Origin of the sequence: Desulforapulum autotrophicum HRM2 (assembly GCF_000020365.1) — a bacterium.
Lineage (GTDB): Bacteria > Desulfobacterota > Desulfobacteria > Desulfobacterales > Desulfobacteraceae > Desulforapulum > Desulforapulum autotrophicum.
In genome coordinates this window covers 2,709,711-2,940,396 of sequence record NC_012108.1, presented here as the reverse complement: position 1 = coordinate 2,940,396, position 230,686 = coordinate 2,709,711, and the positions used below count along the sequence as shown (strand labels likewise).

At 47.0% G+C, this 230,686-nt stretch carries 210 protein-coding genes, 1 tRNA gene and 2 pseudogenes (2 of these 213 only partly in view); 97 read left to right on the top strand and 116 right to left on the bottom strand.

Annotated elements, in window-relative coordinates; translation table 11 throughout:
* Positions 1–1,137 carry the 5' portion of a sensor histidine kinase gene (locus tag HRM2_RS25255; RefSeq protein WP_015904433.1) on the bottom strand. It extends 717 nt beyond the left edge of the window, so 1,137 of the gene's 1,854 nt are visible here — the first part of the coding sequence; it begins with the start codon at positions 1,135–1,137; its stop codon lies off the left edge, out of view.
* On the bottom strand, positions 1,127–2,434 hold the full coding sequence (locus HRM2_RS12805; RefSeq protein WP_015904432.1) for an ABC transporter substrate-binding protein: 1,308 nt from the start codon (positions 2,432–2,434) through the stop codon (positions 1,127–1,129). The genes HRM2_RS25255 and HRM2_RS12805 overlap by 11 nt, the downstream gene beginning before the upstream one ends.
* Before the next feature lie 223 nt (positions 2,435–2,657).
* Between HRM2_RS12805 and HRM2_RS12800 the strand changes: the two genes are divergently transcribed.
* Genes HRM2_RS12800 through fabG form a run of 3 tightly spaced genes read left to right on the top strand, consistent with a single transcriptional unit; the run spans position 2,658 to position 6,276 of the window.
* Positions 2,658–4,937: an efflux RND transporter permease subunit gene (locus tag HRM2_RS12800; RefSeq protein WP_232364015.1), complete on the top strand. Its 2,280-nt coding sequence runs from the start codon at positions 2,658–2,660 to the stop codon at positions 4,935–4,937.
* On the top strand, positions 4,934–5,467 hold the full coding sequence (locus tag HRM2_RS12795; RefSeq protein ID WP_015904430.1) for an SRPBCC family protein: 534 nt from the start codon (positions 4,934–4,936) through the stop codon (positions 5,465–5,467). Before HRM2_RS12800 ends, HRM2_RS12795 begins: the two co-directional genes overlap by 4 nt.
* Before the next feature lie 29 nt (positions 5,468–5,496).
* On the top strand, positions 5,497–6,276 hold the full coding sequence (gene fabG / locus HRM2_RS12790; RefSeq protein WP_015904429.1) for a 3-oxoacyl-[acyl-carrier-protein] reductase: 780 nt from the start codon (positions 5,497–5,499) through the stop codon (positions 6,274–6,276).
* Positions 6,277–6,333: 57 nt separating this feature from the next.
* On the opposite strand, the gene fusA (HRM2_RS12785) is transcribed toward fabG, so the two are convergent.
* From fusA (HRM2_RS12785) to xseA, 6 genes are read right to left on the bottom strand one after another with little or no spacing between them, the layout of a single operon-like run.
* Positions 6,334–8,403, bottom strand: coding sequence for an elongation factor G (fusA, locus tag HRM2_RS12785; RefSeq protein ID WP_015904428.1), 2,070 nt, complete (start codon positions 8,401–8,403; stop codon positions 6,334–6,336).
* A gap of 33 nt (positions 8,404–8,436) precedes the next feature.
* Positions 8,437–9,213 (bottom strand): TlyA family RNA methyltransferase, encoded by a 777-nt coding sequence (locus tag HRM2_RS12780; protein ID WP_015904427.1) that lies wholly within the window; start codon positions 9,211–9,213, stop codon positions 8,437–8,439.
* A complete protein-coding gene (gene dxs / locus HRM2_RS12775) occupies positions 9,210–11,078 on the bottom strand; it encodes a 1-deoxy-D-xylulose-5-phosphate synthase (RefSeq protein WP_015904426.1) in 1,869 nt (622 codons plus the stop codon). Before dxs ends, HRM2_RS12780 begins: the two co-directional genes overlap by 4 nt.
* A gap of 20 nt (positions 11,079–11,098) precedes the next feature.
* Positions 11,099–12,013 carry a polyprenyl synthetase family protein gene (locus HRM2_RS12770; protein ID WP_041273252.1) on the bottom strand — a complete coding sequence of 305 codons (915 nt, stop codon included), beginning with the start codon at positions 12,011–12,013 and terminating at the stop codon, positions 11,099–11,101.
* Entirely contained in the window at positions 12,006–12,233 is a 228-nt protein-coding gene (gene xseB / locus HRM2_RS12765) for an exodeoxyribonuclease VII small subunit (protein ID WP_015904424.1), read from the bottom strand. Before xseB ends, HRM2_RS12770 begins: the two co-directional genes overlap by 8 nt.
* Positions 12,211–13,569: an exodeoxyribonuclease VII large subunit gene (xseA, locus tag HRM2_RS12760; protein ID WP_015904423.1), complete on the bottom strand. Its 1,359-nt coding sequence runs from the start codon at positions 13,567–13,569 to the stop codon at positions 12,211–12,213. Before xseA ends, xseB begins: the two co-directional genes overlap by 23 nt.
* A gap of 554 nt (positions 13,570–14,123) precedes the next feature.
* On the opposite strand from xseA, the gene HRM2_RS12755 reads away from it, so the two are divergent.
* Entirely contained in the window at positions 14,124–14,831 is a 708-nt protein-coding gene (locus HRM2_RS12755; protein ID WP_015904422.1) for a Bax inhibitor-1/YccA family protein, read from the top strand.
* Positions 14,832–14,968: 137 nt separating this feature from the next.
* Positions 14,969–15,367, top strand: a complete 399-nt coding sequence (locus HRM2_RS12750; protein WP_232364014.1) for an HAD family hydrolase — start codon at positions 14,969–14,971, stop codon at positions 15,365–15,367.
* Between the two features lie 4 nt (positions 15,368–15,371).
* Here HRM2_RS12750 and HRM2_RS12745 read toward each other — a convergent pair whose 3' ends face one another.
* Positions 15,372–16,133, bottom strand: coding sequence for an SPOR domain-containing protein (locus HRM2_RS12745; RefSeq protein WP_187149245.1), 762 nt, complete (start codon positions 16,131–16,133; stop codon positions 15,372–15,374).
* 61 nt (positions 16,134–16,194) lie between these two features.
* Here HRM2_RS12745 and HRM2_RS12740 point away from each other — a divergent pair, with 61 nt between their 5' ends.
* Genes HRM2_RS12740 through HRM2_RS12730 form a run of 3 tightly spaced genes read left to right on the top strand, consistent with a single transcriptional unit; the run spans position 16,195 to position 18,248 of the window.
* Positions 16,195–16,965 carry a hypothetical protein gene (locus HRM2_RS12740; protein ID WP_015904419.1) on the top strand — a complete coding sequence of 257 codons (771 nt, stop codon included), beginning with the start codon at positions 16,195–16,197 and terminating at the stop codon, positions 16,963–16,965.
* Between the two features lie 2 nt (positions 16,966–16,967).
* The gene (locus HRM2_RS12735) at positions 16,968–17,537 is read left to right on the top strand and encodes a methyl-accepting chemotaxis protein (protein WP_015904418.1); all 570 of its coding nucleotides are present in this window, start codon (positions 16,968–16,970) and stop codon (positions 17,535–17,537) included.
* 12 nt (positions 17,538–17,549) lie between these two features.
* Positions 17,550–18,248: a hypothetical protein gene (locus HRM2_RS12730; protein ID WP_015904417.1), complete on the top strand. Its 699-nt coding sequence runs from the start codon at positions 17,550–17,552 to the stop codon at positions 18,246–18,248.
* Between the two features lie 115 nt (positions 18,249–18,363).
* Here HRM2_RS12730 and HRM2_RS12725 read toward each other — a convergent pair whose 3' ends face one another.
* From HRM2_RS12725 to HRM2_RS12675, 11 genes are all read right to left on the bottom strand, one after another.
* Positions 18,364–20,694: an O-antigen ligase family protein gene (locus HRM2_RS12725; RefSeq protein ID WP_015904416.1), complete on the bottom strand. Its 2,331-nt coding sequence runs from the start codon at positions 20,692–20,694 to the stop codon at positions 18,364–18,366.
* Positions 20,695–20,710: 16 nt separating this feature from the next.
* Positions 20,711–22,894, bottom strand: a complete 2,184-nt coding sequence (locus HRM2_RS12720; protein WP_015904415.1) for a GumC family protein — start codon at positions 22,892–22,894, stop codon at positions 20,711–20,713.
* A 2-nt stretch (positions 22,895–22,896) separates the two neighbouring features.
* Positions 22,897–23,691, bottom strand: a complete 795-nt coding sequence (locus tag HRM2_RS12715) for a polysaccharide biosynthesis/export family protein (RefSeq protein WP_015904414.1) — start codon at positions 23,689–23,691, stop codon at positions 22,897–22,899.
* A gap of 3 nt (positions 23,692–23,694) precedes the next feature.
* Complete coding sequence (locus HRM2_RS12710) at positions 23,695–25,008, bottom strand: surface lipoprotein assembly modifier (protein ID WP_015904413.1); 1,314 nt, start codon at positions 25,006–25,008, stop codon at positions 23,695–23,697.
* Between the two features lie 137 nt (positions 25,009–25,145).
* A complete protein-coding gene (locus HRM2_RS12705) occupies positions 25,146–25,730 on the bottom strand; it encodes a hypothetical protein (protein WP_015904412.1) in 585 nt (194 codons plus the stop codon).
* A 107-nt stretch (positions 25,731–25,837) separates the two neighbouring features.
* Positions 25,838–27,682 carry an ABC transporter ATP-binding protein gene (locus tag HRM2_RS12700; protein ID WP_015904411.1) on the bottom strand — a complete coding sequence of 615 codons (1,845 nt, stop codon included), beginning with the start codon at positions 27,680–27,682 and terminating at the stop codon, positions 25,838–25,840.
* A 78-nt stretch (positions 27,683–27,760) separates the two neighbouring features.
* Positions 27,761–28,591 (bottom strand): PEP-CTERM sorting domain-containing protein, encoded by an 831-nt coding sequence (locus HRM2_RS12695; protein WP_015904410.1) that lies wholly within the window; start codon positions 28,589–28,591, stop codon positions 27,761–27,763.
* 162 nt (positions 28,592–28,753) lie between these two features.
* On the bottom strand, positions 28,754–29,293 hold the full coding sequence (locus tag HRM2_RS12690; protein ID WP_015904409.1) for a S24 family peptidase: 540 nt from the start codon (positions 29,291–29,293) through the stop codon (positions 28,754–28,756).
* Positions 29,265–29,582, bottom strand: a complete 318-nt coding sequence (locus HRM2_RS12685) for a PqqD family protein (RefSeq protein WP_015904408.1) — start codon at positions 29,580–29,582, stop codon at positions 29,265–29,267. The genes HRM2_RS12690 and HRM2_RS12685 overlap by 29 nt, the downstream gene beginning before the upstream one ends.
* On the bottom strand, positions 29,569–30,477 hold the full coding sequence (locus tag HRM2_RS12680) for a phosphoenolpyruvate carboxykinase (ATP) (protein ID WP_015904407.1): 909 nt from the start codon (positions 30,475–30,477) through the stop codon (positions 29,569–29,571). The genes HRM2_RS12685 and HRM2_RS12680 overlap by 14 nt, the downstream gene beginning before the upstream one ends.
* Complete coding sequence (locus HRM2_RS12675) at positions 30,474–31,535, bottom strand: VanZ family protein (protein ID WP_041273249.1); 1,062 nt, start codon at positions 31,533–31,535, stop codon at positions 30,474–30,476. Before HRM2_RS12675 ends, HRM2_RS12680 begins: the two co-directional genes overlap by 4 nt.
* A gap of 98 nt (positions 31,536–31,633) precedes the next feature.
* On the opposite strand from HRM2_RS12675, the gene HRM2_RS12670 reads away from it, so the two are divergent.
* Both HRM2_RS12670 and HRM2_RS12665 read left to right on the top strand, forming a co-directional pair.
* Positions 31,634–31,867, top strand: a complete 234-nt coding sequence (locus tag HRM2_RS12670) for a ParD-like family protein (RefSeq protein WP_041273248.1) — start codon at positions 31,634–31,636, stop codon at positions 31,865–31,867.
* A complete protein-coding gene (locus HRM2_RS12665) occupies positions 31,860–32,141 on the top strand; it encodes a type II toxin-antitoxin system RelE/ParE family toxin (RefSeq protein ID WP_041273247.1) in 282 nt (93 codons plus the stop codon). Before HRM2_RS12670 ends, HRM2_RS12665 begins: the two co-directional genes overlap by 8 nt.
* Before the next feature lie 78 nt (positions 32,142–32,219).
* On the opposite strand, the gene HRM2_RS12660 is transcribed toward HRM2_RS12665, so the two are convergent.
* Both HRM2_RS12660 and HRM2_RS12655 read right to left on the bottom strand, forming a co-directional pair.
* A complete protein-coding gene (locus HRM2_RS12660; protein WP_015904404.1) occupies positions 32,220–33,662 on the bottom strand; it encodes a sugar transferase in 1,443 nt (480 codons plus the stop codon).
* A 34-nt stretch (positions 33,663–33,696) separates the two neighbouring features.
* Complete coding sequence (locus HRM2_RS12655) at positions 33,697–34,743, bottom strand: nucleotidyltransferase domain-containing protein (RefSeq protein WP_015904403.1); 1,047 nt, start codon at positions 34,741–34,743, stop codon at positions 33,697–33,699.
* An 84-nt stretch (positions 34,744–34,827) separates the two neighbouring features.
* Here HRM2_RS12655 and HRM2_RS12650 point away from each other — a divergent pair, with 84 nt between their 5' ends.
* Complete coding sequence (locus HRM2_RS12650) at positions 34,828–36,468, top strand: IS1634 family transposase (RefSeq protein ID WP_012663325.1); 1,641 nt, start codon at positions 34,828–34,830, stop codon at positions 36,466–36,468.
* A gap of 430 nt (positions 36,469–36,898) precedes the next feature.
* Here the strand turns inward: HRM2_RS12650 and HRM2_RS12645 are convergent, their stop codons facing one another.
* The 33 genes and pseudogenes from HRM2_RS12645 to HRM2_RS12490 form a co-directional block, all read right to left on the bottom strand.
* Positions 36,899–37,774: a glycosyltransferase gene (locus HRM2_RS12645; RefSeq protein WP_015904402.1), complete on the bottom strand. Its 876-nt coding sequence runs from the start codon at positions 37,772–37,774 to the stop codon at positions 36,899–36,901.
* Between the two features lie 199 nt (positions 37,775–37,973).
* Positions 37,974–38,654, bottom strand: coding sequence for a transposase zinc-binding domain-containing protein (locus HRM2_RS12640; protein WP_015904401.1), 681 nt, complete (start codon positions 38,652–38,654; stop codon positions 37,974–37,976).
* 50 nt (positions 38,655–38,704) lie between these two features.
* The gene (locus tag HRM2_RS12635; protein WP_015904400.1) at positions 38,705–40,156 is read right to left on the bottom strand and encodes an IS4 family transposase; all 1,452 of its coding nucleotides are present in this window, start codon (positions 40,154–40,156) and stop codon (positions 38,705–38,707) included.
* 211 nt (positions 40,157–40,367) lie between these two features.
* Positions 40,368–41,759, bottom strand: coding sequence for an IS4 family transposase (locus HRM2_RS12630; RefSeq protein WP_049770444.1), 1,392 nt, complete (start codon positions 41,757–41,759; stop codon positions 40,368–40,370).
* A gap of 105 nt (positions 41,760–41,864) precedes the next feature.
* A complete protein-coding gene (gene tnpC, locus HRM2_RS12625) occupies positions 41,865–43,283 on the bottom strand; it encodes an IS66 family transposase (protein ID WP_041273938.1) in 1,419 nt (472 codons plus the stop codon).
* 929 nt (positions 43,284–44,212) lie between these two features.
* The gene (locus HRM2_RS12620; RefSeq protein ID WP_015904397.1) at positions 44,213–45,313 is read right to left on the bottom strand and encodes a glycosyltransferase family 4 protein; all 1,101 of its coding nucleotides are present in this window, start codon (positions 45,311–45,313) and stop codon (positions 44,213–44,215) included.
* Positions 45,314–45,316: 3 nt separating this feature from the next.
* A complete protein-coding gene (locus tag HRM2_RS12615; RefSeq protein ID WP_015904396.1) occupies positions 45,317–46,315 on the bottom strand; it encodes a radical SAM protein in 999 nt (332 codons plus the stop codon).
* Positions 46,316–46,329: 14 nt separating this feature from the next.
* Complete coding sequence (locus HRM2_RS12610; RefSeq protein WP_041273246.1) at positions 46,330–47,529, bottom strand: glycosyltransferase family 4 protein; 1,200 nt, start codon at positions 47,527–47,529, stop codon at positions 46,330–46,332.
* A gap of 60 nt (positions 47,530–47,589) precedes the next feature.
* A complete protein-coding gene (locus tag HRM2_RS12605) occupies positions 47,590–48,843 on the bottom strand; it encodes an O-antigen ligase family protein (protein WP_041273245.1) in 1,254 nt (417 codons plus the stop codon).
* 493 nt (positions 48,844–49,336) lie between these two features.
* On the bottom strand, positions 49,337–49,519 hold the full coding sequence (locus HRM2_RS28325) for a transposase (protein ID WP_148214617.1): 183 nt from the start codon (positions 49,517–49,519) through the stop codon (positions 49,337–49,339).
* Positions 49,520–50,341: 822 nt separating this feature from the next.
* Entirely contained in the window at positions 50,342–50,779 is a 438-nt protein-coding gene (locus HRM2_RS12595) for a serine O-acetyltransferase (RefSeq protein WP_015904393.1), read from the bottom strand.
* A 51-nt stretch (positions 50,780–50,830) separates the two neighbouring features.
* Positions 50,831–51,727: a sulfotransferase family protein gene (locus tag HRM2_RS26040; protein ID WP_015904392.1), complete on the bottom strand. Its 897-nt coding sequence runs from the start codon at positions 51,725–51,727 to the stop codon at positions 50,831–50,833.
* A gap of 136 nt (positions 51,728–51,863) precedes the next feature.
* Positions 51,864–51,983 (bottom strand): annotated as a pseudogene (locus tag HRM2_RS28445) (acyltransferase); the annotation flags it as partial.
* A gap of 272 nt (positions 51,984–52,255) precedes the next feature.
* Positions 52,256–53,371, bottom strand: a complete 1,116-nt coding sequence (locus HRM2_RS12585) for a polysaccharide pyruvyl transferase family protein (protein WP_015904390.1) — start codon at positions 53,369–53,371, stop codon at positions 52,256–52,258.
* A 3-nt stretch (positions 53,372–53,374) separates the two neighbouring features.
* Positions 53,375–54,559, bottom strand: a complete 1,185-nt coding sequence (locus tag HRM2_RS12580; protein ID WP_015904389.1) for a Coenzyme F420 hydrogenase/dehydrogenase, beta subunit C-terminal domain — start codon at positions 54,557–54,559, stop codon at positions 53,375–53,377.
* A gap of 67 nt (positions 54,560–54,626) precedes the next feature.
* Positions 54,627–55,958 (bottom strand): lipopolysaccharide biosynthesis protein, encoded by a 1,332-nt coding sequence (locus HRM2_RS12575; RefSeq protein ID WP_015904388.1) that lies wholly within the window; start codon positions 55,956–55,958, stop codon positions 54,627–54,629.
* Between the two features lie 73 nt (positions 55,959–56,031).
* Positions 56,032–57,165 carry a glycosyltransferase family 4 protein gene (locus HRM2_RS12570; RefSeq protein ID WP_015904387.1) on the bottom strand — a complete coding sequence of 378 codons (1,134 nt, stop codon included), beginning with the start codon at positions 57,163–57,165 and terminating at the stop codon, positions 56,032–56,034.
* A gap of 179 nt (positions 57,166–57,344) precedes the next feature.
* Entirely contained in the window at positions 57,345–57,893 is a 549-nt protein-coding gene (gene rfbC, locus HRM2_RS12565) for a dTDP-4-dehydrorhamnose 3,5-epimerase (RefSeq protein WP_015904386.1), read from the bottom strand.
* Positions 57,894–57,897: 4 nt separating this feature from the next.
* Positions 57,898–58,548: a sugar phosphate nucleotidyltransferase gene (locus HRM2_RS12560; RefSeq protein WP_456297566.1), complete on the bottom strand. Its 651-nt coding sequence runs from the start codon at positions 58,546–58,548 to the stop codon at positions 57,898–57,900.
* A 380-nt stretch (positions 58,549–58,928) separates the two neighbouring features.
* Positions 58,929–60,368, bottom strand: coding sequence for a helix-turn-helix domain-containing protein (locus HRM2_RS12555; protein WP_015904384.1), 1,440 nt, complete (start codon positions 60,366–60,368; stop codon positions 58,929–58,931).
* 94 nt (positions 60,369–60,462) lie between these two features.
* Complete coding sequence (gene rfbC, locus HRM2_RS12550; RefSeq protein ID WP_015904383.1) at positions 60,463–61,011, bottom strand: dTDP-4-dehydrorhamnose 3,5-epimerase; 549 nt, start codon at positions 61,009–61,011, stop codon at positions 60,463–60,465.
* A 4-nt stretch (positions 61,012–61,015) separates the two neighbouring features.
* The gene (gene rfbA / locus HRM2_RS12545; RefSeq protein WP_015904382.1) at positions 61,016–61,891 is read right to left on the bottom strand and encodes a glucose-1-phosphate thymidylyltransferase RfbA; all 876 of its coding nucleotides are present in this window, start codon (positions 61,889–61,891) and stop codon (positions 61,016–61,018) included.
* A 75-nt stretch (positions 61,892–61,966) separates the two neighbouring features.
* Positions 61,967–62,488, bottom strand: coding sequence for a GNAT family N-acetyltransferase (locus HRM2_RS12540; protein WP_015904381.1), 522 nt, complete (start codon positions 62,486–62,488; stop codon positions 61,967–61,969).
* On the bottom strand, positions 62,485–62,772 hold the full coding sequence (locus HRM2_RS12535; protein WP_148214616.1) for a type II toxin-antitoxin system TacA family antitoxin: 288 nt from the start codon (positions 62,770–62,772) through the stop codon (positions 62,485–62,487). Before HRM2_RS12535 ends, HRM2_RS12540 begins: the two co-directional genes overlap by 4 nt.
* Before the next feature lie 122 nt (positions 62,773–62,894).
* Positions 62,895–63,245: pseudogene (locus HRM2_RS12530) on the bottom strand (adenylyl-sulfate kinase); the annotation flags it as partial.
* 93 nt (positions 63,246–63,338) lie between these two features.
* Positions 63,339–64,235, bottom strand: a complete 897-nt coding sequence (locus HRM2_RS12525; RefSeq protein ID WP_015904378.1) for an Rpn family recombination-promoting nuclease/putative transposase — start codon at positions 64,233–64,235, stop codon at positions 63,339–63,341.
* A 71-nt stretch (positions 64,236–64,306) separates the two neighbouring features.
* Positions 64,307–65,566, bottom strand: coding sequence for a type II toxin-antitoxin system HipA family toxin (locus HRM2_RS12520; protein ID WP_015904377.1), 1,260 nt, complete (start codon positions 65,564–65,566; stop codon positions 64,307–64,309).
* Positions 65,563–65,865 (bottom strand): helix-turn-helix domain-containing protein, encoded by a 303-nt coding sequence (locus HRM2_RS12515; RefSeq protein ID WP_015904376.1) that lies wholly within the window; start codon positions 65,863–65,865, stop codon positions 65,563–65,565. Before HRM2_RS12515 ends, HRM2_RS12520 begins: the two co-directional genes overlap by 4 nt.
* A gap of 132 nt (positions 65,866–65,997) precedes the next feature.
* Positions 65,998–67,689, bottom strand: a complete 1,692-nt coding sequence (locus HRM2_RS12510; RefSeq protein ID WP_041273932.1) for a bifunctional sulfate adenylyltransferase/adenylylsulfate kinase — start codon at positions 67,687–67,689, stop codon at positions 65,998–66,000.
* Between the two features lie 124 nt (positions 67,690–67,813).
* Positions 67,814–68,209, bottom strand: coding sequence for a PilZ domain-containing protein (locus HRM2_RS12505; RefSeq protein WP_015904374.1), 396 nt, complete (start codon positions 68,207–68,209; stop codon positions 67,814–67,816).
* A gap of 12 nt (positions 68,210–68,221) precedes the next feature.
* Positions 68,222–69,613 carry a phosphoglucosamine mutase gene (gene glmM / locus HRM2_RS12500; protein ID WP_015904373.1) on the bottom strand — a complete coding sequence of 464 codons (1,392 nt, stop codon included), beginning with the start codon at positions 69,611–69,613 and terminating at the stop codon, positions 68,222–68,224.
* A 24-nt stretch (positions 69,614–69,637) separates the two neighbouring features.
* Positions 69,638–70,846, bottom strand: a complete 1,209-nt coding sequence (locus HRM2_RS12495) for a protein GlmU (protein ID WP_041273243.1) — start codon at positions 70,844–70,846, stop codon at positions 69,638–69,640.
* Between the two features lies 1 nt (position 70,847).
* Positions 70,848–71,861, bottom strand: coding sequence for a 3-oxoacyl-ACP synthase III family protein (locus HRM2_RS12490; protein ID WP_015904371.1), 1,014 nt, complete (start codon positions 71,859–71,861; stop codon positions 70,848–70,850).
* A gap of 287 nt (positions 71,862–72,148) precedes the next feature.
* Between HRM2_RS12490 and HRM2_RS12485 the strand changes: the two genes are divergently transcribed.
* From HRM2_RS12485 to HRM2_RS12475, 3 genes are all read left to right on the top strand, one after another.
* Positions 72,149–73,081 carry a calcium/sodium antiporter gene (locus tag HRM2_RS12485; RefSeq protein ID WP_015904370.1) on the top strand — a complete coding sequence of 311 codons (933 nt, stop codon included), beginning with the start codon at positions 72,149–72,151 and terminating at the stop codon, positions 73,079–73,081.
* 85 nt (positions 73,082–73,166) lie between these two features.
* The gene (locus tag HRM2_RS12480; protein WP_015904369.1) at positions 73,167–73,568 is read left to right on the top strand and encodes a response regulator; all 402 of its coding nucleotides are present in this window, start codon (positions 73,167–73,169) and stop codon (positions 73,566–73,568) included.
* Positions 73,565–74,614 carry a sigma-54 interaction domain-containing protein gene (locus HRM2_RS12475; protein ID WP_015904368.1) on the top strand — a complete coding sequence of 350 codons (1,050 nt, stop codon included), beginning with the start codon at positions 73,565–73,567 and terminating at the stop codon, positions 74,612–74,614. Before HRM2_RS12480 ends, HRM2_RS12475 begins: the two co-directional genes overlap by 4 nt.
* Here the strand turns inward: HRM2_RS12475 and clpB are convergent.
* A complete protein-coding gene (gene clpB / locus HRM2_RS12470; RefSeq protein ID WP_015904367.1) occupies positions 74,609–77,188 on the bottom strand; it encodes an ATP-dependent chaperone ClpB in 2,580 nt (859 codons plus the stop codon). The genes HRM2_RS12475 and clpB overlap by 6 nt on opposite strands.
* Positions 77,189–77,530: 342 nt before the next feature.
* Between clpB and HRM2_RS12465 the strand changes: the two genes are divergently transcribed.
* The 6 genes from HRM2_RS12465 (at position 77,531) to HRM2_RS12440 (ending at position 83,306) form a co-directional block, all read left to right on the top strand.
* A complete protein-coding gene (locus HRM2_RS12465) occupies positions 77,531–78,712 on the top strand; it encodes an ABC transporter substrate-binding protein (protein WP_041273242.1) in 1,182 nt (393 codons plus the stop codon).
* A gap of 342 nt (positions 78,713–79,054) precedes the next feature.
* Positions 79,055–79,969 carry a branched-chain amino acid ABC transporter permease gene (locus tag HRM2_RS12460; protein ID WP_015904365.1) on the top strand — a complete coding sequence of 305 codons (915 nt, stop codon included), beginning with the start codon at positions 79,055–79,057 and terminating at the stop codon, positions 79,967–79,969.
* 28 nt (positions 79,970–79,997) lie between these two features.
* The gene (locus HRM2_RS12455; RefSeq protein WP_015904364.1) at positions 79,998–81,308 is read left to right on the top strand and encodes a branched-chain amino acid ABC transporter permease; all 1,311 of its coding nucleotides are present in this window, start codon (positions 79,998–80,000) and stop codon (positions 81,306–81,308) included.
* Positions 81,308–82,081 carry an ABC transporter ATP-binding protein gene (locus tag HRM2_RS12450; RefSeq protein WP_015904363.1) on the top strand — a complete coding sequence of 258 codons (774 nt, stop codon included), beginning with the start codon at positions 81,308–81,310 and terminating at the stop codon, positions 82,079–82,081. Before HRM2_RS12455 ends, HRM2_RS12450 begins: the two co-directional genes overlap by 1 nt.
* Positions 82,081–82,794 (top strand): ABC transporter ATP-binding protein, encoded by a 714-nt coding sequence (locus HRM2_RS12445; RefSeq protein ID WP_015904362.1) that lies wholly within the window; start codon positions 82,081–82,083, stop codon positions 82,792–82,794. Before HRM2_RS12450 ends, HRM2_RS12445 begins: the two co-directional genes overlap by 1 nt.
* A 68-nt stretch (positions 82,795–82,862) precedes the next feature.
* Positions 82,863–83,306, top strand: a complete 444-nt coding sequence (locus tag HRM2_RS12440) for an Lrp/AsnC family transcriptional regulator (RefSeq protein ID WP_015904361.1) — start codon at positions 82,863–82,865, stop codon at positions 83,304–83,306.
* Between the two features lie 147 nt (positions 83,307–83,453).
* On the opposite strand, the gene lpdA is transcribed toward HRM2_RS12440, so the two are convergent.
* Complete coding sequence (gene lpdA, locus HRM2_RS12435; RefSeq protein ID WP_015904360.1) at positions 83,454–84,887, bottom strand: dihydrolipoyl dehydrogenase; 1,434 nt, start codon at positions 84,885–84,887, stop codon at positions 83,454–83,456.
* Positions 84,888–85,115: 228 nt separating this feature from the next.
* Here lpdA and HRM2_RS12430 point away from each other — a divergent pair, with 228 nt between their 5' ends.
* The 7 genes from HRM2_RS12430 (at position 85,116) to HRM2_RS12400 (ending at position 91,784) form a co-directional block, all read left to right on the top strand.
* Positions 85,116–86,423 carry an aminomethyltransferase family protein gene (locus HRM2_RS12430; RefSeq protein WP_232364012.1) on the top strand — a complete coding sequence of 436 codons (1,308 nt, stop codon included), beginning with the start codon at positions 85,116–85,118 and terminating at the stop codon, positions 86,421–86,423.
* A gap of 111 nt (positions 86,424–86,534) precedes the next feature.
* On the top strand, positions 86,535–86,933 hold the full coding sequence (gene gcvH, locus HRM2_RS12425) for a glycine cleavage system protein GcvH (RefSeq protein WP_015904358.1): 399 nt from the start codon (positions 86,535–86,537) through the stop codon (positions 86,931–86,933).
* A 16-nt stretch (positions 86,934–86,949) separates the two neighbouring features.
* Positions 86,950–88,281 carry an aminomethyl-transferring glycine dehydrogenase subunit GcvPA gene (gene gcvPA, locus HRM2_RS12420; RefSeq protein ID WP_015904357.1) on the top strand — a complete coding sequence of 444 codons (1,332 nt, stop codon included), beginning with the start codon at positions 86,950–86,952 and terminating at the stop codon, positions 88,279–88,281.
* Entirely contained in the window at positions 88,281–89,768 is a 1,488-nt protein-coding gene (gene gcvPB, locus HRM2_RS12415; RefSeq protein ID WP_015904356.1) for an aminomethyl-transferring glycine dehydrogenase subunit GcvPB, read from the top strand. The genes gcvPA and gcvPB overlap by 1 nt, the downstream gene beginning before the upstream one ends.
* A complete protein-coding gene (lipB, locus tag HRM2_RS12410; RefSeq protein WP_015904355.1) occupies positions 89,753–90,514 on the top strand; it encodes a lipoyl(octanoyl) transferase LipB in 762 nt (253 codons plus the stop codon). Before gcvPB ends, lipB begins: the two co-directional genes overlap by 16 nt.
* 8 nt (positions 90,515–90,522) lie before the next feature.
* The gene (lipA, locus tag HRM2_RS12405; RefSeq protein WP_015904354.1) at positions 90,523–91,389 is read left to right on the top strand and encodes a lipoyl synthase; all 867 of its coding nucleotides are present in this window, start codon (positions 90,523–90,525) and stop codon (positions 91,387–91,389) included.
* 146 nt (positions 91,390–91,535) lie between these two features.
* The gene (locus HRM2_RS12400) at positions 91,536–91,784 is read left to right on the top strand and encodes a hypothetical protein (RefSeq protein ID WP_015904353.1); all 249 of its coding nucleotides are present in this window, start codon (positions 91,536–91,538) and stop codon (positions 91,782–91,784) included.
* 3 nt (positions 91,785–91,787) lie between these two features.
* On the opposite strand, the gene pyk is transcribed toward HRM2_RS12400, so the two are convergent.
* The 6 genes from pyk to rsmG all read right to left on the bottom strand — a co-directional run bounded on the left by pyk (position 91,788) and on the right by rsmG (position 99,349).
* Positions 91,788–93,203, bottom strand: a complete 1,416-nt coding sequence (pyk, locus tag HRM2_RS12395; RefSeq protein WP_015904352.1) for a pyruvate kinase — start codon at positions 93,201–93,203, stop codon at positions 91,788–91,790.
* Positions 93,196–94,458: a DNA polymerase III subunit delta gene (gene holA, locus HRM2_RS12390; RefSeq protein WP_015904351.1), complete on the bottom strand. Its 1,263-nt coding sequence runs from the start codon at positions 94,456–94,458 to the stop codon at positions 93,196–93,198. Before holA ends, pyk begins: the two co-directional genes overlap by 8 nt.
* Positions 94,445–95,233 (bottom strand): prolipoprotein diacylglyceryl transferase, encoded by a 789-nt coding sequence (gene lgt / locus HRM2_RS12385; protein WP_015904350.1) that lies wholly within the window; start codon positions 95,231–95,233, stop codon positions 94,445–94,447. The genes holA and lgt overlap by 14 nt, the downstream gene beginning before the upstream one ends.
* Before the next feature lie 8 nt (positions 95,234–95,241).
* On the bottom strand, positions 95,242–95,730 hold the full coding sequence (gene lspA / locus HRM2_RS12380; protein WP_015904349.1) for a signal peptidase II: 489 nt from the start codon (positions 95,728–95,730) through the stop codon (positions 95,242–95,244).
* Between the two features lie 4 nt (positions 95,731–95,734).
* A complete protein-coding gene (gene ileS, locus HRM2_RS12375) occupies positions 95,735–98,545 on the bottom strand; it encodes an isoleucine--tRNA ligase (protein WP_015904348.1) in 2,811 nt (936 codons plus the stop codon).
* Between the two features lie 126 nt (positions 98,546–98,671).
* Positions 98,672–99,349 carry a 16S rRNA (guanine(527)-N(7))-methyltransferase RsmG gene (rsmG, locus tag HRM2_RS12370; protein WP_187149242.1) on the bottom strand — a complete coding sequence of 226 codons (678 nt, stop codon included), beginning with the start codon at positions 99,347–99,349 and terminating at the stop codon, positions 98,672–98,674.
* Between the two features lie 174 nt (positions 99,350–99,523).
* Here rsmG and fusA (HRM2_RS12365) point away from each other — a divergent pair, with 174 nt between their 5' ends.
* Both fusA (HRM2_RS12365) and HRM2_RS12360 read left to right on the top strand, forming a co-directional pair.
* Positions 99,524–101,608 carry an elongation factor G gene (gene fusA, locus HRM2_RS12365; protein ID WP_015904346.1) on the top strand — a complete coding sequence of 695 codons (2,085 nt, stop codon included), beginning with the start codon at positions 99,524–99,526 and terminating at the stop codon, positions 101,606–101,608.
* Positions 101,609–101,638: 30 nt separating this feature from the next.
* On the top strand, positions 101,639–102,328 hold the full coding sequence (locus HRM2_RS12360) for a hypothetical protein (RefSeq protein ID WP_015904345.1): 690 nt from the start codon (positions 101,639–101,641) through the stop codon (positions 102,326–102,328).
* A 156-nt stretch (positions 102,329–102,484) separates the two neighbouring features.
* On the opposite strand, the gene HRM2_RS12355 is transcribed toward HRM2_RS12360, so the two are convergent.
* Positions 102,485–104,698 (bottom strand): alpha/beta fold hydrolase, encoded by a 2,214-nt coding sequence (locus HRM2_RS12355; RefSeq protein ID WP_015904344.1) that lies wholly within the window; start codon positions 104,696–104,698, stop codon positions 102,485–102,487.
* A 20-nt stretch (positions 104,699–104,718) separates the two neighbouring features.
* The gene (locus HRM2_RS12350; protein ID WP_015904343.1) at positions 104,719–105,477 is read right to left on the bottom strand and encodes a TerB family tellurite resistance protein; all 759 of its coding nucleotides are present in this window, start codon (positions 105,475–105,477) and stop codon (positions 104,719–104,721) included.
* A gap of 111 nt (positions 105,478–105,588) precedes the next feature.
* Here HRM2_RS12350 and HRM2_RS27665 point away from each other — a divergent pair, with 111 nt between their 5' ends.
* Both HRM2_RS27665 and HRM2_RS25245 read left to right on the top strand, forming a co-directional pair.
* Entirely contained in the window at positions 105,589–105,858 is a 270-nt protein-coding gene (locus HRM2_RS27665; protein WP_015904342.1) for a hypothetical protein, read from the top strand.
* Positions 105,859–105,862: 4 nt separating this feature from the next.
* Positions 105,863–106,441, top strand: a complete 579-nt coding sequence (locus HRM2_RS25245; protein WP_015904341.1) for a BON domain-containing protein — start codon at positions 105,863–105,865, stop codon at positions 106,439–106,441.
* Positions 106,442–106,488: 47 nt separating this feature from the next.
* Here the strand turns inward: HRM2_RS25245 and dnaE are convergent, their stop codons facing one another.
* Together dnaE and guaB are read right to left on the bottom strand one after the other, a co-directional pair.
* Positions 106,489–110,043 carry a DNA polymerase III subunit alpha gene (gene dnaE, locus HRM2_RS12335; RefSeq protein WP_015904340.1) on the bottom strand — a complete coding sequence of 1,185 codons (3,555 nt, stop codon included), beginning with the start codon at positions 110,041–110,043 and terminating at the stop codon, positions 106,489–106,491.
* Complete coding sequence (guaB, locus tag HRM2_RS12330) at positions 110,040–111,515, bottom strand: IMP dehydrogenase (protein ID WP_015904339.1); 1,476 nt, start codon at positions 111,513–111,515, stop codon at positions 110,040–110,042. Before guaB ends, dnaE begins: the two co-directional genes overlap by 4 nt.
* Positions 111,516–111,797: 282 nt before the next feature.
* Between guaB and HRM2_RS12325 the strand changes: the two genes are divergently transcribed.
* Positions 111,798–112,406, top strand: coding sequence for an L-threonylcarbamoyladenylate synthase (locus tag HRM2_RS12325; RefSeq protein ID WP_015904338.1), 609 nt, complete (start codon positions 111,798–111,800; stop codon positions 112,404–112,406).
* On the opposite strand, the gene sppA is transcribed toward HRM2_RS12325, so the two are convergent.
* From sppA to HRM2_RS28070, 5 genes are all read right to left on the bottom strand, one after another.
* Entirely contained in the window at positions 112,344–113,246 is a 903-nt protein-coding gene (sppA, locus tag HRM2_RS12320) for a signal peptide peptidase SppA (RefSeq protein WP_015904337.1), read from the bottom strand. The two genes, HRM2_RS12325 and sppA, sit on opposite strands and share 63 nt — an antisense overlap.
* A 144-nt stretch (positions 113,247–113,390) precedes the next feature.
* Entirely contained in the window at positions 113,391–115,208 is a 1,818-nt protein-coding gene (locus HRM2_RS12315) for a 30S ribosomal protein S1 (protein ID WP_015904336.1), read from the bottom strand.
* Between the two features lie 172 nt (positions 115,209–115,380).
* Positions 115,381–116,076, bottom strand: coding sequence for a (d)CMP kinase (gene cmk / locus HRM2_RS12310; RefSeq protein ID WP_015904335.1), 696 nt, complete (start codon positions 116,074–116,076; stop codon positions 115,381–115,383).
* Positions 116,073–117,179 carry a histidinol-phosphate transaminase gene (hisC, locus tag HRM2_RS12305; protein WP_015904334.1) on the bottom strand — a complete coding sequence of 369 codons (1,107 nt, stop codon included), beginning with the start codon at positions 117,177–117,179 and terminating at the stop codon, positions 116,073–116,075. Before hisC ends, cmk begins: the two co-directional genes overlap by 4 nt.
* 301 nt (positions 117,180–117,480) lie before the next feature.
* Complete coding sequence (locus tag HRM2_RS28070; RefSeq protein WP_269719585.1) at positions 117,481–117,603, bottom strand: hypothetical protein; 123 nt, start codon at positions 117,601–117,603, stop codon at positions 117,481–117,483.
* A gap of 146 nt (positions 117,604–117,749) precedes the next feature.
* Here HRM2_RS28070 and HRM2_RS12300 point away from each other — a divergent pair, with 146 nt between their 5' ends.
* Together HRM2_RS12300 and HRM2_RS25240 are read left to right on the top strand one after the other, a co-directional pair.
* Positions 117,750–118,922, top strand: coding sequence for an exo-beta-N-acetylmuramidase NamZ family protein (locus HRM2_RS12300; protein ID WP_015904333.1), 1,173 nt, complete (start codon positions 117,750–117,752; stop codon positions 118,920–118,922).
* Positions 118,915–119,619 (top strand): ribonuclease HI, encoded by a 705-nt coding sequence (locus HRM2_RS25240; protein ID WP_049770442.1) that lies wholly within the window; start codon positions 118,915–118,917, stop codon positions 119,617–119,619. The genes HRM2_RS12300 and HRM2_RS25240 overlap by 8 nt, the downstream gene beginning before the upstream one ends.
* A gap of 94 nt (positions 119,620–119,713) precedes the next feature.
* On the opposite strand, the gene HRM2_RS12290 is transcribed toward HRM2_RS25240, so the two are convergent.
* Complete coding sequence (locus tag HRM2_RS12290; protein WP_015904331.1) at positions 119,714–119,971, bottom strand: hypothetical protein; 258 nt, start codon at positions 119,969–119,971, stop codon at positions 119,714–119,716.
* Between the two features lie 227 nt (positions 119,972–120,198).
* On the opposite strand from HRM2_RS12290, the gene HRM2_RS12285 reads away from it, so the two are divergent.
* The 5 genes from HRM2_RS12285 to HRM2_RS12265 are packed head-to-tail and all read left to right on the top strand — an operon-like array spanning position 120,199 to position 126,509.
* Complete coding sequence (locus HRM2_RS12285) at positions 120,199–122,913, top strand: 1-acyl-sn-glycerol-3-phosphate acyltransferase (protein WP_015904330.1); 2,715 nt, start codon at positions 120,199–120,201, stop codon at positions 122,911–122,913.
* Positions 122,910–124,607, top strand: coding sequence for a sugar phosphate nucleotidyltransferase (locus HRM2_RS12280; protein ID WP_015904329.1), 1,698 nt, complete (start codon positions 122,910–122,912; stop codon positions 124,605–124,607). Before HRM2_RS12285 ends, HRM2_RS12280 begins: the two co-directional genes overlap by 4 nt.
* A gap of 18 nt (positions 124,608–124,625) precedes the next feature.
* On the top strand, positions 124,626–125,486 hold the full coding sequence (gene dapB / locus HRM2_RS12275; RefSeq protein ID WP_015904328.1) for a dihydrodipicolinate reductase: 861 nt from the start codon (positions 124,626–124,628) through the stop codon (positions 125,484–125,486).
* A 31-nt stretch (positions 125,487–125,517) separates the two neighbouring features.
* Positions 125,518–125,973 (top strand): DnaJ domain-containing protein, encoded by a 456-nt coding sequence (locus tag HRM2_RS12270; RefSeq protein WP_232364011.1) that lies wholly within the window; start codon positions 125,518–125,520, stop codon positions 125,971–125,973.
* Complete coding sequence (locus tag HRM2_RS12265) at positions 125,970–126,509, top strand: HD domain-containing protein (RefSeq protein ID WP_015904326.1); 540 nt, start codon at positions 125,970–125,972, stop codon at positions 126,507–126,509. The genes HRM2_RS12270 and HRM2_RS12265 overlap by 4 nt, the downstream gene beginning before the upstream one ends.
* Positions 126,510–126,515: 6 nt before the next feature.
* Here HRM2_RS12265 and HRM2_RS12260 read toward each other — a convergent pair whose 3' ends face one another.
* From HRM2_RS12260 to HRM2_RS12240, 5 genes are all read right to left on the bottom strand, one after another.
* On the bottom strand, positions 126,516–126,959 hold the full coding sequence (locus tag HRM2_RS12260) for a universal stress protein (protein ID WP_015904325.1): 444 nt from the start codon (positions 126,957–126,959) through the stop codon (positions 126,516–126,518).
* A gap of 41 nt (positions 126,960–127,000) precedes the next feature.
* Positions 127,001–129,211, bottom strand: coding sequence for a dynamin family protein (locus tag HRM2_RS12255; RefSeq protein ID WP_232364010.1), 2,211 nt, complete (start codon positions 129,209–129,211; stop codon positions 127,001–127,003).
* 16 nt (positions 129,212–129,227) lie between these two features.
* Entirely contained in the window at positions 129,228–129,797 is a 570-nt protein-coding gene (locus HRM2_RS12250) for a YqgE/AlgH family protein (RefSeq protein WP_015904323.1), read from the bottom strand.
* A gap of 128 nt (positions 129,798–129,925) precedes the next feature.
* Positions 129,926–131,347, bottom strand: coding sequence for a mannose-1-phosphate guanylyltransferase/mannose-6-phosphate isomerase (locus tag HRM2_RS12245; protein WP_015904322.1), 1,422 nt, complete (start codon positions 131,345–131,347; stop codon positions 129,926–129,928).
* Positions 131,348–131,389: 42 nt separating this feature from the next.
* Positions 131,390–133,255: an adenine deaminase gene (locus HRM2_RS12240; RefSeq protein ID WP_015904321.1), complete on the bottom strand. Its 1,866-nt coding sequence runs from the start codon at positions 133,253–133,255 to the stop codon at positions 131,390–131,392.
* A 187-nt stretch (positions 133,256–133,442) separates the two neighbouring features.
* On the opposite strand from HRM2_RS12240, the gene HRM2_RS12235 reads away from it, so the two are divergent.
* From HRM2_RS12235 to HRM2_RS12215, 5 genes are all read left to right on the top strand, one after another.
* A complete protein-coding gene (locus HRM2_RS12235) occupies positions 133,443–133,748 on the top strand; it encodes a MoaD/ThiS family protein (RefSeq protein ID WP_015904320.1) in 306 nt (101 codons plus the stop codon).
* A 19-nt stretch (positions 133,749–133,767) separates the two neighbouring features.
* Positions 133,768–134,583, top strand: a complete 816-nt coding sequence (locus HRM2_RS12230; RefSeq protein WP_015904319.1) for a ZIP family metal transporter — start codon at positions 133,768–133,770, stop codon at positions 134,581–134,583.
* Positions 134,584–134,621: 38 nt separating this feature from the next.
* Positions 134,622–135,308 (top strand): CBS and ACT domain-containing protein, encoded by a 687-nt coding sequence (locus HRM2_RS12225; protein ID WP_015904318.1) that lies wholly within the window; start codon positions 134,622–134,624, stop codon positions 135,306–135,308.
* 5 nt (positions 135,309–135,313) lie between these two features.
* Positions 135,314–136,816, top strand: a complete 1,503-nt coding sequence (locus tag HRM2_RS12220) for a DHA2 family efflux MFS transporter permease subunit (protein WP_015904317.1) — start codon at positions 135,314–135,316, stop codon at positions 136,814–136,816.
* Between the two features lie 104 nt (positions 136,817–136,920).
* The gene (locus HRM2_RS12215; RefSeq protein WP_015904316.1) at positions 136,921–138,579 is read left to right on the top strand and encodes an adenylate/guanylate cyclase domain-containing protein; all 1,659 of its coding nucleotides are present in this window, start codon (positions 136,921–136,923) and stop codon (positions 138,577–138,579) included.
* A gap of 167 nt (positions 138,580–138,746) precedes the next feature.
* On the opposite strand, the gene HRM2_RS12210 is transcribed toward HRM2_RS12215, so the two are convergent.
* A complete protein-coding gene (locus tag HRM2_RS12210; protein ID WP_015904315.1) occupies positions 138,747–139,586 on the bottom strand; it encodes an aminotransferase class IV in 840 nt (279 codons plus the stop codon).
* Between the two features lie 103 nt (positions 139,587–139,689).
* On the opposite strand from HRM2_RS12210, the gene HRM2_RS12205 reads away from it, so the two are divergent.
* The gene (locus HRM2_RS12205; protein ID WP_015904314.1) at positions 139,690–140,451 is read left to right on the top strand and encodes an EI24 domain-containing protein; all 762 of its coding nucleotides are present in this window, start codon (positions 139,690–139,692) and stop codon (positions 140,449–140,451) included.
* A gap of 23 nt (positions 140,452–140,474) precedes the next feature.
* Here HRM2_RS12205 and HRM2_RS12200 read toward each other — a convergent pair whose 3' ends face one another.
* Together HRM2_RS12200 and HRM2_RS12195 are read right to left on the bottom strand one after the other, a co-directional pair.
* Complete coding sequence (locus tag HRM2_RS12200; protein WP_015904313.1) at positions 140,475–140,822, bottom strand: hypothetical protein; 348 nt, start codon at positions 140,820–140,822, stop codon at positions 140,475–140,477.
* 248 nt (positions 140,823–141,070) lie between these two features.
* Positions 141,071–141,694: a response regulator transcription factor gene (locus HRM2_RS12195; protein ID WP_015904312.1), complete on the bottom strand. Its 624-nt coding sequence runs from the start codon at positions 141,692–141,694 to the stop codon at positions 141,071–141,073.
* Between the two features lie 51 nt (positions 141,695–141,745).
* On the opposite strand from HRM2_RS12195, the gene HRM2_RS12190 reads away from it, so the two are divergent.
* A complete protein-coding gene (locus HRM2_RS12190) occupies positions 141,746–142,162 on the top strand; it encodes a cereblon family protein (RefSeq protein WP_232364009.1) in 417 nt (138 codons plus the stop codon).
* A gap of 368 nt (positions 142,163–142,530) precedes the next feature.
* Here HRM2_RS12190 and pepN read toward each other — a convergent pair whose 3' ends face one another.
* Positions 142,531–145,155, bottom strand: coding sequence for an aminopeptidase N (pepN, locus tag HRM2_RS12185; protein WP_015904310.1), 2,625 nt, complete (start codon positions 145,153–145,155; stop codon positions 142,531–142,533).
* Positions 145,156–145,327: 172 nt separating this feature from the next.
* Between pepN and HRM2_RS12180 the strand changes: the two genes are divergently transcribed.
* The gene (locus HRM2_RS12180) at positions 145,328–145,876 is read left to right on the top strand and encodes a hypothetical protein (RefSeq protein ID WP_015904309.1); all 549 of its coding nucleotides are present in this window, start codon (positions 145,328–145,330) and stop codon (positions 145,874–145,876) included.
* A 113-nt stretch (positions 145,877–145,989) separates the two neighbouring features.
* Here HRM2_RS12180 and HRM2_RS12175 read toward each other — a convergent pair whose 3' ends face one another.
* Positions 145,990–147,357 (bottom strand): PIN domain-containing protein, encoded by a 1,368-nt coding sequence (locus HRM2_RS12175; protein WP_015904308.1) that lies wholly within the window; start codon positions 147,355–147,357, stop codon positions 145,990–145,992.
* Positions 147,358–147,366: 9 nt separating this feature from the next.
* Positions 147,367–147,861, bottom strand: a complete 495-nt coding sequence (locus HRM2_RS12170; RefSeq protein WP_202944699.1) for a DUF1499 domain-containing protein — start codon at positions 147,859–147,861, stop codon at positions 147,367–147,369.
* Between the two features lie 245 nt (positions 147,862–148,106).
* On the opposite strand from HRM2_RS12170, the gene HRM2_RS12165 reads away from it, so the two are divergent.
* The 8 genes from HRM2_RS12165 (at position 148,107) to HRM2_RS12130 (ending at position 156,434) form a co-directional block, all read left to right on the top strand.
* The gene (locus HRM2_RS12165) at positions 148,107–149,207 is read left to right on the top strand and encodes a GTP pyrophosphokinase (RefSeq protein WP_015904306.1); all 1,101 of its coding nucleotides are present in this window, start codon (positions 148,107–148,109) and stop codon (positions 149,205–149,207) included.
* Between the two features lie 101 nt (positions 149,208–149,308).
* Positions 149,309–150,445 (top strand): adenylate/guanylate cyclase domain-containing protein, encoded by a 1,137-nt coding sequence (locus HRM2_RS25235; protein WP_015904305.1) that lies wholly within the window; start codon positions 149,309–149,311, stop codon positions 150,443–150,445.
* Positions 150,442–151,278 carry an ABC transporter permease gene (locus HRM2_RS12155; RefSeq protein WP_015904304.1) on the top strand — a complete coding sequence of 279 codons (837 nt, stop codon included), beginning with the start codon at positions 150,442–150,444 and terminating at the stop codon, positions 151,276–151,278. The genes HRM2_RS25235 and HRM2_RS12155 overlap by 4 nt, the downstream gene beginning before the upstream one ends.
* Positions 151,279–151,300: 22 nt before the next feature.
* Positions 151,301–152,026, top strand: a complete 726-nt coding sequence (locus HRM2_RS12150) for a P-loop NTPase family protein (RefSeq protein ID WP_015904303.1) — start codon at positions 151,301–151,303, stop codon at positions 152,024–152,026.
* Entirely contained in the window at positions 152,026–153,072 is a 1,047-nt protein-coding gene (locus HRM2_RS12145; protein ID WP_015904302.1) for an MlaD family protein, read from the top strand. Before HRM2_RS12150 ends, HRM2_RS12145 begins: the two co-directional genes overlap by 1 nt.
* Positions 153,073–153,161: 89 nt before the next feature.
* The gene (locus HRM2_RS26605; RefSeq protein WP_015904301.1) at positions 153,162–153,497 is read left to right on the top strand and encodes a hypothetical protein; all 336 of its coding nucleotides are present in this window, start codon (positions 153,162–153,164) and stop codon (positions 153,495–153,497) included.
* A 341-nt stretch (positions 153,498–153,838) separates the two neighbouring features.
* Positions 153,839–154,783 carry an outer membrane protein assembly factor BamD gene (locus HRM2_RS12135; RefSeq protein ID WP_041273238.1) on the top strand — a complete coding sequence of 315 codons (945 nt, stop codon included), beginning with the start codon at positions 153,839–153,841 and terminating at the stop codon, positions 154,781–154,783.
* Between the two features lie 223 nt (positions 154,784–155,006).
* Complete coding sequence (locus HRM2_RS12130) at positions 155,007–156,434, top strand: S8 family peptidase (RefSeq protein ID WP_015904299.1); 1,428 nt, start codon at positions 155,007–155,009, stop codon at positions 156,432–156,434.
* 14 nt (positions 156,435–156,448) lie between these two features.
* Here the strand turns inward: HRM2_RS12130 and HRM2_RS12125 are convergent, their stop codons facing one another.
* Positions 156,449–156,706 carry a TonB-dependent receptor plug domain-containing protein gene (locus HRM2_RS12125; protein ID WP_232364261.1) on the bottom strand — a complete coding sequence of 86 codons (258 nt, stop codon included), beginning with the start codon at positions 156,704–156,706 and terminating at the stop codon, positions 156,449–156,451.
* 141 nt (positions 156,707–156,847) lie between these two features.
* Here HRM2_RS12125 and HRM2_RS12120 point away from each other — a divergent pair, with 141 nt between their 5' ends.
* Together HRM2_RS12120 and HRM2_RS12115 are read left to right on the top strand one after the other, a co-directional pair.
* Positions 156,848–157,285, top strand: a complete 438-nt coding sequence (locus HRM2_RS12120) for a MarR family winged helix-turn-helix transcriptional regulator (RefSeq protein WP_041273236.1) — start codon at positions 156,848–156,850, stop codon at positions 157,283–157,285.
* A gap of 48 nt (positions 157,286–157,333) precedes the next feature.
* Positions 157,334–159,577: a molybdopterin-containing oxidoreductase family protein gene (locus tag HRM2_RS12115; protein WP_041273235.1), complete on the top strand. Its 2,244-nt coding sequence runs from the start codon at positions 157,334–157,336 to the stop codon at positions 159,575–159,577.
* A gap of 110 nt (positions 159,578–159,687) precedes the next feature.
* Here the strand turns inward: HRM2_RS12115 and HRM2_RS12110 are convergent, their stop codons facing one another.
* The 3 genes from HRM2_RS12110 to HRM2_RS28320 are packed head-to-tail and all read right to left on the bottom strand — an operon-like array spanning position 159,688 to position 160,718.
* Entirely contained in the window at positions 159,688–160,011 is a 324-nt protein-coding gene (locus HRM2_RS12110) for a hypothetical protein (RefSeq protein ID WP_015904296.1), read from the bottom strand.
* Positions 160,004–160,567 (bottom strand): DUF1638 domain-containing protein, encoded by a 564-nt coding sequence (locus HRM2_RS12105; RefSeq protein ID WP_015904295.1) that lies wholly within the window; start codon positions 160,565–160,567, stop codon positions 160,004–160,006. Before HRM2_RS12105 ends, HRM2_RS12110 begins: the two co-directional genes overlap by 8 nt.
* Positions 160,524–160,718, bottom strand: a complete 195-nt coding sequence (locus HRM2_RS28320; protein WP_015904294.1) for a winged helix-turn-helix transcriptional regulator — start codon at positions 160,716–160,718, stop codon at positions 160,524–160,526. The genes HRM2_RS12105 and HRM2_RS28320 overlap by 44 nt, the downstream gene beginning before the upstream one ends.
* Before the next feature lie 267 nt (positions 160,719–160,985).
* On the opposite strand from HRM2_RS28320, the gene HRM2_RS27660 reads away from it, so the two are divergent.
* The 9 genes from HRM2_RS27660 to HRM2_RS12065 all read left to right on the top strand — a co-directional run bounded on the left by HRM2_RS27660 (position 160,986) and on the right by HRM2_RS12065 (position 170,058).
* Positions 160,986–161,234 carry an SDR family NAD(P)-dependent oxidoreductase gene (locus tag HRM2_RS27660; protein WP_015904293.1) on the top strand — a complete coding sequence of 83 codons (249 nt, stop codon included), beginning with the start codon at positions 160,986–160,988 and terminating at the stop codon, positions 161,232–161,234.
* Positions 161,221–161,538 carry an SDR family NAD(P)-dependent oxidoreductase gene (locus HRM2_RS27655; RefSeq protein ID WP_015904292.1) on the top strand — a complete coding sequence of 106 codons (318 nt, stop codon included), beginning with the start codon at positions 161,221–161,223 and terminating at the stop codon, positions 161,536–161,538. The genes HRM2_RS27660 and HRM2_RS27655 overlap by 14 nt, the downstream gene beginning before the upstream one ends.
* 308 nt (positions 161,539–161,846) lie before the next feature.
* Positions 161,847–162,164 carry an ArsR/SmtB family transcription factor gene (locus HRM2_RS12095; protein ID WP_015904291.1) on the top strand — a complete coding sequence of 106 codons (318 nt, stop codon included), beginning with the start codon at positions 161,847–161,849 and terminating at the stop codon, positions 162,162–162,164.
* A 5-nt stretch (positions 162,165–162,169) separates the two neighbouring features.
* Positions 162,170–162,736: a YeeE/YedE thiosulfate transporter family protein gene (locus HRM2_RS12090; protein WP_015904290.1), complete on the top strand. Its 567-nt coding sequence runs from the start codon at positions 162,170–162,172 to the stop codon at positions 162,734–162,736.
* A 10-nt stretch (positions 162,737–162,746) separates the two neighbouring features.
* Positions 162,747–163,301 (top strand): DUF6691 family protein, encoded by a 555-nt coding sequence (locus HRM2_RS12085; protein WP_015904289.1) that lies wholly within the window; start codon positions 162,747–162,749, stop codon positions 163,299–163,301.
* 894 nt (positions 163,302–164,195) lie between these two features.
* Positions 164,196–166,367 (top strand): HAD-IIB family hydrolase, encoded by a 2,172-nt coding sequence (locus HRM2_RS12080; RefSeq protein ID WP_015904288.1) that lies wholly within the window; start codon positions 164,196–164,198, stop codon positions 166,365–166,367.
* On the top strand, positions 166,357–167,202 hold the full coding sequence (locus HRM2_RS12075) for an HAD-IIB family hydrolase (protein WP_041273234.1): 846 nt from the start codon (positions 166,357–166,359) through the stop codon (positions 167,200–167,202). The genes HRM2_RS12080 and HRM2_RS12075 overlap by 11 nt, the downstream gene beginning before the upstream one ends.
* Entirely contained in the window at positions 167,199–168,080 is an 882-nt protein-coding gene (locus tag HRM2_RS12070; protein WP_015904286.1) for a carbohydrate kinase family protein, read from the top strand. Before HRM2_RS12075 ends, HRM2_RS12070 begins: the two co-directional genes overlap by 4 nt.
* Positions 168,081–168,105: 25 nt before the next feature.
* Positions 168,106–170,058 (top strand): alpha-amylase family glycosyl hydrolase, encoded by a 1,953-nt coding sequence (locus HRM2_RS12065; RefSeq protein WP_015904285.1) that lies wholly within the window; start codon positions 168,106–168,108, stop codon positions 170,056–170,058.
* 161 nt (positions 170,059–170,219) lie between these two features.
* Here HRM2_RS12065 and HRM2_RS12060 read toward each other — a convergent pair whose 3' ends face one another.
* Positions 170,220–172,136 carry a phosphatidylinositol-specific phospholipase C domain-containing protein gene (locus HRM2_RS12060; protein ID WP_015904284.1) on the bottom strand — a complete coding sequence of 639 codons (1,917 nt, stop codon included), beginning with the start codon at positions 172,134–172,136 and terminating at the stop codon, positions 170,220–170,222.
* A 302-nt stretch (positions 172,137–172,438) separates the two neighbouring features.
* Positions 172,439–173,671: a sodium:solute symporter family protein gene (locus HRM2_RS12055; protein WP_232364260.1), complete on the bottom strand. Its 1,233-nt coding sequence runs from the start codon at positions 173,669–173,671 to the stop codon at positions 172,439–172,441.
* Positions 173,672–174,166: 495 nt separating this feature from the next.
* Here HRM2_RS12055 and HRM2_RS25220 point away from each other — a divergent pair, with 495 nt between their 5' ends.
* Both HRM2_RS25220 and HRM2_RS12045 read left to right on the top strand, forming a co-directional pair.
* Complete coding sequence (locus tag HRM2_RS25220) at positions 174,167–176,518, top strand: ATP-binding protein (protein ID WP_187149363.1); 2,352 nt, start codon at positions 174,167–174,169, stop codon at positions 176,516–176,518.
* Entirely contained in the window at positions 176,515–177,174 is a 660-nt protein-coding gene (locus tag HRM2_RS12045) for a response regulator (RefSeq protein ID WP_015904281.1), read from the top strand. The genes HRM2_RS25220 and HRM2_RS12045 overlap by 4 nt, the downstream gene beginning before the upstream one ends.
* On the opposite strand, the gene HRM2_RS12040 is transcribed toward HRM2_RS12045, so the two are convergent.
* Entirely contained in the window at positions 177,146–178,291 is a 1,146-nt protein-coding gene (locus tag HRM2_RS12040; RefSeq protein WP_041273233.1) for a type 2 periplasmic-binding domain-containing protein, read from the bottom strand. The two genes, HRM2_RS12045 and HRM2_RS12040, sit on opposite strands and share 29 nt — an antisense overlap.
* A 318-nt stretch (positions 178,292–178,609) precedes the next feature.
* Here HRM2_RS12040 and HRM2_RS12035 point away from each other — a divergent pair, with 318 nt between their 5' ends.
* The 3 genes from HRM2_RS12035 to HRM2_RS27650 all read left to right on the top strand — a co-directional run bounded on the left by HRM2_RS12035 (position 178,610) and on the right by HRM2_RS27650 (position 180,824).
* Positions 178,610–179,845: a dicarboxylate/amino acid:cation symporter gene (locus HRM2_RS12035; RefSeq protein ID WP_015904279.1), complete on the top strand. Its 1,236-nt coding sequence runs from the start codon at positions 178,610–178,612 to the stop codon at positions 179,843–179,845.
* A 340-nt stretch (positions 179,846–180,185) separates the two neighbouring features.
* On the top strand, positions 180,186–180,476 hold the full coding sequence (locus HRM2_RS12030; protein ID WP_015904278.1) for a hypothetical protein: 291 nt from the start codon (positions 180,186–180,188) through the stop codon (positions 180,474–180,476).
* 48 nt (positions 180,477–180,524) lie between these two features.
* A complete protein-coding gene (locus HRM2_RS27650; protein ID WP_015904277.1) occupies positions 180,525–180,824 on the top strand; it encodes a putative Na+/H+ antiporter and related arsenite permease in 300 nt (99 codons plus the stop codon).
* Positions 180,825–181,022: 198 nt separating this feature from the next.
* On the opposite strand, the gene HRM2_RS25210 is transcribed toward HRM2_RS27650, so the two are convergent.
* Both HRM2_RS25210 and glgP read right to left on the bottom strand, forming a co-directional pair.
* A complete protein-coding gene (locus HRM2_RS25210) occupies positions 181,023–184,220 on the bottom strand; it encodes a cache domain-containing protein (protein WP_015904276.1) in 3,198 nt (1,065 codons plus the stop codon).
* A 204-nt stretch (positions 184,221–184,424) separates the two neighbouring features.
* Complete coding sequence (gene glgP / locus HRM2_RS12015; RefSeq protein WP_015904275.1) at positions 184,425–186,971, bottom strand: alpha-glucan family phosphorylase; 2,547 nt, start codon at positions 186,969–186,971, stop codon at positions 184,425–184,427.
* 53 nt (positions 186,972–187,024) lie between these two features.
* Here glgP and HRM2_RS27645 point away from each other — a divergent pair, with 53 nt between their 5' ends.
* Positions 187,025–187,192 (top strand): hypothetical protein, encoded by a 168-nt coding sequence (locus HRM2_RS27645; RefSeq protein ID WP_232364259.1) that lies wholly within the window; start codon positions 187,025–187,027, stop codon positions 187,190–187,192.
* Between the two features lie 199 nt (positions 187,193–187,391).
* Here HRM2_RS27645 and HRM2_RS12010 read toward each other — a convergent pair whose 3' ends face one another.
* Both HRM2_RS12010 and HRM2_RS12005 read right to left on the bottom strand, forming a co-directional pair.
* On the bottom strand, positions 187,392–187,592 hold the full coding sequence (locus tag HRM2_RS12010; protein WP_015904274.1) for a cold-shock protein: 201 nt from the start codon (positions 187,590–187,592) through the stop codon (positions 187,392–187,394).
* A 189-nt stretch (positions 187,593–187,781) separates the two neighbouring features.
* Positions 187,782–188,450, bottom strand: coding sequence for an NAD-binding protein (locus HRM2_RS12005; RefSeq protein WP_015904273.1), 669 nt, complete (start codon positions 188,448–188,450; stop codon positions 187,782–187,784).
* Positions 188,451–188,675: 225 nt separating this feature from the next.
* On the opposite strand from HRM2_RS12005, the gene HRM2_RS12000 reads away from it, so the two are divergent.
* On the top strand, positions 188,676–189,245 hold the full coding sequence (locus HRM2_RS12000; RefSeq protein ID WP_015904272.1) for a TetR/AcrR family transcriptional regulator: 570 nt from the start codon (positions 188,676–188,678) through the stop codon (positions 189,243–189,245).
* 153 nt (positions 189,246–189,398) lie between these two features.
* On the opposite strand, the gene HRM2_RS11995 is transcribed toward HRM2_RS12000, so the two are convergent.
* From HRM2_RS11995 to HRM2_RS11985, 3 genes are all read right to left on the bottom strand, one after another.
* Positions 189,399–189,821, bottom strand: coding sequence for a QcrA and Rieske domain-containing protein (locus HRM2_RS11995; protein WP_015904271.1), 423 nt, complete (start codon positions 189,819–189,821; stop codon positions 189,399–189,401).
* A gap of 47 nt (positions 189,822–189,868) precedes the next feature.
* Complete coding sequence (locus HRM2_RS11990) at positions 189,869–190,522, bottom strand: flavodoxin family protein (RefSeq protein ID WP_015904270.1); 654 nt, start codon at positions 190,520–190,522, stop codon at positions 189,869–189,871.
* A gap of 111 nt (positions 190,523–190,633) precedes the next feature.
* The gene (locus tag HRM2_RS11985; RefSeq protein ID WP_015904269.1) at positions 190,634–191,338 is read right to left on the bottom strand and encodes a Crp/Fnr family transcriptional regulator; all 705 of its coding nucleotides are present in this window, start codon (positions 191,336–191,338) and stop codon (positions 190,634–190,636) included.
* A 412-nt stretch (positions 191,339–191,750) separates the two neighbouring features.
* Between HRM2_RS11985 and HRM2_RS11980 the strand changes: the two genes are divergently transcribed.
* From HRM2_RS11980 to HRM2_RS11955, 5 genes are all read left to right on the top strand, one after another.
* Positions 191,751–191,969 carry a redoxin domain-containing protein gene (locus tag HRM2_RS11980; protein WP_015904268.1) on the top strand — a complete coding sequence of 73 codons (219 nt, stop codon included), beginning with the start codon at positions 191,751–191,753 and terminating at the stop codon, positions 191,967–191,969.
* A 207-nt stretch (positions 191,970–192,176) separates the two neighbouring features.
* Positions 192,177–192,761 (top strand): DNA-3-methyladenine glycosylase I, encoded by a 585-nt coding sequence (locus tag HRM2_RS11975; protein ID WP_015904267.1) that lies wholly within the window; start codon positions 192,177–192,179, stop codon positions 192,759–192,761.
* 688 nt (positions 192,762–193,449) lie between these two features.
* Positions 193,450–193,635, top strand: a complete 186-nt coding sequence (locus tag HRM2_RS11965) for a hypothetical protein (protein ID WP_041273231.1) — start codon at positions 193,450–193,452, stop codon at positions 193,633–193,635.
* A 48-nt stretch (positions 193,636–193,683) separates the two neighbouring features.
* Positions 193,684–195,003 (top strand): hypothetical protein, encoded by a 1,320-nt coding sequence (locus HRM2_RS11960; RefSeq protein WP_015904266.1) that lies wholly within the window; start codon positions 193,684–193,686, stop codon positions 195,001–195,003.
* 623 nt (positions 195,004–195,626) lie between these two features.
* Positions 195,627–196,334 (top strand): PspA/IM30 family protein, encoded by a 708-nt coding sequence (locus HRM2_RS11955; protein ID WP_015904265.1) that lies wholly within the window; start codon positions 195,627–195,629, stop codon positions 196,332–196,334.
* 237 nt (positions 196,335–196,571) lie between these two features.
* Here HRM2_RS11955 and HRM2_RS11950 read toward each other — a convergent pair.
* A tRNA-Arg gene (locus HRM2_RS11950) sits at positions 196,572–196,648 on the bottom strand.
* A gap of 149 nt (positions 196,649–196,797) precedes the next feature.
* On the opposite strand from HRM2_RS11950, the gene HRM2_RS11945 reads away from it, so the two are divergent.
* From HRM2_RS11945 to HRM2_RS11875, 15 genes are all read left to right on the top strand, one after another.
* On the top strand, positions 196,798–197,766 hold the full coding sequence (locus tag HRM2_RS11945; RefSeq protein WP_015904264.1) for a sigma-70 family RNA polymerase sigma factor: 969 nt from the start codon (positions 196,798–196,800) through the stop codon (positions 197,764–197,766).
* Entirely contained in the window at positions 197,747–199,588 is a 1,842-nt protein-coding gene (locus tag HRM2_RS11940; protein WP_041273230.1) for a tetratricopeptide repeat protein, read from the top strand. Before HRM2_RS11945 ends, HRM2_RS11940 begins: the two co-directional genes overlap by 20 nt.
* On the top strand, positions 199,575–200,348 hold the full coding sequence (locus HRM2_RS11935; RefSeq protein WP_041273229.1) for a DUF4292 domain-containing protein: 774 nt from the start codon (positions 199,575–199,577) through the stop codon (positions 200,346–200,348). Before HRM2_RS11940 ends, HRM2_RS11935 begins: the two co-directional genes overlap by 14 nt.
* Positions 200,349–200,406: 58 nt before the next feature.
* Entirely contained in the window at positions 200,407–201,270 is an 864-nt protein-coding gene (locus tag HRM2_RS11930) for an Mrp/NBP35 family ATP-binding protein (RefSeq protein ID WP_015904261.1), read from the top strand.
* 41 nt (positions 201,271–201,311) lie between these two features.
* Positions 201,312–202,448, top strand: coding sequence for a deoxyguanosinetriphosphate triphosphohydrolase family protein (locus HRM2_RS11925; RefSeq protein WP_041273228.1), 1,137 nt, complete (start codon positions 201,312–201,314; stop codon positions 202,446–202,448).
* Between the two features lie 5 nt (positions 202,449–202,453).
* Entirely contained in the window at positions 202,454–203,176 is a 723-nt protein-coding gene (locus HRM2_RS11920; RefSeq protein WP_049770537.1) for a UPF0280 family protein, read from the top strand.
* A 12-nt stretch (positions 203,177–203,188) separates the two neighbouring features.
* Positions 203,189–203,833, top strand: coding sequence for a metallophosphoesterase family protein (locus HRM2_RS11915; protein ID WP_015904258.1), 645 nt, complete (start codon positions 203,189–203,191; stop codon positions 203,831–203,833).
* 34 nt (positions 203,834–203,867) lie between these two features.
* Positions 203,868–204,059 (top strand): CooT family nickel-binding protein, encoded by a 192-nt coding sequence (locus tag HRM2_RS11910; protein WP_015904257.1) that lies wholly within the window; start codon positions 203,868–203,870, stop codon positions 204,057–204,059.
* Positions 204,060–204,065: 6 nt separating this feature from the next.
* The gene (locus HRM2_RS11905; RefSeq protein WP_015904256.1) at positions 204,066–204,626 is read left to right on the top strand and encodes a M23 family metallopeptidase; all 561 of its coding nucleotides are present in this window, start codon (positions 204,066–204,068) and stop codon (positions 204,624–204,626) included.
* 100 nt (positions 204,627–204,726) lie between these two features.
* Positions 204,727–205,146, top strand: coding sequence for a hypothetical protein (locus HRM2_RS11900; protein WP_015904255.1), 420 nt, complete (start codon positions 204,727–204,729; stop codon positions 205,144–205,146).
* An 18-nt stretch (positions 205,147–205,164) separates the two neighbouring features.
* Positions 205,165–207,852, top strand: a complete 2,688-nt coding sequence (mutS, locus tag HRM2_RS11895) for a DNA mismatch repair protein MutS (RefSeq protein ID WP_015904254.1) — start codon at positions 205,165–205,167, stop codon at positions 207,850–207,852.
* Between the two features lie 4 nt (positions 207,853–207,856).
* Positions 207,857–209,563, top strand: coding sequence for an N-acetylmuramoyl-L-alanine amidase (locus tag HRM2_RS11890; protein WP_015904253.1), 1,707 nt, complete (start codon positions 207,857–207,859; stop codon positions 209,561–209,563).
* Positions 209,564–209,592: 29 nt separating this feature from the next.
* Positions 209,593–210,369: an enoyl-CoA hydratase-related protein gene (locus tag HRM2_RS11885; RefSeq protein ID WP_015904252.1), complete on the top strand. Its 777-nt coding sequence runs from the start codon at positions 209,593–209,595 to the stop codon at positions 210,367–210,369.
* Between the two features lie 319 nt (positions 210,370–210,688).
* The gene (locus tag HRM2_RS11880; protein ID WP_015904251.1) at positions 210,689–211,993 is read left to right on the top strand and encodes a phenylacetate--CoA ligase family protein; all 1,305 of its coding nucleotides are present in this window, start codon (positions 210,689–210,691) and stop codon (positions 211,991–211,993) included.
* Positions 211,994–212,052: 59 nt separating this feature from the next.
* Positions 212,053–212,484, top strand: coding sequence for an ACT domain-containing protein (locus HRM2_RS11875; RefSeq protein ID WP_015904250.1), 432 nt, complete (start codon positions 212,053–212,055; stop codon positions 212,482–212,484).
* 113 nt (positions 212,485–212,597) lie between these two features.
* On the opposite strand, the gene HRM2_RS11870 is transcribed toward HRM2_RS11875, so the two are convergent.
* The 14 genes from HRM2_RS11870 to HRM2_RS11805 form a co-directional block, all read right to left on the bottom strand.
* Positions 212,598–213,713 carry an acetyl-CoA hydrolase/transferase family protein gene (locus tag HRM2_RS11870; RefSeq protein ID WP_269719620.1) on the bottom strand — a complete coding sequence of 372 codons (1,116 nt, stop codon included), beginning with the start codon at positions 213,711–213,713 and terminating at the stop codon, positions 212,598–212,600.
* Positions 213,714–214,100: 387 nt separating this feature from the next.
* A complete protein-coding gene (locus HRM2_RS11865; protein ID WP_041273016.1) occupies positions 214,101–214,769 on the bottom strand; it encodes an ATP-binding protein in 669 nt (222 codons plus the stop codon).
* Position 214,770: 1 nt separating this feature from the next.
* Complete coding sequence (locus HRM2_RS11860; RefSeq protein ID WP_015904248.1) at positions 214,771–216,459, bottom strand: integrase; 1,689 nt, start codon at positions 216,457–216,459, stop codon at positions 214,771–214,773.
* Complete coding sequence (locus tag HRM2_RS11855) at positions 216,446–217,027, bottom strand: hypothetical protein (RefSeq protein WP_015904247.1); 582 nt, start codon at positions 217,025–217,027, stop codon at positions 216,446–216,448. The genes HRM2_RS11860 and HRM2_RS11855 overlap by 14 nt, the downstream gene beginning before the upstream one ends.
* Complete coding sequence (locus tag HRM2_RS11850) at positions 217,027–217,398, bottom strand: CHC2 zinc finger domain-containing protein (protein ID WP_012663013.1); 372 nt, start codon at positions 217,396–217,398, stop codon at positions 217,027–217,029. The genes HRM2_RS11855 and HRM2_RS11850 overlap by 1 nt, the downstream gene beginning before the upstream one ends.
* A gap of 300 nt (positions 217,399–217,698) precedes the next feature.
* Positions 217,699–218,097 (bottom strand): hypothetical protein, encoded by a 399-nt coding sequence (locus HRM2_RS11845; RefSeq protein WP_012663014.1) that lies wholly within the window; start codon positions 218,095–218,097, stop codon positions 217,699–217,701.
* A gap of 189 nt (positions 218,098–218,286) precedes the next feature.
* Entirely contained in the window at positions 218,287–218,562 is a 276-nt protein-coding gene (locus tag HRM2_RS11840; protein WP_015904246.1) for an acetyl-CoA hydrolase/transferase, read from the bottom strand.
* 782 nt (positions 218,563–219,344) lie between these two features.
* The gene (locus HRM2_RS11835) at positions 219,345–220,166 is read right to left on the bottom strand and encodes an RnfABCDGE type electron transport complex subunit B (RefSeq protein WP_015904245.1); all 822 of its coding nucleotides are present in this window, start codon (positions 220,164–220,166) and stop codon (positions 219,345–219,347) included.
* A complete protein-coding gene (locus HRM2_RS11830; protein WP_015904244.1) occupies positions 220,163–220,942 on the bottom strand; it encodes an electron transport complex protein RnfA in 780 nt (259 codons plus the stop codon). Before HRM2_RS11830 ends, HRM2_RS11835 begins: the two co-directional genes overlap by 4 nt.
* Positions 220,939–221,556, bottom strand: a complete 618-nt coding sequence (gene rsxE / locus HRM2_RS11825; RefSeq protein ID WP_015904243.1) for an electron transport complex subunit RsxE — start codon at positions 221,554–221,556, stop codon at positions 220,939–220,941. The genes HRM2_RS11830 and rsxE overlap by 4 nt, the downstream gene beginning before the upstream one ends.
* On the bottom strand, positions 221,556–222,209 hold the full coding sequence (locus HRM2_RS11820; protein ID WP_015904242.1) for an FMN-binding protein: 654 nt from the start codon (positions 222,207–222,209) through the stop codon (positions 221,556–221,558). The genes rsxE and HRM2_RS11820 overlap by 1 nt, the downstream gene beginning before the upstream one ends.
* A 1-nt stretch (position 222,210) precedes the next feature.
* The gene (locus HRM2_RS11815) at positions 222,211–223,197 is read right to left on the bottom strand and encodes an RnfABCDGE type electron transport complex subunit D (RefSeq protein WP_015904241.1); all 987 of its coding nucleotides are present in this window, start codon (positions 223,195–223,197) and stop codon (positions 222,211–222,213) included.
* 12 nt (positions 223,198–223,209) lie between these two features.
* Positions 223,210–224,595, bottom strand: a complete 1,386-nt coding sequence (gene rsxC / locus HRM2_RS11810; RefSeq protein ID WP_232364258.1) for an electron transport complex subunit RsxC — start codon at positions 224,593–224,595, stop codon at positions 223,210–223,212.
* Positions 224,596–224,707: 112 nt separating this feature from the next.
* Positions 224,708–225,601, bottom strand: coding sequence for a universal stress protein (locus HRM2_RS11805; RefSeq protein ID WP_015904239.1), 894 nt, complete (start codon positions 225,599–225,601; stop codon positions 224,708–224,710).
* A 303-nt stretch (positions 225,602–225,904) separates the two neighbouring features.
* On the opposite strand from HRM2_RS11805, the gene HRM2_RS11800 reads away from it, so the two are divergent.
* The 3 genes from HRM2_RS11800 to HRM2_RS11790 all read left to right on the top strand — a co-directional run bounded on the left by HRM2_RS11800 (position 225,905) and on the right by HRM2_RS11790 (position 227,500).
* Positions 225,905–226,393, top strand: coding sequence for a hypothetical protein (locus HRM2_RS11800; protein ID WP_015904238.1), 489 nt, complete (start codon positions 225,905–225,907; stop codon positions 226,391–226,393).
* Between the two features lie 223 nt (positions 226,394–226,616).
* Positions 226,617–227,117 (top strand): thiol peroxidase, encoded by a 501-nt coding sequence (tpx, locus tag HRM2_RS11795; protein ID WP_015904237.1) that lies wholly within the window; start codon positions 226,617–226,619, stop codon positions 227,115–227,117.
* Between the two features lie 14 nt (positions 227,118–227,131).
* A complete protein-coding gene (locus HRM2_RS11790) occupies positions 227,132–227,500 on the top strand; it encodes a VOC family protein (protein WP_015904236.1) in 369 nt (122 codons plus the stop codon).
* A gap of 69 nt (positions 227,501–227,569) precedes the next feature.
* On the opposite strand, the gene HRM2_RS11785 is transcribed toward HRM2_RS11790, so the two are convergent.
* The 3 genes from HRM2_RS11785 to HRM2_RS11775 all read right to left on the bottom strand — a co-directional run bounded on the left by HRM2_RS11785 (position 227,570) and on the right by HRM2_RS11775 (position 229,894).
* The gene (locus tag HRM2_RS11785; RefSeq protein WP_148214769.1) at positions 227,570–228,445 is read right to left on the bottom strand and encodes a DUF2156 domain-containing protein; all 876 of its coding nucleotides are present in this window, start codon (positions 228,443–228,445) and stop codon (positions 227,570–227,572) included.
* 24 nt (positions 228,446–228,469) lie between these two features.
* The gene (locus HRM2_RS11780; protein ID WP_015904234.1) at positions 228,470–228,985 is read right to left on the bottom strand and encodes a ferritin-like domain-containing protein; all 516 of its coding nucleotides are present in this window, start codon (positions 228,983–228,985) and stop codon (positions 228,470–228,472) included.
* A gap of 81 nt (positions 228,986–229,066) precedes the next feature.
* Positions 229,067–229,894, bottom strand: coding sequence for a SagB/ThcOx family dehydrogenase (locus HRM2_RS11775; protein ID WP_015904233.1), 828 nt, complete (start codon positions 229,892–229,894; stop codon positions 229,067–229,069).
* Positions 229,895–230,042: 148 nt separating this feature from the next.
* Here HRM2_RS11775 and HRM2_RS11770 point away from each other — a divergent pair, with 148 nt between their 5' ends.
* On the top strand, positions 230,043–230,686 hold the beginning of the coding sequence (locus tag HRM2_RS11770) for a CDP-archaeol synthase (protein WP_015904232.1). It continues 754 nt past the right edge of the window; the window shows 644 of its 1,398 coding nt (coding positions 1–644); the start codon lies at positions 230,043–230,045; the stop codon falls past the right edge of the window.

The following is a 230,686-nucleotide window of genomic DNA, read 5'->3' as shown; positions in this document are numbered from 1 at the left end:
GCTAAACATGGCATGAATATCTGCAAGCAGATCCTGGAGGTTTGTCGTTCGTTCGTTCACCTCGGTTTTACCTGCCTCTATCTTGGACATGGCCAGAACGCTGTTGATGAGGGTCAGAAGATGATTCCCGCTGTTGCTGATGATGGAAAGGTGTTTACGTTCTTCGGGATCCAGGGCCGCGCTTTGGGCGATATGGCTTGAAAATCCAATGATGGCGTTTAACGGGGTTCTGAACTCATGGCTCATGTTGGCAAGAAATACGTTTTTGGCTCGACTGGCCTTTTCAGCCTCCTCCTTGGCCAGGGAAAGCTCGTTCACCCTTTGTTCCAATACAGTATGTAACCGTTTCAGGTTGTCCGTGGTCAGGTTGATGGCCCCGGATATCTGGCTTAACTCATCGTTTCCGGAAACCTCGAGCTTCTCTGACAGGTCACCTCGCCCGATGATCTCCATGGAGTGGTGGAGCTGCTTGAGATAGGCTTGAAGTTGTCGCAGAAAGGATACCAGGATCAGGGAAACACAAATGGCAATAATTCCCCCAAGAACGGCAATTTGAAGAATAAGGTGAAAGTCCCGATTTTTTATCTCCTGGTATACCATCACGGTCAAACGGGTGAGTTTTACCTCAAATTCAGACCTTAAATACCTGATCAATGCATAAACATTGTTTCTGTTTGTCAGGTTGACATAGGACTTTTCTTCCAGGTATTGGAGAATCAACCCGTCCTTTGAGTGATCTTTTTCATTTATAAGGGGTTCAAGGTTCTCTGCCACCTCGTTTAATTTCTGACGCGTAGCCATCCAGAAAGCATACAATGAGTCAAGGACGCTTTTTTTGTTTTGTGTTGCAAGAATCTTGTGCACGTTGTCAGAGCCATTCAGGGCCTCAATTGCAATAAACAGATCACTATGGGCATGTCGCCATTTAGTAAAGGTGGTGTCAAGGTCGTTTGTAGACAGTAGTTCAGCGCTTAACAGCTGGAGTTCTTTTAATTTATGGAGGGTAGTCTTGCAGATGGTATCTGCCTGCCTCAGGGTTTCAATTTTATAGATAATAAGGCAGGCCAGTCCCTCGATGCTGAAAAGACCCAGGACAACAATGAAGATTACAATGAAAAAACGGGTTTTAATCTTCATGGTAAGGCACCTGGTGCTGGTGTGGGTTTTTGGCAAAATAGTCATGGGACATTCTGTCAATTTCAGACAGAACCCGGTCAGCGTCGCCGGGCTTGAGAATAAACTCTCCAAGTTTTTTAACTGCAAATTCACAAACGGGTGTGGGGGAGGCTTCCCAGTATCTGTTGAGTATTCTGTAATGTTCATCATAGATTCGGGACAGCAGGGTTTTCTTTGCCCGGGGCAGATACCCTGGGTCCGTCTGTCGGTTGGGGGAATAGGATTTAAGCAGGCTGGAAAAATAGGGGTTTCCTTCCGGCCCCATCCACCAGTCGGCAATTTTTAGGGCCTCTTGATTCCCGGGTGCATGGACAGCTGTAAAAATAGGGCCTGTTTCCATGGCAATGTTTTTGCCGGCCCCTTGATTGTGGGGAGGAAGAATGAACACGCCAATGGTTTCTTCGTTTACCCCCTGGGGCAGAAGAACCGTTGAATAGTACCAGGAACCGCAAAGGATCATGGCAAATTTTTCTTTGTTCCAAAGGTGGCCGCCATTGGTGAACATGTTGACGCCGGGATCGGTAAAATAACCCTTTTCGATCATGTCTCCCCACACGGCCATGGCTTTTTTTGCCCGGGTGTCGAGATAGCTTGCATCGCCCCTGCACAGGTCAACGTAGAAATCGGGATCTTGGCCAATGACCACCTGCATGAACCAGACAAAGGCGTACCACTGGTCCTGGAGGGAAGATAGCAGGGGAGGGATGCCATGGGCCTTGAGTGTTGCACAGACGGCCATGAATTCAGCCCAGGATCGGGGTTCCTGAAGGTTCAATCGTGTAAATATCTCTTTGTTGTACCATATGGCCCAGTATTCGATGGAATAGGGAAATCCATAGACCCGGCCATTAAAGGTGTAGGCATCTCGAATTGCCCTGTCATAGCTTTTGTCGTACTTGTCCCACAGATAGGTCAGATCATCCACCAGCCCTTTATCCACAAGTGCCCTTACCCTGGCTGTTGACCACCAGGTGAAGAGTTCCGGGGCCTCCTGTGTGGGAAGGGATGCCATCATACGGCTGACAAAGAGGTCGGTTGTCTGGGAAGGTACCGGGACGAACCCTGTTCCAACGGCCTTTTTTGCAGCTTGTCCCTGGCGGGCAAAGATTGTTTGAAACATCGGCATAATGCCCTTGTCATGGGCAAGAATAATCTGCCCTCCGGTTTTTTTGTGACCATTGTCTGAAAAATGGTCAACAGCAAAAAACAGGGCCAGAGCAAGAATAACCGTCAACATGGTCTGTAACCACATCTTCATTGACAACTCCTTTTCAAACCACGATCTTCAGTACCTGGAAAGCGGTTCAGCGTCCCGGACATCTTTATGGCTTTCGTCGGCTCACCAAAATCCCGGGTCCGTCTGATTGTGCCATAGCACAGTGTCGTTCCGCGGTCAACGCTCCGGCAGTCAGATATTGCACTCCCTTCTGGTATGTGGTAAAGGTTTGCCACCCTATGCAACCCATACACCCAATAAAACCATGTCTGTTCTGAATGCCACAGGTTTAATCGCCAACCGTCGTCTTCTCATGGGACTTCTGCTTGCTTTTACACTGGTGATGGTGGTGCCCATGGCAAAGTTAAAGATGGATTCTTCGGGGGTGTCGTTCCATGGGACGGACGATGCGGCACATTTGGCCGAAGACAGATCCTACAGGGCGTTCATTGACTCGTTTGGAACGGACGATTATATCCTGCTGGCCGTGGAGAACACCCTTGGGGTGTCCGATCCAGGGCTGACGGCAAGAATCAATTATATCCATGGACAACTTGCGGCAATGGATGGTGTATTAAAGGTCATTGACCTTGAAACCATTCGATCGTCCGATCTTTTCAGGGCAGTTCTGCCCCCCAGAACATCGAGTGAACAGGCCTTTTTCCAGGCGATTAAAATCGTTCCAGGACTCAGCCGTCTGATCTCAACGGATATGAAAACCCTCGCATTTGTCATCAAGGTTGACAATGAAATCCTGAACGGTTTTCATCTGGAACGTCGCGTAAAACAGATGAAACAGATTATTTTAACCGCGTTTCCTGAACAATCCCGTTGCTATGGGGCCGGCATCCCGGTGCTCAGGGCGGCCTTTGAGCGGTACAACCTTGTAAGCGCCCTCGTGTTTGGTTGCCTGGGCCTGGTATTTGGCGTTCTCATTGCCTTTTATCTTTTCAAGACTCTGGGGGCTGCCCTCATGGTCCTGATGTCAAGCCTCTGTGCCATGGTGTGGACCCTTGGCACCATGGGTGCCCTGGGTATACCGATTAACCTTGCCACTGGCCTTGGTTTCGGATTCATCCTTGTGGTTTCGACAACCACAGTATTTCATGTTGTCTCAGCATATTTCCAATCCGGAAAAACCCGTCGGCCGGACCTTGCAATGATCCAGACGCTGGAAAAGACTTTGGTCCCGTGTTTCATGTGTGCATTGACCACATCGGCCGGTTTCTTGAGCCTGACGCTCAGTCCGGTTGAAATGGTTCGCCAGGCAGGTGTTATCATCTCCCTGGGCGTGGTGGTGGCGTTCGTTCTGACCATCGTGATCGTTTGCTTTTGGGTGCCCCGTCTTTTTGACCCTGGCAGCAACGATCCCGGGAATTGGATAGAAAATAAAACAACCCACGACCTTCTGGACCGGGTGATCACACAATATGCCGTTGTGGGATTTAAACGACCTGTGTTGTGCCTTGTGGGTGGCATGGTCTTTCTCGTTGCCATGATTGCCGGCATTGGAAAAATAGAGACAATCAAGCATTTGACCCATTCGTTGATAAAAAATACCTCGGAATCCCGTGACCTTGAGTTTATTGGCCAAAGGTTATCCACAGGGTACTCGTTTTCAATTGTCCTGGAACCCTTTGACGATCCTTTTAAATCAAGAAAAGTCTGGTACGATATGTTTGAATTTGAACGAAAGATAAAGACCATTCCAGGCGTTGAAAACGTTGAATCGTTGACGACCCTTGTTTTTCATCTGGCCCTTAAATTATCCCCAGCGGGTGTGATGCCGGAATTTGTTTTCCAGCAGATGGCGGCCCAAAGCCGGGCAAAGGATCTGGTTCGAACCTATTTTGATCCGGGTTTAAAAAAACTCAGGCTGGTGGTCCATATTCAAAACCAGTCATCGGATCAGATCGAGACGATTCTCGGCCAGGTTAAAGCCCAGGCCGATGAACAATTTTCAACAACAGGGCAGGTTGAACTCCAGGGACAGCTGATTCGACTCAAATCCCAGACCACGCAACTTGTTTCCTCCCAGCTCTTTTCCCTTGTTCCGGCACTTACTGTGATTACCCTTTTAATGATGATCCAGCTTGGATCTCCGATTCTTGGCGGGTTGAGCCTGATCCCCAACATTTTTCCTCTGGCCACAATCTTTGGTACCATGGGATGGCTGCATATTGCCCTTGACCCCCTGACGATCTTTGCCGCAGTTATATCGTTTGGCCTGTCCGTGGATGACTCCATCCATTACCTGACACAGGTGAAAACCGAAATCCTGGGATCGGATTCTGGAACGAATGTGGCTGTATGCCTTAAACGTGCCTATGATAAGACGGCCCGTGCCCTTGTTTCCACAACAGCCGTTCTTTTTCTTTCTGCATCGGGACTGCTTTTTTCATCTTTTACCCATGTTTTTTCCCTTGGGGTGCTGATTTGTCTTGCATCCATCAGTGCTCTGGTTGCCGACATTGTATTCATGCCGGCCGTCATTGTCCTGTTTAACCCCCTTGAACGTTATCGGAGGCGTCAGTTGAACGGATGATCTGTTTTAATGATTATTTTAATAGAAAAAATTTGTATTGTTTCAACAACTGTTGGATCATTTGCGCACCTGCCTGCCTGGTATGGACCGGGCTGACCCATCTGGACCAATGGCCAGACTGGTTCCATGGGCTTGAGAAAATTCAGCCTTCTGCCCCGATTGCCTTTCTTCAAAGGGGGCAGACCATTGAATTGAGCATAAGGGGTCATCTTCCCTATTCCCTTAAATTTGAAATAATTGTAAATGATTTCATTGAGTATTCGTTTGTATCTTTTACGGTGACAGGCGATCTCAATGGAGAGGGGTTTTGCCAGTTGCTGCCGTCTGAAAAAGGGTCGACCATTCATTTTACCTGGAATGTTTCGCCCGCAAGATTGTGGATGAAGATGGGCGCTTCGATTGCCAGGACGGTTTTCATAAAAAACCATGACCAGATAGTGGAACACTCGATCAACGGCTTTAAACAATGGATTTCTGAAAAATCCATTGAAGTTGCACTGCCCGGGGCAGTGGGCCTGGGCCGGTTTTAAACAGACATTCAGAAAAGGACATTAAATACATGAACCAGCAGAAGAACCCGGCAGAAAATGAGATACAGGCGTTACCCGAAGATCCGGCAAATCAAATAGCCCTTGTAACCGGCTCAAGCCGGGGCATTGGTCAAAGCATTGCCCTGGAGCTTGCTGCAACCGGCAGATACGTTTATATCAACCATGTCAGAAACAGGGAGGGTGCCCTGGAAACCCTTGCCGCCATTGAAACGGCCGGGGGACGGGGCGAACTGATCTGTTTTGATGTTACCGACCCGGTCCAGGCCGAAGCCAGTGTGGCAGCGATTATAGAGCGCCACAACCATCTGGACGTCCTGGTAAATAACGCAGGTATCACAGACGACATGCTGATGGTGCGCATGAAGCCAGAGGCCTGGCAGCGTGTTATAGATACCAACCTCACGGGCTTTTACAATGTCACACGCCCTGCCGTCAAAGCCATGATCCGTAAACGGTTCGGCCGGATCGTCAACATTACATCTGCTGCAGGTCAGATGGGCCAGGCAGGTCAGGTCAACTATGCCGCATCCAAGGCCGGACTCATCGGAGCCACAAAGGCCCTGGCAAGGGAGGTGGCCTCACGGAACATAACCGTGAATGCCGTTTCCCCCGGCTTTATTGAAACGGACATGACCCGGAAACTGGCCCTTGACGAGACAATCAAGGCCATTCCGATGAAAAGAACGGGGCGTCCCGGGGAGGTGGCTGCTGCCGTGGTATTCTTCTGTTCTGGGGAGGCCTCTTACATTACAGGGCAGGTGCTTGGGGTAAACGGAGGGATCATCTGACATGGGGGCCTGCCGGAACTGAAGGCTCAGCTCCGGCAGACCTGTGGGTTAGGTCATCTACTCTTGACGCTCTGCAAGGATTTTTTCCACCACCTTGGCGGAAAGGTCACTCGGCACCTCATCATAGTGGTCAAAATCCATTTGGAACGATCCCCTTCCGCCGGTCATGGAGCGCAGATCCGGGGCATATCTTAAAATTTCTGCCATGGGAACGTTGGCATTGATCACCTGTTTTTCACCCTCTGTATCCATGCCGAGCACCCGGCCGCGTCTCGAGTTGAGATCGCCCATGATATCTCCGGTATACTCCTCAGGAACCAGGATGGAAATTTTCATGATGGGTTCTAAAAGGGTGGGTTTTGCCCCTTCGGCTGCCTTTTTAAAGGCCACGGATCCCGCTACCTTAAAGGCCATTTCAGATGAATCCACGGAATGGTAGGATCCGTCATCCACGGTGACCCTGAAATCCACACAGGGAAACCCTGCAAGGATTCCCTTTTGGGAGGCTTCAATAACGCCCTTTTCAACGGCTGGAATATAGGTCTTGGGAATGGAACCGCCAACGATTTTGTCCACAAATTCAAATCCTGAGCCCTTGGGAAGGGGCTCAAGAACGATCCAGCAGTCGCCGAACTGGCCGTGACCACCGGACTGCTTCTTGTGGCGTCCCTGGACCCTTATCTTTTTCTTGAAGGTCTCCCGGTAGGGAACCTTGGGCGTTGAGATGACCATGTCAACGTTGAATTTGCGTTTGATTTTTTCAATGGTGGTTTCAATGTGAACAAGGCCCCGGCCTGAAAGAATTGTTTCGTTGGTTTCAGCTTCCCGCTTAAGCTGAAGGGCCGTGTCTTCCTCCATGATCTTTCTTAAAGCACCGTGGATCTTATCCTCGTCTCCCTTTTCCTTTGACGAGACGGCAAAGGAAATTACCGGAGGCATGGGGGCAGGGGGGGTGATTTTGAGCTGTTGGTCCATGGTAAGGGTGTCGCCGGTCTTGGTTTCCTTGAGTTTGGCAACAGCCACTATGGCACCTGGAAAAGCCTCCTGGATGGGTTTCTGCTCTTTACCGAGAACTTCCAGGAGCTGGGTGTATCTCTCTTTGGTGTCCCTGTTGACATTGAGAAAAGTGCCCTCCTTGCCAAGGGTACCGGAGATGATCCGGATCAACGACAGCCTTCCAGCATAGGGGTCGACAATGGTGTTAAAGACAAACCCGCAGAACGGGGCGTCTGGATCAGGAGCGATTTCAACTGCATTGTCGTTTTCATCCATGGCAACCCATGGGCTTCTCTCCAGGGGTGAGGGCATGTAGTCGTTGACAAAGTCAAGCAGAAGATCAATGCCCATAAGCTTTGTTGCGGACCCGCCGATGACAGGGACGAACTCGGCGGCATGGAGTCCCTTTGTAAAGGCTGCTTTAAGGTCTTCCAGGGGGAGGGTTTCACCCTCAAGGTAACGTTCAAGAAGCTCGTCATCTAACTCAGCCACATTTTCGATGAAGGTTTCTTTGGCAAGGGCAACGTCCTCGGCCATCTCCGATGGAACGTCGACGATTTCAACCTTTCCTGCGTCGTCGTATACGTAGGCCCTGTTGGCTATGATATCCACCAGTCCCTTGAACCCTTCAGCAACGCCAATGGGAAGGTGGGTGATGACGGTCTTTAGTTTCAAAGCTGCGGTTGAGGCTGCCACTGTTTCCTCAAAGTTGGATCGCTCCCGATCAAGTTTGTTGATGAAAAGAACACAGGGGAGCTTGTCAGCAGCCACACAGGCGGCGGCCTCTTCGGTCATGGCAGAAGGTCCGTCAACGCCGTCCACCACAAGGATGACGCTGTCGGCCGCGGGTATGCAGGTCTTGGCAGATGAGAAAAAGTTCTGATCACCCGGGGTGTCCATGAGTGTAATGGAATGTTTTTTCCAGGAGAATTTGTGAAATGCCGAGCTTACGCTTTGCTGTTTTTTCACTTCTTCAGGCTGAAAATCCATGGCAGTGTTACCCTCTTCCACCCGTCCAAGTCGGGATACAGCACCTGCCTTAAAGAGCATTGCTTCAGCCAAAGAAGTTTTACCCGCACCTCCATGACCAGCCAAGGCTAGATTTCTCATTTTTTTGATTTGTTCAGTCATTAGAGCTCCTTTTCCAGTTGTTAATAAATAACATTATATCTTGTTACATATATCATCTAAATACCGCAAGGATATTATAAACTCCTGGTTTCCCTTTGGTCCTGGAACAGGGGAGGGGATGACCTCTCCTGTTTCATATCCCCGGGTGGTAAAAAAGTCCTTTATCTCTTGCACGATTTCCTGCCGGATCTTTGGATCCCTGACAACCCCTCCTTTACCAATCCTGGACCGGCCTGCCTCAAACTGGGGTTTGATCAGTGCCAGAATCCGGGTTCCCGTATGCATGAATCTTTCAGCCGCAGGCACCACAATTTTTAACGATATAAACGAGGTGTCCACGGTGATCAGATCAACGGTCCGCCCGATTTTGTCAAAATCCATGTAACGGATGTTGGTCCTTTCAATGACTGCAACCCGTTTATCCTGTCGAAGGGACCAGGCAAGCTGGCCGTATCCCACATCAACGGCATGGACAAAGGCCGCACCATTCTTGAGCAGGCAGTCGGTGAATCCACCGGTGGAGGCACCGATGTCAAGGCAGACAAAACCGTTAACAGAAAGTCCCAGGGTTTTGATGGCATGGTCAAGCTTAAGCCCTCCCCGGCTCACAAAGGGGATATCCTCACCCCGAAGGGTAATGTCGGCATTTGTTGCAACCGGGGTACCGGCCTTGTCAACCACACGTTCGTTTACCAGCACCCGTCCGGCCATGATAACGGCCCTTGCGCGTTCCCTTGACTGGACAAGGTTTTGTTCCACAAGCAGCAGGTCAAGGCGTTTTTTAAACGGTTGATTCGTTTCAGCGGTCAAGCGATCTCCCTTGCCGCCCGGACAATGGCGGCTGCATCCACCTGGTACACATTTCTCAACGTCTCCTGGGGACCGTGCTCGACAAAGGTGTCCCGGATGCCGACCCGTCTTACCCTGCAGTTGAGCATATCGTTGTCAGCCATCAGTTCCAGAACAGCACTGCCAAATCCGCCGTCCAGGACCTGCTCTTCGGCCGTTACCAGGGCCCCGGTTTTTTCGATCATTTCAAGGATCAGGGTCTTGTCCAGGGGTTTGACAAACCGGGCATTGATAACCGTGCACGAAGTGCCAAGGGCCTCAAGCTCAAGGGCCGCCTTAAGGGCCTCTCCAACCATGCGGCCGACGGCAAGGATGGCAAGATCCCTGCCAACCTTCAGCACCTCTGCCTTGCCAATGGCAATGGGTTTTAAATCAGGGTCCATGGTTACCCCTTCACCTTTGCCCCGGGGATAACGAAGGGCAATGGGCCCATCGTGGTCAATGGCGGTTTTCACCATCCGGGCAAGTTCGTTTTCATCCTTTGGCGCCATGATGGTCATGTTGGGTATGTTTCTCAGATAGCTGAAGTCGAACAGGCCGTGGTGGGTCGGGCCGTCTTCGCCCACGATGCCTCCCCGGTCAAGGGCAAGGACAACGGGCAGGGACTCCACGCAGACATCGTGGAGAATCTGGTCATAGGCCCGCTGCATAAAGGTCGAATAGACGGCCACAACGGGTTTTAACCCCTGGGTAGCAAGGCCTGCCGCAAAGGTGACGGCATGCTGTTCGGCAATACCCACATCAAAAAAGCGATCTGGAAAAAGCGCTGCAAACCGGTTGAGGCCCGTGCCTTCGGGCATGGCCGCAGTTACAGCAACAATGCGACTGTCCTTTTTTGCAAGATCAACCAGGGTGCAGCCGAAGATATCCGTATAAGAGGGGAGGGAGCTTCCTTTTTTTACACACCCGCCCGTGTCGATATTAAACGAGCCCACCCCGTGGAAGTAGACTGGATTTTTCTCGGCCGGAGGATATCCTTTTCCTTTCTTTGTCGTAATGTGGAGGAGCACGGGTTCGTCATGCTTTTTAATGTTTTCCAGGATGTCGATGAGGTGGGTGAGATTATGGCCGTTGATGGGGCCGAAATAATCAAAGTTGAATGCCTCAAACAGCATGCCCGGCGTTACAAAGGTTTTAAATGAATCTTCAGACCGTTTTGCAATTTGATAAATGTCATCCCCGATGCCGGGCACGGACTTTAAAAAGGTGCCAAAATCTTTCTTCAGGTTCTGAAGGTATTTTGAGGAAAAGGTGCGGCTCAGAAACGATGACAGGGCGCCCACATTGGGGGAAATGGACATGTCGTTGTCGTTCAGGATGACCAGGAGGTCCCGCTTGGAATCTCCTGCCTGGTTGAGTCCTTCAAAGGCAAGGCCTGCAGTGAGCGACCCGTCCCCGATGACGGAAATGACCTTGCCGCCTTTGTCCTGGAGGTGACGGCCCATGGCAATGCCGAGGCCGGCAGATATGGAGGTGCTGGAATGGCCCACTGTAAAACCGTCACAGGGGCTTTCACTCATCTTGGTAAACCCCGTGATCCCCTTATATTTTCTAAGGGTGTCAAACCGCTCTTCCCGCCCGGTCAAAAGTTTGTGGGTGTAAGCCTGGTGGCCTACATCCCACACAAGGGTATCAAAGGGAATATCAAAAACATAATGGATGGCAAGGGTCAGCTCCACAGCACCGAGGCTTGACGCAAGGTGCCCTCCGTTTTTAGAAACAACTGAAATGATTCTTTCCCGGATTTCCTGGGCCAGAACCGGCAGTTCCTTTTTGGAAAGTTGTTTTAAATCCTGTCCGTTCTTTATGGTTTTAAGCAAACTCAAATTTTGGTTTCTCCTTATCCTCAACGTTTGCGTTGAAGGATGTACGCTGCAATGGCCTTAAGGGGCAGGGTCTTTTTCTCGTCAAACAGGTCAAGTGCCTTAACTGCCTCGTTTATGATCTCTTGGGCATATTTCCTGGAAGCCTCAAGGCCCATGAACGATGGAAAGGTCATCTTGCGGTTGTCCACGTCGGATCCCGCAGTTTTTCCCATGACCGTGGGATCTCCCTCCACATCCAGGATGTCGTCCACAATTTGAAAGGCAAGCCCTATTTTTTCCGCATAAACGGCAAGACTTTCAATCATGGCATTGTCGGCCCCAGCTGAAACGGCGCCCGCAACAACACTTGCCCGGATCATTCCACCAGTCTTCAGTGTATGGATCTGTGTGAGAAGTTCAAGGGAAGTGACGGTTTCGTCTGCGTTCTGCAAGAGCATGTCGAGCATCTGGCCTTCGACCATTCCATTGATTCCTGCGGCATCAGAAATGATCGCCACAAGTTCAAGGCGGACACCTGGATCAGGAAAGACTTTAAACAGGTTTTCGGGCCGGGACAATATCTGAAAGGCGTGGGTTAAAAGACCGTCACCGGCAAGAATGGCCGTTGATTCACCAAAGGCCCTGTGGCAGGTGGGAATCCCCCGCCTTAGATCGTCGTTATCCATTGCCGGCAGGTCGTCGTGGACAAGGGAATAGGTATGGATCATTTCAAGGGCACAGGCAGCAGGCAAAGCCGGCTCCAGAGGTGCTGAACACGCCTCACATGCGGCAAGGCAAAGAATGGGCCGGAGTCTTTTTCCCCCGGCCATGAGGGAATGGCCCATGGCGCAGGTGAGCTCCCGACGGGGATCAAGGGACCCAAGGATCGCTCCAAGCCTTTCATTGACAAGGGTTTGCCTGGCTTTCAGGTAGGCTTTGAAGTCGAAATTATCCATTGTTGAACGGCTCTTCGGTGATGTTGCCCTTGTCATCCTTCATGAGAAGGGTTATCTTCGCTTCAGTTTCATCAAGTTTTTTCAGGCAGAATTCAGAGGATTTCATCCCCTGTTCAAAAAGAGCCACCGCCTTTTCAAGGGTGAGGTTGCCCGATTCAAGCTCCTTTACAATCTGTTCAAGCTCGGCCATGGTCGATTCAAATGTTTTTTTCTTTGCCATTTATTTTTTTCACCTGACAGTAGAGCCTACCCCGTGCAAGGATGACTTCCACTGTCTTGTCTATTTCAATCCCTGTTGAATCCATGAGAACCGTCTTTTCCGGCAGGGTTCGTGTAATGCTGTACCCCCGGTCAAGAACCCCCATGGGGCTTAAGGCTTCAAGCCTTGCCGTTAATTCCTTTGTTCGTCCCCGGCGGCCCTCCAGGGTCGTGGTTATTGCTGCCACAAGCTGGGTGACCCGGGTGTTGATATTTTCCCGCTCTTTTTTAACCTGCCGTTCTGGTGAGTTGGCAAAAAGGGCATGGGTAAACCAGTCAAGCCGTTCCCGGCAGGCGGCTGTTCTTTTCTCGATCAGTCCTGTCATTCTTGATTCAAGATCTTCAAGCTTGAACCTTAAGTCATCCACAGCCCGCTTGGGATCCTTTAATCTTGCCGTAAGTTCCATGATGCGTTCCCGTATCAAGGCCTGTCTCTGAACGATTGTCCGCACAAGGAATGCCCTTAGGTCAGTGAGCCGGGAGAATAGGGCGCTTTTTTCAGGAAGGGCAAGCTCTGCTGCGGCAGAGGGTGTGGGTGCCCTGACATCGGCAGCAAAATCTGTAATGGTAAAATCGGTCTCATGACCCACGGCTGAGATTATCGGAATGGCAGATTCAAAGACGGCCCTTGCCACGGTTTCAGAGTTAAAGGCAACAAGATCCTCAAGGGAACCGCCACCCCTTGCCACGATAATAAGATCACTGACAGCCCTTTGGTTGATCAGGGCAATTGCCTTTGCAATTTCAAGGTCAGCACCTTCACCCTGGACCTTGACCGGAACGATTTCAAGGGGGATGTTGGAGAAGCGGCGTTTTGAAACGTTGATAATATCCTGGATAACAGCACCGGTTGGAGATGTGACAATGCTGATTCGTTCAGGCAGAAAGGGAAGCCGTTGTTTTCGATCCTCATCAAACAGACCCTCAAGGGCAAGTTTGTGTTTGAGCTGTTCAAAGGCTGCCTGGAGGGCACCTGTGCCGGAAGGTTCCATGTGCTCAAAGATAAGCTGATAAGACCCCCTTGGTTCGTAAAGGCTGAGTCTTCCCATGCCGATGATCTTCATCCCGTTTTCAGGTTTGAATCCAAGGCGGCGAAGTTGGTTGCGGAAGATGACACCTGATATGACGGCATTGGAATCCTTGAGGGAAAAATAAGCATGGCCAGAAGCCGGCAGGGAGAGATTGGAAATCTCACCTGTAATCCACACAAGGGTAAAGCGTTCCTCAATAAGAGTTTTTATTTCCCTTGTGAGTTTTGAAACGGTGAATATTTGTCTAAAATTATTTGCTTGGGCCATTATCTCTATTTTTTTCCTGATCCCCGGGTTTGGGTGAAAAGTTGCCCATGTGCAAGGCGCAAAAAATTCTGAAACCGGAGCGTACTAATGTACGTGAGGCCAATCTTAATGATTTGGCAGAATTTTGCAGCAACACCGCAGGGGTAAGCTTTCATTCAAGCACTATTTATAGAACAGGCGCCATAGAATAACAATAACAAATGGCGGCAGGGGGAATAATTCAATTCTGGCTGATAGATCTGATTGTTCGATAATATATATTATGTAAACTTTTGGTTCTAAACCCAAGATTTCCGGGTTTATGTTCCTGGGGACAGATTTCGGGCAAGGCAAACCCAATGAGACGCAAACTGTCTGAGGAAGCGCAGCGACCGAGTTTTTGCGGCTTGGGTTTGCCTTGTTTGAAAATCCCCCGACTTTCTCTGTTCAGCAAACGGACACCGACTGACGCATACAGTGACGGAAAGGCTTGAAATGTCATTTACCTGTGTTATATTCGAAGGACTGAAACTAGGATCGTCAGTAATAACTGTAACTATCAGGAGATTTTATTCATGAATACCCAGTCATCATTGAGCAATGCAACCACCCTTGTCAGGGTAAATTCATTCATCAGAAGCGTCTACAACTGGATGGCCATCGGGCTTGCACTGACAGGCTTTACCGCCTTTTATGTGTCAGGAAATGAAACCCTCATGCGGGCGATATTCGGCAACCCGGTGCTTCTTTTTGGTTTGATCTTTGGTGAACTTGGCCTTGTTTTTTACCTGAGCGCCAGGGTTCAGAAAATCCAGGCATCAACGGCCACTGCCTTGTTTGTTGTTTACTCGATACTCAACGGCGTCACCCTGTCGTCGATCTTCATGGTCTATACAAGTACCTCGATTGTTTCAACTTTTTTCATCTGCGCCCTTACGTTCTCAGTATGCAGCGTCTATGGCATGGTCACCAAACGTGATCTTACCTCCATGGGTGGATTCATGATGATGGGACTCATCGGTATCATTGTTGCCACCCTTGTGAATATGTTTTTCAGAAGTCCTGCCATGTCCATGTTGATCTCCTACGTTGGGGTAATCGTCTTTGTCGGCCTCACTGCCTATGACACCCAGAAACTTAAAAATATGGCCATGACCCAGCCTGCCGATCTGTCCGGTGCCGTGGTCAGAAAAGGCGCCATCATGGGCGCGCTGACCCTTTACCTTGACTTTATAAACCTCTTTCTCATGCTGCTGCGCATCTTTGGCGGTTCAAGGGATTAATTGTTTCAGGGTCAGGCCTATGCCGTGTTGCACCTGCAACATATAGTAGGCCTGACCCGTTTGCATTAACGACAACAAGGAAAGCCTGATCCCCATTCTCAACTATGAAGAAAATGATAAAAGCATTTAATGAATACATGAAAAAGGCAAAGCAGGAATCGGCCAGGCAATATTCGGTCCCTGCCGCCCAAACCTCCGATGAAACCTTTTCCCAGGGATGGATCGGCGTTGACCTTGACGGTACCCTGGCAAATTCAGAGAGGTCCTTCACCCTTGCGAAAATAGGAGAACCGGTTCCAAAAATGGCAGAGCTTGTACGTTCCATGGTAAAGAGCGGCGTTCGGGTGAAAATATTTACTGCCCGGGCTGGTGATACCGAACAGGTGCAGCTCGTCAAGACGTGGCTGCGGACAAACGGTTTTCCCGATTTTGAGGTGACCAATGTCAAGGACTATGACATGATTCGTCTCTATGATGACCGAGCTGTCCAGGTGATTGCAAATACAGGTGAAATTGTTGAAGGACCCCGGTCCTGACGGGCTAAAATTTTCCCCAGGGGCGGACGATTGCTGTAATCTTTTCTCGGTTTATAAGCTGTTTACAGAACTTTTCGGCTTCCTTTGAGTCAGCAAAATGCCCAACCCGTACCAGATACCAGGTTTTTTTTTGATGATCCTCAAGGGTCAGAATATGTGTGTCAATCCCCTTTTGTTCAAGCATACCCGCCATTTCAACGGCATTATTTTGATTCATAAAGGCACCTGTCTGAATTTCAAACCCTTTCATCTCTTTTTGTAACTCAAGGGCTTTGGGAAAATCAGGTTTAAGTTCAAGGCAGCGTGCAATGTCGGCCATGGCAAGCTTTGGCTGGTTCAACAGCACCCTGCAGAGCGCCCGGTTAAAATAGGACACATAACTCTCGGGCTCTCGTTCAATTTCATAGCCGTAATTTATGACGGCCTTTTCATAGGCCTGCTTATAATACCATGCCGCACCCAGGTTACTGTATAGGCCCGGTAGATCCGGATTTAATGTCAGGGCTCGTTCAAAATCCTGGATGGCCAGATCCACCTTTCCTAACTTCATGAGGGCGACCCCCCTGTTCTTGTGTACTTTTGCATTGCCAGGTTCCGTCATGATCAATTCGGTGAACAGATCAACCGCTGCCTGGGGCTCGCCGGTCTTGAGTTCCTCAACCCCCTCGTTAAAAAGTTCCTGTGGAGATTTTGCCTGCAGACATTGAACAGGAACCGCAAAAAAAAGGAGCACAATCATGAACCAGTTAATATATCTTTTTTCCATGGGCCATGTATGATATGAAATCGAGACCATTGTCAATTAAATTTACGACCACGGGGGTTGAATGAGATACATTTATTACACCATTGGCATCCTTGTTCTGGTGACCGCAATCCTGGCATTCTCCTCTACCCATTTTAAGGTTGAAGTGTCAAAGCCTGCCATTGTGATCAATGACAGGGTGATAACCCAGAAGGAGCTGGATGGGCTTTTAAGCGAATCAACATCCAGCAACCATACCGCAGGCATTATCGATTCTGTGATCACCAATGAACTTCTCATCCAGGAGGCCCTTGCCCAGGGCATCAACAAGGAGGAAAGTTTCAGGGTTTCCGTGGAAAAATTTTATGAGCAGTCCCTGATCAAAATTTTGATTGATAGACGTTTTAAATCCCTTGAACCTGAAATAAGTAACCAGACGATTGACCGGATGATTGATCACTATACCGGGCTTGCAGGCAGGGACCTGGTTTATAGTAAGATCAGTTATGACACCCTGGAAGATGTTGAAAAGGTAAAAACAGCCTCAATTGAAACCATTGCTGCAAATTTTGATGACCTGTCAGATGAGCTCAAATTTACCCTTGTTAAGGTCGCCCAGGGCGAAGTGTCAGATCCTGTCAAAAGGGGCGAACAATTTGTCTGCTTTCGCCTTGATTCAGCAGCTGGTCCGGGCAGTTCAGATGCAGAAAACCTGGTCAATATCGACGAGATCAGAACTTTTTTGACCCAACAGGAAAAAGGTGCCATGTTTAGCCGCTGGATTGAAAATTTAACAACAACGGCCCATATCCAGATCCTGACTGACCTGCCCGCTACTGAGAAGGAGGATTAAACATGGGATTCAAGCGCAAAAACTATTTCATCAACAAAGAACTCCAGGGAAAATACATCTTTAAATATTTTCTGCTGGTTGCCCTGGGAAGCGCCCTATTCTCCCTGATTTTCAGCTTTTTATCGTCAAATTCCCTGTCCATTGTTTATGACAATTATCACCTTGAACTCGGCACCACACCCGGGATTCTTTTGAATCGGATACTCAGCACCCAGTGGTTTTTTGTTGTCATTGCAGGGTTGGTCACAGTTGTGATTACCCTGTTCTTAACCCATAGGATTGCCGGGCCCTTTTACCGATTTGAAAAGACCCTGGATGCCATGGGTGAAAAGGATTTGTCCCTGACAATTGTCCTTCGGGAAAAGGACGAGGGAAAAGTCCTTGCCCAAAAGATAAACGACTTTAACCAAATGGTTTCAAAGCAGTTGAAAGAACTGCGTGACGGATCTGAATCCATAGATCAAATCTGCAGGCAAACAGGTGATACCACTCTTTCTGGGACAGCCCTTTCAGACATAGAAAAGATCAATCAAAGAGCAATGAAAGTATTGAATGACTTTAGATTGTTATAGGATTGGTTGCCCATGTGTCGACCATTCATAACATCCCTTGAAAAAAACAGGGCAATCCAGGAGTTTGCGGATAATCTCTCGACCCTGTGCCGAGCAGTCATACCCTGTCTTGCAAAAGCCCTTCTGCTGGTTTTTGCAGCCCTGGGACCCTTACACGCCGAGGATCCTCCCAGGACGATGTCTGCTTCACCCCCGGCAATAAACTCTGCCCCACCTCGGTCAATCACGCCGGCAATAGACCCGAATATCAAAACGATCCAATCCAGATACACCACCATCACCTATTCAGATGTAAAAGCCCTTAGAAAATTCAACAACAAGCTCTACATGGGAAACCTCAAATATCTTTTAAAGGGAAAAAAGAGTGATACCATAGAAGATGAGGTGAAAAATAAAATTGATCTGATCGTTGAAAAGGTTGAAACAGTCCTGGATATGTATCCGGCAACGCTCAGGTTCAACATTGTCATTCATGGGTCAACCAGGGGCGTTCAGGCAGCGTACCAGCGAATCTACCACCGAAAAGTCAACTATATTGCCTTTTTTTCGCCGGGTGAAAAGACTGTTTTTTATTCGGCCAACAATGCAAAATTAAGGGTGGTCACCCATGAAATCGGCCACGTGGTTGCTGAAAACTATTTTGCCATCTCCCCTCCCCCGAAAATCCACGAGGTGCTTGCCCAATACGCTGAGATGCACATAAACGATTAAGTTTCAGGATACGCCATGGGCCGATTCCGGCCAGCGTGGCTGGAACTTATGGATGGTTAGGTGCAGGCGCGCATCAGCGAGTGACTGAACTTAAGGTATAAGGCATTGGCCCCTGTCAGCGCTTGAGTCTCTGTTTTGCCTTTTTGTTGCCGGGATCAATGAGAAGGGCCTGTTCATACTCCTCGTCGGCCCGGTAGGTAACGCCCATTTTTCGATAGATATCCCCCAGGCTGATTCTGATGCCTGCATCCAGGGGCAGCACCTGTACGGCCCGCTGCATAACCTTAAGGGCTGTTTCTGTCTTCCCCTGTTTTTGAAAAAACCGGCAGACACGGTAAAAATCCCAGGCACTTATCTTTTTTTGTTTTTCAATATAATCAAGGGTTTCCAGATATTTTTGTTCGGCAAGGGCTATCTTTCCATTACCATACAGGAAATTGGCCCAGACAATGTAGGGACCGGGCATTTTTGGAACACCCGTTGCCATTTCTTCATCGTTTAGTCCCAGAACTGCCATGGTAGTCAGAGCCTTGTCAATCATTTTGGGGTCTAATTCAATGGCCCTTCGAACATACACGGTGCCCTGCCCCACCCTGTCCCGGGACAATAGCCAGGCACCATATTCAAGGGCGTTGTCAGGGTCACTGATGTCGTAGGTGACACTTGCCTTTAAAAGCGAGCCTGCCTGTTCAGCATTGCCTGTCATTTGAAAGAACAGCCCTAACCGTTTGAGATAAGTACTGCTGGCAGGATTCAGGGCAACTGCCTGCTTGAAATTTTCAAGGGCCGTGGGAGCCTGGTTTAAATACATGGCTGCATTGGCAACGGCAAAATGGTAATCTGCATTCAGGGGGTCAAATTTTATAGCAATCCCGGCTATTTTTTCTATCTTTTCAAGGGTATCCACAGGTGTTGTGGCGGCTATGGTCATTTTTCTGATATGGGAAAAATAGTAATAACCCGTCAAAACTGAGAGTTTGTAAACCCCACCACCTGCCAGGGCAACCATTGTAAGGCCGATGACTGCTTTTTTAAATACAGGGGATTTAACAGGCACAAGCAGGGTTGAGATGGCCGGGGTTTTTATTTTTGTATTGGCAGCGGACACGGCAAGGCCTGCCATGAAAAAGAACCAGAGGCCATTGGCTGCAATGTGGAGATTAAAATCGGTAAACCCATGGAAAAGAAAGGCTACAAGGCCTGTGATGCTGCCCATGTAGATGTAGACGCAATAGGCATCTTTTCTTTGCATGAACCTGGAGTAGGTTTTGGAAAAAAGGGTGACAATAAAGGCTGCGGCCAGCAAAAAGCCAACCAAGCCGCCTTCGACGACCATTTCAATATAGTCATTGTGGGCATGATTAATTGTAAGGGCACCATACACCGTCTGGTAGGCCGGAAAAATATCGATATAGGTGCCGAATCCAGATCCTACCCAGAAAAAATCCCTGATGATCCCCAGGCTGTCCTGCCAGAAATCAAACCTGGATTCATGGATCACGCCCTGGGCGTTTTTAAGTTTTGAAAACCGGTCAAAGATTTGATCCCACCCAAACCAGGCAATGGAAAGGGCCGCAACCACAATGACCGCAATGATTAAAAGGGTGTTGCCCCGGCTTATTTTTCGTCGAAACAGCAGAAAGGTGAAAAAAACAAGGGAGAGGCAGAGACTGATCATTCCCCCCCGGGAAAGACTCACAAACACGGAGGTGACAATCAGCAGGGCTGCGCCACCGATGATCAGGTGAATGTTGGCCTTTTCCTGGCTTAAAATCTGGATAACCCCTTGGAGCAGTGTGGTGTTTGCCATCCTTGGCCGATAAAAAAAGAAAAGGGCCAGCACAACTGGAAAAATCATCTCCATGAGACCGGCATAGTGGTTGTGGCAGATATAGGGACCCACAATCATGGAGTTTACCGGCACATGCCAGAACCACAGGGCCATGTCCTTTGTCAGATAAAATTGGAGAATTGATGAAAAGGATAACAGTCCGCCAAAGATGGTAATTACAATGATGGTTCGTTTGAGGCGGGTTTTGTTCGTCAAAAGCTGAACCGTCAACACATAAAACGCCCAGTAGGAGAGGTAGCGGAAAAATTCGCCAATAGTGGCCCCTGGATGAATGGAAAGGGTCATAAACCGTGCAGGCCCGGAAAAAACGTCGGTGTTTTGATGGACCTGAAAGGCTGCAGGAGAAAGGCTTTTTACCAACTGGACCGGCAGGGGGATGACCTGGAAGAGCATAAATGTCATGAATAGAAAAAAAGGCAGACTGCCTGGCGGGAGGTGGAACGCCCTGCCCTTTTGCACAATGTTGGTCAGACAAAGGAACAGGGCAGAAAAGCAGAGAATTTCCATCAAAGCAATGGACCAAGGATGAACCGTTCCAAAGGCAAGGGGGCAGGCAATGATGAGAAAATAGAATATGTAGTTAACCAGTTTCAACGATAAAACGCCCGGGTCAGGATTCTTTTACATCGGTGGATGAATAGTAATAGTCTCCATAACCGTAATAGTAGCCGCTCTTTTTGGCATCAAACCGGTTTATGACCATTCCTGCAACTGGTGCGGAATTGTCAGTCAATAGTTTTAACCCCTTGTTGATCATCTCATAGGTGGTTGAACCGGCATGGGCGACAATGATTATGCCATCCACCCGTTGGCTTAGGATAAGGGCATCGGTCACATTGATGAGGGGGGGCGAGTCGATGATGATCATATCATAGGTCTCTGAGAGCCTATGGACCATTTTTTCAGTGCGATCGGCGCTTAAAAGCTCTGAAGGATTTGGCGGAATGGGACCTGAACAGATGAGATCCAGATTCTCAGCAATGTCTTTATTAATCAGGTCCTTTGAAGAGACACCGGCCAGAAATGAACTCAGGCCGGAGGTGTTTTCAATGGCAAAATTTGTGTGCTGTACGGGTCTTCGCATGTCAGCGTCAATGAGCAGGGTCTTTTTTCCTGTTTCTGCAATGGCTGCTGCAAGGCAGGCGCTGATGGAAGATTTTCCCTCGCCAGGGGACATGCTCGTTACCAGAAGTGTCCTGGGCGGGGTGTCGGCAGACGAGAGAAATACCGAGGTTCTAAGGGATTTAAAGTTTTCAGACAACGGCGATTTGGACTTGGTCAATATATTTTGAACAAGGGTTTCATGCTTGTCCTTGAACAACCCGATGGTCCCGATGACAGGGATGTCAAACCGATCCTCAATATCCTCCGGACTTTTTACTGTGTTGTCCAGGTATTCAAAGAAAAAGGCAAGGCCCACACCACCAAAAAGGCCAAGAACAATGGCAAGGGCAAGGTTTCTTTTTTTTCTGGGACTGGCCGGAAATTTTGGCAGGGTCGCCTTATCCAGCACCCACACATTGACCGTCTGGTTCTCCTCGGTGATTCCCTTTTCTTTCATTTTCTTTACAAGGGCGTCATAGAGAAAGCGGTTGGTCTCAACTTCACGTTTCAGGATTTTAAGTTGAATATACTTTTCATTGAGATTGGTGGTATCAGATTTGGTTTCATTTAAAAGAGCCCGCAGATTTTTTTCATTGGAGGCGGCCAGTTGATACTGATTCTGGATGGTCTGGACCGCCTTTTGAATTTCACGGGTCTTCTTTTGCTGAAGTCCCCTTAACTCATCATTGGCAGAGATCATTACCGGATGTTTCCTGCCATATTTTTTTGAAAGTTCAGAAATTTTCTGCTCAGATGCGATGATCTGTTTTTTGATGGAATCAATGGCCAGATTCTCTGCAATGGCCGGGATGGTCTCAAGATGGGCCTTGTTGATGCTTTCTATCTGCCGGTAGATGGCCCCCATCTCTTTTTTTTCTGTCTCAGCTGCTGTGAGTCTGCGGCTGAGTTCGGACAATCGTTCAGGAAGGACCGTCATGCGATCCTCAATGGTGATTATTGCATTGTCCTTTTGATATTTTGTGAGCTCCCTTTCTGTCTCTTCAAGTTTTGTCCGTTGGATCTCAGCTTTTTTGGTCATCCAGCGGATGCTGTAGTTGGAGGTCTCCATGCGCATATCCAGGAGTTCGTCAATATAGGCCCTGGCAATGGAGTTGGATACCTTCATGGCAAGGGCGGGATTGTCCGACATGAAACTGATTTCAACCACCCTGGAGTTTTGAACAGGCTCAACTTTTATGCCCTCTTGGATGAACAGTTCCAGCTGTTCTGCCTTGGTCAGGGGAACGGGCGTTTCACCTGGGATTTCTGATTCCGGCGTTAAGCGGTCTATGCCTATCATCTGCTTGAGGGAGGCATAATTATCCTTGATCCAGGCCATGGACGATTTATAAAAAGAAGATTCAGACGTATCTTCCGGGAAAAAAGTGGTGTACACCTTTTCCACATCAAAACTTTCCACCACTTTTTTTGCAACCGAGGCACTCTTGATGATCTGGTACTGGGTTTCAAGGAATTCAGGATCATAGGGGGTGTAGCTGTACATGCCGTCAAGGGCGCTTGAGGTGTTTTTTTCAACCATCACCCGAGTGGATGCTAGGTAGAGGGGCGTTGTGGTAAAAGTTGCGATGACCACAACAACAAAGGTGATGGTGAAAAACGTCAAAACAGTATTTTTGCGTTTATTGACAACCCTGAGGTAGTCCCGCAGGTGTATCTCTTTTTCTTCCATGGTTAAAAAAAGCTCTCCGGTACCACAATGACATCATCTGGCATAACAGGTTCGTCCATGTTCACATTCTCAAGGACCTGTTTTTTATTGTTGATTAATCGGATGATCCGGACCTTTCCCTTGGATGCAATCTTGGAAAATCCGCCAGCCTTTGTAATGGCTTTAATGACGGACATGTCGGAATCGAGTTTATAGGAATCTGGCTTTTTAACCTCGCCCGAGACATAGAAAATATCAGCCTTGGCAATATACACACTGTCACCGTCACGGATGGGGAGGTTGAGGGAGGTATCTCCCTCCTTGATGAGTCGCTCAAGATCAATGATAATGCTGTCTTCCTGGTTGTCTTTTGGCTTTTTTCGCTTGATAGTTGCCGTGTTGCCGGCATCAATCAGGATGCCGCCAGCTGTTGAGATGAATTCCAGCAGGGTAATTTCCCCCTGGAGTTCAAACAGCCCCGGGTTTCGAATCTGACCAAGGATGGTTGCTTTTTTGCTTCTGTACTCCTTGATAAACACATCCACCTGGGGATTGATCAGATACCCGTCGGCAAACAGGTCTTCAAGTTTTTTGGACACCTGGGAAACCGACAGGCCTTTCACGCTCACCTCTCCGATCAGGGGCACACGGATGGTATTATCCGCCGTAACCCTTACCGTTGTCGAAAGGTCTTCGTTTTCATACACGTTGATGGCAAGAACGTCGCCGTTTCCCACAAAATACTCACCGGCAAATGATGACGGCACAACCCCGCACAAAACAAGAAGAAATACTATTAAAATTAAAAATCGTTTCATAATTTAAATGGAAAGGTCAACTCGGAAAAAGATTGTGTTTTCGTTGTAATCAAAGGTTGAAAAACTGGAATTCCTCTGGGCGAAAGCATAGCCCAGATCAAAGGTCATCCAATCCCTGAATTCATACCGCAGGGCAGGTACGACAGAAAAGATATCATCTTCCCTTTCATCGGTCACGCCTTCAAATGTGGATTCCCCCTTGTACTGTTCGTTGGTGATTCCAACGGCCAGAGTCCCAGACCATTTTTCAGTAAAGCGCTGGAGCCATGCAGCTGAAACGCCGGTTGCAATATAGGTTGATGCATCAACCATGGTGGACTCGTTGAATCTTCTAAAACCCGTTAAACGAAAACCCCTTTTTGGATTGAAATTATGCTGGGTTTGGATTTCAAATGAGAAACCGTCCTGGTCATCCACATCCCCGGAATCAAAATCCTTGAAAATATAACCCACCTTGATGCGGCCCGTGGTCTTTGCCGTCACATCCCACTCAACACCCGTATAGAACCGATTTTCAACACTGTCTGCATCTGTATAGGTATCAAATTCAATGTCGGAGAATTCATACTCCACAAAAACCGAAGTTTTGGGTTTGACCTGGTAAAAGGCATAGACAGAAAACGAGTTGTCGTTTCTGTTTCTGTACTCGTTGACGCTTCCATCATATTCAAGGTCGTAGTTTGAGTAGTCAAACCTGAATTTGAATTTTTCAGATGTTTCATAAACCATGATGAGATCGAATAAATTGTCCTTGTATTTATCAAGGCCTTCATAGATACCATTGTCATTGATTTCATGCCTTGAGTTAAATTGATCAATGACGTCAATGGATAATCCCATGTTAAAGTTGTACTGAAACATTCCCTCAGCCCGGTGGTTGGTTGAGTTGTCACCCGTATGGTCTGAATAGAAAACAAACTCAGGGGCATACAGCAGATACCCCTGGGTGCGCCTTGTGGTCTCAGGTTTTATTCGGCTCAGGTTAAGGCCTCCGGGTGAGGAGGTTGACAGTCCTATTTCCAGGAGTTTTTCCCTGTTTCCCGGCAAAGCAAGCCACAATCCAGGGCTGACAGTGGTGACAAATTCTTCGTCCTTGTCTGAGTCGGTCAGGTAGAGGTTGTCTGTATATTTTTCTTCAAACAGCAAAAAAGGATGGATCACTCCCCCTTTTTTTCCAAAGATATCAGCTGTGATTTCCTCGTCGCCAGAGGGCAATGCGGTTTCACTCTGCCCGACAGGCAGATCCGTAGCGGCTGTTGAATACCCGAACGAGAAAATAAAAAAGAACAGTGACAGAATCGATACTCTCCAGTACATGCCGGCTCCTTAAGTTTTTAGTTGTAATGGTCTTGAAAATTATGACTTAAAAAACAACAATACACACTTCATTTAATGGAATGTCAACAAAAAAACCCTGCAATTTTATAATTGCAGGGCCCTTCTGATATCTTTTATTAAATTGTCGGTACAGTGGGGCTGGCAAAGGTTCTGGTTCTTCCGGTATCAGCACTAACGGACTGTAACGGTGCAATGGGGGCCGTGTAGGGCAAGCCCTCTTCAGGTGGCGGGGTGTAGGCCAAGCCTTCTTCACCCCTGAGGCATTGGCATTGAGCAATTTCGTCCCGGTCAAACAACGCTTCCCCTGTCGGAGAAAGGGCATCCACAGCAGCTTTTGCAATGATGGCTTTCATGATCCCGGCTTCAGTTGCGCACATGCACAACTGATCAAGGGTGACATTGCCACCGACTGAGTAGATGGATTTAAGAACTGAGTAGGGATTGTATTCAAGATCAATGGCCATTTTCATGCACTCACAGGCCGGTGCGTCTTGCTCCATGGCCTTTGAAACAGCTTCTTTCAGCACCACTTCTTCGGGGGCGGTATAGGCAAGTCCTTCACCCTTAGCCATGGTTGCTGTTTTTCCGTCCTGCAATGCCGCTATAAACGGTGTGCGCCAGTCTTGTTCAGCAGCAAAAACCGTTGAGGTTAAACCGGCAATCATAGCCAGTGCTGTCATGACAGATAATAATTTGTTCATTGTCTTCTCCAGTGCAAGTATTAATTATTCAGTGTCTTGCCCATTGTTGATGGTACATTTCTTAAATTCGTATCTAAGATCTAATGCAATATCAATGCCAAATCCAATCATGCATAACCACCGGCCTGGGTGCTATACAATCTGGCATAGGTTCCATTTTGCTCGATCAGTTCTTTATGGGTACCCTGTTCGATAATCTGCCCCTTGTCCAGCACAAGAATCCGATCAGCCATTCGAACCGTGGAATACCGGTGACTGACGATCAACGCCGTGCGCCCATGGATCAGTCGTTTGAGCTTTGAAAAAATTGCCTGCTCTGTTTCAGGGTCAAGGGCGCTTGAGGGTTCATCCAATATAACCATTTCAGCGTCCCTGAAAAAAGCCCTGGAAATGGCCATTGCCTGCCATTGGCCGATGCTGAGTTCTTCCCCGTTTTTAAACCAACGGCCAAGGATGGTGTCATAACCTGAAGCGAAACTGCCGATTTTGCTGTCAATCTCTGTTTGCACGGCAGCTTGTCTTATTTTGTGGATATTGTCCTTTTGGTCAATATCACCCAGGTAAATGTTTTCCCTGGCAGACAATTGATATCTTATATGGTCCTGAAATACAACAGAGATTTTTTTTCTGTAATCTTTGGCCTTGAATTGTTTAATATTTTTTCCATCCAGGCAAATTTCCCCATCAAGGGGGTCATACAACCTTGCCAGTAATTTAACAATGGTGGATTTGCCGGATCCGTTTTCTCCAACAAGGGCAACCACCTCACCTTTTTTTATGTAAAAATTAACACATTTTAGTATATTAGTTACCTTTTTTTCACTGTTTTGGTAAAAAAAGTTCACATTTTTGAATTCAATACCCTGGGTGATTTGTTCAGGTAGCGCCAGGGGATGTTCAGGATCTTTGATAAGGGGTTTTAATTCTAAAAATTTGTACAGATGGGACAAAAACAGGTTGTCCTCATACATCCTGGCCCCACTTTCAAGAAAGGTTCTTAAAAACCCAAGACCCTTTTGAAATCCCTGGAAATACATGACCATATCCCCTAAAGTAATGGTTCCCTGGGCCGTCTTTAACGCGATATAGACAAAAGACCCAAACACGGCAATGGTTCCGCTTGCCCCGGCAATAAAGTCGCCAAAGGCCCGGCGTTTTTCAAAGTATAGCTTTTCCTGTTTCAAGGTCTTTCGAATGGATTTAAACTGATCGATAAAATGTCTGCCAAGGTTAAACAGTCTGAATTCCTTAGCATGGGCATCTTCAGTGAGCATCCAGTGAAAATAATAGGCCCGGCGCTCATCTTCGGTTCTTCGTTCCTGCCAGGCGTAGATCTTTTCAGAATATTTCAGCCGCAATAGAACGCCCGGGACGGCAGCGACAACCATGATAATAGATAAATAGGGGTTGAACACGAACAACAGGGCAAACACGGCAGCAAACGAAGCAAAGCTCTGTCCTGCGCTGAACAGCCCGTTTACAATACTTGTAGGCCGGTAGGGCCCTTCCCTCTGTGCCCGAAAAAGAATATCCTTGTATTCGGAGGATTCATAATAGGCAAGGTCCGTGTGCACTGATTTCTCATGGATCACGGAAAACATGTGATCCGTAACCGTAAGGGCCTGGGCCTTTTTAACATAGTCGGCTAAAAAAGAAAAAAAGGCGGTTAACAGCCCTGCCCCGCAGGCCATTGCAATGTACAGAACCGGTTTTGAAAAACTGCCGTCAGCCAGAAGATCGGTCAGGCTTGATTCAGGGTCGGCGTCTATCCCTGTAACAGCATCAATGATCAGCTTTATCAGGTAGAGCGAAACAAGGGGAAGGACGCCAAGGATTAAAACCAACAGCCCTGAAACCATTGAATACAGGGGGGATGCCTGCCAGACAAACCCAAGGGCACGGTCTATGCGAATGGCGTTTTTAAGCTTGGTGGTTAAGGGGGTTGGATTCATCGGGTTTGTTTATACATAAAATAAAAAGACAGGCCAGTCTTCTGTCCTGTCTTTTATTGAGTTGCTTAATCCTTGCAGTTATTTTAAACGTTTCTTTCTTGATGCTGCACTGAATCCGAGCAGGCCTAAGCCCAGAAGAATCATGGTAGACGGTTCTGGAACTGTGCTTCTCCCAATTATGACATCATTTGCACACTCTGCAGTACCGAACATGAAATCAAAGGAAGACAGGTAGTTCATATCCATGGTCTTTAATAGTTCGTTGCCGATAGTGAAATCGTAAGTATAAGAACCAGTTGTTCCATTCTGGTTAAAACCCGTAATATCGCCTTTATAGTTTTCAGATGTTTGTTTGAAATCCACATAGGCTATGTTGTCTTTACCGTTACTATCCAAATAACTTCCACCAAAATGAGGGCCTTGATTATTTGCGTCAGGGCCTGGGTAATTTTCAAAAAAACTCCAGGACGCAATTTTATCTTCCTCAAAAAGCTCGTATAAACCTTTGGAAAAGAAGCCATTAGTTGTGTCATAGGTTAAATCTATTCCATAACTGGCTGTGCCGAAATCCAGAAAAAAATCAGCAAGGTTAACTGTGATGTTGTCAGTTAGTTTTCTGGTGCCGTTAAAAGCTGTGAATATGCTAAATCCAATGCCAGTGGCGCTATCCCTTGATATCTCAATTTGTGTTGTGTTAAAAATGTTTGTAGATCCAACAACGTCAATTCTTGTAGTCGTTCCCGCAGAATCAATCTCAAAATATTCTACAGGTTCACCATTCAAATCCTTTATATACCAAGCGGTTGAAAGATTATCAGTCTGGTCGATTATTGTCTGGGCAGATAGGGTGGCCCCTGAAAGGCAAGTTGCGCCTAAAAACATAAATAGATAATACAAAATTATTTTCATTAGTGACTCCAGATTAAAGAATTAATTGCAATCAAAATTCATTCTTGATCGTTTATTCCTATCCAGGAAGGTGATCTCCGTCTAAATCAGGAATACCTGGCGAGTTCCCACCACCAGTCGAACCTAACAAATTCTCCTTAGTTTCACTCTGACTGAGTATAATTAATTGCGGTTTCTTCCAGATAAGTTTTTTATTTTTTTCCATAGTCTTGCTCCTTTAATTGTTTTTCTTGTTTTGTGTAAAGCAAATAGCGTGCCTGAAATCTTCGCGAAAAGACTAATTGCAAAAAAAATATTAAGTCTTGATAACCAGATGATGTATTGTTTCTCTTTACCAGGTTCAAACAGGAATACCTTTTCCCCCCGCTGAACTTTTCCCACAAATCCAAGGATATTGTTCTGGTCAACCCAGCCATCTTTTGAAATCCTGTTATCGCCTTTAAACATAAAAGAGCCATTCTCTTTTATGATCCTGTGAACCAGCACTCTGCCGGTTGCAGGATGTATAAAGGCTGCAATATCTCCAGTGGACGAACTCAGGTTCAGGTAAGGGCTGATGGTAATAATGTCATTGCTAAGAATCGATGGCCGCATACTGCAACCCGTTGCCTTAATCCTAATAGCACATTTTTTTTCTACCACATCTTTGATCAACAACCCCAAGGATGCATTGCTAATCAGTTGGACTTTTTTTAACTTCAACGATCAGGCCCTTATCCAGAAGATCAGAAATCAGTTCAATAACATCTTCGTGTATCGCTTCTGGATTGGTATTATATCTTTTTGACAGCCCATGGAGGATCGTCACAAGAGTCTTCTTACCGTCTATCATATCCCAGACGTCTTTTCCAGTTTCGTTAAGGGAATAAAGATCCTCATCAAGTTTTCCGATTCCTGAATCAAGGGGGACAATCACGATGCATTCTTCAATTTGTCTTGATATCAGATCCGTTGAAATCATATATACCTTTTCAGGATCAATCTCTTTCATAGTATCCCTTTATTAGCTGACTGATGTCTCCGTCAAGGTTAAATTTTAACTGATAAAAATCTATATTTGAAATAACACCATCAACCAGGTTAAAAATTTTTTCCCATTGTGGACCCTTTGCAAACGGTTTTACAATACTCTGCATGATTTTTTTTAACTTTTCGTGATTGGAGCTAATTGGGATTATAGTATTTTCTGGCGATTGTTCAAGGATAAAAAGTTTATTAAAGAAAAATTTTTTATTGGAAACAACGGGTAATGACCCATGGCACCATGACCCGAACAGATAATATTGGTTGTCATTAACTTTGATAATTGTTCGGTCGTCTCCGATCATATCAAAATTATCTGATTTAAGTATACCCGAAAGGGTGGATTTGCCCGCTCCTGATCTGCCAATTAGTAAAACGCCCTGATTATTGTATGATAGACTGTTCCCATGCACCAAAATCCCGTTTCTGTTGGACAGAAGATTTGAAAAAAGATAGTGGTCTCCACCGAAAAAGACAAGAGAATCCAGGGCAGCACAAGCATATGCTGAACTATTGATGTCCTCTACATATACATGTCCCAGGGAGTGTTGTTTATTAAAAACCGCAACGGCATCATAGCGGATATTATATTTTTGGGATGTTTTTTGTTTATAGAAAAAATTATTATCATCTATATACACCTCCAGATATTCATTCGAAAATATCAGATGTTTTTCATTGAGGACAGACTCATCAAACTTTTTAAAATGATGATAAAGTAGAACATCTTCATTGTCTGCCCCTTCTATCTCAAAAAGCCTGAACTTGGGATGGAAGGTGTTTTCTGTGAAGGGAAATTCAGAGATGATTTTAAAGGTAATGCCGGCGGCAGAATAATATCTACTGTAAGTCTGAATGTTCATATCACGCCCGTGACCTTTTCTTTGCTTCTACGGGTAAACTGTATCAGTACCAGTCCCAAAACGCCACCAGCAGTATCAATGGCAAAATCAGCCAGCAGGGGCGTCCGACCCTCTACGTAAAACTGGGCCATCTCAGTACCCCCTGCTAATAAAATGATATAAGTCACGGGCACAATGACCAATTTTTGTTTTAAGATCAGGCAAAGGACCATGGCAAAGAATAGAAAAAAGCCAAAATGCCCTGCCTTTGGTATGAATGCCATCACCCCAGGGGGGATCCCCCAGTCCGGGGACAGGTTTAAAATCGGTTCGTTTTCATTCAAGGCTTCAGTGGCAGTCTGTATCTGGTTTTGAAATTCCTTGGACACCTGGTTTTTCATCTCCCCGGGCATGGTGGTACCGATGATGATGGCAATAAAGGCAATAACCAGCATCACCCGGAGTAAAATTGTCCTGTTGCCGTCAAAGCAACAACTCCCCATTAAAAAAATTGCAAAAAGCCCCCAGGAAAAAAGGATGCCTGTTTTAACCCATGTGTAACTTCGTGTCTGGGTTACAGAATTAAGGTGGATGTTTTTAAGCCAGAATGAACCTGAGCATTGGTTCAATTGGGCAATTATCTTGACTGCTTTAGTCTTTGGTCCAATGGTAAAACTTTGGCTGTAATGGTTCCAGTCCCGGGTGCCAGACAAGGATACCACCAAGTGTGGCATGTTCCACTGGTCTTTTTGTCCATCGTGTTGAACCAGCAAAAGCCTTGCAAGATTCCATGGCTTTTTCCCGGGCCGAATATTTTCACATTTCATATCCGCAGACAGTTTAAGTATGGAACCTATATGAAAAGATTGGATACTCTGTTTAAAAGCGACACTCTTTTTTTGATCTTCTGAAAATAGAGAGAATTCGTTCTCTTCCTCCCCTGCCCTGCCACTTTCGTTGTCCGGCATGCGCCAGTCGTCAGTCAGCATTTCAGGGCCGCTTGTTTCGTATTGTTCAACAAAGGTATGACAGGCTATGGTAACAACAGCTATAAAAATAAAAAGCAAAATTTTTGTCATTGAAACCAATCAGCCAAGGTGCCCTAATTCTTTATTGCTCTTTGATGTTTTTATCATTATACTACAAAAGTAGCTTACATATAAATTGAGGTAAGATTATGGGAATACCAGTACGAATCGATGATGATTTATATAGTCAGGCCCGGGCACAAGCACGGGCAGAACGTCGTACAATAGCGGGACAAATAGAGTTTTGGGCGATTGTGGGCAGAACTGCTTTAGACAATCCAGACCTTCCAATAGATTTCATACGCGATTTGTTAATTGCCCGTGCAGAAGGCCCGATGCTTTCTTCACCCTTTGTTGCAGAAGGACACGGCAACAATGAATGATAGTGTTAAAGTCTTACAGACTTCCATGTTTAAACGAGCTTACAAGCGTTTACATTTAAATCAAAAAGCGGATGTGGACAATGCTGTTTCCGAAATTATGCGTGATCCGACCCTTGGAGAAGCCAAAAAAGGTGACCTGGCAGGTGTGTTTGTTTATAAATTCAAGTGTAATGGGGTGTTGACCTTATTGGCTTATGAGTATGATCCAGAAACCCGCATGTTGTTGCTTTTGGGTTCACATGAAAATTTTTATCGAAATTTAAAACGATCATAAAAGAAAATTTGTTTATCAGCGTTATCTTTAGGACTATCAGTGAATAACACCCATCAATAAGCCCAGCGCCTGCCCCCGCTATCTCCCGGCACCGGTCAGCACCGCTTTAAAGGTCAGAACCAGAAGTTTGAAATCCAGAAACAACGACCAATTGTCGATGTATTCAAGATCCATCTTCATCCACTGGTCAAAAGTTAAATCATTTCTTGAAGGTGCGATCTGCCATAAGCAGGTAAGTCCCGGTTTCATGGAGAGTCTGCGGCGCTGCCACATGGAGTACTCTTCCACCTCTGCGGGTATGGGGGGTCTAGGTCCCACAATGCTCATCTCTCCCCGAAGCACATTGAACAGCTGGGGAAGTTCATCCAGGCTGGTTTTCCTCAAAAATGTTCCCACCCAGGGAATCACCCTGGGATCCTTTTTAATCTTAAAGGCTGGGCCGTCTGCCTCATTATAGTCTTGGAGTTCCTTGCGTAGCTCGTCAGCATTGTTGACCATGGTTCTGAATTTATAGACTTCAAAGGTCCTGCCGTTGAGTCCAAGCCTCTCCTGGGTGTAAAATACAGGCCCTTTGGAAATGAGCTTGATGGCAGAAGCAATAACGGCAAACAACGGAAGGGAGAGGATCAAAAAGACCACTCCACCCAGGTAGTCCAGGAGAATTTTAACAAAGAGCTTTCCTTCATTCTGGGGTGTTGTCTGGAGGGACATGGTGTAAATTCCAAGGAAATCCTCAAATGCGATCCTTGCAACTCCTGGCCGGTACATGAGAAAGTTTACCTGCCAGTCAGGAATAATCCGCACCTTGACCCCAAGGTTCTCGGCAATGGCAAGGTATTTGTCTGCATACATGATTTCTTTAAGGGGCATGGCAAAGATCAGTTCATCCACCACGTTGTTCACCAGGAACGCTTCCAAGCCGCCGATACTTCCAATCACTTTATGGCCGTTGATCACCGTTTTGCCCACCAGTTCTCCATCCACATCAAAGCATCCAAGGATCAGGTATCCTGAATCCTGATGACTTTCCACAGCCCGAATGATATCAATTGCCCTGGCTTTACTGCCAACAATCAGTAAGTTACGGGTGTTGTACCCCTGGGACCTTATTTTTCTGAGCGTTCGGTAGACGATAAACTTGGATAAAGTGAGGCCTGAGATGCAAAGTACCATAAAGAGAACTAAAAGCAGACGGCTCACCCCCTGTATGTGCATCAGATACAGGCCTGTAGTCAGGAGAACCATACCTAGAAAACAGGATTTAAGGATGATGAAAAAAAATTCCCAGAACGATTTATTGCGGTAGGACAGATACATGCCCATCCATTTGAATGAGATATGCCAGGAGATGATGATCAGCAAGAGGATAATGTAGTAGTTCGGTCCAATGGAAAGCCCGCTCAGACTGCCAGGCAATAAATGTCTTTTTATAAAATAGGCTGCAATAAAAGAAAAACCTGTAATACTAATATCAAGCGTTTTTTGCAGGTCCAACGTTAAAGAGCTGTGTTCTCTAAGCATTCTGAATTTATCCGGTTGTTTTTAGTAAATAAAATTAGAATATTTTGGATGATTTTCGGCTGAATTTGTTAAATGAATAAATAAAAATTCGCCATAGAAGCCTTAATGGACGGTAAATATAGTATAAAAATACAAGTTTTTTATGTAAGGGGAAAAGACTTAAATCTTTAGCCGTTGGTTTAAAAATCTGCCTGATTATATAGCGGGCTATATTGCGCCAATCATCTTGTATTTGAAGGTTAAATGGAGAAAAAGTACTATTGTCTGTAAAACTTGCTGCCACGCTTTTATTGTTTAGATATAATTCAATGAATTTTCGACCTGCATTAATGACCGTGGGGTTTTGCTTTATGTATGTATCTGCCTTTTGAGGTAAAGGGGCATCACACAATGATTTTGCCAGAAAAAGCCCTAACAGAAGTTTTTTAAAACAGTTTTCTTTTTTGGATAAACGATATATCTCCTCCCAATCAAAATCGGTGTGTTTTTTTAAAAATTCAGAAATGCAGCAGATCCACTCAAATTTGCGCCATCCGTCTTTGCTTCCATGAACACAAAGATAAAACAACAGGTACTCAGGCGATAACTGATTAATGAAACGATCGCCGTAATGTTGTTTGATTAATTTGCTTTCAATTTTTTCAATGGTTATCGGTTCCGAAGTATAGCTGCCCAAAATCTTCCATTGGAGGTCAACACATATATTATTATTGGGGTTGTGAAGATTAAAAGCATGCTCAATTTTTAAATAAAAATTATCATATTTGAAATCTATTTTATCAAGAGATTGATATCCGTTAGCAATTAAAAGATCCCTGGCTTCGATAGCATGTGACTCTTTGACAAAAATATCTATATCACTTGAGAACCTTAAAGAATCATTCCCATAAACCACATATGATAGAAAGGGGCCTTTAAGTGGCATGACCAGAATGCCAGCCTTTTCCAGCATATCAGTCAGTTTGAACTGTTCATTGGAGAGAAGTGCATTTCTGCCCACATTACCAATGAAATACTTCTGAAACTTTTTTATTACCCTTTCGGGGATATCATTTGAAAATTCATTTTTAAAATCCCACATTGAGCAGGTGCATTTAATTAAAAAATGATTTAAGATGCCTCCAACTTAAATCACCACAAAGAAAGATGCAAAGAGAAGAGGAAGATGGAATTAGAAATAAATCGTTTAGATCATTATGGTGTTGTAGCCGGTGTAATTAAAGACCTGAAATTAGTGGAACAAATTGATAGTCTGTTAGGAGTCCATGATCTGTCAGAGATTAGCCATGGAGAAGCGATTGCTGGTATGATTCTTAATGGTCTTGGTTTTACTGATCGTCCTCTTTCTTTGACACCTCAGTTTTTTGAGAATAAACCACTGGAAGTCTTATTTCGTCCGGGAGTGCAAGCCGAGCATTTCAACCGGTTTAAGTTAGGGCGTACTCTGGATGTGGCTCATGCCTATGGCTGTGAGGCGTTGTTTGGAAGTTTAGCAGCATCAGTTTGTCAGCAGGAACAGGTTGATTGTAGCTTTGGCTGCGAAGATACCACCAGCTTTTCTGTGACTGGTGAAAATCTGCCAGATCAAGATACTCAAGCGGTCACGATTACCCATGGTTATTCGAAAGATCATCGACCCGATCTGAAACAAGTGGTCTTGGAAATGATGACATCTCAAGATGGGGGAATTCCGCTTTTGATGAAATGTTGGGATGGAAATTCTAATGATAATACTATTTTCCAGCATCGGTCTAAAAAACTGGTAGAAGCCTGGAATGATATGGAAGCCCCACGCTATCTGATTATGGATTCAAAAGGTTATAGTAAAGAAAATGCTATCCACCTAAATTCTTTGAATTTTATCACTCGAATTCCGGAAACAAACAAACCAGCTAAGACATCAATTCAGAATGCTTTAAATCATGATATTTGGGAAAGTTGGGATGAACAAAGAAAATATACTTGTCTTGAAATAGAGCATTATGAGATCCAGCAACGCTGGATTGTAGTTTTTTCTGAAGCTGCTTTTAATCGTTCTGAAAAAACAGTAGAAAAAGCCAGCATTAAAGAAAAAACTCAGATTGATAAGGCGCTTTATCATTTACAGGCTCAAAGGTTTGAAACGGAGACTGAGGCCAGGGCGTCCCTGGAGAAATTGCATAAAAAGTGGAAATATCACCAGGTGAAAGCGGTTGAAATCAAAGAACATAAAAAATATCTGAGCAAAGGTAGACCTGGTAAAAGCACTCCCTTTGAAATCAAATATCAAATTGAATTTAAAGCTGAAAAAGACCTGGAACAAATCAAACAAATCGTGCGGGAAAGGGCTTGCTTTATCATTGGCAGCAATATCCCTAAATCTGAGTTGAGTGATGTTGAGGTGCTTCAAGCCTATCAAAAACAAGATCATGTTGAGAAAGGGTTTGGCTTTTTGAAGAGTTCTTTGTGTTTTGCCTCTGCGTTTTTCCTGGAAAAACCATCCAGGATTGAAGGCCTGATAATGGTGATGACTTTATCCTTACTTGTTTACACTATAGCACAGAGGCGCTTAAGAAAAGCGTTGGAAAAGCTGAATGAAACCATTCCTAATCAGATTAAACAACCCAGTAAACGTCCCACCATGAGATGGATTTTTCAAATTTTGGAGGGGATCAATCATGTTGTAATTAGGGAAAATCAGCAGGTTAAAGTAATGTTAGAAGGAGTTAGTGAATTACGCAGAAAAATATTAACGCTTTTGGGAGATTCTGTTGCAAAGATTTATCAAGTGGTATCTCGATTTCAAAACAACTGCCTGAAATGCTAATGCATCAGCGTTAAAAAAGCCTTTAGAATGTGAATTAATTGACAACACCCATGGCCCGATGAATCGTTTCGGCGTTATTTAATTCTGAATCCTTATTTGAGCATTGTTGGAGATTAAAATGGAAGAAAGTTTTAAAAACGAGTTCTTAAAAATGTTTCTCAGGTTCAAAAATGCCCGCAAAAAAATATTATCGAATAATTCAGAAAAAGAATAAACATACCTGCTCAATGTGGGTAAAATGGATATATACGAGGGGCAAGACCCCCCATTTTATAGAAACATTATAGACAATATTCCAGTCAATTGAGTGTTCGTTTAATAGTTGTTTAACGCGATCTCTTAATTCATAATCAAGCTCTATTTTTGAACACAAAATAATTATTTTTAATTCATTGCTCATAGTTGAATTCATGGATACGTACAAGGCAACTTATGGCATCTGAGGGTTTTTAATATTAGATTCATGGTTGTATTTTAGAAACAAGTATATCTGATCTCTTTTTAGATTGTTTCGGAAACTCATATAAGTTCTATTATAAATGGTTCTGGCATGAAGACATTTAAACTCATCTGTTAAAACAGATGTCAAAACGCCTTTGGCCCTGGTAAAAAAGTCAGCATGATCTAACCTTTTTAATAGGTTATCCCATTTGATTTTTTTTATAGCATGGGTCCTGCCGATATAAAAATTTGCAACCTTGTCAAGCACAGGCATACCATCAATTAATGATCCAGTTGGCATTGTCGGTTGAGCCACTGTTGCAAATATGGGAGCTGTATAGTAGTCAAAGGTTTTGTAAAATGGAAGATCTATGACTTCGCCCCCTAAAATATCAATATTTGGATTGGCTTTAATTCTTTTAAGGGCATTGACAAGGTCGGTTTTTCTAAAAAAAACAAAATCATCGTCCAGCACTAAAACAAATTCTGTTTTAACCAGTGATAACGCTTTATTCCTTCCGGCGGATATACCGCTGTCAAATGGCATAACCACAGTTTCTATTCCATTGATTTGAACAGGATATTTACTATCGTCAACAAGAATAATCCTAAGGTTGGGATAAAACCTTTTTATGCTTTTAATAAGCCGTTTTACCGTTCGAGGTCTTTCAAAGGTCTTGACAAGGACAGTTAAATCAGAATTAAGATTATCCTGTGAACCAGAACCGGTTCGAGCACACAAATCAACCAAACGATGAAATAAAAGTTCAATAGTTATAATCGCTTTGTATACAGGCTTTCCGATAAAAACCAGCTTTCCGGTTTTTAAATATCTAAATAGTATTTTTTTTAATTTACGAATCATAACGAAATTTTGTGGAAACTATTTTACGATCTGCGTTTTAATTTTTTTGGCCACCTGTCTAAAAAATCTTTTTGTTCAATAAGGCTCATGAGCAAAATAAAATCTTCCAAAAAATGGTTAGGATGTAACTGGGGGTTATGCAAATGGCCTCAAAAGGTGTTAAAAACGACTGATAAAATATTTCCTCAAGTATTCCTAATTAATTATTGTAAACTATTTTGATTTCAGGAACTTTAAAGTAATCTTTCACCATGCGAAACAAATGATATTGCCATTTTTTATGTATGATTTCATACTTGAAATATCTTAAATCGAACCAACTATCGATATCTTCCTTGATTCCACCACTGGTCATTATTATGTGTAAATGGGGATTGTAATGTCCCGAACGTCCATGAGTTTGCACAACGATCATTGTCCCTATTTTTACATTTCGGCGAAGAGCAACGAAAACAACTTCCTCCAAGCATTGATGACCTGTTTTCATCAACCTTGATAACAAATCACCATCATGACGGACACTGTAAAAAGGCTGTCTCAACTGTTCTGGTAATGTCAGCACTATATGCCTGTAAACGACACCGGGATGAAGCATTTTACTGACTTGTGCTACAAATTCATCAACATACAGTTTGGAACAGGATAAACAAAAACAACTCTTACAGCTAAACCCCACCCGAAATAAATCAAAACCACAATGAACACATCTATACTCAGCATATCCACCACTTTCCTTTCCACAATCAAGCATTTTCTGGACTGGAATGGTGTACTGAGGGTCATCATACCCGTCGTGCTTTGCTTTAAAGGAAGGCCAGTGATCGAGGAATATTTCTTGAAAGACACCTCTGTCTTTATTTGTTTGGAAAATAGTTTTCATAAAGTTTGATTATGATACAAATGCTTATCACAATTCAAGAACTATTTAACTCAAGTTTCGCACCCCTGAAAGGGTGTGAATCCAGTCAGTGCGTGCTCTAAAGTGTCAAGATAGGCCTGAAAATCCTCTTGAATATCGAAGAGGTCAAAGATCTTTGAAAAACTGACATGAAAAAGGCCACGGAAAAACTCCCACAATCGTGTTGAGTAGCTTTTTACAGCAGCGTCATCGACCAATCTTTCGAAAAGGCCGCCCATAGTTGAATAGTTCTCGGCAACATTGAGGTAGTTCAGGATGTTGTATCTCAGAAAACTCAAGGTGGACGAATTTACCTGCCCGTTGAAATCATTGGATTGGTCTTTGCCAAGGCCGAGCATCTGTTTGCATTCTTTGAAACATACTTCGATTGGCCATCGTTTGATGTACTTCTTAATGATTGAAGATGAATGTAGTTTGGGATTTGTACAAAGGAATGCTACCCAAGAGGGTTCTTTTTTCTTTTTCCGACCGTTTACCGCTTCTAATTCAGGTTCTTGATAACCTTTGGAAAACACGATTACCACTGGCTCATCACAATCAGGCAGCGTTACTTTGACCCTTTTCAGCAGTAAGCCTGTACGGACATCTTTCCTGAAACCATTTCGAATTTTCTGATAGAGTTTAGAGAGCCTGTATTTCCGACCATTATACCAATAATGAACATTGCTGTCTTTAAGCCGACAGACAACATGAATATCTCGATGAATGTTTCGAATTGCTTGGATGAACCAAGGCCAGGAGTACCAACTGTCGAATAGTACATAGCCAGGACGCATACCGGCTTCCACCGCTCTGCGGATCATGGACAAGGCTAATTCCAGTTTGGTGCGATGCTTGGCTTCATAGCTGCGGAGACCACTACTACTTCTTGGATCTCCGATTTTTTCCGGAGTTTTGGCATGCCGTTTATTGCTGAAAAAATAGGCATGGTCAAGAGGATAAAAAGCATTGTTTGCAAAAAGTCCCAGGGTGACAATGCAGAATCCGAGTACCGACCTGCCAAGATTATGATCATGGAGGTAGGTGACATTTTCGATCTTTTTGCCTGTTTTCTGGAGGATGGTGTCGTCAATTACAAAACACAGATCTTCCTGAGGGAGGTTATGAACTTCAACACTTTTAAAAATTTCATGGTTTATGCCGTTCATAAATGCCCGCCACCTATAGCTGGTGTTTTGTTTAAACCGATAATAGGTGTCCTTTCTGCTGACAGACCACTGTTGCCACTGTTTCCGGCAAAAAGAGTGGACGGTCTTGATTTGTAGTAACGGCAACATGAACAATATGAACAGGAGATGCGCAGCATGATACCCCTCTTGCTTTTTAATATTTGCACGACAGAGCCAGGTCTTCATTTTCAGAGATTGGAAGACACCATCGATTTTCGAATCAAAAACATTCTGGCCATTCTTCAGGTAAAACTCGATTTCTCCTTTAAAATTTCGGCAATTTCTGGTAAACATATTTCAAGGACTCCTTTGTGTGGTTTATGTTTGAATTCAGCAGCTTATATATACCACTATCAGGAGTCCTTTTCTATAAAAAGTAGTAAAAATTTAAGATATTTTTAACTCTTAATCATCCCGAAGGGGGTGCGAAACTTGAGTATTTAATATCACCCTACAAAAAATGGAAATTCCTATACTATTAAACTCAACTTTCTGAGAAGTAAATCTAACCCAACACCCCCGCCAATTGGGGTCTTTTATTGTCAGATAGGCCAAAATATATAGCAGCTTGCCCCATTATCACGTCAAACATGGCGGTTATGACTTTATCTGACAACTTATGTGCTTTACGCAGTGTGGCCGTGGCCAGTTGTATTATTCTCTTCAGAGCTTCAATGAAGGTTATATTGGTCAATTCTTCATTGCAGGCTCTGAATATATCTCCAAAAGATCGCTGATCAATGCCTTCTCTTTGGAATAGGCTCAAAATATTATACCGGGCTATCACTAAGGAAGTGTGCCCGATCAGACAGTCATAGTTGCGAATCTGAATCTCTTTGACCAGCTTCAGGTGTTGCTTGCACATTTTGAAAAAGACTTCTATATCCCAACGCTTGCCGTATAGTCGTAGTATTTCTTCTTCAGCAATGGAAACATCTGTTGATAAAACAGCCAACCATCCCCTTTTCGTATCGCAGGACACAAAAATGATTCTTGCTTTATTCCCGTCTGACAATGTGACAATGACACTGGCCTTGATTTGAGACGGTCCTCTTTGTTTCTTAAGCTTGCCATAGAGGTCACTGAGGCGGAACTTTTTCCCATTATATGTGTAGAACCATTTCCATTGATCTTTCAACATACATATGACATGGATGTGTTTGCGAAGAGTCGAGATAGCTGAAGGCATTGAAAACCAGCTATCCATTACAAGGTACTTTGCCCGAATGCCAAGATTTATGGCTCTTTTAACCATGGGTTCGAGCAACTCAGTGGATTTTGTTATTGCCTCTTTGCGGCGTTTATAGCCACAGGTTCTTTTATCAATCTTAGGGTTGATTTCATTATATCGGTTTTTTTCATCCTTTGATGATAACAGGGCAAAATCGATTCCAAGAAAACTGTTTCCATCAGACCACCCAAGAGTCAGCATCCTGAATCCTTTCAAATATCTGCCGGTGCAATGATCATAAACCTTGGAAAGAAGTTCAACTTTTTTTGAACGGCTTCTGTCATAGGTTGAATCATCAATAATGAGGACCTCTTCAGAAGAATTATCCAAAAGGTTTTTAATGAGAATATAAATCCGGCTGCAAAGAAAAAGTGTGAAACGTCTCCAGTTATATCTGGGGGAATTCAAAAAATCATATACAGCATCTTTACCTACACCTATCTTTTTATTCCGAACCACACCTTCAAAAAGATTCTTGCCGACAAATGCAAGGTTGAAAACAATTGTGAACAATTCCAGGAGTGATGCACCTTTTGTTTTGGTTATCCCCGATTTGTTTAGCATGTTTCCTACCTTTAATATGGAGAAGTAATTGCCAAAAATTCCGAGCTTATCAGGGGTTATTGATTGATCTTCAGGGGCTACTGGGGTATTATTCTTTTTGATGAGGTTCCTTTCTTTGCTATGTTTGTTTATGGGTATCTATTCAGCCTCGAAATATAGCCCCTTGCTGATTATCGAAATAAACAGCAGGGCAATTCCTTAACTTGACTAATCTTCATAGCAAAAATCGGGAAGCTTGCCTTCAAATAAAATGCGCAATGCTTCGCTTGCCATCATCCCATGTTTTTTGCACGTGGAAAGATAACTTCGAACCCGACAGAAAATTTTCGCACCCTCCTCGGAGCGGAAGCACCCGGATATCTTCTGCTGAACTTTGGTCATTCTGAGATCATTTTCACCCTGATTGTTGGTAAAGGGCACTATGGAGTCGTCCATGAATCTCAGAGTTTCCGTTTCATAGTCCACCAATCGTTCAAGAAGACTTCTTGATTTAGAGCGCTTGAGTCGGCCCCGTTGTCCTTTTTTCCTCTTGTTTTCATCAGGTGGCGGGCATTCCCCTTGGGCTGTTTCCAGCAGATCCCGATATTTTTTTCGGTAGTTTTCAGAATCTGCCTGTTTGAGTTGGCCACCGGCATCATCCACCGCAATATTGATCTCTTTCAACAAATCCCTCATGTCCCTGGCCCATGTCTGATTATCCTGTTCCCATGCCCGCTCTAACTCCCTCAAGTGGTGAGCGTTGCAAAGGGAATGCTGACAATCATATTTCAAATATGGTTTCAAGTGATCGTGGCAAAGAATGCCTTTGAATAGGGGAAGAATTCCTATTTCATCCATGGCCTCCTTGCCTCTTTTTTCATGTGGGAAAAAATAGGTCCAGAGCGCATTGGATGTGCAATGCAGCCAGCGCCTGACACTATTTATATTGATGCCGGTCTCATCGGCATGACATAAATGTGACTGGAACAGTCTGCGTTTGACAATTTGATCAAACTCCTCCAGTTTTATAAAGGCCTCTTTGTTGAAATTATATATTGACCCTTTGCTGATGGGAATTCCCAACTGATCCCTGAAAGTTTCTTCTACCCTGTCATAGGGAATCAGCTGATACTGAGAAAAAAATGTGGCGTGGGCCTTCACACTGACACCATACTGAACGGCTTTGGTGACGCCTTCAGGGAAAACAGCGGTATAGCGTATGCCATTTTTATCCTCAAGTACTTGAGCCCGATATTCCGTCACGACTTTTGAGATGTCGATATCAATCACCTGCCTGACAACAGGTTCTATCTCTTTGTAAGTACCCTCGGGCAGGGTGGCTCTGTCAACCTTTATGGGTTCTACAAAATCAGGATTCGGGTCTCTTTCCAGAGTACTGCCGATATGCCCAGCTTGTCCGCCGGGCTTATTTACCCCCGGTTCTCTCTTTGTCTTTTTTCGATTGGGATCTGAAGAGGGAGGCTTGCTGCTGTTACTGCTGTTAAGGCCCAGGCGGTTACACAATAAAGTGACCAACAAAAACAAGACGTCAAGTGCAGCTTTCAATGCCGGAGAAATCTGTTCCTCTTCCAGCAATTTCCTGGCTGTCTTAACTGTTTCATCTACGTCGATGGAATCCACCTTTATTCCCAACAAAAACCTCCATGTACATCGTTTATTTATGGAGGTATTATAACATAGGTTTTTAGAGACAAATTTTTCGCTTCAGGTTGCCTCAGGTTACATTTGTTTTTATCCCATATGGCTGGCCATTGACCGTGACCGGATTGTTGAGGTAATAGTCTATTATAGGGACTATCCTCTTTAAACGGATAAAGCCTGAAATACAACTCAAAAATTTATTTTTCTCAAAAAAACACTGTCAAGTAAAAAATAAAAATTGACTCATTTTTTTTCGAGGCTGAATAGATACAAATGCTGTTGAACAATGCCGCTGCAATTTGCCCACAGCTCTCATTTCCGCTATGGATTTAATATCGTGCCTTTTCAGAAAACGCAATGACATTTTTGTATGTTATCAGTGGTGTCCGGTTAGGTTTTTGTATGTGTACTTTTAGTTTGCTCATATTTTTTTTACTTGATAAAAAGTAATTAATGTGACACGAAACTTGTTACAACCTACTATTATGACAAGAATATTTTTTATGAAAACGCTTCCCATAAATAATAGTAAAGTGAAATTTGACTCTCGATCATTCGGACAATATTTATTACCTCTACAGGACATTTTGTTCAAAGTCCCTGAACTCAAATCAGACGGATATCGACCATTGAAAATGATATTTCAAGACTAACTGAACGCATTATCATTTTTCCACCTTCAAAAACACGAGTCTGCAAGGGATTTAATACAGAGTCTTAAACAAGATGACTTTGCCAGAGAATTTAGTTGTCTGATAAGGTTATAAACTCCATGATTGACGTGATAATGGGGGAAACGATTGATATTTCGGCATAACAAATAGATAAAAATTCTCATTAACAGGGGCTTTGAGATAAATTTACTTCTCAGAAAGTTGAGTAAATTCATATTCAAAATCAAGTTATTAGGGCCTTTAGGAGAGCGCTTTTGCATAACACCCTATTGTCTGCTCTGCAATTTTTTTCCAATTATATTTCTCTTGAATTTGTTTTCTGAAATAGCCCTTCTCTTGGTCAGAAATTTCATGGCAAAGATGATAGGATAATTTTTCTTTTAAATCATTCAAATCCCCAGTTTTGAAGAATCTATTTTCCTCAAGGTCCACTTCCAGGTTAGCCGGAATATCAGAGACTAACACTGAAAGCCCGTAGCTCATGGCCTCAAGTAGGGAGATGGGCAACCCTTCATGAAAGGAAGGGAGAACAAAAAGACCTGCATGGGAGAATAATTGATTTAAAGGTTCCCCTGTAATATAACCCGTCCGTATAATATTGTCGTCCTTATCAATCATCTGTTTAAGGGTGCGGCTATATTCTGTCTCATGATCGGCATCACCAGCAATTACCAGTTTATAATTTTTACTAAGCGGCTGAAAGGCATTAATTAGCAAATCAAGCCCTTTTTCAGGAACAAATCTTGCCACGGCAATAATATATCTACCAGGTTCTACACCAATTCTATTTATAAAACCTGTTTCTCTTGATAAAGCCGGAAATGGAACACCATTATAAATAACAGATGAACTTCGTTTGCATCTTTGTTTAATTATATTTTGAATGACTGAGGAAATTACAATTATCTCATCAGCAAATTTGCCTCCAAGGTATTCACCAAACCTGAGCATAACTTTTGCGGCTTTTCCCCATTTTTTACGATCATAATCTGGTCCATGATTTGTTATTACAACCTTCAAACCCAAAAGTTTTGCAAAAGGTACCATTAATCCAGGCCCCACTGCATGGATATGAAGGACATCCACATTCATCTGCCAGGCTTTCACAACAGCTAAAAAAGTGTGGACAATTGCCTCAAGACTTTTTTGTCTGGGAGCAAAAGTATGAATCAATTTGATAGACTTCCAGGATAATGATTTTTTCTTAACATATGGCTTTCGGGTCGCAACAAAAACCTCATGCCCCATTTGAGTTATAATGGGATAGAGTTCCTGGCAATGCTTTTCAACCCCCCCGGGGATATCCGGAATTCCCCGGGTTCCAGTAACGAAAATTTTCACTTTTTATTTCCCCACCGGATCCAGACAGATGTTCTCACCTTTACTTTTCATTACTTTAAGTTTGTTTTTCATGACCCATAAAGCAGGAACTGATATCTTTTTTTTCATAGCCGGTGAAGCAGAACCGATCATCCAACATTGTTTGTCGCAGTTTTTTACCAGCTGACGGATAGTTTCTGCTTGTTTACTAGTCCAGATATCATCAAATGATTGCTGATGCAGATTGCCCATGATCATTGGAGCATCAGAACCGTTGCAGGGCACTATGTTGCCGAAAGGATCAAGAAAAAAAACTTCCGTTCCTACTTCACATGGAAGGGGGCGTTTCCCGCCTGTTACCTTGTTCGCCAGCCCCATATTAAAATATGCACGGAACCAGTTCTTGGGTTTGTTGGTCTTCAACAATTCAACAGCAATTTTTTCAAATTCATTTGAAATTAAATTAGGGTTTAAAAAACTATTATCATCTTTATGGAAATAATAAGAATTGTGGGTGGTGGCTGTAGCAAATTCAACCCCCATAGCATTTGCCAGACGATAAAGCTCTATCATATCCTTGGCATTGCGGTCGGAAACCGTCATGCCAAATCCAATATCCTTTATTCCCATACTATGAAGTGTTACAAGCGTGCGAAGACCATGATCAAATCCGTCTTTTAGTCCCCTGAGTTCATCATTGGCCGCAGGCAGTCCCTCAATAGAAATCCGAAACCCAATTTTATTACCAAATTTTTTGGCCATTCTAACTATTTTCTTTGTGAAATAGCCGTTACTGCTGATAACAACCCTGTTTGATTTTTTCACTGCGATTTTGATGATGTCTTCAAGATCATCTCGTAAAAATGGTTCTCCACCGGTGATATTTATAAAGTTTAATCCATCAGGTATCTTTTCGACTAATTCAGGTGAATATTCTTCTGATATTTTGCTGGGTGATTGCCAAGTATTGCACATATAACATTTGGCATTGCACCGGTAAGTTACAATTAGGCAGGCTTCCATAATTTTTCCATATTTTATTTGATTAATTTTTTATATATTGATTCCAATTCAGTACAATGCTTCTCCAGGTCATATTCAATTTCAACTTTTAATCTGGCGGCTTTACCAAATTTTCGCCTCAGATTTTTATCATTAGCTAATATGTTCATCTTTTTTGCGAGTTCCTCTATATTGCCCATTTCAAACAAAAAACCGGTTTCACCATCTTCTATTTGCTCAGGAATCCCTCCTATCCGGCTGCCGATAATGGGTTTGCCCAGTGCCATAGATTCTAACACCACCATGGAGCAGTTTTCATACCATTCTGACGGGACAACAACGAAGGCTGCACTGCTGATGATTTCAGTAAGCTCGTCACCCGTTTTATAGCCCAAAAATTCTGCATCAGGATAGTCGTTTTTCAAATTCGCCTCAAGGGGGCCTGTCCCTACAATTTTTAAAGGAATCTCACTGGAATTGATTTTATGGGCTTTTAACAAGGTTTCAATTCCTTTTTCCTTAGATAACCTTCCAAAATAGAGTCCATAGCCGTTATCGTCATCCTGAGGTTGATATAGTTTTAGATCAATACCATTATGCAATACTCTTATCTTTTCAGTTGGTATTCTCCGGCTTATTTGATCTGCCATAAATTGACTGGGAGCTAAAAAAAGGTGAACTTGTTCATAACTCCTTTTCCATTGATGAAAAATAGCCTCCAAAGATAACAGCAAACTTTTGAAATGTGAATTCTGGCAATTTAAAACAAGAGGCTTCCAGAATTTATGTCCCTCACACTCTAGGCAAAAATTGTCACCTCGTAGGGCGATGTAATTGGGGCATATTAGTTTGAAATCATGAAGCGTCAAGACAACTTTGATCCCTTCTTCTTTTAATACGGGAATAATGGAAGGGGTCAGTTGATGATATATATTGTGCAAGTGAGCGATCTGAGGTTTTTCATTTTTTAATAAGTCTCTCAACTTTTGAGTTGCCACAGAGGAATGGATAAATTTCGCAGCTGTGTTAATTTTAGAAAAGAGACCATCCGATGAGTTGAAATTAATATTCGGAACAAAATTAGATGAAAACTCAGATGAAAAATTTCGGTCATCAACCATCGAAAAGTCTATGACAGAGTGACGTTGGCTTAATAAAAAATTTCGTTCTTGAAAAAAGACTCGTTCAGATCCACCATTTAAATGGAAAAATTTATTGGCTATAAGTATTCTCATTATGTTTTACAAAAACCTTTTAATTTCTTATTTCTGATTTTCGTGCTTTTATGGCAAAGGCTAACCGCACAGGTCCAACTTTTTTGGTTCTGTAGCGTCCAAGTTTGGTTTTATTTGAGAAGAATGGTATGCAAGTATTATCCAAAAAAAATCAACCATAAAGATATTCATGGTAAGGTTCATTAATAGTAAGGAGCTGACGGCCAAAATGGTTGTTGGAGAATTCTTCAATATTCTTTTTTGATAAAAATATTGAAGAAATAAAAACATAAAAAGTGCTCCAAGCATACCATTCTCAGATAAAATATTTAAAATAAAATTATGTGAAGCGATTCCTAATGTAGGTAAATTGAAAGAATCAAAAAGATATGAATAATGCGTTATGTTTTCGTAAAACAACCCACTGCCAACACCTAAAATAGGTGAGCCGATAAACATTTTCCAAGCACCCAACCATACAACATAATGAAATCGGAAAGACATATCATCAGTAAATGATTTAAAAACAAAAAAGGAAGATATTAATAAAGGCGTCGCCAATATGATTAGGATATAAGTATATCTAATCAGATTTGAAAATAAGGTAGTTGGTAAATTTTTATACAGGTAAAAAGATAGTACTAATCCACAAATTCCGAAAGCAGCTCTTGATTTTGTACATAGGATTAAAAATATAAAACCAAAGCAAACTAAAAAAAAAGCCCTGTTTTTGGTCATTTTTAATGATAGATACATAAATAAAATTGTCATTAAAGTTGCGGCAGTAGCTACAGGTCCTAAATTGAAAAGAGATAATCTTTCAGCGCGAATTTCGTTTGTTCTATTTAGCCACGATAAATTAATTGTGCTCGTTAGAATTTGACTATTAAAAAATATTATATCTATAAATCCTATAAGTAAAATCAAATAAGTTGTTTTTAAAAAGATATTGATAAAAAATTGGGTATTTGATGGTTTTTGAAAATAATTTCGAAACACGATATATAAAAGCATAAAATAGACCCATTGAACAGATTCACGTAAAATCCTAACATCATTTTTATGAAATAGACAACCAAAGAAAACCACAACGGTAAATCCAATTAGGAATTTATCGTTACTATAGAATCTAAATTTTAGATCTCTTCTTAAAAATTTAAGAGCTGTAATATATAATAGACACATTACACCTAATTGTGTACCACGTAAATCAATAATTCCAAGTTTAAATACAAAAAAATTGTTAAAAATAGAATAGATAGAGATAATAGTAATTAAATATTTCATCATTTTCAATATGTGACCGAAAAGAGAATGTTCAGAATTCTGTGCCATGGGGTTAACATTTTAAATCTACCCCGATAAATTGTGGAAATGGAATATAGGCCCTGAGAATGGGCATCCCAATAACTTCCTGTCGAAAGGAAAAGCTTCCTCTTGAGCGGGTCCAGCAACAATCCTTTCATTCTCAAGAAAAAAATACATCTCACGTTTTAGTTCCTTATCAAGCTTTCCTTTAAAAAAAAGATGGCTAACTGCAAATTGTCGGAGACCCGTTTTGAATCGGCATAGTCCATTTCTTACTGGCATTTTGGTTGCACAAGTAAAGCAGTTTTAACAGGCTGCCCGAATTTTGAAAGGTCCCTTGGTCTTTGTAAATATGCGGAATTGCTTGTGTATGACTTAAAAAAGTCCTGCGACTATAAGATATCACCCGGAATTTATTCTGGATACTTGAAATATTAGCTGAAGCGTTCCCAGTTTTTACGATAGGGTTTGAGAACAATCGGATACTTGTTCATTCCATTTGTTTTCCAGAATATCCAACTCAGATTCGGCCACTTCTTGTTAACCGCTTTATAAACCCGTTTAAGTCTACCCTAAATTGTTTCTGGTTTTTAGAACCGACATACCGAAGGGAGTTTCGGATTTGGTAAACTACGCAAAATTTAACCTCAGTCTTCGGGAATATGGATCTAATTTGTTTCTGGAAACTCTTTAAGGCCTTCAAAACAGGTAATCATAATGTTTTTAACACCTATATTTTGGATATCTGTTACTCCCTGGAGCCAGAAATTCGCAATTACGTTTTTTGATATGTCCATACACCCAAAGGATTTCTTTGTGCCCTTCGCTCTTCACGCCAAAGATTGTATTTACAGCCTTGCTGCAAACCTTCCCATTCTCTTCGATTTTATAATGGATGGCATCAAGTCAACCGATATGATACAAATTCTCTAACGTCTTGGCCTGCCACTTTTTAACTTTAACAGTATAGATACTTGTGGCGGTGACGGCGCTCAAAGTAGCATTTGAAATTTCAAGGCCGTGTATTCCTTTCAAATAGGCAGTTATGTCGTTAGAGCTCATGCCCAGACATAGAGGGTTATCATCTTTTGCTCAATCTCATCGCATAGTGGTGTTAGATGCTTTTGACGACTTTAGATAAAATGTACCATCCCTGTCACGAGGGGCTTCAGTTCGAATTTCCCATCTAAAGATTTTATGGCCTTAATGGTTCCTTTATTGCATTTTTTGTCAGATTTTTACTGTCTGAGATGAGAATCAAGTTCTGCTTCAAGACTGCCTTCTGCAAGATTTTAATTACTTAGGTCCGGGTTACTTCCTTGCTGGCGAAGGGTTTCTTCCCATGGATTTTTTTAAGGTTTATTTTGAAAATAAAATTCTGTTTTATCAGCGATCATGTCAATCCCCACTCTCAAGCTGATGTCTATATCAGCTTTCTGTTAACTGTCAAATAATTTTGAACGCCCTCATCGAACATCCTGCTCTCATTTTGTTCAGACCCAATAAACTGACAGATTATTTCTCCTTAGTAGCAGTTGAAATCAATTCCAACTTTTTTGATTTGTGCAGGCACCCCAGCCACAAGTGTTCTATCAGGAAGATCCTTTATTACAACTGAATTTGCTGCTATAACGACTCCGGACCCGACATCAATACCACCAATAATTTTTGCTCCGGTTCCAATTTTAACATTATCACCAATAACCGGAACTCTTTTTTTCTTTCTTGTTCCTCCGATGGTGACATTAGGCATAATTACACAATTAGCTCCGATTTTTGCATGTTCATGTATAACTACCCCGAGTCCTCCATGTAAAAATACCGTTTTAGGTCCAATTTCGGCACTGTATGGCAGATAACATGCATATATAACCCTTATAACGGTTTGAATAATTTTAGGGATCACTGGTATTTTTTTTTTGTATAGGAAGTTTGATAATCTATATAAGAACACTAAACCCATATGCCAACTCCTCTATCAAAGATGCTGTCGCTAAAATGGAACATCCACATTTCAATTTACGCTTACATTCGTTTCGTCTGTCTGTTGGTTATTAAACCAATAATTTAAAGTCAAACCAGTCAAGTCCTCGGTCTTTTTTATATCTTTTGAAAAGTGTTCTTCAATTAGTGTGCTATAAATAAACTGGTCATTTATTTTGAATTTACTTTTAACCTTTCTTCTGAAAAGTAGAGCAAGAATTTTTCTTACATTTTTAGGAAAAATTCTTTTAATGGAAAAATAAAGATAAGGAAACTTCCAGATTAATATCTGGAGGAAAGGTATTTTGTAATCGAATGCCTGGTTGCTATGCATTCGTTTTTGAAGGGTCATCTTTGAAATTCCAAGGAATTTTGTGATTCGATCAACTACATTCTGTTGGTTTTTTACAAATTCTTCAAATGTAAAAAACAAAAAGTTTTCCTTAGGAAAAAGGTCCAGATACCTTTCTATTTGTTCTGAATATAGGCTGCGTTGTCGATAACTGAAATGTTTTAAAGAAAAAAAATCGGACATATCAGGATTGCCTTTTAATGCAGAAAAGAAATCCCTTTTTTCTAAATCCCTTGTTTTTGACATATTGTAATGGGAAATCGCTCTGAGCAACGGATTCCTTAAAATTATTATAAACTTTATATCAATACCAAATTCATTTTTTATCCGCTTAGGCACCCAAGGATAAAACAAAAACTCAGGAGAAACACTACCAACTATTTTTTCTTTAGATCTATTTGAAAAATACCTCTCCAAATACCAGTCTCGGCCTTTTGGGTAAAATTTTTCATCCTGATAAAAAGCTGCCTCCTTTATTTCTGGAAGAAAGATATCTGGATGGTTTTTTAGCAAATCATGTAGTGTAGAAGTGCCTGCTTTCTGAGCACCCAAGCAATAAAAATTAATTATTCCCATATTGTTTAACCACTATAAATCCAATTTTTCGATTTCTAAGTAAATAACTGTAATATTATTCCTGCAGACAGTAGCATTTCATTATGGAATGATGAAAATAGTAAATTTATTTGTCAACTTTATTGCTTTCAAGATCTCTTCTTTTAATTAAGCGTGCTGGGTTACTACCCACAATGCAATTGGAATCCACGTTTTTAGTCACAACAGAACCTGCTCCAATTACTGCCCCTGTTTCAATATGTACGCCTGGTAAAATAATTGCACCCGCCACTATTCAGCCAGCAATCGTTATTTAACCTGACATTATCTCCGAAAATCACATTATGTAGACTCAAAATAATGGTACCACGACGAATCTTGGTGCATCTCCTCATTCTATACATTAAAATTTTATAAAAAAAATGCCTGGAAAACGTTCCCAAAATATAGCCTGGCAGAAGCGCTAAAAAATCAATTACAAATAACTTAATTTTTTGCATAGTATAATAAAATAAGGTTTAAGGGTTATTCTTTTTTTGTAAAAACAACTTACGGCTTAAAAATTTTAACAAAAATTTCATTCAAAATCCTGGTATTATTTTTTTCTACATTTTTAATGGCCTGAACTGTCTCATCAATGTCATTTTCGGAGATGGAGATACTTTTTATTTCATCAATGTGATAGAGAAGCTCTGGAAAGCCAATGTCTTTGAAAATTCCGACGATTTTCTGCTGCAATGGTACATCAATTATACCTATTGGTAATGCACCAAATTTATAGGCAAGCAATAAAGCATGAAGGCGATTGCTGAACACCACGTTTGCATTTCCGTAATATTCAGCTGCGTTATCAAGGGTAACCTGCTCTTTAACGAACGAAATATTGTCAAAATATATAGCCAAATATCGACACACTTCCTCTGCAAAGGCTTTGTCCTGTGTTACCTGATAGCTTATATATATGTTGCAATCAAAATTGGAATTTATATAATCTGCAAGAAATCGGATGGCAACTTTCAGAGATTCAATTTTTTTCAAATCATCGTTGTATATTGATGATCTAAAAGAAAACATTATATTCGTTATCTGTGTGCTATTTTTTGGCCAACTGTTTTGGTTAACAGCATAACCCCATGACAGGTCTGGTGCTACTTTAACCTTTTTAATACCTGCTTTCAGACAGTGCTCCTGTGATAATGAATCCCGAACATAATAATGGTCTACAAAAATTGAGAGGATCTTCTCAGAATCCCTCGTCAACCTGCCAGCTAACTGAATTGACATACCTATTCTCACAACTTTAACTCGCAATACCTTCAGAAGAGCCAAGAAACAGGCTGCCAGCAGATTTTTAACAGCAGATTTTATCGTAGTATATTTATGTTCACCGACTCCTGTGACAAAGGCAACCTGCCTTTTTATTACAAGGCCTTTAATAGCTTCAAGTATCATACTTGCAATAAAAGAACGGTCGGAGAAACGACTTAGCCGTTCATTGTTTTCAACCCCCATCCATTTATGGAACATGGCATACATCTTGTGTCTGTCATCAACAATAACATCACCATATTGCCGAAGCTGTTCCAACAAACTCTTGTAAATTAAAACTTCACCGGTATTATCGACTGCAGCGGTTGTCTTGTAAAAAATTAAACTTTTTATCATCTTTTATTTCCAGTATTTCCACAAGATAATTCGTTTTATAAAATTCCTTAGGTGCCTTTTTAACTCAGCGATTCGGCTTGACACTATATTGTATCTTGCAAAATGGCCGTATTCCTCAGTATAGGCCTCATCATATATCCGGTTTCTTGAGGCGGGCTGTTTAACCGGTCTTGATAGATGTGCCTGTACACTCAAAGCTGTATGTAGATCGGAATTATGGAACTCTACATTATCAAGGGTCTGCAATAACTGTTCGCCTTTTTTCGAATTTACCAGTATCATCGATACGCCTTTGCCAGTATGCCGTATCCTTTTAACATGTTTTTTTACCCCCCAGAAATCGGCCAAAGTAATATCTCCCATTCGAGGGATACTGGCAAATTGACAGGCATAACAAGACTTTCGAAGGGTTTTGTTCTCCCAAAACCCGTTAAAAAAAGGACTGTTGCAAGAATCCTCATACTCTATTTTTCCATTATACCATATTATCTTGCAATCATATCCCCAGCCGAACCTGTCTTTGTTTCGGTATGATAGAGACTCAATTCTTTTGCCTTTCTGGGTTTCTCGCCAGAGAATTTCTTTTTTGAAAAGAAGATTACTCGGCGTTCCATGACATACAATATCGGAGGTTATTAAATATGGATGATCAGACTTTAAAAAATTTTTCAGTCCGGCAATTTGACATGGCGTTCCAGTGTAATAAACGAACCTGCCATCCTCAAGGTATTGCTTAACCTCTGAATAGGTAAGTTTCGTATTACTCTGGGCATACTTAGATCCGCAAAACTTTACACATCCTTCTAAAGTTTCAGCTTTAGAGTGTTCAAGATTCCAGTTTCTATCATAAGCAGCGCCAAAAACCACACCACCCTTCTGTATCGTTTTTTGTGCAATCTCAAAGAACATTCCCCCAGACGTCGCAAATTCCCGTCGTTTATGATCTTTTGACCATGCTGCGAAAACCTTTAGTGGTTTATCATTTTCTTGCTTAGGATGCTCTAATACTGGGCAAACATTGATACATAGACGACACTCAATACAGTTGTTTATATCAATTTGAGGATATAAGAAACCTTCTTTATTCAGGATAATTTGAATAGCATTATTTTTACATATCTGTTCACAAGCTCGACACCCATAACATCTTTCCATCAAGTCTTTAGTTTCTGCGATATTTTTTAACATATAGCTCACTTACAATTTCTATAATATAGAATAATAACCAATGCACCAATTAAAGCCTTCAAATTAACTATTTAAATATTGAAATGGTTGATATGCCAATTTTAGTTTTTGCCAAAATTAAGCGGGTGATATTCTGCCCTATCACAGTTAATGCAGTTGCAACTGCAGCCCCGTAAATACCATAATATTTAATAAAAATGAAACTACTTACAAGATTGAAACACATAAAGATAATTGAGATGTTTTTTTGGATTTTTTCTTGTCCACACATAACCAGAAGCGTATCTGCAGCGCCTGTTCCAATATTAAAGAGTTGTCCCACGCTTAATATGATAAGAATCCAATATCCTTCTTCAAATTCATTACCCCACAAAGATAATATATATCGCCCGGCTACAACCAAAAACAAGGTTTGAAAAAGGCCAATGATACCCAGTCCCAAAGTAATTCTTTGGACCATTTTTTCCATTTCTTCTTTTTTGTTACTTTCATAAAGGGCTGCTAACTTTGGTGAGATTGCGGCATTAGTTACCTGTAGTAGGAAACTTGTCAGCAGTGCAATACGCGCTGCTGTTGTGAAAATCCCAACATTTTTTGAACTTTCCAGCCACCCTAGTATCACAGCACTTGAACTTGTAACCACCATCGTTGAAACAGTAACCCAAAATAGTGGCATTGATGTTACCAGTAGTTGTTTCGGTATCAGGGTACTTTTTGTATCATGCGTATATAGGGTCCTCCAGTACATACCAACACTTAAGGTGACGAAGACCCATCCTATGGCATAGGTAACGGCAACCATGTTTAATGTGATAGTCCATTGTGATAACCAGGCTGCAAATAACAGCCCCCCAGTAACTGCAATACTTAATGCTTGATTTACCAGATTGCTTTGCCAGATTTTATGGTAACCAATCAGTGCGGCAGAATAGATTCTCGAAAACACTTGGGGTGTCGATACGACTAAAGTGATCATAAGTGGATATGTTAAACGTGGTTCGTGGAAAACATTATTGGCCAACCAGGGCGAAAGCAGAATAAATATAACGGAGAGTACCAAGGTAAATAACCCGTTTAGCCAATAGGCCGTATTTATTACGCTGCCAATGTGCTCAAAATTGTTTTTGTTATGGGCAATTGCCACTTCCTTAATGATCACCTGATATATGCCCAACAGACCTACTGCAATAAGGATATTTGCAACTTTATGACTTAGAGTGATTATTCCCAATCCATCAGCGCCGATAGTCCTTCCAATAAAAATACTTACCACAACACTAATGAGCATACCGGTAGCTTTTACAACGGTTGATGCCGCTGATTTTTTTAACACGCTTCGCGTATGTACATCTAATTTACTGGTTAACAGTGAGGCATTATTTTTTATTTTTTGAATCATAAAGATTTGTTTGGTATGGTGGTTTACAGTGATTATTTACCCCGGACGTTATCTAATATACAGTAAAAAAATTTCAATGCCGCACAAGATATACATATCGCTCAGCAAGAATATCCCAAGAAAAATTATCGCAAATAAATAGACTTCTCAACTTTTTAAATCTTTCATCTGCTATATATTTAGAATGAAGGTACCTATTGAGTCTTTCAAACCAGTTATCGAGGTCTAAATCCATCAATATGCCAAACTTTTCTTTTTTAATTATATCCACAGCACCTGCATTTTTTGTTGAGAACACAGGAATGCCATAAAGCAAGGCTTCCAGAATAACCATTCCATAAATTTCATATTGAGATGGCAATAAAAAAATATCCGTTAATTTGTATATCTTGGGTAATTGATCGTTTGGTATCGAATCTATTTGAAAAACATTGTTTGATATCTGCAAGTCTTTAATCTTTCGCTTGAATTTATTTAAATCTGGTCCTTTCCCAACCGCAATCAGGCAAGCTTCTCTCATTCCAAACGTGTCAATAAATTTTTTCAGCAATTCAAGCAGAAATATAACGTTTCTTCTGGGTTCAAAGATACCTACATAAAAAAAAGCGAATCTAAAATTTTCTCTAAATCCCTTGATTTGATCAAATAAAGGGAACTTTTTTTCACTATTCAAGATATTTATGCCAATAGGTTGAACCTCAATTCTTTTATACCTTTTGACCTCGAGATAAGATTTTGCCGCAGTCGTTTTTGCTAAACAAAGGTCAGAATTTTTGATGGTAATATTTTTCCAGATATAATCCAAAACTACCTGATAAATTCTTCCGATACCTTTATGGTTTTTATACATACCCTGATAAAGAATTGTTTTTACATCGTTTTTTTTAAGATTCTTTACTATCATAGGCGACATTAACTGAGAATCTTCATGAACCTGCACGACATCATAATTTTGAGAGGTTAGTTCTTTTATTAAACCAGGATAAAAGGTTATCTGCTTAAAACATATTCCTGATAAGGGAATTAGTCGTAACTCACAGCCATCAATGCACTCATAGGTTGTGACATGATCAATGTCTAAAAATTTAGAATAAAAGTCTACATTGAAACCATGGCGAATTAGAGACAGCCCCAAACCAATTTCCTGAACATTGTAATGGGTTGTTTTCAAGCTGCCGGCAGCTGTTCTAACAATTGCTAATTTCATTCAGTGATTTATGTTCCTTCGGTAAATTAAGTTTTTGGGGCTTCCTTTAAAAGTCGGGCCAGGACACCACTCTCAGAAACCTTTGCACGGCTATTGTCTTTTTAGCGAGCCAAGTTCCAGGAATCTTGACCGAAGAAAATCTTAATTATGCAAAGCTCTCGAGATATGAAAAAGAACCTTTATGCAAATACCTCAGCCTTGTCCAGGGTTACTCCGTCGATATCCTTTTGAGATAAGATGGGAGATGCACCATGGATAATGGGCCAATCAATGGCAATGGAAGGATCATTCCACAGGATGGATCTTTCATGTTCAGGCGCATAATAGTCTGTACATTTATAGGTAAATTCTGCTTCATCACTTAACACATAAAAACCGTGGGCAAAACCCGGGGGAACCCAGAGCATCTTTTTGTTTTCTGCTGAAAGGGTTGCACCTGACCATTTTCCAAAAAAGGGTGAAGATTTTCTTATATCAACTGCCACATCAAAGACCTTACCTGAAGTCACCTGGACAAGTTTACCCTGGGGTTGTTTGATCTGGTAGTGGAGTCCCCTTAAAATGTTCTGGCTGGATTTGCTGTGGTTATCCTGGACAAAGGTTGTATGGACCACCTTTTGTTTAAATTCGTCATCCCGAAAGGTTTCCATGAAGAATCCCCGGTGATCCCCGAATACCTGGGGTTCCATTAAAATAACATCCGGTATGTTGAGCTGGGTATATTCCATTTTTTTATCTTGCTTTATTCAAAAGGTCTAATAGGTATTGGCCATAACCATTTTTCTTCATGGGTTCTGCTAACGTTTCCAATTGCTCAGCATCAATGAGTTTCATCCTGAACGCGATCTCTTCGGGGCAGGCAATTTTTAACCCCTGGCGGTCGACCACAACTCGAATAAAGGTGGCTGCATCCAATAGGGACTCGTGGGTTCCGGTATCAAGCCAGGCTGTTCCCCGGCTGAACAGCTCAACCTTTAAATTACCCTGCTGGAGATAGACTTTGTTTACATCTGTTATTTCAAGTTCTCCCCGGGCAGAGGGTTTGATCTCTTTGGCTATCCGGATGACATCATTGTCGTAAAAATAAAGTCCGGTAACTGCATAGCTGGACTTAGGAACATCGGGTTTTTCTTCCAGGCTCGTGGCACTGCCATTGCTGTCAAATCCAACCACGCCATACAGTCGGGGATCTTTGACATAATATCCAAAAACGGTTGCACCCTTTTCTTTTTTTGCAATGACCTGCAGGCGGTCTGACAAACCTTCACCATGGAAGATATTATCGCCCAGAACTAGTGTGACAGGATCATTTTGAATAAATTCTTCTCCAATGATAAATGCCTGGGCAAGTCCGTCCGGGGAGGGCTGAACAGCATACTCCAGGGAGATGCCCCATTGGGAACCATCACCCAGAAGATGCTTGAAGTTGTCTATATCCTGGGGGGGTAGGTCAGTGGGGTCAGGCTTGGCTTATTGGCATAATTGAAATAATTCACACCAGTTGTATTCTTATCCGACCTGATTTTACGAGCATCTTTTGAATTTCTGTTGGCAGATAAAGCTGATTATTTCCAGTAATAGCCAGTCGTCCAATGTATACTTCTCCAGTATTGAGGTTCTGTATCCGGGCGGCTACTTTCTGTTTGTTTTCAGTACTGATCCCCTCTTTTGCTGCAAGGGTTCTTATTGCTTCAGGGATTAGAATCTGCTCCTGCTAACTGTCTTCATTTACTTCCCATTCCAGTAATTTCATGACAATCTCCCTATACTTTTTTTGCGATTAAAAGCGTTCTGCCAGTGGTTCCTAAAATTTGTAGATTTTGCATTTTTTGCACCTGGTTCCCACTCATACGGGCCGATGACAGGGGTGTTTCTATTCGGCGGATGGTTCTCCACCCCGTTTTTGACAAAAGTCTGTGAAAATCAAATATGGTGATGGATTTATCGGGATCCTCCAGTGGGGCGGGTGTGGATTCAAAATCGTACCAGTCTGCATTGAGAAAGGCCATGCGGGTTTGTTTTGTGTTTTCCCGGGCCAGGAGGAAAAAAGCCCTGAAAAATTGCTCATAATCTTTTTTTTTATACGAAGAGATGGACGGGGTTTGCCTGGTTGCCTTTTCCTTGTATGCTTTTTTCTTTTTGGTGAAATAGGGGGGATCGAAAAAAATCAGGTCCGGCTTTTTTGTGGCGGGCCATTTCTTCTTTTGCGGATTCCAATGGTGATACTCTATCTCGGGTCGATTTTCCTGGGTTGCAAGATCAAAGGCCTGGCATTTTCTTTCAAAGATCAGGCAGACATCCGGCACCACACCTCCTCCGGCCATGGGATCAAGCACAAGGTCGCCGGGTTTTGTGTAATAAAACAGAGTGTGGGCAACCAGCTGGGCCGGTATTCTGCCTGGCCAATCCTCTCCGAATCGCTGGTCACATTCGTTAAACGACCACTGGTCCCAGGTGCGAAGTCCCCACCCAAGGGCTTTGAATTTTTCCTGGTCTTTTTTACCAGTAAGCCTCAGGGCCCAGGCAAGGGACAGGTCCATCTGGAAATGCCGGGCAATATATTCCATATCATGGCCCTGGGCGATCAAATTATCGAAATTACCAAAAATGGTATTTCCGATAATTTCGGATATGCGGTTTTGGCTCACACCCATTACGTCAGAAATTTTTTCCTGAATCCATCCAAGGCGGCTTAAACGGAGAATCGTGCTGTTCCGGTTTGTTTTCTGCCTGGCACGGATATCTGAGATCCACCCGTTTACAGTCTGTTGACGAACACCGAGTTTCTCTGCCAGGGCAGACTCCGTCCATTTGCTCTCCGGGTCACTTTCTGCAATCACACGGGCAGTCCGCTTTTTATCGCTGGTGTTTAAACGATCCCCATGGCTGATATTGCAGACAGCCGATTCAAGGAGAAGGGCTGTTTTGTGTTCCTTGTAATCAAGGGCAGTAGTCTGCCACTCAACAACTTCAATCGCCTTAATTCCCTTTTCCTGAAACGCAAACCAGCGGTGGATGCCGTCTATGACCAGGGTGAAGATGGCTGAGCGATCACCATCGTCATAGTTAAACACCCTTTGAACCTTGATGGGCGGAAATTGAGCCCCGCTGCCAAGGGCTTCAACATAGGCAGTGATGGTCTTCTGGCTTTTGTTTGCCCTTGGGTAGATAAATGGGTCCCAGGTTAAGTCAGATACTTTCATGTTGGGGGCATCATCATGTTGGGGTCAGGCTTGGCTTATTGGTGTTATTGGGGGGTAAAGGGGGGATTCTCTTGTTTCAAATCTGGGATCTTTTTTATGAAAACACCTCTGCGTCACCAAAGGTTGATCCCTCTTTATCTTTTTGTGACAATATTGGCACTGTGCCATGGATGATGGGCCAGTCAATTGCAATGGAAGGATCATCCCATCGGATGGACCTTTCGTGTTCCGGCGCATAGTAGTCAGTGCATTTATATGTAAATTCTGCTTCATTGCTCAGGACATAAAAGCCATGGGCAAATCCTGGTGGAATCCATAGCATATTTTTGTTTTCTGCTGAAAGGGTTGCACCTGACCAGCGTCCAAAAAACGGGGAAGATTTACGTATGTCAACGGCCACATCAAAGACTTCACCCGAGATCACCCGGACAAGTTTGCCCTGGGGGTGTTTGATCTGGTAGTGGAGACCCCTCAGAATGTTTTGGGTGGATTTACTGTGGTTGTCCTGGACAAAGGTTGCATGGGCTACATTTTCTTTAAATTCGTCGTCCCGGAAGGTTTCCATGAAGAATCCCCGGTGGTCCCCAAAAACTTGGGGGGTGATCAATACAACCTCGGGTATGCTGAGCTGGGTATATTTCATTCGTTTATCTTGTTTTGTGTAAAAGGTCTAAGAGGTATTGGCCATAGCCATTTTTCTTCATGGGTTCTGCCAATCTTTTCAATTGTTCTGCATTGATGAGTTTCATCCTGAACGCGATCTCTTCGGGGCAGGCAATTTTTAACCCCTGGCGGTCGACCACAACCCTGATAAAGGTGGCTGCATCCAGCAGGGATTCGTGGGTGCCGGTATCAAGCCAGGCCGTTCCCCGGCTGAACAATTCTACCTTTAAATTGCCCTGCCGGAGATAGACTTTGTTTACGTCTGTTATTTCAAGCTCTCCCCGGGCAGAAGGTTTGATTCCTTTGGCAATCCGGACCACATCATTATCGTAAAAATAAAGTCCGGTAACGGCATAGTTGGACTTTGGAACTTCGGGTTTTTCTTCCAGGCTTGTGGCACAGCCATTGCTGTCAAATCCAACAACGCCATACCGTTTGGGATCTTTGACATAATATCCAAAAACGGTTGCACCCTTTTCTTTTTTTGCAATGACCTGCAGGCGGTCTGACAACCCTTCACCATGGAAGATATTATCGCCCAGGACCAGTGTGACAGGGTCATTTTGGATAAATTCTTCTCCAATGATAAATGCCTGGGCAAGTCCGTCCGGGGAGGGCTGGACAGCATACTCCAGGGAGATTCCCCATTGGGATCCATCACCCAGAAGATGCTTGAAACTGTTGAGATCCTGGGGGGTGGTGATGATCAGGATCTGTGTAATACCTGAAAGCATCAATGTCGACAAGGGATAGTAGATCATCGGCTTGTCATAAACAGGCATCAGTTGTTTACTCACTGAATAGGTCAGGGGATATAGCCGGCTTCCTGAGCCGCCGGCAAGTATAATTCCTTTACGCATAATAGTTCCTATGGGGTCGTCCTATGGGGTCAGGCTTGGCTTATTGGTGTTATTGGGGGTAAAGTATCTGGGTTCTTATTTTGAAGTTCTATTGTCTTCAAAAGATTTCAGGGGTAAAAAGAGTCTTGGGCTGTCATCGCTTAAGCGATTAAACCCGAATTGTTCATAAAATTCTTTTGCAGTGTCGTTAATAGCGTCCACAACCATGGCATAAATTGCGATCTGTTCACTGACCGACAGGGTGCGCTTAATAGCATCCACCAGCATCATTTTACCAATGCCGCGTCCCTGAACATTTTTACTGACCGCCAATCTGCCAATTAAAGCAGCAGGAATCGGATGTTTTGGTAACTTTCGGGTCAATGTTTCAGGCAATTGGCTAAGTTTGATTGATAATGTGCTCAGGCTGTAATAGCCCAATATCACTTCTGGTGTGTCAGGAAGTGATGCAACGAAAACACGATTGATGCGGCGTTTGATATCCTGCCCAGCCTGTTTGTGGATATAATTATCCAGCGCTTCTACGTTACAATGGAATCCTGGTCTATTATGGGCGGTATTCAGCGGCGTTATAATCAGATTCTGGCAATCTGTCATTTGGTGATGACGCGTTTATCATATTCTTCAAAGGCCGCAGTCAGCTTTTGATTGAAACATACCGGATCATCCAATGCATCAAAGAAAATTCTTGAATTTTCTGCATTCAATGTCATTGTCTGATGTTCCTGTACTGTTTTCTCTGCATGCTTTAAGGCACTGGTCAGTATAAAATTACTGACTGTTTTGCCCTCAAAACCTGCTGCAAGATCTATAAGGCGCTTTGCGCTGCTTTTCACACGGAGGTTTATCCGTTCGTTTTTATTTTGAGTTTCTGCATCCATGCTAATAATCCCCTGCGTTTTCATTAATACATCATGAAATTGTATGTCATAATGGTGCCTTTGTCAAACGAGGGTCAGGCTTGGCTTATTGGTGTTATTGGATGTTATTCATGGTAAGGGAATCAAATAAACCCCTTCTGGCTGATGTAGAGCATGACCTCCTGGGCCGCTTCTTCCGGGGTGAGATTTGTGGTGTCAATGCGAAGTTCAGGATTGATGGGATCTTCATAGGGATCATCCACGCCGGTAAACCCTTTTAACAGCCCTGCCCTTGCCTTGGCATACATGCCTTTTCGGTCCCTTTTCTCGCACTCGGCAATGGGGGCACAGATGGCAATGCCCCTGTTTTTGGTTATCTCTGCCGCCACAAATCCGATTCTTTTGACGTTGATGTCCCTGTGTTCCTTGGAGAAATTGAGTTCCGAGGAGAGGTTTCTTCTGACTATGTCACCATCGAGCAGGGTGACAGGTCTTTTGGGGGGCCAAAAACAGCATTTTAAGGTTCACCTAAGTTAGGAAGTTATGGCAGGCTTGGACTACACTGGTGGACCCAGCTACTGTAAAGATCAGAGGGGATCTGCAGAATCCAGAAGGTGTAGGGGAATATCAATATCTTCATTGTTCAATATTTTATTGACCATGGAAACATCCAGATCAACAATTTTGGCAATGGTTGGCACAGAAACACCTTCTTGTTTTGCCTTGCGGATAAAGGAAATTAGGCTCTGCTTCCTTTCCTCTTTTCTGCCCTCCTGCATGCCTCTTTCTCTAATATATTGCGCTAACATTGCTGTCTCCTTGTGTTGAACAATTTCATTGTACAAGTTCAGTTGTTCCTGGTCTTCTATTTCCGCGTATGTGTCAATAAAATCAACATATTTATCAAAAAGCCCGCTGGAAACAAGCTGAAACAACCCTGCGTATGCTTGCCGAATTACCTCAATTCGGTCTTCTTTTTTGTAATGCATTTTTGGCAGCAGTATTTTGACCACTGGGTTATCCACATTGTAATAATCCCGGGCGTTCAAGTCAAACAACTTGTGAAATACATACTCAAAATGCAGGAACATGCGGTCATGTAGCTGTGCATGCAGTTGTTGCAACACAGCCTTGCTCCATTTTTTTCTGTCGGTGAATAAAACAGTTGGTATGACCAAGGCATCTGGATGGGTTTCCATCAGGTCGGTTGTGTAGCGCAGCAATTTATAAATGGAAAATTTACTTTTGTCTTCCTGGAACTCCACCAGCCATAAAAGCAGTTGCTGATTTTCAAAGTTGAACAGGATCGGCATGTCCAGTTCAAGGCTCGAATCCGACAGGTTGTGTTTTTTAGGCTCCTGCCGTAAAAATTCAACATCAAGTACCTTGCCCCAGCTTTGACCTGCCTGGGGGAAGAACCAATCCAGGGTTTCTTTTGGAAAATCCAAAAACAGATTTTTAAAATTGTGATCATGGGATTTCATATTGGGGTCATCGTATTGGGGTCAGGCTTGGCTTATTGGTGGTATTGGATTTTCTTACGCTTCGGCCCTAATCAGAACGGGGACGGTCCATGTGTGGGTCTGGAACAAAAGCATTGGATGTTTTCACTCAATTTCTTTTGAATTAATGTCATACTTTTTTTTGAAACGCCAGTTGTACCGGCAAACCTTTCCCATGATTGAATGGCCTCGGCAACCTCTTCTATAATATTACGGACTTTAAAATCTTTGAAACCGATACCAGTACCAATCTGTTTAACCTGCTCAAGCCCCGGGTTTCTTCCTTCACCCTGCACACTCATAGTATGTTCACCACCAGGCCCACCGGAATAGATCAGGTCATATGCCGGGGTCAGGGTCCATTCATTATTTGCATTAAGCATGAAAGCAAAATTTTTGACATGATCATCCCGGTTATGGCTCATGATGTTGAACACCATCTGCCGGAATCCCCGTTCAACTTCTGTTTGGTTTTTTGTCAAATCCGAAACGACTCGGAGAAATATGCTGTAATCACATTCCGGAATCCGGAAATTGGAATGAAGCACCCCCCCTAAAGAATGAACATGAAATCTTCTATTGCCTTTTCGGTCAAAACGTTTAATACCGAAAAAGGCGTCTCCTGATTCAACCTCAAATAGACGAGTTGTAGGCATTTGTATACCGGCACTTCTGGCCATGAGGGAATAGGCCATTTCGACTCTTCCAGAGTCTTTGGTATCTTTTGGGGATGGAAATTTTATCAACCAGTGCTCATAGCCTTCAGGTAAGTCATCGGCACCTGAAATCAGTTGGTCTCCTTTGAGGCCGACAACTATTTTGGGTCTGGCCCCCTGGGGACTGCCGCCCATTCTCATAAGCTCAGGGATAATCTCTACACTTTCACTTTTAATGATTTCCCGGGAATGTTCTGCCATGGTTTGAAGATCAACCAACTGGTCAAAAGAATCATGTGCCATGGACGGCTCATAAACGAGAGCCCCCATCGTGGAATGACCTAAAAAAGAAAGTCGATCCAATACCGAAAAAGAATCAATAATTATACCCTTTCTTTGTAAGTACCGATCCATCAACAACAGGCCCCATCCATCAGGTAAAGAATCATCAAATAGCCCGAAAACAGGACTAAACTCTCTATCCTTATGTTCAAAGGCATCTGATTGAAGCGGCAGTTTATAGGGCGACAGCTGAATTGATTTTAACAAAAACTGAGGATCATACTGGAAATAAAGGGTTTTCTGATTCTCTGCAATTTTTCCAACAAGGATCTTGTCAGAGGATGATTTTTTTAAATAGACATTAAGAACTTTCAAATTGTTCCTCGTTTAGGCAGAGGTTTTGTCTGTTCTTCCAGTTGGTCGATGGACTTGATTTTCAGTGGGTTTAACAAAGTCTCCACTTCATCTAATCTACCCAATGCACACATCAGTTTTAAAAAACTTTCCAAAGATATTTTGCCGGTATCTTCAAATCGTCTCAAAGACGCTTCAGGAACTCCGGATCTTTCGGAGAGGGTTTTTCTGGTCCATTTCTTTTCAAGTCGCAATTGCTTGGCCTTTATGGACAATCTATTGGCCACCTCGACGGGGGTTTTAATTTCAAATATGATCATATCATGTAGACTAAAGATAGTATGTTATCTATTATGCTTTTAAGGTATATATAAATGATATGATATTGTCAAATAATAATGGGGTCAGGCTTGGCTTATTGGTGTTATTGGGTTTTATCCATGGCAGTGGCATTAAATAAACCCCTTCTGGCTGATGTAAAGCATGACCTCCTGGGCCGCTTCTTCCGGGGTGAGGTTTGTGGTGTCAATGCGAAGTTCGGGATTGATAGGATCTTCATAGGGATCATCCACGCCGGTAAACCCTTTTAACAGCCCTGCCCTTGCCTTGGCATACATGCCTTTTCGGTCCCTTTTTTCGCACTCGGCAATGGGGGTTGACACATGGACTTCGACAAAACCGCCGTGGGCCTCAATGAAACTTCTGATTTCAGTGCGTGTCTTTTCATAGGGGGCAATGGGGGCACAGATGGCAATGCCCCGGTTTTTGGTTATCTCTGCCGCCACAAATCCGATTCTTTTAACGTTTATATCCCTGTGCTCCTTGGAGAAATTGAGTTCTGAGGAGAGGTTTCTTCTGACTATGTCACCATCGAGCAGGGTGACAGGTCTGGTGCCAAGTTCCAGGAATCTTGAATAGAGAATTTTGGCAATGGTGGATTTTCCAGCCCCTGAAAGTCCTGTGCAGAACACGGTCAGCCCTTGTTTTGACGGGGGCGGGCAGGATTTCTGGAGTTCCTGAAGCACCTCCGGGAAGGTTGCCCAGTCCGGGATTTTTTTGCCTGCCCGGATTCTTCGCTGGATGTCGGTGCCGGTCAGGGTGATGGTGTCTGTTTTTTTCGGGACCTGGCTTGCGATTTTATATTCATCCTCAAAGGGAAGATAGACCATCTCCTCAAAGGTGATGGTTGCAACCCCCAGTTCCTGGGCGGCGCTGTGGATAAGTTCCTTGGCTGCTTCCGATTGGTAAAAAGGGGTATTGTTGGCGTCGTTGCCAGGAGAGGCATGCTGGTGGCCGATAACAAAGTGGGTGCAGCCATAGTTCCTGGCAATGATCATGTGGAGGACTGCCTCCCTTGGGCCGGCCATTCGCATTGCAAGGGGAAGAAGGTTCAGCAGATAGGAATCCGGCGGATAGTGGGCCGCCACCTTCTGGTAACAGCGCATGCGGGTAAAGTGGTCAAAGTCTCCGGGTTTTGATACCCCTGCAATGGGCAGAAGCAGGAGATTGGCCTTGGCTTTCTGCATGGCCTGGATGGTCATTTCAAACTGGGGTCTGTGGATGGGCTGCCTGGTGTGGAAACCGACCACCCGCTTCCAACCTAGTTTGGAGAAAATGTTTTTAATCTCGGCTGGGGTGTTCCGGATCTGCTTGAAATCAGAATGGATGGGAAGGCTTAATGTCTGGATTTTGCCGCCAACATAGTATTTTCCTGACTTGTTGTACAGGTAATCCACACCTGGATGGGTTCGGTCCAGGGTTTCGTATATGGCCAGAGCTTCCTTTTCCATGTCCAGGGGCCAGATGTCCTGGATGTCTATAATGCCAAGTAGAAAGCCTTCCGGGTCCCTCAGGGCGACGGACTGACCCGTTTCAAGGCTTGCGGCAAGATTTTCCGGTATGTCCAGGCAGATGGGGATGGGCCACAGCTCGCCTGACCCAAGTCGCATGCGGTCCAGCACGGATTCATAGTCAATCTGCGTCATGAACCCGGTCAAGGGTGAGAATACCCCCGTGGTCAGCAGTTCAAAATCGCAGATCTGGCGATGGTTCAGGATGATGTCCGGCATGGTGGAAGAAAGCTTTTTAAGAACTGCCTGGCGTTCTTCTGAAACAATAAGATTTACAGGCGTATCTGTCGGCATCATGTTTTCATCCTTTCAGGGTAAGGCTTTTCTTGTTGGCGTTGTTTGTTTTTTCAGGGTCAGGAATTCGGTTCTGTAATTTGCATAGCTCCGCTTGGTGGATTACAAAAAAGCACCGTTACATTTATAAAGCGTGGGCTGGTTTGTCAAGATCCAAATCAGACTCAAGTGTCTTTAGAAAGTCCAGGATTTCCACGGGGTTTTCTTTTCGGCCAGTGCCATAGGCATTAAACGAGACCCCGTTCTGGTATCGATAGCTTTGCTCACGATTCCGGGAGATCCACCGCAGTACCGCCTTGATCTTTTTGGGTTGATCAAGGCCGGGAATGTTGATTTTGAGGGTGAGGCTGGAGCCGACTGAAATCTTGTGGTTGCTGAGAAACTTAAGCCCTCCCCGGCTCATGTTAAGGACAGGATAATAATCCTGGGAGAATTCACCTTTTCCCCATAGCAGCGGTTTTTTCCGGTAAAACAGGGTCGTTCCAGTGACGTTAAACCGTTTGCAGTTTCGTTTCTTCAACTTTTATTTCCTTTAGATGGATGCCTGTTTTATGGCGTCACAGATGCTTTGGCAATGGGACTTGGTTGCTTCAAGGTCCGGACCTTCAACCATTACCCGGAGAAGGGGCTGGGTGCCGGAATAGCGTACCAGTACCCTGCCTGAGCTGTTCAGGGCCTGTTCCACCCGTTTGATCTCCCGGGCAATGGTCTCGATTTTCATGAAGTCGGGTCTTGAGGGATCCACCTCAACGTTCATGAGCACCTGGGGATAAACGGTCATGATGGTGGCAAGGTCTGAAAGGGATTTGTTTGTGTCCACCATCACCCGGATCAGACAGAGGGCAGAAAGAATGCCGTCGCCTGTGGAGTGAAATTCGGAAAAGATCATGTGCCCGGAATCTTCGCCGCCCATGACAGCCCCCGTGGCCCACATCTCTTTTAAGACCTCCCTGTCGCCGACCCCTGTTTTAATATGGTCGATGCCGAGTCGCTCCAGGGCCTTGGACAGTCCAATATTGCTCATGACCGTGGTGATCACCAGATTGTTGGTTAACCGACCCTGGGCCTTTGCATGGTTTGCACAGATGGCAAGGATTTTGTCCCCGGTGAGCTTGACCCCTTGTTCATCTATGGCGATGAGGCGGTCGGCATCCCCGTCAAAGGCAAGTCCCAGGTCAGCACCTGTTGAAATCACCCTTTTGGCAAGGGTTTCTGTGTGCTGGGACCCGCAGTTGTGGTTGATGTTTTTGCCGTCCGGGGTGTCAAATATGAATTGCGTCTCAAACCCAAGCGTTGGAAACACCATGGGGGCGACCTTGAACGAGGCACCATTGGAGCAGTCCACAACGATTTTCAGCGGTTGGTCGGGTGTGTTTTTATCAAGGTCACGCTGGTAGCAGGATGTAAGAAAATTGGCATATTGTGCTGAAGCGTTGGAAATCGTGGATATGGTTCCCGGCTCAATGGCAGAATCAGAAGTCTTTGGTTCACAAATACTGGAATCTGCCCGGTCAGGGCCAGCATCAAAGATGTAGGATTCGATCTTTGCCTCTTCTGGATCGGTAAGCTTTAAGCCGCCGGATTTAAAGACTTTTATCCCGTTGTCGTGGAAGGGGTTGTGGGAGGCTGAAATAACAACGCCGGCCCCTGCCCCCTTGACCGTGGCGGTGAGAAAGGCCACCCCCGGGGTGGGAATCACACCGGCTTCAAGGACATTGATGCCCATGGACGAGATGCCTGCTGCAAGGGCAGCTTCCAGCATATCCCCCGAACGCCGAGTGTCCCTGCCGATGATGACAACGGTGCCCCCGTGTTCTTTTGCAAAGCGTGCCACTGCCCGGCCCGTTTTCAGGGCCACCTCAACCGTCATGGGGTAAATGTTGGCAAATCCCCGGATGCCGTCAGTACCAAATAGTTTTCCCATTCATAACCCTGTAGTTTACCGATGTTAAAGTTTGATTTTTTCCATGATTGAAAGTTTAATGGTTTGAAGCCAGTTGCTGCCTGTTAAAGCTGTGTCTGTATCAAGATGCTTGATGGCCTCAATATAGCTGCCCTTGTTGGTAATTGCCTTTAAAAAAGGTTCTGGCACGGTGTTGCAATGGTCGTGGCAGGCTTCCCTGGCAAGGATTTCTAAGGTTCGAGGCCAGCCCTGGATGATGGCTTCGTGGATGCGGATGAGTTCTGTTGTTTCCCCCCTGGATCTGGACAGCAGGATTTTTCTGGAAGCGTTCAGTCGTGTGCAGAAATCCCCCAGGCGTTTGATCCGTTCGTCAATGCACGACTGGAGCGTCTCTCGCATGCCAAGGAACAGTGCCTCTGAAAGGTGATCAACAACAAAGAGGGATCTGACAATCCGATACCAGTTCATCAGGCTGATCAGCCCTGCGATGTAGCTGCAGTTGGCGGTGTAGATCCTGCCGGGTCCGGTGTAGACCCCCGCCTTTCTGGGGATAGAACCCTCTTTTAATGCACCGCCAAACAGGATTCGATCGGGTCTTGTTTCGTCTTTTCTCCAGATGGTGCCGGCTGCCGTGACCGTTCCAAAGGCAAGTCTGCAGGGCCCCACAAGGCCGCCCTGCCCGCCCATAAACACGGGTCGCTGGTTGAGCATCACCCCCTGGTGAACGTTGCCGAGCATGGAAGGGGTGGCCTTGTCCTGGTTGGGGGTGTAGTTGAAATGGATGAAAGAACTGCCCACCTCACTGTGGTCTTTGCGGCTGGTGCCGCCGGCCATGAGGATGTCGCAGAAGTTAATCAGGCTTCCCAGGGTGACAAAGGGAAAGAGGATGGTCTGCTTGAGGCCCACGGTGTGGGCAGCCGAAGCCTCTTCTTCAAGGATGGTTCCTCCCCTGACATGAGCGCCCGATCCAAAGACGTTTTTGCCTGCAAATACGGCATCCTGGAAGAAACCGCCCTTGAGCTGGGTGTCGGGTCCGACCCGGGTGTTATCCAGGGTCACCGGTCCTTCAGAACCAATAGTGGCCCCGGCCATGATCAGGGTTTTTTCTCCAATAATCCGGGTACCGGGATGGAGGGTGACACCCGTTCCTGAGATCCTGTCAATATCCACATCGTCACCAATGTAGACTGAACCGGGATCCGGGACAATGACACCCCTTTCCATCAATAGCCTTGTTGTTGTTCGGGTATCCATATTACATGAACCGGTAGAGAACCCCGCCCCAGGTAAGACCGGCACCAAGACCCAGAAAAAGGACGGTATCGTTTTTCTTGCCGACCCGGTTCTGCTCAAGGGCCTCATCAAGGGCAATGGGGATGCTTGCGGCAGTGGTGTTGCCATAACGCTGGATGTTGTTGAAAACCTTTGCCTCGTCAATCTTCATGAATTGCTGGTATGCCTGGTTGATCCTCAGGTTTGCCTGGTGGGGAAAGAACATGTCGATCTGGTCAAGGGAAATATCTGCTTTATCAAGGACTTCCTTTGTCACCTCTGGAAGTTTTCGAACCGCCTTTTTAAAGACTTTTTTACCGTCCATGACAGGAAAATAGCGGGCATCATCCATGGGAACGCCTTGGGGCATCCTTTCTGGAAGCCGGGACGCAGGCAGCTCAGTCATAAGGGAATCTGCCCCTGAGCCGTCGGTATGGAGACATGCGGCAAGTACGCCAACGTTTTCATCTGTTTCAACTCCTTCCACACAGATCGCACCGGCTCCGTCGCCAAAGATCACGGTCACATCCCTGCCCCGGGTGCTCTTGTCAAGGCCCGTGCTGTGCACTTCGGCGCCAACCACCAGAACCTTTTTTGCAAGCCCGCTTTTGATGTAAGCGTCGGCCGTTGCAAGCCCGTAGAGAAACCCGGTGCACTGCTGGCGGATATCCAGGGTCGGGGTGGAATTAAGGCCAAGTTTTGCCTGGAGAAGACAGCCGGAGCCTGGGAAAAAAATGTCCGGGCTCAGGGTGGCAAAGATGATGAAATCCAGATCTTCCGGGGTCCATCCGGCCCGTTCAAGGGCAATTTTAGAGGCATCAAGGCCAAGATCAGACACCCCCATTTCTTCTCCTTCCGGGATCCAGTAGCGCTGTTCGATTCCGGTTCTCTGGCGGATCCACTCGTCTGAGGTGTCCATCATCTTTGTCAGATCTTCGTTGGTCACAAGGCGGGAAGGGAGTGCCCGTCCCGTTGCCCTGATGATTGATTTCTTCATATATGCTTCCCTTTACTCTTGGTTTTTGGTATTTAGTGTTTGAACGAAAACTCACCCATCTGCGGCGTTGCTGCAAATTTCTGAAATCCTCACGTACAGTAGTACGCTCCGGTTTCAGAAATTCTTGCGTCTTGCATATGGGCAATTTTTCGCCCAAACACGGGTTTTCGGTCAACCACTATTTACTTGTTAACTTTTTTTAAACTTAATGAATTTTATTTATTACAACAGATCGTTGTTCAAGGCAATAGCCAGGAACATTAACATAACGAAAAAAAGGAAAAGTCGTGCTGAGTGATGTTGGAATTTTGTTTATAGGACTGGTCCTGCTGTATGCAGGATCAGAATTTCTGGTCAGAGGGGCTGCCTCAACGGCCCTGCTTCTTTCCATCCGGCCAGTGGTTGTGGGGCTCACCGTGGTGGCCTTTGCCACTTCAGCGCCTGAACTTCTTGTGAGCCTTGTGGCCTCGGTCAGGGGGGCAGGCGGAATCTCAGTGGGCAACATTCTGGGCAGTAATGTAATCAACATCGCCCTTGTTCTTGGGATCAGTGCCATGATCAAACCCATAACCATCAACCGTCAGATCATCCGGTTTGATCTGCCCTATATGCTCGGGGCCAGTTTTGTTTTCTGGATTCTGTGCATGGACGGATATATCGGCTATGGGGACGGGGTGATTCTGCTGGTTCTGCTGGTCGTCTTTCTCTTTTTCGGCATCAAAAATTCCAAAGAAAAAAATGGACAAAAGCGTATCCGGGAATCTTCACCAAGGGCCATTGCCATCAACTGTCTGATCATGGTGGCAGGTCTTGTGGGACTTGCCAAGGGTGCTGAAATGGTGGTTCAGTCGGCCATTGTCATGGCAAGGGGAATTGGGCTGTCCGAGGCATTTATCGGCATCTCGGTTGTTGCCCTTGGCACCTCGCTTCCTGAGCTTGCCACATCTGCCGTTGCCGCCTCCAGGGGTGAGAGTGACCTTTCCGTGGGCAATGTGGTCGGCAGCAACCTTTTTAACATCTGCCTTGTCATGGGCGTTGTTGGTATTTTAAACCCCATGCCCGTTGAAAAAGAGCTGTTGGTCTTTGAATTTCCCTGTATGGTCGCCATTGCAATGCTCTTTGCCCTGATTGCCATACTAAAAGGTCAGATGGGGAGAAAAACCGGGTTTGTCTTGATTTTTTCTTTTGTCAGCTATCTGCTTATTTCCTATGTCAAGTAAAAAAAGCTTTAATTTTTGCTTGCTAAGTGGAATTTATATGTATAAAAAGTAACAATCGATTTTAACAAATAAAAGAGAGGCTTTCATGGTTCAACCGTTCAGGCTTCTGATAGTCGAAGATGACGAGGATATTCTTCTTTCATTCAATGAATTTTTTTCGGCCCTGCCCCAATATGAGGTGGAAACAGCAACCAACGGTCTGGATGCCCTGAAAATACTCAAGCAGGGTTCAAAAGATTTCCATGCCCTGATCACTGATCTTGTGATGCCCAATATCAGCGGCGTGGGTTTGATAACCATTACCCGGAAACTGTCCCCGGATACGAGGATTATCGCCATCACCGGCTGGGGGGACCATCCCGGTGCCCTTGCCTCGGAGGCGGCCGCTGATATGGTACTGAACAAACCCATTGATCTGTTTGAGATTGAACGTTTTTTAATGAAACTTCTTACGAACCCTAAATCTACCAGACAAGACGAAAAATGAATCCACCCATCATTGGAGTAAGCACGCAGATACAGAAGATCCGGGAGTTGATCAGCCATGTTGCCGATACCTGTCTTAATATTGTCATTACGGGTGAAACAGGCGTTGGCAAGGAGGTGGTGGCCAAGGCATTGTTCCGGGAATCCCCCCGGTCAAAAAATGCCTTTGTGACCGTCAACTGTGCAGCTCTTCCCGAGACTCTTCTTGAAAGTGAACTTTACGGTTTTGAAAAGGGGGCCTTTACCGGGGCCCAGAAAAAAAGAAGGGGAAAATTTGAGATGGCCCACAAGGGGGTTCTTTTCCTTGATGAGATCGGGGATATGCCCCTGGCCCTCCAGTCCAAAATTCTCCATGTTCTCCAGAGCGGAGAATTTTCTCCCCTGGGATCTGAACAGGACATTTCCACCGACGCCTGGGTCATTGCGGCAACCAACTGTCACCTTGAGGAAAAGATCAAGAACAAGGAGTTCAGGGAGGATCTGTTCTACCGGCTTAACATCATCAAGATCGAAATTCCGCCGTTGCGGGAACGACCCGATGATATCCCTCCCCTGGTTGACTATTATCTTGAACTTTATGCCTCCCAGTATCCCGACCGAATCATAGAACGGCCGGACGAGCAAACCATGGAGCAATTGTGCGCCTTTCCATGGCCCGGCAATGTGCGGCAGCTCCAGAACAGCATTAAAAAACAGGTGGTCCTCAACAATTGGAATCTTGTCATAAAAGAACTGACCTCTTCCAATGCAGACAGCCCCTCGCCAATTGTTCAGCCTGGGAGAGTCAGCCATCCCCTTGCCCCCTTTCCCATGATATCTGAATTTCTTGATGTCTCAAAAAGTGCAGAGAGCATTTTTGAGGATCTGTCCCTCAAGAAAATCAAGAAAAAGGCCGTGGACCGGGTTGAAAAGGAAGTCATCGGCTATGTGCTCGATAAAACCGCCTGGAACCGGTCCAAAGCCTCGAGAATTCTTAAAATCAGTTACAAGACCCTTTTATACAAGATCAGTGACCTGGGCCTGGAGCCTCCCAAAAAATCCCTATGACCGGGGACCCAGGACAAGTTTTGTATTCCCTGGGTCAACGGTAAAGGTTACCTGCTGGCCTTCAACCACCGTTCCCTTTAAAATTTCAAGGGACAGCGGATTTTCGATCTCCTGCTGAATCACTCGCCTGAGGGGACGTGCGCCAAACACAGGATCAAACCCCTTTTGTGCTATGAATGCCATGGCGGCCTCGTCAAGGGTAATGGCTATCTTTTTTGCTTCAAGCCGCTGGTTCAGGTGCTGGATCTGGATGGATGCGATGGCCCTGATGTGCTCCATCTCAAGTCCGTGGAATACGATGATCTCATCGATACGGTTCAAAAATTCAGGTTTAAAAGTCTGGGACAGGGCCTGGTTGATCTTGTCCTGGATATCTTTCCCCCCTGATTCCTGGATCATGCGGGACCCCACATTGGAGGTCATGATGAGAATGGTGTTGGTAAAATCCACCGTTCTGCCATGGCCGTCGGTCATTCGTCCGTCATCTAACACCTGGAGCAGCACGTTGAATACATCGGGATGGGCCTTTTCAATTTCGTCAAACAAAACAACGGAATAGGGCTGACGCCGAACAGCCTCGGTGAGATAACCACCCTCTTCGTATCCCACATAACCCGGAGGGGCACCGATCAGTCTTGCCACCGAATGTTTTTCCATGTATTCGGACATATCAATCCTTACCATGGCATTCTTTGTATTAAAGATGAATTCGGCAACGGCCTTTGTCAACTCTGTCTTACCCACACCTGTGGGCCCCATGAAGATAAAGGTCCCAATGGGCCGATCCTGGGGTTTTAGCCCAGATCGGGCCCGGCGCACGGCATCTGAAACGGCCTTGATGGCGTCTTTCTGACCGATAACCCTTTGTTCCAGGGCCTCTTCCATGTGAATCAGTTTTTCGCGTTCACCCTTGAGCATGGTGGCAACCGGGATATGGGTCCACGAGGAAACCACTTCGGCAATGTCTGACTCTTCCACATCCTCCTTGAGCATTCTGCGCTCGGCCTGGAGGAGCCTTAAATCAGCTTTTTTCTTGTCCAGTTGGGTCTGGAACTCGGCAAGGGTTGAATACCGAATTTTTGCCACACGGGCAAGATCACCCTCACGCTCGGCACGCTTTGCCAGGGTTACAGCATTGTCGATCTCTTCCCGGATCTTGCCAATTTCCTGGATCAGCCGTTTTTCATTTTCCCAATGGAGCCGCATGGGTCGGATTTCCTCGTTGATCTCGGCAAGATCCCGATCCAGTTTCTCTTTCCGGGATTTTGACGACGGGTCGGTCTCTTTTTTCAGCCCCTGGCGTTCTATTTCGATCTGGACCATCCGTCGCTGGAGTTCGTCAATGGCAACGGGCATGGTGTCGATTTCGATCCTGAGTCTTGAGGCGCATTCGTCAATGAGATCTATGGCCTTGTCCGGCAGGAAACGGTCCGTGATATAGCGTTTTGACAGGGTGGCTGCTGCCACAAGGGCCGAATCCTTGATCCTTATCCCATGGTACACCTCATACTTTTCCTTTAAGCCCCTGAGGATGGAAATCGTGTCTTCAACCGTGGGTTCCTTTGCCAGAATCGGCTGGAATCGACGCTCCAGAGCCGCATCCTTTTCAATGTAACGACGGTATTCGTTAAGGGTTGTCGCACCAATACATCGCAGGGTTCCCCTGGCAAGCGAAGGTTTGAGCATGTTAGAAGCGTCCACCGATCCTTCAGATGCGCCGGCACCAACCACGGTGTGGAGCTCATCAATAAACAGGACCACCTGACCTTCAGCCCGTTCCACCTCTTTTAATACGGCCTTGAGCCGTTCTTCAAATTCACCCCTGAACTTTGCACCGGCAAGAAGCGCTCCCATGTCCAGGGCGACTACCCGTCGATTTCTCAGGGTTTCAGAGACATCGCCAGCAACGATTCGCTGGGCAAGCCCTTCGATGATGGCGGTTTTTCCAACGCCAGGTTCGCCAATGAGCACAGGATTGTTTTTACGTCGCCTTGAAAGCACCTGGACCACCCGTCGGATCTCATCGTCCCTTCCGATGACCGGGTCAAGCTTTCCCAGTCGGGCAAGTTCGGTCAAGTCCCTGCCGTACTTTTCAAGGGCCTGGAAGGTATTCTCAGGATTGGGCGAATCAATGGTCTGGCCCCCCCGCATCTCCTTTAGAACGGTCAGGATTTTATCCTTGGTGACCCCCTCTTTGTTCAAGAGTTCACGGGGCTTGTCCTTGGCAATGCAAAGGGCAAGAAGGATATGTTCCTGGCTCACATACTGATCCTTCATACCCTCTGCCTCAACAAAGGCGGTATCCAGGATCTTTTTTGAAGGAACCGATAAAAAAAGATCCCCTCCCCCCTCCACCTTTGCAAGGGCATCAATGGCCTGGTCGGTAAAGGTCATGAGATTGTCGGTTGAAGCACCGATTTTATTGAGGATGGCCGTGGACATTCCCTGGTCATCCAGCAGAATGGCCTTCAGGAAATGCACGGGATCAATGGCCTGATTGTTTTTTCTAAGTGCCAGGTCATGGGCTGTCTGGATCAATTCCTGGGACTTGATGGTGAGTTTGTCAAATTTCATGGGATCTCCAATTTTATTTATTTAAAAGTATGAGTTTATGTAATCCTGTTGCTATAGTAATACGTTTTAAATAGGTGTCAATCGGACAAAAGATGGCAAAATATAATTTTTTATGTTTTCATGATAATTGTGTTGCTAATTTGCGCTGTTCATTGTTTGACGAATAATTTTTTATAGAGTTTTTAAAAAAAATATATTTCTACAACCCCTTGGAAAATTGGTTGAATTATATTTGTGTTGCCTTGAAAACCCCGGTATGGTATCCGCTAAAAGTCTTTAAACGACTGACTTTTGGCGATTATTGATGATAATTTAATTTACTCTAAAAGACAAGGAGGTAGCATGAGGAAATTGGCGTGGTTAGCAATGGCATTTTCCGCAGTCTTAATGGTGGTTTCAACAAATGCGTGGAGCTTTGGCAGAAAAACAACGATTAAAATCGGTATCAATGCCCCCATGACCGGCGACATTCCCAAAGTCGGGGAGGGAACAAAATTTGCCGCCATGATGTGGATTGAGGATATTGAAAAAGCCGGTGGCCTTGTGGTCGGCGGTACAAAATATCCCGTGGAACTGGTCATTGAGGACAACGAGTCAAAGGCTGAGTCTGCAGTAAAGGCCAACACAAAAATGATTTCCCAGGATGACGTCCTTGTCATCGTAGGCCCCCAGTCCTCCAAGCAGGCTGTTCCGGCAGGAGATGTGGCCAACAACTACGAAACCCCCATGATCAGCCCCTGGTCCACCAACCCCGCAACCACCAAGGACCGGCCCTATGTTTTCAGGGGCTGCTTTCTTGACCCCTTCCAGGGTCCTGTTGTGGCAAAGTTCATCACCACGGAATTCGGTTTTGACAAGGCTGCCGTGCTTTACGATGTGGCCAGCGATTACCCCAAGGGACTTGCTGAGTTCTTTAAGCAGTCCTGGGAAGAGCTCCACGGTCCAGGATCTGTGGTTGCCTATGAAAGTTTTACCACCAAGGATACCGATTTCAGTTCCCAGCTGACAAAGATCAGTCGGTCCGGCGCCCAGGTGTTGTTCACCCCCCAGTACTACAACGAGGTTGCCCTCATCGTTCAGCAGGCCAAGGCCCTTGGATGGAAAGGACCCATTGTGGGAAGCGATTCCTGGGGATCTGCCGAAACGATCGAGCTGTGTGGCGAGGCCTGCTATGGTCAGTTTTTCAGCACCCACTATGCTGCAGCCGGTGCCAAGGGCGAAACCAAGGCATTCATCGACCGGTATAATAAAACCTATGGATATGTGCCCGATGATGTGGCTGCCCTGACCTGGGATGCCCTTCGCCTTGCCCAGGCCGCCATTGAAAAAACAGGTAAACTTACTGGCAAGATCAAAACAGACCGTAAGGCCGTTCGTGACGCCCTTGCAACCATCAAGGATTTTGCAGGTATCACCGGGAACATGACCTTCACTGAAGAGGGAGACCCCAAAAAGTGTGCTGTCATCGTTCGCATCAGTGACAAGGGTGAGTATGAATTCTATAAATCCATCTGCCCCGAGTAAATAGTGTTTGAACGAAAACTCACCCACCTGCTGCGTTGCTTCACAAAGCCAAAATCCTCACGTACAACAGTACGCTCCGGTTTTAGCTTTGCTTGCGCCTTGCATCTGGGCAAGTTTTCATCCAAACACGGGTTTTCGGTCGGGCAGTAAGTAGGAACATTCTGCTGCCGCCCGGCCCAAAAAACGGCCCGGCGGCAGTTTTTACGTTTTTTTATATAGAACTCCCATCGAAGCATTGCAATCCGAGGAGTGTATCATTTGTTGTGGCCAGAGCAGATACCATGCTCCGGCCATGACGGTTATAAAGATTTTAATTTTTTACGAATCAACAGGAGCCGGTCAATGGATTATTTTCTTCAGAACCTGATCAACGCCCTGCAGTGGGGAAGCTTCTACGCCGTGATATCCATTGGATACTCCATGGTCTACGGCGTTCTGATGCTGTTTAACTTTGCCCACGGCGATATCTTCATGGTCGGGACATATATCGGGTTTGGCGTGGCAACCCTTTTTCTGACGCTTTTTTCCGCCATCATGCCGGGGTGGCTCATCTTTATCTTCACCGTGGTCATCACCATGTTCCTTGCCTCGTTTGTGGGCGTGTTTGTCGAAGTTGTGGGCTATAGGCCCCTCCGGGGTGCGCCAAGGGCTTCGGCCGCCATTACAGGACTCATGATCGGTATCATTTTTGAGACGGGCAACCTCATCATTCTGGGGGCAAAGCGTTTCAGTTTTCCGCCCCTGATCGAATCGATCACCTACAATTTTGGCGGTATCTATGTGACCAATGTCAAGGTGATGATCGTTGTGATCTCCCTTCTTCTCATGCTTGGGCTGCATCTTTTCATCCAGAAAACCAAGTGGGGCATGGCCATGCGGGCGATGTCCTATGATTTCCTTGCTGTTCCCCTCATGGGGGTGTCCATCAACGTTATTGCTCCCCTCACCTTTGCCATTGGTGCAGGGCTTGCATCGGTTGCAGGAATCCTCTACGGCCAGGCCTATCCCGTTCTTGACCCCTACATGGGTATTCTCATTGGATGGAAGGCCTTTGTTGCAGCCATCCTTGGTGGAAGGGGATCCATCATGGGCGCGGCCCTGGCCGGCTACATGCTCGGGTTCATTGAAATTTTCGTGGCCATGATATTTCCCTCAACCTTCAGGGATTTGATTGCCTACTCGATCATTCTTGTCATCCTCACCTTTCGACCCAGGGGATTTTTTGGAATGGCCCACAGTGCAAGTCTAAGGCTCTAGCGTTAACCCCTATTCAACAGGACAGCAAATGGAAACCATAAAAAAGATAAAGAGATCCCTTGGAACGGTTCCGCTTCTGGGGTGGATTCTGGGCGCTTTTGTTGCGGCAACCCTGGAATATTTCCTCGGGGATGCCGCCTCCTACTACCTCGGTCTGCCAAAAATTCCGGCCATATTCGGCACCCTCATCATGTTCAAGGATCCCATGATGATCCCCAGCGTCATTGCCTATGACCTTCTGATCTACACTGTGCCCGTCATCCTTGTGGCAAAATTAACGGCTCCGTTGACAAACCGGCTGGCAGGCCTGCTTGAGCATTTACCCCTGGTGATTGCGACCCTGGTTCATCTTGCAGCTTTTTACGGGGTGCTTCACATCTGGGCAGACATCAACGACTACAGGGTTCTGGTGCTGAAACTGACCATGGTGTCGGTGATTCTGACCATCAGTATCAACATTATCAACGGATACCAGGGCGAATTTTCCTGCTCCCATCCGGGGTTCATGGCCCTTGGTGCCTACACCTCATCGGCCCTGACCCTGCTTTTTTTTGCCGATGACAAACTATTTGGTGCGGCCCTTCTGCCGGCCTGGCTGGGTCCCTGGATGTTTCCTTTGATTCTGATTGCAGGCGGTTTTGTGGCCTCCATTGGATCATTGGTCGTTGCCATTCCCTCGTTTCGAACCCGGGGAGATTACCTGGCCATCATCAGCCTTGCATTTATGTTCATTGTCAAGAGCGCCATCGAGAACCTGGAGGTCCTGGGTGGCCCCAGGGGCATGAGCAGTCAGCCCAACTATGCCTCGCTGCCCGTGGTGTTTGCCTGGATGGCCATCTCCATCTGGATTATCAACAACTTTGTCAGTTCCACCATGGGCAAGGCCCTTAACGCGGTCAGGGACAACGAGCCTGCTGCAGATTCCATGACCGTCAACACCCGCAAGACAAAGATGACGGCATTCATGTTTGGCGCCTTCTGGGCTGGAATTGCAGGTGGACTCTTTGCCCATGTGCTGCGCTACGTCAATCCTGCCACCTTTGGCATTCAAAAACTTGCCGAAATCCTTGCCATGGTCTATTTCGGGGGTCTCAATTCGATCTGGGGCTCCATTGTTGGAGCCGTGAGCATCTCGGTCCTTGGCGAAGCCCTGCGGCCCCTTGAGTTGTTCAAATGGATTATTATTCCTTTGATTCTGATCCTGGTCATGCTTTTTCGTCCCCACGGCCTTATCTCGTTTACGGATTTCAACATTAAAGGTCTCATGAGATCCAGAAACCGTCAACCTGGAAATAATCAGACCGAAAATGTCCTGTCAAGCCAAGGAGGTCGCCAATAATGTCACCGCTTCTCCAGGTCAAAGGTATGACCCATTATTTTGGCGGGCTCAGGGCCGTCAACGACTTTAATCTCACCATTGAACCAGGGCAGATCAACGGACTGATCGGGCCTAACGGGGCCGGCAAGACCACCATTTTTAACCTGATCACCGGGGTGTACACCCCCTCCCAGGGATCGATCATGCTCAACGGTCAATCCATCAAGGGCATGGAGACCCATAGGATCGCCGCCCTGGGCCTTGGCAGAACCTTCCAAAATCTTCTTTTATGGCGCCACATGAATGTGCTCGACCACATCAAGATGGCCCACTTTTCCCAGCTCACCTACGGCCTATTGGGCGCTTTTTTTAATACCCCTGCCTGCAGGCGCCAGGAAAAAGAGATCGAGGAAAATGCCTTTCGATTGCTTGAGATTTTCGACATTGCCCAGTTTGCCCGGCAAAAGGTTGGAAATCTCCCCTATGGGGCCCAGCGAAGGGTTGAGATGGCAAGGGCCATGGCCATTAATCCCAAAATTTTGTTTCTGGATGAACCCACGGCCGGCATGACTCCAGACGAACTTGTCCGGATGATTGAAATCATCCGAAAGGTGCACCAGGAATTCAAGGTGGCTATTTTCCTAATCGAACATCGAATGAAATTTGTGATGGAGCTTTGTGAGTACATTCAAACGCTGGTCTTTGGCGAAATTATTGCTGAGGGACCTCCCCAGGAGATCCAGAATAATCCCAAGGTGATCGAAGCGTATCTTGGCAAGGAGGATTTAACCTGATGCAGCTTGTTGTAGAAAATTTGACTGTCGCATACGATAACATCATGGCCCTCCACGGCATCAGTTTTTCCGTGGACAAGGGGGAAATCGTCACCATAATCGGCGCCAACGGTGCTGGTAAAAGCACCACCCTGAGGGCCATTTCAAGAATGATTCCCTCCGTCCACGGGTCGGTCATAAAATTTAATGGTGAAAATATCCTTAAATACAGCACGGACAAAGTGGTTTCAAAGCTTGGCATCTCCCATGTTCCCGAAGGAAGGATGATCTTTGGCAACCTGACGGTCACGGAGAACCTGACCCTTGCCTGTTTTGCAAGAAAAGACAGGGACCAGATGGTCAAGGACAAAAAATGGGTGTTTGATCTTTTTTCGAGGCTGGATGAACGAAAGAATCAGCTGGCCGGAACCCTGAGCGGCGGTGAACAGCAGATGCTGGCCGTGGGCCGGGCCTATATGAGCGGCAGAAAGATCATGATTCTGGATGAACCTTCCATGGGCCTTGCCCCCCTTCTCATGCTTGACATGTTTGAGGCTTTAAAGGAAATCAACCGGCTGGGAACCACCATCCTGCTTGTCGAGCAGAACGCAAGGCTTGCCTTGAAATTTGCCCAAAGGGGTTATGTGCTTGAAAACGGCAACATCGTGCTCGAGGGAAAGGCCAGCGATCTGCTGATTGATCCCGAGGTAAAAAAAGCCTATCTTGGGGCGTAATTTTTAATCCGGAATAGACAGGGTTCACGGCAGCCTTGCTGGGGTAGCCGTGAACCCTTGAGAGTGAAATGAAAATAGACAAGGTCAACATCAGGATCATCAAGGAATTAAGGGAGGGCCGCAAATCCTTTAAGGCTATTTCAGAACTGCTCAACATTACAGAAAACACCGTGCGGGCAAGGGTTAACCGGATGACAGATGAGGGCATTCTGGATATCTGCGGAAGAATTGACCCCTCTGCCATCCCCGGTCATAACACCGTTATCATCGGCATCAAGCTTAAAGAGATGGACCTTGTCAAAAAAGGCGAAGAGATATCCAATCTTCGCGGGGTCATTTCCGTAAGCGTTGTTACCGGCCGCTACGACCTCATGGTCCATGTGCTGTTAAAGCCCGGATTTGGGCTCCTTGAGTTCTACACGGACGAGATTTCCACAGTTGAGGGGGTTGGTTCTGTTGAAACTTTTGTGGTTTATAAGTCGTTTAACATGAAGGTGCCCTATGTATTATAGTGTTTGAACGAAAACTCACCCATCTGCGGCGTTGCTGCAAAATCCTGCAATCCTCACGTACTATAGTACGCTCCGGTTTCAGAATTTTTTGCGCCTTGCATATGGGCAATTTTTTGCCCAAACACGGGTTTTCGGTCAGCCGGTTCTCTAACCGTGAAGGGCCTTGCCCGTGGCCTTGAGTGCCAGTTCCGACACGATTTCAGCAAGGGTCGGATGGGCATGTATGGTTTCAGCAAGATCTGAAATGGTGAGCCCCTTTTTTACGGCAAGTGCGCCTTCTGCAATAAGATCGGTTGCATGGGGGCCGATCAGGTGAAGACCGAGCACCCGGCCTGACGGTCGTTCAAGTACGATTTTTGCCTCACCCGCTATCTCTCCCATGACCTGGGCCTTGCCAATGGCTCTGAAATTAACGGTAAAACATTGTGCATCAATTCCTTTTTTTTGACACCCTTCCTCTGAAAGGCCCACCGTCCCGATTTCAGGCATGGTAAATATTGCGTTGGGTACGGCATTGTAGGACATGGTCCGGGTTCCCCCTGTGGCATTTTCTGCAGCTACCATGGCTTCATGGGTGGCCACATGGGCAAGCATGATATTTGCTGGGCCTGTGATATCGCCGATGGCATAGACACCCTTGATCGTTGTTTCCATGGCGTCGTTAACCGGAATCCACCCTTGCCCATCGGTTTTAAGGCCAATGGCTTCAAGTCCGAGATCCTTTGAAAGGGGTGTGCGGCCGATGCAGACAGCCATGGCAGACACCTCGATCTTGACCGGCGTGACCGTTGCACCGGTTTTCAGGTTTGAAAAGGGTGAGGCACCCACCATGACACTGACGCCCCTGTCATGGGGTTCACAGGTGGTGACGCTCCGGTCCAGGATTACCTTGATCTTTCTTTTCTTCATCTCCCGCAACAGGAGTTTGGAACAGGCTGTGTCAACGGAATCAAGGGGGAGCAGGCGATCCATGGCTTCCACAACGGTGACGGCTGAACCAAGGGCTGCGAGGATAAAGGCGAATTCACACCCGATTACCCCACCGCCAACGATGATGATTGATGGTGGTATCTGTTTGAGCGATAGAAGATCGTTACTGGAAAGGATGGTCCGCCCGTTAAATGCAAAGGCCGGGACATTCAGAGGAATGGTTCCGGTTGCAAGGATCAAGCGGTCAAAGGCAATCTCTGTCCTGGTGCCGGAATCGTCGGTCACCGTTAACAGGCCCATGGCCTTGATCTTTGCCCTGCCCATTAGAACGGTAACCCTGCCCTTTTTGAGCAGGGAAAGAATCCCCTGCTGCTGGGTCTGGATAAGGGCCTGTTTTCTTGCCATCAGGGCAACCATGTCCAGTGCCACCGGGCCTTGAACATTGATGCCATATTTTTGCGCTTCATTGAACTTCAACAGCAGGTCTGCCGTGGTTTTCATGATTTTAGAGGGGATGCACCCCCAGTTGAGACAGGTCCCGCCGACCCCCTCTCGTTCAACCAGGGTTACTTTTGCCCCAAGGGATGACGCCCGTAAGGCTGCCGCGTAACCGCCAGGGCCTGCACCAATGATTGCTATTTGCTCTGCCATCTTTTCTCCTTAGTTTTTCAGGGGTGGCTATTGAGATTTATTAAAGATAATATAGTTGAATCAATCAATTTTTAATATATATATTTCCAATAATTTAAAAAAACAATAATTTAATTGACTATAAGATCAATTTGTAACTAAATAGTCTTTCATGGATTTATCTTTAATCGCAATTGCTATTTTTTTAATAAAATGTTCTTATTTTATAAACACGTTACTGCGAAATGCATGAAAGATCAAACTCAAGTTACGAACAAAAATGCAAAAAACAGCGAGGTTAACACCATGGGAAACATGCTTAAGACCACACCGTTGAACCGCTGGCACAGGGAGAACAACGCCAATATGGCCGAATTCGGCGGTTTTGACATGCCGCTTTGGTACGAAACAGGGGTCAAGAATGAACATCTTGCGGTCCTTGAATCAGCAGGCATTTTTGACACAAGCCACATGGCCTGTGTGACGGTCAGGGGCAACGATGCCCTGGCCCTTCTCCAGCGCTGCCATACCCGGGATCTTGCCAGTCTTGCCCAGGGAAGGTGTGTGTATGGTGCCATCCTTGACGAACAGGGCCATACGGTAGATGATGCTATTGTTTATTGCATTGGGCCTGGGGATTTTATGGTCTGCGTTAATGCCGGCATGGGTGCAACAGTGACAGCCCATCTTGCCGGGCATGGAAAAAAACTTGATGTGGTCATCAAAGACCTCACGGGCAAGATTGCCAAGATCGACATCCAGGGAAAAAATTCGTTGCGCATTCTCAAGCATCTGATCCAATCACCGGAACAGGTGTTTGATACCATGCCCTACTTTTCCTTTAAGGGGCATATGGATCCTGCATTCAGTCCGTCTTCCCAGGTGGTGCTCACCGACGGCACCCCGGTGCTGCTTTCCCGATCGGGCTACACCGGTGAATTCGGGTTTGAGATTTTCATTGCCCCTGAAAAGGCTGTTGATCTCTGGACCGACATCCTTGGGCAGGACCGGTCGTACAATGTCATCCCCTGCGGACTTGGGGCCAGGGACTCGTTGCGGGCAGGCGCAGTGCTGCCCCTTTCCCACCAGGATATCGGATCGTGGAAGTTCATCAACCATCCATGGATGTTTGCCCTGTCACTAAAACCCGACGGGTCCGGATTTACCAAGGCGTTCATCGGCGACAAGGCGTTGCTTGATCCCAAAGATGCCTATTACACCCATGCCTTTGTGGGCGAGAATCTTAGAAAGGTGTCGTCGGGACAAAAGGCCCAGGTGTTTGATCTTGAGGGCAACCTGCTGGGCAATGTGCTGACCTGTGCAACGGACATGGGCATCGGGTGGATTGACCAGAAGATTATCAGCATTACCTCGCCTGACCGGCCCGAAGGGTTTGTTCCCAAAGGGCTCAGTTGCGGTTTTATCCGGGTAAAAAGCCCTCTGGAGATGGGTAGCAAAGTGGTGCTCAAGGAGAACAAACGAACCCTGACTGTGACCCTTGTAACCGACGTGCGTCCCCATCGTACGGCGCGGCAGAAGATAAGTAATTTTATATAAACCGGCACGGCCGGAGCGATAGATGGTATCCGGCCACAACGAAGTCTGAAACACCTCCACTGATGAAGCTTCGGTGAGTGTTTCATATAAAAACGATAAGGAGGTAAGCCAATGAAAGAAATTAATGAACTGAATCTGCCGGAAGATGTACGCTACACCGAGGACCATGAGTGGGCAAAGGTCGAGAACACGGTTTTCACCATCGGCATCAACGACTATGCCCAGGATCAGCTTGGGGAGATTGTTTTTGTGGAGATGCCTGAAATCGGGACCTCTTTCTCAAAGGGGGATGAGTTTGGTACTGTTGAATCGGTAAAGGCGGTTTCAGAGCTCTATATGCCTGTTTCCGGCGAAGTTGTGGAGATTAACCAAGGGCTTGAAGATGCCCCTGAACTTGTCAACAACGACTGCTATGGTGCCGGATGGATCATCCGGGTCAAGCCGTCCAATGTCGCTGAGATGGACCTTTTAATGGATAAGAAAACCTACCTTGAATCTTTAGAAGGATAAAACGAAGGATAAAACCATGCGCTATCTACCCCATACAGACCAGGACATACGAGAGATGCTGTCCGTCACGGGCATGGACTCTCTTGAGGATCTTTTCACCGTAATACCTGAAAAGTTCAGGGTCAGGGAGCCCCTTGATCTGCCCCCGGCCATGGACGAGTGGGCTCTGAACGACCACATGGAGGCCCTTGCCGGTTCCATGGGGGCAGCTTCAAGGTCCCGGGTGTTTATTGGGGCCGGCAGCTACAGCCATCACATCCCTTCCGCCCTCTCCTATCTGATCGGTCGATCTGAGTTTGCAACGGCCTACACTCCCTACCAGCCCGAGGTCAGCCAGGGTACCCTCCAGGGTATCTATGAGTTCCAGAGCATGATCACCGCGCTTTTAGGCATGGATATCGCCACAGCCTCCCACTATGACTGCGGAACGGCCCTTGCCGAGGCCCTGTTAATTGCACTCAGGAAAAATAAACAGACCCGAACCGTGGCCGTTTCAAGCCTGGTTCATCCCTTTCACAGGGAAATCATCAAAACCTACCTGACGCCGGCCGGCTATTCCATGGTCGAGCTTCCCCAAAATCCCGACGGCACCACCGACTTTTCCTTGCTTGATACCCTTGATGTGGCCGGCATTGCCGTGCAGAGCCCTAATTTTTTGGGCTGCATTGAGGATCTTGCCCGTGTCAAGGCCATTGCTGATTCAAAAAAAGCGTTGTTTATCACCTCGTTCACCGAAGCCCTGGCCTATGGCTTACTGAAAAACCCCGGAAGCTTTGGCGCAGATCTGGTTGCCGGCGAAGGTCAGAGCCTTGGTATCCCCCAGAGTTTTGGCGGTCCGGGCCTTGGAATCCTCTCGTCCACCAAAAATCTCATGCGCGCCCTGCCCGGCCGCTATGTGGGAAAAACCACAGACATGGCTGGCGAACCCGGATTTGTACTGACCCTTGCCACACGTGAGCAGCACATCAAACGTGAAAAGGCCAGCTCCAACATCTGTTCTAACAACGGGCTAAACGCCATGGCTGCGGGCATGTACATGGCCTTTACCGGCAGGGTTGGTATGCGTAAAATCGCCCAGATCAACCATGACAAGGCCGTATTCCTGAAGGCTGCCCTCCAGGATGCAGGCCTTGAACCGGCCTTTGACCGACCCTTTTTCAACGAGTTTGTCTTAAAGGTGAATGACGGGTTCAGGGAAAAGCGAGAGACCCTTAAAACCCGTTTCAACATGGTGGCAGGCCTTGACCTTGAGCCCTATTACCCGGCCCTGGCCAACCACTATCTGTTTTGCGCAACCGAAGTCTTTTCCAGGCAGGATATGGAAACCCTGGCAAGGGAGGTGAAATAATGGAAACCCCAAACAAAACCGGCCTAGAACCAGAAACCGGCAATGGCACCCAAGGATTGATTTTCAAGGAACCCCTGTTGTGGGAAAAGAGTAAACCCGGCCGATGCGGCATCTCAATTCCCCTGGCGGATGTTGAAGTATCCCCCCTTGACCCTGACCTTGTGGGCGAAGCACCCGAGTTACCTGAACTTTATGAGCTTGATGTTGTCCGGCATTACACTCGGCTTTCCCAATGGAACATCGGCATTGATTCTGCCATGTATCCCCTTGGGTCGTGTACCATGAAGTATAACCCCAAGACCAACGATGTCCAGGCGGCAAGGATTGGATTTGCCGCAGCCCATCCCCTGGCAGACCCGGATCTTTCCCAGGGCGCCCTTGAGCTGATGCATACCCTCGAAGGATTCCTTGCCGAGATTGCAGGCATGGCAGCCACCACCTTGCAGCCTGCAGCCGGTGCCCATGGTGAGCTTACAGGAATGATGATTATCCACGCCTATCATGCAAAGAACGGACGCCAGCGCACAAAGATTCTCATTCCGGACACGGCCCACGGAACCAACCCCGCAAGTGCAGCCCTTTGCGGATATTCGCCCGTGAACATCACATCCTCGGAACTTGGTATGCTGACCCCCAAAGCTGTTGCCGATGCCATGGACGAGGACACGGCAGGGATAATGATCACCAATCCCAATACCCTGGGGCTGTTTGAAGAAGACTTAAAAGAAATTTGTGATATCGTTCACCAGAAAGGTGGCCTTGTGTACGGAGACGGCGCCAACATGAACGCGGTTCTCGGCATAGTACGACCCGGTGACCTTGGCATGGATGTGGTCCACTACAATCTGCACAAGACCTTTTCAACTCCCCACGGGGGTGGTGGGCCCGGGTCCGGACCCATTTCTGTGGTGGAGAAGCTGGTGCCATTCTTGCCGGGACCACGGATAGTCAAAGATGACAAGGGGTTTTCGTTCAAGGAAAAGGGCCCGGATTCCATTGGGCGGATGCTCACCTTTTACGGTCATTTCGGAATCCTTGTCCGTGCCTATGCCTACATCAGATCCCTGGGGCCCGACGGGTTGAAACGGGTCAGCCAGTTAGCCGTTCTCAACGCGAACTACATCAAGGAGAGTCTTAAGGACACCCTTGATCTTGCCTATGACAGGCCCTGTATGCATGAATGTGTGTTCAGCGACAAGGGCCAGGCTCCCCACAAGGTGACCACCCTTGACATGGCAAAACGGCTCATGGATTACGGGTTCCATCCGCCGACCATCTATTTTCCCCTGGTTGTCCACGGTGCCCTGATGATAGAACCCACAGAGACGGAATCCAAGGAGACCATTGATGGTTTGATCCATGCCCTCAAGGCCATTGCCGAGGAGGCCCGGACAAACCCCGATCTTGTCAGGTCCGCCCCCCATCTGCCAAAGATGCAACGCCTGGACGAGGTAACAGCGGCAAGGAAGCCATGCCTGTGCGGTTAAACAATGGGTCGGCCAAAGGACGAGCCACGAATGGCCGTCCAATGGGTTCGGTCTTTAAGACCCCCCGGGGGGGTCAGGGTTGTCGCCGGGTTCAGGACCTGGGCCTGATGGACTATGGGACTGCCTTTGTCCTTCAAAAAAAAATTGTCGCTCAAAAGGTTGATGACCCCCATGGAGCAGATGTGATTCTGGTGGTCGAGCACCCGGCTGTTTTTACCCTGGGTCGAAGGGGCGGCAGGGAAAACCTCATGGTTGATGATGCATTCCTTGAAACCCGGGGAATCTGTGTGATTGAAACGGGCCGGGGGGGTAATATCACCTTCCACGGACCGGGCCAGGTGGTGGTTTATCCCATCATGGATCTGGCAAGGGCGAAGATCGGGGTGGCTGATTTTGTCCACACCCTTGAACAGGCCATGATCGACACCTGCCTTGATTTTGATGTCAGGGCCGGTCGAAATTCGAAAAATCATGGTATCTGGGTAACCAGCCAGGGGGTTCAAAAAAAGATCGGCAGCGTGGGCCTTGCCATACACCACAACATCTCGTTCCACGGCCTTGCCCTGAATGTTAATCTGGATCTTGCCCCCTTTTCCTGGATAAATCCCTGTGGCATGACCGACGTTTCCATGACATCCATCCAAAGGGAGTGTATTGGCCAGGAAAAATCCAATGGACTTGATGGCTCTACTGGCCTTGACAGGGCCAAACACCGACTGGTTCACCATTTGGAAACTCTTTTTTGAGGAAAAAAATGAACACTCAAACCACTGCAAAACCTGCCTGGCTCAAACGCTCCCTTCCAAGGGGGCCTGAATTTGAACGGGTGAGAAAGCTTGTTCAGGGTGCACACCTCCACACGGTGTGCCAGGAGGCAAAATGCCCGAATATCTGGCATTGTTTCGCAAACCACACGGCAACCTTTATGATTCTTGGGGATCTTTGTACCCGGAATTGCCGCTACTGCAATGTCAGTCACGGAAAACCTTTGGCGCCCGACGCAACGGAGCCTGAATCCGTTGCCAGGGCAGCCCTTGCCCTAGGACTAACCTATGTGGTGATCACCTCGGTCACCCGGGACGACCTTGAAGATGGGGGAGCGGCCCATTTTGTCAGGACCATTGAAGCCCTCAGGGAAACCCTGCCCGATTTGATCGGGGTTGAGGTGCTGATTCCTGATTTTGGCGGCAGTGAGTCATCCCTTCGAACAGTTATGGATGCCCGGCCTGAGGTGCTAAACCACAACATTGAAACAGTCCCATCCCTGTATCCGACGGCACGGCCTGAGGCGATCTACCATCGTTCCCTTGAACTGCTTGCCCGGGCACATCAGATAAATCCAGCCATTCCTGTGAAATCAGGATTAATGGTGGGTCTGGGTGAAACACGGGAAGAACTTCTGGAGACCATGAAGGATCTTGTGGCCCATGGATGTAGTATTCTCACCATCGGCCAGTACCTTCAGCCGTCAAAGGCCCACCTTGCCGTGGATCGCTACTATCCACCGGACGAATTTGACGATCTCAAGGAGCTGGCACTGGGAATGGGATTTAAAACTGTTGCATCGGGTCCGTTTGTTAGAAGCTCATTTGAAGCCCAGGCCCTTTTTTCTCACAATTAGAAATACTGCGCTTCTGTTCAACGGGTTGATTCGGGTGAAACTGTTTGCTGATTTATCTTTATTTAATCCTTTGGATGCGGTATATTCGGTATATATTTTTTCCCGTTGATTTGTTAGTTGGCATCTACTTTTGAGAGGATTTTAAAATGTACTATGAAGCCGTCTATACCCCAAAAGAGACTAAAGGCCTGGGAGACAAGGCATTAAAATTCGTTGGAAAACGCATTGCCCTTCAGGATGGCGGTCAGGAAGAACTGACCCCTGGTAAATCAACGGTAGTTTATATCGCATCCCCCAACTTTGGCCTCATACCCAACCATGATCTTACAAAGATCACCTCCATTCCCCTGAACAAATGGAATATGCTTGCGGAACAGAACAAGCTGTTGCTCTAGGATTTAGCATCCCCTTGCCATCATTCTTTTAGCCGTGCTTATCTCAATGTAAGAGGCGCCATGATCTGATCCAAAGTGACCGGCAAGAACCGTTATCAGGGTGTCTTCCTTGAGGATACCCTGTTCGATGAGCCTGAGGATTGCCTTTCTAATGGGAATGGTGGTTGCCTCCTCCCTTTGAATGGTATCGGCATGGACCCCGAAGCTCAGGGCAAGTTCACGCATTACCTTTTCATCATAGGTCTGGGCATAGATGGGGTTGTCTCCCCGATAGGCGGCAATGGCCCGGATGGTGGTACCTGTTATGGAATCGGCAACGATGGCCTCGGTGTTTAGACGCATGGATGCCTTGACCGCCGACTTTGCCAGGTAACCGGTTATTTTGTTTTCAAGGGTGTAGGGGGTGTTGATGTAGGTGCTCCGGTTTGTCTCGACCTCGTTGGCAATTTTTGCCATGGTCTGAACGGCTAACAACGGATACTTGCCACTGGCCGTTTCCCCGGAAAGCATGAGGGCATCGGTTGAATCAAGGCAGGCATTGGCCACATCCGACACCTCGGCCCGTGTGGGTCTGGGGGATGTCATCATGGAATGGAGCATCTGGGTGGCTACAATCACAGGTGCCCGTTTCTCAATACAGCGCCGCACCAGGGCTTTTTGAACCAAAGGGATCTTTTCGGCCGGTATCTCAACGGCAAGATCTCCCCTGGCGATCATGATGCCATAGGCCACTTCGAGTATCTCGTCGATGTTTTCAACTCCGCCGCTGTTTTCGATTTTTGCAATGATTTTGATGGTGCTCTTTCGTTCGTCCAGGATTCTCTGAACGGCAAGCACATCTTCCCTGTGCCTGACAAAGGAGTGGGCAATAAAGTCAACATGGTTGTCTGCGGCAAACCGGATGAATCCCTTGTCCTTTTCGCTCAAGGCAGGCAGCTTCACATGGACGGCTGGGATGTTGACGCTTTTTCTGCCGTAGATGATTCCGTCATTTTCCACAAAACAGGTAAGGAAATCTGAGTTCCTCTCCTTGACGGTAAGTGCGATGGATCCGTCATCAATGAGGATGGTGGTTCCCACGGGAACGTCATTTACAAAACCTGGGTAGGAGACATAGATGATATTGCCTGCAGAACGTTCGTCCGGAGCTCCCTTGATTTGGATAAAATCCCCATAGGCAACGGTGAGGGGGGTGTCGGCCCCACAGGTTCTGATCTCAGGTCCCTTGGTGTCGATGAGAATGGCGATTTTATTCGAGACTTTTCTGACGTTTTCAATCACCTTCAGGGCATCTTCATGGGTCTGGTGGGCCGTGTTCAGGCGTACAACATCCATTCCTGCATCGTAGAGCTGTTTTAAAAATTCCGGCTCACAGTTCCGGTCCGATATGGTGGCCACGATTTTTGTCTTTCTACGCATTTTTTTCTCCTTTTGTGCACAACCAGAGAATCAGGTTGTCAAGCACAATTTCAGGGTCATTGGCCGAGCGTTTCATCTTCATATCCACCTCGCTGAGCCGGGTTATTGCCTGTTTCAGCTCAGCCAGGGAAAAATTGTCTGTTTTCAAAAAGGTATGGTACACCGGATAGGTGTTGTTTTTGTTAGGGGCAATTAAAAGATCTGTCAGGTTTTTATTGGTTTTGGGTTTGCCGGATTTTCCAGCCGGGGTGGGCGCTGCATGACCGGCAAGGGTCCTGTCCCAGTTTTCGGCCGTTGCTGTAATCTCTGCATCTGCCTGTTCAATCATGGGCATGGTGTGCTGTTTGAACCGGTTGTAGGGGGAGTTGGGTTGCCAGCAGGGGATTCCCCTTTGCCGGGACCTTTCAATGAAAAATTTTACAAGGACAAGTTTTCTGAGCTGGTTTGACAGGGCCATGACAATTTGGAGCGGATGGAAGCCTGCGTTTAAAAGGGATTTAAGATAAAAAAGAGCTGTGCCTGCATTGCGGTCGCATACTGCATTGGTGAGTTCAAATATGGCATCCTTTCGGGTTCTTTTTACCACCTTCTGCACATCCTGAACTGTTATGGAGACCCGTTCGCCGATGAATGAGACCAGTTTTTCAAGGTTGTCACTCAGGGTTGACGGGTCAAAGCCGGTACGGTCCACAAGCATGGCAAAGGCGTCCCCGTCTATGCCCTTGCCCGTGGCGTTGAGAGTACCTTCCATAATCTGACGCAGGATGGCGGACTGCTGTGTTTTATCGGCCTGGCGACTTCCTTTGGGAACCGAACAGTCAATCACCAGACCCACCGCCTTTATCTCTTTGAAAAGAGCCCGGCGCTTATCTGCGGTGTCGGTTGTGACAACAAGGAAATGACCTTCCAAAAAAGGTTTTTTAATGAACTTCTGGAAGGTGTCTATCTCTTGTTTCGAAAATCCCGCCACTTTGGGAGCGGTGGGGGCAGAAAAAAGAGGGGCATTCTTCAGTCCCAGGACCAGCAGCGGTTCAAACGAGTAGGTGGCCAGGCGTTCTTTGACATTGGCAAGGGATGCGTCAACCCCCTCTAAAAGTTCATAGGATAGTTCCCGTCGTTCTTCGGGTACGAGGGCTGCAATGATTTTATCAAAGGCCTTGCGGGTGAGGAACGCTTCGCCATAGGCAAGAAAGAACCCCGGCAGGGGTTCAGATGCAAGAAATTTAGAAAGTGCATTGTAATTAATTTCCGGCATGTCGTGCCTGCCGTGACAGGAAAAAAAGCATAAAGGCTGCAAACAGGGCCATTGCAATCCCAATTGCCTGGGAAACAGAGAGGATGTCCATGAAAAAATTTCCCCTGAAATCGCCCCTGAAGGTCTCGATGGCGCTTCTTGCCATCCCGTAGAGAAAAATATAGCTCCAGAAGATTCGGCCCTTGAATCCCCTGTTCGGGTGGGTCGTTTTTCGTTCCATCAGGATCAGGATGATGAAAATAATCAGGTTGGAGAGTATGGAATAGATCTGGGTGGGATGGAGGGGCACCTCCCTTGGGGCAAGGGAATCAATGTTGTGGAATTCGATGGCCCAGGGAAGGTGGCAGACCTTTCCATAACAGCACCCGGCAAACAGACAGCCAATTCTGCCGATTGCGTGTCCGATGGCAATGGGTGGCGCCAGAACGTCAGCTGTCGCCCAAAGATTGATGGACCGTCGTCGAACAAACACAAGAGCTGAGACCATGGCAAAGAGGAACCCGCCGTAGAAGACAAGTCCGCCGTTCCAGATCTTGAACACCTCGAGAAAATCGTGGCTGAATTCGGAAAAATTGAGAATTACATAAAAAAAACGTGCGCCAATCAATGATGAGGCAAGGATCAGAAAAAAAAGGTCTGATATGAGTTCCGGCTCGATTCCACGGTATTCAGCCCGGCGATTGGCAACCCACAGGGCGGTCATGAATCCGAGGGCCACAAAGAGCCCATAGGTGTAGAGGGTTATATTTCCGATTTTAAAGAGGACAGGGTGCATGGGGACTCCTATAGATCCGGAACCTTGTTAAAAATCACATGGTAGACAAAGACCACCATGCCGATGGTAATGGCGGAATCGGCAACGTTAAAGGCCGGCCAATGATATGCCCCCAGGTAGAAATCAAGGAAATCCACCACCATTCCAAATCTGAAACGATCAATAAGGTTTCCCACGGCTCCGGCAAAGATGGCGGCAAGGCCGAAGGAGAGGACCCGGTGGGTTTGTGCTGTCCTCTGGTAAAGCCACAGGATCATGAGGGCCACAAGGGAACTGACAAACAAAAAGAAAAATTTCCGTACTTCAGGGGAATGCCCGGCAAATAAACCAAAGGCACCACCGGGGTTCATGATATGGGTCAGGTTAAAGAACCCGTGGATCACAGGAATGCTTTCATGGAGGACAAGTGTTGTTGCAACAAGGGCCTTGGTGGCCTGGTCCAGTGCTATGATAATGGTACTTACCAGACAAAGCCTTACCAGGGCCCTTGTATTCATGGATCTATCCTTCAATGGCTGCAATCTTTTCAAGGGCTGAAGAGCAGCGCTTGCAGGCACCTTCACTGCAGGATTCAGCGCCCACGGTGAGGTCGTACTTCCAGCACCTGTCGCACTTTTTCCCCGAAGCCTTGGCCACCTTTACGGCAAGACCTTTGATCTCGCTGCTCACAAAGGTATCCCCCTCCAGCGTGTCCGTAACTTCGGCGGCGGAGACGATGAAGATGTCCCTGAGATCCTCACTAAATTCCCTTAACAGATCCCCAAGGGCCTGGGTGGGTGTCTTGATTAAAATGGCTGCATCCAATGGATGACCGATGAGCTTTGCCGTTCGTGCCTCTTCAAGGGCCTTGGTTACCTCAGCCCTGAGTTCCCGGATTTTTTCCCAATCATCGGCAAGGGCCTTGTTCGTCCATGCTGGATTGGCGTTGGGGCGGTGGGCCAGGTGAACGCTTTCCGGTCTCCCCTGAACCTCGGGCATGTAGGTCCATATCTCTTCTGCCGTGAACGGCAGGATGGGTGCCATGAGCCGTGTAATGCTGTCAAGAATCAGGTACATGGCTGTCTGGGCGTCCCGCCTTGCCGTGTCCGTTGCAGGTGAAGTGTAGAGCCGGTCCTTGATGATGTCCAGGTAAAAGGCGGACAGATCCACCACGCAGAAGTTGTGGAGGCTGTGGTGGATGGTGTGAAACTCATAGGTGTCATAGGCCCCAAGGCATCGTTCAAGTACCTGGTTCAGTCTGTGGAGGATAAACCGATCAAGGCCCTCCATGTTTTCCACTGGTCTTGCATCCACAGCCGGGTTAAAATCCGACAGGTTGCCGAGCATGAACCTGCAGGTGTTTCGGATGCGGCGGTAGGCGTCGGAGAGCTGATTGACAATGTTATCTGAAATTCTTACATCGTCCCTGTAATCGGCAGATGCCACCCAAAGGCGAAGGATATCTGCCCCGTGGGCCTTGATTATTTTTTCAGGCGCAACCACGTTGCCCACGGACTTGGACATTTTCTTGCCCTGGGAGTCAACCACAAACCCATGGGTGAGAACCGATTTGTAGGGCGCTTTTCCCGTTCGTCCGACGGCGGTTAACAAAGAGCTGTGAAACCACCCCCTATGCTGGTCACTGCCCTCAAGGTAGAGATCTGCCGGCCGTTCAAGGCCTTCACGTTCTTCAAGAACTGCCGCATGGCTCACCCCAGAATCAAACCATACGTCAAGGATGTTATGGTCTTTGGTGAATTTATCTTTGCCGCAGCTTTTGCACACGGCACCCTCGGGCATGAGATCCTTTGCCTCCCATTCAAACCAGATGTCTGAGCTGTGGGCGGTAAAAAGGCTATGGATTTTGTCGACAGATTCCCTTGTCACATAGATCTCACCGCAGCTTTCACAGTGGAACACGGGAATGGGAACGCCCCAGGATCGCTGGCGGGACAGACACCAGTCCGGACGGTTTTCGATCATGGAATAGATCCTGGCCTTTCCCCAGGCCGGGATCCAGTTGACGTTGTCGATCTCGGCAAGGCTTTTCTTGCGAAGATCAAGCTTGTCCATGGAGATGAACCACTGGGGGGTGGCCCTGAATATCACAGGTTTTTTACACCGCCAGCAGTGGGGATATGAATGGGTAATATTTTCCTGTTTGATCAGGGCGCCCAGATTGTCCAGCCGCTCGACAATGCCCTTGTTTGCCTTGAAGATGAACTGACCTTTGAACTCTTCGACATCATCGGAAAAGCAGCCATTGTCAAGGACCGGAGAGTAGGGCTCAAGCCCGTACTTGAGACCGACAACATGATCGTCGGCGCCATGGCCCGGGGCTGTATGAACACAACCCGTTCCTGCCTCCAGGGTGACATGCTCGCCCAGGATCACGAGGGAATCTCGGCCATAAAGGGGGTGGCTGCATTTTGTGTTCTCAAGGTCTTTTGCGTCAAGGTCCCCGAGATTGGTGTAGGTGTCAATGTTAAAAGTAGCCATCACCTGTTCCACCAGTTCCTTTGCCAGGATGAGCACCCCATGATTTTGTGTTTCAACGGCTGAGTAGATAAACTCTGGGTGCAGACAGACGCCAAGGTTGGCAGGAATGGTCCAGGGGGTGGTGGTCCAGATGACAAATGAGGTCTCTTTGTCTTTAAGGGCGGGCAGAAGTCTGGAAAGGTCGTCCTTGACGGCAAATTTTACATAGATGGACGGCGAGCCTATGTCCTTGTATTCGATTTCGGCTTCGGCCAGGGCCGTCTGGCAGGAGCAGCACCAGTATATGGGTTTTTTACCAAGGAACATATCCCCCTGGAGGGCAAACTCACCGCACTCTTTGGCAATCCTGGCCTCATAGGCTTTGTTCATGGTCAGGTAGGGCTCATCCCACTCTCCTGCTACTCCGAATCGTTTGAACTCTTCCCGCTGGATATCCACAAAGCCCTTGGCATACTCCCGGCAGGCCTGTCTCACCTGAACCGGGGTCATATCGGCTTTTTTTGAGCCCAGTTTTTTGTCCACATTGTGCTCAATGGGCAACCCATGGCAGTCCCATCCTGGAACATAGGGGGCGTCAAATCCAGCCATCTGTTTGGACCGGATAATGATATCCTTTAAGATTTTGTTGATGGCGTGTCCGATGTGGAGGTGGCCGTTGGCATAGGGAGGGCCGTCATGGAGAATAAATTTGGGCTTCCCCTTTGAAGACTGTCGGATCTTCTGGTAAAGTCCTGACGCCTCCCAGGCATCAAGCTGGGCAGGTTCGCGGTTGGCCAGGTTTGCCTTCATGGCAAACTTAGTGGATGGCAGGTTCAGCGTCTTTTTATAATCCATGTATCCTCCAGGAATCGGAATGTAGAATGTATCAATATATATGTAAATGGTGTCTTTAAAATATCAAACCCTAAAGTTAAGTCAATATCCATGTAAAAGTCAAGATCAACCTTCTTTTGCATGGTTCTAAAGGGGCTTAACTGAAACAATGGTCCGGCCATGGTCTTCCAACGGAAGCAGATAAGAGATGGTTTTTACCTCATATTTCGACAGGGAGACGGCGTGGGCCTCCTCGGTGCCCGCCCTGCCCTTCATGGCAAAAATAATACCAGTGGGTGACAAAAAAGGCGCGGCCAGCACAACAAATCGGTCAAGGGCGGTAAAGGCTCGGGATGTAACCACATCGAACCTGCCGGCGAAAGCCGGGTCTTTGGCAAGGATTTCCGCCCGGGCATGGACGGCGGTGATTGACTTGAGTCCGGTCAGACTTACAAGGCGGTTGAGAAACGAAACCCGTTTTCTGGATGCGTCCACCAGCACAACCTCCAAGTCCGGTCGAACCACCTTGAGGGGAACACCGGGAAAACCGCCCCCCGACCCCATGTCGAGCACCCTGGCATTTTCTGGAATATGGGGGGCAATGGCAAGGCTGTCGATAAAATGTTTTGTGGCCATCTCCCGGGGATCGGTAATCGAGGTGATGTTGAACTTCCGGTTCCACTTTAAAAGCTCTGTTCCATGGCGTGCCATGGTCCCAAGGTGATCCGGGCTAAGGGCTATTCCCAACTGATCACCGCCGCTTTTGACCATCTCCTTCCAGGCTCCGCCAAAGGGCGGGTCTGGGATATGTTTTTTGCTTGACATGATTGGCATAATTATTTATTATATTGGAATTTTTTTAAACCGTGTAACACCTTAATCAAAATACTGATACTAACAGAGCCGATACCAATTTTCAATATTAAAAAAGCGGCAACATTTATCCATTATCCTTGATAATGGGGTGTGCATTAATTTCAGTCAAAGGACAGTCTCATCATGCTTAAGGACTTAAAAAGGGTAAGGAATATCGGAATCAGCGCCCATATCGATTCGGGTAAAACAACACTTACAGAAAGGATTTTGTTCTATACCGACAAAATCCACCAGATCCATGAGGTCAGGGGCAAAGACGGCGCAGGTGCTGTCATGGACTCCATGGAGCTTGAACGCGAACGCGGCATCACCATTGCTTCGGCCGCCACACATTGCGAGTGGAAAACATTTGCTGTCAATATTATCGATACGCCTGGCCATGTGGATTTTACCGTGGAGGTTGAACGTTCTCTCAGGGTACTTGACGGCGTTGTGCTTATTCTCTGTTCTGTTTCAGGGGTTCAGTCCCAGTCCATCACCGTTGATCAGCAGATGAAACGTTACCAGGTCCCCTGCATCGCCTTTGTCAACAAGTGCGACAGAAGCGGTGCCAACCCCTACAGGGTGGCAAAACAGCTTCGGGACAAGCTCGGCCATAACTCGGTCCTCATGCAGATTCCCATCGGTCTTGAAGATAAGCTCAAAGGTGTTGTGGATCTTGTTACCATGAAGGCCTATTATTTTGAGGGTGACAACGGCGAAAAGGTCATAGTCAAGGATATTCCGGCAGAACTTGCAGAAGACGCAGCCGAGAAGCGAGAAATCATGATCGATGCGGTTTCCGCATTTTCCGACGATCTCACGGACGCCATCCTTGAAGAAAAAGAAATCTCCGAAGAGATGATCAAAGAAGCGGTCCGCAAGGGAACCATTGCCCGGGAGATGACGCCTGTGTTCATGGGCTCTGCCTATAAGAATACGGCTGTTCAGCCCCTGCTTGACGCTGTACTTGACTATCTGCCCTCGCCCATTGATGTTGAAAATGTCGCCATTGACCTTGACAACAATGAAGAGACCGTTACGCTCGAAAGTAGCTTTGATAAGCCCACGGTTGCCCTTGCTTTTAAGCTTGAGGACGGCCAGTATGGCCAGCTCACTTACATGCGGGTCTACCAGGGGTGTTTGAAAAAAGGCGACACAGTGATCAATTCCAGGGACGGCAGAAAGACAAAGGTCGGCAGGCTCATCCGCATGCACGCCTCTGAAATGGAAGAGGTGAATGAGATTCCTGCAGGTCATATTGGTGCCATGTTCGGTGTTGACTGTGCATCTGGAGACACCTTTGTGAGCCCAGGTATTAACTACTCCCTGATTGCCATGCACGTCATGGACCCGGTTATCTCCCTCTCCCTTCAGCCGGTTGACAACAAGTCCCAGATCAACATGTCCAAGGCTCTCAACCGGTTCACCAAGGAGGATCCCACATTCAAGACCTTTGTGGATAAGGAGACCAACGAAACCATTATCCAGGGTATGGGTGAGCTTCACCTTGAGGTCTATGTGGAGCGCATGAAGCGTGAGTACAAGGCCGAGGTGATCACCGGCAAGCCCCGGGTTGCCTATCGTGAGACCATCACCCGTAAAGCTGAATTCAACTACACCCACAAGAAGCAGACCGGTGGTTCGGGCCAGTTTGGACGGGTTATGGGGTATGTGGAACCCTTTGACGAAGAGTTTGAATTTGTCAACAAGGTCACGGGCGGAAGAATTCCCACCCAGTTCATCTCTTCGTGTGAAAAAGGGTTCAAGAACTCAATGGACAAGGGACCCAAGATGGAGTTCCCAATCACCGGAGTCCGGGTGGTCCTTGAAGACGGTGCCTACCATGCCGTGGATTCGTCTGAAATGGCTTTCCAGGCTGCGGCAAGGGGCGGTTTCCGCGAAGGATATCTCAAGGCAAAGCCGGTTATCCACGAGCCCATCATGAAGGTTGTCATTGAGACTCCCAACGAGTTCCAGGGTTCGTGTATGGGTCTTATCAACCAGCGCAGGGGTATTATCCAGGGCTCCCAGGAAGAGGGAGTCATGTCTGTAATTGAGTCCAGCGTTCCCCTTTCCGAGATGTTTGGTTTCTCGACTATTCTTCGATCCGCCACCCAGGGAAAGGCCCAGTTTTCCATGGAATTTTCAGCTTACAAGCAGGTACCCCAGTCGGTTGCCGATGAGCTTGTAAAGGCCAAAGAAGAAGAAGATAAGAAGAAAAATTAAGCATTCAATTAAAAATAAAGCGAGGGAAATATGCTGAAAAACGATCTCATTCACAGGAGCCCGGCAATCATTATCATGGGCAGTGAGAATCTTCACCAGGGCAGATTTGGCGCCGTGCTTTCACGGGCCGGTGTCGGCAAGACACAGTTTCTGGTTCAGATCGCAATTTCAAGGCTTCTTGAGGGGGAAAACATCCTTCACATCAGCCTCAGTGACCCAATGGACAAGATAAATGTTCGCTATAAGGAAGCGTTTACAAGCCTGGTGGACAGCATCGGCTATGTTGACCCCATGAAGGCCAATCGCCTTTGGGAAGATATTGAACCCTGCAAAACAGGGATCAGCTACAATGAGTTGACCTTTACCGCAGAAAAACTCAGGGATTACCTAAAGACCCTCCGAAAGGGGGATGTTAAAATTCCGGCCATGATCATTGTTGACGGCCTGGACTTTGATACGGACCTTGCCGACCTTATGGACGATCTCAAGTCAATTTCCGAAAATTTTGAGACTGCCTTCTGGTTCTCCATGCAGAGCCACAGGGACGAACCCTTGACTGAAGTCGGGTATCCCAGGCAGCTTGATCAGGTAAAAGACCGGTTTGATAAGGCACTTTTTCTCCAGCCCAAGGATGAAAAAATCAATGCCGTGGTCCTCAAGGACGGTGACAGGGCAAACCAGCGGTATACCCTTGATCCTGCGACCATGCTGGTAATTTAGATCGTGTTTGAACGAAAACTCACCCACCTGCTGCGTTGCTTCACAAAGCTGAAAGCCTCACGTACTACAGTACGCTCCGGTTTCAGCTTTGATCGCGCCTTGCATCTGGGCAAGTTTTCATCCAAACACGGGTTCTCGGTCAGGCACTAGTTACAACTATTTGTCAGGGCCGGGTATCACATCCGGCCCTGATAGAGTTAAATCACTGTCCGTTGTTTCCAGGGAATCCATAAACTCGGCAATGATCCTGTAGACCCGATGGGCACCCCTGCCCAGAAGAATGCCATGGCGGTCAAAATCCAACAGATAAAATTCCTTGATTACGCAGCCAAGCTTTTTAAACAGCTTGGCTGTTTCATCCGGTTTTACCATTGGATCTTTCCTTGACTGAACCACCAGAACAGGGGTCTTGATGTGGCCAATCTTCGGTTCAAGTTTCTCCATGAATTTTTCAAGCTGGCGTATACCGGCGATTGGATTTCGAAGATAGTCAATTCCAGGATTTTCAGTTTCGTGGTGAATAAAATCCTTTGCAATAGTACCGATCTTTGTCCGTTTCAGAAGATGGTTCCAGATGTCCATGGCAGGCGCAAAATAGGCGCCTGAATCCAGGATTTCCCTTGGCGGTGCCACGGCAAACACCCCATGGACCTTTTCCACCCGGGTTGCAAGATCAAGGGCGATTCCTGCACCTGTTGAAAAACCACCGATAAAAATCTTGTCACACAGGTGCCGTAAAACAGCATACCCCTCTTCGGCCGATTCGATCCACTCTTCATAACTCACCACTGCCAGATTTTCAGGCCCGGTGCCGTGGCCCTTGAGTCTGGGTGCATGGACGCTGTATCCCCTATCATTGAAAAACTGAGCAATTCCTTTCATTTCAGCAGGGGCTGCCATGTATCCATGGATGAGAAGAACGCCCCTGGTGGCGCCCGTGTTTGAGGGGAGAAAAATCGATTTGCCTACACCCTTTGGTTTTGATTCATTTTCTATAAAATAAGTGTTGTAATCATTTTCAAAATCAGCCTTCTCCTTTTGGAGCAATCGGTTCTTGACAAGGATGGAAATTTCCCGGGGTGTTTTCCGGGCAAGTTCAATCAGAAAGAGCTGTACGTCTGTCAAGGGGTCAACCTCGTTGGCCATGACCGAGACTGGATCATCAATGCGTATTCGATGGAAATTCAGATTCGTGTTCAAGGGTTCATTTTTTTTAAGGATATTTCCATTTTCCAGGGTGACGCGTCCTGTATCAACGGCGGTCTGAATAAAATCGCCAAACCGGTTGTGCCGGTCATCGGTCAGAAGATGGATTTGGTTCTGGTAGAGGCTTCCGTGCAGGTTCTGGTCTGATTCCATGACCCTGCCCGTTATGGCCAGAAAGGCCCTGCATTTGAAATCGTAAACCCCAATGACAGGGCCTGGAAAGTATTTGAGAATGGATGCAAATATGTGGTCATAATTAAGGGTGGTCATCCCATAGACCGACGCCATGTATCGTTCCATAATCTCGATAGAAACGGTTTTCATGACGGGCCTGGAGGCCATGGTGTTTGAAAAGGTAATCCTTCGTCTGGATGTAAGATCGCTCTCAACCAGCCAGTTGTGCAGAAAGCCTGCAATGGGGATGGGCGTACCAAACCGGATGTCAACGTCAACACCTGTAAGAAGCATGGTGCCCTCGGTCATGAGTTCGTCAAGGACCCTTTGGGACGGTTCAGCCATGAGGTTCACAGCAATGCTGCTCAGCAGATTTTGCTGGGCCCTGAGCGGGTAGTAGGTGATGTTCACCGGCACGATAAAGGTTTGAGTCGCAAGTACCTTTTCAGGGTCATGGATCTCCAGCATGGACACAATCCTGTCGAACTCATGGGGATTTATCTTCTCCATGCGCCGGAGTCGTTGTCGGTAAAATTCGGTGGTAAGGGCGATGACGGCAGCTCCGGTGTGGGGGCGGGACACCCCGGTATCATGGGTGATTTTAAACTCATCCGACTGGACAAGCTTCTTGTTTTTCACCATCATGCCTTCTGGAAAGATAATGCACTGGGCATCGCCGGATATGAGGTTCTTAACAATGACCAGGTCCCGGTCCGGGTCCTTTGTGGAGACAGCCCCCATGCTGGAGAGGATTCCCTTGAGTGCCCCATGGAAAAGATCACTGCTTGCAAGGGACCAGACCGGTTTTTTAATGAGGCCATGGATGTGGTAGGGCAGAAAAATGGTTTCCATGCGGGTGAAGTGATTTGCCGTAAAAATCACGGATGCGTCGGGGATATTCTCCTGGCCGTGGATGGAAACCCGGGCCTTGGAAAAACCCGAAAAGGCCTTAAGGGTGTACCCGGACATGTAGTAGGCAAAACGGTTCAATTGCCCCTCAAAGGTTCCATTTAGATTCCCCGTTCTTTTCGAATGGCGTCGTAGGCCTCCTGGATCTCCCTGAACTTGTCGTTGGCAAGCGTGATGAATTCGTCAGGCAGGCCCTTTGCCTCAATCTTGTCGGGATGGTATTCGGAAACCATGGTTCGATACTGTCGTTTGATCTCCTCATTGGTGGCGGTTTCATCGATCTTTAAAACCGAATAAAAGCGATTAACCGCCTTGACGTATCTGGATTTAAGCCTTGCATAATCCGTGTCTGAGAGGTTGAATATCCCTGCTGCTGAGAGAAGCAGGAATTCTTCTTTATCGCTGATGGCACCATCGGCCGCAGAAACCCTCAAAAGAATATCCATCATCAGCTCAATGACCCTGGGCTGGTTACTAAAAGCTGCATGGAACTGAAAGGCAAAGGCTTCAAAGCTTTCGTTAGAATTCAGGGCCTGCCTGAAGATATTGACAGCAGAATTTCTGCTCTCAGGGTTGAGGTTAAGGTCCTGGCTCATGAATCCTTCAATCGAGGCAATTTCCTTTTCACTGACCATGCCGTCGGCCTTTGCTATTTTTGCCAGCATGGAAAATGCTGCCACAAAAAAGGTCATCTGGGACTCTTCATTCGTTGAAAGTCGCTGTTGGGACTGACCCGACGACAGGTAAAGGGCCTCTTTTTTATCAAATGTGTGGCCGAATGCTGCTCCTGCAACGGCACCAATGGGGCCTCCAAGGGCAAAACCGATGGTTCCCCCAACCACTTTTCCAAGCCAACCCATAACGTTTCCTTTTCAATTAATAGTCTTGTGTAAAATTGCAAAAATCACTATATATAAGCATATGATGAAACCTGACGTCAATTTTTTAAAAAAACAAATAAGTATAACACAATGACCGCAAAGAGTGTAACCGGAATTATTATTTTAGCCCTCAACTTTGCCGGGATCTGTTTTATGATAGTCATGTTTTTTACAGGCAGAGGACAAAAAATAAGGACCAAACCCATGGCGAATGGGGTTGTGGGGGGAAGGGAAAGGCCCAAAAGTGCTGAATTAAATTCCAGTGAGTCTGGGGCTTTTAACAAGGCAGACTATCTGCTGGATGATTTGGATTTAAGTGAATTTGATGATCTTGATCTTGACGACGATGATGGAGAGTAAAAAAATGATGTTTTTGAACATGAAATCTGTGGGAGTTTGCCTTTGTTTATTGATCACTTGTGCCGGTTGCGGTCCTGCCATTGTGGGGACAGCAGCAGTTGGAGCCTATAAGGGTACAACAGATGAACGTACCTTTGGCCACATGGTCGACGATTCATTGATTACCGGCGGGGTCAAGACAAGGCTTTTATCGGATAAATTTTCCAGTGGGTTAAAGATCGACGTGGACACTGTTGAGCAGGTTGTAACCCTTACGGGCGTGGTCGAAAATGCTGAACAACGGCGAATAGCTGAAAATATCGCCCTTGCAACCCCCAACGTCCGACGGGTGGAAAATCTGCTCACCGTGGGCAGCAAGAGTACAGGGGAGAGATTTGATGATGCCGTTATCTTGAGTAAAATCAATACTTCGCTCATGAAAGAGCCGGGGGTCAGATCCCTTAACATTGACGTGGATGTCAACCAGGGCCGTGTCACCCTGACGGGTATTGTGACCTCTTCCGTTGAGCGGGACCGGGTTGTAAACATTGCAAGAAGCTGCCCCGGGGCCATCTCTGTCCGGGACAATTTAGTCATTAAATAGCCTGTTTTTCAATGGCGATGGCCCCGGTTCTTGCCGGGGCCCTTGGGTCAAGCGTTGGCCGATTGTTTGTTGTTCTGCCACCGTTTTTTTCTTTCCCGCTGTTTTACCGGGGCACACCGTGTTTCAATGGTGTTTTTGCCTAGAAGGGCCTCAACCTCTTGAAACAGGAGGGGGTCGGGAGAGACCAGTTCATCCTGGGACAGCTGGATAACAACCGATGAACCGTCTTCAACCGTAATCTCAAGAAAGACGCTGCAGGTTCCGGCAAACCTGTGAAGCAACCCCTTCAGCCGCTCAAGGACGCTTATATCTGCCCCTTTTGCCGCCATGGTTATAACAATGCTTGCCGTCCACTCCGCCTCTGCCTTATCAATGGGAACGATCTGCTCGGCAAGGAGCTTTACGTTGCTTTCACGTTTCTGCACTTCAGCCTGGAGAATGACCGGGGTATCGTCGTTCAGAAGATAGTGAACCTCCTGGTAGAGTTCCGGAAAGATCACCACCTCCACACTGCCCTTTTTGTCCTCAAGGGCTGCAAATGCCATCATGTCCCCTTTCTTGGTCTTTAGAATCTTCAGGGGCCGGAGGGCACCTCCCATGCGAACGCTCTGGCCTTCGGGGGTTTCCACAAGGGTCTCTGAGTTGACATTGGCAAATTTTTTGATCATCTCTTCGTACCGGTCAAGGGGATGGCCTGTAATGTAAAACCCCAGGGTCTCCTTTTCCATGGCCAGAAGATCGTTATCATCAAGCTCTGGAATATCGGGCATGGAAGGTACGCTTAGCGGCAGTGCTTCTCCCCCTTCGGTATCGGCAAACAGGTCCATCTGGGCATCGGCCTTTTCCCGCTGAATGCGGTTGCCATGGTCCAGGGCGTCTTCAAGCACTGCCATCATCTGGCTTCGTTTGCTGCCTGTGCTGTCAAAGGCGCCGCATTTGATCAATGCCTCGAGTACCCGTTTGTTGACCTTGGTCAGATTGACCCGTTCGCAAAAGTCATAGATGGAGGTGAAAGGGCCCTCCTGGCTACGGATTTCAACAATGGAATCAATTGCGGCAGACCCGATGCCCTTGACTGCGGCAAGACCGAACCGGATGGCAGCGGGTGCCACGGTAAATACCGATTCACTTTCGTTTACATCCGGTGGAAGGACGTTTATCTCGTGGTTTCTGCACTCGTCGATGAATTTGACAACACTGTCAATGTTACTCATGTCACTGGTCATGAGGGCGGCCATATACTCAAGGGGATAGTGGGCCTTGAGATATGCCGTCTGGAAGCAGATCAGTGCATAGGCGGCACTGTGGGATTTGTTGAACCCGTAACCGCCGAATTTTTCCATGAGGTCAAACAGCTCTGCGGCCTTTGCCCCGTCCAGGTTGTTTTCCTTGGCACCCTTGAGAAACAGTCCCCTGTGTTCTTCCATCATGGCGGGAATCTTTTTACCCATGGCCTTTCTGAGTCCATCTGCATCGGCCATGGAGTAGTTGGCAAGAACCCCTGCAATCTTCATTACCTGTTCCTGGTAAAGAATGACCCCATAGGTCTCCTTGAGAATGGGCTCAAGCTGGGGAAAAAGGTAAACCACATCTTCCCGGCCGTGCTTTCTTTCCACATAGGAGTCGGCCATGCCGCTGTCCAGGGGGCCAGGTCGGTACAGGGCCACCAGGGCAACGATATCACTGAAGCAGGCGGGCTGGAGCCTTGTGATCAGCTCTTTCATGCCTGAACTTTCAAGCTGGAAAACACCCGTGGTATCGGCCCTTGCCAGAAGCTCATAGGTGGGCGGATCATCCATGTCGATCTCAAGGAGATCGGGTACTTCTTTGGACTGTTTCTTTAAGAGGTCCAGGGTGTTCTTGATGACGGTGAGGTTGCGAAGACCCAGGAAGTCAAACTTCACAAGACCCAGTTTCTCCACAAAATTCATGTCAAACTGGGTGACAACCTCGCCCTCTTTTCCCTTGTAGGTGGGAAGATATTCCACCAGGGGTTTATCTGAGATCACAACGCCGCAGGCATGGGTTGATGCCTGGCGGGGAAGTCCTTCCAGGAGCAAGGCAATGTCAATCAGCTCTTTTTTGACCGGATCCTGGTTGACAAGCTCCATGATCCGGGGCACATCCTTCAGGGCCTGGCCCAGGTTTTTTGCATTATCTGGAATGAGTTTTGCCAGGACATCCACCTCAGGCAACGGAACGCTCAAAGCCCTGCCAACGTCCCTGACAACGGCCTTGGCCTTGAGTTTACCAAAGGTGATGATCTGGGAGACGTAGTCTGCTCCGCCGTACCGATCAATCACATACTTGTAAACCTCGTCCCGGCCTTCAATGCAGAAATCCACGTCAATATCCGGCATGGAGATCCTGGACGGGTTGAGAAATCTTTCAAAGATCAGACCGTGGGCAATGGGATCAAGGGCCGTAATCTCCATGGCATAGGCCACCATACTTCCTGCGGCAGACCCACGCCCGGGTCCTACAGGAATGTTATGCTCCCTTGAGTAGCGGATGAAATCGGCCACAATGAGAAAATATCCGGGAAACCCCATGTCCAGGATGACGCCGATCTCATAGGCCAGGCGTTCCCGATAGAGGGCCTCATCAAGGTTGGGATTTTTTCGTTTGAGCATCTTGAGGCGCCGTTCAAATCCCTCCTGGGCCTGGCGCTTGAAAATTTCCCCGGCGGTTTGAACGCAATCCTCTCCGCTCTTTTCTCCCTGGGCACTGGTATATCTTGGAAAGTGGTATACCTTTTCACCAAACTCTACATTGCATCTCTTGGCAATGAGTAAAGTGTTTTCAATGGCACCTGGATAGGTTTTGAAATCGGCTATCATCTCGTCGGCAGACTTGAAGTAAAGCTCGTCTGAATCAAACTTGAACCGGTTGGCGTCGTTCAGGGTGTTGCCCGTCTGGATGCACAAAAGGGCTTCATGGGCCCTGACATGATCCCGGGACAGGTAATGGCAGTCGTTTGTGGCCACCATTGGAATGGAAAGTTTTTTTGAAACCTCCCATAGCCCCTGGTTGACCTTTTCCTGGATCTCCATTCCGTTCTTCTGGATTTCCAGGAAAAAATTATCCTCACCAAAGGTATCCAGGTAGTAGCGGGCCGAATCAAAGGCCAGGTCCATCTGGTTGTGGATGATTTTCTGGGGAATATCACCCTTCAGGCAGGCGGACAGGGCGATCAGGCCTTTGCTGTATTTTGTCAGCAGTTCCCGGTCAATCCTTGGTTTGTAGTAAAACCCCTCAAACTGGGCAATGGAGACAAGTTTACACAGGTTTCCATACCCCTCCCTGTCCTTTGCCAGCAGCACCAGGTGGTTGAGTCCCTTGTTGTCCTCGGCTGTCTTGTTTCGTATGCTCCTTGGTGCCACATAAACTTCGCACCCCAGGATCGGCTGAATGCCGACTTTTCTGGCCTTTTCATTAAAGGGAGCCGTGCCGAACATGGTACCGTGGTCGGTGATGGCCACGGTATCCATGTTGAATTCCTTGCAGCGTTTGAGCAGGGCATCCAGTCGAATAGCCCCATCCAAAAGGGAAAACTCCGTGTGGACATGGAGATGACAAAAAGGTGAAGGTGTATCCATCATTGTTTCATGCTGTCCACGCTGTAGTTGGGAGCCTCTTTGGTGATGATGACGTCGTGGACATGGCTTTCTCTCAGACCTGCAGCGGTAATTTTGACAAAACTTGCCTTTTCCCTCAACTCCTCAATGGTTGAGGCACCAAGATACCCCATGCCGGCCTTTAATCCGCCAATCATCTGAACAATGTTTTCCTTGACCGTTCCCCTGTAGGGAATACGGCCGACAATTCCTTCGGGTACCAGGGTTTCATCCACCTTGGAGTCACGCTGGTAATATCGGTCGGAACTTCCCTTTTTCATGGCCTCCACAGACCCCATGCCCCGGTAGGCCTTGTAGCTTCGTCCCTGGAAAATAACGATCTCGCCGGGACTTTCACTTGTGCCGGCAAGCAGGCTTCCAAGCATGACCGTGTGGGCACCTGCGCCAATGGCCTTTGCCACGTCTCCGGAAAACTTGATGCCGCCGTCTGCAATAATGGGAACCCCGGTTTCATCGGAAACCTCCTTGCAGTTCTGGATGGCTGTCAGCTGGGGAACACCCACACCTGCGACAATTCGGGTGGTGCAGATGGAACCGGGACCAATGCCGATCTTTACCCCGTCAGAACCTGCGTCGATTAATGCTTTAGCACCCTTTGCCGTGGCCACATTACCTGCGATGATCTGGCAGTCGGGAAAGGCGTGCTTGATGGTCTGAACGGCCGAGATGACATTTTTGGAATGGCCGTGGGAGGTGTCAATGACAAGGGCATCTGCCCCTGCCCGTAAAAGGGCCTCTGTTCTTTCCATCATGTCGGACCCTACGCCGATGGCGGCCCCTGTTCTCAATCTTCCCATGGAATCCTTGCAGGCGTTTGGGTACTTGCGGATTTTTTCAATATCCTTGATGGTGATCAATCCCTTTAACTTGCCCTGCTTGTCCACAACAAGGAGTTTTTCGATCCGGTGTTTGTGGAGCATTTTCTTGGATTCTTCAAGGGAGACGCCTTCGTGAACCGTGACCAGGTTTTCCTTGGTCATAACAGCACTGGCCGGTTTGCCAAGCTCTGTCTCAAATCTTAAATCCCTGTTGGTGACAATGCCCACAAGTTTGTCTCCCTCGGTCACGGGAATGCCGGAAATGCGGTAGGTTGCCATGATGCTGAGCACTTCGGAAATGGTTGCGTCAGGTGATATGGTGATGGGGTCAACGATCATGCCGCTCTCGGATTTCTTGACCCGGTCCACTTCGATTACCTGCTCTGGTATCGTGAGGTTCCTGTGGATAAAACCCATTCCACCGGCCCTTGCCATGCTGATGGAGGTCAGTGCCTCGGTTACGGTATCCATTGCCGCACTGACAATGGGGATGTTCAATTCAAGTTTTCGGGTAAGCCGGGTTGCAGTGTTCACCTCGTCGGGTAAAATTGCAGAAAATTCAGGTACAAGAAGAACATCATCAAAGGATAAACCATCAGTGTAAATTATATTTGCCATAAAACGACCTCCTGCCGGGGAATTTTAGTGTATGAATGTGGGGCCGGCCGCCATCATGGGTCCCTGGGTCAGATCAATGAAAAAGCCGGTCATGGTGTTATGATTATATAAACATGAATAATTATCAGATAAGCCGCTTCAACGCAATGCTTATCTTATGGTTATCCTGTTGACATTTTCTGGATATGCAAATAGAGTCTTGTGTGCCGACAAAAGAACACTCCCTTTATACCAGAAGGTACGGAGGGGGATAAAATAAAAAATTATCATTGGAAAGTTAAGATGTTAATATATGTCAACCCTGACAACCCCCAGCCAAGACTGATCAGTCAGATTGTCGATGCCCTCAGGCAGGGGGGGATCATTGCCTATCCCACGGATACCCATTATGGTATCGGCTGCGACATCATGAACAAAAAGGCCATTGAAAAGGTCTATCAGATCAAACAGCGCAGCAAGAACCAGCCGTTCAGTTTTATATGTGCAGATTTAAAGCATATCAGCGAGTATGCAAAGGTGAGTACCTTTGCTTATCGAAACATGAAGCGCCTTCTTCCAGGGCCCTACACCTTTATTCTTCAAGGCTCAAAACTTGTACCCAAGATGATGCTCACCAAGCGAAAAACAGCGGGCATCCGGGTGCCGGACAACGCCATTGCCCTTGCCATTGCAAAGGAACTTGGCAATCCCGTTCTTTCCACCAGCGCAACCGGTCCAGATGACCGACCCTTTGAAGACCCCTCTCTTCTGCATGACTGGTTTGGCCAGCGTCTGGAGCTTGTGGTTGACGGTGGCCCTGTTCCGGGTACAGACTCCAGCGTTGTCTCGTTAATTGATGACGTACCGGAAATAATTCGTTACGGCGCCGGTGATGTCAGCCTGTTTGAATAGGGTTGAAACCAGTTCCTTGAAGATGCCTAGTCGTTTTTCCCTTGGATAAACCGGATTAACCTTGCCTTTGATACCGGCCATTTCTCCTGCCCAGGCAATGGCATCCTCAAGATTGCCAAGCCTGTCCACGAGGTGGAGGTCAAGGGCTGTTTCACCGGTGTAAATCCTGCCGTCGGCAAGTTTTTCCACCTGCGCCTGTTCAAGGCTTCGACCGGAGGCAACATCCCTTACAAACTGCTGGTGAACCTCGTCGGCAACCCCCTGGAGAATGGCCCTTTCCTTTGGAGTAATCTCCCGAACGGGCGATCCCATATCCTTAAACTCCCCGCTTTTGATCACCACGGGTGTCAGCCCGATTTTTTCCATGATCTTCTGGAGGTTTGCATACTCCATTATCACCCCGATACTTCCCGTAATGGTTCCGGGGTTGGCAATAACGGCATCGGTGGCAGAAGCCGCATAATACCCCCCCGAAGCTGCAACTGAGCCCAGGGAAGCAATGACCTTTTTTATCTTTTTCGTTTTGATGATTTCCCGGTAGATCTCCTGGGAGGGGCCGACCCCGCCGCCGGGTGAATCAATCCGAAGAACAATGGCCTTGATGGCCGGGTCCTCCCGAAAGTCTTTTAACTGCTGACTCACCTCCTTTGACGATGCAATCACACCGACAATTTCGACAATGCCGATGTTTCCCTGGTCTGTATTGAATGGAGTGCTCAAGGTTGAGGAAAACATGGCAGAGGTGCCCATCACAATTGCCACTGTCAGAACCAGGGCAAAAGCTGCAATGGAAGAAAGGGACAGGGTAAAAAACAAAAAAGGATGTCTTCTTGAAAACATGATATTTCCTTGATGGTTACACATGGACTGCAAATAAAAAGAGGCCGGATTCAGAGCAATACTCTGAAACCGACCCCTCAGGTTCTAACTTTTCATGAATGCAACAGGCTATGCCTGTCAAGGATAAAGGCTAACGCCCAGATCCTATTTTTCGTCTTTGTTCTCCTGGGAGGCAATCTGCTCCTGGAGATTATCCCGGAGGAGTTCACCAAAGGATGAGGTGGTGGGCTTCATGTTCTTGGCAAAGTCCTTAAGAATTGTTTCATCTTCATCCTCATCAAGTCGCTTGATGGACAGACCGATTCGACGCTCATCGCTGTTGATGTTCATCACCCGGGCGGTCAGAGTATCACCGATGGCATAGTGGCCGGCCGGTGTCTTGATCTTTTCCTTGCTGATTTCAGAAACATGGACAAGACCCTCAATGCCCTCTTCAAGCTCGACAAAAACACCAAAGTCGGTGATATTGGTTACAATACCGCTGATCTCGGTACCAACCTTGTATCGCTCTTCAACGGTTTCCCAGGGATCGGGTTGAATCTGTTTGATGCCAAGGCTGAAACGCTCGCTTGCCTTGTCAATGTCAAGGACAACGGCCTGGACAACATCGTTTTTCTTGTAGGCCTCGGACGGATGCTTGATTCTTTTTGTCCAAGAGATGTCTGAAATGTGAACAAGACCGTCAATGTCATCGTCGATTCCGATGAACAGACCAAAATCGGTGATGTTCTTGATCTTGCCTTCAATCACAGTACCCACGGGGTATTTTTCGCTGATCACTTCCCAGGGATTCTCAACCGTCTGCTTGATGCCCAGGGAAATTCTTCGGTTATCCGGTTTGAGATCAAGAACAACCGCCTCAACCTCTTCACCAACGGATACAATCTTGGATGGATGGCGAACCTTTCTTGTCCAGGACATCTCAGATACATGGATAAGACCCTCAACACCCTCTTCCAGTTCAACAAAGGCACCATAATCCGTAAGGCTTACCACCTTTCCGAGAACCTTTGAACCCACGGGATACTTATCCTTGGCAGTTGTCCAGGGATCAGGGGTCAGCTGTTTGAGACCCAGGGAAACCCGTTCTTTTTCAAGGTCGTAGGAGAGAATCTTGACATTGATCTTGTCTGCAACAGAAAAGAGTTCCGAAGGATGTTTTACCCTGCCCCAGGAAATATCTGTGATGTGGAGCAGTCCGTCCACGCCACCAAGATCAACAAACACACCATACTCGGTGATGTTCTTGACAATACCTTCCATGACCTTACCCGTTTCAATGGCTTCAAGGGTATCGGCCCTGGCGGTTTCACGCTCTGTCTCAAGGATGACTCTCCTTGACAGAACAATGTTGCTTCGCTTTCTATTATATTTAAGGACCTTGAACGTGTAGGTCTGACCGACCATCTCATCCATGTTGCGGATGGGTCGAAGGTCTGCCTGGGAACCGGGCAGGAAGGCAGGCAGTCCAATGTCAACGGAAAAACCGCCCTTGACCCTGCTTGTGATAACGCCTTCAATGGTACCATCGGCCTCGTAGATGTCTTTGATGGCATCCCAAACCTTGACCTTGGCAGCCTTTTCCTTGGACAGAATGACCGTTTCGGTCTCCTCGTCCCACACTTCAACCATGACTTCAACCTTGTCGTAGAGTTTGACATCAAGGTTGCCATCTTCGTCCCTGAACTCGTGAATAGAGATCTGGCCTTCTGATTTGTAGCCGACGTCAACAAGGACATGGTCCTTGTCTACCGCTATTATGGTACCTTTGACGACCTGACCCTCTTCAAAACTACTGAAGCTTTCGTCGTAAATGCCCATCAGTTCTTCCATGGTCTCTTCGCCCGTGATATTCGCCAGCGGATCTTCGTCCTTTTCTGGTGTAATAATGGGCTCCTGGCCTGTCTCTAATTCTTCACTGTTCATTTCTTTGTTCTCGCCTGTTTCAGCAATGGTGTTCATTAATAAAAATTCTCCCATAGACAATATTTTACCCCTACCCCAGAGGGCATGGATAATTTTTCCTTTATAACAGAAATAAAACAGGAAAATCAATAAAAATATTATAAAAAGGGGGAAAATCTGCCTGTTTTATATGGAAATCCCCTTCAAAGCACTGCAGTCAGGGCGTGGATCATTTGTCGTGGATATGGCAGATAACCTGCTCAGGCCGTGGTGTTTCGTGATTTATTTTATTCATAATTCGTGCAACAACAGCCTCAATGGTCAAGGCGGTGGAATCAATAATAATGGCGTCATCTGCGGGTTTCAAAGGGGCCACTTCTCGTTCTGAATCGTTTTTATCCCGTTTCGCCATATCTTGTTCAACTTCGTCAAGGGGTTGACCCGGTGTTTCCTTGAATCGTCGCATGGCTCGTGTCTTGAGATCGGCAAGGAGAAAAAACTTGTAATCTGCGTCTGGAAAGACCACCGTGCCCATGTCTCTTCCCTCAAAAACGGCATTTTTCTCAACTGCAATGGCCCGCTGCATTCCAAGCAGGGCCGCCCTTACCCCGGGTTTTGCGCTCAGGGTTGATGCAAGCATGGATATCTCCGGGGTTCTTATTTTGTCGGTGATATCGCATCCTGAGCTCAATAGCTGCATTGATTTACCTTGTGTCACTATCGTAAAAGAGAGACTGTCGAGCAATGACTGCAGCGCCCCGGGGTTTTCGTAGTCAATGTTTGCGGCTTTCACCCCAAGGGCAACGCCCCGGTAGAGGGCACCGGTATCAACATAGACCCAGCCCAGTTGCCGGGCCACGAGTTTGCTGACCGTTGTCTTGCCCGATCCTGCCGGTCCGTCAATTGTGATGATTTTTGGTTTCATTCTTTTGGGCTCCCCCCGGCAAGGACTTTTTTCAGCGCCTGGATAAAGGCCCTGTTTTCCGACTCAGTCCCGGCATTGACCCTCAGGCAGGTGTCAAATCCATATGCGTTCATTGCCCTGACGATAATGCCCTGTCTGAGAAGTGCCTGGAACACTTGACGGGCGTCCTGTGCCACATCCACCAGGAAAAAATTGGTCTGGGTGGGATGGGTCGTAAGGCCCATGGCCGATAGTTCAGCCCTTAGAAAATCTACCCCCTGGTGCATCACTCGAATGCTCGTGTTTAAAAAGTCAACGTCATCCATGGCTGCGGCAGCTGCCACCTGGGCAAGGGAGTTGACGTTAAAGGGTTGCCTGACCCTGTGAAGGATGTTGGCTACGGATTTGTCCATGATACCGTATCCGACCCTGAAACCGGCAAGTCCATACACCTTTGAAAAGGTTCTCAACGATACGATCCTGGGATCGGACAAAGGGTTGTCAAGGGCGTTAAAAGTATCCGGATCCCGGACAAACTCAATGTATGCCTCATCAACCACCACCAGGAGGTCCTGGGGTATTTTTTTGATAAACCGCTGAAAGTCGTTGCTTGAGAAATGACTTGCCGTTGGATTGTTCGGGTTGGTTAGAAAGACCATGCGGGTATTGCTGTCAACAGCTTCTGCAACGGCGTCAAGGTCAATGGCAAGGTTGTCAAGGGGTACCCTCACAGGGGTGGCACCTGCGGCCCTGACCGATATGTCGTACATGAGAAACGAAGGAAACGGCATCACGGCATTGTCGTTGGTTGAGAGAAAACCATGGCATAAAAGGGCTATTATGTCGTCGGAGCCGTTACCAATGATGACTGTTTCGGGATCCACCTTGAACTTTTCTGCAATCTTCTGTCTCAGCCGGTGCCAGGAGCCGTCTGGATATCGATGCATTTCACTAAGGCTTTGTTTGACCGCCTCAACGGCCAGGGGGGATGGGCCAAGGGGGTTTTCGTTTGAGGCAAGCTTAACGCTTTTTTGAATCCCATATTCACGTTCGATCTCGTCAATGGGTTTTCCCGGCTCGTAGGGGGCTATGGACAGCAGTTTTTCAGGTATCTTAAGTATCATGGGTTTTGGTTGTCTCCTTAAATTTTATATGAAACACTCACCGAAGCATTGTAAACAGAGGCGTTTCATCATTCGTTGTGGCCGGTGAAGATACCTCGCTCCGGCCGTGCCGGTTTTTATATGAAACACTCGCCAAAGCATTGTCAATGAAGGTGTTTCAAAATTCGTTGAGGCCGGAGCCATACCTCGCTCCGGCCATGCCGGTTATATGAAACTCGCTTCGACCGGCCGGCGGAAACGGGTGTTGCCCTTCACTCATTCTCGCAGGCCGTCCATGGCCTGCTCCGAGGGAAATGGCAACTCATTGGACCTCGTGTCCACCGTTGCCATTTAACCCGTTCAGGGCAACACCCGTTCCCACCGGCCTACTACTGTCGAGTTTCCTGCTTCGTTGTGTCCAGGGCAGATACCCTGCTCCGGTCATGGCGGTTAGTAGTTTGAATTTGATGTTTTGTCAACTTTTATGGTAAATAGTGGCTGACCAAAACCCGTGTCTGGGTAAAAGACCGATGGTGACACAGGCTGACCCATGGGGTGGCTAAGGACCGCAAATACAACAGGAGGACACAAATGAAACCCGTTACCCTGACAGGGCTTGAAAGCCTTTGCCGACACCCCCTTGATCTGCCCAGGGGATGCCGAATAGGCCTTCTGGCCAACCCGGCTTCAGTGGACAGCCGATTGAACCATGGGGTAGACCTCATTAACCGCCTTTATCCGGGGCAGCTTACGGCCCTGTTTTCACCCCAGCACGGATTTTATGCAGAAAAGCAGGACAACATGGTCGAGTCCGACCACACCATTGATTCCGAATTCGGTATTCCCGTGTTCAGCCTGTACAGTACAACCCGGAAACCTGATCAAGGTATGATGGACCACATTGATCTGCTCATGATTGACATCCAGGATGTGGGAACCCGGGTTTACACCTTCATCTATACCATTTCCTATTGCCTTGAAGCTGCAGCCCTTTATGGAAAATCGGTCATCCTCCTTGACAGACCCAATCCCCTGGGGGGCGTTGAGGTCGAGGGGAATCTGCTTGAAAAAAACTGCCGTTCGTTTGTGGGAAGGTATGCGCTTCCCATGCGCCATGGCCTGACCGTGGGTGAGATTGCTCTTTTGTTTAATAAAGTCAGTGGCATCGGGGCGGATCTCAAGGTGGTTCCCATGACGAATTGGCGCCGGGACATGGGGTTTGAATCAACAGGGCTTCCCTGGATCGCTCCCTCTCCCAACCTGCCGACACCAAGTTCAGCCGCTGTCTATCCGGGCCAGGTTATTTTTGAGGGAACAAACATCAGCGAAGGAAGGGGAACCACCCAGCCCTTTGAGCTGTTTGGGGCACCCTTTGTGGAACCCGGGAAGGTCCTTGAACAGGTCAAAGGTAAAATTCTTGGAGCGATACTAAGGCCTGTCTGTTTTCAACCCTGTTCCGGAAAATGGCAAAACCAGGTCTGCCGGGGATTCCAGATCCATGTAACCTCAGGGGCCTACAAACCCTATCGAACCAGTCTGATACTTCTTCAGGCCATGATTCGCTTGTGGCCGGATGAATTCCAGTGGAAATCGCCTCCCTATGAGTATGAGTTTAAACGGCGACCCATTGATCTCATTCTTGGCAGTCAGACACTTGCGGATCGAATCGAAAACATGGACGATATCCATGCCATTGCAGATGATTGGAAAAAAGAGGAGGCCGAATTCAAGGCCATGTCAAGGGAGTTCTGGCTCTATGGGTAAGAATAGACCGGATACGGCCAAGGGGTCCTGGAAACGGATGAGTTTCAAGAACAACAAGGTGTGGGCTGCGGTTTTAGAGGGTGGCGACCTTGCTGTAGACCAGGGAAAGGTTGAGATCAGGTACAGCCTTGACCAGGAATATGTCTACAGGGTAAAACCTGAAAGTTTGGGGCCTGAAAGTCTTGCACTGTCAAAAAAAATCGTCCCTGACCGGGCTAAAAAACAAGAGGGACCAAGATCTTTTCTGCCCCGGAAAGAAGAATCGCCCCACCCTTTAATTCCCATGCCGCCCCAGGGCGTTATCCAGATATATACCGACGGCGCCTCTTCGGGGAATCCCGGCCCTGCAGGACTGGGTGTGGTTCTTCTGTACGGCGACCATAAAAGAGAGATCAGCGAATCCATTGGCAGGGCAACAAATAACGTGGCTGAATTAAACGCCATAAAACGTGGTCTGGAATTGCTCAAGCGAACAGATCTTCCCATTGAGATCCATACGGACTCCACCTATTGCATCGGTGTTCTGGTGAAGGGGTGGAAACCTGCTATGAACCAGGAATTGATCCTTGGTATCCGGAAGTTGATGGGGCGATTTAAACAGTTGAGGCTGGTAAAGGTAAAGGGACATTCAGGGGTTCAGGGAAACGAGCGAGCCGATGCACTTGCAACTGCGGGGGTTAAAAAGTTTTCCGGGTGACCTTAAGCTCGAGCCTGAAGCATATACGGTGTTGGAAAAGAACCAGCCCAGGGGGCTGGTTCTTTTTCCGGTAATTCAACGTCAAGAATCAAAATTATTTTTTCAGCGCGGCAAGCTCTTTTTCAAGCGCTTCGATTTTCTGCTTGTCATCTTTTTCCGGTGCATCAACACCCTCGTCTTTCTTCCATGAATCTTTCAGTTCGTCAAACCCGAGATAAAGGGCCAGTCCGCCACCGAGTAGAAGAATGGGAGGCAGAGCCCCGGCTAAAAGCTGCAGAAATGCACCAAACCATACTGCTATGCCAATAATGCCAAGAAGGACTGCAATAGCACCGCCAATCAATGTTTTCATAACCTGTTCTCCTTATCGCTTTATTAAATTTACCTGTTAATACTTACATCATCATTTAAAATGGTATATCAGCCGTATATCCACTGGCGTATCTTTTAACAGTGTCACCAACTATCATATGGCACAGAGTAAATCAAGGCAATTTTTAAAGGAAAACTATTCTGTTGCCTTCAAAAACCACCTCTGGTAAAAATAGGATTTTATGCTGTTATATAGAGGAAATAAAGATGAAATTTGTCACCCACCTGATCCACACCATAACCCGTGTTAATGACTCTTTGATCAATCGCATATCAACTTTTCTTGACAGACGGAACGACCATTTTTCTTGTTTTTACCCGGGCATGGGCAGCCCAGTGATTGCTTCAATTTTAGAAAAAGTCTTTTCCAGGATTCACTTTGACCCTCAACGGCAGAAGAAACTATACCGGCTCAATGAACAAGGAATGGTTGTCTATTCGGTAAAATACAAAAATCTTTTTGAATTCCTCTACCTTAACTGGGTCATGAAAAAAAAAGGTCTCCCCTACCCTGAAATTGGCATGGACATGGGTTTTTTGCCCTTCATCTCTTTGAAACAGGTGGCAAGGATAATCGCCTGCCAGGTGGTGTACTTTTTCCATCACTTCAAGTTCAAGGACCCCTTCTACAGTGAATATATTACAACTGAGCTTTCCAAGGGACGTACTGGATTCTTGTATCTTGTGGAGAGTGATGCCTTTTACCAGAGATTTGTCAAGTCGAAACCCGACCCGCTCCATTACTTGATCACGCTTCAAAAAAACAGCGAAAGACCCATCTTTTTCGTTCCCCACACTATAGTCTTTTCCTCAAAACCGGTCAGGAGTATTCCGACCCTGTTTGATATTTTCCTTGGCAGCAACGAAAAGCCCGGAAAACTTCGTCGGCTTGTGGCATTGATCAAACGTCCTGAAAAGATCAGTATTGAAATTTCAGACCCGGTAAATTTAAAAACTTTCCTGGCAGACCCCACCATCAGTGAACTTGAAACCCAGTTCCAGGCCCATTTTCTGCGTAATCACCTTTTGGATATTCTCAACCGTCAAAAAAGATGCGTCACAGGACCTGTTCTTAAAACCCGGGATGAGCTTTTTGAGGATATTCTTACCGGCAAAGCCCTTCAGGAGTTCATGAAGGTGCATGCAAAATCAAAGGGTGAACCCCTTTTTAAGACAAGAAAACGGGCCACTGAATACCTTGAAGAGATTGCCGCAAACTATAGTTTGAACACCATCTACATGTTTGAAAGGATTTTGACCTGGGCCTTTAAGCACATTTTTGAGGGGCTAGTCATTGACCAGGATGGGCTGGACAGGGTAAAAGAAGCCTCCCAAAAGGCGCCCCTGATTTTGGTGCCCTGTCATAAGAGCCATCTGGATTATCTATTGCTCTCCTATGTGATGTTCAAAAAATCCATGCCCTGCCCCCATGTCGCCGCCGGTAACAACCTGTCATTCTGGCCCCTTGGCCCCATTTTCCGGGGTGGTGGTGCTTTTTTTCTCAGGCGAACCTTCAAGGGTGCGGTACTCTACTCAAGGATTTTTTCAGCCTATATTGAAAAATTGCTCTCCGAAGGGTTCAACCTTGAATGCTTTATTGAAGGTGGAAGATCCCGGTCAGGAAAACTTTTATCACCCAGGCTTGGCTTTCTGTCCATACTTGTCAAGGCCCAGCAGAACAGGGCGTGTGAAGATCTGCTGTTTGTTCCTATTTATGTGGGGTACGACCGTGTACTTGAAGAGGACTCCTACCTCCACGAGATTGAAGGTGGCAAAAAAAATCCGGAAAATCTCTCCCAGCTCATCAAAGCACGCCGGTTCCTCAAGAAGAAATATGGAAAAGTCTATATCAATTTTGACGAACCCATTTCCCTTCAGCGCTATATCCAGGAAACAATTTCTTTGGAGACCGTCCCAGTAAAAACCCATGATTACAAAGAAAATTCCATCCAGGGGAAGGCCCCAGGTTTCAGGCTGGACGAGGAAAACCAGCGGCGCATCTGCCAGGGCATGGGGTATAAACTGATCAATGCCATCAACTCCATTGCCATTGTTACCCCCCACGGCATCATGGCAAACTGTGTTCTCAACTCTCCGGGAAATCGTTTTTCCTACCGGGATCTGATGTCCCGGACAGAGGTTTACATGGGCCTGTTGAATTTTTTTGGTGCCGAGCTTTCTGACACGTTGACCATGGACGCGGATCTTGCCTTTCACCATGTGATCCACAACTTTGTGGCACGCAAGTTCATAGAGCTTGCCGACGAATCAGATCCTGAAATCACTGACACCACTCGGTTTATCGTCAAGGACAACAAACGCCCCATCCTTGACTACTATAAGAACAATGCCATTTCTTTCTTTGTCCCGGCGGCCTATACGGCCATTTCTATTCTAAGAACAGACACCTTTCAATTTTCATCCCAGGACCTCTCTGCAACCTATGCCTTTCTCCAGGATTTTTTTGTCGACGAGTTCTCGTTTGATGAGGAAATGAGCTGCCAGGAGCATATTGACCGCTGCCTCAAGGCCTTTGTTGAACAGGGGATCATGGTTCCCAATCCTCTGATGCCCGACACCTATAATATTACAAGCGAAGGATTTAGAAAGCTGAAACTTTTTTCCAGCCTGATCAATCCTTTTCTTGAATCCTACAAGGTGGCCCTGCTGTTCTTTGAAACCCATCCAGCAGACAAATTTGATGAAAAAGAACGGATCAAAAAAATACAGGCTTTAGGCGTAAAGATGTACAAACGCCAGGATATCGTTCTCAAGGAATCTTTGTCCAAGATCAACTACATCAACGCCTGCAACTGCCTGTCAAACAAGGGTATCAGCGGTTCGGAAGACCTTGAACTAATCAAAGGATACACAAAAATCATTGACCCGCTTCTGGATCTTGCAGCGGTGAACCGGCCATGAAAGCGCTGATTCTTGCTGCTGGATTTGGAACACGGCTTCTGCCCTACACGAAAACAAGGCCCAAGCCGCTGTTCACCCTTGCCGGGACAACGATTCTTGGTATTACCATTAAACGGTTGATCCAGATCGGATGCACCGAGATTTTTGTCAACACCCACCATCTTAACGGACAGATTGAGGCCTACATTGACCAGGCAGGATTTTCCATCCCGGTCCAGACCATCCATGAATCCCGGATACTTGACACGGGCGGTGCCATCAAAAATGTCAAGACCTTCATGGGATCATCGGATTTCATGGTGATCAACGCCGACATTGCAACGGACATTGACCTTGAATCGGTTTGGCAGTTTCACCTGGCAGGCAACTGGCCTGTAACCCTTGTGGTCCATGACCGCGCCGAGTTTAACCGGGTCCAGGTTGATCCCCAGGGGTTTGTTTGCGCTTTTTCGAATCAAAACGGTTTAACGCCGAACGTGCCGGAGAACCGTTGCCTGGCCTTTACAGGCATTCAGGTACTCTCCCCAAAAATCTTTGATTATATGCCGGAAAAGAGTGTGTTCTCAAGCATTGATCTCTACCAGAGCCTTGCCGACCAGGGACCGCTTGTCAAGGCCCATGTGGTGGATAACCATTTCTGGGAGGACATCGGAACACTCGCGGCCTATGAACGGGTCGCCCTCTGTCACCTTGCCTTGAAAGCCTTTGAGGCGCCGGGCCGACGGATCGTTCTGCGCGATATTGAGATTCGGCCCATTTGTGGTGATGGTTCAGATCGAAAATGGTTCAGGGCCTTCTGGAACGGCAAATCTGTTGTCATTTGTTCCCACGGCATCTCAACAAATGACAATATATGTGAAATAGACTCATTCATGGCCCTGGGTGATCATCTTAAATCCAGGAATCTTCCAGTTCCAGGGATTGTCGCAAGGGATCGTTTTTCCGGTCTTGTGGCCCTTGAAGACCTTGGAGACTGCCATTTTGAATCAATGGTTGCATCAAAAACCAACGGTACCCAACGGGTTCACTCGTATTTTCAGGTTGTTGACCGTCTCATTGGATTTTCCACCCGGGGAATCCAGGGGTTTGAGCCGGAAATGGCCTTCCAGACACCTTGTTACTCAAAGGATCTTATCCTTGAAAAAGAGTGTGGCTACTTTGCTGAAGCATTTTTAAAGGGCTTCTTGAACCAAAATCCGCCAATGGAACTACTGGTGCCTGAATTTAATTACCTTGCAGACAAGGCCCTTGACGGGGGCGTCATGGGGCTCATGCATCGGGATTTTCAGTCAAGGAACCTCATGGTCAAAAACCATGAACTCTTTTTTATCGATTTTCAATCGGCACGGCAAGGCCCCCTTCAATATGACCTTGCCTCTTTGTTGATAGACCCCTATGTGGGCCTTGATGATGGAGAAAGGGATGAAATTATGGATTATTGCATTACAGCCCTTTCAAGCACGATGGCCATTAACCGGGCGTCGTTTGTCTCATCCTACCGCCACTGCTGCATCACACGGAATTTTCAAATTCTTGGTGCATTCAGCTACCTTGGCATGGTAAAGAAAAAGAAGCGGTTTCTTCAATACATCCCCCTTGCCGTTTCAACCCTTAAAAAGGGAATAACGCGCATTGACACAGAGAATGTACCTGCACTCAATACCCTTGTGGAAAAACTGCAGTGTGGACAATAGAGAATATAAGGAGTTTTTATGGAAAACCTATACTTGATGATCAATGGACTGCCCGGAAAGGTTGCCATGACCATTGCATCCCACGTAATCAGTGACGACAGGTTCACCCTTGTCCCCTATTCCCTTACCGGACCTGAAATTCAAGAAGATTTTCACACCATCAATACACAGAAAATCAGACTGGTTCTTCCAAAGGATCGTAACGACCTGATCCAGGAGATCTGCAGTCGTTATCCCGGGCTGATCTCCATTGATTTCACCCATCCCATGGCCGTAAATGACAACGCACGGTTTTACGTTGATAACTGTCTGCCCTTTGTCATGGGGACCACTGGCGGTGACAGGGAAGAGCTCATGAAAACGGTGGAGAACGGAACTGTTCCAGCCCTGATCGCACCAAATATGGCAAAGCAGATTGTGGGTTTCCAGGCCATGATGGCCTTTGCATCCACCACCTTCCCAGATCTGTTCAAGGGATATAACCTTACCATTGAGGAAAGCCATCAGAAAGATAAGGCCGATACCAGCGGAACGGCCAGGGCCATGGTCGGCTATTTCAACGGGCTCGGCATTCCCTTTTCAGACAAGGACATTAAAATGGTGCGGGATCCCATGGTTCAAAAAGAGATCTGGAAAATTCCGGAAGAGCACCTGGATGGCCATGCCTGGCACACCTACACCCTGACCTCCCAGGATGGGTCCGCCTGTTTCCAGTTCAAGCACAACATCAATGGTCGACAAATTTATATCCAGGGAACCCTTGACGGTGCCGTTTTTTTAAACCAACGGGTAAAGAGCCTTCAGGCAGGCGAATCAGCATCCGGCAAGGGTCGTGTTTATACCATGATCGATGTGCTTAAGCACACAAACAAGGCTTAACTTCAATACCTTGAGTACCTATAATAAAATTTTGCTGGCTTTGATCGCCCTTGCCTACCTGGTAAGCCCGGTGGATCTTATTCCGGATATTCTTTTGCCCCTGGTGGGTTGGATTGACGATGCCTTTATCGTTGGTTTGATCATCTATTACCTGCGGTTCAACAGGCTTCCTGGATTTTTCAACCAACGATGGGGGGGGCAGGACGGTGAACAGGCACAGGACTCAACCGATAGGCGGGAAAATCCGGAAAACTATCGGAACCGCAGTCAGGGGCCTGAAACTGCCATTCCCAAAAAGCCCCATGAAATTCTCGGGGTAGCTGAAAACGCAACCAAAGACGAAATCCAGGCGGCCTTCAGGGCTGCGGCAAAGCAGTATCATCCGGACAGGGTGGCAAGCCTTGGAAAAGAATTCCAGGACCTTGCAAACCTTAAATTTATGGAAATTAAAGATGCCTATACCTGGATGATGGCAGGTAAAAGATGAACATCCCCTCTCCGGAACGATGCCTTGAGCTGATAGAAACAATGGAAATGCTGAGCCATATCATTGATCACTCGCTCATGGTACAGAGAGTTGCAAAAACACTGACCCTTTGTTTAAAGAACAACACCCCCGGTCTCAACCAAGACCTTATCCTGGCCGGGGCCATTCTCCATGATATCACAAAGACCCGAAGCTTTACCACGGGGGAAAAACATGCACAAACCGGGGGGGCTCTCCTTGCCCGGCTCGGGTATTTCGAGGTGGGTGAGATCGTTCGCCAGCATGTAAACCTTGATCCCAGTGTTGACAGGACAACGGCAACCGAGGCTGCCATTGTCAACTATGCCGACAAAAGGGTGCTCCACGATCAGGTGGTCCCCCTGGAACAGCGCCTCGGGTACATCATGGAGCGGTACGGCACCTCCCCAAATGCGGTGGTGCGTATCAAACGAATGTGGGAGGAAACGCTGTCCCTGGAGCAAATGCTGTTTCAAAACCTCGAGATCACCCCTGATCGATTGGCTGACCTGGTGTAGACAGGTTTACTTTTTCTCCCGGACAATCATCACGGAACAGGGTGCCTTATGGGCAATGCGTTTTGCAACGCTACCAAAAAGAACAAGCTCCACCCCTGACAGACCATAGGCTCCGAGAATGACAAGGTCTATGGTTTCGTCCAGGAGGTAGTTGAGAATCTCCGACGATACATGGCCATCCTTGACTGAAATCACATGGTTCATGGAAGGATTGATTTTTTTGGCATACACCTCCTGCATCCGGTCTTCAACTTTCTGAACCAGGGCCGTGGACGATGCTTCCGGAATGGCGATGTTGATGTCAGTGATCAACGGGTTGACAACGGGTGGGAGCACATGGAGAAGATGGAGTGTCGCACCATATTTCTCGGCCATGTCCATGGCCACCTTGAACGCATTTTCCGAATTGGATGAAAAATCCACACAGCACAGTATTCTCTTGAACGTCATTTTAGGACCTCCCTTAGCTATGGTTTACGCCATTCCCGCCTTCAGTTTAAATACTGAACAGGCAGGCTCTCAATCTTTTTAACGATTTTTGTAAGTCCTGCAGCCATGGCATCGAGGGTTCGGGACTGGGCTTTCTTGCTTGCCTGGTCCAGGGCGATAACCCCCTCCATGGTTTCAATCTCAACATCACAGACCCTGCACCTTGCCACAAGTTTATCCTTGAAATCCCGGGAAACAGCCTCCAACAGGGGAATGAGATAATCCCTGGTCACTGATTTCTGATAGGCTTCAAGATGGTTGACAACGGATCTGAGGGCCTCTTGCTTGATTTTTTTTTCCGAAGCTGAAAGGGCTGACACACCAGGGGTGTATCTCCTCCTGTTCATCAGTCGACCGATAATGTCCCCAAGGGAAAACAGTCCGAATTTTGCCATGGCACTTACCCGTATCCTTGCATTGTACCGGGTGACAAAGGCTTCTGTTGGAAGGCTCAGGCCGAGTATTCCCTTGATGGTTCTCAAATCAATGGGTACAATCTTCCTTCCTGGGGCAGTTTCAGGCTGATGATCCTGATCCTTAACCGGGGAAATCTCATGGGGGTTGATGTCATAGGATCGGTACAGGGTCTTAAAATAGCCTTCAATGGCCTTTTCCTGGTCATGGATAAACCCGAGCACCCTTGCATTTATGGTCTGTGTCATAAAGGTGTCAAGGGCTGATTTCAACTCCTGGAACATCAGGTAAAGGGTGTTCTCAAATCCGTGGTGCAAAAGTTTTGACTCATACAGGGAGATATCAATCTTACATCCCCCGATAAAATGCGCAACATCCTTTGCAATGGTACCCTGGAGGGGATCAAAAAGGGCGTTTGCCTCTTTTTGGATTTCCCGTTCAAGCTGATCAACGGCACCCTCAATGGAATTGTCCATGATGGCTTCAAGCTTTTTTCCCGTTTCGAGCATCTCTGCCAGCCGGTCCATGGCACCCCTTGCCTTTGAGAGGTCCTGGGAGAGAAGATCTGAAAAAAGCGAAAGACGCTGCCGGGCCATAAAGGCAATCTGCCGCAGGCGCTCAATGGGGTTTGCCACGGTGAGGTAGAACCGCTCACTGGACAGCCGCCCGACGAGTCTTGAATTGAACCGTTGGGTCATGCTGGACAGATATGCTGTTGTGTTGGCATCCTCCTTCCACAGGTCAAGGATGATGCTGTTTTTTCTGGACAGATCAGGGGCAAGATCGCAGAACAGGTTGTAAAGGGATGAGATGGTATAGAGTTCGGGATCTTTTTTAATGTAGGTCAGCTCTTTTCTAACCCGATGTTCAACCGACATGAGGTCTTTAAGATTTTCATGCTCGTTAAGATCGGCGTTAAGAACAAAAACAATGTTTTCCATGAGCCCCATGGTCTCAATGACTCTTAAGAAATTCATGTCCGCCTGGCGCAGGCCTGTCCGGCTGCTGATCAGGTAGATGATAAGGTTGGCCCGTGTCAGGTAATTCTGGATCTGAACCATATGGAACGGGTTGGTTGAGTCGCTGCCCTGGCAGTCGGCAATTTCAATATCCGGGTCAAGACCGGGGGACGTCACGCCAAGGGCAACATCCCTTACAAAAAAAGCCCGGGAATCGTTGCCTGTAAATTTTTTATGGGTTTCAAAAAGGGGCCCTGAAAATTCAAGAATTGACCGGTCTGGCTTGATCAGATCCTTGACAGCTTCATACCCTTCTACAGCCCGGGTGATGGTCACCGACTCCGGCCTGAGGCCGGCTTCGGAAACCGAGAGATCTGAAAAAATATCCACGTTAAAGTCGTTCAGGAATTGCCTGTCTCGTTCCCGTCTCAAATCAAACCCTGGGGTATTTTTTTCAGGGTTCCACTCTTTTTCCGGGAACATGAACAGGGCCTGTTCTATTTCCTGGTTGATATCGTCCCAGGATTTCAGGAAGATACGTGCCGTAAGTGTCGATTGTCTTTGTAACCGTGTCACAATGGCCGTAACGACCCCGGCCCCCCTTTTTAAGAGGTCATCCTTGAGCCAGGCGTTAATAAAGGTGGTCTTGCCCGATTTTATGGCTCCGACCACGGCAATTTTCAGGATATTGGACCGAATCGTACCCGGAAGGGTGCAGCACAGTTCCAGTGCCGTATCTGCTGAAGTGTCATACATGCCGGGAATTTCCCGCATTGATTCAAGGGTCAACCCAAGGTTGGAAGAGATGGTTTCAATATCGTATAAAATTTTTTCGGTCATTGTCATAAAATCAGGTTCACGCCTTTCCAGAATTATCAGAATGATTGTCCGACACAATTCCCATCTGCATCATGGTCATCTCCCACTTCAGCTTTACGTCGGTTTTAAAGAGTATCTCCTGGGAAACTGGAATGGTCAGCCATGCATTGTCATTAATTTCATTGTCCAACTGGAGGGGGCCCCAGCCGGCGCAGCCAAGAAGAACTATAAAATTTTCAGGACCTTCCTGTCTTGCAACGGCTTCGAGGATATCCCGGGTATTGCTCAAGCCGAGCCAGTCGTTGATTTTCAAGCATCCATGCCAGTCAAACGGAGGGCCGTGGAGGACAAACACACCACTTGGTTGAACCGGGCCGCCCAGGTGAATAGCTATCTTATCAATGGCCTGGTTGCAGGTAATCTTAAGATCTTCAAACAATTCCTGGCCGGTCAGAAGGGGGTGTATCCGGTTAATGATAAATCCGAGAGCACCGGTTTTATTGTGTTCACAGATGCAGGTCACGGTTTGTGCAAAATTAGGATCAGGCAATCCAGGTATAGCCATGAGAAAATGACCTTTTAAAATACCACTGCTTTTTGGGGACATGAATTTGCTCCGTATTTATTCTTAACATTAACCCTATGCCTGTCAGATTATTAAACAACAGATTAATTATCAATGTTTTTTGTTATTTATCGGCCCCGGACGTCTAAAACAGCGGGAAACACATAAGCTCAATGTTTAAGCCTTCCATACACATCCTCAAACCTTACAATATCATCCTCACCAAGATAGGTGCCGGACTGGACCTCAATGAGTTCAAGGGGGACCCTGCCTGGATTTTCCATCCGGTGCATGACCCCAAGGGGGATATAGACAGACTCGTCCTCTTTGAGCAGAAACTCTTCTTCGCCCTTGGTGATGATGGCGGTACCTGAAACAACCGTCCAGTGCTCGGCCCTGTGATAGTGTTTTTGCAGGGATAATTTTGCACCCGGTTTTACCGTGATCCGTTTGACCTGGAATCTTTCCGAGTCATCCACGGACTCGTAACACCCCCAGGGTCTGTAAACCTTTCTGTGGCCCAGGGCTTCAATTCTGCCCTGGTCTCGTAATTTGCCCACAAGGGCTTTTACATTCTTGACCTTCTCCCTTGACGCCACGAGCACTGCATCCTTTGTCTCAACCACCACCAGATCGTCAACGCCCACTGCGGTAACAAGACGGCTTTCGGCGAAGAAATATGAATTGTTTACATCCGAGAGCAGCACATCTCCCTTGATGACATTTGCATTGTCATCCTTTATTCCGGTTTTCCAAAGGGCGTTCCAGGAACCCAGATCGTTCCATCCGGCCTCAAATGGAATCATCACACCCTTCTGGGTGTGCTCCATCACGGCATAATCAATGGAGTCAGACGGAGATTCTGCAAAACTATCTTTGTCGAGCCTGAAAAAATCAAGATCCTGAACCCCTTTCTCCATGGCATGTCTGCAGCTTTTTACAATCCCAGGAGCAAAGTGTTCAAGCTCTTTAATAATGGCAGATGCCTTGAACATGAACATGCCGCTGTTCCAGCAGAAATCTCCTGAATCCATGTAACCCTGGGCCGTTTCAAGGTCCGGCTTTTCAAAAAACGAGTCCAGAACAAATGCCTGGGAAACATCTCCCATGGGACGCCCTTTTTTAATATACCCATACCCTGTTTCAGGGGAATCGGGCACAATGCCAAAGGTGACAAGGTCCCCCTTCTGGGCATGGGACTCACCCCGTTCAATGGCGTTGTGGAAGTTGGATATATTTTCAATCACATGGTCCGCCGGCAAAACCAGAAGCACCGGGTCCTGTTCATGGGCAAGGGCTTGAAGGGCTGCCACACAGATGGCCGGGGCTGTGTTTCTGCCCACGGGTTCGAGGAGGATGGAAAAGGGTTTCACCTCGATTTGCCGAAGCTGCTCTGCCGCCATGAACCGGTGCTCTTCGTTGCAGACGATGATGGGCTCTTCAATGGACTTGAGTTTTTTGAGTCTCAACAGGGTGTTCTGAAGCATGGTGTGGTCATTGGTCAGGCAGAGCATCTGTTTTGGGTAAAGTTCCCTTGACAGGGGCCATAACCTTGTGCCAGAACCTCCGGCAAGAATAACGGGTGTAATCATGTCAACTCCTTTTTTATGTGTTCAAAATAAGCCCAAAAGTCATCACAGGATAAGGTCCACACGGCAGGGCGGCTTGTTCTCCTTGAGTTCCACAAGCCCCTGGTTTGATATGTGAAGTTCTCCCAGCACCACAAGGCCCAGCAGACTCAAGGTCATCTCCATGGAAGGATGGACACACCCTGCCCGTTTGAGTGCCGCCTCCACAAGGGTGAGCTGGTCGGCTGTTTGTTCAATACTGTCAAGGCCCATGAGCCCTGCCAAAGGAAGGGCTATATGACCTGCAACTTTATTGTCAACAACAACGGCAATGCCACCCTTTGATTCAATGATGGTATTGGCAGCGAGTGCCATGGCCTTGTCGTCGGTTCCAACCACAAGCAGGTTATGGCAGTCATGGGCGATGGTGGATGCATAGGCAGCCCCTGGTTTCATTCCTGTTCCAGACACAAACCCCAGGGCTTTTGAACCGTCGGATTTTGGGTCCCCGGAGTTGGATTCACCTGGACTCACCAGGGGCAGAATGTCCTGGCGGGTGTGGCGGAAGAACATCCCCACCTTGGCAATATCTTGAGCAGGACACGCCCCTATCACGCCCGATTCAGGAACCAGTACGGCGGTTTGTGACCGGGTGTAAACCATTCCGGGAACCATACCGATCACCCTGACGGTTCGGGGTGTATTGTCTGGAACCGGTATTGAAAAATCCGTCTGCCTGAGGGGGGGCATATGAACCGTATTCAATGCCCAGTCCGGGTAATCGTGGTGTCCAATCTCAACGGTCAGCTTGCCGTTTCTGGCAACCGGAATACCGTCGCTGATGACCCGATGGACATGAAAGGTTTGAAGGTCATCCACCAGCAGAATATCAGCAGATCGGCCAGGGGTGATGGAACCGATCCAGCGGGATTTTTCCAGGAGCTGGGCTGGATTGATGGTAACCATTTGAATCGCTTGGACCGGGGAAATGCCAAGGCTGACAGCTTTTCTTAAAACGCGTATCAGATGTCCCTCGTCCCGGATGGTGGCAGGGGTGACATCATCGGTGACAAGGGTGAAAAAGCGGGTGTCGATCCCCGGGTTGTCTGTAATGGCCGGGATCAAATTGGGAAGGTCAAGCCAGGCCGATCCGTAACGCTGCTGCACGTACATCCCAAGCTGGGCCCGTTTCAAGGCACCTTTCGCATCCGTGCTTTCATGGCAGGCGGTCATGCCTGAGGCGATAAAGGCATTCAGTCCGGCGTTAAGGTCTTCCCCCGCATAGTGTCCGGTAAGCACACGGTTGGCACGGATGCCCTCTGCAGTGATGTCATGGACCCTGGAGTCACCAAAGATAACCCCAGGAAAGTTCATCTGTTCACCCTGGAGTTCGGCCCAGCCATTTTCATACCCGGTTCGCACCTCAATGGGCCCTATTGTTGCCCCAGCATCTTCAAACCCCGGAAGGGAGGGAACGCAAACCGGCATGGCTGTCAGCACCTTGAGGGGAAGCCCCTCTGAGCTTTGCTTGAACAGTTCCACAGCCCTTAATCCGAGCACATTGGTCATTTCGTGGTTGTCCGGACAGATGGTGGTGGTGCCGTGGGGAAGAATGCCTGCAGCAAAAGAACAAAGATCCACCATGGAACTTTCAACGTGCATGTGGGAATCGATAAGGCCCGGCATGAGGTAACGGTTTTCAGCATCGATAATCCGGGTGTTTTCATCGGTCCTGACGTGGGATGCATCACCCACCAGGGCGATGTATCCCTTGTACACAGCAATGTCCATGTTCGGTTGAACCTGGGCCGTTATCACATTGACAAGGCGTCCGTTTTTGATGATAAGATCGGCCGGACATCTGCCCATGGCCACCTGGGCAAGCTGTCGGGCAATTTCATCATAGGGAAACCGTCTGAAATTTTTTAACATATGGAACTCCATTTGAATCAAGTTGCCTTTCAGCCCCGTTCACCTTTGCCATGGGGTATAACGCTTTTACCACGGGGACTGTTTTTTTTCATTAAAAATTGAACAACCAGACCAATATGTGATAGATCCTTTTAGATTATAAATAATTAACACCCCCATTACTTTTGTCAAACAAGAGGAACAGCCCGTGCCGATAATTACTTTTAATGCATTTTCTTTTCTGCAAAAAAAACTCAAACAAAAAAATATTGCCTATTCAAATGTAACCATGGACCTTGCTGAGGGAACCTGTGTATCGGATCTGATCCTTGGACTTGGACTTACCCCTGGTGATGTTGAGGTGGTTTTTATTAACGGCAGGGTTTCCTCGACAAACACTATTATTGCGGATCAAGACCGGATTGCCCTTGTTCCCCATGGCACTCCCGGCCCCTACCGGGTCCTGCTTGGCTTTAAGAACAAACAACCTGACACATTACCCAGGTCTGAATAACAATAATGAGGAAATGCTTATGATCGATTTTATTCAACAGTACGGCCCTGTAACCCAGGCGCTTGCAGCAACCCTGTTCACCTGGGGTGTCACTGCTGCAGGAGCGGCCCTTGTCTTTTTTACCCGAACGGTCAACCCCAAGCTTATGGACTGCATGCTCGGGTTTGCCGCAGGTGTAATGATTGCGGCAAGTTTCTGGTCGTTGCTTGCCCCGGGGCTTGAGATGGCGGAACAGATGGGACAAATCGCCTGGCTTACTGCAACCATCGGGTTCATGGGCGGCGGAATTTTCATGCGAATTACCGACATGGTGCTGCCCCATCTCCATTTGGGTATGGACCTTGACCATAGCGAGGGAATTAAAACCTCGTGGCAGCGAAGCACCCTGCTGGTTCTTGCCATTACGCTGCACAACATCCCGGAAGGACTTGCCGTTGGGGTCGCTTTTGGCGCTGTGGCAGCCAATCTTCCGTCCGCCACCATTGGCGGTGCCGTTGCCCTTGCCATCGGCATTGGTCTTCAGAATTTTCCAGAAGGCGCTGCTGTTTCATTGCCCCTTAGAAGGGAGGGACTGAGCCGTACAAAAAGTTTTTTTATGGGGCAGTCTTCGGGAGTCGTGGAACCCATTGCAGGGGTGATCGGTGCCATGTTTGTTGTTTATATGCAGGAATTCCTGCCCTATGCCCTCTGCTTTGCAGCCGGTGCCATGATTTTTGTTGTTGTTGAAGAACTGATCCCCGAATCCCAGCGGAATGAGGCAAATATTGACATTGTAACCATGGCAACCATGGGGGGGTTCAGCGTTATGATGATCCTTGATGTGGCCCTTGGCTGATTGTTACCGTTTATTTTTAACCGATGGAGGCTTTGCCCATGCTTGTCAAACACTGGATGACCAAGAATGTTATTACCGTTGATACTGATTGCACCCTTGAAAGGGCCATTTCTTTCATGAAATCCTACAAGATCCGGATGATGCCCGTGCTGAAGAACGGTGTACTAAAGGGTGTTGTCACAGACCGAGACCTGAAGCGTGCCTCGGCTTCAGATGCCGTCAAAACGACCCATGTGGACCGTGCGACCCTTGCCTCCCTCGCCAACATGAAAATAAGCACCATTATGACGAAAGATCCCATCCGTGTGCCCTATAATTACTCCATTGACGAGACTGCAGAACTGCTGCTTGAAAATAAAATATCCGGAGCTCCTGTGGTGGATGATATGGATAATCTTGTGGGCGTGATCACCCAGACCAACGTATACAAGGCCCTTATCTCATTAACGGGCAAACGGAAAAACAGTGTCCAGGTCGGCGTGGTGATCAAGGATACCAGAAATGCCATTCAGGAGATTGACGATCTACTTGAACACCATGGCGGGCGGATCATCAGTATCCTGACTTCGGACGACAACATGCCCAAAGGATATCGCAAGGTGTTTGTCCGCCTGGGGGGGGTTGACCGCATCAAGCTTGATTCCATAATTGACGGTATCCAGTCAAAGGGAGAGCTTATCTATGTCATTGACCACCATGACAATATCAGGATGGTTTACAAATAGCTCCTTTGCCGAAACGCTACAGTTCCGGTAGACCCTGGATCATTGGCGCTGCCCTGGTGGCACTTTTTCTGGGTGCCCTGGATGCCCTGATCATGTCAGCTGCCATGCCCACCATCATCTCCGACCTTGGCGGGCTTGATCTCTATGCATGGGTCTATTCAGCCTATTTTCTGGCAAGGGCCGTGTCTTTGCCTGTGTTTGGAAAGCTGTCTGACCTTTATGCAACAAAAAAATTATTCCTGACGGCTGTGATCCTTTTTATTTCGGCCTCAGCCCTGGCCGGGGCGTCACCCTCCATGGGCGTTTTAATCCTGGCACGGGTGTTCCAGGGCCTTGGTGCAGGCGGTATCTTTGCCCTGGTCTACGTGGTACTCTCCGATGTTTCATTGCCGGGTCAGCGGGCCAAAACCCTCTCCCTTGCAAGCTCTGTTTGGGGGATCTCAAGCCTCATCGGTCCCACCCTGGGTGGTTTTATAGTCACCTTTTTTTCCTGGCGCTGGGTTTTTTTCATTAACCTGCCCCTTGGAATGTTTTCCCTTGTGGGCATTGCGCTTTTTTTTAAAGAGTTCAGGGATAAACCCAAAACGGTTCACCTGGACTGGGCCGGCCTGACCTTCATGTCTGGATCAATTCTCGGGCTTTTGATTCTCGCCATGGTCGGCGGGCGGGATCTTCCCTGGAATTCTATCCAGATCATCGTTCTTGCCCTTGTTACGATACTCTTTGGTGCTGGTTTTTATGTGGCGGAAAAAAATGCTGTGGACCCCATTCTGAACCTTGATTTTTTCAAGTACCCGGGATTCGGCCTGGGTAACGCCATTGCCTTTTGCGCAAGTTTTTCCATTTTTGCCCTGTTTGCCTATGCCCCCCTGTTTCTCCAGGGAGCCCTTGGACGGACCCCCCTTGAGGTGGGATATGCCATGCTCTCTTTGAGCCTTGGCTGGTCATTTGGGTCGATTTTGATGGGGAGAACCATCCATCGCTTTGGTCGTAAGCGAGCCACCATTGCAGGCATACTGCTCCTGGTGGCAGGTTGCGGTCTGACCCTTTCTTTTTCAAGGGACACCACTCTTGTCCACTGTTTCTTTGTCTTTTTAACAGCAGGATTTGGCATGGGATTTATCACCCTTTCCACCCTTCTGGTGGTCCAGGACAGCCTTCCGGCAAAGCATCTGGGAATTGCCACCTCCCTTCACCAGTTTTCAAGAACCCTTGGTGGAGCCATTGGGGTTGGTGTGTGCGGGGCCGTTGTCACCACTCGACTCCTGAATGGCCTGGAAGCTGCTGCAGGCAAGTTTCCAGCAAACCTTTTGCCCCACATCAAGGAGAGCATGGAAAATTTGTTCCAGGTAGATTTTCTTGCATTGATTCCCCAGGCAAGTGAGATACTCCTGAAGCAAGCCGTTGCAAACGGGGTGTTTGCAGGCTTTGTCGTGGTGTTTATCGCCTCATTGGTTCCCCTGTTGCTTTGTTTCTTTCTGCCGGGAAAATCTACGGATTTCTCTTGACAGGCGTACACCTTTAAATGCTAATGTGATATATTCGTTCAGTTGGATCGGCCACGTATTTTCTTCAACATTTCATCCCAGAGAATGTTTATAGGATGTGGGCCATGAAAACAACCTTACCGAATATGGATAAATTTGAACGGGCTGTTTTTGAAAAACGAGATTCGTTTTCAACGCTTATTGATTTTTCAATCAACCTTATGGGTGCAAAGCAGGCCGGACTTCTCTACGGCACAAACCACAGCAATGAATTGTTCATCTCACCGGATCAGTGGGACCGGGGAGTTATCCATCGTTTTAAAGGCAGGGGGATAACCGGGGTTTATCTTAAATTGTTCGGCAAGGCGATCATCCGGTTCAAGGGGTTGTCACCCGTGGCGCTGTATAAACAAGAGACACCGGGAATAATCGTTAACAATGATGGAATCATTGCCTATCTTCTCCGAAACTACCGGGATTTTTATGATAACGGAGTGAAAATCGTCATTGTCAGGGAGATTTCTGGGGGTATCCGCGATGGTGATTTTTTAAACCTGCCGGTTCTCTCCTATGACGGCAAAGGATTTAATTCCCTTTTCGACCTCAAGGTGAATTCGGCCATCACCACACAGTTCATTGTGAAGAATTTCATAGGGGCCTATGTCCCTGATTATGGGGCGCTGATGGTCGATACGGTTGATCCTCTTCTTCTGCAGTGGGAATCGGGCGAGTTTATCCACGACCTTGAGCTTAAATGTCGCCTTGATTGCTTGATCCAGGCCATTGAAATAGCCTCCCTTGCCTGCCTCAGGCATGTGAATGGACAAAGGGCCGTTGAAGCCCTCTGGCGAAAGGAAAAGGCCCTGAGAACACTGGCTGTTGAGCTTAAAAAAAAGCAGGCCGATATTGAGCGGCAAAAAAACTATCTCATGGCTGTGGGTGCTGTTACAGAAGCCATGGTCAACATGGAACCGGTCAGAATCGATGATGGTGTATATGCCTTTGTGGATATGGTGGGTTCAACCAGGATAAGGGACTTTTACTCGGCCAGGGATTTTTTTTTCATGACAAATCAGTTCCGGGAGATCGCGGCCAACCTGACCGCCTGCTTTGCCTGCCGCCTTGATAATTTTATCGGTGATGCTGTCTGTCTTCAGAGTGCCTCGGTGTTTGATTCTGAACAGCTGGACTATACGCCAACGATCCATGAACGAGCGGTTCTGATGACCCTGCTTCTTGCGTCGTTTTTCAGGGAACTTGATCTGCTTGTACAGGGGCTTCACCCCATGGATCCCCATCAGCGGGTGCAAAAACTTTTAAGACAGAAAAAACGTTGTCTTGAATTTCGATCCGGCGTGGAGGCCGGACCGGCAACCATCGGGCCCATCGGAAGTATGAAAAGAAGAATGGTAACGGCCATTGGCGTAGCTGTGGACCGCGCCGCACGCCTTGAGGCAAGCGGTTTGCCAAACAAGATCCATTTGAGCCCCACGGTGATGCGGCTTTTAAATGAGGCAACTATTTCCCCATCGACAAAATTAGTTTATTCCATCATGGGAGGTTTTAGTCCTGAGCTTGATCGCATGTATGAAAGGGAAAAAACGCTTCTTGAAACCGCCGGAAGCATTGGATTCATGGATTTATACCGTGCGGGGTTTCCCCCTTCCCAGCCCATTGTAACAGAAAGAAGCCATGTGCAGTACAAGGAGTTTTCAAGCGAGCGAACCTATATTCTCGACTGGAATAAAAGATCTTTGTCCCAGAACATCTGTCTTGGCATATGAGCTTAGGCCCATGATCAAAATAAAACCTCCCACATGGTGTGTCTTTTAAGCCGTCTTCTTCGTTGCCTTAATGGGCACATATTTTTAATATGCCCCCATTAATGCGCCTTGAATACGACTTAAAATTTTACGCCATGTTTTGGAAGATTTTATTCCGATCATGGGCCTTATTCTTTTTGAAAATTTAAGGTATGCTCGTCCAACGCCCTGATGATCTGCCGGGTTTTTTCTCCAATTCGTCCATCCCCAATAGTTGTGTCGTCTATTTTTACAACCGGAACAACCCCTTTGTTGGTTCCAGTGATGAAAACTTCCTGTGCACACAATAATTCTGTCAGGGGGATGGGTCTGAGCTCGACGGTCATTATTTTTCCGGCAAGGGAGAGGATCACTTTCCGGGTGATACCCTTTAACACCTTGTCCTCTGGTGTAACAAGGTGTGCGTTTAAAACGGCAAACAGATTGCTTGTGGTGCCCTCCTTTACAAAGCCGTCCCGGTTGACATACAGAGCTTCGACCGCCTGGAGGCTTTTGGCCTTTTTCAGGGCAAGGGCTGCAGGAATATAGGAGAGACTTTTGGCTTCGGGTACTTCACGCTCCTGATTAACGGTGATAACCTTGACTCCGTTTTGATACCATTCCGGGGGAAGGGGTGGGATCCGGGTTACAAGTACGATGAGTCTCGGGTTGCCCTGGGGGGTAATAAAGTCTGTGCTTGATCCACCTGTAACAATGATCCTGATGTTTGCCTCAGTCATTTCCCTGTTTCTGTCCAAGGTCTCAAGGACAATGGCCTTGATTTCCTCAAGGCGCCATTTTAAAACAATATCCACAGCCCTGGCCGACTGTTCAAGCCGTTCCAGATGCTCCTTAAGAAAATAGGGCTTTCCCTGGAAGGTCCGCATGAGGTCGCATACCCCGATCCCCCTGAGAACGGCAAGATCATCCACCGGGATGACCGCTCTATCAGACGCTACAAACTTACCGTCAACGTAAAATATTGCCAACAGAACTCTCCTCTGAATCAATTTAACCTGTATTGTTGAAAATCTCTGCCCGATAGTATACATGAACTATGGATGAAAAAGGAATAAAAAGAGAGGAAAATTGATGGATCTGTTCAAAGGGCTGTTGTTTAATTTAAGGGGGCTTGTCCTTGGCCTTCGGACCCCCCGCCTTTTAGTGCTCGGTATGATGAGATTTTTGATTGTTGTGGGGCTTGCACTGTTTTTTTCAGGAGTGATTCTTTTCTGGCACCAGGAGGTGTTGAATTTTGTCTGGACCATGCCGGAATCGGGTTTTTTGTTTTTTTTGTGGCAGGCGGTTTCATGGCTGCTGTCCGTGTTTCTTGCCGGGGTGGCCTGCCTTTTTTCCTACCTTGTCGCTCAAATTTTCTTTTGCGTATTTTTAATGGACACCATGTCAAGAATAACGGAACGTATGGTCACCGGCGTTGAATCAGGGCCCCGGCATGTTTCGGCCTTAACAATGGTCGTTCACCTGCTTTTGCAGGAAATACCCCGGGCTTTTATTCCCCTTGCTGCCATGGTTGTTCTCATAATCCTGGGGTTGCTGACACCCTTTGGTCCAGTAATAGCGCTTATATCATCCCTTGTTGCAACCACCTTTCTTGCCTGGGACAATACCGATCTTGTCCAGGCCAGAAGGCTTGATCCGTTTCAAGTTCGGTTTTCAAAGTTCAAGCGAACCCTGCTGTTTCACATGGGGTTTGGACTCTGGTTCTTGATTCCCTGGGTAAATATCATCTTTCTTTCATTTGCTCCAGTGGGGGGAACCCTTTATGCCATTGAGAATAAAAAAAATCAGAACTTGGCGGACAACGAAAATGTATCCGGCAATAAATTTCGTTGATTAAATTCATCTGGCCTGGGAACCTAAAACGCCGAAGCCACGACATTCTTGCAGAGACAGTTTCCAATAAATGCTCTTGTTTTGCAGCAGTTAAGGGGTGTATTGGCTGCAATCATACGCTTAATTATTTCCCCCCTGTTCAGGGTAAGGTAAGTTGCTTTTGCCGAGGCATCCCTGCCGATTTCCGATAGAATTTTATACTCAGAATCCAGCAGATAGAGCCTTGACTGGTAAAAGGCAATTTTTTGATCAATGGCTGAACCATAGATAGCTGTTTTTTTATGCATTTCAGAAGAAGTATCAGAATATGCCACAGATGCCATGAGTGTTAAAACAGCCAACACTGCCAGAAAAAGGGTTTGCCTGAACATGACGACCTCCTTTGCCTTGTTTTTTATCGCCGGATACAGAAAAAACCATTTTTTTAGGGTCTTAAAGCATTTCTTATTTACAGTGTAGGATGTTTTTTTGACAAAGACAATTGGGGATAGCCTTGTTTTGTTTTGTTGATTTCAACCCAAGGCAGGACAAAATTTCATTCAGACAGTTGCGCTACGGAGCATTTGGGGCTTTTTTAAATTGCAGTTTAATTACCCAGATGGGTAAGAAACAGGGAGTTTCAAATCAGGCCCTTTTTTTTTGCCTTAGCAAAGGCTTCCCTTCGATTGGCAGCTTTTAATTTTGAATGGATTTTTTTCACCTGGCTGTGGACCGAATGGATGCCGATTGAAAGGGAGGAAGAGATCTCTTTGTATGTGAGCCCCTGCTCCATGAGCTTAAGAATTTTAATTTCCCTTGGGGTTAAGCATGATTCCTGGATGATCTGATTTGCGTGGAGATGGTGGATGATGATTCTTGCAATTACAGGGGTCAAGGGAACCCCCCCGCTGTACAGGACATGGACCGCCTCGAGAAACTCAACCGGGGTGCCGCCTTTAAGCAGGTAGCCGCTGGCACCGGCCCTGAATGCCTGGAGGACCGTATCAGGATTGTCTTTTGTGGAGTGTACAAGAATTTCTGTTTCTGGATAGCGACTTTTAATGGTTTTTATCCGTTCAATGCCCGTTGCCACCTGTTTTCCAAGGCAGGTGATAAAGATATCGACTCGCCCGGCCTGGAATGCACGGATTGCCTGTTTCAGGATTGTACATGGAATAACGGATTTTATATCAGGATCACTGGTGAGAAGAATGGTATAGTACGTGAGAAGCTGACGCTGATCCTCTACAATGACTATTTCCATGGGCGTCTCTTGCGTTTAATTTGTAATATATATTATAATCATTTATTCCGATTGATTTCAATAAAAAAAGAATGGGGGGATGGGGTGCTGTGCTTTAGAGACAACCAGATAGACCAAGGGGTTGTCCACCTGGCTCTGGACAAAAACAAACCCCAGGCAGCCAGCCGGGAGGCTGTATTATGCAGTTTTTGTTACAATGCCGTCACAGACACGGACAATTGCATTGCAGTGAATGGTTCCCACGCCCATATTTTTGCAAATCCCCACGGGTATGTCTATGAAATAGCATGTTATAAAAGAGCTGATGGGTGTGTGGCTCTACCTGTACCGTCGGTTGAATTTTCCTGGTTCAAGGGGTATTACTGGCAGGTGGCAATCTGTAAAACCTGTTCAAGCCACCTGGGGTGGTTTTTCCAGTCAAATGAGTCGTCCTTTTTTGGACTGATCCAAAAGTATCTTATTGGTTGATCATAATCGGTTCATGGGAAATAGTAAAAAAATATTTTGACACAACCGGATATTCATATATAATATTTAAGATAGGATTTCTGTCCGACAGGTTAATCTCTTACATTAACTTAACAGGGTTGATTTTCCCCTGTTAAAAACAATAGCGGAGTATTAAAATGGAGAGCACCCAGCAAGTCTATGGAAAACGATCAACAACGGATCGAAGATCCCCGGTTGACAGGCGTATAGTAAATTTAGGCCCGCAATATTTGAATCCTGACACAAGAAAGAACAGTGACAGAAGACAGGGTTGGGAAGACAGGAATGGATGGGAGCGTACAAGCCGGTGGAGCAGTGCTCCCATTTTTCCAAAGATTCCCTGATGTTTACATCGTCCCGTCCAGTGCCTTTGAAACGATTTCGTAAACGTCCCTTGAAGGTTTCTGAATCGTAATGATACGTTTTAATTCCTGCTGCATGCGAGATTGCCTGTTTTTATCATATCTTTTCCAGTGGTTAAAACCCGATACCAACCGGGCTGATATCTGGGGATTTGATCGGTCAAGGGCGATGATCTGATCGGCAACAAAGGTATACCCTTCCCCTCCAGGCGTGTGGAATCCCATGGGGTTTTGAAAGGTAAACGCCCCCACAAGGGACCTCACCCTATTGGGGTTCTTTAAGGAAAAATCAGGATGCCCGGATAGCTTGACCACTTCGCCAGCCCCATGGTCACCCCTTGCAACCGCTTGAACCGAGAACCACTTGTCAATGACCAGGGGATCTTTTTTCCATTTGTTGTAAAATCGTTCAAGGGCCACAGTCCTGTGGTCAGTCGTCATCTGGGAAAGGGTTGTCAGTGCAGCTATTTCGTCGGTCATGCTGTCGGCCTGGTTGAACTTTTCAAAGACAAAATCTGCATCTGCCGGTGTGTCAAGACTGCCCACATAGGCGATCAAAAGATTCTTAAGGCTTCTTTTGGCCATGGCGGCAAATGAAATATCTGACGCCGGAACCGATGCACATTCATTGATAATTGCCATGGCCCTTTCCCGGACCTGTTGCGCAATCCCCTGTTTAAGAAAGCATCTTACCCTGTGAATACCTTCCACATCAATGTTCTCGTAATTTTCTCCGATTTCATTTTCGTCGGGAAGGGTGAGGATTTTTGCCCCAAGTGCCCTATCCGTGTGGGCACCATCAAGGGCCAGGTCAAATGCCGCAAGCACATGGGGTGACACCCCACCAAGGGGTTCCTTTTTTTGCGTTTTTTCAAGCAGGCGGTCAATCTCCCTGAAGTAAAGTTGCTGGGCTGCATCCCAGCGGTTAAACGGGTCTGTATCCCTTGCCATCAAAAAGGCGAGGTCTGTGTCTGAATAGTCGGTTTCAATTTTGACCGGCGCTGAAAACCCCCTGAAGATTGAAGGAATGCATTTTTCCGGCACGTTCTCAAATACCAGGGAATCTGTTTTGGTTTTGAGATGAAAGAGACCGCAGTTTGGATTATTTATTTCATTGCCGTCTTTGTCCAGAAGTCCGATTTGCACGGGTATGTGCATGGCCGATTTTTCTTTCTGGTTCTTGTCTCCGGGGGTGGTCTGGGAAAAATTAAGGGTCAGGGTCCCTGTCTGGAGGTCGTGGGTCTGTACCATCTTGACCCTTGGCGTTCCAGATTGGGAGTACCAGAGGCGAAACTGTCCAAGGTCCACGCCACTTGCCTCTTCCATGGTGGCAACAAAATCTTCAGTGGTGACGGCCATGCCGTCAAATTTTTCAAAGTAGAGATCCATGCCCTGCCTGAAACGTTCAGATCCAAGGATGAGGGATATCATGCGGATCACCTCAGCACCCTTGTCATATACGGTCATGGTGTAAAAGTTGTTCATCTCCATGTAGGATTCAGGCCGGACCGGATGGGCCATGGGGCCGGAATCCTCTGAAAACTGGCCGGCCCTGAGTTTTCTGACATCGGCGATGCGCTTGACTGCCCTGGAGTTCATGTCAGATGTAAACTCCTGATCTCTGAAAACCGTCAATCCCTCCTTGAGGCTCAATTGAAACCAGTTTTTAAGGGTTACCCGGTTGCCGGTCCAGTTGTGGAAATATTCATGGGCAATGACTCCCTGGATTCCCATGAAATCGATGTCTGTTGCTGTTTCAGTACTGGCAAGGACATATTTTGAGTTAAATACGTTAAGCCCCTTGTTCTCCATGGCACCCATGTTAAAGTCGTTTACCGCAACGATCTGGTAAAGGTCAAGGTCGTATTCGCGTCCGAATTTCTCCTCATCCCAGGCCATGGCTTGTTTGAGGGCAGTCATGGCGTGGCCGCACTTGTCCTTATTTTCAGGTTCCACATAAATCCTGAGGTCAATAAGTCTGTTGGAGCAGGTTTTAAAAGTGTCTTCGATGCAGACAAGATTCCCTGCCACAAGGGCAAAGAGGTAGGAGGGCTTTTTAAAAGGATCCTTCCAGTGGGCGTAGTGCCTCCCGTGGTCAAGGTCACCCGTTTCAATCAGGTTCCCATTGGAGAGAAGGACCGGATATTTTTCCTTGTCTGCCGTGATGATACATGAATAGGTTGTCATGACGTCGGGCCTGTCTGGGAAACAGGTGATTCTGCGAAAACCTTCTGCTTCGCACTGGGTACAGAACGTACCTCCCGACCGGTACAGTCCAGACAGGGCCGTATTATCCTGGGGTTTTATCCGGGTGGTAATTTCAAGGGTAAAGGTTTCCGGGACCTTGAAAAGGGTGAATTTGTTGTTTTCATGTCCATATTCGCCAGGACAGAGAATCATATCCTCGGCAATGACCGAGACAATTTCAAGGGCCTCACAGTCAAATACAAGCGGAGTCTGTGCATCTGCGATTTCATTGTTTCGCCTTATCTTCATCAGGGATTTTACCAGGGCGTGGTCCTCATGAAGATCAAACTGAAGATCGATGCTGTCGATCCAGTATTCCGGTTGCCTGTAGTCTTTAAGGTATTTTATCGTATGCTTTTCCATTTGAAATTAATAGTCCCACATCTGGTTTTTGTCAATAGTGGGGATTACGGTTTTTCACGGGGAGTTCGTTGTTGATATATAGATTGTTTTTCTATATAGTGACCCCCATCTTAACCATGGAATTAACGGGGATTATCCTTTACATTAAATAGCTGATAAGGAGAGGTGTAAAATGAACGATTTATCTCAAATCACGTTTTACAGCGGGGGTCACAGGGGGGCTGAGGCCGAATTTGGCAAGCTTGCCGAGCGTTTTGGAATCAATGAGGTCAACTTCAGTTTTGAAGGGCATGTGGCTGATCGACAGGCCGGTATAACCGTCTTGACCGCTGAAGAGCTTAAAAAAGGCGACGTGAGTATGGATATTGTCTCAAAACGCCTGGGTAGAAATTTTTCAAAGGTAGAAAAAATTCGTAAGGTTATCCAGTCCATTTTCCATATGGTTAACAAGGGCTACCAGGTCTTTGTTGTGGGATGGATACTTCCGGACAAAACCGTCAAAGGTGGAACTGGATGGGGTGTTGAACTTGCTAGGCTATTTAATCGGCCGGTTTTTGTCTATGAACAGGATAGAAAAGCCTGGTTTTCCTGGATCGACAACGCCTGGAAGGAGGTGGTCCCGACCATCTCCCACAAGACCTTTGCAGGGACAGGAACCCGCAATATTACCGAAGATGCCAAGGTGGCCCTTGCCGAACTGTTTGAACGATCCTTTAAATAGATTTTAATTAAATTGATACCTGACATGGCCGGAGCTTGATATCGGCTCCGGCCATACCCACCCATTGATGCCTGCCCATTTAACCATGGGAAAAAAGATTTTGACATTTCATGTCATCGGCCTTTAAATTTTTCCTTGAGCCACGCCTTTGCCTCGTTGTTTACCCCCATAATTTTTCGTGGACGACCCTTTAAGACGCCCTGGGTTTTTAGATCCGCAAGGCCCAGGGGCTTTCCCAACGTTTTCACCTGGACAAATTTAATCACCAGGGGACTTTTTCGGCAGAAACGAACGATTTCACTATAACTCCAGGCCGTTCTTGTGCCAAGAAACCGGACTATTCCAAGGGGAGACGTGGCAACAAGGGTTTCCTTCACCACCCCCATGGCTGTGATGGCGCAGGGTCCCTGGGTACGAAAGATCAGAAGCGTGTCTCCGGGGGTAATTTCTGGTGCAGGGGTATTGACCAGGCAGACTCTCTCCATGGCATTGCCCTGGGGACCAAAATATGGGAACAGGGGTAATTGCATCTCAAGTTCCGGAAAAAGCGTCCCATGAAAAAGGGGCGTCAGCGGCAATACCCAGGTATTGTTATCCATCAATGGTGTCACCTGGATTGACATCGGGTCAGTCCACTTAAACCCAACGGATTGCACCAATTCTGCAATTTTATTGTGACCGGGAAACGCAGAAAAACGGATCTGTTCGTCCCCATGGACTGTTGCCCTGTCAAAAACAGCCTTGAGCAGCAGTGCACCATACCGACTGAAGGGATAGGGATCGGCCACATGGAAAAGGCGTATGGCAGGTCCTTCCAAGGTCTGTTCAACTACGCATATGCCGGCAATCAAGGATTTATCCCCATCCCGGATCACAAAGGCATTGACCTGTTCTTTCCTCAATCGTGCAAGCAGGGCCTTAAAAGTGTTATCTTGTTCTTTTGGACTTGCCATTGTCCAGAAAATCGAGTTTTGCTCACGGATTAATGAGAAGCAAATTTCTTCAACCCTTGGCCTGTCCGGGGCCGTAATTTCAAAGAGATCCTTAACAAGCCCCAGAGCATCACTCAGGAACAGGACCCGCGTAGAGAGACCCAGGCGCCCTGCCCTGGCATGCAGGGATGGTTTTTCCGTTACCAGAAAATCAACCCCATCGGTTTTAACTGCTGCCAGAAATGCGTTTTCCAAATAATCGACAGACCCTTTTTTCGGGAACCCCACCTGATCCTGTTCAAAAACCGACAGCGGGACCGTGTCATCGACCCTGTCATACGCGGCCATCTGTTCTTTTATCTGCGTTTCCCGGTCTCCCTGACACCGCAGACCCACGGTTTCAAGGGACAAGGGGTGGACAAAGAGGGTGCATCCATATTTTTTTGCAAGGCGATGAAAACATGCCGCAGAATAGGGGTGAACGCCCAGATCCTCATCACCCCACGGTCCAAGGGAGAGAATGATGTCGGTGTCAACTAAAAATTTCATTTGAACCTATCACTGGTTCGCCTGTTTAAGGATTTGTTCAAACCTTGATCGGATGGTTTCCATCCTTTTCCGGTTGACCCCAAGATCGCTGTAGCCTTTTCGTGAAGCAGATCTTACATGTATGACGGATTGTTCTGGGAAATAAAACTCCACATCATCCACAAACCCCATCAAGTTTGTGGTGAAGGTTACCCGAAGGTACCGTTCTTTTTTTTCTGTTATCTTGCTCCCCGCCATGGCCTGGACGGTAGATACAAGCGTGGAATATGCTTTTTCTGTTGCTCCCGTGTAGGCCAGGGGAGGGATAAAATGGGTTTTGTCGGCCGCATCTGCCTGACTGTTAACGCAGTTGGGTGAACCCGGGCAGGATTTTAATTGACCATTGTCTGTGCCCAGATCCGTTGGATACCTCCCGGTACACCCCCAGAACAAGCCCAGGGCAAGGGCTCCCAGTACCATGAAATGTCCGAATCCCATTGTCATTCCCCTTATTTTTGAATTCATACCTGTTTTTATCCATACTTACCCTATTACACGGCGTTTGAAAAGAAATAGCCTGCGTAAATCACCATGGACGGCGTCTATCAATCCATCTTTACAACCATTCCCTTACTTGATATAACCGGCATAACCTGGGAAGGGTATCTGCTATGGCTGCAACGAAATTTGTAACCAGAAAGTTCCACTGGTGTTTCTTCAGTGGGAGTTTTACATAAAAATTGCCCAGGATCTTTTTGGAGAACGTTTATATGAGAAAGCGACAAAAGGAAGCAATTCTAGTCACCTTTCTTAAGGAAAAAGAAAAATATGAGAAACTTGCTGAATATATCATTCAGTTCTTCAAGGAGGACCCGTCTTCGCCCAAGGAGAATCTCCATACCATCCTGTATCGAATCAAAGAAAAAAAACGATTGATCGAAAAAATCGACGAAGAAAACAGAGATCTTGAAATGGGTGTAACACCGATAACACAGCACAATTTTCAGGAAAGAATCAACGATCTGCTTGGCATCAGGCTGATCTGTCTTCGGCTTTCAGATATTGATAAAATCAAAGCCTATCTTGAGCTGCTGGTCGAAGAAAAAATGCTGAAATTTCTTCGAAAACCAGACCACAAACGATCATTTATTTTGCCCGTGGACCCCGGTGAAAGCATTCCTGATGGGCTTTCTCTTAGATATAGCGGGTACTCTTCCATTCATTTTCAGGTGACACTTGGAGAGCTTTCAGATGCACCTGCTGAATTAAAAAAACTGCAGATTGAATTCCAATTGCGCACCATACTTGAAGAGGCCTGGGGTGAAATTGACCATAAGTACCGGTATTCCCTCAGCCGAAGCGGCGTCAAACTTCCCGAGCACATCCACACGGGTTTCCAGAACCTGAGTGCCTATCTTCAGGCGGCTTCTCTCCATGCAGAACATTTGTGCCGGCAGACAGAGGCCCATCAGGTGGTGACCACACGAAAAACAAGAAAAAAGAGTGTGACCAGGGATAAATCCATCCAGGTGGTTTTACCACCGGCCTTTCCCGTTCTCATGGAACAGACCTTTGGCTTCAAGCCAACCGTGCGAACCCTTGCCTATCTCTTGAAACGCCTTGATGAGGCCGGTTATGCCGAAGAGCCCCAGGTGGTTTTCCAGAAAGTGCTTACGCGAGAGCGTTTGACAGAATTCAGCACTATTTTTCAAGAAGTGGTCAACCAAAAGCCATTTGAGGATAAAAACAAAAGAAACCTGGATGCCATAAATGCTGTTAACTTTGCCCTGTCCAATGAGGTTCAGGGAAACCGGGTTGCCGTTGAAGGGTTAAAGTCTATTTTGAGAAAAAAGAAAAAACGTTCCAGATAATCAACCGCCCTCTTTCACAGGTTTGAATTCTGGCCAACATGCTCAATATCCTGGATAAAATTGACAAAATGAAGTTTTTATATTTTTAATGGGATAATCAAATGAAAGCAATTTTACCACAAAATGAAGCAGAGCGGCTGGCAGATTTAAAAAGGTGTGAAATCCTCGATACTGCTCCTGAATCAGCCTATGACGATCTCACACGACTGGCTTCCCATATTTGCGGCGTGCCCATCTGCCTTATTTCCCTGGTGGACAGTGATCGGCAATGGTTTAAATCCAAAATCGGTTTAAATGTGGAGGAGACACCCCGTGATCAGGCATTCTGTGCCCACGCCATTCTTGAACCCGACATCATGATTGTTCCGGACGCCACCCTGGATAGCCGTTTTTTTGACAATCCCCTGGTACTCAAGGATCCCCGCATCCGGTTTTATGCAGGCGCACCATTGATCACGCCCAGGGGCAACGAACTGGGAACGCTGTGCGTGATTGATCAGAAACCGCGAAAATTGACGGTGGAACAGGTTGAATTGCTGGGCATACTGGCACGCCAGGTCGTCACCCAGATTGAATTGCGCCGCACAGGCATAGAACTTCGAAAGGCCTGGGAGGATTCAAATAACCTGTTGCTGCGGGTGCTTCCCGAATCCATTGTCGAGCGGTTAAAACAAGGAGAAATTCAGATTGCCGACAACTTTGAAAATGTGACCATCCTTGTGGCCGAGATTGACAATTTTGCGATGATAACATCGGAACTTACGCCAACCCGCCAGATTGAAATCCTTCGACAGATGTTCAGCCGTTTTGACGACATTATCACACAAACCGGATTGCAAAAGATCAAATCAATGGGTGTTACCTACTATGCCATTGGTGGCGCTCCGTTACCCCATGCCGATTCTATAAATGCCATGGCGGATGTGGCCCTGAAGATGCAGACTCAAATGCTTGACCTTAACGATGAAGGGGTTGGCCCCTTTTCCCTTCGTATCGGCATTGCCTGTGGTCCTGCCGTGGCCGGCGTCATCGGGACCAGTTTGCTGGGGTACGATCTTTGGGGGCCGGCAATCAGTGCTGCCCAGGCAATGGAATCCTCCTCACCGCCGGGAAGCATCCAGATTACCCAGGATGTGTTTGAACAGTTACACCATGGGTTTCTGACCGAATCCCGCGGCGGATATTATGTGGCTGACCTGGGCGAGATGGCTTGCTATCTGCTCAAGGGCAAGCAATGAAATGGCTCCGTGGGGGCAGGAAAACGGGCATGGGCAATCCCCTGTGGCGATTACTGGGCGCCCTGGGTAAATCCACCACCGCATTTGTCAGTATGGCTGTTTACCTGACGGCCCTGGCCTTTACCATACTGGTGCAGGCCACAAAGCCCCGGCACTGGCGCAGAACCGTTCGAAAAGCATTCAGCCGCCAGCTTCTGGAAACGGGTATAAAAACCATCATTCCCGTGGGACTGGTTGCCCTGTTTATTGGGGTCCTGGTCGTCATGCAGGCCCAACTCTGGCTGGGAAAATTGGGACAGACCGAATGGCTGGGGCCTTTGTTTGTGGTGGTTGTCGTTCGGGAACTGGCCCCGCTGCTGACAAATCTGATCATGATTCTTCAAAACGGGTCTAAGATGACATCTGAACTGGCAGGGATGACGGTGTCCGGGAAGGTCAGGATGCTTGATGCACAGGGGATTGATCCTTTGATCTATCTAATCCTGCCCCGTGTGACGGCAACGGTGGTTTCAACTTTTTGCCTGACCCTGCTGTTCATTGTTTTTTCCCTTGTCAGCGGATACCTGTTCAGTTTTGCCCTGGGACTCAGGCTGCTGGCGCCCCAGATTTTTTTAGATCAGATTCTGCGCGCCCTCCAGTCCAGGGATCTGTTGAACCTGTTGTTGACCGGTATGATCCCGCCATTGTTAACCACTGTTATCTGCTGTTCAGAAGGCCTTTGCCTGTCGTTGACCCGTGCCACGGTTCCCAATGCAACAAGCCTTGCCCTGACCCGCTCAACGGTCAGCTTGTTTCTCATTTCTGTAACCATTTCCGTCCTGACCTATCTGTGACACATGAAAGAAGAATTGAACCATGGTAAACCCTTTGGATTCTGATATAGACAAACAAACCCTGCTTGAATTTGATGATGTCACCTTCAGTGACAATGATGTGTATGATTCAAGTGTGTCCCAGATATCTTTTACACTTAAAAACGGTGACCTTGCCATTGTGCTGCTGGAAAAAGAGCATATCTGTTTGCCCCTGGCCGATCTTGCGGCCGGGATTGTAACGCCGGACAAGGGTGAGGTAAGGTTCCAGGGTTCAGACTGGAAAAAAATTTCCCCTGACGCGGCAGCCATAAAACGGGGCAGCATCGGGCGTGTGTTTGAGGGAAATCCCTGGCTGGATGATCTTGAAGTCCACCAGAACATCATGCTCAGCCAGCTCCATCATACGAGGCGGCCCTTTGATGAAATTGCCCGGCAGGCAGCCGAGTTGTCCAGGGTGTTCGGTCTGCCCGGTCTGCCATTTCATCTGCCGTCCACGTTCAGGGGCAAGGATCTTGCCCGTTGTGCCTGTGTCCGTGCATTCATGGGCAACCCCAAACTTGTGGTCCTGGAACGGCCGACCCATGGGGTATATCCGGAGATTTTACCCTCACTGCTCAATGTCCTTCGGGTGGTTCGCAGCCAGGGGGCTGCGGTTTTATGGTTGACGGACAACACGGCGGTCTGGAATAATCCAGGGGTAAGACCGACACTCAAGGCTCAGATGTATGGCGCACGCGTCCATGTGGACACAAAGGAACCCTCCTGATGAAAAAATTCACCCATCAATACATCAACCAGGTTACCGGTGCCTTTATCCTGGTAGCCCTGATAATTCTGGTTGCGGTCCTCTATGTTGAAGGACAGAGCTATCACTGGTTTGACCGGACTGTTGTCTATCATCTCATCCTGCCTGAAGAAGGCTCCCATGGGCTGAAAGCCGGTGCGGTTGTCATGGTCCTTGGAACCGAAGCCGGTGAAATAACAGATATTAAAATTACGCCCCAGGATCGAATGCAGGCCCGGATGATCCTTCGCCATGATTTTACCCGTTTTATCGGCACCGATTCCCGGGTTACCATCAAACGGGTGCTGGGAATGGCCGGAGATGCTTTTGTTGACATCAGCGGCCGCCCCGGAGATCCACTGGCCCCGGAGGCCACCATTGAAGCGGTGGTGGACCGGGCTGTCAGTGACCTGGTGCAGGAGACCCTGGAGCAGATCCGCAACGAAATTCTGCCTGCCATCCAGGCCATCCGGCTGGCAGCACAGGGCCATACCCGGCTGACTGCCCGCCTGGAAGAACCCGTCCTGCAGACTGTTGCAACCATTGGGTCCATTGCAGCAAAAATAGATACTGGCACGGGCATGGCCCATCGGGTTCTGACTGATAAACACATGGCCGATGATATTCAAACCCTTATCACCCACGCCGATGACATGGCCCAGGGAACGACCCGGGCAGCCGGTGCCCTGCAGTCTGCCGCCACCCAGATCGGCACGTCCACCCGGCGACTCCACGATTCCCTTGACCTGCTTCCCCAAACGATTCAAACGGCAGATACGACCTTAAGGAATATTGACCAAGTCAGTAAAAATCTGATACAGGTCACCGCCTCCATGTCCTCCACCATTGAACACATCGACGATCAGGTCGAGTCTCTGTCTTCTGTCATCTTCCAGGCGCAATCAACCCTGGGTGAAATTCAGCGCCTGGCACAGGCCGTTCAACAGCACTGGCTGATTCGCGGTTATGTTAAAGACGACCCGTCGACTGAACCGATATCTGCCAGGGAGGTGATGGAAACACCATGAGCGATTCTGGTTCTCGGTCAAACATGAACTCGGTTCTGCTGGTGTCACACAGGCAGAAACGACGGTAAAGGGAGTCAGGACCATTGGCCATGGAAAGGCGGATCTGCATTTCCTGCGTTTATTCACATAATTCTCACAAAATTTCCCCTCATTGTTCTGCCATTATAAAATCGTTGCAGAAAGTTGAGATGGAAATGTGTTATCAGGATAGGGGAATCAGCGTCGAGAGTATTGTATTATGGGCACAAAAACAGATAAATATTATCGAACCGGGCAAAGCAATCAAACCGGACAGCAAGATCGCCGAAGAAATCATGACCGGCGTATCATCAACGACCGTCGATCCAAAATGGAAAGACGTCATGATTTTCGGGAAGATCCCAATGACCAACCCCGACCCCTCCACATCTGGTTGCGCTCGTTGATGAAATCACGGCTGGGCGTTGACAGACGAAAAAGATATAGAAGACAAGGCGACAGGAGACGGCAACAATACAACGCTGTTCTTACCCCGGAAGAAATTGAAGAACTTCTTTCCCTGTAACGTTTTTTCGTTCCAGGCCAATCCAATCCAATCCATTTCATTTTTATTTATTGTTTTTAAAATGGTGTGAATTGCTATATCCTCTTGCCAGTGGGTCCTGTTTTCTAATCCTTTTAATTTGGTTTGGTCGCTAAAATAAAAGAAATTTCAAAGTATGACCCGTCTTTTTCATCCCCCCAACTGTGTTGGAGCTTGGGGCTGTGGACTGAACAGGCGATTAAAATGAATTCACACAATGGTTTATACACCAGTTTTTTAAATCTTAGTCCTTTCTTTCTGGCTGTCTTGCTGTGTATTGCCGCTGGACTGGGTCCGGGGTGCGCAGGGCCAAAAATGAACAAGCCGGCTGTTGAAGATAGTACCTACACCCAGTACTATACTGGGGCGCGGAATGCCTTCAGCCAGGGCCGCCTGGAAGAAGCGGTCGATTATTACACCCTTGCCCGCAAACGCGCCCTAAAAACAGCCAGGTCCGATGCCATTGCAAACTCAGCCGTCAGCCTTGCTGCCTGCCTGATCGGGCTTGGGCAATATGACCGCGCCCGCCCGCTTTTGACCGAAGCCTGCCTTGAACTTGTCCGCCAGGGACTGCCCATTGCCGATGTTCTGCTGCTCCGGGCAAAGGCAGACTATCTTGCAGGTAACCTTGCGGATGCCCAGGGTGCCCTCTATCAATTGAAAACTGACAAAAGATCCAGGCCCACTGCCGGACACATGATTCAGGCAGACTTTATAGCCGGTCGGATTGCATGCGATCGTCAGGACTGGTGCGCAGCCACGGCTATGATTGAAAAAATCCAGGCGTGTCCCACTCTTCCCACGGATAAACTGCTGCAGGCCCGGCTGGCATCATTAAAGGGACACCTGGCCATGGGAAAATCAATTCATGGAACCGCTGCCAGAATGTTTGAACAGCAGGTCGATCTGCTGCGCGAGTCCAGGCAGTTCCGTGCCCTGGGTCCAGCCCTTGCCAGGGCAGCAGATGCCCATATAGCCGACAACCAATTCGATCTGGGTGCAGACCGATTCTACCAGGCGGCCCGCATGGCTGAAGAATGGGGAGATGTCAATGGTGCAAGGCGGTTGGCCCAAAGGGCCCTGGATGCTGCTGTGAAAGCTGACAACCCAGACATTGAACTTCTTTCCCGATCAATTCTTATGCCTTGAAAACCATAATTCTGTAACGGGGATGAATAAAAAAACATAAACGTGCAATTTTAATTAGAGGGCCTGTTTAAATTAAAGACAGCTGGTGATTACCTTAAACTGGTGGATAAAGAGGAACGTGATTATCAGGAGGTATATATTTTTTTCAACCCATATCAAGAAATGTATTGTGCCGATTGACAATATTTCAACAATCAAGATTCTGAAAAAAATAAAGGCAGTTATGAAACCGTCATTCAAAATCAGCTGTATCATTTGTCTGGTGTGGGCTCTGTTCGTCTCTCCTGGAATCGCCTTTCAGCTGGCCTTTCAAAATGATCGGATAACCCTCCATGCGGATCAGGTAAAACTGCAGACCCTGATGAATGATTTTGCTGTAAAAACAGGCATTAAAGTATCGATTGATCCCGGTTTAAATCCTGATATTACCTCAGATTTAAACGACAAGGATCTTCAAAAGGCCCTGGAATCCATTTTAACACCATTACATTTAAGTCATGCCCTGAAATGGGAATCAACGTATGTATCTGAGGTATCCAGTACCCGGCTGACGGAAATACATATTTTCAAGCAGGGTCACAAACATCCGATGCTGCCCCGAGAAAAGGATCCGACCCTGGATCTTGCCCGCAACCCCAAGGACGGGTCTCTGTATGTCAAGGCAGAAATCCTGATCCGACTCAGGCCGGGGGTGGACCCCAACGCGTTGAATGCGATTTTGAAACAGTTTGGTGGAACACTGATGGCAGAAAACAGAGCCCTTGGCATTTACAGGATAAAACTGCCAGACCAGGCAAATGTCCCAGAACTGGTTGATCAAATGAAAGATCTTCCCGGCATTGAAAAGGTGGAACCCAATTATGCCTACCCCATTGCCCTGCCCTACCGATATCTGACCGGTTCGAAAATAACAGCCAACTTTAATTTCAAGCCCATATCCGATGGTTCTGTCCCCATTGCCGTTCTTGATTCAGGCCTGGCGTCGGGCAATCTGCCCGGCGAGTATCTTCTTGCTAGCCTGGATGCCTTTAATCCCGATGTCCCGATTTCTGATTCACTGGGCCATGGCACTCAGATGGCTCTATTAGCTGCGGGCATTGTCACTCCATTCGGAGCTGAAAAAAAAATTGACAGTGCTAATCCTGTCATTGCCATTCGCACATTTGATGAAAATGGATATACGTCCAGCACAGCACTGATGAACGGGATTGATTTCGCTTTGGCCAATGGCGCAAGGGTTGTAAGCCTGAGCTGGGGTTCAGACACAAAGAGCGATTTCATGAACGATATTTTTGAATATGGCGCATCAAAGGGCCTTGTGTTTGTAGCATCTGCCGGCAACGATGCCACGGGCAATCCCGTTTATCCTGCGGCCTATGGGTCTGTCATTGGAATTGGTGCCCTGGCACCGGATGGCCAGAACTGGGAGAACTCAAATTATGGCGACTTTGTGGACGCTTATCTTCCCGGGTTTGCCAATATGCCGGTGGGATACAAGGCCGATCCGGGCATTTACGCAGGCACCTCCATTTCTGCTGCATTTGCGGCAAACCAGATTGCCGCTTTTTTGTCCCAGAACCCCGGGGCAGACCCAAAAGATATTTCTAATATCTTTAGATCCTTTCCAGATTCCTTCCAACCTGTGCGTTAACGACGAACCCATCATTAACCATCAGGAAAGTGCTGGATCGTTGTCAAACTATACCGTCCATCAATCAGCACCAAAAGCTTTTTCGTAAAACGGTTGTTAACCCCCTGGCTGCTCACCGTCCACTTTTTGGAATCAATGCGGCCAACATGGAGTCCCGGCACCATGGGCAGTGCTTCGGGAATACTTGTAACCCCGGAACGCATCAAATCTTTGTTGGTAATAACAAAAATAGCCGCGCCACTGTCGAAAAGATTCTGTGGCCTCTTTGACAAATGTGGATTGCAAGTATCTTATGGCCTGGGTCTTAAAAACTAAATGTTGACATTAGTACACATATAAACAGATATAGGTAATATGTGCACTGTTTTTAAAAATACAACAATTCCAAAACAATCTATTAAATGGGGAGGAACATGTCTCAAAACAACCTATCCTCTGACAAACGGATTTTTTATAAACTCAACATTTCCCAGCGTATTTTGTTGAAATATGTTGATCGCGAAATAACAAACAGGCTTGGTGTTTCGGTCGTTCAGACGGCTACCCTGTTTTATCTATTGAAACATGATGGATGTCTTCTAAAGGATTTAAGCAGAGCATTTTTCCAGAACAAATCAGCCACCACAACCCTTGTGGAGCGAATGGTAAAAAACGGTCTTATTGTGAAAAAGCAATCGGAAACAGACGGCCGGGCTGCGCATATTTTTTTAACGGACAAGGGACGGGATATCAATGAAAAGACCCGGCCCCTGGTTGCCGAATACAACAGTGATCTGGTCGATGGGTTTACGGATACTGAGATTGGGGTAATCCATCGTTTTCTGGATCGCATTATCGAAAATTATAGCTGATTTCACGTGGGTGAAACCATCAACCCAATATACAAGGAACGACAAGTTATGACCACATGGAAACAAACCGGATGTGTCCTCTGTGCCCAGAACTGCGGGCTGAAAGTACAGGTTGAAAACGGCCGTATGGTGAAAGTGCTTCCAGACAGGGAAAACCCCAGAAGCCAGGGATATGCCTGTAGAAAGGGCCTCAATGTTCTCTATCATCAATACCAGGAAGACAGGATCTCCCAGCCGTTAAAAAAGGTGAATGGCAGATTTGAACCCCTCTCCTGGGACCAGGCCATGGATGAGATTGCCGAAAAAATGAAGGCGATAGTGGGTCAACATGGTCCAAGGTCCCTGGCCTATATGGGAGGCAGTTCCCAGGGTGGTCATATGGAAACCGGGTTTGGCCTCAGTCTGCTCCGGGGCATGGGGTCTAAATATTACTATTCTTCATCCGGCCAGGAATTTTCAGGGCACTGGTGGGTAACGGGCCGGGTCATGGGCAAGCAGTACAATATCAGCGGTCCTGACGAACATAACACCCAGATGCTGGTGGCCTGGGGATGGAACGGCATGGAAAGCCATCAGATGCCCCGGGCCCCCCTTGTTTTGAAACAGATTTCCAAGGATCCGAACAGAACCCTTGTGGCCATAGATCCTCGAACAAGTGAGACCGCACAGATTGCCGACATTCATCTGGCCCTGCGCCCGGGAACCGATGCCCTGCTCATCAAGGCCATGGTCGCCATCATTATAGACAATGGCTGGGAGAACAGCGCCTATCTGAAAGACCACGTGGATGGCTGGGACCAGGTTCTTCCCTGGTTTAAAGGGGTTGACGTCCACAAGGCGATCCAGGTCTGCGGCCTGGAATATGATGCGGTCCTGGAACTCTGCCATCTGATGACCACCAGACGCTGGAGTTTTCACCAGGACCTGGGTATATATATGGGCCGCCATTCCACGTTGAACTCCTATTTTCTCCACATCCTCGGGGCCGTGTGCGGCGTATTTCAAACACCCGGCGGAAATTTGATTCCCGGCATGGTTATGCCCATGGGGTTCCATGCAGACGAGCGGAACCCGAAAGTGTGGAAAACCATGACCACTCACATGCCGCCGGCAGCAGCGGGCGCGTTCCCACCGGCGGTGATGCCCGAAGAGATTCTCTCTGATCATCCGCAACGGTTGCGGGCAGTCTATGTCTCTGCCTGCAATCCGTTGCGGGCGTATCCGGATACAAAGGCCTATGAAAAGGCATTCAACCATCTGGATCTTTTGGTGGTGAATGATATTGTCATGACCGAGACAGCCTACCTGGCAGACTATATCCTTCCCTGCCGCTCCTTTTATGAATCCTGGGATACCACCTTCTTCCCCATGACGTATCCCAAGATTTTCTGCCAGCTCAGAAGACCCTTGGTTTCACCGCCTGGTCAGTGCCTGGAAGCCTCCCAGATTCATACCCTGCTGGCCGATCGCCTGGGGCTGATTCCTGAAATTCCGGAATCCCTTTTCAAGGCGGCTGCCAAAGGCGACCGAATGGCCTATGGGGGAGAACTGATGACCTGGGCCACCCAGGAACCCCGTGCCTTTAAGGCAATGCCCTTTGTTCTGGCGAAAACCCTTGGCAAAGAATGGGACAGTGCAGCCAAGGCGGCTTTCTGGGGAATGCTGATGACAGCCCCCCAGCCGTTCAGGGAACACGCTGCCCGGGCCGGGTTTGAACCCGATTTTGCCCAGGGCGATAAGATCTTCCAGGCATTGCTGGATAAACCCCAGGGACTTTGGGTGGGCAAGGTGAACACGGACAACCCCATGGCCTGCGTTAAAACTGCGTCAGGGAAGCTGGAAATTTATATTCCAGAGCTTGCAGACCAGGCAATGGCCCTAACCCCCGACGATGAAGCTGAAGATCTCAGACTGCCCGATGAATTTCCCCTTGTCCTCAATGCCGGCCGGCACACCCGATACACCATAAACTCTTTGATGCGCAATCCGGAATGGAATCAAGGGAAACGCGATTGCACCATAGCTGTAAATCATAAGGATGCCGAAAAGTTAAACCTGCGAGACGGTGCAATGGCAAAAATAACCACGGCTGCCGGCTCAGAGATTGGTGAAATTGAGATCAGTGAAGCGGTTGCAAAGGGCATGGTCCTGATTCCCCACGGATTTGGATTTACCCATAAAGGCAAAATCCATGGCATGAACGTAAACCGGCTTACCCAAAATACCCATAGAGATCCCATTGGTACGCCCCTTCATCGGTATGTACCCTGCCGGGTGGAAGGCCTGGAATGAAAGATTTCGACCTGTGCGGTTAGCTTTCCGGCTGGTACGACAAAAAATAAAATCCGATAACAAAGGTGAACGGGAACAGGTATTACCCGAAGCGGGTTAAATGGCAGCGGTCAGCAATTTCCCTGTACGGTTACCTGCCCGATAAGATCCATGTTTTCATATTCCTTGAACTCTGCGGCCAGGGCCTGATTGACAGCATTCAGGGTTCCTGGCGCAAGTCCGGTCAGGACAGTGGCAACCAGTTTGCCTTTTAAAAGATTCTTCTGGTGTCTGAAGGACCAGAATCTTTCAAGTAAGGCCTTTGTGAACCCGTCTATTTGTGAAGAGGGGATATATCCACCAATGACCAGGGCTTTAGCTGCTTTAATCTTTTCAGTCTCCTTTTTAACCGCCTGAACGGTTGATTCTGTCGTTTTAAATTTAAATCTATCCAAGCACTTCCATCAGTTTTTCCCGGAAATAATCAAGGCCTGTCGGCTGTGTCTCAATGGGCACTTGTATCAGGTCATAAAATGCAAGAAGTTCTTCATCTGACAGCGGGTTGACGCCGGTATCCAGCAGTAAAATTCGATCATAACGCCCCCAGTTCTGGCGAACATCCACTTCATCCCAGCCTGCCTCCGCCATAAGGTTGGAAAAAAAACGGATCCAGCCGGGCGTCATAATGACAGTTCGGTTCTGCTCTAACTCATCAACACGTTCATGGCAGAATGCGTCGATACAGTTTTTGGCCCCAAGGATTTTCCCGCCATGTCTGCTGATAATATTGCACATTTCCGGACTGCAGCCATTGCCGAAAAGGACCCTTGCATCTGCCCCTTCTGCCACGGCATTCTTTAACGCCTGTTCTATGGTGGTTTCGAGTTTTTCCATATTCATGTGCAGTCCGGGATCAAGCCAGGTAATTTCAATATCTTTATACACTTCAGGTAAAACAGCCAAAAGTTCATCGGCAAAAATCTGGCAGGCAATTAATTTTTTTTTGGCCATGACCATCCCTTTTTTTCAATATCCTGCAATTTTTTTTGGAAATGTTCTTTTTTAAATGATTTTCAACTACATAATCACCCCACTGGGCAATTGAATACAGCAACGGAACAAGTGTTCTTCCAAAATCAGTTAATGAATATTCTACTTTCACTGGGGGTTTTTCTCCGTCTACCTTAACTATTCTTGTAACTATAAAAAGTATAGCAAAAAAACAAATTATTACTACCTCAACTTTCAGATTGGCTGTTTACATGGGGTCAGGCCTGCATTATTGCACTTTTGTTCGGCTTAGAAAGCGGATAAGATGTTGTCAAAAACATGGAGCCTGATAAAAGATTCAGCCCCTAACAACACAAGCCTGCCCCCTATCATCAAAGTGAAGTCCGAAAGTTGTGCTGTTAAAATAAGGAGATAAAAAATGCAAAAGACCATCTTAATAACAGGAAGTACCGACGGTATTGGAAAACTTGCCGCTATCAAACTGGCCGAACAGGGCCATGGTATTTATCTGCATGGGCGAAATCCTGATAAACTTGCTGCAACAATTTCAGAAATAAGATCAAAGACACAAAACAAAACCGTCGGTGGATTTACAGCGGATTTTTCAGATTTAAATTCCCTGGGACAGATGGCCGACCAGATTAAAGAACGAGGTGCCGGAAATTGATGTTCTGATTAATAATGCCGGAATTTATAATAGTGCTGAATCCCGCAATAAAGACGGCCAGGACATACGATTTGCAGTAAACTATCTGGCGCCCTATGTCCTGACTGACAGGTTGCTGCCCCTATTGAAAAAAGCGTCTGATGCCCGTATTATCAATCTGAGTTCGGCAGCACAGGCGCTGGTGTCCCACGAAGCACTAACGGGAAAAGAAAATTTATCCGAGGGTGATGCCTATGCCCAAAGCAAACTGGCATTAACCATGTGGAGTTTCTATCTGGCCAGATCTTTGCGTGATAAGACTTAAAACCACCTGTGGTTAGGAACGCAAACAGGCCAAGATCAGTCCCTTGAATATATGAACAAAGGGTTAGCCTGAAGGATTTCTCTGAGCAACTGGAACGGTTGAACAAAGCTGGCATACGACACATTGATATTCTGATCTCTCGCTGTCCTGGCAGGCCTGATCTTATACACTTAAGTCCCTGTCAAAATTGCAGACCCGCGATCTGGTGGTGTAACCCCGTCTGGTAATATTTTTTAACTTCTACCTTGACAAAGAAGTATATTAGTTTATTCTAAATTAGAAAATACTAATAATAATCGGCGTAGATTATGGAACAGATGGATCCCAGAAAACTCGAAGAAAACGCGGAAAAGGCCTCAAGGCTGCTCAAGAGCATGGGCCATCCCAGCCGCCTGATGGTGCTGTGTCATCTGATGAAAGGAGAGTGCCCGGTCAGTGTACTGAACCAGGCCATCCCCTTAAGTCAGTCTGCCCTGTCCCAGCATCTGGCTGGATTGCGCCAGGCAGGCCTTGTGGAGACACGACGCGAAAGCCAGGTTATATACTACCGTCTCAAAAGCAAGGCTGTATCCAGAATACTTGAGGCACTTTACTGTATTTATTGTAACCCCAACGTTGAGGAGTAATACCTATGAAAGGACAATTGAACTGGTTTAAAGGCGGGCTCCTGCTGGGAGCCTCATTCCTTCTTGCAGTGGCTTTTGTTAAACCGATCGGGGTGTCCACCCAGTTTGTCATTGCCGACGGTATTGTGTGGAACCTGTTCTCAGACACAGTGGTTCAAAAAGATGCTGCAATCAAATCGGGCTACACGAGCTCCAACGCATATTTGAACAAGAGTGGCGGCAGTTATGCTAAAAACGTGGCCAATCCTTTCAATTACAGCTTTGTTTTTGTTATTGCCATGGTCGCGGGGGCGTTTTTATCCTCTCGTCTGGGCGGCCCCAGGCCCACAGCACTCGACCGAAGCGCCCCTGAAGTCTGGCGCCAGCGTTTCGGCAATAATTTTGCATTGCGCAACCTGACTGTTTTTTTTGCAGGCGTGGTTGTCCTCATTGGTGCTCGTCTGGCCGGAGGATGCACCAGCGGCCATATGATGAGCGGAATGATGCAGACATCCCTGAGTGGTTACCTGTTTGCCCTGGGAGCCTTTGCCGCAGCCGTCCCAGTAGCCATAATGGTTTACAAAAGGAATTAGGAGGTACTTTATGACGATTTTTCTTGCCATCATACTCGGAATTTTCTTTGGGTTTGCCCTGCAGCGGGTCGGCGCCACCAATCCCCAGAACATCATTAACATGTTGCGCCTCACGGACCTGAACCTTATGAAGGCCATCTTGTTTGCCATTGGTATCAGCAGCACCCTTTTATTTTTATTGATGAGTGTTGGTGTTATCGACGCCGGACATCTGTCTGTCAAAAGCAGCTACATCGGCGTTATTGTGGGCGGCGCGCTGCTGGGACTTGGATTTGCAGTGGCCGGATACTGCCCAGGAACAGGTCTGGTTGCCCTGGCAGACGGTCGGAAAGATGCCCTGTTTTTTGTAGGCGGCGGCCTTGTAGGTGCCTTGATTTACACCCTGTCCTACGACATCATCAAGGATTCATGGTTGTTTGACAAGATCGCTGGTGGTAAAGTTATGCTGGCGACAGGCTCGGACACCTTCCAGCCGCTGCTGCCCTTTATACCGGGGACTTTACTGGCCGTCTCCATCGGGGTTGTTTTCATGCTCATTGCATGGAAACTACCGGATAAGGTCTGATTCCAACTTTTAGGTTTTTTTTATATGAAACACTCACCGAAGCATTGTAAACAGAGGCGTTTCATCATTCGTTGTGGCCGGTGAAGATACCTCGCTCCGGCCATGCCGGTTTATAAGAAACGCATGTCGAAACATCATTGTGAAAGTCTCGACTTTCGAGCCCTCTTTGGTTTCCCTGATCGGAACATTGTAAACCAAAGGGGATAGGATTTTTGCCCTTCCAGGCGTTAAGAAGCGCAGGCTGTTTGAGGACTTTAGCCCGCAGTTCCTGCGCTTTAGTCTGGAAGGGCAGAAATCCCCCCGACGTTTACCGTTCCGGTCCGGGTAACCAAAGGGGGCGGAATGGTACTATCGCCTGCCCTGTATCATCGTGTTTCATATTTCGTTGTGGCCGCTAGGACATGTGGGTTTATATGAAACACTCGTCAAAGCATTGTCAATGAAGGTGTTTCAAAATTCGTTGAGGCCGGAGCCATACCTCGTTCCGGCCGTGCCGGTTATATGAAACACACTTCAAACCGGTAGGCGGAAACGGGTGTTACCCTTCTCTCATTCTCGCAGCCCGTCCGTGGGCTGCTCCGAGGAAAATGGCAACTCCTTGGGCGTCCATGCCCACCGTTGCCATTTAACCCGTTCAGGGTAACACCCGTTTCCGCCCGCCTATTCTGTCGAGTTTCTATCTTCGTTGTGTCCGTCAGGACATGTGGGTTATATGAAACACTCACCCAATTGAGCATCCCCCAGCCGGGCACAGAGACAACATGATCTGCCTGTGTCCGATTGGGGTCTTATTTCAGGTTTTCTACAATTTTTAATGCGTTTATTGACAAAAAACATCTTTCTGTCCTATCCTGTTTTCATCAGAAAAACGAAAATTTACGGGAAAAGTTACCTATGACGAAATCAAAAGACGGTCTCTACGTGGCATTATTAAGCATACACGGATTGATCCGTTGGCATAATCTTGAGCTGGGACGCGATGCCGACACTGGCGGACAAACACTTTATGTCGTTGAACTCGCCCAGGCCCTTGCCAGACAACCCGGCATAAAAAAGGTTGACCTCATTACCCAGCGCGTTGTGGATGAAAATGTCTCCAGTGACTATGCCCAGCCAATAGAAAAACTTGGAGAAAAACTTCGAATCGTTCGCATTGATGCCGGACCTGTGGCCTACCTTGCCAAGGAAGAACTTTGGGATCATCTCGATTTTTTCACAGACAATCTGGCGGATTTTTTCCATGGCCACGAATGTTTCCCTGATATTATTCATAGCCACTATGCCGACGCAGGGTACGTTGGTTCCCACCTTGCCAGCCTTCTTGGAATACCGCAAGTTCACACGGGTCACTCCCTTGGCCGCGTAAAACGAAGTCGGCTCCTGGCAAGCGGTTTAAAAGCAAAGGAAATTGACGCTCGCTTTAATATGAGCCGGCGAATTGAGGCAGAAGAATTGGCTCTGGCCTCTGCGGAAAGGGTAATAACAAGTACTCGTCAGGAAATTGTAGAGCAATATGAGCTGTATGATCACTATCAACCGGATCAGATGCGGGTTATTCCACCGGGGACGGATCTTAATCAGTTCACTCCCGGGAATGGTGAAGAGATGTTGACACCCTTTTTCAATGAGCTGACCCAGCACTTGAAAGCACCCGAAAAACCGATCGTCCTTGCCCTTTCCCGACCAGACAGGCGCAAGAACATCACCGCTTTGATCGAAGCTTTCGGAATATGCCCGCGGTTACAGGAACTGGCAAACCTTATAATAATAGCGGGGAACCGTGATGATATTGATGATTTGGAAGACGGTGCCCAGGAGGTTTTCCATGAATTATTGGTAGCAATTGATCGTTACGATCTTTATGGAAAAGTGACCTTGCCAAAGCATCACAAGCGTGATCAGGTGCCGATGATTTACCGGATTGCGGCTGCCACGGGTGGCGTTTTTGTCAATCCGGCTTTAACAGAACCTTTCGGGTTGACCCTGATTGAAGCCGCTGCCAGTGGACTACCAATCGTCGCCACTGAGGACGGTGGTCCACAGGATATCATTGCTAACTGCAAAAATGGATTTTTAGTCGATCCCCTGGAACCGGAAACCATTGCTGAAGCAATATTAAGGCTCATTGAAGATCAAGAGTTATGGCAGGAATTTTCCAGTCAAGGTTTGCAGGGTGTTAAAGAAAATTATTCATGGGATGCCCATGCAAAGCAATACCTTGCTGTTGTAAAACCGATTGCGGAACGCTCAGAGCAGTTATTGCGCGTTCCGGTCAAACAGCGTGCCGGCCTCTATCGAGACAGGGCGATTGTGAGCGACCTAGATCAGAACCTGTTAGGAAAGACACAGTCGCTTCAAAAACTTGCTGAAATCCTCAGGCAGAATCGCACCAGCAGCCACTTTATAATTGCAACGGGAAGACGCCTTGATTCCGCACTTAAACTGATGAAAAAGCACAAGATACCGGAGCCGGATGTGCTCATTACCAGTAGCGGCAGCGAAATCTATCATGCACCAACCCTTGCAGCCGATACTGCCTGGGCTAAACACATAGATTATCAATGGTCACCCAAAAAGATAAAGGCGCTTCTGATGGATCTGCCGGGATTGAAAATTCAACCCGGCAGTGAGCAGAGCCGGTTTAAGATCAGTTATTATATTGACCCGAATGAAATTGACGTTGAGGAGATCAAACAATCGCTGCACAGGGAGGAATTATCCTTCTTTATCCAGACGGCCTTTGGTCAGTTTCTTGACATTCTACCTTTACGCGCCTCTAAAGGTATGGCCCTGCGTTACGTGGCAGAGCAGTTGGACCTTCCCCTTGAGTCGTTTTTTGTTGCCGGCGGATCCGGAGCCGATGAAGACATGATGCGGGGAAATACCCTGGCGGCAGTGGTTGCAAATCGCCATCATGAGGAATTGTCACAGTTGGATGATATTGAACGAATCTATTTTTCAAGCCGTCCAAATGCCGCAGGCATCCTTGAAGCCCTTGAATATTACGATTTTTTTTCAACCTGTAAAGACCCCCAGGAAACCCCAAAAAAAGACAATGTCCAATAAATTACTGCTCTGTACAGATATGGACCGGACGGTTATACCCAACGGTCTTCACCCAGAACACCCCGATGCCCGGGCACAGTTTCGCAGGCTATGCAACTTACCTGAAATTGTTTTGGCCTATGTTACCGGGCGTCACCTTCAGCTCGTGGAAGAGGCCATAAAGAAATACAACCTGCCTGAACCCGATTTTATAATTACCGACGTCGGCACAAAAATATATCAAAAGACCTGTGACAACTGGATTTCCATATCACAATGGCAGAAGCAGATCGCAAAAGACTGGCAGGGAAAAACTCACTACCAGCTGCAGCAGGCACTCAGCAGACTGCCCGAGCTGAAACTCCAGGAAAACAGCAAACAGAACGATTATAAGCTCAGTTATTATCTGCCTCTGAGTGCCGACCATGGAAAAATTGAGCACCAGGCGAGTCTGATTCTGGCAGAACTGGGCGTTAATGCCAGTCTGATTCTGAGCATTGATGAACCAGAGCAGGTCGGGTTACTTGATGTCCTCCCGAAAAACGCAACAAAACTGCATGCCATCATATTTCTCCAGGAGTACCTTGATTTGGGTCTGGAAGAAACCATATTTTGCGGTGACAGCGGTAATGATCTCCCTGTGCTGGGAAGTCAGATACGCTCGGTTCTTGTGGCCAATGCTGACCGGGTGATTAAAAAACGATCCCTTGAACTGGCTGAGAAAAATGGCAGTAAAGGGTCTCTTTATGTGGCTGAAGAGAACGATTTTCCTTTAGGTGGTAATTACTGTGCCGGTGTTTTGCAGGGGATTGCCTTTTATGAACCCCAGATAATAAAAAGGCTGAAGATATCATGACAAACCATGCTGGACTTTACATCTTTGGAGAGGTACTTTTTGACTGTTTCCCAACCGGAGAAGAAATTCTCGGCGGGGCGCCGTTTAACGTTGCCTGGCATCTACAGGCCCTGGGCAATCAGCCCGGTTTCATCTCACGCGTGGGAAAAGACTCATCCGGCAGCAAGATTCTTTATGCCATGGAAAAATGGGGGTTGGATACCACCCTGGTTCAGATTGATAACAAACACCCGACGGGGAAGGTTCAGGTGACAATCGAAAACAACGAGCCGTATTACGAGATTGTTGAAAATTGCGCCTATGACTTTATCTCTGATGATATGTTGTCTGGAAAAATCACCCAAGGTATTTTGTACCATGGAAGTCTGTGCCTGCGAAATCCGGTCGCTCGCTCAGCATATAGCTCTATTATCCAGAATACGCGGCTGAAAATTTTCATGGATGTCAACCTGCGTGCACCGTGGTGGAAGAAGGACGAGGTTTTTTCCTGGCTCCAGAAAGCGCATTGGGCAAAGATGAACCAGGATGAATTAAAGCTGCTGGTCGGGGCAGAAAAAGAGATCGAATCCCAGATGGCAGAACTGCAGACAGCCTGTGGGTTGGAGCAAATAATCGTCACCCGGGGTGAACAGGGCACCATGGTCAGAACAGCACAGGGAAAGATGCATTCCCTTGTGCCCGATAAAATTGAACTATTGATTGACACGGTAGGCGCAGGTGATGCATTTAGTGCCGTCTATATCCATGGAATTCTTGCAGATTTGCCTGTTGATCTGAATCTTCGTTATGCCCAGCAGTTTGCAGGCAAGGTAATCGGGTTGCGTGGTGCTACAACTGACGATTTGAACTTTTATAATGAATTTACCACCTCGCTTTAAAGCGAGTAATGCCTGAAGGAAAAATATGTACGAACAAGTCTCTCACACGCTTTTAAACGATATTCTCAACCGTATCAAACCTGAAATTTCTGAGCAGGATCTGCGCCATTTCTATACCCGGCTGGGTGCAAACTTTTACGGAATCCATTGTCTGTTTCAAAAACTGTACGGTAATCGAGATGATTTTGCAGAACAGGCGCAAAAACTGGTGGAAATCATGGCGATGCAGTATATCAAACGCCCGGAGAAACTCCGTCAGCTCGACCTTGCCAGGGAAAAAGATTACAACTGGTTTCTCAGTCAACAGCTTGTGGGAATGGCGCTCTACTGTAAAGGGTTTGCAGGCAACCTGAATATGCTCCAGCAGCGCCTGCACTACTTCCAGGAGTTAGGCGTCAACCTTGTTCATGTGATGCCGATTTTGCGCTGTCCTGAAGGAAGCAGTGACGGTGGATATGCAGTCAGTGATTTTCGCGAGATAAACCCGGAGGTCGGAACCCTTGAGGATCTTCAGTCCCTTGCAGACGAGATGAAAAAACGTGATATCCTGCTGGTGCTTGATGTTGTTGTCAATCACACCTCAAACAAACACTACTGGGCAAAGAAAGCCAAGGCAGGAGAAAAGAAATACCAGGACTATTACTATTGCTTTGAAACACGGGATGTCCCGGATATGTTCGAGCAGAGCATGCCCGAAATATTTCCTGAAACAGCCCCTGGAAATTTCACCTGGGATGAAGAGATGAATCGTTGGGTGATGACTGTATTCAACAATTTTCAATGGGATCTCAACTACAGCAATCCAAGTGTTTTTATTGAAATGCTCAACATCATTCTTTTCTGGGCAAACCAGGGCGCTGATATTCTCAGGCTTGATGCAGTTGCCTTTCTATGGAAAAAAATCGGAAGCACCTGTCAAAATGAGCGTGAAGCGCATCTGATTCTGCAGCTGCTTAAGGACTGCTGTCAAGTTTCCGCACCAGGGGTTATTTTTATTGCCGAGGCTATTGTCGCTCCAGTGGAAGTGATAAAATATTTCGGCGAAGATGCGGTCATAGCAAAGGAGTGTGAGATTGCGTATAATGCGACATATATGGCACTGCTTTGGGACGCGGTGGCAACAAAAAATGCCCGTTTGCTTAACCAGGGGATAAGGAGTCTGCCGGTTAAACTTGATGGGGCAACCTGGCTCAATTATGTACGCTGTCATGACGATATCGGATTGGGTTTTGATGATCGTGACATCCAGCTTTGTAACTATGATCCCAGTCAGCACCGAAAATATCTGATTGAGTATTTTACCGGACAGTATGATGATTCCCACGCCAGGGGTCTGCCTTTTGGTGAGAACCCGAAGACAGGTGACTCGCGTATCTCAGGCTCCCTGGCATCACTGGCAGGACTTCAACATGCCGTTGAAACAGGAGACAACGAGGCCATCACGGCTTCCATTAAATTGATTCTTTTACTGCATGGTATGATCCTCTCATTCGGTGGAATCCCTCTTCTCTACTACGGTGATGAAATTGGCACTTTAAACGATGACTCCTACCGTGAAGACCCTTTTAAGAAAGGAGATTCACGCTGGGTGCACCGACCATCCATTGACTGGGATAAAGCGGAACGGCGCAATACCCCGGGAACCATCGAGTTTGAGATTTTCAGTGCCCTGAAGCGGATGATTGCGGTCCGGAAGGAAATTGAAGTTTTTGCCGATTTTAATAATCGTGAATTAATTGAAGTCGACAATCCACATCTCTTTGTTTTCGGACGTTACCATATCCAACAGCCAAGTGAGCAGGTACTGGTGGTTGCCAACTTCAGCAATAAACCACAGCATCTCAATCTCGAAGATATTGGCAGCTGGCGGACTCAATATCGGTCGCCTGTCGATTTGTACAGGGGAGAAAGTCCCGAGATCTTTAAAAACACTCTGGTGATTCCGGAGTACAGTTTTTACTGGTTGTCTGAACGATGATTGTATGCTGAAGGGTCCCCTGCCCCAGTGCATTGTCCCCGTTTGTCGTGCTATCCTCCCTCTATCCCCACCATCCAGCGGTGATTGAATTGCGGTTCGACAGTGGGAGAGGAGGGAATATAAACGCTGAGGCCGCTCCTGTGCGGCCTCAATCCCCGATTTTACTTTGTTATGTCAAATCTTTTTTTGCACAGTGCATAGGCGTGCTCTGCCAAGGCGACATCAACGAAATCGTTTTGAATCACCACAAGGGACTTCTGCTTCTGGATGCTGGCAATCACGTCGCTCTGTGTCAACCAGTTGTAGGTTGCGTGGTCAAAAATCCCTTTGGTGTCCTGAAGGATATTACCGGTTTTGGAACCCACCAGGTCGTTGATCCATTCGGTACTGTTCATGGCGATGTCGCTTATATAATGTTTCAGCGATGCCGAACCGGTGTTCTGCAGCTGTAGCATTGTAAGGCTTTGCGAACTGCTGGTCTTTTGCACCGTTTCATTCAACGCCTGAATCACAGGCTGTGGATCAGTAAGCGATTTGGAATATGTATCATTGCTGTAGCTGTCGTTAACATCACTGATGTTATAGAGGAAAAACACCCTTTTGCCGGAGCCGGCTATGGCGCTTAAACTCTGGGCCTCAAAGGTTGACAGATTCGACGGGAAATCATAGCCGACGTCGCTGGTGATATTAGCCTTGGCAACGTCCTCAACCTGATCCTGGGTAAGCGGTGTGAATTTATCTTTGTCGATGCCGGAGCTTGTAATCCGGAACACTGCGATTTCGTTTGGATTTTCCCTTAGGAATTTATTCACATCCTGAAGGAAGGTAGCAAAGGGCGCCCCTGGGATGAAATTGTGAATGTGGTAAGTCTTATTGACGTCACCATTTTTTTTGTAGCCCGGCCGTAAATCGAAATAGCGAGTACCGCTAATCATTTGATTGTAAGCGGTGTCTTTCTGGGTAACCGAGAAATTTGCGAGGGCCACCTCGAATCCGTTGGCGGCCAACAAACCAGCGAGGGAGGTGTTGCATACCGGAACCGGTATCAGCAACGCGAGCAGCACGGCGGCAGCTTCTTCGATCCACAAAAAACCATCGACGTTGATTTCGTACATGCCGGCGTCGTGGGCTCCGGGCAACACCAGTTGATTGAAGCGGATGCCCGGGCAGGCAGTCGCCAGGTCGGTCAACCATCGAAGATTGCGCTTCCCCAGGTAATTGTACGATTGATCGGTGATGGGGGATGGTGCATGAGAGATGCCATAGTTCATCAGCCATGGCGTTCCCGCGCTGTCTTTAAACTGAACCACGGTCTGTTTCGATACGTCGTTTCCTGAAATACCACCGGTTAGCCGGTCTATTTTGTATTTGACCTCGGTCAGTTGCGCTCCCGCGCTTGAGATCGCCTGAAGATGGAAATCACGATGCTCAGGAAAGACCCCGGTGGTATCGTAGGCCTTGCCCTGTTTCATGGTTCCGGTGCTTCCCAGTCCGCTGCCTTGGTAGAAAAATGGGTGAAAAGTATCACCTTCCATATCGAAGCGTGGATATACGGGGGACGCGCCGGTGTACCCCCAAAGCTCGACGCCCTTTCCACTGTTGATTTCATTGGCGTACTTGATGTGGAACTCGTCCGAGCCGCTGGTATCCATAAAGTAGAAGTTGTTCAGATATCCGGACTTGTTATCCTGGCGGGCGAGCAGGTCAAAACTGCAAAAATGCCAGTTATTGCAGTTTGAATAGTGGCCCTGCCCGAAGCAGACATGGTACTTAACGTTGTCGATAATCAGCCAACCCTTGAGCGCGAGGTTCAACTTATCTGGCTTATTGCTTCCGCCGCGGGCATGCATCACGTAAAGTGTATCCCCGCCCACAAAACGCCTATACCAATCGGCAACATCAAAATTACCGCTGCGGCCCACATCGACCTTTATTTTCAGTATACCGGTACCACCCTCTATTTTTATTTTGCTGGGGTCGATTGGCTTGTCTTTTTTGATTCGGGAGTCTTCCAGCCGAAAGTCAATTTTCAGATCAGATGCTTTACCATTGAGTTTGAATGTTATGTCTTGGCTCATTTCTATTGTCCTTTCGTATTTATATGTGGCGGTTAAATTGATGAATACTTACGATTTCAGTCATTTCTTGTTCACTTCCTGCACAAAATCATGAACAGACTTAGGTATCATTCATGATATCCATAAGCGGGTCACCCCCCCATTTCTGAAACAAGTTGGAAGGTGACTTGATTTTTCCAGTCTCAGGCCTGTACCCAGGCAAGGTTCCAGCCTGTCATGGTAAAGAGGCCCCCCTTGTTTCTCGCTGATCAGACAAAAAGTAACCAAAAAATCAATGGGGGCCAGGGAATTATGAATTCAGACTAAAAGTTCAATGCCAGGTAAGCTATAGGAAGAAAATAGAGTATCGGCCGAAGCCCCTTTGACCCGAGGTGATTTTCCATGAAAATAGCCGCACAGAGACCGACAAATACGGATGCACCGCGAAGCCCCATGGACAGATAACTCCATTGAAGAATGGCCCTGTCAAAACCGGTGAATACAAAACCGGCAGAACTGATCAGTACTGCCAACGCACAAAACCTGGCCGCAGCAAGGCTATGGGTTGAATTTTTATCTTTACCCTGTATGGTCTGCAATCCATCCAGACACAGATTGGTAGCCACCCCGAGCACCAGGCCTGAACCGGTTCCAAGTATCACCAGCAGCAGGCCGGCAGAACAGAAGGCGGCAACGGCAGGCGGCAGGGCCAGTTTGAAGAAAAACGGCAGGGCCTGGGCACTGCCGCCTTCCAACTGCGGAAAATTGGCCCGGAGATAGAGCCCGATGATGACTCCCAGGATACCGATGGGCGGAATAACCATTGCGCTTAAAAACGCTCCGTTCCTGGCCTGTTGGACGGTCTTTGCCGAAAAGATGGCTTGAAGATAAATCTGGGTGGACAATACCCCAGCCACCATTGATCCCAGATCCACCAGGGTCGGGGTGACACCGGGAGCGAAAAAATCAAGATACCCTCCTGCCGCCGGTAAACCGTCAATTATACTTCCGATTCCACCACCGCGGTAAAGGGCCAGGCCTGCAGACAATATCATGATACCATAGAGCATGAAAAATTTGATTTTTCCCACAGCCCCTGCCCCGGCAATACCGCCGGACAGCACAAAAACGGCCATGAGAATAATTGTAACCCCCATGGACACCCCCTGGGAGAATCCGAACACTGATTCAAGAATGGCCATGGCCGCCAGGTACTGGGCAATGATATGAATGAACATGCCAAGGGAATTAAAAAAACTGGTATAATACCGGAACCGTTCACCAAAATACCGCCCCAGAAATTCCGATACTGTGGCCACCTGTTCCCGCCGCAATGCCACGGCAAAAAAGCAGCCCAGCACAAAGCAGGAAATCCCGCTGCCCAGGGTGAAAATCCATGCCGTTATCCCATGATCATAGGCGGTCTGAACAGTTCCGATGGTGGACACCCCACCCACCAGGGTCCCGATGATTACCCAGGAGACCTGGGTGGCGGTCAAGGAACGGCCGGCCAGGGAAAAATCCTGCCCGGTTTTTACCTTTCGGCTTTTACCCAATACTAGAATGCAAAAAGTAACAAAAGAAAAAATAAAAACTGCAATATAAAGATAGTACTCCACACGTCCTCCAGGTTCCCAGCAAAATTGATGCAGGAATCTGTATACTCTCGAAATTCTGTCTTTGCAAGACTCAAGTGTCAACTTTACTGTATTCCTTTATGCTGCCAAACATTTAAAAATTTCACCGAGATATTTTTTCAGCTGCCCATATATTGCTCGTTTCTGCATTTTAGAATTCAAATCAGATGATATTGGCAATTCCAGGTCGCATGGTTTAACTTTCCACCTTGATGCCTGGATTAAACAATATTCTCCGTCTACTTACACAGAAAATAACAATATGCTCTTGATCATCCATTAAAAAAGTTATTGTCCATATTGAATTTGATATTTTGTCAAAACTGATTTACAACTAACGCTCTTTCTTGGTTATTTTTCCTGTTTAAGATGGAATGGTTTGATCGTAAATGTTTTTCGATGGTTATGGTGGTAGTGAGTATTTTTTTAGCAAATATCGGGGTTACCCATTTTAAGAAAATTATTCTGGCCTGGGTGGTTCTGATCCTCACATCTTCAGCGGCTTTATCCGCGGATCTTCCCAATAAAAATATTCTGATTCTTCATTCTTTTCACAAAGGCCATACCTGGGATGACAGCATTTCAAAGGGCATTGACGAAACCCTTGCCAGTCAAAAAAACCTGGAGATGGACACAAATATTTATTACGAATACATGGATGTGGAGAGGGTTCAGGGCTCGGTGCATATCCTGAGTCTTTATGAATTCTTCAGAAAAAAGTATGCTCAAATCAGGTTTGATGTGATCATTGCCACGGATGATTCCGCCTTCCGGTTTCTTATGGATTACCAGAAAAAACTATTCCCGAAAACACCCGTGGTCTTCTGCGGTGTTAATTATTTTGAAGAGTTTGAAATGTTTGGCTATGAACAATTTACCGGGGTGGTGGAAAGAATTGATATTATACAAACCGTGGAAACGGCCCTTGGTCTCCATCCAAAAACAAGGGAACTTCTTGTGGTGGTGGATCGAACCGACACCAGCATTGCCATCATTAAGACCTTTATACGAAATTTCAAGCATTTTAGGGATCCGACCATGTTTCACTTCATTGGCGCCCAAACCAGTGAAGAACTCAGGCAAAGACTTGCAGCCCTGCAACCTGGAACCGTGGTGCTCTTTGTCAATTTTACGGTGGACAAAACCGGGAAAAAAATTTCCATGGGAGATGGATTTAAAAAAATTATCCAGGACTGTCCTGTTCCTGTTTATTCGTTTTGGGACAGCTATTTGGGAAATGGCGTCCTCGGCGGTAAAATGTCCAGCGGCAGTGCCCATGGGAGAATGGCGGCAAAAATTGCCCTGCGGATTTTAAACGGGGAGCTTGCTTCAACAATTCCGATTTTCAAGGAGAGCCTTAACCGGCATATGTTTGACTACAAACTGATGCAGCGGTTCAATATCCCTAAGGAAAAGCTTCCGTCAGGCACCCAGCTCGTAAACATCCCCTTTTCATTTTATGCCACTTACAAAAAGCTGGTTTTGAGCGTAGTTGCAAGTATTGCGGGCCTTTCTTTGGTCATTCTTGCCCTTGTTGTGAATACCTTCAAGCGAAAGCGGGTTGAAAAAACCTTGAACTATTACACAAATCAACTGAACCTCCTTCATCGGATCGACCGGGCAATACTGGCTGGGAAGTTTTCCCACGAAATCACCTGGGAGGTTCTTCAACATGTGAGAGATCTTAATGCCTGCCGCTGGGCCAGTGTTGTGTTGTTTGATTTTAAAAAACAGACCGCCACCCTGGCAGAGGTGAACTCTGATTCGGGAGTAAGAGCATTGACCAGTTCATCCTTTCCCATCAGTGAATTCAACCCCGGTATCCTGAACCAGGGACGACGGGTAACTGTGAATTGTAAAAATCTTTCGGCAAGCTCATTTGTTGCATTGACCTTTCCGGACGATAGGATCAACCATTTTACCTGCATTCCTCTTATTTCAAACGGCAAGTTGATCGGATCCTTGAATCTGTCAGAGGCTACCCGGTCTTATCCACATATGGTGGAAATTGATATTTTTGAAGAGGTAGCCGCATCCCTGGCAGTGGCGATTCAAAGCGTCAATCTGCAAAAATCGGAAAAGCGCTATCATCGAGATCTGGAAAGGCTATCTGCAAAAGTGTTCGAGATGCAGGAAGCAACCTGCAGGAAAATATCGTTTGAGCTTCATGATGAAATCGGTCAAGCCCTTACTGCTGCGAACATCAACCTGGCCGCCATTAAAAAATTGATTTTACCTGACCCTCAACAACGGCTTCCCGGACTGGTCAATGATACCCAGGCGATTATAAACCGCCTGACCGAACAGGCACATGATCTTTCCCTTAATCTTTGGCCGCCCATGCTCAGGGATTTTGGCCTGGAATCCACCATTCAGTGGTATCTGCGCCGTATTGGCGAAAAGGTGAATATCCAACTGATCTTTGACGGGTCTGATTTTCCGGAAAGACCTGCACAGGAGATCGAAACGACGCTCTATCGATTGGTGCAGGAAGCGCTGAATAATGTGCTTAAACATGCCCAGGCAACCCGGGTGGATATCTCCATTACCCAGAAACAAAACGGCATGATTTTTTTTATGGTTGAAGATAATGGGCAGGGTTTTGATCTTGAAACGACCCTGTCTGATGAAACAATGAACGACCGACTGGGAATCCTGGGGATGCGGGAAAGAATTGCCATCCTGGGAGGGAAACTCGATATCTGGTCCAGCCTGGACAAGGGCACGTGTGTTTCGGCAGAAATTCCATGGCAGGAGCGAAAATGAACAAAATCAAGGTGCTTGTGGCTGAAGATCATACCATCGTTCGAAAAGGGCTCTGTTCCCTTCTCTATTCAGAGCCAGACATTGAGGTGGTTGGAGAAGCTGAGAATGGAAGGGAAGCCATTAAAATGGTAGAAGAATTAGCCCCGGATGTGGTGCTGATGGATATCTCCATGCCGGAATTAAACGGCATGGATGCAACGCGTCAGCTCAAAAAAAAGTATCCGGATGTAAAAATTTTGATCCTGTCCATGCACAGTACTGAAGAGTATATTTTTGAAACCCTGCGGGCCGGGGCGTCTGGTTACCTGATCAAACGATCCGCCCCCACTGATTTAATCAAAGCGATCCATGCAGCCCATGCAGGAGATTGCTTTCTCAGCCCTTCCATTTCCAAAAAGGTGATTAAAAATTATGTCCAGCAAAAGCAGGGCCTCAGCCTTGAACCCAGGGGACTGGATCTATTGTCTGCCCGGGAAAGAGAGGTACTGCAACTGATAGCCGAGGGACACGCGAACCGGGAGATCGCAGGCCACCTCTATATCAGCCCCAAGACTGTGGAAGCCCACCGAAACCATATCCAAAAAAAACTTGGGCTCAACGGGACTGCGGAATTGACCAAATACGCCATCAGAAAAGGGCTGGTGGAGCTTGGATGACGGACCCGGACTGCTTCATGATCCCCTGGGCTGCAATTTGTTCAATTTTTTCAAGGATACTCCCTGCATTCCCGTTGACTGTAACCAGATTAACCTCTTTGATCCACTGGGCCTTGACCTTTTCAATTTCCTTGAGGGCGAGCCAGTCCTGAATATCTTTTTTTGTGGCGAAAGTTACCGTATATCCCGCCTTTCTCTGGTCTGAAACGATCTCGTCCAGCATGGGCCGATAGATGTTGGCAAATCTCTTGCTGGCGTTTTCAGATGCTAGCTCAATCACTGTTTGGATGTCCCTGGGTAAACTGTTCCATCTTGGAAGATTTATGGTGACATGGAAGGGAACGGGATTCCAGAGTTCCCGGAATATTACAATATGTGGAGCAATTTCATCCAGATTGATTCTGTGGATGGCATCTATATTGGTAAAAACCCCTTCCAGGGCATTGGTTTTAAGCGCCAGATAGCTGTCTTTCCAGGGGGTATCCACCGGGATTGCCCCGGCACCCTCGAGGATCTTTAAAAGCCAGCGGCTTGAGGCCCGGATTCTCCGGTCTTTAAAATCCCCAAGTGAGGTCGCCTCCCTGGTAAAGCAGCCTGCAAGGGGAAGCACGGAATAGGTGTATATGATTTTTTGCTTGTAGTTCTCAAATTCTGCACCCAACTCTGGAATATCCTGGTAGATCTTGTTATATACCCATATCCTGTCCTCGTAACGGTCCGGTCCCTGCTGTAAAAGAGTTATCCCACCGTTTTTGACCAGTCGCTTAGGATAATAATTTATGTTTACATGCCCCATATCCACGGTACCGTCCTTTACCCCTTCCAGGATTTCCTTGTCAATGAGGTAGGACTGACGCCAATATACCTTGATTTTAATCCTTCCTTTGCCCAACTTTTCTATTTCATCAATAAACCCTTTTTCGGCAATGCCCCGTAATCCTACGGGTTCTGTATTGGTGGCATAGGTGAGTGTCAATGTTTCAGCCCGGGCAATATAGTGGGTTTTAAAAATACCCCCCCACAGTAATGACAGAAAAAAGCCCATGGCCGCAATGGCAGTAACCGTTGTGGCGGTTCCCGACAATTGCAGCATTTTTTCCAGTATGTTTTTTTTCATCTCAAAAGGTTCCATCCCCGTTTTTTTGGCATCACAATTTTCAGGCAACCATTCAGATAAGTTCTTCTCTTCTTGATACTGCCTGCCTTGGAAAACAAATTGTTCTCAGATTCTCTTATCATTTCCCCAAAAAAAGCAAGGGGAAATATATCGATTTCCAAGCTGCTGTTCTTTTATTAAATAGGTGCTTTTAAATCTTTTTTTAGGGGTTTCCCCAATAGACAATGTACCCCAAGTTCCCTAATGTGATCGTCAGAAATAGACAACGAAATGATCAATTGTTACATCATCAAAAAATTATTATTTTAGGAGAATGGCATGAAGCTTAAACTTTATCACAAAATCATCATTGGTCTTGTTGCTGGTTTTTTTGCAGGCATCATCCTTGGGGAAAAAGCGGCTTACCTGAAACCCATTGGAGACATTTTTATTCGCTGTCTGAGACTCATCGTTGTTCCCTTGATTTTATCCACTTTAATTACCGGTGTTGTCAGTGCCGGAGATCCGAAAAAAATCGGTTCCCTGGGAATAAAAACTGTGATTTATTTTATAACAACCACTTTTTTTGCAGTGGTCATCGGGCTTGTGGTTGCCAATATTATCCAGCCTGGCATTGGGCTCTCCCTGGGTGAAGTGGCTGACATTACCCGGCCGACACCTGTTTCCCCCATGCAGATGATAGTCAACATGGTTCCCCTTAATCCCATTGAGGCCCTGGCCAAAGGTAATGTACTCCAGATTATTGTCTTTGCCCTTTTATTCGGTGGGGCCCTGGCCCTGGCAGGAGACAAGGGGAAGCCTGTGGCAGATTTCTTCCGTGCCATGGCAGAGGTAATGTTTAAATTCTCCGATATCGTAATTAAAATGGCACCCTATGGCGTGTTTGCCCTGATCGCCTGGACCAGTGGTAAATTCGGTCTTGCCATTTTACTGCCCATGGGCAAACTGATTGCGGCCACTTTCATCGCTTGCGTTATTCACATTGTTTTCACCTACTCCGGTGCTGTAAAGCTCCTGGGCCGCACAAGCCCCATTCATTATTTCAAAAAAGTCATGGAACCTGCCCTGGTCGGGCTGAGTACCTGCAGCGCAGCCGCAGCTTTTCCCTTTACCATGCGCGCCCAGAAACAGCTGGGTGTGGCAGACCGGGTGTCTGGTTTTACACTGCCCATGGCCCTTACCATAAACATGGACGGAACAGCCCTTTATCAGTCTGTCGGTGCAATATTTGTGGCCAATATCTACGGGGTTGATCTTTCTTTCTCCCAGCAGGCCACCATTGTGATGACAGCAGTGCTTGCTTCCATCGGAACCGCCAGCATACCCGGAGGCGGTCTGATCATGCTCACCCTGGTACTGGAATCCGTGGGACTCCCCCTGGAAGGCATCGCCATTGTGGCAGGAATCGACAGAATACTTGACATGTTCAGAACAACGACTAACATTTTTGGTGACAACTCTGCTGGTCTTGTGGTGGCTGCCCTTGAAAATGATCTGGACAGAAAAATCACAGCAATGCCCCTGAAGGATATGCTTGGTGAAAACCCGGCTTGAACATAAAACAACTCAACTTTCGGGATTGACTGTTTACATGGTGTTTGCATTATTGTTCTTTTTGCTGGTTTAATGTATATGGAGTCATTCTGATAAAAAGTGGAATATAACAACCGACCCCATCCACCAGGACTTAAGGGCTCACTCAAAAACAACTTTACATTTTGGAGGCCAATTCATCTAGCCCTGCCGCGTTGTGAAAATTCGGCGTATTCCTGATATGCCTGCATTTTCACGCCTTGCAGGGCAGGCGACTTGACCACCAAAATTGGTAATTTATTTTTGAGTGAACCCTAAGTTTAAAAGTTGAACAAAAAACAATCAAGACACAGGCGATTCAATGACAAACAAAAAAGTACAATTTCAGATTCAAGGTCTGCTCAAACTGGAAAAAGTGGGTGATTACCTCAACCTGGTGGACAAAAAGGTCAAACTGGTATTCAAGGAAAAAGATCCTGTACAGAACACCCGATTTTTCTTCAACGCTGATGTTGCTGACTTGTCAGAAACCGGAACCCATCTGGTATTGAGGAATGTTCATATCAAAAGATATCTTTTTTTTTCAACTCATATCAAAAAATGTATTGTGCCGATCAACAATATCTCGACCATCCAGATCCTGGAGAAGTAAAACGTTCCATAAACCGCGCGTGATCATGATAATAAATGCTTTCTACCGATGTTGAGCCTGATTGTTTTTTGTTCTGCCTATATCGGCATGGCCCTTGGAAAAATACCGGGACTGATTATCGACCGAGTTGGCATTGCTCTTCTTGGCACCATAGCCATGGTGGTTTCTGGTGTTGATACCCCGGAAGATGTATTAAAATCCATTGATCTGCCCACTATATTGCTGCTTTACGCTTTAATGATTATTTCTGCACAACTTCGACTTGGGGGGGGTACACCTGGGTTTCACTGGAAATTGTGCCATTTTATACCCATCCAAGACTGTTTTTATTGTTCACCATGGTTGTAAGTGCCCTGTTGTCACCATTATTGGCAAATGACATCGTGTGTTTTGCATTCACACCGGTGTTGGCGCTTTTTTTAATTTAAGCCGGATTAAATCTCCTTCCATTTTTTCATGGGGCTTGCTGTATCAAGCAACATTGGTTCAGCAGTTACCCTTATTGGAACCCCCCAGGGATGTGATGCCATGGTCAAGGCATGGATTTCAAGCCCTGTTCAACCGGCCATTTAAAACTTTTCTGACAATCTTTGCCAGATTTAATTTGGAGAATGGCTTCTGAATAAAAGTCACATCACCGTCAAGAACACCATGATGGGCAATGGCATCAGCCGTATATCCAGACATGAAGATACATTTGAGATCAGGGTGAAGGGATTGCAGCTTATTTGCAAGTTCAAGCCCATTCATCTCAGGCAGAATCACATCCGTGATGAGCAGATGAATTTTGCCTGTATGATTCTCAGCCCAAGTTACGGCCCCTTTCGGTGTATTTGAGGGCCACACATTATAACCCAATCCACTGAGGATCTGCTGGGCAAGTTTTAAAATAGCTGGATCATCTTCCACAAGCATAATTGTTTCACCGCTACCCTGGGGAATTTCTTCAGTGTTTTTTGTTTGAACCGTAATACAATCTCCCTCATGCCGGGGAAAATATAGCTTGAAGGTCGTCCCAATGCCGGGTTCACTGTATACGTTGATGAATCCGCTGTTTTGCTTGACAATGCCGTAAACTGTTGCCAATCCAAGCCCTGTTCCCTTGTCTTTACTCTTTGTGGTGAAAAATGGTTCGAAAATATTATTCCGGATCTCTTCATGCATGCCACAGCCGTTATCACTTAGAATCAGCATGACAAATTCGCCCGGGATAAAGCCCTGGTGATCGGCACAATAAGCTGTATCAAAAGTTTCCATCTTGGTTTCAATAGTGACTTTACCGACTTCGGTGATGGCATCCCGGGCATTAACACATAAATTAGCCAAAATCTGGTCAATCTGGGACGGGTCCATTTTGATGGGCCATAATTCAGGTCCTGGCAACCAGGCAAGCGTGATATCTTCACCGATGAGGCGCTGGAGCATCTTAAGCATGGCCTCGACGGTTTCATTTAAATCAACCACCTTGGGCGCTATAACCTGTTTGCGGGCAAAGGCCAGCAATTGTCTGGTAATATCTGTTGCACGTCTTGCGGCCTTGAGAACTTCATTAAGATCAGCATACAGTGGTTCGACTGGATCTATCTTATCTATAGCCATTTCAGTGTAACCCATGATCACACTTAATGCATTATTGTAATCGTGGGCGACTCCACCTGCCAGACGTCCAACGGATTCCATCTTCTGGGCCTGACGGTATTGAGCTTCCAATTTGGTTTTTTCTGCTTCCGCCCTTTTACGTTCAGTGATGTCTGTAATGATATGAACAGCTCCGGAAAACTGTCCTGCTGAATCCAAGAACGGGTCCACGGCAATTTCAAACCAACCTTCGCCGATCTGGAGATCCATGGTTTCACGGCGCAGGCTTTCACGTGCTTTGTTAAGAGGACATTCATCGATGGGCAGGTCTGTGCCATGTACAATTTCCCAGCATTGTTTCCCAATCATTTGATCAATTGATTTTTTGAAAAAATGCTCAGCAGTCTTGTTGGAGCGAACCACCTGCTGATTTTTATCAAGAATCCAGATTACGCTGTTGGTGGCATCGAAGGTGGTTTGCCATTCCTGGGATATTCTAAGTAACGAATCTTCCATCTGCTTGCGTTTAGTGATATCACGGCCCACCCCGATGATTTCTGTGATTTTTCCATCATCGTCAAGAACTGCCGTATCTACCCATGCAAGCCACCGCCAGCCCTCTTTTGTTAAAGCCCGCTGTTCCATGTAGGCGGTGTGGGGGGGAGAAAGAAGCGTTTCCATTGCCTTTGCTGTTGACTCTTGATCCTCTTCATGGACAAGGTGCATAAATTTTTGACCCAACAGTTCTTCTTCTTTTTTATCAAACACTTTGCAGTAGGATGGACTGACAAACAAAAACCGGCCCTCAGTATCCACCTTCACCACCATGTCGGTTTGATTCTCAACCAAAAGCCGATATTTTGCTTCGCTCTCTCCCAACGTTTTTTCCGCCTGCCGGCGGTCCGTCAGCATCTTGTCGGCATATTCCGCCATCTGATCAAGTTCAGTAAATTTAATATGTTCACGATCAATTTTTTCATCCGAATGCCCCACCCTGTTAAAGAATGAATTTAAAAGTTTAAAATCATTCCTGAGTCCCTTGTTCAACCGATTATAAAACAGAGAAAAAACCGTCAATATCACCGTGATCAACAGGATAGAATAAAGAATTTTTATTTTCATATGATTGTTTAACGCCGTTTGCATTAAACCGATATTTGTTTCTAAATCATCAAGATAAACGCCAGCACCGACAATCCATTGCAAACCAGGGATTCCGTAAACAAATGATATTTTTTGAGATTCTTTGCCTGAGTTAGTCAATTTAATATGTGAGTAATAAAGATAATCACCTTCAGATTTTAAAGCGGCACTATGTTCCATTTTAAAAATATCTTTCATCTTTTTAGGATTATCATCAAAAACCTTCCAAAGTTTTTTTGTTCCGGAAAAAAGTTGTCCATTTGAGACTAAAGCATCCCCATTGAATTTGTTGACAAAAACATATCCTTCTTTTCCAAACCGGATCCTGCTGATCGTTGATAGCAGGTCAGCTTTGATCTGACTCTCAACATCACCCACATACAAACCAGTCCCGACAAACCAGTCGTAGGGCTCAAATTGTTTGATAAAAGTGATTTTCTTAAAGTCGTTGCCTGGTGAACCCGGTTTTGTCCAGTGGTATTCATAAAAGCCTTCGTGGGATTGTTTTGCAATTTTGATCATATCTTTGTTGATATATCGGGCTCGTGTGTCTTGAATATTTAGCAGATTTAATCCTTCCATCTGAGGTTTGTGCGCAAAAAGGACTACTCTACCATCCAGGCGGATTGCAAAATAATAACCCCTTCCGTTTTCAAATCGGATGGGCCTTAATGCATCCAGAATCATTTGCTGAATTTTTGATTTACTTTCATTCTCCTGATTTTGCAGGTAAATATTATGTGCAATATCAAATGCTTCATAAACCCGCGATTTGATCTCTGCCCTTGTTACGCTTTCACTTTGTGCTTTTTCATAACGAATCATATCAACAACACGCATCACTTCCTGTTTGATGATTTGTTTATGCTGGGCAATGTAATCTGAACGTATTTGATCAGTACGGGAATTAAGATCACGATAAAAACTGATAATATCAATAAAAATAATACTAACGCCGAATCCGACTATAAAAATGATTCCCCATATCTGTATGAATTTGATCAGGTTGATTTTTTTTCTCATGATTGCTCCGCGTCAAAAAAAGCCCGCCTGCAAGTTTAAAAGCTGATTGATGTCAACCAATTTATAAAGAGGGTCTTATGTAAAGACTGATTTTTTCTTTATTTACGATACCTTTAAAAATTTTATTTTGCCAGATAAAACAACTTTTTTGTGTGGGATTTAGTCTCCTTTGGCCTTTTATAAGAAGTCTTTCATTTGATTGAATCATCGCTGCCACAGGATCCGTGTTTCTTCCAGAGGAATCGCAATGGCGTCATCATGTGGGATGACCCGAGGAGAGTAATCAGTCAACGGGCGGACCGCAGACACCGCCGCGGTGTAAACATAAGTATCCAAGGCTTCATGGGTTTGACGAATAAGTTTCATCTTCTGCCGTACCGGCATTTCTCCATCAATGCCTTCGGCATAAATTTCTACTCGTACTGCATCAGGGTCAAGATCATTGAGATAGAGAAAAATTTCAAATATATACTGTCCGTCGCGCGTCTCCACCTTAACCTCACCAAAATGCAGTGCATCCCATTTTTGTTCCCGCAGGTTGTGCCTATCGATAATCTGCTTGCCTGCCGTACCCTTATTCGCAGAGCGTTTACGGTATGCATTGGCCGCTGGGAGATAATGCTGTTCCGTGTATTCGCGAACCGTTCGATTTGAGGAAAACCGTGGTGTCAAGTGCGCCATACTTTCCCGCATCCGTGCAACCCATGCAGTGGCTATCCCGTTTGCGTCACGTGAATAAAATTCAGGGATCACTTCTCGTTCGAGCAGGTCATAGAGCGCTTCGGCTTCATCAGCATTCCAGGAAGGGTCATTGCCATGTTCCCTGCCGTCTCCCAGTGCCCATCCCGTTCCCGGTGTGTATGCTTCCGCCCACCAGCCGTCAAGCTCGGAAAGATTGATTCCGCCGTTAACAAGCACCTTCATGCCACTGGTTCCACTTGCTTCCCAAGGGCGCAGGGGGGTATTGAGCCAGACATCCACCCCCTGAACCAGACGCTGGGTTAAATGCATGTCGTAATCGCTGAGAAATATCACATGGGGTCGTACCTCAGGCCGGCGGGCGAACTGGGTCCACTGCTGTATTAATGACCGGCCGGCCTCGTCGGCCGGATGTGCTTTGCCGGCAAGGATGAGCTGCACCGGGCGCCCGGGATTGCTCAACAGGCGCAGCAGGCGTTCAGGATCATGAAGCAGCAGGTTTGGTCTCTTATAAGTGGCAAAACGCCGGGCAAAGCCCAATGTTAAAACCTGGGGATCAAACAAATGCATTGCATCATCAACCTCCTGTGACGATGCACCTGAAGCGGATAGCTGCAGGGATAAACGTTTTCGAACATATTCAACAAGAGATTTGCAACCATCGGTTCGAAATCGCCATAGTCTGGCATCCGTAATCTTGTGAATATTCTGTCCCAATGTTTCGCCCGCCCCAAGCCATCGGTCTTTCCCGCAGGCTTTTGTCCAGAGATCATCAGACGCTTCAGAGTCCCAGGTCGGCATATGGACACCGTTGGTAATATGTCCAATGGGGATTTCCACTTTTGGCCACCGGGGAAAGAGTGGTGTGAAAATTTTCTGGCTCACCTTCCCGTGCAAACGGCTGACACCGTTGACAGCCCCACTTCCCCGGACTGCCAGGTAAGCCATATTAAATGGTTCAGCCGTGTTGTTCGGGTCCTGTCGACCAAGGGCAAGCAGGTCGTGGAGCGGGATGCCGAGCTTGTTTTTGGCATACCAGCCTAGGTATTGGGCGATGAGGGCCGGTGCAAAACGGTCGAAACCCGCTTCCACGGGTGTGTGGGTGGTAAAAAGGTTGCCCGCCCGGGTGACGGTGAGTGCCACCTCAAAGGATTGCCCGGTATCATCCATAAAGGTTCGAGCCCTTTCCAGCACTGCAAAAGCCGCATGGCCTTCATTCAGGTGGCATACTTCAGGCTTTATGCCCAGTTCATTAAGCAAATGCCATCCACCGATACCCAGAAGAATTTCCTGCTTGAGACGCAGTTCTGGACCGCCGCCATACAGTTCACTGGTAATCCCGCGATGGGCGGGATAATTAGCCGCGTCATTACTGTCCAGCAAATATAATTTAACCCGGCCGACCTGGACCTGCCAGGTTCTCAGCCAAACGGAATAACCTGGCAACCGGATTTCCAACCGCACCCATTCGCCATTGGGCCGACGCAACGGTGTGATCGGTAACTGCCCCGGATCATTGTACGGAAAAAGTGCCTGTTGTGCGCCATTCTTGTCTATTACCTGGCGGAAATACCCCTGCTGATAAAGGAGCCCCACACCAATTACCGGCACACCCAGATCGCTGGCCGCCTTGAGTTGATCTCCGGCCACATTGCCCAACCCGCCTGAATAAATGGGCAACGCTTCGCTCAACATGAATTCCATGCAGAAATAGGCGACGACGGTCAGGGGAGACTTTGAATAATTTTGCTGAAACCATGCCGGTGATTTGGCTGCCTTGCGCCTGGCCTGCACAAGAGCGTCCACCTTCTTGCGAAAACCACGATCAGCCAGAACATGACTGAGTCGATCCTGCGAGACTGTTTGCAGAAGCACCCAGGGATTTTGTGTGAACTCCCAAAGCGGCCTATCAATCTGTCTCCATATGTCGTCTGTGCAATGGTTCCACGACCAATTCATATCCAGCGCAAGTTCGGCAAGGGAATCGAATCCTTGGATCTTGGTGGGGAATAGATCATTGATTTGACTTTTCAGTCTTTTTTGTTTTTCCATGGTTTCTCCTCTAATTTGCCTGAAAGCACGACCCGTTTCTTTTTACAGATACCATGAATATTACATTGGGCCAGTTGTGTCCTTCCACCAGATATACGCCCACGTGGAATGTCTGTCCAGACCTGGATTTTATCGGAACATTTTCGTCATTAATTTATTTTGAACAAGTCATGGAAAGAAAAGCCGAAGGTGCCCGTGCCCCCCCTGAGGTGCTGTGCTGATTCAGAACGATGAGAGGATGAATCTAAAGGGATTTTCTACTGAATTGAAGGAATTTGTGATAAAAAAATCCCTGCTGGGTAAAAGCACCGGGTGAACAAAAAAAAGCCCCGATGAAATTAACCAAAGGGGCTTTTACGAATCTATTTTCAACTAAAATCTGACTAACCCATCGGGGTTAAATGATTTTAAAGTTGCAAACTATACTACCGTGACATTAGTAGCAGCAGGTCCTTTCTGACCCTGCTCTATGTCAAAGGTTACCTTGTCTCCTTCGTTAAGTGATTTAAAACCCGAAGCGTTGATTCCTGAGTGATGAACGAAAACATCCTCTCCGTTCTCCTGCTCGATAAAACCAAAACCCTTTGAATCGTTAAACCATTTTACAGTTCCATTAGCCATGTGACAATCTCCTAAAAAATAAAGTTCAATTGTTTCGAACTTGAGGTAGTTGCCACAATGATGTGCTTATTCAACAATTTATTCTTCCCTTAAGTACAAAACATGCAGGCTGCTAAATTACAACCCAGCTAAATTATGGTGGTAACAATAACACCAAAGGCAAATTAAATCAAGCGCTATAACTTTTTTTTAAAAAGGGTTTTTGGGCCAGATTTCAGAGGCCATCATAACGCCATGGCAGGCGCAGGCGGTACTGAAGAGCACTGAAGTCTTTTCTGTTTTGATGCATGACAATGCATTATATAGAGCCTCGGGCGTGTATCCACCTACCCCCGGGGCCAGTTGGTGACTGCGAACAACGATGGACTGCCAGCCCGGTATCTTGATGGATCCCAGGCTCTGATAAAGAATCCGTGGTCTGGGTTTCTTTGTCACGGTGCAGAAATCCGCCGGTTCTGGACAGTTGTCAGGGCAAATGAAATCGGCGTTGCTCATGTAAAGGACCCCTTCGTCCCCCTCCATGGGATTGGGCAGCATATCAATAACCTCCGGTGGGGGTGGACATGGGTGCACCTGCCTATCCCCGGGAAGGTTAAGACGTACCCATTCCCAGGAAAGGTGGATGGGCACACACGGGACGATCCATGAAATTCTTTCCCGGTTTTTGTGGAGCAGTTGATCGAGAAACCAGACCCCATCCGCGCAGACTGTATGGGCACCTAAGACCGCGATTTTCTTGCAGTCACTAAAATTTTGATCCACCGCGATGATGGTGGTTTCCGGCATTTGTTCCCTCAACCTTTGGGCCGCTTTTCGGCCAAATTTACCGGCACCTACGATGAGAACCATTTCCCCCATATCGTTTCCCTTTTCCCTTTGATTAAAGTGGAACCCACGGCATTTTTCCAGTTTTGGTGACTCCGCAGATAAAAAGGTTATAACTTAAATAGATATCCAAAGTAAACCCTGGAAAAAAACTGTTAATGATTATTTGAATGGTTGTTCAAAATATTGTTGTAAATTATGGCACAGGCTGTATAATGGTTGTGAAATATCTGAAACCTAAAAAGAAACGAGGTTAACATGGCAAAAGCGCAATTTGACAGAAACGAAATTATTGATAAATCCATCGGCCTTTTCTGGCAAAATGGATTTAGTGCGTCATCAATGCAGCAGGTTGTAAAAACCACGGGTCTTAAACCCGGTTCAATCTATAACTCATTTGGAAATAAAGAAGCCCTGTTTCGGGAAGCGCTGGAGAGTTATGCTGAAAAATCCATCTCACGAATTCGCAACACCCTGGATACTGCAACAAGTGTCCGTGTGGGTATTTGTAAGTTCTTTGAGACGATTATACATGAATCAACCCGGAAAAATTATTGCAGCTGTTTTCTCATTAAAACCCAGCTTGAGATGGCTGGTGAGGACAACGCCCTTCATCACTTGGCATCCACCAAACTGGGGGAGATAGAAAAGGTTTTCCAGGCCTATCTTGAAAGAGAGTTCAGCAGGGAAATGAGCCGGCAGCGTGCCACAAGCATCATGTTTCACATTTTTGGTATAAGAATTTATGGATACCAGAAAGGATCTGCAGACCGCATGCGCCAGGGGGTAAGAGAGGGGTTGGCCTGGCTTCCCTGGGAAGAGAAATAGAACCTTCAGTGTTCTGGTCGTCATTTTTTTCTGTCGTGAAAAGACAATGCCTTCGGCGATTGTCGGAGACACTGGATACTGTCAACCGTTCCAGTGTAGGTTTTTAAAAAAGATGGGCATGGCTGTTTTCTTTTCACCTATGCCCACTGGGTTTCAGTTAATCGATACGATCAGGTTTTCCTGCTCTTTTTTTACAGGAAAACGGATGATTGGATGGGGTGCAGGACCAAAGATTTTTTCCCCGTCTGGATCGTAGGTTGACTTGCTAATGCTGCAGCATTGAACGGTGTTGGTTCCGGGAACCGGGTCCAACCGGCGATGTCCCAGATGGGTACAATAATTGTGAAAGGCACGATACTCACCGTCCTCCCCGTAAACAACGAGCACCCTTTTGGGAAGGTTTTTACCTTCAAACCGACTTGCACCACCAGGGGTTGCAAGCTCCAATGCCTTGCCCAGATCGATAATAAGCTTCCCGTCTGAATAGTCCCAGCAGTCCTCAATAATGGGCATGGTCGTTGCCGATATCCCCAGCAATCGTTGGAAAAAACTCCTTTCCAAGAATTTTACAGTCATTTTTTCTCCCTTGGGTTAGAAGCCCTGTTTATCTTCATTCGTATTTACTACATCAGAACCCTGTGCTTAATTTTCTGGGCAATTTCCAACCCCAACTGATTGGCTCTGTCCCAGATTTCAGTCTGGTCTTCAACTTTGCAGAATTTATCAGGGGTGACTTTCGTGTCATCCCCAAAGACCCAGGGCAAAGAGCTCATTGGGCAGGTTTCACTGAATCCGCAGACTAGACATTCTGTATTTCCGGTGATTTTCAGATTACCCAATATCTCCATTCCCTCCACCGTCAATGCATGCTCAATCTGTTTACTTGTCTCTTCAAGCCCAGGGGCTCCCCGGCCAATTCCTGAAGCGACTACAACCGCAAGCTTTCCCCGGTTCAGACCATTTTGATGTCGTAAAGAAAACAATCTTTCGAGAAACGCCTTTGTAAATCCATCAACAGAACCATAGGGTGAATATCCACCAACAACAATTGCATCTGCTCGTCGAACCTTTTCAGCCAATTGCGGAAAATCATCCTTGACCTTACAGATGTTGTCCTTTGTGCATCCAAGACAGGCGATACAGGGTTTTACATTGATCTTACTCAGTTTTACAAATTCGGATCTGAGACCGCTGCTGTTAAGCACAGCCTGAATTAAACGATCCGTGTTGCTGTTTTTTATCGGGCTCCCTGAAATTCCTAAAATTTGGGGTTGCATAGTGTATACTCCTTTTTTTATTCGATTTTGAATTGTTGACAGTATATGGCTTCTTTTCAAAGAATTCTGTAGCAGATGTTACAATTTACAAAAAAAACAAGTAGAAAAATATCAGGCCATTTCTAAGGTGGGCAGGATGAGTCGTTTGCCTTTAAGAAGAATTTTTCCCGATTTTTTTAGTGCTTTCATGGCCCGGGTAATGCTGACTCTATGGGCGCCGGTTAAAAACCCAAGATCCTCATGGGTCAGGGGAAACTGAATTACTATGCCCTGGGAACTTTTAGCACCATGCTCTTTTGCAACGTTGCATAGTACCCGATAGAGCCGGTCTTCAATATTTGACGCTGCAAGGCTGCCGACACGATCGGTGAGGCTGGAAATCCTTTCACTAAGAGTTTTAATGATCCGGAGGCCGACCTTGGGATACTGCAGCACAAGCTCTTCAAACTGATTCCGACTGAAACCGCAGGTCAATGTATCTTCAAGGCAAAAAGCACTCACCGGGTACAGGCTTTCTTCAGAAAACATATTTTCCCCAACAAAATCGCCTGGCTTTCGTATATCGAGCATCAGTTCCGTGCCGTCCGCAAGGACCTTGGAAAGCTTGATATGTCCCCCTTTGATCAGAAACATTTCATCGGCAGGGTCGCCCTGTAAGAAAAGGGATTGACCTTTGGTTAACTTTTTTCTCATGGCCTCGTGGCTTAGGGCTTTTATTTCTTCGGGCTCAAGGTTTTTAAATATCCAGTGATTCCCGATACAGACGGGTGATAGTTCAATATCATCACCGGCCAGTTGTTGACATAGACAGGTCATTTTTTTCCTCGGTTAATGCAACGCATTCATCTGATAGTATGTTTCAGTTCCCGTTTGGTTCTCGGGTTTCAAAAAACCATCCCCTGGATGATCTCTTTTAATTTTCATATTTTTTAATGACATGGATTGGGTCAGCAACCCATTGAGACAACATATAACGACTCCGGAAACCATCATGCTTAATCCAGAAGAAACGATGTAAAGGAGCGGTGGAAAGAAAATTAATTTTTAGCATATCGTGGTTCACCATAAAATTCCACAGGTTTATGTTATTATCGGTTTCAACTTTGATTGAACATTCAAGTTAAACGACATCCGGTTGGTTGTCAATATTTTTTTTGAATGATTGTTCAAGAAAAATATGGACAATCAATACCCTGGGTTTTAATTTGAACATTCATTCAAGATAAATGTGCCAGACAAAGAAACAATCCATGATAGTGGCCAGCTGAATAAATATTCAAAACAGGTTGTGAGGAAGCACAAACTCACCTTTCCCGTACTGGCTGATGAAGGTAACAAGGTTGCCGACAAATTGGGAATAAACGTTAAACTTCTTGAAAAACTCAGAGAGTTGTACAGTCGTGGATATGGTATTGATCTTCTGCGTTTTAATGGTAATAATTCCTGAGGACTGCCCATGACCGGAAGTTTTATTGTGGACACCAGGGGAATCGTCCGGAGCACTGAAGTGCATCCAGATCATCACACCAGGCCTGAGCCTGCTGAAATCGTTGCGTTTATGAAAAAGATCATATGATCGTGGGAACAGCCTGTCACTCAACGAACAACTTTGAAAACAGGCCTTGAATCATTAACACTTAAAAGGACATGGACAATGAAGAACCGATGTGTATGGTGTGGAAATGATCCGTTGTACGTCGCTTACCATGATGATGAATGGGGCACTCCTGTTCACAATGACCAACGCCTGTTTGAATTTCTGATCCTTGAAGGTGCCCAGGCCGGGCTGAGCTGGCTTACTATTCTGAAAAAACGGGAAAATTACAAAGAGGCATTTCACTCTTTTGATTGTGAGGCCATAGCCGGTTATACTCAAACAGATGTGCAACGCCTGCTTTCCAATCCCGGCATCGTGCGCAATCGCCTGAAAATCGAATCAGCCATCAAGAATGCACAGGGTGTTATTAAAATCCAGGAGGATTTCGGTTCATTGGGCTCATATCTCTGGCGCTATGTTGACGGCATCCCGGTTCAAAATGAATGGAAATCCATGGCAGAACTTCCTGTAAAAACAGAAATATCTGAAATGATGAGCCGGGACTTAAAAAAGCGTGGATTTAACTTTGTAGGCCCAACGATCTGCTACGCATTTATGCAGGCAACAGGCATGGTAAACGATCACACAACGGACTGCTTCCGCCACAAAGAAGTCAAATCTTACCAGTGCCCTGCCCCTTGATGTCGACAAACAGGTTAATGATAATCCATGACACCCCTTGACCAGTTTTTCAGCCGCATCAAGCTCTGCTTTATACCATTTAACTTTAACCATTTTTCCTGATTTGGCGTCCACTCTCCCCTGCCATTCTTTTTTTAGGTATCATTGAGTTTTACAAATTAGAGATATCATATTCAAAAAACAATCCTCATCAAAAGATAAAATCCATCTGATATACCCCCTAATTTTCTACACACTACGCAAATATGAATGGGTAGCTGTACCCCTCGACTGGTGCGGGTTTTGAGCTTCTGTGTGTCTACCGCTGTGGACCACAAGCTTCTGAGTGGAGATGAGGCTTTCGTGGTCGAGAAAATCTTGGGTGACAGCAGGATTGATTTTGTTTGCAGCCAGGATGGATGCTTTCATTATAATCCATAAAGTTAACGTCTTTATATGAAACACTCGCCAAAGCATTGTCAATGATGGCGTTTCAAAATTCGTTGAGGCCAGAGCCATACCTCGCTCCGGCCGTGCCGGCTATAAGAAAACTGATAGTTGAGTTATAGTCTGTTTTTAAAGAATATTTTAAATATCTCGACCTTGACATTACCACATCGTGGTATAATTTTTATACCTGAGTATAAATTAGAATAAAAATTTCCATTTTTTCAATCCATAATTAGATTAAGGTCTTTCAGGAGGTTTTATGAAGAATATGGCTTCCTTTACAAATTTTTTAGATAAGTTTCTCTCCTCAAAAAAGCTGAAACTCTGTTTGGAAAATGATACCCCCCGAGATATTAAAGATAATGTTACGACTGCTGAAAAGGCATTCTTTTTTGTTAAATCTGGATATAGCATTTTTATTTGTACAGCATGGGCAACACCATGAATTTTAACAGGCACTTTAGAAGTGTTTGGGTAAAAAGGAGACGGGTCAATGGCACAGAAAACATGGATAATTAAAGGAACTTTAAAACTAAGAGAACTCCCCCTTAGTTACAAAGATGGTGACAAGTGGGTACCGCTAAGTGGCGCTACAATTAAAATTTCTGCTAACGAAGGAATACGCTGGAATAGTTGGGGTACAGTAACTACCGCTGCAGATGGCTCTTTTGTTATGCGCAAGAAAAAGGATGCTAGCAAACGAAAGATAAGGGTTGAAGTGCAGTTTAAAAATAAGAATACGGTTGTCTATGGTGAGAATGCGAGCCTTTTATCTAAAGCACTCACCTTGTTAAAACCCATTGGTGTGGTAAACAACGCAAATAACATAGCATTGAATGGCATTCTTACCCATGTGTCGAGATTAACCTACAAATCAGATTTCTATACGTTAAAAGAATCCAATGAAAGAAACACGGGCGGTGGTGATTACGAATTTGACTATGGAACTATTAGCATAGGTAAAAAGGCCAGCGGCTATTTGTATGAGCATGCTTCTATCTTCTATGGATGTGAAAAATTACGAAAACATTTATCTCAAATGGGACAGCCATTCGCCAAAAAGATTGCTGTAAAATACCCACATAATAATGAACTGATACCCGATTTGGGTGAAATGTCGTATTGCAGTCCGATCAACAACTGTGTGTACTTAGTTAAAAACAGTCAAAGAAACAGCCTATATGCTGATGGTCAAATCACGTTTAATACTCTCTATCACGAGTTAATGCATCTTTGGGCTTATGGTTATTCTAAAGGTGAGGATAACCTTGCGTGGCAGCTGATTGTGCATGGAGGAACGCATGATGGGTTGCAAGCAAAAACATACACTGCTTTTCATGAAGCATGGGCAGAACATGGTTCAAATGTTATGTTAAAAAATATATTCAACCAAACGTCTGATATATATGGTGGCCATGATTATTGGAAAGGACCTTTTTACAAACCTGCGTTGATTGAAATGGGAATTACAAATATTGGCAAAGTTGATCGGCAGGAATTCGGTTGGATGCATGTTTTTAACTGTTTAACCTGCGATGGTTTAATCAATTTCAATACTCACATACCGCAAGAACATGCTCCGCTTTTCGCTAGGGTGGATCAATTGGCGAAAGATACTATACCGACCATAGATATATACGATCTTATGCAAGTCTTTCGTATGCCTGATCCTTATACTATTAGTGAAATGAATTTGGTTGACTTTATGGATCGTGTGCAAAAAGTGGCGCCTGAGATTAACTCTAAAATGAGAGCAGGCTATATGAAAGTGTTTGATCCTTCGGAATCAAAACCGCCGCGTGATTGTTTTTAGATTTAACTCTGGAATGACTTAACTCAAATTTCGGGATTGCCTGTTTGTATGAAAAGTTATTAAAATCCTAAAATATGTCCAAGCCAAACACCGGTAAAACATATTGCGTCGGTGTAGGCTTGGAAGCGTTGGTTAGTTGTCTGGGGGAACCGCACCTCTCTAAGTTCTCACAGAACCCTAAGTGAATCTATCGATTCATACGGCTCGTATTGTCCGTCGATTGTAATGGGAAGAACTGCCAACGGACCGATTGAATGAAATCTAAAAGTTGCAAGTGCCCTTTGGCCAGATATGCAAAGCGCCGACATACAGCTATAGTCGTCTACTGCAAATGTCCGGAAACGCAGCAGATTCGATCAAAGGGTGCTCCCGGAGGGTTCGTTTGTTTTGAGTTTTGATCTGCAGTAATTTTGGTGAGTATCGAGCCGCTTAGAACACATCCAAAATTTCCCTCAATAAAAAAGCACCTGAGCAGCATAGAATGGAGCTGAGCCCCTTGAAATAGAGGGGGTTGTCGTTTTCCTGTTTGTTTCGTCCTCGCTATATCCTTCCAAGTTGATAGAGTGCATCCAGAACAGATTAACCGGCAAAATGCACAAAACCAAAAAACGAGGAGAAAATCAATGCTTAAACGATTTTTCAAAATAGGCGAATCAAATATCAATTCTGTCATGGACAAGTTGGAAGATCCCATTAAAATGACCGAACAGGGCATACGGGATTTAAAAAAAGATCTGACTGCCGCCATGGAGAGCCTGGCACAGGTCAAGGCCATGGCCATCCGAACAAGAAAGGAAGCCAATGGAAAACAGCAGATGGCAGCAGACTACGAGAACAAGGCAAAAAAACTGCTCCTCACTGCCAAAGAAGGTTCCCTGGATACCGCTGAAGCTGAACGACTTGCAACCCTGGCCCTGGAGGAACAGGCAAAGCTCACATTGGAAGCCGAAAGACTGGGCAATGAGGCAAAAAATCATGAAGTTCTGGCAATCACCCTCAACACAGGGGTTGCAAAGCAAAAAGCGACCCTTTCAACCTATGAGAACGAGCTTGCCACCCTCAAGGCAAGGGCAAAGACAGCATCATCCACCCGACGAATCAACGCCCAGCTTGCATCCATTGACTCCTCGGGAACCATCGCCCTGCTCGAAAGGATGAAAGAAAGGGTAGAAGAGGAAGAATCCCTGGCATCGGCCTATGGGGATATTGCCGCCCAGACAGATACCATGGACAGGGAGATAGACCTGGCCCTTGTGGACAAACAAGCCAAGGGATCAGCCATGCTTGATGCACTCAAACAGCGCATGGAAATGGACAAACAAATAAAGTAAGGGAATATCAGGCCTGTTCATAACGCCATGTCAAAAAAACGGCCAAATAGCACAATGAAAATTGAGTCCTATCCCAAAGGCGAAAATAGTGATATGGTGTCAACCTGCAGATAGGGCAGATTGACGGGGTGCAGCTGAAATCCCAATTGAAAGAAGGAAGATTTTCCAAGGACCGGAAGTTGACCGGACAAACAAAAAAAGCTCCAGGAAATTTTTCCCGAGAGCCCTTGTTCTAAATGGTGCGCCTGGTAGGACTCGAACCTACGACCTACGGATTAGAAGTCCGTTGCTCTATCCAGCTGAGCTACAGGCGCAAACAAGAAATACTTATAGCAAATCGCCCCAGGTGTGTCCATAGAAAAAATGAATCCAGCTCTTATTTTTTTTAATCGATATTTAAACGTTTTTAGTATACTATAGTAAGGATACATTTTAACCCTAAGAAATAGTTACAGGGACACTTATGAGTAAAACAAAATCAGCTATACCCGTTGACGATACTGACGACACATATGTAAGAAGAGGTTACCTTGTACCCAAGGTTAAGAAGAATACTTCGTCCTCCAAGGCCCTTGTAAAGGCTGATCCCCTGCAGAGCTACCTTGCCGAAATAAATCGGTACAGGCTCCTTACAAGGGAAGAGGAGGTGAATCTCGGGACCAAGATACAAGAGGAAAACGACAGTGATGCCGCATATGTGATGGTGACGTCCAACTTAAGGCTTGTGGTGAAAATTGCCCTTGATTTTCAACGCATCTGGATGCAGAACCTTCTGGATCTTATCCAGGAAGGCAATATCGGCCTTGTCAAAGCCGTTAAAAAGTTTGATCCATATAAAAATGTTAAATTTTCCTATTATGCATCTTTCTGGATAAAGGCCTATATCCTGAAATTTATCATGGACAATTGGCGTCTTGTGAAAATCGGGACCACCCAGGGGCAGCGTAAGCTTTTTTTCCGACTGAAAAAAGAAAAGCAGAAGCTCATTGACGAGGGATTTGACCCGGGACCCAAGCTTCTTTCTGAGCGGATGGGGGTGTCGGAACAGGAAATTATTGAAATGGATCAACGGCTGGATGGCTGGGATCTCTCCCTTGACGAACCCCTCAGGAATGACTCTGATACTGAACGAATTGAATTTATCAATGTGGAAAGCGACTCCACCGAAGACAGGGTTGCACGCAAAGAGATCGAGGACATTCTCCATGTAAGGGTCAAAAAGTTTACCGCCACCCTGAACCCGCGGGAGATGGAGATCTTTTCCAAGAGAATTTTTTCAGACGAACCCCGGACCCTTCAGGAGATCGGTGAGGAGTACAACATCTCCCGGGAACGGGTCAGGCAGATCGAAAACAACATCATCAAAAAAATGAAAGAATACTTTAAAAATGAAATGCCCGATTTTGACGTCTATGACCACAGCCAGAATTAAATTTATTGGTCCGAACCTATTGCCCGGCGTTGAATTCGGCCGTGACAGGCAAAGACTGCCGTGGATTTGTCTGCATGTTGTTCTGGTGCTGGCCTTTCTGGGTGCAGGCTGCACACAGTCGCCCAAGATTGTCAAAGCTGTTGAATCCAAGGCCATTGAAACGCCTGCAATGCCAGCTGTAAAACCTGCCGTTTCCGCCGGGGAGGAAATTGAGGCGTCCTCCTACTATTACTACACCCGTTCGGAACTCTACAAGAGAACAGGGGAATTCGACAAGTCCATTGATGAGCTGCTCAAGGCGGTGAAGATAGATCCGGAATCCTCATTTTTAATGAAAGAATTGATAGCCCTTTATCTGCATAAAAAAGACACGACAAAGGCCCTTGAAACCGCACAGGATCTTGTGGCTATTGATCCGGAAGATACCGATTCCCTTTTCATTCTTGCCAAACTCAAACAGATGCTCAACCAGATCAGTGAGGCAACAGATATTTACCAGAAAATCCTGCAACTGAACCCAGATCAGGAGAACGCCTACCTGCCACTGGGTCAGATTTATATGGATGCCGACAACATGGATGAGGCGTTTAACCTGTATACGAACATGGTTAAGCATGTTCCCGACTCCTATGCGGCCCATTTTTTTCTCGGCAGAATTCATATTATAAGAAACAACCCGGAATATGCTGAAAAAGAGTTTTTAAAGACCATAAAGCTCCACCCAGAGCTTCTGGAACCACGATTTGAACTGATCAACATATACCAGACCCCGGAAACCAAAGACTCCATTCCAAGGATAATTAAGCTCTACAATGAAATTCTTGAAATAGATGAAAACAACATCCAGGCAGGACTTGAACTGCCGCTTTTTTACCACTACCATGGTGAAGAGGATAAGGCTTCAGACATGCTTGCCGCCATTGGCAAAAAAAATATGGAAGACCCGAGTTTCATCAGGTTTGCCTCACGGGAATTGCTGGGAAACAAAAGATTCAATGACGCAGCCATTGTTTTTACAGGGATGCTCAAGGGTGCTCCAGAAGATTCGACTCTTGAGTTCCTGGCAGGTGTCTCCTATGATTCCCTGAAACTGACCCGAAAGGCCATCCATCACTTTCTAAAGGTAAAACCCGACTCGGAATACTACAAAAAGAGCATTGTACACATTGCCTTTTCCTACAATGAAAACGAGCAGACGGAAAAAGCCATTGGGTTCCTGGAGGTCAAACATCGTGAACTTCCAGAGGATATGGATATCATTACCTACCTTGCCGCTTTTTACGAAGGGGAAGAGGCATATGAAAAATCAATCAACCTTTTAAACGAGGGAATCAATCTTTATCCAGACGCCGTGGACCTTTTTTTCAGGCTGGGGGTTGTCCAGGATAAGTTTGGGCAAAAGCAGGCCTGCATCCAGTCCATGAAACGGGCAATTGAACTTGATCCAGACAACGCAAACGCCCTTAACTACCTTGGTTACACCTATGCAGATCTTGGTGAAAACCTGGATGTTGCAAAATCACTTATCCTGAAGGCCTTGAGCCTTAAACCCGATGATGGGTTTATCACCGACAGCCTTGGCTGGGTCTATTACAAGAAGGCGCAGTTCGCAGAGGCAGTTTCCGTTCTTGAAAAGGCCGTTCAACTGACCCAGGGTGATCCAGTTATCATTGAGCATCTGGGGGACGCCTATCAAAAGGACAACCGCCTGGAAAAAGCCCTTGAAGCTTATAAAAAGGCCAGGTCAAAGTCAAAGACCGCCATGCCTGACCTGGACGCCAAAATTCGTAATATGGAAGAGCAGTTGAATGGGCCGAGATAGACAGTCTATTTTTTTCGTTCTCCTGGTGAGTACCATGGTTTTCCTTGTTTCAGGATGTGCCGGTATCATGACCGGCAAAGCAAGGGAGGAAGATCCCAGGGCGGCACGCCTTGCCCAGGAGGTCAGGACCCTTAACCAGGGGCTTGAAACGGTCAAAGGGACTGGCATTATCATCCTTGTCAACGGCAGCACAAGGCAGCGGTTTAAGATCGCCTGGGCCGCCCTGGTACCCGACAAAATCCGCCTTACCATCCTTGAAACCGGCATTCCCGTTGAAACCATTGTTGCAGACGGAGAAAAGGTTACCTTCATCTCCCACACGGGTAGACACCAGCGCCATACCGTCAAGGCTCCTAACCCTTCGTTGAAATCCATGGTGGATTTGCCGATTCACATCCGGGAGATCATCTCCCTTTTATCTGGAAAACTTCCCCTGGAACCCTTTGACCAGGAACGCCTGTCAACCACCATAAAACCCTTTGCAGCAAAGCTTTTATTGTCACGAAAATGGAGGGGAATCATTGGAAGGGTTCAATTTGATACCAATGATCAGGTCGTTGAATATGAAGTTGTGGGACGGGACGGAAATCTTGTATACCAGGTTAATCGATCAGAATTTAAATCCTTTGGATCCTATCTTGTTCCCGGGACAACCCTTGTCAAAGATCCTTCCGGTAGAACCATGACCCTTCAAATCAACAATTTTTACCCGGATCTTCCGGTAAAAGCATCGGTATTTGCCTTGACAGAAACTGAATAATGGTAATTATCATGGGGTTATTGTTTATAACCCTAAACCACCGGAGAGGTAAGATATTATGCTTTACGACAACATGGACAAGGCCAAAAAAGGCGGGGGATGCCCTTCCCAGCAAAAACAAAAATCCCAGGAAGATCAGCAGGAAGAGATGATCAAAACCTCCCTTTCAAAGATCAAGAATAAAATCTTTGTCCTGAGCGGTAAAGGCGGCGTTGGCAAAAGCAGCGTATCTGCCAACCTTGCAGCAAGCCTTGCCAAGAAAGGATTTAAGACAGGTCTCATGGATGTGGATCTCCATGGCCCCTCCATCGCCCAGATGTTTGGAATGACAGAGCTGCTGGATATTTCTCCAAACAAGCTTCTGCTTCCCAAAAAAATAGGGGAAAACCTGGAGGTCGTCTCCATCCAGGCCTTGATGCAGGACAAGGACCAGGCCATCATCTGGAGAGGCCCTGCCAAAACCGGAATGATCAAACAGTTTGTCGGCTCAGTGGACTGGGGCGATCTTGATTTTCTCATCATTGATGCCCCTCCAGGCACGGGTGACGAACCCCTGACCGTGGTTCAGACCATCAAGGACGCCAAGGCCGTTGTTGTTACCACCCCCCAGGAGGTGGCACTGGCAGACGTGAGAAAATCCATCTCATTTTGCCGTACGGTAAAGATGCAGGTGCTGGGCCTTGTGGAAAACATGGGGCCGTTTAAATGTCCCCACTGCAACGAAACCATAGAGCTTTTTAAGAGCGGCGGTGGAAAGGTGACTGCCGACAAAGAAGGCTTGAATTTTCTTGGATCAATTCCCTTTGACATTGAAGTCGTCAAATCCGGGGATGCAGGTGTTCCCCTTGTCATGAACGATCAGGGATCCCCTTTTTCCAAGGCGTTTGAAACCGTGGTTGAAAATATCACCAAACAGCTTTAAACCGAGGCTGATTGAAACCAACTGACACAAAACCGGGGTGGATGAAAGATCTCCTTGACAAGCGTGAAAGGAAATTTTTATCCCCCCTGGCCTCGTTTAGCGCAGATGCCCTGCGCAGATCCCCTGAACAACGTTCAGACAAGGTCTATCGCCAGTCGTTCAGCCTTGATGCGGATCGCATTCTTAACTCCCTTGCCTACACCCGGTACATCGACAAGACCCAGGTGTTTTCCCTTATAAAAAATGATCATCTTACCCATCGGGTTCTCCATGTCCAGCTGGTGTCAAGGATAGCAAGAACCATTGGTCGTTATCTCGGGCTCAACGAGGACCTGATCGAAGCGGCAAGTCTTGGCCATGATCTTGGCCACCCGCCCTTTGGCCATGACGGTGAGCAGATGCTCTCAAAACTTTGTTTTGACAATAGAGCCGGCTACTTTCACCACAACCTGCAGAGTATTCAGTTTCTTGAACAGCTTGAGCGCAACGGCAGGGGGTGGAACCTTACCCTCCAGACCCTTGACGCCATCCTGTGCCACAACGGTGAAGTCCACTCGGCCGATCTTAAACCCGAGCGTAAAAAAGATTTCACAGGATTTGACAAAACCCTTGTCCAGATGAAAACCATTGAACGGCCAGATCCCATTCCCATGACCCTGGAAGGGTGTGTCGTACGAATCGCCGATACCATTGCCTATGTGGGCCGGGATATGGAAGATGCCATACGCCTGGGCATGATAACGAGGAAGGAACTGCCCGGATTGTCCAGAAAGGTACTGGGTGATACCAACGGCACCATTGTATTTAACCTGGTGACAGACCTGATCTCAAACAGCTTTGGTGAACCCTTTCTTGCCTTTACCCAGGAGGTTTCAGAGGCCCTCAGGCAGTTAAAGGCTTTCAACTACGCCAGGATCTACTCGGATACGGATATCAAGGAACACCTCAAACCAGTCAAGCAGATTTATCTCTATCTTTTTGAGACCTACCTTAACGACCTTGAGACCAATAATCCAACCCTGCCTGCTCTGAGACATTTTTATGACGGCCTTGGCCATGGTTACCTGGCCACCCATTCGAACGTCGAGATTGTCAGAGATTTCATAGCCGGAATGACCGATTCTTTTTTCATTCGCCAGGCACCCGCTGCCATGCAGCCCGTCGCCATTGAGAGATGACCCCCATGTTCCAGAACCGGACCTATCGAAACCTGTCAAACAGAAAAGGGCTTGTATCGTTCAAGGCAACAGTTAAGGAGACGGATCTCCACATCCAGGCTGGAACGGATCTTGCTGAAATAGCTGTCCGGGCGGTTCTGCGGGCACGGCAGATGATCGAATCCTACATTCAAACAGACCCGTTGTTTTTAACCTCCCTTGTACCGGTCAAGGCAAAATTTCCCACACCCACCATTGCAATGGAGATGATCCAAGCTGCAACCCTGGCCAATGTGGGCCCCATGGCTGCGGTTGCAGGTGCTGTTGCTGAGTTTACCGGCAGGGTGCTCCTGGACGACTCTCCTGAAGTTATTGTTGAAAATGGGGGAGATATTTTCATGAAGCTTGAAAAAGAGGTTGTGTTCAGCATTTATGCCGGCGATTCTCCCTTGAGCATGCGAACAGGGGTTCGCATCCAGGACAGGGGTGTTCCCACGGCCCTTTGCACCTCATCTGGAACCCTTGGCCATTCAACAAGTTTTGGACAAGCAGATGCCGTAACCGTTCTCTCACCGTCCTGTGCCCTTGCCGATGCAGCGGCCACAGCCCTTGGAAATCTGGTTCAAACAGCCTCTGACGTTCAGGTGGCAATTGACAGGGGTGTTAAGATTCCCGGAGTCACCGGTATCATCATCATCAAGGGGCGAACCATGGGCGCCTGGGGAGACCTGGAACTTGTTCGCCTTTAAAGGAGACCTTTCATGAAAATTTATGCGGTTGCAGACATCCACGGCAAGGCCGAGCGACTGGAGCGGGTAGGAACAGCCATTGAACGACTTCAACCCGATGTTGTGGTTGTGGCCGGTGATATCACCAATTTCACCGGTGCAGGACCCGTGGTTCGCAAACTTGCAGCCATGGCGGTTCCCATGCTGTGCATCCGTGGGAACTCCGATCGTTCCCGCATTGATGGACTCATCAACAACACACCCGGCATGAGATCCCTTCATATGGCAACCGTTTCCATGGGAACAGTCAACTTTACCGGTATCGGCGGCACCATTCCCCTTCCCTTTCGGTCAAGAATCTGTCTGCGGGAAAACCATCTACTTAAAATTATAGCACCCCTTGTTTCAAAAAACACAATTGTGGTGGCCCATCCCCCGCCCCTTGGCACCCAGGACCGTGTGGGAGGTCGTTTCCATGCAGGCTCCAGGGGACTTTTAAACCTCATTCGCCATCGTTCTCCCAGGATGGTGCTATGCGGGCACATCCACGAGGACGCAGGTTTCAGTTCTCTTGGGCAGACCCTTGTGGTAAACTGCGCCCTGAGCCGGGAAACCAGCGGCGCGATTATTGATTATGACACGAACCACCAACCCCGGATAGAGATGGTTCATTTATAAACCGGTAAAAAACCGGTAAAAAAAGGAGAAGATCATGTGTGAATCCAATGTATATATCAAGAACAATGGGACCGAAACCCTTGTCATGGAAAATGTTGCAGCAATAACCCCCTGCGGTGAAAATCGTTTTCTCCTGAGAGGCCTTCTGGGAGATAGTCAAGAAGTTGATGGAACCATTGAAGACATCAATCTCATGGCCCATAAAATTGTCCTCAGGGCGCAGTAAAAACCAATGAAATTACCACCCATTACTGTTTACCTTGACACCATTGTCCGGATCAACCACCTACCTGTTTCAGATTCCGGGCAATGGTTTTTTTACCAGGGCATGCTTTTCTTAAGCAGGAGAAAATGGTGGGCGGATTTTGGTACCCGCCACGCCACCCACGAAGGCCTGGATATCGGGATATTTAAGAATCGATCCGGCAACCGGGAATGGCTGGACTCCTCAGCCCGGGTTCCGGTTATGGCCAGCGGCACGGTCATTAATGTGTGTGACGATTTCCTGGGCCGATCAGTGATTGTAAGGCATTGCTCAAACAAACAATCAAGACAGGTGAGTGTCTACTCCCATCTAAAAGTGCCTGGCACAATTTCTCCTGGGAAAAAGGTTGACCCGGGTGATATTGTCGGCACGATTGCAGACACCACCGGAAAAAAGTCGGGAATACATTGTCATCTTCATATTTCCCTCATGGAAATTGCACAACAGATACCCGACCCAAAGATCACCTGGCAGGTCATGGGAGAGCCAGACCCTGAAATGGTGAAATTGTTCAACCCCATGGTTTAGCATGGAATGAAAAGAGTAATTGAAAAAAAGAAAAATTTGATCTATGATCCCAATGCATTTTAACTTAGAAATTTGTCAATGAATAGAATGGAGATTGCTCATGAAAAAAATCAAACTGTTTTTGGGATTCATTATACTTGTATTTGCCGGGCTCATCGTCTACCAGAACCGGGAGTACTTCTTTGCCTTTCAGGCCCTCTCCTTAAGTCTTGGCATTGAAACCTGGCATTGGACAGCCCCTGCAGTCCAGAACATTGTCTATTACGGTGTGTTTATGCTGTTGGGTTTTCTGGTGGCAGGTTTTTATGGCGTGTCTGCAAAGCTTAAATCCAAAAAGGCCATTAAATCCCTTAACGCGACCATTGAAACCCATCTTGAAAAGATAGCTTCACTGAAAAAAGATCTCGAGAAATACAAGAATGACCCCTACAATCGGGAAGATGCGCTGGAACCGGAACCAGAGGGGGAAGAGCAAGAGAAAGAGGCGATTGTGATTGAGACAAAAAAGGAGACGGCATAATTTCAAGCGTTGTTTGCCATGACCGTTAAAAAAGAAACCCCCATGATGGAACAATACCTCTCAATCAAAAAGAGGTACCCGGATACTATCCTCTTCTACCGAATGGGGGATTTTTATGAAATGTTCCTTGACGATGCTTTAAAAGCAGCCCCTGTTCTTGAGATTGCACTCACCTCAAGGAACAAGACCCAGGAGGACCCCATTCCCATGTGCGGGGTTCCCCATCGAGCAGCTGACGTCTACATTGCGAAACTGATTGAAAGCGGTTTAAAGGTTGCCGTGTGCGAGCAGATGGAAGACCCCAGGTCTGCCCAGGGAATTGTCAAACGGGAGGTGGTCCGGGTGATCACCCCGGGCATGATTCTCAACGAAGATCTTCTGGATAAAAAATCCAACAATTTCCTTGCTGCCCTGTGCATCTGTCAGGGAGCTGCCGGACTTGCCTGCATGGATATCTCAACGGGTATGTTCAGGACAACGCAAACGGTCGCCGTCAACGGCAAAGTTCCCCTCTCCCTTGTTGACGAAGCCCTCAGAATTGATGCAAAGGAACTTCTTTTACCTGCCTCATTTAAGGGAGACCCCACCTACAGTCAGCTGATCAAGGCCTTTGAAACTATTCAGATCTCCTATGTCGGCAATGAAAACTTCAAGCTTGATTCGGCCCGGGAAAGGCTTAAGGAAAAATTTCGAACCAGGAGCCTTGAGGGGTTTGGATGCGAGGATCTTACGGCAGGAACAGCCGCTGCCGGCGCCATTTTATCCTATGTACAGGAAACCCAGCTCAGGGAGACAGACCATGTCCTCACCCTTGAACGGTATGAACTCAACACCTATCTCATCATTGACGATCGATCGTGCCGGAACCTTGAACTTTTAAAGAACATCCAGACCTCCGACAAAAAAGGAAGCCTGATCAGCGTCCTTGACTGCACCATAACGGCCATGGGCGGCCGGTTGCTCAAAGCCTGGATACGCTACCCCCTGATCAGCATGGACGGGATAGAGGCCCGGCTGGATGCCGTTGCTGAAGCAAAGGAAAACCCCGGCATTCGCAACAGTCTCAGAACTCACCTTAAAGACGTGTACGACCTTGAGCGCCTGGGCAGCAAAATTTCCATGGGCCATGCAAACCCTAGGGACCTTACAGCTCTCAAGATTTCCCTTTACAAACTGCCCCTTTTGTTCAAGGACTTAAACCAGCTTTCAGCTTCCCTGCTCCAGGGCCATGGCATTGAAGACAGGGAAAAAGTTTCCACCGAACTGTTTGAACTGGCTGATCTGATTAACCAGACCATCCGGGAAGATGCTCCCCTGGCACTTAATGAGGGCGGGATTATCTGTGACGGGTATAGCCCTGAGCTTGACGAGATCCTGGAGATTGCCAGAAACGGCCGATCATGGATCGCAAAAACCGGCGCCAAAGAAAAAGAAAAGACCGGGTTAAGCTCATTAAAAATCAAATTTAACAAAGTGTTCGGGTATTTTATCGAAGTTTCCAAAATTCAGTCCCAGCAGGTGCCGGACCATTACATCCGAAAACAGACACTGGTCAATGCAGAACGGTTCATCACGGACGAACTCAAGGAGGTTGAATCCAAGGTCCTTAATGCCCAGGAGAGACGGTCATCACTTGAGTACGCCCTGTTCTGCAAGGTCAGGGAAAGCATTGTTCAACGAACCCCTTCCATATTTAAGATAGCCCAGTTCCTGGCAGAGGTGGATGTGGTGCTGGCCCTTGCCACCACAGCCGAGGAGAACAACTACACACGCCCTGCCCTCAATAAAGATCAGGTCCTTGACATTGAGGATGGCCGCCATCCTGTGGTTGAAAAAATGGTGGTTGGTGAACGATACATTCCCAACTCCATCCGGCTTGACAACACAAGTGACCAGGTCCAGATCATCACAGGGCCGAATATGGCCGGAAAATCCACCGTGCTTCGCCAGGTGGCACTGATCTCCCTCATGGCCCAGATGGGTTCATTTGTGCCGGCAGCCCGGGCAGACCTTTGCATCATCGACCGTATCTTTACCCGGGTCGGCGCCCTCGACAACCTCTCCCTTGGCCAAAGTACTTTCATGGTTGAGATGGAGGAGACGGCCAACATTGTCAACAACGCCAAAGAAAACAGCCTTGTAATCCTTGACGAGATCGGCAGGGGAACCTCAACCTTTGATGGCATGAGCATTGCCTGGGCCGTTGCCGAGTATCTCCACGATCTTGACGGCAAGGGGGTCAAAACCCTTTTTGCCACCCATTACCACGAGTTGACACGCCTTGAAAAGCTCAAACCCCGGGTCAAAAACTTCAACATTGCCGTCAAGGAGTTCAACGACAATATCATTTTTCTGCGCCGTCTGGTCCCGGGGGGTACCAACAAGAGCTATGGCATCCAGGTGGCACGCCTGGCAGGTGTTCCAGATGCCGTGATTACAAAGGCAAAACAGATCCTTGCCTCCATTGAACAATCACCGGATCAGGTGGTGACCCAGGACAAAAAACAGGTCAAAAAACAGACAAAAAACAACCATTCCGCCAGGTCAGGGTCCAGGCAGCAGCAGATGGATCTGTTTGCAGGCCACGACTACGACGAGATCATCAAGGTACTTGACCAGACCGATATTTCCACCATGACACCCATTGATGCCCTGAACTTAATCCATGAACTCAAACAGAAAATCAGATCAAAGGCGATGATTTAAGACCATGGAGACGCTTCGTTCAACCATCACCGGCCTTTTTGTTCTCATTTTTTTAGGGGTAATGGTTCCATGCTCCTGTGCATCCCTGACGCCCCAGCAGCAGTACATTTCTGCAGACAGATGTTTTTTAGAATTAAAAAAAGACCCTGACAACCTGAAATCTCGAAAGGCCTGGGTCAACTGTATTGCAAGCTATCAACGGGTGTATTCAGACCATCCAGAAAGCCCCTGGGCTGCCGCCGGAATGTACCGAAGCGCCCAGCTTTACCTTGATCTCAGCCAGCGATCCTCGAATAAAAATGACAAAACAGAGGCCGTTGATCTGCTTAACCGGATTCAGGGGCACTATCCCAAAAGCGCTTACAAAGACAAAGCTGTTCATCTTTTAAAACTGATTGCGGTTCAGGAGAGTAAAAAAGAGCGACCCCAACAAAAAACCTCCCTTAAAAAGCGCACAATCAAGAGTCACAATACCCCTGTCACTGTAATTGCCCTTCCGCCCCCCAGGATAAAACCGAAACCCGAACCAAAACCTGAGCCGAAACCTGAACCCGTTCCTGAACCTGCTGCTCCAGTTTCCAATTCAACGGACAGCCGGGTGACAGGTCTTCGATTCTGGTCAAATCCCGAATACACCCGTGTGGTCATTGATGCAGATGCAAACAGGCCCTTTGTCCATAATCTGCTCAAAAGGGATCCTGCCCTCAAAAAGCCCCAGCGCCTCTATATTGACCTTGAAGGTACAAGGCTTGGCAAAGGAGTACCAAAGCACACGGCCATCAACGATGATCTTTTGATCCAGGCTAGAGCAGGTCAGCATACCCCCCATTCGGTACGGGTGGTCATTGACATCAAATCCTTTGACAACTACAAGGTTTTTTCCCTCAATGATCCGTTCCGGCTTGTCATTGATGTGTGGTCAAAGGCTGCCAGCAGCGACAGGACTCCTGTCGCCCAAACCGCCACTCCCCTTGTGACAACGGATAATATCCATAGTTCGTCCATTACAAAACAGCTGGTCCTTGGCGTTAGGAAAATTGTTATTGATCCGGGCCATGGGGGCAAGGACCCCGGTGCCCCGGGTTATCTCAAGGATGTCTGGGAAAAGGACGTGGTGCTTAAAATTTCCAAGCGCCTGGCTGCACGCATGCGAGACCGTCTGCAATGCGATGTCACCCTTACCCGATCAACCGACACCTACCTCACCCTTGAAGAGCGGACCGCCATAGCCAACACCCAAAATGCAGATCTGTTCATCTCCCTTCACTGTAATGCTGCCAAGAACAAGAAACTCACGGGCATGGAGACCTATTTTCTCAACCTTGCCACGGACGATGAGTCCATTACCATGGCGGCAAGGGAAAATGCAACCAGCCGTAAAAACATCAGTGACCTTGAATCCATTCTCAACGACCTGATGAAGAACGCAAAAGTCAACGAGTCAAGCCGCCTTGCCACAAAGGTTCAGGCGTCCATGTGCACAGGACTTGAAAAAAAGTATTCCAATATCAGAAACCTCGGGGTCAAGCAGGCGCCATTCTATGTGCTTCTCGGTGCCAGAATGCCGTCCATTCTCGTGGAGGCCGCTTTCTTGAGCAACAAGACCGAATGCAAGCGCCTTGTCTCTGCATCCTTCCAGGATCACCTGTGCGATGCCATTATTGACGGGGTCGAGCAATACATAAAGGCAACCAATCCCCAAACTTTGTAGTACTAACCTATTGCGTAAAGGAGTAGATCATGACATTCAAACACTTGAATTTTGACATTTCCGACACCATTGGCCTTTTGACCTTTAACAGACCCAAGGCCCTGAACGCATTGAACCATGAACTGGTCCAGGAAATGGACGCCGTCCTTGACTTGATAGAACAAGACCCAGGTGTAAGGGCGCTTGTCCTTACAGGTGCCGGCGATAAAGCCTTTGTGGCAGGTGCCGATATCTCAGAGATTACCAAGCTTGACTCCCTGGGTGCCAAAAAGTTTTCCACCCTTGGCCACAAGACTTTTGCACGCCTTGCAGCACTGCCCATCCCGGTCATTGCTGCAGTTAACGGATTTGCCCTTGGCGGCGGTACGGAGGTGGCCCTTGCCTGCGACTTTATCTATGCCTCAGAAAAGGCGGTATTTGGACTTCCGGAAATTACACTCGGCATCATTCCCGGTTTTGGTGGTACCCAGCGCCTGGCAAGGGTTGTAGGTCCCAACAGGGCAAAAGAGCTCATCTACACGGGCAGGACATTTCCTGCATCAGACGCCCTGACCTATGGCCTTGTCAACCAGGTGTGTGCACCTGAAGCGCTCATGGAAACAGTCATGAAAACAGCCAAAGCCATGGCCCTCAAGGGCCGGGTTTGCATTCAAGCGGCCAAAGAGTCCATAAACAGCGGATTGTCAACTGACCTTGAAACCGGCTTAAAAATCGAAGCCAATGCTTTTGCCCTCTGCCTGGCAAGCCCGGATGCAAAGGAAGGTACCCAGGCTTTTCTTGAAAAACGTAAGGCCAAGTTCCTATAGTATGGTTAAATGATTATTTTCCCTTGACACAGAGACCCATTCCCGGTAGGGAATACAAATTACTTTTTTTGAAAGGATTTTGTTAATGGAAAACAGGTTCGATTTTATATTTTTCTTTAAGGCAGGCTTTCGATTTATCAAGTCTGCCCATGGAAGGATTGTGTAAAGAACCAGACCATAATCTAAAAATAAAAACCATGGGTGGACTTAATCACAAACGAAACCCATGGTTTTATAATTTTAAGGGCCAGGGGTGAAACCCTTGTGCCCTTTTTTATTTTTTTAAACAACAGTATCACTGCCAAAGGAGATTTTTCTGATGCCGATTTTCAACATGGATTTTGAAACAATGCCAAGGGAGGCCCTGAAGGCCATCCAGCTTTCACGACTTAAAACCACCCTGGAACGGGTCAATGCAACGGTTCCATTCTACCGTGACAGTTTCAAAAAGGCCGGCATAACACCCTCTGATATCAAGACTCTTGATGATCTTAAGCGTATCCCTTTTACCACAAAACAGGATCTCAGGGACAACTATCCCTATGGCATGTTTGCCGTTCCCATGGAAAATGTGATCCGCATTCATGCAAGTTCAGGCACCACGGGAAGCCCCACCGTTGTTGGGTACACCCGGAGAGACATTGATACCTGGGCAGAACTCATGGCAAGGTGTCTTGCAGCAGGCGGCGCCACAAGCCATGATATCCTCCACAATGCCTATGGCTATGGACTCTTTACAGGTGGCCTCGGGGTTCACTATGGGGCCGAGCGCCTGGGGGCTTCGGTCATTCCAGTGTCGGGCGGCAACACAAAGCGCCAGGTGATCATCATGCGTGATTTTAAGCCCACCATTCTCACGGGTACTCCCTCCTACATCCTTCACCTTGCAGAGGTTGCCGAGGAGATGGGCGTCTCGTTTAAAGATCTGAGTTTTAAGGCCGGTATCTTTGGTGCCGAGCCCTGGTCTGAAACCATGCGAACGGAGATCGAATCAAAGCTGGGCCTTAAGGCCATGGACATCTATGGTCTTTCCGAAATTATGGGGCCCGGGGTGAGCATCGAATGCATCCAGGCCCAAAAAGGACTCCACATCTTTGAGGATCACTTTATCCCCGAAATCATTAACCCAGAAACCGGTGAGGTTCTCCCCTACGGCGAAACCGGCGAACTTGTGTTTACGTCCATCACAAAAGAAGCCTTTCCCATTATCCGATACAGAACCCGGGACATCTCCTCTTTGAACCCGGAACCCTGTATTTGCGGTCGAACCCATGTGCGCATGAAAAAGGTGTCCGGCAGGACCGATGACATGCTCATTATCAGGGGCGTAAACGTCTTCCCTTCCCAGATCGAAGACGTTCTCATGAAAAACGAAAATATCCTCCCCCATTACCAGCTTGTTGTTGACAGATCCGGTAATCTTGATACTCTAACGGTTAGGGTTGAGGTCAGCGACCGGATTTTCTCCGATGCGATCAAGAACCTTCAGATCATGGAAGGCAAAATTTCCAAAGACATCAAGGAATACCTGGGGGTTTCCGCCAAGGTCAGGCTTGTTGAACCCAAAACCATTGAGCGTAGTCAGGGTAAGGCCGTCAGGGTTATTGACAACCGAAAAATATGACCGGCATGGCCGGCAAACAGTTAATATTTTCATAAATTACCAGAAAGGAGGCAAATTATATGCGAGCCGAGCAGATATCCATATTTCTTGAGAACAAGGCAGGACGCCTTGCAGAGGTAACCGCAACCCTGAGGGATGCAAACGTTAATATTCGGGCTCTCTCACTTGCTGACACCACGGATTTCGGCATTCTGAGGTTGATTGTCAACGATAACGAAAAGGCTGAGAAAGCCCTTAAGCAAGAAGGGTTCACTGTCGGAAAAACCGATGTCATTGCCGTTGAGGTTGACGACAATCCCGGTGGGCTCAACCAAGTCCTTGATCCCCTCACCAGGGAGGGTGTCAATGTGGAGTATATGTACGCCTTTGCCAACCCCCATGGTAAAAACGCCATCATGATTTTCAGATTCGACAACATTGACAAGGCCATTGAAATTCTCTCGCGCAACAGCATCAATGTCATAAAGGGCAATGACGTCTACAGCCTATAACACGTTTTTGGGTGTAAGAGAGAAATCAAGCAGATAAAAAAAAGATCGGCTGTGGAAAATTTTTTGCAGCCGATCTTTTGTGCTAAAGCCTCTGCCCAATGCAGGGGGGTGTGTCAGGCGGCTGTACAGATTTTATTTTCGCTGTTTCCCTTGTTCCAGATTTTCATATGTTCAGCCGCTTTGATCAGCTCATCCCTGAAAGCGGGGTGGGCAATGCTGATCAGGGCTTCGGCCCTTTCCCAGGTGGATTTTCCCTTTAGGCAGACCCTGCCGTATTCCGTGACCACATAGTGGGTAATGGTTCTTGGCAGTGTGACAATGCTGCCGGGATCAAATACAGGGCGGATTCGTGATTGAAGTTTTCCTGTATTGTCTATGATGGTGGAAGAAAGACAAATAAAGGATTTACCGCCCTTGGAATGGTAGGCACCATAGGCAAAGTCAAATTGTCCGCCGGTCCCCGTAATCTGCCTGTATCCGGCAGATTCAGACGATACCTGTCCGTAAAGATCCACCTCAATGGCATTGTTGATGGAAATCACATTGTCGTTGGCCGAAATATTGCGCAGGCTGTTGGTGTAGTCAACGGAACAGCTTGCACAGCCAGGATTGTTGTCGATGAAGTCGTAGAGCCGCTGGCTGCCCAGGGCAAAGGTGTATACAAATTTCCCCGTATCCAGAGCCTTTTTGTGGTTGGTGATCTTGCCGGCTTCAAACATCTCAAGATAGGAATCGGCCAGCATTTCCGTGTGAACCCCGAGATCTGTCAGATCCGACTGTGCGATCATTGCGCCAACTGCATTTGGCAAGCTGCCGATGCCCAGCTGAATACATGCTCCGCTTCGAATTTCCTCAACGATCAACCTTGCAACTTTTCTATCCACCCCTGTGATCATTGGTGACGCCATGGTCATGATCGGTTCATTGTCTGTTTCAACCACATAATCGACATCTGAAATGTGGACAGATTCGTTCATGCCACCAAGACAGGTGGGCAGGGAGGTGTTTATCTCCACGATGACAGTTTTAGCATTGTTGATAATTGCCCGTTGAAAAGAATTGGCAATCCCGAAATTAAACCTGCCATGTATATCCATGGGAGTCGTCTGAAGCATGCAGACATCGGTCTTAAGATTTCCAGAATAGTGGCCTGGCCCTTCATTATAGATAAAGGGAATGTAATAGCAGTTATCCTGATCGTGGCTACTGCGATCTCCGCTTGATAAGATGCAAATACTCTAACGCTTTTTATCTGCCCTGTTTTTATAAAAAAGGCCTCAATAACATTTATAATCAGCTACTTGCATAGCATTGGCCCTAATCGTGTTTTCGCAAAATACTCTAACGCTTCAAATAAACATCATTTTTTACAGTAGGTTAATGCTATTTTATAGCAGTGTTGCACGGAATGTGTATTTCAAAAATCAGTCAATGAAGTTTGAGAAGTTGTAAACAAAAATAGACCATTCGCTAAAAAAGCGTAATGGTCTATCCTGATTTAATTATCTTGTCCGAGGTATCTAATCTGGACGATCTAAAGTTTTAGAACAGCAAAATCAGTCCTTTCTGGCCTCACATTATTTCTTGGTGAAATTTTTCCATGTGCCTTATGTTCGTTATTGAGGAGGAAGATCAGAGAGAAATTCCAAGGCAAGATTGATGTCAACAAAGGTGTATTTCAACTCCTTTGCTCTGTCCCTGCAGTCTGTACAAATTTCTCTGAATTTTCTCATATCGCCTTTGGTCGTCATATAAATCTGTTCAATGGCCTCCTGTTCAATATCCTTGTACTCGACAATGAAATCTTCTACCACAATCGGGTATAGAATAAGCGTTTTCAAGCGGCTGAGGATGTCTGGATGCTCGCGGGTTAAAAAGGTCCTCACCTTTGGTAATCCTGCAAATACAATGGGAACACCGGCATCGATAACCCTTTTGAGGTAGGGCCAGACCCGGGGATCAAGATCGTTTGCCTCGTCGATTAAAATAAAGCAGTTGGACAGACTGCATATCATTTCCAAATATTGAGGGGTTCGCCGGTAGGTGGCGATTGTGTCGTAATTTAGCTTCTTTAAAATCGATGCCAGGGTTTCATGTATGTTGAACAGTGACTCCACCCAGACGGCATGAAGTTTTTTCGGTTGCAGCAATTTCAAGAAACGGGTTTTACCCACGCCATAATCACCCTCGATCAAGACGCTCTGCCTACGATAGATTCGGTTATATGTGGCCCCCAGATAAGAAATGCGGCGTTTGTCATTTATAAAATCTTCTTTTCGTTTCATGTCATATTTCTCCAGAAAACGCATACGGTGCCACATGGATTCTTCGATAATGGCTTTCACAATCGAGAATAAAAGCATTGAACAGCACTGCCCCTTTTATATTCGTGGGTTGCTGCATCTTTTTTATATAGGTGGTGTATCTTTTCTGGTTATGCTGAAGGATTTGCTTTGCCATGGGCATGGAAAGACCTTTTTCATAATTTTTGATCAGGAGGGGTCGATCGACGACCATGCTGTTGTGCTCCAAAAAGTCGATGATCTGGTCCAGTTCATTTTTTTCCGGCAATATGGTCAATACTTTTAACGGCTTTTCAAAGGGCTTCCGGGCAAGGGCTTCTCCCCAAAAAATACCATCCTCCCTGGGCTCAAAAAGGAAAAGCTTGTCATTGTATCTGGATATCTGAACGGGTGTACTTTTATGGGAGCTGAACTTGTCTGCACCCATGGTCACATAGTAATCCTGATTTTCAAATCTGATGGTCTTCTGCTTTGATACCGTGGCTTTTGTTTTCCTAAATCCATATTTCATGTGCTCCTTAACCTGATCAGGACAAAAGGTCAGTGTGCTGGTAAATGTTTCAAAAAAGTCTGTAAGCTTTTTATCCGGCACCCAGGCATTGACTTTTCCTTTTTCAGAGAAATAGTGGCGTGTGCAGTTGTGTTCATGGCGATATTCCTCCATAAGTGAGCTTGTTTTTAACTCATCCAAATTTATGTCAAGGAGGGTAACGGTGATTTTTTCTTGTTTTCCTTTTTTGAAGATATACCCGGGCTCTGTCTTTACGATCCTTTTTTCAAACGCTTTGATGATTCGGATTTCAAAATTATGAAGGCTGCGGTGGGATGATTCCAGGTGGGCCTTATCCTTGGGAGCATGTATCCTTGAGAAATCAGGTTCCATATAAAACCCGTTCGGGGTGGAATGTTTCAAATTCAAGTCGTTGATGGGGCGCTTAAGATTCAAAAAACCCTTGGCATTATCGGGCCGGATACGAATCTTCTTTTGGGGAAATGGCCTGGCCAGTAAAAATTTGGTGAACAGGTTCACGGAGTTCCAACTGCTTTCGGAAAAATACGCATCCAGGATAAACATATAACGAGAGCCCGTATCATAAAATTCTATGACTTGGGGCTTTTGCCAATGACCCTTGTCGTTTCTGATCTTAAAATATCTAAAAACACAGCCATCCATCTGAATCAGGTCAAACACCGGCTCTGGTTTAAAACTGTTTTGGACCGGGACATCGTCCTCGAAATCTGGTTTGTTTAAATATGATTTGAGGTTTTCACGGTAGACACAGTGCCTGAGGGCATGGATGGAGATCCTCTTTTTGAACTCTTTTTCAAGCCAGTGGTGATAATTTTTAATGGTTCTTGCCTTATGGGTAATAAAGATGAACTGTTGGCTTGATGGATCACACGACTCTTTTACCATTTCTATAAAACGTCTGCGGACCTGTTCGGAGAAAGAGCGGGGACGTCCACTGCATTTGCGGCCTTCCATGACTTTCTTTTCCACAAGTAGGAGTGGCCCCGGAATAATGCCGGTTTTTTGATATTGATCTTTGTAATATTTTTTACTTGCTCGTTTGGCTGAGCCTTTTTTGTTCATGATCTTTTTATGGAGCAGAAGATTGAAACGGTCATCAAGCGTCAGATTAGGTATGACCTTCAGGTTATCCGTGTCCATTGTCGTTCTCCTTTGACAAGATTCTTTCCCGAATGACCCGGTTCCACAGCAGCCCAGCCTGGCGTGATGTCTTTTGCCAGTGATCCTGTTGGGCCAGTTGAACCTGGTCAAGCATTACCTGAACAGCATCCATATAGGCTTTGCTGACCTGATCGGTTAAATCCACAGGTTCGTCTTTACTGCCGGTGTCGTTTTTTTTTGCGGAATCAATGAACTGTTTGATGTTTGGTGCGGTTATCTCCATGGCGGTTTTTAAAAATGCCTTCCATATTTTACGCTGTTCGATGGGATCCAATGGGGCCAGGGGGCGCACCTGGGATTCATTGTTGGGAAGAATGTCTCCAATTGGAGACAGATTGTTGATAACCTTATAGGATTCTATCAGGCGATAAGCTTGGGCTCTGCCCATATCCCAGCGCACTCTGGCATAAGTTTCAAAACTACTGAAAAGATTGAGTTTATACAGCCGGGTATCTTTTATCTCTTTCAGAGCTTTGCCTATTTCATGGAAATGACTCTGATTACGGGCAATAAGATTCTCCAGACGGGTCAACCGATCCTGTTCCATTATCCTAATCCTCCCGGCATGGTCTGGCCGATGCCTCCGATAAAATTTTGCAACCCCTGTCTGGCATCTTTGTTCTGATTCGGAACTTTGACCATCAGGCGTTTTAAGAACAGAACGCTCTCTTTAAACCCGATTCTCTGAACAGTCATCACAAGATCGATGGTGTTGAAGTTTTTTTCACATCGAAAGCACCGGGCCAGGTTGGTGGCTGGGTTTATGGCTGTCTGGAATTCATTACAGATCGGGCACAGAAAACGGAAAAAGCCTTCACTGATTTTTGATGGCATTTCCAGTTGCTCCCTTATCAACATCTCCACAGGGATAAAATTTCTTAATTCAAACAACTCTTGGGATGAAAATTTTTTTGGCATGAGTCCTCACATTTGTCGGGGTTATCAAGGCACTTTGCCTTAAGCTCAAGGCAAGGTGTAAAAATCCTATTTTTAAACTACTATAATAGCCCCATCCTTGTCTGTTGTGTCTTAAACACCCTTATGTATTAGTCTGTTCGTATCTCCTTTATTTACAGAGGTTTAGGTTAATGATGCGTCTTAAAACCCTAAGTCGATTACTTTGTTGGGATATCAATGAATTACAGTTGGTTAAGTCTATGATGCGTCTTGAAACTCCGATTCGATTAGTCGAGGTTTTTATCCATAAACACCCCCCCCCTATCTGAACGCAGTTTTTGAATCGTATGACTGATTCAGAATCTGCCAAGCTACATATTGGATGACGATCATATTTCTTGTTCCATACTCGTTTTCTAAAATTTCATATGGCAATACGGGCTTTGCCAGGCAGTTGGGCGGGGGGTGTTCATGGGGAGGTATGCTGGATTTAAATTCCTTAGAAGATTCTTCCTCAATCTTTTCTAATTTTTTACCCAGATAGTTATTTTTAAAATATTCACCGTTTTTTTTGTTCCATTTTTGACAGTTTCTTCGGTGCTGTTCAGTTTTGCAGGCAGACCTTCCACATGTTGTCTGTCGTCCTTTTTGGCGGACATCCGGCTTAAACCATTTGCGGCAAATACAGCAGGGGCGTTTTCCACTTGAACTTTTTGCCATTATATTTTCTCCAAATTTAAATCTGGATGAAAATATAGCCCTAAAAATTGATTTTGTCGTAAAAGCGGCGGGGTAAGCGGGGTATGATTTATTTTCTATTTGGCGGGGTATTCGCGGCGGGCTGCCCTAATCATAGCGTTATAGTATTTTGCGAACGATTTTGGGGGTAGGCGTTAGAGTATTCGCATCTTAACATCCGCTGCTGAAATGCCAGTTGTTGTAGATCAGTTTTTTGTTCGTTCTTCCTGCAAGGGCCACGGCAGCCTTTCCGGGAAAGGCAACGGCCCTGATGTTAACATTTTCAAGTTCATCCACCCGATCGGCCAGGGCTTTGTCAAGGGTTCTCGGGGCTGCACAAAAGGCGCCATAGTCAACCCAATCTCCAGGCTTTACAATTCTAGCAGCTTTTTCTGCTGAGACTAATTTTCTCTGATATTGTTCTATTATCGGCGATGAATGACCCATTATCGTATATTCCTCCTGTCTATTTTTCTGATAAAACGTTTAAGAACTCAACTTTCGGACTTCAACTTTGATGTTTTAACTTCGTTTAGGTATTATACATGAGGAACGTCAGCTGTTAAAAGATACAGAAGCAAAAAAAATGCCATACAGAATGAAGTTTTGATAAGTGGCTTAAATTATAGATTCTTTTGGAGATGCTAAGAAAAAAAACTGGATGATAATACCCGTGTTGGAATGTTGCTGTTTTGCCACAAGGTAAAGAATAAGAGGGGTAACTGCTTAATAATTAAGATGTTTATTGCGGACGTGTCGAATCGGTTACTTTTTGTGCAGGATTGTCAACGTAAGGGCCATGATCGGAACAAAATCTTCCAAAACATGGCGTAGGATTTTAAGTCGTATTCAAGGCGCGTTAATGGGAGCATATTGAAATATGTGCCCATTAAGGCAACGAAGAAGACGGCTTAAAAGACACACCATGTGGGAGGTTTTATTTTGATCATGAGCCTAATGCTTGTCCTGGCATCAATAACCCATTTTAACAACTCCTGGTTGGTTCACATTGTAACGCGGTCAGGGCAGCTGTTTGAACTTTCGATGTCAGTATTTATAATTCAATGGGAATCAGGCTTGTGTTATCGTTCTTTTGACAACATTCTGTAATAACGCAAAAATCAACAAAAGCGTCAACAACGCAAGCCTGAGTCCCTTAAACCTTTTTATTGGTTGAAACGATGATCAAGGTCTCCGTTTCCCTTCACCGATTTTGAGTTGTATATCACTCATACGGCTTTTTTCCCGATAAATCCGATGCACTTTTTGGGACATTTTTCAACAGCTTCAAGGGCATTATCCGCAAGCTCCTTGCGAAAGGCGTCATGGTCTGCAACGGCAAGATCCTTGTTCATGGTAAACAGCTCCGACACTTTCACACAGGCCTTACATCCGATGCAACCCTTATTGCATACCTGGGTCACATCCTTTCCCTTGTCCCGGTTGGAACAAAGAACCATGGGGATTTCAGGTTCATGGAAATCGGCCATGGTAATGATCGATCTGGGGCAGGCCTTGACACAGGCGCCACAACCGATGCAGTGATCATAGTTCACAACTGCAAGGCCGTCCTCAACATGAATAGCGTCGTACTTGCACGCCTCCACACAGTCTCCAAAACCGAGGCAGCCAAAGGTGCATCCCTGCACCCCTGCCACAAGGGTGGCTGCTGCACATCGGCGTTCACCCTTGTACTCGGTTCTGCCCAGTCTATCTTCAAGGGTGGCACCGCAGTGGACAACGGCCCGGTGGGGGATGGTTTCACCCACCTCAACGCCCATAATTGCTCCAACAGCAAGGGCACAGGCTTCACCACCAACGGGACATTTGTTCACCGGTGCATTGTCCGTTACAATGGCTACGGCATATTCGCTGCAACCCAGATATCCGCACCCGCCACAGTTGGCACCGGGAAGGGTCTCAATAACAGCCTCAACCCTTGCATCCACCTCAACATGGAACTTCTTGTTTGCCCAGCCAAGGATGTATGACATGATCACCGCCATGCCGAGCATGGTTCCGGCGGCAATACCTATGGTTATTTCAATCATTGATCCATTCCTCCCTGGTTGAATTCAATCATAGCCGTTTGGGCAGGCTCCAGGGGAAGCACCATGGCCGTCTCCTGGGCCGGGGTCATGGCCTTTCTCAAGCCTGAATCAACGCCGGTAAATCCCATGAAGGATAGGGCCAGAATTCCACCAACCACCAAGGTGATGGCGGCACCCTTAAAGGGCTCTGGAATGTCACAGAGTTCAAGGTCTTCCCTGATGCCGGACATGATCACAATGGCAATGGTAAAGCCGACCCCGCCAAAAAAAGCAAGGGTAAGGGAATGCCACAGGTCCCAGGCATCCGCCGGGTTTTCAACGCCGACAACATTGCTCATAATGGTCAGACAGGCAAAGAGAATGGCGCAGTTGGTGGTGATCAGCGGAAGAAAAACACCAAAGGACTTGTACAGGATCGGAAAAAACTTTCTCACATACATTTCAACAAACTGAACCGACGAGGCAATGGAAAAGATGTAGACAATGTAGCTTAGTACCGTTAAATCGATGGTTGAGGCAGCCTCTTTGGACAGAAAAAAACCTGCGACAAACGAGGAGAGCGGCGCTCCCGGGATCAATACCATGGTGGTGATGGTCCAGCTTAAAAAGGCGGCAATGGTTATGACAAAGGTAACGGCGCATCCCATGCCAAAGGCCATGTCCACCCGTCTTGAAACGCCGATGAACGGACAAATACCCACAAAATAGTATAGTACAAAGTTGTTGATCAGCGCTGCACTCAGTGCGATCAGAATAATATCCACAAGGTAGTTCATATGCTTCCTCCAGATTTACGCATGCCAAGCCAGTTCACAAACCCAAGGAGCAGTCCCAGGGTGATAAAGGCCCCGGGAGGCAGTACCATGATGACCCAGTCAGGCCAGGCTGCCGGCAGAAGCTGGATGCCGAACAGACCGCCGGTTCCGAGGATTTCCCTTACTGCTGCAATGCTTGAAAGGGCAAGACCAAATCCAATGGCCTGGCCCAGGGCGTCCGATGCTGCAATGAACGGTGACTGTTTGGAGGCGCACACCTCGCAGCGGCAGATGATGATGCAGTTTACAATGATCAGGGGGATATAGGGCCCCAGGGTTTTGCTCATCTGGTAGAGATAGGCGGCAAGTACCCTGTCGGCAATGGTCACAAAGGTGGCAATGGTCAGGGTAAAAATAACGATTCTCAAATGGGGTTTTAAAAGGTTCCGGATGAGACTGATGACCACGTTAGCGCACACAAGTACAAAGGCCACAGAAACGGCCATTGTGATGGCCGGTTTCATTCCATTGGTAACGGCCAGGGTAGGACACAGTCCCAGGAGTTGGCGGTACACGGGGTTCTCCGGCAGGATACCCTGCAGGAACCGCTCGGAGGCGGTGGGTTGATCTGCCATTATTTCTCCCCCTTTTTTCCGGAAGTTTTAAGTTGAGCCACCTGGGGTTTCAGGTCTGAAACCGCCTGATTTACTAATTTTGTCACGCTTCTTGAAGAAATGGTGGCACCGGAAATGGCATCAATCTCGTTGACTCCGCCCTTACCGATCTTGACCACCTTAAAAGGTGTATCCGTGGACAGACCACTGAACTGAGCCCGCCATTCATCCTCAACGATCCTGTTGCCAAGCCCCGGGGTTTCTTTCTGGTCAAGAATAAAAAGCCCGGTGACTTTCTGGGCATTCCCGTCCATGCCGACAAGCAGTTCGATTTTGTCAGCATAGCCCTGGCCTGAGGATTTTGCCACCCAGCCTGCCGTGGTGCCGTCGGCATAATCGGCCCGGTACAGGGTGTAGAATTTTGTTATCCCGTTTTTGTCAATGGAAACGGTGTTGGGTGTGATGGTAAGGGGTTCACCCTTGGCTGCAAGATCGTCAGCAGCCGTCTGACCAAGGATCACCACCGGGACTTTTTCCAGGGTTTCTTTGAGTTTATTGTCTTCAATCCGGGGACCAAGGGCCGCCTGGACCCCGGCAAGGGAAGAGCCAAAGATCAGGGCCAGAAGCAGTACAAGCCATGCCTGGCCAAGGTTGGTTTGAAAAAAAGATTTCATATCAGGCGTCTCCCATGGGGCGAGGTATGGTCCATCGGTTAATGAGGGGGGTCACGGCGTTCATGAGGAGAATGGCAAACATCACACCCTCTGGATATCCGCTGAACAGCCGGATGATCATGATAAATGCGCCAACACCTGCACCAAAAATAAACTTACCCCTGGGGGTTAGTGGAGAAGAGACCGGATCCGTTGCAATGAAAAAAGCGCCAAACAAAAGTGCACCACCAAAGAGGTGGTGAAGGAGCAGGTGTCCGTTGGCTCCAGCTGAAAGGTCTGCAAGGCCGGCAAGCAGGGCCACACAGGCAATGACTCCCACCGGAATTTCCCAGGAAGCAGTGCGCCTTATGCATAAAAAGATACCGCCGATGAGGGCGGCCAGGGCGCTGGTCTCTCCAAGGGAGCCGTTGGTGAACCCGAAAAACAGATTAAAAATCGAGGTGGAAATGCCGCTGCCCTTGAGGGCGGTCAGTGGGGTTGCCTGGGATATGGCGTCAATGGCAGATGCCGGGTTCTCATAGGCACCGGCCCCCATGAGGCTTGCAAAGGCGATCATGACAAAGGCACGTCCGACCATGGCAGGGTTAAAAATGTTCATGCCCAGTCCGCCAAAAATGATTTTGCCGATGCCCATGGCAACCACCGAGGCAAGGCAGCCCACATACCAGGGGGCCGTGGCAGGAAGGGAAAGGGCCAGGATCAGCCCGGTGACTGCAGCCGAACAATCATTGAGGGTAATTTTTTTCCCGCGCATGGAGACAAAGACCGCCTCGGACGCAAGGCAGGCAACAACACAGACGGCAATCTGCTGGACCGCCAGCCACCTGAACATGAACACGGACATTGCCACAAGGGGGGTCAGCCCGATGAGCACATCGGTCATCATCCGTCGGGTGGTAAAGGACGTGTCAGCCACGTGGGGCGAGGGGGCCACATTAAGGGTAGGTCCCTGGGCCACCTTTTCCGCTGTTTCACTTAAATTTGACAATTATCTGGCTCCTTATCTTTTCATGGCTGCCGCCACCTGGGCCTTTCCCGTGCGAATCAACTGAACAAGCTTGATGTTGGCGGGACAGACATAGGTGCAACTGCCGCATTCAAAACAGGCATTAATGTTATACTGGCGGGCAAGGGCTGTATTCTTGTAGCGGGCCGCCATGGCAAGCCGGGTGGGGACAAGATTCATGGGGCAGGCTTCAACGCATCGTCCACAGCGTACACAGGCCGTCTCCTCTCCACTTGCAGTCTCGGCATGGGTGAGAATGGTTATGCCGCTGGTTCCCTTTGTCACGGGGGTTGTCAGATCTGAAAAGGCAAACCCCATCATGGGGCCCCCGGCAATGATTCTTGCCGCATCCTCGGTCAGGCCGCCGCAAAAGTCAATGAGTTCACCCATGGAGATCCCGATGGGTGTAAAGATGTTTTTCGGGGTGACAATGCCACCGCCGGTGACGCTAACAATCCTGTGGGTCAACGGGCCTTTTTTTATGACAGCCCTTGCAACCGCAGCCATGGTGCCCACGTTACTCAGGGCAACACCCACATCCGACGGCAGTCCCCCAAGGGGAACGTCAAGATTCAGAACTGCCTTTACAAGCTGCTTTTCACTGCCCTGGGGGTATTTTGTCCGGACAACGGCCACCTGGACAACGGTGTTACGGGTGGCAAGCTCCAGGGCTTCGATGGCCTCTGGCTTGTTGTCCTCAATGCAGATAAAGATTTCCTTTGCAGAAACGGCTCTACCCGCCAGCAGGGCACCTGCCACAATGGCGTGGGGAGCCTCTTTCATGAGACGGTAATCACAGGTGAGGTAGGGCTCACACTCGCACCCGTTCACAAGGAGGGAGTCAATGAGCCGTTTGTCATTGGGCATCACCTTGACGTGGGTGGGAAAGGCAGCGCCTCCCAGGCCGACAATACCGGCAGCATGGATCAGACGTGCAATTTCGTCGGGGGAGTAGTCAGGGATGGTGGAAAGTGACCAGTCTGTGCTGGTCATCTCTTCCCAGAGTTCATTACAGGGTTGCTGTTCGCCTTCGGTTTTGATTTCAATGGCCGGAAGATGGCGGCCGTTGGGAAGGGTTACCACGCCTATCTTTTTAACCTTGCCTGCAACAGGCGTGTGAAGGGAGGCTGAAACAAAGGCCTGTCCTTCACCCACCATCTCTCCACAGGCTACGGTTTGCCGTGGTTTAACCACGGGCTCACACGGGGCGCCAATGTGCTGTAACAGCGGAAGTACTACCTTGTCTGGAACGGTTATGACTTCGACCTGAGCTCCAGCAGAATAAAATTTATTCCCCGGGGGATGAATTCCATGGGGAAAGCTTCCCGTTCCAGGAAATTCTTTTGAACCGAAAATACCCATAATTTCTAATCGCTCCACAGATATTTAAATCTGTTGCTATGGTTAACAAAGAAATAATTTGCTTACCAGCAATGGGAGCGGGTGTCAAGCTCATTTTGGGATTCTAGTTGGAGCAAAGATCGCCCTGTATCTACTGCACGACCCAGACGACCTGGTTCCCTGCGGCCTGGAAAATTTTGTCGCCGACCCTGCCATGGAAAAACTGTTTTAAGAAGGTCAGGTTGCGTCGTCCAACAAGAATGCTTTCATATCCGCCCTCCCGTGCCCTGTTCACAATGTTTTCCGTGAGGTCCCCTTCGCTTGAAATGAGTTCACAGGTCAGTTGACCTTCTGTAAAACCGGCACTTGTGAGACACTCCACAGACTGCTTGAAAAACTGGTCGTTTTTCAGGGATAGGGGCTTGTCCATATCAGCGGAGTTTTTTGAGGCGTGGCAGAGTAGGAGTTGATATCCTCTATTGCTGATGAGACGACTCATCCTGCGAACAGCCTCAACCACCTCGCGGGTTCCGTCAAAGGCGATGAGCACATTTTTATGTTTGGGAATTCCGCCCACAACGATCAGAGGGATGCTTTTAATCTTTCCAAGAAGTTTCATGGGCACGGTTCCAAGCAGGATATCCTTGAGCCTTGAAAACCCCTTACGACCCACCACCACGGCATCGTATCCCTGACGGGACTCCTCAACAATATCGCGCACCACCCCCTGCTCTTTGGTGTGTATCTTTGTTTCAATGGATTCTGGAGGATAGCCATACCCCTCCAGGATTTTTCTGGCCTTTTCCATGCACTCTTTTACCAGCTTGTACCGCTCTGTCATGCTTGCCCTTATTTCAGGGGTTTTAAACCTGAAATCCAGATCTTTTTCCATTTCCCAGAACGAACGGGGGATTTTGGTCTCCACGTGAAAGGCAACCACCTCTGTTTTGTCAGGAGGAAACACCATACCCACGTATCGAGCCGCATCCAGAGCAAGTTCAGAACCGTCATAGGCCAGCAGTATTTTAAATTTTGTTTGTCCCATGTCTATTTTCTCCCAGCATAAAACATTAAAAAAAGTACCCTACCCTTTATAAGAAATTTTCTATTGATCGAACACCTGTGACATTCAACAGGGGGTAAGCATCAAAAACGAACATATAAAAAATTCTTGATCTCATCTTATATCCCAAATAAAAAGAAATCAAGGCATAGTGAAACGCAAAGTAAGCCCCCTAGGAAAGCTGCAGTGATTTTTCTTTACAAACATTGTAAATGCTGATAGCCAGAGCCAATACCAGACATCATGTTGATGGGTATATACAAACAACCAAAGGATGGCCCTGTCATGATGCCCCTGGTAGCGAACGCGCAAAAAAACAATTTCATGTTGACCCATATCCCGGAATTGCTTGAACGATTTTCACTTTCCTATGAAGCAAGTGATGACACCTGCATGGGTTACTTTTTGTACAGCAAGGAAAACTCAACCACAATTTCACGCAACCTGATTGTATCCCACTCTGTTTTTTCAAAGAGTCTATACGTGTCTAAGTTCTATCCGGAAATTTACAGGGAAATCAACAGCAGGTACCTTTCAGCTGCCTGCTTCTATTTGATCGCCCACCACGCCATTCAAAGATTTCATCTCGCAGACAACTGCTGGGTGAACCTTGAGACCGAGGATACGGTTTATGACTCGTTTTATTCGCGGTTGAATGATTTTGATTTCAAGATTCAATACCACCGCCCGGCAAACAGATCCTATGTCAGGGGTCGGTATCATCAAATATCCTTGGGTACGGAAATGATCACAGTCCATGTCGGGGAAATTTAAATTTACCATCTGCCTTGAAAAAACCTGTCAAGTCATTATCATATTTAGATACTGGAACTTGACCGAACTGCCCGCTTTATGCTGTATTTATATCGTACACACACAGAAGATTTAAAAACAGAGGCGATTCATTGTCCGTTATGACCTGGGCAGGTAACAGGTCATGGACGTGACGGTTAATCAGAATCGTTATCCGCATCTTTAAACATAAAGGAGATTTACCATGGCCAAAACCCAATTAGCAGGAAACAATGTTATTCTTGCAGGCGATTTTCCAGGTAAAGGCCTTCCTGCGAAAAACTTTACAGCCGTTCTCCAGGATCTTTCCGAGACCACCCTTGACGCATTTAAAGGAACAAAGGTGGTCCTTAATGTTTTTCCAAGCATTGACACTGATGTTTGCGCAACAAGTGTCAGGACCTTCAACCAAAAGGCTTCAGCCATTGGCAATACCAAGGTGGTCTGCCTCTCCTTTGATCTTCCCTTTGCCCTTAAACGTTTCTGCGGTGCAGAGGGCATTGAAAATGTCCTGACCGCATCCCTGTTTCGAAACCCCGAATTTGCCACCGATTACGGGGTGCTCATTACCGACGGCCCCCTCAAGGGACTCGCTGCCAGGGCTGTTTTTGTTGTGGATGAGGCGGGCAAAATCATCCATGCTCAGCTTGTGGATGACATCACCCATGAACCCGATTATGATGCAGCCTTGGCTGCCTTAAAATAAGGCTCCTAATCTGAATGAAATTTACCATTGATCATTTCAACATCAACGTGCTGGACCTTGAAAAAAGCCTTGCCTTTTACAACAGGGCCCTTGGTCTGAAAGAAGTCAAACGCAAAACAGCTGAAGACGGGTCCTATATCATTGTTTTTCTGGGGGACGGATCAACCGCCAACAAGCTTGAACTTACCTGGATAAAGTCACAAAAGGTCCCCTATAACCTGGGGGATGAAGAGTTCCACATTGCATTTAAAACCCCGGATTTTGACAAGGCCCATGCCCTTCACAAGGAGATGGGATGCATCTGCTTTGAGAACAAGGAGATGGGCATCTACTTTATCAATGATCCGGACGGATACTGGCTCGAGGTGGTACCGGTGCGTTAGTTAAATGGAGTCAGGCTTGCACAACGCAAGCCTGACTCCGATCATCAAAGTTGAAATCCGAAAGTTGAGTTATCCAGTTTGTTCAATGGATCTCGTTACCCTGTATTTCTTCACAAAACCAGACGGCTGATAGCTCATTTTGGCCTTTCTCAGCCCCGCATTACCCAGGTCCTGCTCCCGATTGACCGTGGTGTAGTAGTCGGTAAGGATTGAGGCAAAAGCCTGGTTGACAAATTGCCACAGTCCCTTGTAGCCCGGTACTGCCTTTTCAAAATGGACCACAAAGCTTGTGCCACAGGCAAGCTCCTCACCAAGGGAATAGGCCACAGGCCGGCCACCAACGTAGTACACCCCTCCGCATAACTGGAGATCGTTGCACTTTTCAAGGGCCTCCCTTGCCGCAATATAGTCTCCGTCATCCTCCCGGTTTTCCCGCCATTGGTCAAGAACCTCAAGGGCATGGGGGATATATTCGTCTAAAAGAGGCCGGCCTTCATACTCGTGATCCCGTACAAAGGCCTTGATCAGATTTCTTTTTTTGTGATATTTACGCCCGTCAAGGTTGGCAAGTTTCGCCTGGAGATAAAGGTAGTCAAAGTTATCTCGGTCTTCAACAACCTTAAAGGCCCCATGGGCAAAGTGGTCCACCTGTGTGACGGAAACGCATTTTAACACCCTGTGGGTTTGAAATAAACGATCAAGAACCTCTCGGTCTGGAATGCCAAAGGGAAGCATGAAAAAAGGATGTCCATCATCTTTTCCGGTGATGACAATCAGGGGTTCATTGGATTGATCCCTGCCGGTTTCAACCATTGAAACTGTGTACCCATGACTATTTCTGAATAGATAGAGATTTGCAAAGGTGAATTCAGAAATCCCCTGGGAAAGGGTCTTGAACATGGGATGAAGCATGGGTCTCAACCCGAGGTTTACGTTGACCGACATGGGATAATAAGGAATGGTCACCATTTAGAACGGCCAGAAATGGTTGTCTTCCCACACATCATCAAGCAGGGCCCGGTCAATCGCCATAAGGCTGTTCAAGTGTTCCCGTTCAAATGCGGCAAGCCAGGCATACACTTTCTTTTCCTCAGGATCCGTTGCAACCCCTGCCTGTTTTGAGTAAAGATCAACCGCACGCTGCTCCATGGCAATGGCTGCAGAAATGGCAGAGGCTTCAAAACCAGCTGCTGAGATTTTCTTCTGCATTTCCTTGTTAAGGACAGCATCAGAGACCTGGCTCTCCTCTTTACTGTCAAAAAGATCGATTTTAAAACTGCCGGTATTGTTGTAGGCCTTGAACTGGGCTGACAAAAGGGTTATATGGGATACCTCTTCCTTTGCAAGATCGTTGAAAAAAGACTGCACAACGGGGTCTTTGGCCTCGTCGGCCACCTTTTTGTAAAACGCATACCCCCGCCTTTCAAGCATGATGGCCTGCTTTAAGATATCCAGGGTTCCAGAAGTCTGAGCTGATTTGGTCATACAATCTCCTTTAATATGTTTCTGTGTGTTTTTCCCATGTGAAACCATTTCCAAAACAATTCAGTCAGGGGGTTTCATCATTCATTGTGGCCGTGGGCCTGTTCCCTGCTCCGGCCGTGCTGGTTCGTGTTTGAGTTTTCCAACCGGCGCCAGGTATATGGCAAACTCATCCTCGCCGTCAAGGCCTAGAAGTTCGTCCAGCTCTTCCTGGTTATAGGCCGCAATGGCACAGGTCCCGGCATTGATGGCTTCACAGGCAAGATATAGATTCTGGCACACATGGCCAGCATCCAGTAAAATAACCTTGTGGGCTGCAAGGCCATAGCGCCATTCCATCCTATAGGGAACAGCCGCCCAGATAAATGTAACCGCCGCCTTTCCCGGATAGGGCTGGCCAAAGCAGGCCTCAACCATTCTCAGGTCAAGATCCTTTTGTTTAGACTCAAAGACAAGCCCGTGGGTCAGGGGAAGATAACGGTAGATACCCGGCATCAACCCCTCTACATTAAGCACTGCAAGATAGGTTTCAAGGGCGTGGCGACACCCTGCAGAAGGAACGGTTCGGTAAGCATGGCCCTGGACCGGCTTTCCCCTGACGCCCTGGGTGGCCCATAAAAGATAGGCAAGCTCTACCAGGGAAAGGGGCGTTTGTTCATAGGTTCGGCGGCTTTTGCGTTGTTTCACGGCGCGGGTAAGATCCACCCCGGGAATTTTGTTCCATGCCCCGGGTGCAGATCCAGACAAGGGATCTGGTCCAGGCAGTCGAATACAGGCGGCATCCGGTGGGACATTTTTTTGAACCGGGGGTGCTGGAACCTTCTGGTTCTGATCGGTAAGTGCAAAATTGATTTTTTTCCGGATACTGTCCTTTAGAAAATATCTGTACAGATTTCGATCCTGCTCGATCATGGTTCATCTCCTTGCTTTGATTAATCTCAAATCTATCTGAAATCCAGTCAATTGGCAAGGAGGCAATGAAACATTATAGAGCCCTTGACTCTGGGACAAAGGTAATGGACAATGGCAAAAATCAACTTTAAAACAGGGCACCATACCGATGATCCTCCATGTCAAGATCCTCCTGCTTCTTGTTGTTATCAATGCAACCCCTGCTGTACTGATGCCCCGTTTGTCAGCATTCAGATCACTTGGAACCCCCATGGATCTTGGCCGTTATTTCTCTGATGGCCGACGGCTGCTTGGATCCCATAAAACCATGGGTGGATTTGCCCTTGGCGTACTGGCCGGAGCTCTCCTGGGCTATATCCTTGATTTTTCATTGGCCACTGGATTTGCCGCGGGTGGACTTTCAATGGCTGGAGATAGTCTGTCAAGCTTTATCAAGCGGCGATTCAGCCTGGACGATGGCAAAGAATCTCCTGGCCTGGACCAGGCGTTCCAGGGAGGCTGTCCCCTTGTTCTGTTCAAGGTTACCCATGGACTCTCCCTGGGAACCCTTGCCGCCTTGATGGCGGTATTTGTCGTACTGGGAATTTTCGGTGCCAGGCTTTATTGCAGGTTTTTTCTTCCATCCCAACCCCCAGGTAAACCCGTGGTTCGATCAAACACCGGGTTCAAACAATGGCGGGCCTGCCATATTGCCCTCTCCCCCGTGGCAAGGCTTTGTAACTTTGAAAGCGTGATTTACTACCGGATATTCATGCAGACGATTTTTAAACTCTCAGGACTCTACACCCGGGG

Coding starts and splice junctions, on each gene's coding strand:
- HRM2_RS11915 (WP_015904258.1), top strand. CDS start 203,189: ATGAAAATTTATGCGGTTGCAGACATCCACGGCAAGGCCGAGCGACTG.
- HRM2_RS11945 (WP_015904264.1), top strand. CDS start 196,798: ATGAGTAAAACAAAATCAGCTATACCCGTTGACGATACTGACGACACA.
- HRM2_RS11780 (WP_015904234.1), bottom strand. CDS start 228,985: ATGACCAAATCAGCTCAGACTTCTGGAACCCTGGATATCTTAAAGCAG.
- HRM2_RS12145 (WP_015904302.1), top strand. CDS start 152,026: ATGAAAAAATTCACCCATCAATACATCAACCAGGTTACCGGTGCCTTT.
- HRM2_RS12030 (WP_015904278.1), top strand. CDS start 180,186: ATGACAAACAAAAAAGTACAATTTCAGATTCAAGGTCTGCTCAAACTG.
- HRM2_RS11845 (WP_012663014.1), bottom strand. CDS start 218,097: ATGGCAAAAAGTTCAAGTGGAAAACGCCCCTGCTGTATTTGCCGCAAA.
- HRM2_RS12105 (WP_015904295.1), bottom strand. CDS start 160,567: ATGGCCAAAAAAAAATTAATTGCCTGCCAGATTTTTGCCGATGAACTT.
- HRM2_RS12750 (WP_232364014.1), top strand. CDS start 14,969: ATGAAAAAGGCAAAGCAGGAATCGGCCAGGCAATATTCGGTCCCTGCC.
- HRM2_RS12010 (WP_015904274.1), bottom strand. CDS start 187,592: ATGGCTAATGGAACTGTAAAATGGTTTAACGATTCAAAGGGTTTTGGT.
- HRM2_RS11890 (WP_015904253.1), top strand. CDS start 207,857: ATGGAGACGCTTCGTTCAACCATCACCGGCCTTTTTGTTCTCATTTTT.
- HRM2_RS12655 (WP_015904403.1), bottom strand. CDS start 34,743: ATGTGGGATTTTAAAAATGAATTTTCAAATGATATCCCCGAAAGGGTA.
- holA (WP_015904351.1), bottom strand. CDS start 94,458: ATGCCGGAAATTAATTACAATGCACTTTCTAAATTTCTTGCATCTGAA.
- HRM2_RS12135 (WP_041273238.1), top strand. CDS start 153,839: ATGAATTCACACAATGGTTTATACACCAGTTTTTTAAATCTTAGTCCT.
- HRM2_RS11875 (WP_015904250.1), top strand. CDS start 212,053: ATGCGAGCCGAGCAGATATCCATATTTCTTGAGAACAAGGCAGGACGC.
- lspA (WP_015904349.1), bottom strand. CDS start 95,730: ATGAATACAAGGGCCCTGGTAAGGCTTTGTCTGGTAAGTACCATTATC.
- lpdA (WP_015904360.1), bottom strand. CDS start 84,887: ATGGCAGAGCAAATAGCAATCATTGGTGCAGGCCCTGGCGGTTACGCG.
- hisC (WP_015904334.1), bottom strand. CDS start 117,179: ATGATACTTAAGATACCTGAAAAACTGCTGTCCATAGCCCCCTACGAG.
- HRM2_RS11910 (WP_015904257.1), top strand. CDS start 203,868: ATGTGTGAATCCAATGTATATATCAAGAACAATGGGACCGAAACCCTT.
- HRM2_RS27660 (WP_015904293.1), top strand. CDS start 160,986: ATGCAAAAGACCATCTTAATAACAGGAAGTACCGACGGTATTGGAAAA.
- HRM2_RS12045 (WP_015904281.1), top strand. CDS start 176,515: ATGAACAAAATCAAGGTGCTTGTGGCTGAAGATCATACCATCGTTCGA.
- HRM2_RS11930 (WP_015904261.1), top strand. CDS start 200,407: ATGCTTTACGACAACATGGACAAGGCCAAAAAAGGCGGGGGATGCCCT.
- HRM2_RS12575 (WP_015904388.1), bottom strand. CDS start 55,958: ATGATTCAAAAAATAAAAAATAATGCCTCACTGTTAACCAGTAAATTA.
- HRM2_RS12480 (WP_015904369.1), top strand. CDS start 73,167: ATGGTTCAACCGTTCAGGCTTCTGATAGTCGAAGATGACGAGGATATT.
- HRM2_RS12075 (WP_041273234.1), top strand. CDS start 166,357: ATGTCCAATAAATTACTGCTCTGTACAGATATGGACCGGACGGTTATA.
- HRM2_RS12510 (WP_041273932.1), bottom strand. CDS start 67,689: ATGCCGACAGATACGCCTGTAAATCTTATTGTTTCAGAAGAACGCCAG.
- HRM2_RS12200 (WP_015904313.1), bottom strand. CDS start 140,822: ATGTTCAGGCAAACCCTTTTTCTGGCAGTGTTGGCTGTTTTAACACTC.
- HRM2_RS12280 (WP_015904329.1), top strand. CDS start 122,910: ATGAAAGCGCTGATTCTTGCTGCTGGATTTGGAACACGGCTTCTGCCC.
- HRM2_RS12710 (WP_015904413.1), bottom strand. CDS start 25,008: ATGTACTGGAGAGTATCGATTCTGTCACTGTTCTTTTTTATTTTCTCG.
- HRM2_RS12255 (WP_232364010.1), bottom strand. CDS start 129,211: ATGACCGAAAAAATTTTATACGATATTGAAACCATCTCTTCCAACCTT.
- HRM2_RS12555 (WP_015904384.1), bottom strand. CDS start 60,368: ATGAAAGTATCTGACTTAACCTGGGACCCATTTATCTACCCAAGGGCA.
- HRM2_RS12065 (WP_015904285.1), top strand. CDS start 168,106: ATGTACGAACAAGTCTCTCACACGCTTTTAAACGATATTCTCAACCGT.
- HRM2_RS12535 (WP_148214616.1), bottom strand. CDS start 62,772: ATGGATGCAGAAACTCAAAATAAAAACGAACGGATAAACCTCCGTGTG.
- HRM2_RS25245 (WP_015904341.1), top strand. CDS start 105,863: ATGATGTTTTTGAACATGAAATCTGTGGGAGTTTGCCTTTGTTTATTG.
- rfbA (WP_015904382.1), bottom strand. CDS start 61,891: ATGCGTAAAGGAATTATACTTGCCGGCGGCTCAGGAAGCCGGCTATAT.
- HRM2_RS11990 (WP_015904270.1), bottom strand. CDS start 190,522: ATGCAACCCCAAATTTTAGGAATTTCAGGGAGCCCGATAAAAAACAGC.
- HRM2_RS25210 (WP_015904276.1), bottom strand. CDS start 184,220: ATGAGAAAAAAAATCAACCTGATCAAATTCATACAGATATGGGGAATC.
- HRM2_RS12675 (WP_041273249.1), bottom strand. CDS start 31,535: ATGACAAAAATTTTGCTTTTTATTTTTATAGCTGTTGTTACCATAGCC.
- HRM2_RS11925 (WP_041273228.1), top strand. CDS start 201,312: ATGAAAGATCTCCTTGACAAGCGTGAAAGGAAATTTTTATCCCCCCTG.
- HRM2_RS12615 (WP_015904396.1), bottom strand. CDS start 46,315: ATGGAAGCCTGCCTAATTGTAACTTACCGGTGCAATGCCAAATGTTAT.
- HRM2_RS12660 (WP_015904404.1), bottom strand. CDS start 33,662: ATGCTTAGAGAACACAGCTCTTTAACGTTGGACCTGCAAAAAACGCTT.
- HRM2_RS11920 (WP_049770537.1), top strand. CDS start 202,454: ATGTTCCAGAACCGGACCTATCGAAACCTGTCAAACAGAAAAGGGCTT.
- ileS (WP_015904348.1), bottom strand. CDS start 98,545: ATGGATTATAAAAAGACGCTGAACCTGCCATCCACTAAGTTTGCCATG.
- HRM2_RS12230 (WP_015904319.1), top strand. CDS start 133,768: ATGATCGATTTTATTCAACAGTACGGCCCTGTAACCCAGGCGCTTGCA.
- HRM2_RS12585 (WP_015904390.1), bottom strand. CDS start 53,371: ATGATAAAAAGTTTAATTTTTTACAAGACAACCGCTGCAGTCGATAAT.
- HRM2_RS12735 (WP_015904418.1), top strand. CDS start 16,968: ATGGGATTCAAGCGCAAAAACTATTTCATCAACAAAGAACTCCAGGGA.
- HRM2_RS12245 (WP_015904322.1), bottom strand. CDS start 131,347: ATGATTACACCCGTTATTCTTGCCGGAGGTTCTGGCACAAGGTTATGG.
- HRM2_RS11975 (WP_015904267.1), top strand. CDS start 192,177: ATGAAGAACCGATGTGTATGGTGTGGAAATGATCCGTTGTACGTCGCT.
- HRM2_RS12250 (WP_015904323.1), bottom strand. CDS start 129,797: ATGTCCCCAAAAAGCAGTGGTATTTTAAAAGGTCATTTTCTCATGGCT.
- HRM2_RS12095 (WP_015904291.1), top strand. CDS start 161,847: ATGGAACAGATGGATCCCAGAAAACTCGAAGAAAACGCGGAAAAGGCC.
- HRM2_RS12360 (WP_015904345.1), top strand. CDS start 101,639: ATGCTGAAAAACGATCTCATTCACAGGAGCCCGGCAATCATTATCATG.
- HRM2_RS12085 (WP_015904289.1), top strand. CDS start 162,747: ATGACGATTTTTCTTGCCATCATACTCGGAATTTTCTTTGGGTTTGCC.
- gcvH (WP_015904358.1), top strand. CDS start 86,535: ATGAAAGAAATTAATGAACTGAATCTGCCGGAAGATGTACGCTACACC.
- HRM2_RS12205 (WP_015904314.1), top strand. CDS start 139,690: ATGGATCTGTTCAAAGGGCTGTTGTTTAATTTAAGGGGGCTTGTCCTT.
- HRM2_RS12260 (WP_015904325.1), bottom strand. CDS start 126,959: ATGACGTTCAAGAGAATACTGTGCTGTGTGGATTTTTCATCCAATTCG.
- rfbC (WP_015904383.1), bottom strand. CDS start 61,011: ATGAAATATACCCAGCTCAGCATACCCGAGGTTGTATTGATCACCCCC.
- HRM2_RS11940 (WP_041273230.1), top strand. CDS start 197,747: ATGACCACAGCCAGAATTAAATTTATTGGTCCGAACCTATTGCCCGGC.
- HRM2_RS11775 (WP_015904233.1), bottom strand. CDS start 229,894: ATGATCGAGCAGGATCGAAATCTGTACAGATATTTTCTAAAGGACAGT.
- HRM2_RS12570 (WP_015904387.1), bottom strand. CDS start 57,165: ATGAAATTAGCAATTGTTAGAACAGCTGCCGGCAGCTTGAAAACAACC.
- HRM2_RS11955 (WP_015904265.1), top strand. CDS start 195,627: ATGCTTAAACGATTTTTCAAAATAGGCGAATCAAATATCAATTCTGTC.
- HRM2_RS12115 (WP_041273235.1), top strand. CDS start 157,334: ATGACCACATGGAAACAAACCGGATGTGTCCTCTGTGCCCAGAACTGC.
- rsxE (WP_015904243.1), bottom strand. CDS start 221,556: ATGGCAGATCAACCCACCGCCTCCGAGCGGTTCCTGCAGGGTATCCTG.
- HRM2_RS12005 (WP_015904273.1), bottom strand. CDS start 188,450: ATGGGGGAAATGGTTCTCATCGTAGGTGCCGGTAAATTTGGCCGAAAA.
- HRM2_RS12745 (WP_187149245.1), bottom strand. CDS start 16,133: ATGGAAAAAAGATATATTAACTGGTTCATGATTGTGCTCCTTTTTTTT.
- HRM2_RS26040 (WP_015904392.1), bottom strand. CDS start 51,727: ATGGGAATAATTAATTTTTATTGCTTGGGTGCTCAGAAAGCAGGCACT.
- HRM2_RS25235 (WP_015904305.1), top strand. CDS start 149,309: ATGAAAGCAATTTTACCACAAAATGAAGCAGAGCGGCTGGCAGATTTA.
- HRM2_RS12300 (WP_015904333.1), top strand. CDS start 117,750: ATGAAACCCGTTACCCTGACAGGGCTTGAAAGCCTTTGCCGACACCCC.
- HRM2_RS12525 (WP_015904378.1), bottom strand. CDS start 64,235: ATGAAATCCCATGATCACAATTTTAAAAATCTGTTTTTGGATTTTCCA.
- HRM2_RS12695 (WP_015904410.1), bottom strand. CDS start 28,591: ATGAAAATAATTTTGTATTATCTATTTATGTTTTTAGGCGCAACTTGC.
- HRM2_RS12430 (WP_232364012.1), top strand. CDS start 85,116: ATGAAAGATCAAACTCAAGTTACGAACAAAAATGCAAAAAACAGCGAG.
- clpB (WP_015904367.1), bottom strand. CDS start 77,188: ATGAAATTTGACAAACTCACCATCAAGTCCCAGGAATTGATCCAGACA.
- HRM2_RS12400 (WP_015904353.1), top strand. CDS start 91,536: ATGTACTATGAAGCCGTCTATACCCCAAAAGAGACTAAAGGCCTGGGA.
- HRM2_RS11835 (WP_015904245.1), bottom strand. CDS start 220,166: ATGATTGAAATAACCATAGGTATTGCCGCCGGAACCATGCTCGGCATG.
- glmM (WP_015904373.1), bottom strand. CDS start 69,613: ATGGGAAAACTATTTGGTACTGACGGCATCCGGGGATTTGCCAACATT.
- HRM2_RS11830 (WP_015904244.1), bottom strand. CDS start 220,942: ATGAACTACCTTGTGGATATTATTCTGATCGCACTGAGTGCAGCGCTG.
- HRM2_RS12685 (WP_015904408.1), bottom strand. CDS start 29,582: ATGAAAGAGATTGATCCTGAAAAGGTATATATGATTTCAACGGATCTG.
- lgt (WP_015904350.1), bottom strand. CDS start 95,233: ATGCACCCTGTCCTCTTTAAAATCGGAAATATAACCCTCTACACCTAT.
- glgP (WP_015904275.1), bottom strand. CDS start 186,971: ATGGAAAAACAAAAAAGACTGAAAAGTCAAATCAATGATCTATTCCCC.
- HRM2_RS12035 (WP_015904279.1), top strand. CDS start 178,610: ATGAAGCTTAAACTTTATCACAAAATCATCATTGGTCTTGTTGCTGGT.
- HRM2_RS12740 (WP_015904419.1), top strand. CDS start 16,195: ATGAGATACATTTATTACACCATTGGCATCCTTGTTCTGGTGACCGCA.
- HRM2_RS11965 (WP_041273231.1), top strand. CDS start 193,450: ATGAAGAATATGGCTTCCTTTACAAATTTTTTAGATAAGTTTCTCTCC.
- HRM2_RS12285 (WP_015904330.1), top strand. CDS start 120,199: ATGAAATTTGTCACCCACCTGATCCACACCATAACCCGTGTTAATGAC.
- HRM2_RS12080 (WP_015904288.1), top strand. CDS start 164,196: ATGACGAAATCAAAAGACGGTCTCTACGTGGCATTATTAAGCATACAC.
- HRM2_RS12120 (WP_041273236.1), top strand. CDS start 156,848: ATGTCTCAAAACAACCTATCCTCTGACAAACGGATTTTTTATAAACTC.
- HRM2_RS11960 (WP_015904266.1), top strand. CDS start 193,684: ATGGCACAGAAAACATGGATAATTAAAGGAACTTTAAAACTAAGAGAA.
- HRM2_RS12445 (WP_015904362.1), top strand. CDS start 82,081: ATGCAGCTTGTTGTAGAAAATTTGACTGTCGCATACGATAACATCATG.
- HRM2_RS28070 (WP_269719585.1), bottom strand. CDS start 117,603: ATGACCGGAGCAGGGTATCTGCCCTGGACACAACGAAGCAGGAAACTC.
- HRM2_RS12170 (WP_202944699.1), bottom strand. CDS start 147,861: ATGAATTCAAAAATAAGGGGAATGACAATGGGATTCGGACATTTCATG.
- HRM2_RS12610 (WP_041273246.1), bottom strand. CDS start 47,529: ATGAGAATACTTATAGCCAATAAATTTTTCCATTTAAATGGTGGATCT.
- HRM2_RS12795 (WP_015904430.1), top strand. CDS start 4,934: ATGATCTGTTTTAATGATTATTTTAATAGAAAAAATTTGTATTGTTTC.
- HRM2_RS12805 (WP_015904432.1), bottom strand. CDS start 2,434: ATGAAGATGTGGTTACAGACCATGTTGACGGTTATTCTTGCTCTGGCC.
- HRM2_RS12605 (WP_041273245.1), bottom strand. CDS start 48,843: ATGGCACAGAATTCTGAACATTCTCTTTTCGGTCACATATTGAAAATG.
- HRM2_RS12495 (WP_041273243.1), bottom strand. CDS start 70,846: ATGGATACCCGAACAACAACAAGGCTATTGATGGAAAGGGGTGTCATT.
- HRM2_RS27645 (WP_232364259.1), top strand. CDS start 187,025: ATGAATATTACATTGGGCCAGTTGTGTCCTTCCACCAGATATACGCCC.
- HRM2_RS12130 (WP_015904299.1), top strand. CDS start 155,007: ATGAAACCGTCATTCAAAATCAGCTGTATCATTTGTCTGGTGTGGGCT.
- HRM2_RS11935 (WP_041273229.1), top strand. CDS start 199,575: ATGGGCCGAGATAGACAGTCTATTTTTTTCGTTCTCCTGGTGAGTACC.
- HRM2_RS12715 (WP_015904414.1), bottom strand. CDS start 23,691: ATGAAACGATTTTTAATTTTAATAGTATTTCTTCTTGTTTTGTGCGGG.
- HRM2_RS27650 (WP_015904277.1), top strand. CDS start 180,525: ATGTTGAGCCTGATTGTTTTTTGTTCTGCCTATATCGGCATGGCCCTT.
- HRM2_RS12090 (WP_015904290.1), top strand. CDS start 162,170: ATGAAAGGACAATTGAACTGGTTTAAAGGCGGGCTCCTGCTGGGAGCC.
- HRM2_RS12755 (WP_015904422.1), top strand. CDS start 14,124: ATGAATACCCAGTCATCATTGAGCAATGCAACCACCCTTGTCAGGGTA.
- HRM2_RS12175 (WP_015904308.1), bottom strand. CDS start 147,357: ATGAAATTTTTAGTTGACACCGACATCATTCTCTCCCTTGGACCGTGG.
- HRM2_RS12665 (WP_041273247.1), top strand. CDS start 31,860: ATGAATGATAGTGTTAAAGTCTTACAGACTTCCATGTTTAAACGAGCT.
- HRM2_RS12650 (WP_012663325.1), top strand. CDS start 34,828: ATGGAATTAGAAATAAATCGTTTAGATCATTATGGTGTTGTAGCCGGT.
- HRM2_RS12645 (WP_015904402.1), bottom strand. CDS start 37,774: ATGATTCGTAAATTAAAAAAAATACTATTTAGATATTTAAAAACCGGA.
- HRM2_RS12635 (WP_015904400.1), bottom strand. CDS start 40,156: ATGTTTACCAGAAATTGCCGAAATTTTAAAGGAGAAATCGAGTTTTAC.
- HRM2_RS11785 (WP_148214769.1), bottom strand. CDS start 228,445: ATGTCGGTCAACGTAAACCTCGGGTTGAGACCCATGCTTCATCCCATG.
- rsmG (WP_187149242.1), bottom strand. CDS start 99,349: ATGTCAAGCAAAAAACATATCCCAGACCCGCCCTTTGGCGGAGCCTGG.
- HRM2_RS12515 (WP_015904376.1), bottom strand. CDS start 65,865: ATGATCATATTTGAAATTAAAACCCCCGTCGAGGTGGCCAATAGATTG.
- gcvPA (WP_015904357.1), top strand. CDS start 86,950: ATGCGCTATCTACCCCATACAGACCAGGACATACGAGAGATGCTGTCC.
- HRM2_RS12460 (WP_015904365.1), top strand. CDS start 79,055: ATGGATTATTTTCTTCAGAACCTGATCAACGCCCTGCAGTGGGGAAGC.
- HRM2_RS11880 (WP_015904251.1), top strand. CDS start 210,689: ATGCCGATTTTCAACATGGATTTTGAAACAATGCCAAGGGAGGCCCTG.
- HRM2_RS12290 (WP_015904331.1), bottom strand. CDS start 119,971: ATGAAAACATTGATTGGCGGTGCTATTGCAGTCCTTCTTGGCATTATT.
- HRM2_RS12215 (WP_015904316.1), top strand. CDS start 136,921: ATGAAAACAACCTTACCGAATATGGATAAATTTGAACGGGCTGTTTTT.
- pepN (WP_015904310.1), bottom strand. CDS start 145,155: ATGGAAAAGCATACGATAAAATACCTTAAAGACTACAGGCAACCGGAA.
- HRM2_RS12070 (WP_015904286.1), top strand. CDS start 167,199: ATGACAAACCATGCTGGACTTTACATCTTTGGAGAGGTACTTTTTGAC.
- gcvPB (WP_015904356.1), top strand. CDS start 88,281: ATGGAAACCCCAAACAAAACCGGCCTAGAACCAGAAACCGGCAATGGC.
- HRM2_RS12155 (WP_015904304.1), top strand. CDS start 150,442: ATGAAATGGCTCCGTGGGGGCAGGAAAACGGGCATGGGCAATCCCCTG.
- fusA (WP_015904428.1), bottom strand. CDS start 8,403: ATGACTGAACAAATCAAAAAAATGAGAAATCTAGCCTTGGCTGGTCAT.
- HRM2_RS12705 (WP_015904412.1), bottom strand. CDS start 25,730: ATGAACAAATTATTATCTGTCATGACAGCACTGGCTATGATTGCCGGT.
- HRM2_RS12060 (WP_015904284.1), bottom strand. CDS start 172,136: ATGAGCCAAGACATAACATTCAAACTCAATGGTAAAGCATCTGATCTG.
- HRM2_RS12580 (WP_015904389.1), bottom strand. CDS start 54,559: ATGTTAAAAAATATCGCAGAAACTAAAGACTTGATGGAAAGATGTTAT.
- HRM2_RS11800 (WP_015904238.1), top strand. CDS start 225,905: ATGATGCCCCTGGTAGCGAACGCGCAAAAAAACAATTTCATGTTGACC.
- HRM2_RS12000 (WP_015904272.1), top strand. CDS start 188,676: ATGGCAAAAGCGCAATTTGACAGAAACGAAATTATTGATAAATCCATC.
- fusA (WP_015904346.1), top strand. CDS start 99,524: ATGCTTAAGGACTTAAAAAGGGTAAGGAATATCGGAATCAGCGCCCAT.
- HRM2_RS12225 (WP_015904318.1), top strand. CDS start 134,622: ATGCTTGTCAAACACTGGATGACCAAGAATGTTATTACCGTTGATACT.
- HRM2_RS27665 (WP_015904342.1), top strand. CDS start 105,589: ATGACCGCAAAGAGTGTAACCGGAATTATTATTTTAGCCCTCAACTTT.
- HRM2_RS11820 (WP_015904242.1), bottom strand. CDS start 222,209: ATGAAATCTTTTTTTCAAACCAACCTTGGCCAGGCATGGCTTGTACTG.
- mutS (WP_015904254.1), top strand. CDS start 205,165: ATGACCGTTAAAAAAGAAACCCCCATGATGGAACAATACCTCTCAATC.
- rfbC (WP_015904386.1), bottom strand. CDS start 57,893: ATGGAATATACCCAGCTCAACATACCGGATGTTATTTTAATGGAACCC.
- HRM2_RS12730 (WP_015904417.1), top strand. CDS start 17,550: ATGTGTCGACCATTCATAACATCCCTTGAAAAAAACAGGGCAATCCAG.
- HRM2_RS12490 (WP_015904371.1), bottom strand. CDS start 71,861: ATGAAGAAATCAATCATCAGGGCAACGGGACGGGCACTCCCTTCCCGC.
- HRM2_RS12455 (WP_015904364.1), top strand. CDS start 79,998: ATGGAAACCATAAAAAAGATAAAGAGATCCCTTGGAACGGTTCCGCTT.
- HRM2_RS26605 (WP_015904301.1), top strand. CDS start 153,162: ATGGAAAGGCGGATCTGCATTTCCTGCGTTTATTCACATAATTCTCAC.
- HRM2_RS12195 (WP_015904312.1), bottom strand. CDS start 141,694: ATGGAAATAGTCATTGTAGAGGATCAGCGTCAGCTTCTCACGTACTAT.
- HRM2_RS12540 (WP_015904381.1), bottom strand. CDS start 62,488: ATGACAGATTGCCAGAATCTGATTATAACGCCGCTGAATACCGCCCAT.
- tpx (WP_015904237.1), top strand. CDS start 226,617: ATGGCCAAAACCCAATTAGCAGGAAACAATGTTATTCTTGCAGGCGAT.
- HRM2_RS12465 (WP_041273242.1), top strand. CDS start 77,531: ATGAGGAAATTGGCGTGGTTAGCAATGGCATTTTCCGCAGTCTTAATG.
- HRM2_RS12240 (WP_015904321.1), bottom strand. CDS start 133,255: ATGTTAAAAAATTTCAGACGGTTTCCCTATGATGAAATTGCCCGACAG.
- HRM2_RS12315 (WP_015904336.1), bottom strand. CDS start 115,208: ATGAACACCATTGCTGAAACAGGCGAGAACAAAGAAATGAACAGTGAA.
- HRM2_RS11805 (WP_015904239.1), bottom strand. CDS start 225,601: ATGGGACAAACAAAATTTAAAATACTGCTGGCCTATGACGGTTCTGAA.
- HRM2_RS12700 (WP_015904411.1), bottom strand. CDS start 27,682: ATGAATCCAACCCCCTTAACCACCAAGCTTAAAAACGCCATTCGCATA.
- HRM2_RS12770 (WP_041273252.1), bottom strand. CDS start 12,013: ATGGATAATTTCGACTTCAAAGCCTACCTGAAAGCCAGGCAAACCCTT.
- HRM2_RS12150 (WP_015904303.1), top strand. CDS start 151,301: ATGGTAAACCCTTTGGATTCTGATATAGACAAACAAACCCTGCTTGAA.
- HRM2_RS12325 (WP_015904338.1), top strand. CDS start 111,798: ATGTTAATATATGTCAACCCTGACAACCCCCAGCCAAGACTGATCAGT.
- HRM2_RS11855 (WP_015904247.1), bottom strand. CDS start 217,027: ATGGAACAGGATCGGTTGACCCGTCTGGAGAATCTTATTGCCCGTAAT.
- HRM2_RS25240 (WP_049770442.1), top strand. CDS start 118,915: ATGGGTAAGAATAGACCGGATACGGCCAAGGGGTCCTGGAAACGGATG.
- HRM2_RS11850 (WP_012663013.1), bottom strand. CDS start 217,398: ATGCCAAAAAAATTTTCATCCCAAGAGTTGTTTGAATTAAGAAATTTT.
- HRM2_RS12350 (WP_015904343.1), bottom strand. CDS start 105,477: ATGGGTTGGCTTGGAAAAGTGGTTGGGGGAACCATCGGTTTTGCCCTT.
- HRM2_RS11865 (WP_041273016.1), bottom strand. CDS start 214,769: ATGAAACGAAAAGAAGATTTTATAAATGACAAACGCCGCATTTCTTAT.
- HRM2_RS12265 (WP_015904326.1), top strand. CDS start 125,970: ATGAACATCCCCTCTCCGGAACGATGCCTTGAGCTGATAGAAACAATG.
- HRM2_RS11905 (WP_015904256.1), top strand. CDS start 204,066: ATGAAATTACCACCCATTACTGTTTACCTTGACACCATTGTCCGGATC.
- HRM2_RS12180 (WP_015904309.1), top strand. CDS start 145,328: ATGAACGATTTATCTCAAATCACGTTTTACAGCGGGGGTCACAGGGGG.
- pyk (WP_015904352.1), bottom strand. CDS start 93,203: ATGCGTAGAAAGACAAAAATCGTGGCCACCATATCGGACCGGAACTGT.
- HRM2_RS12475 (WP_015904368.1), top strand. CDS start 73,565: ATGAATCCACCCATCATTGGAGTAAGCACGCAGATACAGAAGATCCGG.
- xseB (WP_015904424.1), bottom strand. CDS start 12,233: ATGGCAAAGAAAAAAACATTTGAATCGACCATGGCCGAGCTTGAACAG.
- HRM2_RS11790 (WP_015904236.1), top strand. CDS start 227,132: ATGAAATTTACCATTGATCATTTCAACATCAACGTGCTGGACCTTGAA.
- HRM2_RS12440 (WP_015904361.1), top strand. CDS start 82,863: ATGAAAATAGACAAGGTCAACATCAGGATCATCAAGGAATTAAGGGAG.
- xseA (WP_015904423.1), bottom strand. CDS start 13,569: ATGGCCCAAGCAAATAATTTTAGACAAATATTCACCGTTTCAAAACTC.
- HRM2_RS12670 (WP_041273248.1), top strand. CDS start 31,634: ATGGGAATACCAGTACGAATCGATGATGATTTATATAGTCAGGCCCGG.
- HRM2_RS12640 (WP_015904401.1), bottom strand. CDS start 38,654: ATGAAAACTATTTTCCAAACAAATAAAGACAGAGGTGTCTTTCAAGAA.
- guaB (WP_015904339.1), bottom strand. CDS start 111,515: ATGGCAAATATAATTTACACTGATGGTTTATCCTTTGATGATGTTCTT.
- HRM2_RS11995 (WP_015904271.1), bottom strand. CDS start 189,821: ATGACTGTAAAATTCTTGGAAAGGAGTTTTTTCCAACGATTGCTGGGG.
- sppA (WP_015904337.1), bottom strand. CDS start 113,246: ATGTTTTCAAGAAGACATCCTTTTTTGTTTTTTACCCTGTCCCTTTCT.
- HRM2_RS12165 (WP_015904306.1), top strand. CDS start 148,107: ATGAGAAAGCGACAAAAGGAAGCAATTCTAGTCACCTTTCTTAAGGAA.
- cmk (WP_015904335.1), bottom strand. CDS start 116,076: ATGAAACCAAAAATCATCACAATTGACGGACCGGCAGGATCGGGCAAG.
- HRM2_RS12595 (WP_015904393.1), bottom strand. CDS start 50,779: ATGGGTTTAGTGTTCTTATATAGATTATCAAACTTCCTATACAAAAAA.
- HRM2_RS12800 (WP_232364015.1), top strand. CDS start 2,658: ATGTCTGTTCTGAATGCCACAGGTTTAATCGCCAACCGTCGTCTTCTC.
- HRM2_RS11900 (WP_015904255.1), top strand. CDS start 204,727: ATGAAAAAAATCAAACTGTTTTTGGGATTCATTATACTTGTATTTGCC.
- fabG (WP_015904429.1), top strand. CDS start 5,497: ATGAACCAGCAGAAGAACCCGGCAGAAAATGAGATACAGGCGTTACCC.
- lipA (WP_015904354.1), top strand. CDS start 90,523: ATGAACACTCAAACCACTGCAAAACCTGCCTGGCTCAAACGCTCCCTT.
- dapB (WP_015904328.1), top strand. CDS start 124,626: ATGGAAAACCTATACTTGATGATCAATGGACTGCCCGGAAAGGTTGCC.
- HRM2_RS11860 (WP_015904248.1), bottom strand. CDS start 216,459: ATGGACACGGATAACCTGAAGGTCATACCTAATCTGACGCTTGATGAC.
- HRM2_RS12040 (WP_041273233.1), bottom strand. CDS start 178,291: ATGAAAAAAAACATACTGGAAAAAATGCTGCAATTGTCGGGAACCGCC.
- HRM2_RS12720 (WP_015904415.1), bottom strand. CDS start 22,894: ATGGAAGAAAAAGAGATACACCTGCGGGACTACCTCAGGGTTGTCAAT.
- HRM2_RS11985 (WP_015904269.1), bottom strand. CDS start 191,338: ATGACCTGTCTATGTCAACAACTGGCCGGTGATGATATTGAACTATCA.
- HRM2_RS11840 (WP_015904246.1), bottom strand. CDS start 218,562: ATGGGTCATTCATCGCCGATAATAGAACAATATCAGAGAAAATTAGTC.
- lipB (WP_015904355.1), top strand. CDS start 89,753: ATGCCTGTGCGGTTAAACAATGGGTCGGCCAAAGGACGAGCCACGAAT.
- HRM2_RS12450 (WP_015904363.1), top strand. CDS start 81,308: ATGTCACCGCTTCTCCAGGTCAAAGGTATGACCCATTATTTTGGCGGG.
- HRM2_RS11885 (WP_015904252.1), top strand. CDS start 209,593: ATGACATTCAAACACTTGAATTTTGACATTTCCGACACCATTGGCCTT.
- HRM2_RS12680 (WP_015904407.1), bottom strand. CDS start 30,477: ATGAACATTCAGACTTACAGTAGATATTATTCTGCCGCCGGCATTACC.
- dnaE (WP_015904340.1), bottom strand. CDS start 110,043: ATGATGGATACACCTTCACCTTTTTGTCATCTCCATGTCCACACGGAG.